The 230,686-nt window shown below is 32.3% G+C and carries 207 protein-coding genes and 3 pseudogenes (2 of these 210 cut by a window edge); 186 read left to right on the top strand and 24 right to left on the bottom strand.

Translation table 11 applies throughout. From position 1 onward, the window contains the following. The 17 genes from mraZ to NSS86_RS04565 all read left to right on the top strand — a co-directional run. A protein-coding gene (gene mraZ / locus NSS86_RS04485) for a division/cell wall cluster transcriptional repressor MraZ (RefSeq protein ID WP_000480800.1) crosses the window boundary here: on the top strand, positions 1 to 126 show its 3' end. 306 nt of this gene lie to the left of the window's left edge; the window shows 126 of its 432 coding nt (coding positions 307–432); the start codon falls outside the window, past its left edge; it ends in the stop codon at positions 124 to 126. Between the two features lie 15 nt (positions 127 to 141). Further along, positions 142 to 1,077, top strand: coding sequence for a 16S rRNA (cytosine(1402)-N(4))-methyltransferase RsmH (gene rsmH, locus NSS86_RS04490; RefSeq protein WP_000468384.1), 936 nt, complete (start codon positions 142 to 144; stop codon positions 1,075 to 1,077). 13 nt (positions 1,078 to 1,090) lie between these two features. Then, positions 1,091 to 1,492: a cell division protein FtsL gene (gene ftsL, locus NSS86_RS04495; protein WP_000257598.1), complete on the top strand. Its 402-nt coding sequence runs from the start codon at positions 1,091 to 1,093 to the stop codon at positions 1,490 to 1,492. Next, on the top strand, positions 1,473 to 3,707 hold the full coding sequence (locus NSS86_RS04500; RefSeq protein ID WP_001118653.1) for a penicillin-binding protein: 2,235 nt from the start codon (positions 1,473 to 1,475) through the stop codon (positions 3,705 to 3,707). The genes ftsL and NSS86_RS04500 overlap by 20 nt, the downstream gene beginning before the upstream one ends. Before the next feature lie 291 nt (positions 3,708 to 3,998). Next, complete coding sequence (mraY, locus tag NSS86_RS04505; protein ID WP_000578458.1) at positions 3,999 to 4,964, top strand: phospho-N-acetylmuramoyl-pentapeptide-transferase; 966 nt, start codon at positions 3,999 to 4,001, stop codon at positions 4,962 to 4,964. Position 4,965: 1 nt separating this feature from the next. Continuing rightward, positions 4,966 to 6,315, top strand: coding sequence for a UDP-N-acetylmuramoyl-L-alanine--D-glutamate ligase (murD, locus tag NSS86_RS04510; RefSeq protein WP_000935991.1), 1,350 nt, complete (start codon positions 4,966 to 4,968; stop codon positions 6,313 to 6,315). A 15-nt stretch (positions 6,316 to 6,330) separates the two neighbouring features. Beyond that, positions 6,331 to 7,650 carry a cell division protein FtsQ/DivIB gene (locus tag NSS86_RS04515; protein WP_000342182.1) on the top strand — a complete coding sequence of 440 codons (1,320 nt, stop codon included), beginning with the start codon at positions 6,331 to 6,333 and terminating at the stop codon, positions 7,648 to 7,650. Between the two features lie 105 nt (positions 7,651 to 7,755). Then, positions 7,756 to 9,168, top strand: a complete 1,413-nt coding sequence (gene ftsA / locus NSS86_RS04520; protein WP_000391031.1) for a cell division protein FtsA — start codon at positions 7,756 to 7,758, stop codon at positions 9,166 to 9,168. Positions 9,169 to 9,200: 32 nt separating this feature from the next. Next, entirely contained in the window at positions 9,201 to 10,373 is a 1,173-nt protein-coding gene (gene ftsZ / locus NSS86_RS04525) for a cell division protein FtsZ (RefSeq protein WP_000888997.1), read from the top strand. Positions 10,374 to 10,632: 259 nt separating this feature from the next. Then, positions 10,633 to 11,424, top strand: a complete 792-nt coding sequence (gene pgeF, locus NSS86_RS04530) for a peptidoglycan editing factor PgeF (RefSeq protein ID WP_000999343.1) — start codon at positions 10,633 to 10,635, stop codon at positions 11,422 to 11,424. 23 nt (positions 11,425 to 11,447) lie between these two features. After that, positions 11,448 to 12,116 carry a YggS family pyridoxal phosphate-dependent enzyme gene (locus NSS86_RS04535; protein ID WP_001548498.1) on the top strand — a complete coding sequence of 223 codons (669 nt, stop codon included), beginning with the start codon at positions 11,448 to 11,450 and terminating at the stop codon, positions 12,114 to 12,116. Next, a complete protein-coding gene (locus NSS86_RS04540; RefSeq protein ID WP_000018608.1) occupies positions 12,113 to 12,676 on the top strand; it encodes a cell division protein SepF in 564 nt (187 codons plus the stop codon). The genes NSS86_RS04535 and NSS86_RS04540 overlap by 4 nt, the downstream gene beginning before the upstream one ends. 11 nt (positions 12,677 to 12,687) lie before the next feature. Next, positions 12,688 to 12,978 carry a YggT family protein gene (locus tag NSS86_RS04545; protein ID WP_000354114.1) on the top strand — a complete coding sequence of 97 codons (291 nt, stop codon included), beginning with the start codon at positions 12,688 to 12,690 and terminating at the stop codon, positions 12,976 to 12,978. A gap of 109 nt (positions 12,979 to 13,087) precedes the next feature. Next, positions 13,088 to 13,867: an RNA-binding protein gene (locus NSS86_RS04550; RefSeq protein WP_000607104.1), complete on the top strand. Its 780-nt coding sequence runs from the start codon at positions 13,088 to 13,090 to the stop codon at positions 13,865 to 13,867. A gap of 23 nt (positions 13,868 to 13,890) precedes the next feature. Continuing rightward, a complete protein-coding gene (locus tag NSS86_RS04555; protein ID WP_031878723.1) occupies positions 13,891 to 14,508 on the top strand; it encodes a DivIVA domain-containing protein in 618 nt (205 codons plus the stop codon). Positions 14,509 to 14,728: 220 nt separating this feature from the next. Beyond that, positions 14,729 to 17,482, top strand: coding sequence for an isoleucine--tRNA ligase (gene ileS / locus NSS86_RS04560; protein ID WP_000384691.1), 2,754 nt, complete (start codon positions 14,729 to 14,731; stop codon positions 17,480 to 17,482). Between the two features lie 290 nt (positions 17,483 to 17,772). After that, positions 17,773 to 18,570, top strand: a complete 798-nt coding sequence (locus tag NSS86_RS04565) for a VOC family protein (RefSeq protein WP_000274855.1) — start codon at positions 17,773 to 17,775, stop codon at positions 18,568 to 18,570. 60 nt (positions 18,571 to 18,630) lie between these two features. On the opposite strand, the pseudogene NSS86_RS04570 reads toward NSS86_RS04565, so the two are convergent. Then, positions 18,631 to 18,846 (bottom strand): annotated as a pseudogene (locus tag NSS86_RS04570) (IS5/IS1182 family transposase); the annotation flags it as partial. 547 nt (positions 18,847 to 19,393) lie between these two features. Between NSS86_RS04570 and lspA the strand changes: the two are divergent. The 12 genes from lspA (at position 19,394) to NSS86_RS04630 (ending at position 32,216) form a co-directional block, all read left to right on the top strand. Then, entirely contained in the window at positions 19,394 to 19,885 is a 492-nt protein-coding gene (gene lspA, locus NSS86_RS04575) for a signal peptidase II (protein ID WP_000549207.1), read from the top strand. Beyond that, complete coding sequence (locus NSS86_RS04580; protein WP_000451294.1) at positions 19,885 to 20,802, top strand: RluA family pseudouridine synthase; 918 nt, start codon at positions 19,885 to 19,887, stop codon at positions 20,800 to 20,802. Before lspA ends, NSS86_RS04580 begins: the two co-directional genes overlap by 1 nt. 399 nt (positions 20,803 to 21,201) lie before the next feature. Further along, a complete protein-coding gene (pyrR, locus tag NSS86_RS04585; RefSeq protein ID WP_000003870.1) occupies positions 21,202 to 21,729 on the top strand; it encodes a bifunctional pyr operon transcriptional regulator/uracil phosphoribosyltransferase PyrR in 528 nt (175 codons plus the stop codon). Between the two features lie 217 nt (positions 21,730 to 21,946). Then, on the top strand, positions 21,947 to 23,254 hold the full coding sequence (locus NSS86_RS04590; protein WP_001178619.1) for a solute carrier family 23 protein: 1,308 nt from the start codon (positions 21,947 to 21,949) through the stop codon (positions 23,252 to 23,254). Positions 23,255 to 23,281: 27 nt separating this feature from the next. Further along, positions 23,282 to 24,163, top strand: coding sequence for an aspartate carbamoyltransferase catalytic subunit (locus tag NSS86_RS04595; protein ID WP_001016166.1), 882 nt, complete (start codon positions 23,282 to 23,284; stop codon positions 24,161 to 24,163). 17 nt (positions 24,164 to 24,180) lie between these two features. After that, positions 24,181 to 25,455: a dihydroorotase gene (locus NSS86_RS04600; protein WP_000767028.1), complete on the top strand. Its 1,275-nt coding sequence runs from the start codon at positions 24,181 to 24,183 to the stop codon at positions 25,453 to 25,455. A gap of 1 nt (position 25,456) precedes the next feature. Next, a complete protein-coding gene (locus tag NSS86_RS04605; RefSeq protein ID WP_001190913.1) occupies positions 25,457 to 26,557 on the top strand; it encodes a carbamoyl phosphate synthase small subunit in 1,101 nt (366 codons plus the stop codon). Next, positions 26,550 to 29,723 (top strand): carbamoyl-phosphate synthase large subunit, encoded by a 3,174-nt coding sequence (gene carB / locus NSS86_RS04610; protein WP_001126259.1) that lies wholly within the window; start codon positions 26,550 to 26,552, stop codon positions 29,721 to 29,723. The genes NSS86_RS04605 and carB overlap by 8 nt, the downstream gene beginning before the upstream one ends. A gap of 109 nt (positions 29,724 to 29,832) precedes the next feature. Next, on the top strand, positions 29,833 to 30,525 hold the full coding sequence (gene pyrF / locus NSS86_RS04615; RefSeq protein WP_000654067.1) for an orotidine-5'-phosphate decarboxylase: 693 nt from the start codon (positions 29,833 to 29,835) through the stop codon (positions 30,523 to 30,525). Then, positions 30,525 to 31,136 carry an orotate phosphoribosyltransferase gene (gene pyrE / locus NSS86_RS04620; protein ID WP_001040248.1) on the top strand — a complete coding sequence of 204 codons (612 nt, stop codon included), beginning with the start codon at positions 30,525 to 30,527 and terminating at the stop codon, positions 31,134 to 31,136. The genes pyrF and pyrE overlap by 1 nt, the downstream gene beginning before the upstream one ends. Before the next feature lie 29 nt (positions 31,137 to 31,165). Next, positions 31,166 to 31,378: a hypothetical protein gene (locus tag NSS86_RS04625; protein ID WP_000998557.1), complete on the top strand. Its 213-nt coding sequence runs from the start codon at positions 31,166 to 31,168 to the stop codon at positions 31,376 to 31,378. 436 nt (positions 31,379 to 31,814) lie between these two features. Next, entirely contained in the window at positions 31,815 to 32,216 is a 402-nt protein-coding gene (locus tag NSS86_RS04630) for a VOC family protein (protein ID WP_000354180.1), read from the top strand. 262 nt (positions 32,217 to 32,478) lie between these two features. On the opposite strand, the gene NSS86_RS04635 is transcribed toward NSS86_RS04630, so the two are convergent. Further along, positions 32,479 to 34,176 carry an NFACT family protein gene (locus tag NSS86_RS04635; protein WP_000312768.1) on the bottom strand — a complete coding sequence of 566 codons (1,698 nt, stop codon included), beginning with the start codon at positions 34,174 to 34,176 and terminating at the stop codon, positions 32,479 to 32,481. Positions 34,177 to 34,450: 274 nt separating this feature from the next. On the opposite strand from NSS86_RS04635, the gene gmk reads away from it, so the two are divergent. From gmk to NSS86_RS04660, 5 genes are all read left to right on the top strand, one after another. Continuing rightward, on the top strand, positions 34,451 to 35,074 hold the full coding sequence (gene gmk, locus NSS86_RS04640; protein WP_000368226.1) for a guanylate kinase: 624 nt from the start codon (positions 34,451 to 34,453) through the stop codon (positions 35,072 to 35,074). Next, positions 35,074 to 35,292, top strand: coding sequence for a DNA-directed RNA polymerase subunit omega (gene rpoZ, locus NSS86_RS04645; protein ID WP_000933956.1), 219 nt, complete (start codon positions 35,074 to 35,076; stop codon positions 35,290 to 35,292). Before gmk ends, rpoZ begins: the two co-directional genes overlap by 1 nt. 215 nt (positions 35,293 to 35,507) lie before the next feature. Then, positions 35,508 to 36,707, top strand: coding sequence for a bifunctional phosphopantothenoylcysteine decarboxylase/phosphopantothenate--cysteine ligase CoaBC (gene coaBC, locus NSS86_RS04650; protein ID WP_000722165.1), 1,200 nt, complete (start codon positions 35,508 to 35,510; stop codon positions 36,705 to 36,707). Beyond that, positions 36,707 to 39,115, top strand: a complete 2,409-nt coding sequence (priA, locus tag NSS86_RS04655) for a primosomal protein N' (protein ID WP_000560839.1) — start codon at positions 36,707 to 36,709, stop codon at positions 39,113 to 39,115. Before coaBC ends, priA begins: the two co-directional genes overlap by 1 nt. Positions 39,116 to 39,620: 505 nt before the next feature. Then, positions 39,621 to 40,574: a hypothetical protein gene (locus NSS86_RS04660; RefSeq protein WP_000751704.1), complete on the top strand. Its 954-nt coding sequence runs from the start codon at positions 39,621 to 39,623 to the stop codon at positions 40,572 to 40,574. Between the two features lie 162 nt (positions 40,575 to 40,736). Here the strand turns inward: NSS86_RS04660 and NSS86_RS04665 are convergent, their stop codons facing one another. Then, entirely contained in the window at positions 40,737 to 40,940 is a 204-nt protein-coding gene (locus NSS86_RS04665; protein WP_001198024.1) for a TM2 domain-containing protein, read from the bottom strand. Between the two features lie 298 nt (positions 40,941 to 41,238). On the opposite strand from NSS86_RS04665, the gene NSS86_RS04670 reads away from it, so the two are divergent. The 9 genes from NSS86_RS04670 (at position 41,239) to NSS86_RS04710 (ending at position 50,193) form a co-directional block, all read left to right on the top strand. Continuing rightward, positions 41,239 to 41,727, top strand: coding sequence for a peptide deformylase (locus NSS86_RS04670; RefSeq protein WP_000985293.1), 489 nt, complete (start codon positions 41,239 to 41,241; stop codon positions 41,725 to 41,727). Continuing rightward, a complete protein-coding gene (gene fmt / locus NSS86_RS04675) occupies positions 41,720 to 42,655 on the top strand; it encodes a methionyl-tRNA formyltransferase (protein ID WP_000161291.1) in 936 nt (311 codons plus the stop codon). Before NSS86_RS04670 ends, fmt begins: the two co-directional genes overlap by 8 nt. After that, positions 42,652 to 43,959 (top strand): 16S rRNA (cytosine(967)-C(5))-methyltransferase RsmB, encoded by a 1,308-nt coding sequence (rsmB, locus tag NSS86_RS04680; protein WP_000572235.1) that lies wholly within the window; start codon positions 42,652 to 42,654, stop codon positions 43,957 to 43,959. Before fmt ends, rsmB begins: the two co-directional genes overlap by 4 nt. Before the next feature lie 2 nt (positions 43,960 to 43,961). Further along, positions 43,962 to 45,056: a 23S rRNA (adenine(2503)-C(2))-methyltransferase RlmN gene (gene rlmN / locus NSS86_RS04685; protein WP_000626897.1), complete on the top strand. Its 1,095-nt coding sequence runs from the start codon at positions 43,962 to 43,964 to the stop codon at positions 45,054 to 45,056. Between the two features lie 6 nt (positions 45,057 to 45,062). Continuing rightward, positions 45,063 to 45,806 (top strand): protein-serine/threonine phosphatase Stp1, encoded by a 744-nt coding sequence (locus tag NSS86_RS04690; RefSeq protein ID WP_000888486.1) that lies wholly within the window; start codon positions 45,063 to 45,065, stop codon positions 45,804 to 45,806. Beyond that, entirely contained in the window at positions 45,803 to 47,797 is a 1,995-nt protein-coding gene (gene pknB / locus NSS86_RS04695; protein WP_000579563.1) for a serine/threonine protein kinase Stk1, read from the top strand. The genes NSS86_RS04690 and pknB overlap by 4 nt, the downstream gene beginning before the upstream one ends. A gap of 227 nt (positions 47,798 to 48,024) precedes the next feature. Further along, on the top strand, positions 48,025 to 48,900 hold the full coding sequence (gene rsgA / locus NSS86_RS04700; RefSeq protein WP_000847936.1) for a ribosome small subunit-dependent GTPase A: 876 nt from the start codon (positions 48,025 to 48,027) through the stop codon (positions 48,898 to 48,900). Beyond that, on the top strand, positions 48,901 to 49,545 hold the full coding sequence (gene rpe / locus NSS86_RS04705) for a ribulose-phosphate 3-epimerase (RefSeq protein ID WP_000164332.1): 645 nt from the start codon (positions 48,901 to 48,903) through the stop codon (positions 49,543 to 49,545). Between the two features lie 6 nt (positions 49,546 to 49,551). Next, on the top strand, positions 49,552 to 50,193 hold the full coding sequence (locus tag NSS86_RS04710) for a thiamine diphosphokinase (RefSeq protein WP_000547910.1): 642 nt from the start codon (positions 49,552 to 49,554) through the stop codon (positions 50,191 to 50,193). Positions 50,194 to 50,573: 380 nt separating this feature from the next. On the opposite strand, the gene rpmB is transcribed toward NSS86_RS04710, so the two are convergent. Next, positions 50,574 to 50,762, bottom strand: coding sequence for a 50S ribosomal protein L28 (gene rpmB, locus NSS86_RS04715; RefSeq protein ID WP_000517908.1), 189 nt, complete (start codon positions 50,760 to 50,762; stop codon positions 50,574 to 50,576). A 442-nt stretch (positions 50,763 to 51,204) separates the two neighbouring features. Between rpmB and NSS86_RS04720 the strand changes: the two genes are divergently transcribed. The 17 genes from NSS86_RS04720 (at position 51,205) to rplS (ending at position 69,683) form a co-directional block, all read left to right on the top strand. Further along, a complete protein-coding gene (locus NSS86_RS04720; RefSeq protein WP_000171418.1) occupies positions 51,205 to 51,579 on the top strand; it encodes an Asp23/Gls24 family envelope stress response protein in 375 nt (124 codons plus the stop codon). 14 nt (positions 51,580 to 51,593) lie between these two features. Beyond that, complete coding sequence (fakA, locus tag NSS86_RS04725) at positions 51,594 to 53,240, top strand: fatty acid kinase catalytic subunit FakA (RefSeq protein WP_000623903.1); 1,647 nt, start codon at positions 51,594 to 51,596, stop codon at positions 53,238 to 53,240. A gap of 189 nt (positions 53,241 to 53,429) precedes the next feature. After that, the gene (gene recG, locus NSS86_RS04730) at positions 53,430 to 55,490 is read left to right on the top strand and encodes an ATP-dependent DNA helicase RecG (RefSeq protein WP_001151509.1); all 2,061 of its coding nucleotides are present in this window, start codon (positions 53,430 to 53,432) and stop codon (positions 55,488 to 55,490) included. Positions 55,491 to 55,692: 202 nt separating this feature from the next. After that, a complete protein-coding gene (gene fapR / locus NSS86_RS04735; RefSeq protein ID WP_001548538.1) occupies positions 55,693 to 56,265 on the top strand; it encodes a transcription factor FapR in 573 nt (190 codons plus the stop codon). Between the two features lie 4 nt (positions 56,266 to 56,269). Beyond that, positions 56,270 to 57,256: a phosphate acyltransferase PlsX gene (plsX, locus tag NSS86_RS04740; protein WP_339302349.1), complete on the top strand. Its 987-nt coding sequence runs from the start codon at positions 56,270 to 56,272 to the stop codon at positions 57,254 to 57,256. Beyond that, positions 57,249 to 58,175, top strand: coding sequence for an ACP S-malonyltransferase (gene fabD / locus NSS86_RS04745; protein WP_000047343.1), 927 nt, complete (start codon positions 57,249 to 57,251; stop codon positions 58,173 to 58,175). The genes plsX and fabD overlap by 8 nt, the downstream gene beginning before the upstream one ends. After that, on the top strand, positions 58,168 to 58,902 hold the full coding sequence (gene fabG / locus NSS86_RS04750; RefSeq protein WP_000167269.1) for a 3-oxoacyl-[acyl-carrier-protein] reductase: 735 nt from the start codon (positions 58,168 to 58,170) through the stop codon (positions 58,900 to 58,902). Before fabD ends, fabG begins: the two co-directional genes overlap by 8 nt. Positions 58,903 to 59,336: 434 nt before the next feature. After that, complete coding sequence (locus NSS86_RS04755; RefSeq protein ID WP_000426914.1) at positions 59,337 to 59,570, top strand: acyl carrier protein; 234 nt, start codon at positions 59,337 to 59,339, stop codon at positions 59,568 to 59,570. Positions 59,571 to 59,685: 115 nt separating this feature from the next. Then, on the top strand, positions 59,686 to 60,417 hold the full coding sequence (rnc, locus tag NSS86_RS04760; protein ID WP_000043237.1) for a ribonuclease III: 732 nt from the start codon (positions 59,686 to 59,688) through the stop codon (positions 60,415 to 60,417). 146 nt (positions 60,418 to 60,563) lie between these two features. After that, positions 60,564 to 64,130, top strand: a complete 3,567-nt coding sequence (gene smc / locus NSS86_RS04765) for a chromosome segregation protein SMC (RefSeq protein ID WP_000262698.1) — start codon at positions 60,564 to 60,566, stop codon at positions 64,128 to 64,130. After that, complete coding sequence (gene ftsY / locus NSS86_RS04770) at positions 64,130 to 65,380, top strand: signal recognition particle-docking protein FtsY (protein ID WP_000007678.1); 1,251 nt, start codon at positions 64,130 to 64,132, stop codon at positions 65,378 to 65,380. Before smc ends, ftsY begins: the two co-directional genes overlap by 1 nt. Continuing rightward, positions 65,367 to 65,699, top strand: coding sequence for a putative DNA-binding protein (locus tag NSS86_RS04775; RefSeq protein ID WP_000531320.1), 333 nt, complete (start codon positions 65,367 to 65,369; stop codon positions 65,697 to 65,699). Before ftsY ends, NSS86_RS04775 begins: the two co-directional genes overlap by 14 nt. A 25-nt stretch (positions 65,700 to 65,724) precedes the next feature. Then, on the top strand, positions 65,725 to 67,092 hold the full coding sequence (gene ffh / locus NSS86_RS04780; RefSeq protein WP_000863468.1) for a signal recognition particle protein: 1,368 nt from the start codon (positions 65,725 to 65,727) through the stop codon (positions 67,090 to 67,092). A gap of 434 nt (positions 67,093 to 67,526) precedes the next feature. Then, positions 67,527 to 67,802 (top strand): 30S ribosomal protein S16, encoded by a 276-nt coding sequence (gene rpsP, locus NSS86_RS04785; RefSeq protein ID WP_000268756.1) that lies wholly within the window; start codon positions 67,527 to 67,529, stop codon positions 67,800 to 67,802. 187 nt (positions 67,803 to 67,989) lie between these two features. Further along, positions 67,990 to 68,493, top strand: a complete 504-nt coding sequence (gene rimM / locus NSS86_RS04790) for a ribosome maturation factor RimM (protein WP_001261987.1) — start codon at positions 67,990 to 67,992, stop codon at positions 68,491 to 68,493. After that, on the top strand, positions 68,493 to 69,230 hold the full coding sequence (gene trmD / locus NSS86_RS04795; RefSeq protein WP_000687330.1) for a tRNA (guanosine(37)-N1)-methyltransferase TrmD: 738 nt from the start codon (positions 68,493 to 68,495) through the stop codon (positions 69,228 to 69,230). The genes rimM and trmD overlap by 1 nt, the downstream gene beginning before the upstream one ends. A 102-nt stretch (positions 69,231 to 69,332) precedes the next feature. After that, complete coding sequence (gene rplS, locus NSS86_RS04800) at positions 69,333 to 69,683, top strand: 50S ribosomal protein L19 (protein WP_000181402.1); 351 nt, start codon at positions 69,333 to 69,335, stop codon at positions 69,681 to 69,683. Between the two features lie 244 nt (positions 69,684 to 69,927). Here the strand turns inward: rplS and yfhO are convergent, their stop codons facing one another. Then, the gene (yfhO, locus tag NSS86_RS04805) at positions 69,928 to 72,534 is read right to left on the bottom strand and encodes a lipoteichoic acid-specific glycosyltransferase YfhO (RefSeq protein WP_000915238.1); all 2,607 of its coding nucleotides are present in this window, start codon (positions 72,532 to 72,534) and stop codon (positions 69,928 to 69,930) included. A gap of 400 nt (positions 72,535 to 72,934) precedes the next feature. Between yfhO and ylqF the strand changes: the two genes are divergently transcribed. From ylqF to rny, 46 genes are all read left to right on the top strand, one after another. Then, positions 72,935 to 73,819 carry a ribosome biogenesis GTPase YlqF gene (ylqF, locus tag NSS86_RS04810; RefSeq protein ID WP_000236722.1) on the top strand — a complete coding sequence of 295 codons (885 nt, stop codon included), beginning with the start codon at positions 72,935 to 72,937 and terminating at the stop codon, positions 73,817 to 73,819. Beyond that, positions 73,803 to 74,570, top strand: coding sequence for a ribonuclease HII (locus NSS86_RS04815; RefSeq protein WP_000176393.1), 768 nt, complete (start codon positions 73,803 to 73,805; stop codon positions 74,568 to 74,570). The genes ylqF and NSS86_RS04815 overlap by 17 nt, the downstream gene beginning before the upstream one ends. A gap of 108 nt (positions 74,571 to 74,678) precedes the next feature. Continuing rightward, on the top strand, positions 74,679 to 75,845 hold the full coding sequence (sucC, locus tag NSS86_RS04820; RefSeq protein WP_001020801.1) for an ADP-forming succinate--CoA ligase subunit beta: 1,167 nt from the start codon (positions 74,679 to 74,681) through the stop codon (positions 75,843 to 75,845). Positions 75,846 to 75,866: 21 nt separating this feature from the next. After that, positions 75,867 to 76,775: a succinate--CoA ligase subunit alpha gene (gene sucD / locus NSS86_RS04825; RefSeq protein ID WP_000110253.1), complete on the top strand. Its 909-nt coding sequence runs from the start codon at positions 75,867 to 75,869 to the stop codon at positions 76,773 to 76,775. A gap of 226 nt (positions 76,776 to 77,001) precedes the next feature. Further along, positions 77,002 to 78,120 carry a LysM peptidoglycan-binding domain-containing protein gene (locus NSS86_RS04830; protein WP_001041666.1) on the top strand — a complete coding sequence of 373 codons (1,119 nt, stop codon included), beginning with the start codon at positions 77,002 to 77,004 and terminating at the stop codon, positions 78,118 to 78,120. Between the two features lie 27 nt (positions 78,121 to 78,147). After that, a complete protein-coding gene (gene fmhC / locus NSS86_RS04835; protein ID WP_000672869.1) occupies positions 78,148 to 79,392 on the top strand; it encodes a FemA/FemB family glycyltransferase FmhC in 1,245 nt (414 codons plus the stop codon). A 172-nt stretch (positions 79,393 to 79,564) separates the two neighbouring features. Next, positions 79,565 to 80,437 carry a DNA-processing protein DprA gene (gene dprA / locus NSS86_RS04840; RefSeq protein ID WP_000593194.1) on the top strand — a complete coding sequence of 291 codons (873 nt, stop codon included), beginning with the start codon at positions 79,565 to 79,567 and terminating at the stop codon, positions 80,435 to 80,437. Positions 80,438 to 80,610: 173 nt separating this feature from the next. Further along, positions 80,611 to 82,686, top strand: coding sequence for a type I DNA topoisomerase (topA, locus tag NSS86_RS04845; protein ID WP_001557331.1), 2,076 nt, complete (start codon positions 80,611 to 80,613; stop codon positions 82,684 to 82,686). A gap of 155 nt (positions 82,687 to 82,841) precedes the next feature. After that, entirely contained in the window at positions 82,842 to 84,149 is a 1,308-nt protein-coding gene (trmFO, locus tag NSS86_RS04850) for a methylenetetrahydrofolate--tRNA-(uracil(54)-C(5))-methyltransferase (FADH(2)-oxidizing) TrmFO (protein WP_000195254.1), read from the top strand. 417 nt (positions 84,150 to 84,566) lie between these two features. Next, positions 84,567 to 85,463 carry a tyrosine recombinase XerC gene (gene xerC / locus NSS86_RS04855; RefSeq protein ID WP_001015601.1) on the top strand — a complete coding sequence of 299 codons (897 nt, stop codon included), beginning with the start codon at positions 84,567 to 84,569 and terminating at the stop codon, positions 85,461 to 85,463. Next, complete coding sequence (gene hslV / locus NSS86_RS04860) at positions 85,460 to 86,005, top strand: ATP-dependent protease subunit HslV (RefSeq protein WP_000072681.1); 546 nt, start codon at positions 85,460 to 85,462, stop codon at positions 86,003 to 86,005. The genes xerC and hslV overlap by 4 nt, the downstream gene beginning before the upstream one ends. Positions 86,006 to 86,070: 65 nt before the next feature. Continuing rightward, entirely contained in the window at positions 86,071 to 87,474 is a 1,404-nt protein-coding gene (hslU, locus tag NSS86_RS04865; RefSeq protein ID WP_000379054.1) for an ATP-dependent protease ATPase subunit HslU, read from the top strand. A gap of 24 nt (positions 87,475 to 87,498) precedes the next feature. Continuing rightward, complete coding sequence (gene codY, locus NSS86_RS04870) at positions 87,499 to 88,272, top strand: GTP-sensing pleiotropic transcriptional regulator CodY (RefSeq protein WP_000055337.1); 774 nt, start codon at positions 87,499 to 87,501, stop codon at positions 88,270 to 88,272. Between the two features lie 73 nt (positions 88,273 to 88,345). Continuing rightward, positions 88,346 to 88,420, top strand: coding sequence for a hypothetical protein (locus NSS86_RS04875; protein WP_031761472.1), 75 nt, complete (start codon positions 88,346 to 88,348; stop codon positions 88,418 to 88,420). Positions 88,421 to 88,618: 198 nt separating this feature from the next. After that, positions 88,619 to 89,386 (top strand): 30S ribosomal protein S2, encoded by a 768-nt coding sequence (gene rpsB, locus NSS86_RS04880; protein ID WP_000268484.1) that lies wholly within the window; start codon positions 88,619 to 88,621, stop codon positions 89,384 to 89,386. Positions 89,387 to 89,419: 33 nt separating this feature from the next. Further along, positions 89,420 to 89,533 carry a hypothetical protein gene (locus NSS86_RS04885; RefSeq protein ID WP_001789890.1) on the top strand — a complete coding sequence of 38 codons (114 nt, stop codon included), beginning with the start codon at positions 89,420 to 89,422 and terminating at the stop codon, positions 89,531 to 89,533. A gap of 34 nt (positions 89,534 to 89,567) precedes the next feature. After that, positions 89,568 to 90,449, top strand: a complete 882-nt coding sequence (gene tsf, locus NSS86_RS04890) for a translation elongation factor Ts (protein ID WP_000201391.1) — start codon at positions 89,568 to 89,570, stop codon at positions 90,447 to 90,449. Between the two features lie 136 nt (positions 90,450 to 90,585). Beyond that, positions 90,586 to 91,308 (top strand): UMP kinase, encoded by a 723-nt coding sequence (pyrH, locus tag NSS86_RS04895; protein WP_000057330.1) that lies wholly within the window; start codon positions 90,586 to 90,588, stop codon positions 91,306 to 91,308. Positions 91,309 to 91,326: 18 nt separating this feature from the next. Beyond that, a complete protein-coding gene (frr, locus tag NSS86_RS04900) occupies positions 91,327 to 91,881 on the top strand; it encodes a ribosome recycling factor (RefSeq protein WP_001280006.1) in 555 nt (184 codons plus the stop codon). Positions 91,882 to 92,253: 372 nt separating this feature from the next. Next, positions 92,254 to 93,024: an isoprenyl transferase gene (locus NSS86_RS04905; RefSeq protein WP_000473699.1), complete on the top strand. Its 771-nt coding sequence runs from the start codon at positions 92,254 to 92,256 to the stop codon at positions 93,022 to 93,024. Positions 93,025 to 93,030: 6 nt separating this feature from the next. After that, positions 93,031 to 93,813, top strand: coding sequence for a phosphatidate cytidylyltransferase (locus NSS86_RS04910; protein WP_000868413.1), 783 nt, complete (start codon positions 93,031 to 93,033; stop codon positions 93,811 to 93,813). A 211-nt stretch (positions 93,814 to 94,024) separates the two neighbouring features. Then, the gene (gene rseP / locus NSS86_RS04915; RefSeq protein WP_000121119.1) at positions 94,025 to 95,311 is read left to right on the top strand and encodes an RIP metalloprotease RseP; all 1,287 of its coding nucleotides are present in this window, start codon (positions 94,025 to 94,027) and stop codon (positions 95,309 to 95,311) included. Positions 95,312 to 95,330: 19 nt separating this feature from the next. Beyond that, positions 95,331 to 97,034 carry a proline--tRNA ligase gene (locus tag NSS86_RS04920; RefSeq protein ID WP_339302350.1) on the top strand — a complete coding sequence of 568 codons (1,704 nt, stop codon included), beginning with the start codon at positions 95,331 to 95,333 and terminating at the stop codon, positions 97,032 to 97,034. Positions 97,035 to 97,297: 263 nt separating this feature from the next. Beyond that, positions 97,298 to 101,608 (top strand): DNA polymerase III subunit alpha, encoded by a 4,311-nt coding sequence (locus NSS86_RS04925; RefSeq protein ID WP_001801936.1) that lies wholly within the window; start codon positions 97,298 to 97,300, stop codon positions 101,606 to 101,608. Between the two features lie 289 nt (positions 101,609 to 101,897). Beyond that, positions 101,898 to 102,365, top strand: a complete 468-nt coding sequence (gene rimP, locus NSS86_RS04930; RefSeq protein ID WP_000036633.1) for a ribosome maturation factor RimP — start codon at positions 101,898 to 101,900, stop codon at positions 102,363 to 102,365. 20 nt (positions 102,366 to 102,385) lie between these two features. Beyond that, entirely contained in the window at positions 102,386 to 103,561 is a 1,176-nt protein-coding gene (gene nusA, locus NSS86_RS04935; protein ID WP_000097467.1) for a transcription termination factor NusA, read from the top strand. Positions 103,562 to 103,581: 20 nt separating this feature from the next. Then, a complete protein-coding gene (locus NSS86_RS04940) occupies positions 103,582 to 103,866 on the top strand; it encodes a YlxR family RNase P modulator (RefSeq protein WP_000727423.1) in 285 nt (94 codons plus the stop codon). Beyond that, on the top strand, positions 103,863 to 104,180 hold the full coding sequence (locus NSS86_RS04945) for a YlxQ family RNA-binding protein (RefSeq protein ID WP_000020853.1): 318 nt from the start codon (positions 103,863 to 103,865) through the stop codon (positions 104,178 to 104,180). The genes NSS86_RS04940 and NSS86_RS04945 overlap by 4 nt, the downstream gene beginning before the upstream one ends. Positions 104,181 to 104,184: 4 nt before the next feature. Next, entirely contained in the window at positions 104,185 to 106,302 is a 2,118-nt protein-coding gene (gene infB, locus NSS86_RS04950) for a translation initiation factor IF-2 (RefSeq protein ID WP_000043635.1), read from the top strand. 385 nt (positions 106,303 to 106,687) lie between these two features. Next, entirely contained in the window at positions 106,688 to 107,038 is a 351-nt protein-coding gene (gene rbfA, locus NSS86_RS04955) for a 30S ribosome-binding factor RbfA (RefSeq protein ID WP_000097322.1), read from the top strand. 168 nt (positions 107,039 to 107,206) lie between these two features. Continuing rightward, the gene (gene truB, locus NSS86_RS04960) at positions 107,207 to 108,124 is read left to right on the top strand and encodes a tRNA pseudouridine(55) synthase TruB (RefSeq protein WP_000282298.1); all 918 of its coding nucleotides are present in this window, start codon (positions 107,207 to 107,209) and stop codon (positions 108,122 to 108,124) included. 14 nt (positions 108,125 to 108,138) lie between these two features. Then, on the top strand, positions 108,139 to 109,110 hold the full coding sequence (ribF, locus tag NSS86_RS04965; RefSeq protein ID WP_000864185.1) for a riboflavin biosynthesis protein RibF: 972 nt from the start codon (positions 108,139 to 108,141) through the stop codon (positions 109,108 to 109,110). A gap of 114 nt (positions 109,111 to 109,224) precedes the next feature. Next, the gene (rpsO, locus tag NSS86_RS04970; protein ID WP_001018328.1) at positions 109,225 to 109,494 is read left to right on the top strand and encodes a 30S ribosomal protein S15; all 270 of its coding nucleotides are present in this window, start codon (positions 109,225 to 109,227) and stop codon (positions 109,492 to 109,494) included. A gap of 368 nt (positions 109,495 to 109,862) precedes the next feature. Next, the gene (pnp, locus tag NSS86_RS04975; RefSeq protein ID WP_000076690.1) at positions 109,863 to 111,959 is read left to right on the top strand and encodes a polyribonucleotide nucleotidyltransferase; all 2,097 of its coding nucleotides are present in this window, start codon (positions 109,863 to 109,865) and stop codon (positions 111,957 to 111,959) included. A 235-nt stretch (positions 111,960 to 112,194) separates the two neighbouring features. Next, positions 112,195 to 113,868 (top strand): ribonuclease J, encoded by a 1,674-nt coding sequence (locus tag NSS86_RS04980; RefSeq protein ID WP_000052590.1) that lies wholly within the window; start codon positions 112,195 to 112,197, stop codon positions 113,866 to 113,868. A 256-nt stretch (positions 113,869 to 114,124) separates the two neighbouring features. Next, positions 114,125 to 116,491: a DNA translocase FtsK gene (locus NSS86_RS04985; protein ID WP_000035746.1), complete on the top strand. Its 2,367-nt coding sequence runs from the start codon at positions 114,125 to 114,127 to the stop codon at positions 116,489 to 116,491. A gap of 4 nt (positions 116,492 to 116,495) precedes the next feature. Then, positions 116,496 to 117,209, top strand: coding sequence for a GntR family transcriptional regulator (locus NSS86_RS04990; protein WP_001293306.1), 714 nt, complete (start codon positions 116,496 to 116,498; stop codon positions 117,207 to 117,209). 30 nt (positions 117,210 to 117,239) lie between these two features. Beyond that, complete coding sequence (locus tag NSS86_RS04995; protein WP_000089941.1) at positions 117,240 to 118,505, top strand: pitrilysin family protein; 1,266 nt, start codon at positions 117,240 to 117,242, stop codon at positions 118,503 to 118,505. Beyond that, positions 118,505 to 119,791: a pitrilysin family protein gene (locus tag NSS86_RS05000; protein ID WP_000664775.1), complete on the top strand. Its 1,287-nt coding sequence runs from the start codon at positions 118,505 to 118,507 to the stop codon at positions 119,789 to 119,791. Before NSS86_RS04995 ends, NSS86_RS05000 begins: the two co-directional genes overlap by 1 nt. Next, positions 119,791 to 120,495, top strand: coding sequence for an SDR family NAD(P)-dependent oxidoreductase (locus NSS86_RS05005; RefSeq protein ID WP_000646228.1), 705 nt, complete (start codon positions 119,791 to 119,793; stop codon positions 120,493 to 120,495). The genes NSS86_RS05000 and NSS86_RS05005 overlap by 1 nt, the downstream gene beginning before the upstream one ends. A gap of 104 nt (positions 120,496 to 120,599) precedes the next feature. Continuing rightward, entirely contained in the window at positions 120,600 to 121,427 is an 828-nt protein-coding gene (locus tag NSS86_RS05010; RefSeq protein WP_000214890.1) for a YmfK family protein, read from the top strand. A gap of 18 nt (positions 121,428 to 121,445) precedes the next feature. Further along, a complete protein-coding gene (locus NSS86_RS05015) occupies positions 121,446 to 121,838 on the top strand; it encodes a RodZ family helix-turn-helix domain-containing protein (protein WP_000859443.1) in 393 nt (130 codons plus the stop codon). A 33-nt stretch (positions 121,839 to 121,871) separates the two neighbouring features. Further along, positions 121,872 to 122,450 (top strand): CDP-diacylglycerol--glycerol-3-phosphate 3-phosphatidyltransferase, encoded by a 579-nt coding sequence (gene pgsA / locus NSS86_RS05020; RefSeq protein WP_001025093.1) that lies wholly within the window; start codon positions 121,872 to 121,874, stop codon positions 122,448 to 122,450. A gap of 223 nt (positions 122,451 to 122,673) precedes the next feature. Then, on the top strand, positions 122,674 to 123,825 hold the full coding sequence (locus NSS86_RS05025; RefSeq protein ID WP_000020347.1) for a CinA family nicotinamide mononucleotide deamidase-related protein: 1,152 nt from the start codon (positions 122,674 to 122,676) through the stop codon (positions 123,823 to 123,825). A gap of 164 nt (positions 123,826 to 123,989) precedes the next feature. After that, a complete protein-coding gene (gene recA, locus NSS86_RS05030) occupies positions 123,990 to 125,033 on the top strand; it encodes a recombinase RecA (RefSeq protein ID WP_000368166.1) in 1,044 nt (347 codons plus the stop codon). Positions 125,034 to 125,386: 353 nt separating this feature from the next. Beyond that, complete coding sequence (rny, locus tag NSS86_RS05035; protein WP_001050913.1) at positions 125,387 to 126,946, top strand: ribonuclease Y; 1,560 nt, start codon at positions 125,387 to 125,389, stop codon at positions 126,944 to 126,946. Positions 126,947 to 127,242: 296 nt separating this feature from the next. Here the strand turns inward: rny and NSS86_RS05040 are convergent, their stop codons facing one another. Continuing rightward, a complete protein-coding gene (locus NSS86_RS05040; RefSeq protein WP_000026308.1) occupies positions 127,243 to 127,458 on the bottom strand; it encodes a hypothetical protein in 216 nt (71 codons plus the stop codon). Positions 127,459 to 127,631: 173 nt separating this feature from the next. Here NSS86_RS05040 and NSS86_RS05045 point away from each other — a divergent pair, with 173 nt between their 5' ends. The 16 genes from NSS86_RS05045 (at position 127,632) to hfq (ending at position 146,650) form a co-directional block, all read left to right on the top strand. Next, positions 127,632 to 128,429, top strand: coding sequence for a TIGR00282 family metallophosphoesterase (locus tag NSS86_RS05045; protein ID WP_001222105.1), 798 nt, complete (start codon positions 127,632 to 127,634; stop codon positions 128,427 to 128,429). A 139-nt stretch (positions 128,430 to 128,568) separates the two neighbouring features. Then, positions 128,569 to 130,329: a 2-oxoacid:acceptor oxidoreductase subunit alpha gene (locus NSS86_RS05050; RefSeq protein WP_000804320.1), complete on the top strand. Its 1,761-nt coding sequence runs from the start codon at positions 128,569 to 128,571 to the stop codon at positions 130,327 to 130,329. Continuing rightward, positions 130,330 to 131,196, top strand: a complete 867-nt coding sequence (locus NSS86_RS05055) for a 2-oxoacid:ferredoxin oxidoreductase subunit beta (RefSeq protein ID WP_000190138.1) — start codon at positions 130,330 to 130,332, stop codon at positions 131,194 to 131,196. 93 nt (positions 131,197 to 131,289) lie between these two features. After that, positions 131,290 to 131,583 (top strand): MTH1187 family thiamine-binding protein, encoded by a 294-nt coding sequence (locus NSS86_RS05060; RefSeq protein WP_000655666.1) that lies wholly within the window; start codon positions 131,290 to 131,292, stop codon positions 131,581 to 131,583. 133 nt (positions 131,584 to 131,716) lie between these two features. Beyond that, a complete protein-coding gene (gene miaB / locus NSS86_RS05065; RefSeq protein ID WP_339302352.1) occupies positions 131,717 to 133,261 on the top strand; it encodes a tRNA (N6-isopentenyl adenosine(37)-C2)-methylthiotransferase MiaB in 1,545 nt (514 codons plus the stop codon). Further along, positions 133,262 to 133,627, top strand: a complete 366-nt coding sequence (locus NSS86_RS05070) for a RicAFT regulatory complex protein RicA family protein (protein WP_000282386.1) — start codon at positions 133,262 to 133,264, stop codon at positions 133,625 to 133,627. Between the two features lie 26 nt (positions 133,628 to 133,653). Next, entirely contained in the window at positions 133,654 to 134,145 is a 492-nt protein-coding gene (gene thiW / locus NSS86_RS05075; RefSeq protein WP_000842277.1) for an energy coupling factor transporter S component ThiW, read from the top strand. Between the two features lie 302 nt (positions 134,146 to 134,447). Further along, a complete protein-coding gene (mutS, locus tag NSS86_RS05080) occupies positions 134,448 to 137,066 on the top strand; it encodes a DNA mismatch repair protein MutS (RefSeq protein ID WP_000073352.1) in 2,619 nt (872 codons plus the stop codon). Between the two features lie 12 nt (positions 137,067 to 137,078). Continuing rightward, complete coding sequence (gene mutL, locus NSS86_RS05085; RefSeq protein ID WP_000516269.1) at positions 137,079 to 139,088, top strand: DNA mismatch repair endonuclease MutL; 2,010 nt, start codon at positions 137,079 to 137,081, stop codon at positions 139,086 to 139,088. Positions 139,089 to 139,093: 5 nt separating this feature from the next. Next, complete coding sequence (locus NSS86_RS05090; protein WP_001077635.1) at positions 139,094 to 139,636, top strand: glycerol-3-phosphate responsive antiterminator; 543 nt, start codon at positions 139,094 to 139,096, stop codon at positions 139,634 to 139,636. 474 nt (positions 139,637 to 140,110) lie between these two features. Beyond that, on the top strand, positions 140,111 to 140,929 hold the full coding sequence (locus NSS86_RS05095; RefSeq protein WP_001103743.1) for an MIP/aquaporin family protein: 819 nt from the start codon (positions 140,111 to 140,113) through the stop codon (positions 140,927 to 140,929). A 128-nt stretch (positions 140,930 to 141,057) separates the two neighbouring features. Next, positions 141,058 to 142,554, top strand: coding sequence for a glycerol kinase GlpK (gene glpK, locus NSS86_RS05100; RefSeq protein ID WP_339302354.1), 1,497 nt, complete (start codon positions 141,058 to 141,060; stop codon positions 142,552 to 142,554). Positions 142,555 to 142,711: 157 nt separating this feature from the next. Beyond that, positions 142,712 to 144,385: a glycerol-3-phosphate dehydrogenase/oxidase gene (locus tag NSS86_RS05105; protein WP_001218596.1), complete on the top strand. Its 1,674-nt coding sequence runs from the start codon at positions 142,712 to 142,714 to the stop codon at positions 144,383 to 144,385. 149 nt (positions 144,386 to 144,534) lie between these two features. Further along, positions 144,535 to 145,449, top strand: a complete 915-nt coding sequence (locus NSS86_RS05110; RefSeq protein WP_000136952.1) for an alpha/beta hydrolase — start codon at positions 144,535 to 144,537, stop codon at positions 145,447 to 145,449. Positions 145,450 to 145,466: 17 nt separating this feature from the next. Next, the gene (gene miaA, locus NSS86_RS05115; protein ID WP_001548613.1) at positions 145,467 to 146,402 is read left to right on the top strand and encodes a tRNA (adenosine(37)-N6)-dimethylallyltransferase MiaA; all 936 of its coding nucleotides are present in this window, start codon (positions 145,467 to 145,469) and stop codon (positions 146,400 to 146,402) included. Positions 146,403 to 146,416: 14 nt separating this feature from the next. Beyond that, positions 146,417 to 146,650 carry an RNA chaperone Hfq gene (gene hfq / locus NSS86_RS05120; RefSeq protein WP_000561358.1) on the top strand — a complete coding sequence of 78 codons (234 nt, stop codon included), beginning with the start codon at positions 146,417 to 146,419 and terminating at the stop codon, positions 146,648 to 146,650. 221 nt (positions 146,651 to 146,871) lie between these two features. Here the strand turns inward: hfq and NSS86_RS05125 are convergent, their stop codons facing one another. Beyond that, a complete protein-coding gene (locus NSS86_RS05125; protein WP_000448082.1) occupies positions 146,872 to 147,348 on the bottom strand; it encodes a glutathione peroxidase in 477 nt (158 codons plus the stop codon). 111 nt (positions 147,349 to 147,459) lie between these two features. Here NSS86_RS05125 and hflX point away from each other — a divergent pair, with 111 nt between their 5' ends. The 13 genes and pseudogenes from hflX (at position 147,460) to NSS86_RS05190 (ending at position 157,357) form a co-directional block, all read left to right on the top strand. After that, the gene (hflX, locus tag NSS86_RS05130) at positions 147,460 to 148,698 is read left to right on the top strand and encodes a GTPase HflX (protein ID WP_000068617.1); all 1,239 of its coding nucleotides are present in this window, start codon (positions 147,460 to 147,462) and stop codon (positions 148,696 to 148,698) included. Between the two features lie 18 nt (positions 148,699 to 148,716). Further along, positions 148,717 to 149,955: an aminotransferase class I/II-fold pyridoxal phosphate-dependent enzyme gene (locus NSS86_RS05135; RefSeq protein WP_000652047.1), complete on the top strand. Its 1,239-nt coding sequence runs from the start codon at positions 148,717 to 148,719 to the stop codon at positions 149,953 to 149,955. A 242-nt stretch (positions 149,956 to 150,197) separates the two neighbouring features. After that, entirely contained in the window at positions 150,198 to 150,566 is a 369-nt protein-coding gene (locus NSS86_RS05140; protein ID WP_000624945.1) for a MerR family transcriptional regulator, read from the top strand. An 18-nt stretch (positions 150,567 to 150,584) separates the two neighbouring features. After that, on the top strand, positions 150,585 to 151,925 hold the full coding sequence (glnA, locus tag NSS86_RS05145) for a type I glutamate--ammonia ligase (protein ID WP_001126606.1): 1,341 nt from the start codon (positions 150,585 to 150,587) through the stop codon (positions 151,923 to 151,925). A 492-nt stretch (positions 151,926 to 152,417) separates the two neighbouring features. Further along, positions 152,418 to 152,615, top strand: a complete 198-nt coding sequence (locus NSS86_RS05150) for a hypothetical protein (protein ID WP_001793526.1) — start codon at positions 152,418 to 152,420, stop codon at positions 152,613 to 152,615. A 687-nt stretch (positions 152,616 to 153,302) separates the two neighbouring features. Beyond that, complete coding sequence (locus NSS86_RS05155) at positions 153,303 to 153,527, top strand: hypothetical protein (RefSeq protein WP_001795785.1); 225 nt, start codon at positions 153,303 to 153,305, stop codon at positions 153,525 to 153,527. Positions 153,528 to 153,820: 293 nt separating this feature from the next. Beyond that, positions 153,821 to 154,027 carry a hypothetical protein gene (locus tag NSS86_RS05160; RefSeq protein WP_001002340.1) on the top strand — a complete coding sequence of 69 codons (207 nt, stop codon included), beginning with the start codon at positions 153,821 to 153,823 and terminating at the stop codon, positions 154,025 to 154,027. A 699-nt stretch (positions 154,028 to 154,726) separates the two neighbouring features. Further along, the gene (locus NSS86_RS05165; protein WP_001788716.1) at positions 154,727 to 154,837 is read left to right on the top strand and encodes a hypothetical protein; all 111 of its coding nucleotides are present in this window, start codon (positions 154,727 to 154,729) and stop codon (positions 154,835 to 154,837) included. A 423-nt stretch (positions 154,838 to 155,260) separates the two neighbouring features. Next, the gene (locus NSS86_RS05170) at positions 155,261 to 155,446 is read left to right on the top strand and encodes a hypothetical protein (RefSeq protein ID WP_000006110.1); all 186 of its coding nucleotides are present in this window, start codon (positions 155,261 to 155,263) and stop codon (positions 155,444 to 155,446) included. A 510-nt stretch (positions 155,447 to 155,956) separates the two neighbouring features. Next, entirely contained in the window at positions 155,957 to 156,061 is a 105-nt protein-coding gene (locus NSS86_RS05175) for a hypothetical protein (RefSeq protein WP_000477492.1), read from the top strand. A gap of 127 nt (positions 156,062 to 156,188) precedes the next feature. Next, positions 156,189 to 156,440, top strand: a complete 252-nt coding sequence (locus NSS86_RS05180) for a hypothetical protein (RefSeq protein WP_000956747.1) — start codon at positions 156,189 to 156,191, stop codon at positions 156,438 to 156,440. Between the two features lie 75 nt (positions 156,441 to 156,515). Next, positions 156,516 to 157,156, top strand: a pseudogene (locus NSS86_RS05185) (polymorphic toxin type 50 domain-containing protein); the annotation flags it as partial. 6 nt (positions 157,157 to 157,162) lie between these two features. Then, entirely contained in the window at positions 157,163 to 157,357 is a 195-nt protein-coding gene (locus NSS86_RS05190) for a hypothetical protein (protein ID WP_001053372.1), read from the top strand. A 543-nt stretch (positions 157,358 to 157,900) separates the two neighbouring features. On the opposite strand, the gene NSS86_RS05195 is transcribed toward NSS86_RS05190, so the two are convergent. Further along, on the bottom strand, positions 157,901 to 158,926 hold the full coding sequence (locus NSS86_RS05195) for a low specificity L-threonine aldolase (RefSeq protein WP_000622700.1): 1,026 nt from the start codon (positions 158,924 to 158,926) through the stop codon (positions 157,901 to 157,903). A gap of 269 nt (positions 158,927 to 159,195) precedes the next feature. Here NSS86_RS05195 and NSS86_RS05200 point away from each other — a divergent pair, with 269 nt between their 5' ends. The 6 genes from NSS86_RS05200 to NSS86_RS05225 all read left to right on the top strand — a co-directional run bounded on the left by NSS86_RS05200 (position 159,196) and on the right by NSS86_RS05225 (position 164,408). Continuing rightward, positions 159,196 to 159,393: a hypothetical protein gene (locus NSS86_RS05200; protein ID WP_000435068.1), complete on the top strand. Its 198-nt coding sequence runs from the start codon at positions 159,196 to 159,198 to the stop codon at positions 159,391 to 159,393. Positions 159,394 to 159,449: 56 nt separating this feature from the next. Beyond that, entirely contained in the window at positions 159,450 to 160,931 is a 1,482-nt protein-coding gene (cls, locus tag NSS86_RS05205; RefSeq protein ID WP_001270816.1) for a cardiolipin synthase, read from the top strand. 174 nt (positions 160,932 to 161,105) lie between these two features. Further along, positions 161,106 to 162,014, top strand: a complete 909-nt coding sequence (locus NSS86_RS05210) for an ABC transporter ATP-binding protein (RefSeq protein ID WP_000593436.1) — start codon at positions 161,106 to 161,108, stop codon at positions 162,012 to 162,014. Continuing rightward, the gene (locus tag NSS86_RS05215; RefSeq protein WP_000603970.1) at positions 161,983 to 162,714 is read left to right on the top strand and encodes an ABC transporter permease; all 732 of its coding nucleotides are present in this window, start codon (positions 161,983 to 161,985) and stop codon (positions 162,712 to 162,714) included. The genes NSS86_RS05210 and NSS86_RS05215 overlap by 32 nt, the downstream gene beginning before the upstream one ends. Before the next feature lie 3 nt (positions 162,715 to 162,717). Then, positions 162,718 to 163,809 (top strand): sensor histidine kinase, encoded by a 1,092-nt coding sequence (locus NSS86_RS05220; RefSeq protein ID WP_000670307.1) that lies wholly within the window; start codon positions 162,718 to 162,720, stop codon positions 163,807 to 163,809. Further along, on the top strand, positions 163,806 to 164,408 hold the full coding sequence (locus NSS86_RS05225) for a response regulator (protein WP_000202390.1): 603 nt from the start codon (positions 163,806 to 163,808) through the stop codon (positions 164,406 to 164,408). The genes NSS86_RS05220 and NSS86_RS05225 overlap by 4 nt, the downstream gene beginning before the upstream one ends. Before the next feature lie 112 nt (positions 164,409 to 164,520). Here NSS86_RS05225 and NSS86_RS05230 read toward each other — a convergent pair whose 3' ends face one another. Further along, positions 164,521 to 164,709, bottom strand: a complete 189-nt coding sequence (locus tag NSS86_RS05230) for a hypothetical protein (RefSeq protein WP_001027143.1) — start codon at positions 164,707 to 164,709, stop codon at positions 164,521 to 164,523. A gap of 138 nt (positions 164,710 to 164,847) precedes the next feature. On the opposite strand from NSS86_RS05230, the gene NSS86_RS05235 reads away from it, so the two are divergent. Further along, entirely contained in the window at positions 164,848 to 165,381 is a 534-nt protein-coding gene (locus NSS86_RS05235; protein WP_000841351.1) for a thermonuclease family protein, read from the top strand. A gap of 144 nt (positions 165,382 to 165,525) precedes the next feature. Here NSS86_RS05235 and NSS86_RS05240 read toward each other — a convergent pair whose 3' ends face one another. Continuing rightward, positions 165,526 to 166,380, bottom strand: a complete 855-nt coding sequence (locus tag NSS86_RS05240; protein ID WP_000011826.1) for a hypothetical protein — start codon at positions 166,378 to 166,380, stop codon at positions 165,526 to 165,528. A 330-nt stretch (positions 166,381 to 166,710) separates the two neighbouring features. Between NSS86_RS05240 and NSS86_RS05245 the strand changes: the two genes are divergently transcribed. Next, positions 166,711 to 167,286, top strand: a complete 576-nt coding sequence (locus NSS86_RS05245; protein ID WP_001803470.1) for a hypothetical protein — start codon at positions 166,711 to 166,713, stop codon at positions 167,284 to 167,286. 53 nt (positions 167,287 to 167,339) lie between these two features. On the opposite strand, the gene NSS86_RS05250 is transcribed toward NSS86_RS05245, so the two are convergent. Next, positions 167,340 to 168,722, bottom strand: a complete 1,383-nt coding sequence (locus tag NSS86_RS05250; protein WP_000868645.1) for an aspartate kinase — start codon at positions 168,720 to 168,722, stop codon at positions 167,340 to 167,342. A 190-nt stretch (positions 168,723 to 168,912) separates the two neighbouring features. Here NSS86_RS05250 and NSS86_RS05255 point away from each other — a divergent pair, with 190 nt between their 5' ends. The 6 genes and pseudogenes from NSS86_RS05255 to NSS86_RS05280 form a co-directional block, all read left to right on the top strand. Next, positions 168,913 to 170,193 carry a homoserine dehydrogenase gene (locus NSS86_RS05255; RefSeq protein WP_000735864.1) on the top strand — a complete coding sequence of 427 codons (1,281 nt, stop codon included), beginning with the start codon at positions 168,913 to 168,915 and terminating at the stop codon, positions 170,191 to 170,193. Positions 170,194 to 170,198: 5 nt separating this feature from the next. Then, on the top strand, positions 170,199 to 171,260 hold the full coding sequence (gene thrC / locus NSS86_RS05260) for a threonine synthase (RefSeq protein WP_001255461.1): 1,062 nt from the start codon (positions 170,199 to 170,201) through the stop codon (positions 171,258 to 171,260). Position 171,261: 1 nt separating this feature from the next. Continuing rightward, positions 171,262 to 172,176: a homoserine kinase gene (gene thrB, locus NSS86_RS05265; RefSeq protein ID WP_000073180.1), complete on the top strand. Its 915-nt coding sequence runs from the start codon at positions 171,262 to 171,264 to the stop codon at positions 172,174 to 172,176. Between the two features lie 57 nt (positions 172,177 to 172,233). Next, complete coding sequence (locus NSS86_RS05270) at positions 172,234 to 173,037, top strand: Cof-type HAD-IIB family hydrolase (RefSeq protein ID WP_000186309.1); 804 nt, start codon at positions 172,234 to 172,236, stop codon at positions 173,035 to 173,037. A 360-nt stretch (positions 173,038 to 173,397) separates the two neighbouring features. Beyond that, the gene (locus NSS86_RS05275) at positions 173,398 to 174,717 is read left to right on the top strand and encodes an ISL3-like element IS1181 family transposase (protein ID WP_001557163.1); all 1,320 of its coding nucleotides are present in this window, start codon (positions 173,398 to 173,400) and stop codon (positions 174,715 to 174,717) included. Positions 174,718 to 174,719: 2 nt separating this feature from the next. Next, positions 174,720 to 174,791: pseudogene (locus NSS86_RS05280) on the top strand (hypothetical protein); the annotation flags it as partial. Between the two features lie 58 nt (positions 174,792 to 174,849). On the opposite strand, the gene NSS86_RS05285 reads toward NSS86_RS05280, so the two are convergent. The 3 genes from NSS86_RS05285 to NSS86_RS05295 form a co-directional block, all read right to left on the bottom strand. Continuing rightward, a complete protein-coding gene (locus NSS86_RS05285) occupies positions 174,850 to 175,164 on the bottom strand; it encodes a hypothetical protein (RefSeq protein ID WP_000580201.1) in 315 nt (104 codons plus the stop codon). Next, entirely contained in the window at positions 175,139 to 175,243 is a 105-nt protein-coding gene (locus tag NSS86_RS05290; RefSeq protein WP_001791963.1) for a hypothetical protein, read from the bottom strand. Before NSS86_RS05290 ends, NSS86_RS05285 begins: the two co-directional genes overlap by 26 nt. Positions 175,244 to 175,381: 138 nt before the next feature. Further along, the gene (locus tag NSS86_RS05295) at positions 175,382 to 176,836 is read right to left on the bottom strand and encodes an amino acid permease (protein ID WP_000389956.1); all 1,455 of its coding nucleotides are present in this window, start codon (positions 176,834 to 176,836) and stop codon (positions 175,382 to 175,384) included. A gap of 203 nt (positions 176,837 to 177,039) precedes the next feature. Here NSS86_RS05295 and NSS86_RS05300 point away from each other — a divergent pair, with 203 nt between their 5' ends. From NSS86_RS05300 to NSS86_RS05320, 5 genes are all read left to right on the top strand, one after another. Continuing rightward, positions 177,040 to 178,557: a catalase gene (locus NSS86_RS05300; RefSeq protein ID WP_000082539.1), complete on the top strand. Its 1,518-nt coding sequence runs from the start codon at positions 177,040 to 177,042 to the stop codon at positions 178,555 to 178,557. Positions 178,558 to 178,647: 90 nt separating this feature from the next. After that, the gene (gene rpmG, locus NSS86_RS05305) at positions 178,648 to 178,797 is read left to right on the top strand and encodes a 50S ribosomal protein L33 (protein WP_001265708.1); all 150 of its coding nucleotides are present in this window, start codon (positions 178,648 to 178,650) and stop codon (positions 178,795 to 178,797) included. A gap of 453 nt (positions 178,798 to 179,250) precedes the next feature. After that, complete coding sequence (gene rpsN / locus NSS86_RS05310; protein ID WP_001085655.1) at positions 179,251 to 179,520, top strand: 30S ribosomal protein S14; 270 nt, start codon at positions 179,251 to 179,253, stop codon at positions 179,518 to 179,520. Between the two features lie 156 nt (positions 179,521 to 179,676). Next, positions 179,677 to 180,654: a GMP reductase gene (guaC, locus tag NSS86_RS05315; RefSeq protein ID WP_000688122.1), complete on the top strand. Its 978-nt coding sequence runs from the start codon at positions 179,677 to 179,679 to the stop codon at positions 180,652 to 180,654. A 21-nt stretch (positions 180,655 to 180,675) separates the two neighbouring features. Then, on the top strand, positions 180,676 to 181,692 hold the full coding sequence (locus NSS86_RS05320; RefSeq protein ID WP_001797872.1) for a CAP domain-containing protein: 1,017 nt from the start codon (positions 180,676 to 180,678) through the stop codon (positions 181,690 to 181,692). A 379-nt stretch (positions 181,693 to 182,071) separates the two neighbouring features. On the opposite strand, the gene lexA is transcribed toward NSS86_RS05320, so the two are convergent. After that, positions 182,072 to 182,695 carry a transcriptional repressor LexA gene (lexA, locus tag NSS86_RS05325; RefSeq protein WP_001208755.1) on the bottom strand — a complete coding sequence of 208 codons (624 nt, stop codon included), beginning with the start codon at positions 182,693 to 182,695 and terminating at the stop codon, positions 182,072 to 182,074. Positions 182,696 to 182,837: 142 nt separating this feature from the next. Between lexA and sosA the strand changes: the two genes are divergently transcribed. The 8 genes from sosA to sbcC all read left to right on the top strand — a co-directional run bounded on the left by sosA (position 182,838) and on the right by sbcC (position 191,000). Further along, positions 182,838 to 183,071, top strand: coding sequence for a DNA damage-induced cell division inhibitor SosA (sosA, locus tag NSS86_RS05330; protein ID WP_000499650.1), 234 nt, complete (start codon positions 182,838 to 182,840; stop codon positions 183,069 to 183,071). A gap of 136 nt (positions 183,072 to 183,207) precedes the next feature. Beyond that, on the top strand, positions 183,208 to 183,447 hold the full coding sequence (locus tag NSS86_RS05335) for a DUF896 domain-containing protein (protein WP_000071351.1): 240 nt from the start codon (positions 183,208 to 183,210) through the stop codon (positions 183,445 to 183,447). A gap of 120 nt (positions 183,448 to 183,567) precedes the next feature. Beyond that, the gene (gene tkt, locus NSS86_RS05340) at positions 183,568 to 185,556 is read left to right on the top strand and encodes a transketolase (protein ID WP_000481443.1); all 1,989 of its coding nucleotides are present in this window, start codon (positions 183,568 to 183,570) and stop codon (positions 185,554 to 185,556) included. Positions 185,557 to 185,833: 277 nt separating this feature from the next. Further along, positions 185,834 to 186,076 carry a YneF family protein gene (locus NSS86_RS05345; protein ID WP_000246909.1) on the top strand — a complete coding sequence of 81 codons (243 nt, stop codon included), beginning with the start codon at positions 185,834 to 185,836 and terminating at the stop codon, positions 186,074 to 186,076. Beyond that, on the top strand, positions 186,063 to 186,161 hold the full coding sequence (locus NSS86_RS05350) for a hypothetical protein (protein WP_001789897.1): 99 nt from the start codon (positions 186,063 to 186,065) through the stop codon (positions 186,159 to 186,161). The genes NSS86_RS05345 and NSS86_RS05350 overlap by 14 nt, the downstream gene beginning before the upstream one ends. Before the next feature lie 93 nt (positions 186,162 to 186,254). Then, positions 186,255 to 186,722: a CcdC family protein gene (locus NSS86_RS05355; protein WP_000966142.1), complete on the top strand. Its 468-nt coding sequence runs from the start codon at positions 186,255 to 186,257 to the stop codon at positions 186,720 to 186,722. A gap of 123 nt (positions 186,723 to 186,845) precedes the next feature. Next, complete coding sequence (gene sbcD / locus NSS86_RS05360; protein ID WP_000691301.1) at positions 186,846 to 187,967, top strand: exonuclease subunit SbcD; 1,122 nt, start codon at positions 186,846 to 186,848, stop codon at positions 187,965 to 187,967. A 3-nt stretch (positions 187,968 to 187,970) separates the two neighbouring features. After that, on the top strand, positions 187,971 to 191,000 hold the full coding sequence (gene sbcC / locus NSS86_RS05365; protein ID WP_339302355.1) for an exonuclease subunit SbcC: 3,030 nt from the start codon (positions 187,971 to 187,973) through the stop codon (positions 190,998 to 191,000). Between the two features lie 70 nt (positions 191,001 to 191,070). Here sbcC and mscL read toward each other — a convergent pair whose 3' ends face one another. Further along, the gene (gene mscL, locus NSS86_RS05370; RefSeq protein ID WP_000910489.1) at positions 191,071 to 191,433 is read right to left on the bottom strand and encodes a large conductance mechanosensitive channel protein MscL; all 363 of its coding nucleotides are present in this window, start codon (positions 191,431 to 191,433) and stop codon (positions 191,071 to 191,073) included. Between the two features lie 203 nt (positions 191,434 to 191,636). Here mscL and NSS86_RS05375 point away from each other — a divergent pair, with 203 nt between their 5' ends. The 3 genes from NSS86_RS05375 to NSS86_RS05385 all read left to right on the top strand — a co-directional run bounded on the left by NSS86_RS05375 (position 191,637) and on the right by NSS86_RS05385 (position 197,582). Beyond that, positions 191,637 to 193,283 (top strand): BCCT family transporter, encoded by a 1,647-nt coding sequence (locus NSS86_RS05375; protein WP_001088978.1) that lies wholly within the window; start codon positions 191,637 to 191,639, stop codon positions 193,281 to 193,283. A 946-nt stretch (positions 193,284 to 194,229) separates the two neighbouring features. Then, positions 194,230 to 196,935, top strand: coding sequence for an aconitate hydratase AcnA (acnA, locus tag NSS86_RS05380; RefSeq protein ID WP_000729744.1), 2,706 nt, complete (start codon positions 194,230 to 194,232; stop codon positions 196,933 to 196,935). Positions 196,936 to 197,114: 179 nt separating this feature from the next. Further along, on the top strand, positions 197,115 to 197,582 hold the full coding sequence (locus tag NSS86_RS05385; protein WP_000640487.1) for a thioesterase family protein: 468 nt from the start codon (positions 197,115 to 197,117) through the stop codon (positions 197,580 to 197,582). A 206-nt stretch (positions 197,583 to 197,788) separates the two neighbouring features. Here NSS86_RS05385 and NSS86_RS05390 read toward each other — a convergent pair whose 3' ends face one another. Both NSS86_RS05390 and plsY read right to left on the bottom strand, forming a co-directional pair. Beyond that, positions 197,789 to 198,085, bottom strand: a complete 297-nt coding sequence (locus NSS86_RS05390; protein WP_339302356.1) for a HesB/YadR/YfhF family protein — start codon at positions 198,083 to 198,085, stop codon at positions 197,789 to 197,791. Between the two features lie 375 nt (positions 198,086 to 198,460). Further along, on the bottom strand, positions 198,461 to 199,069 hold the full coding sequence (gene plsY / locus NSS86_RS05395) for a glycerol-3-phosphate 1-O-acyltransferase PlsY (RefSeq protein WP_000972779.1): 609 nt from the start codon (positions 199,067 to 199,069) through the stop codon (positions 198,461 to 198,463). Between the two features lie 205 nt (positions 199,070 to 199,274). On the opposite strand from plsY, the gene parE reads away from it, so the two are divergent. The 7 genes from parE to mprF all read left to right on the top strand — a co-directional run bounded on the left by parE (position 199,275) and on the right by mprF (position 211,075). After that, positions 199,275 to 201,266 (top strand): DNA topoisomerase IV subunit B, encoded by a 1,992-nt coding sequence (parE, locus tag NSS86_RS05400; protein ID WP_001557340.1) that lies wholly within the window; start codon positions 199,275 to 199,277, stop codon positions 201,264 to 201,266. Continuing rightward, the gene (gene parC, locus NSS86_RS05405) at positions 201,266 to 203,668 is read left to right on the top strand and encodes a DNA topoisomerase IV subunit A (RefSeq protein ID WP_001289562.1); all 2,403 of its coding nucleotides are present in this window, start codon (positions 201,266 to 201,268) and stop codon (positions 203,666 to 203,668) included. Before parE ends, parC begins: the two co-directional genes overlap by 1 nt. 249 nt (positions 203,669 to 203,917) lie before the next feature. After that, the gene (locus NSS86_RS05410) at positions 203,918 to 205,378 is read left to right on the top strand and encodes an alanine/glycine:cation symporter family protein (protein ID WP_000651160.1); all 1,461 of its coding nucleotides are present in this window, start codon (positions 203,918 to 203,920) and stop codon (positions 205,376 to 205,378) included. Positions 205,379 to 205,877: 499 nt separating this feature from the next. Beyond that, positions 205,878 to 206,729 carry a transcription antiterminator gene (locus NSS86_RS05415; RefSeq protein ID WP_000505015.1) on the top strand — a complete coding sequence of 284 codons (852 nt, stop codon included), beginning with the start codon at positions 205,878 to 205,880 and terminating at the stop codon, positions 206,727 to 206,729. Next, positions 206,704 to 206,871: a hypothetical protein gene (locus tag NSS86_RS05420; protein ID WP_001788758.1), complete on the top strand. Its 168-nt coding sequence runs from the start codon at positions 206,704 to 206,706 to the stop codon at positions 206,869 to 206,871. Before NSS86_RS05415 ends, NSS86_RS05420 begins: the two co-directional genes overlap by 26 nt. Continuing rightward, on the top strand, positions 206,864 to 208,072 hold the full coding sequence (cozEb, locus tag NSS86_RS05425) for a cell elongation protein CozEb (RefSeq protein ID WP_001004752.1): 1,209 nt from the start codon (positions 206,864 to 206,866) through the stop codon (positions 208,070 to 208,072). Before NSS86_RS05420 ends, cozEb begins: the two co-directional genes overlap by 8 nt. Before the next feature lie 480 nt (positions 208,073 to 208,552). Beyond that, positions 208,553 to 211,075, top strand: a complete 2,523-nt coding sequence (gene mprF / locus NSS86_RS05430) for a bifunctional lysylphosphatidylglycerol flippase/synthetase MprF (protein WP_001071136.1) — start codon at positions 208,553 to 208,555, stop codon at positions 211,073 to 211,075. Between the two features lie 202 nt (positions 211,076 to 211,277). Here mprF and msrA read toward each other — a convergent pair whose 3' ends face one another. Continuing rightward, the gene (msrA, locus tag NSS86_RS05435; protein ID WP_001024830.1) at positions 211,278 to 211,787 is read right to left on the bottom strand and encodes a peptide-methionine (S)-S-oxide reductase MsrA; all 510 of its coding nucleotides are present in this window, start codon (positions 211,785 to 211,787) and stop codon (positions 211,278 to 211,280) included. A gap of 136 nt (positions 211,788 to 211,923) precedes the next feature. On the opposite strand from msrA, the gene NSS86_RS05440 reads away from it, so the two are divergent. Then, positions 211,924 to 212,907, top strand: coding sequence for an LCP family protein (locus tag NSS86_RS05440; RefSeq protein WP_000356975.1), 984 nt, complete (start codon positions 211,924 to 211,926; stop codon positions 212,905 to 212,907). A gap of 87 nt (positions 212,908 to 212,994) precedes the next feature. Here NSS86_RS05440 and NSS86_RS05445 read toward each other — a convergent pair whose 3' ends face one another. Further along, the gene (locus NSS86_RS05445; protein ID WP_001123276.1) at positions 212,995 to 213,180 is read right to left on the bottom strand and encodes a 2-hydroxymuconate tautomerase; all 186 of its coding nucleotides are present in this window, start codon (positions 213,178 to 213,180) and stop codon (positions 212,995 to 212,997) included. 147 nt (positions 213,181 to 213,327) lie between these two features. On the opposite strand from NSS86_RS05445, the gene NSS86_RS05450 reads away from it, so the two are divergent. Continuing rightward, positions 213,328 to 214,590: a Y-family DNA polymerase gene (locus NSS86_RS05450; protein WP_000283016.1), complete on the top strand. Its 1,263-nt coding sequence runs from the start codon at positions 213,328 to 213,330 to the stop codon at positions 214,588 to 214,590. A 136-nt stretch (positions 214,591 to 214,726) separates the two neighbouring features. On the opposite strand, the gene NSS86_RS05455 is transcribed toward NSS86_RS05450, so the two are convergent. After that, positions 214,727 to 215,818 (bottom strand): prephenate dehydrogenase, encoded by a 1,092-nt coding sequence (locus tag NSS86_RS05455; RefSeq protein WP_000214278.1) that lies wholly within the window; start codon positions 215,816 to 215,818, stop codon positions 214,727 to 214,729. A 164-nt stretch (positions 215,819 to 215,982) separates the two neighbouring features. Between NSS86_RS05455 and NSS86_RS05460 the strand changes: the two genes are divergently transcribed. The 12 genes from NSS86_RS05460 to NSS86_RS05515 all read left to right on the top strand — a co-directional run bounded on the left by NSS86_RS05460 (position 215,983) and on the right by NSS86_RS05515 (position 228,717). Further along, the gene (locus NSS86_RS05460) at positions 215,983 to 217,014 is read left to right on the top strand and encodes a M42 family metallopeptidase (RefSeq protein ID WP_000433355.1); all 1,032 of its coding nucleotides are present in this window, start codon (positions 215,983 to 215,985) and stop codon (positions 217,012 to 217,014) included. 491 nt (positions 217,015 to 217,505) lie between these two features. Beyond that, positions 217,506 to 218,912, top strand: coding sequence for an anthranilate synthase component I (locus tag NSS86_RS05465; protein WP_000350970.1), 1,407 nt, complete (start codon positions 217,506 to 217,508; stop codon positions 218,910 to 218,912). Further along, positions 218,909 to 219,475, top strand: coding sequence for an aminodeoxychorismate/anthranilate synthase component II (locus NSS86_RS05470; protein ID WP_000604816.1), 567 nt, complete (start codon positions 218,909 to 218,911; stop codon positions 219,473 to 219,475). The genes NSS86_RS05465 and NSS86_RS05470 overlap by 4 nt, the downstream gene beginning before the upstream one ends. Before the next feature lie 5 nt (positions 219,476 to 219,480). Next, on the top strand, positions 219,481 to 220,479 hold the full coding sequence (trpD, locus tag NSS86_RS05475; RefSeq protein WP_000173828.1) for an anthranilate phosphoribosyltransferase: 999 nt from the start codon (positions 219,481 to 219,483) through the stop codon (positions 220,477 to 220,479). 1 nt (position 220,480) lies between these two features. Beyond that, the gene (gene trpC / locus NSS86_RS05480) at positions 220,481 to 221,263 is read left to right on the top strand and encodes an indole-3-glycerol phosphate synthase TrpC (RefSeq protein WP_000153613.1); all 783 of its coding nucleotides are present in this window, start codon (positions 220,481 to 220,483) and stop codon (positions 221,261 to 221,263) included. Next, the gene (locus tag NSS86_RS05485) at positions 221,263 to 221,895 is read left to right on the top strand and encodes a phosphoribosylanthranilate isomerase (RefSeq protein WP_000768192.1); all 633 of its coding nucleotides are present in this window, start codon (positions 221,263 to 221,265) and stop codon (positions 221,893 to 221,895) included. Before trpC ends, NSS86_RS05485 begins: the two co-directional genes overlap by 1 nt. Further along, a complete protein-coding gene (gene trpB / locus NSS86_RS05490) occupies positions 221,888 to 223,102 on the top strand; it encodes a tryptophan synthase subunit beta (protein ID WP_001041351.1) in 1,215 nt (404 codons plus the stop codon). Before NSS86_RS05485 ends, trpB begins: the two co-directional genes overlap by 8 nt. Continuing rightward, complete coding sequence (trpA, locus tag NSS86_RS05495) at positions 223,095 to 223,823, top strand: tryptophan synthase subunit alpha (RefSeq protein WP_000163628.1); 729 nt, start codon at positions 223,095 to 223,097, stop codon at positions 223,821 to 223,823. Before trpB ends, trpA begins: the two co-directional genes overlap by 8 nt. Before the next feature lie 321 nt (positions 223,824 to 224,144). After that, entirely contained in the window at positions 224,145 to 225,407 is a 1,263-nt protein-coding gene (gene femA / locus NSS86_RS05500) for a glycine glycyltransferase FemA (protein ID WP_000673315.1), read from the top strand. 18 nt (positions 225,408 to 225,425) lie between these two features. After that, positions 225,426 to 226,685 carry a glycine glycyltransferase FemB gene (femB, locus tag NSS86_RS05505; protein WP_000673098.1) on the top strand — a complete coding sequence of 420 codons (1,260 nt, stop codon included), beginning with the start codon at positions 225,426 to 225,428 and terminating at the stop codon, positions 226,683 to 226,685. Between the two features lie 288 nt (positions 226,686 to 226,973). Further along, positions 226,974 to 227,720 carry a hypothetical protein gene (locus NSS86_RS05510; protein ID WP_001079525.1) on the top strand — a complete coding sequence of 249 codons (747 nt, stop codon included), beginning with the start codon at positions 226,974 to 226,976 and terminating at the stop codon, positions 227,718 to 227,720. A gap of 229 nt (positions 227,721 to 227,949) precedes the next feature. Beyond that, on the top strand, positions 227,950 to 228,717 hold the full coding sequence (locus NSS86_RS05515) for a Cof-type HAD-IIB family hydrolase (protein ID WP_001213021.1): 768 nt from the start codon (positions 227,950 to 227,952) through the stop codon (positions 228,715 to 228,717). A 47-nt stretch (positions 228,718 to 228,764) separates the two neighbouring features. Here NSS86_RS05515 and NSS86_RS05520 read toward each other — a convergent pair whose 3' ends face one another. From NSS86_RS05520 to NSS86_RS05530, 3 genes are all read right to left on the bottom strand, one after another. Then, complete coding sequence (locus NSS86_RS05520; RefSeq protein ID WP_000523668.1) at positions 228,765 to 229,238, bottom strand: SWIM zinc finger family protein; 474 nt, start codon at positions 229,236 to 229,238, stop codon at positions 228,765 to 228,767. Between the two features lie 123 nt (positions 229,239 to 229,361). After that, the gene (locus NSS86_RS05525; RefSeq protein ID WP_000571259.1) at positions 229,362 to 230,063 is read right to left on the bottom strand and encodes a dipeptide/oligopeptide/nickel ABC transporter ATP-binding protein; all 702 of its coding nucleotides are present in this window, start codon (positions 230,061 to 230,063) and stop codon (positions 229,362 to 229,364) included. Further along, positions 230,056 to 230,686: the 3' portion of an ABC transporter ATP-binding protein gene (locus NSS86_RS05530; protein ID WP_000052315.1), read on the bottom strand. It continues 143 nt past the right edge of the window; the window shows 631 of its 774 coding nt (coding positions 144–774); its start codon lies beyond the right edge, outside the window; the stop codon is at positions 230,056 to 230,058. Before NSS86_RS05530 ends, NSS86_RS05525 begins: the two co-directional genes overlap by 8 nt.

A 230,686-nucleotide genomic window follows, 5' to 3' on the forward strand; every position in this document is an offset into this window, starting at 1 on the left:
TGTACAGTAATCGGTGTTTCAAATCGTATTGAGATTTGGGATAGAGAAACTTGGAATGATTTCTATGAAGAATCTGAAGAAAGTTTCGAAGATATTGCTGAAGATTTAATAGATTTTGATTTTTAAAATGGAGGAATTGAAGTGTTTCATCATATCAGCGTTATGTTAAACGAAACCATTGATTATTTAAATGTAAAAGAAAATGGTGTGTACATTGACTGTACGCTAGGTGGAGCGGGACATGCCCTTTATTTACTAAATCAATTAAATGACGACGGAAGATTAATAGCAATCGATCAAGACCAAACTGCAATTGATAATGCTAAAGAGGTATTAAAGGATCATTTGCATAAGGTGACTTTTGTTCATAGCAACTTCCGTGAATTAACTCAAATATTAAAAGACTTAAACATTGAAAAAGTAGATGGAATTTATTACGACTTGGGTGTTTCAAGCCCACAACTCGACATTCCAGAACGAGGATTCAGTTATCACCATGACGCAACATTAGACATGCGTATGGACCAAACACAAGAACTAACAGCATATGAAATTGTTAACAATTGGTCATATGAAGCGTTAGTGAAGATTTTTTATCGTTATGGCGAGGAGAAATTTTCAAAACAGATAGCTCGAAGAATCGAAGCACATCGTGAACAACAACCAATAACAACAACATTAGAATTAGTTGACATTATAAAAGAAGGTATTCCTGCAAAAGCAAGAAGAAAAGGCGGACATCCTGCAAAACGAGTATTTCAAGCACTACGAATTGCAGTAAACGATGAATTGTCAGCTTTTGAAGATTCAATAGAACAAGCGATTGAATTAGTGAAAGTAGACGGCAGGATTTCGGTAATCACTTTCCATTCTTTAGAAGATCGTTTATGTAAACAGGTGTTCCAAGAATATGAAAAAGGTCCAGAGGTACCAAGAGGATTGCCAGTTATACCAGAAGCATATACACCTAAGTTAAAGCGTGTTAATCGTAAACCGATTACCGCTACAGAAGAAGATTTAGATGACAATAACAGAGCACGAAGCGCGAAATTACGTGTAGCTGAAATACTTAAATAAGGAGCAATTTATAATGGCTGTAGAAAAAGTGTACCAACCATATGACGAACAAGTTTATAATAGTATACCGAAGCAACAACCACAAACTAAGCCCGAAAAGAAGACTGTTTCGAGAAAAGTGGTTGTACAATTAACTAAATTTGAAAAAGTTTTATACATAACTTTGATTACTGTAATTGCTATGTTAAGTATTTATATGCTATCTTTAAAAATGGATGCGTATGATACGCGAGGAAAGATTGCAGATTTAGATTATAAAATAGATAAACAATCAAGTGAAAACAGTGCTTTACAATCTGAAATCAAAAAGAATTCTTCTTATGAACGCATATACGAAAAGGCTAAGAAACAGGGGATGAGCCTTGAGAACGATAATGTAAAGGTAGTGCGTAGTAATGGCGAAGCAAAAAATTAAAATTAAAAAAAATAAAATAGGGGCAGTCCTACTTGTTGGTTTATTCGGACTGCTCTTTTTTATATTGGTTTTAAGAATTTCATATATCATGATTACTGGACATTCTAATGGTCAAGATTTAGTCATGAAGGCAAATGAAAAGTATTTAGTTAAGAATGCACAACAACCAGAACGAGGAAAGATATATGATCGTAATGGTAAAGTGCTAGCAGAAGATGTAGAAAGATATAAACTTGTTGCAGTAATAGATAAAAAGGCGAGTGCCAATTCTAAAAAACCTAGGCATGTAGTTGATAAAAAAGAGACTGCAAAGAAATTATCTACAGTCATTGATATGAAGCCAGAGGAAATTGAAAAGAGACTTAGTCAAAAGAAAGCTTTCCAAATTGAATTTGGACGCAAAGGAACAAATTTAACGTATCAGGACAAATTGAAAATAGAGAAAATGAATTTGCCTGGTATTTCTTTATTGCCTGAAACAGAACGCTTTTATCCAAATGGCAATTTTGCATCACACTTAATTGGTAGAGCTCAGAAAAATCCGGATACTGGTGAACTTAAAGGTGCACTTGGAGTTGAAAAGATTTTTGATAGTTATTTAAGTGGATCTAAAGGATCATTGAGATATATTCATGATATTTGGGGATATATCGCACCAAATACTAAAAAAGAGAAGCAGCCTAAACGTGGTGATGATGTCCATTTAACAATCGATTCAAATATTCAAGTATTTGTTGAAGAAGCTTTAGATGGCATGGTTGAAAGATACCAGCCGAAAGATTTATTTGCGGTTGTCATGGATGCCAAAACTGGAGAAATTTTAGCATACAGTCAGCGACCAACATTTAATCCTGAAACTGGTAAAGACTTTGGTAAAAAGTGGGCAAATGACCTTTATCAAAACACATACGAGCCTGGATCAACATTTAAATCATATGGGTTAGCAGCTGCTATTCAAGAAGGTGCTTTTGATCCTGATAAGAAATATAAATCTGGACATAGAGATATTATGGGTTCACGTATTTCAGACTGGAATAGAGTCGGTTGGGGTGAAATCCCAATGTCACTCGGATTTACTTATTCATCTAATACATTGATGATGCATTTACAAGATTTAGTTGGTGCAGACAAAATGAAATCTTGGTATGAACGATTTGGATTTGGAAAATCAACTAAAGGTATGTTTGATGGAGAAGCACCTGGTCAAATTGGATGGAGTAATGAGTTGCAACAAAAAACGTCATCATTTGGTCAATCGACAACAGTAACACCTGTTCAAATGTTACAGGCGCAATCAGCGTTCTTTAATGATGGTAATATGTTAAAACCATGGTTTGTGAATAGCGTTGAAAATCCTGTTAGTAAAAGACAATTTTATAAAGGTCAAAAACAAATCGCAGGCAAACCAATAACAAAAGATACTGCTGAAAAAGTTGAAAAGCAATTGGATTTAGTTGTGAATAGTAAGAAGAGTCACGCTGCAAACTATCGTATTGATGGTTATGAGGTCGAAGGTAAGACTGGTACAGCACAAGTCGCTGCACCTAATGGTGGTGGATACGTTAAAGGTCCAAACCCATATTTTGTAAGTTTTATGGGTGACGCACCGAAGAAAAATCCTAAAGTTATTGTATACGCTGGTATGAGCTTGGCACAAAAAAATGACCAAGAAGCTTATGAATTAGGTGTTAGTAAAGCGTTTAAACCAATAATGGAAAATACTTTGAAATATTTAAATGTAGGTAAATCAAAAGATGACACATCTAATGCAGAGTATAGTAAAGTGCCAGATGTTGAAGGTCAAGACAAACAAAAAGCTATTGATAATGTGAGTGCAAAATCATTAGAACCAGTTACTATCGGTTCTGGCACACAAATAAAAGCACAATCTATAAAAGCAGGGAATAAAGTCTTACCTCATAGTAAAGTACTGTTATTAACAGACGGAGACTTAACTATGCCTGACATGTCAGGATGGACGAAAGAAGATGTCATTGCTTTTGAAAACCTAACAAATATTAAAGTAAATTTAAAAGGTAGCGGTTTTGTGTCCCACCAATCAATTAGTAAGGGACAAAAACTTACTGAAAAAGATAAAATAGACGTAGAATTTTCATCAGAGAATGTAGACAGCAATTCGACGAATAATTCTGATTCAAATTCAGTTGATAAGAAGAAATCTGACAGTAAAACTGACAAGGATAAGTCGGACTAACAAGAATGGCTACATTAAATAAGGGTGTATTGTCACTATTTGTTTTTACTAAAGTAATGCTGTGATAGAAAAAAACATCTTCATTTAATCTTTATAAATAAGTGTTGATAGAGAATTTTAAGGTAGACGAGGTCAGATTAACTTGTTTGTTATAGGCAAACTTTTTATACTGGCCTCTTATGCCGTAAAAAAGAAAAATTATAAATTTTGATTACAACTTTGTTTATTTAATTGAAAAATTGATAATATATTAGTGGTTAAAAAAGTCTGGATTAAGAAGAGGAGATAGTTATGATTTTTGTATATGCGTTATTAGCGCTAGTGATTACATTTGTTTTGGTACCTGTTTTAATACCTACATTAAAAAGGATGAAATTTGGTCAAAGTATTCGAGAAGAAGGTCCACAAAGCCATATGAAGAAGACTGGTACACCAACGATGGGTGGACTAACATTTCTATTAAGTATTGTGATAACGTCTTTGGTGGCTATTATATTTGTAGATCAAGCTAATCCAATCATACTGTTATTATTTGTGACGATTGGTTTTGGGTTAATTGGTTTTATAGATGATTATATTATTGTTGTTAAAAAGAATAACCAAGGTTTAACAAGTAAACAGAAGTTTTTGGCGCAAATTGGTATTGCGATTATTTTCTTTGTTTTAAGTAATGTGTTTCATTTGGTGAATTTTTCTACGAGCATACATATTCCATTTACGAATGTAGCAATCCCACTATCATTTGCATATGTTATTTTCATTGTTTTTTGGCAAGTAGGTTTTTCTAATGCGGTAAATTTAACAGATGGTTTAGATGGATTAGCAACTGGACTGTCAATTATCGGATTTACAATGTATGCCATCATGAGCTTTGTGTTAGGAGAAACGGCAATTGGTATTTTCTGTATCATTATGTTGTTTGCACTTTTAGGATTTTTACCATATAACATTAACCCTGCTAAAGTGTTTATGGGAGATACAGGTAGCTTAGCTTTAGGTGGTATATTTGCTACGATTTCAATCATGCTTAATCAGGAATTATCATTAATTTTTATAGGTTTAGTATTCGTAATTGAAACATTATCTGTTATGTTACAAGTCGCTAGCTTTAAATTGACTGGAAAGCGTATATTTAAAATGAGTCCGATTCATCATCATTTTGAATTGATAGGATGGAGCGAATGGAAAGTAGTTACAGTATTTTGGGCTGTTGGTCTGATTTCAGGTTTAATCGGTTTATGGATTGGAGTGCATTAAGATGCTTAATTATACAGGGTTAGAAAATAAAAATGTATTAGTCGTCGGTTTGGCAAAAAGTGGTTATGAAGCAGCTAAATTATTAAGTAAATTAGGTGCGAATGTGACTGTCAATGATGGGAAAGACTTATCGCAAGATGCTCATGCAAAAGATTTAGAATCTATGGGTATTTCTGTTGTAAGTGGAAGTCATCCATTAACATTGCTTGATAATAATCCAATAATTGTTAAAAATCCTGGAATACCTTATACAGTATCTATTATTGATGAAGCAGTGAAACGAGGTTTGAAAATTTTAACAGAAGTTGAGTTAAGTTATCTAATCTCTGAAGCACCAATCATAGCTGTAACGGGTACAAATGGTAAAACGACAGTTACTTCTCTAATTGGAGATATGTTTAAAAAAAGTCGCTTAACTGGAAGATTATCCGGCAATATTGGTTATGTTGCATCTAAAGTAGCACAAGAAGTAAAGCCTACAGATTATTTAGTTACAGAGTTGTCGTCATTCCAGTTACTTGGAATTGAAAAGTATAAACCACACATTGCTATAATTACTAACATTTATTCGGCGCATCTAGATTACCATGAAAATTTAGAAAACTATCAAAATGCTAAAAAGCAAATATATAAAAATCAAACGGAAGAAGATTATTTGATTTGTAATTATCATCAAAGACAAGTGATAGAGTCGGAAGAATTAAAAGCTAAGACATTGTATTTCTCAACTCAACAAGAAGTTGATGGTATTTATATTAAAGATGGTTTTATCGTTTATAAAGGTGTTCGTATTATTAACACTGAAGATCTAGTATTGCCTGGTGAACATAATTTAGAAAATATATTAGCAGCTGTGCTTGCTTGTATTTTAGCTGGTGTACCTATTAAAGCAATTATTGATAGTTTAACTACATTTTCAGGAATAGAGCATAGATTGCAATATGTTGGTACTAATAGAACTAATAAATATTATAATGATTCCAAAGCAACAAACACGCTAGCAACACAGTTTGCCTTAAATTCATTTAATCAACCAATCATTTGGTTATGTGGTGGTTTGGATCGAGGGAATGAATTTGACGAACTCATTCCTTATATGGAAAATGTTCGCGCGATGGTTGTATTCGGACAAACGAAAGCTAAGTTTGCTAAACTAGGTAATAGTCAAGGGAAATCGGTCATTGAAGCGAACAATGTCGAAGACGCTGTTGATAAAGTACAAGATATTATAGAACCAAATGATGTTGTATTATTGTCACCTGCTTGTGCGAGTTGGGATCAATATAGTACTTTTGAAGAGCGTGGAGAGAAATTTATTGAAAGATTCCGTGCCCATTTACCATCTTATTAAAGGGTGTGAGTATTGATGGATGATAAAACGAAGAACGATCAACAAGAATCAAATGAAGATAAAGATGAATTAGAATTATTTACGAGGAATACATCTAAGAAAAGACGGCAAAGAAAAAGGTCAAAGGCTACACATTTTTCTAATCAAAATAAAGATGATACATCTCAACAAGCTGATTTTGATGAAGAAATTTACTTGATAAATAAAGACTTCAAAAAAGAAGAAAGCAATGATGAAAATAATGGTTCTGCTTCTAGTCATGCGAATGATAATAATATCGATGATTCTACAGACTCTAATATTGAAAATGAGGATTATAGATATAATCAAGAAATTGACGACCAAAATGAATCGAATGGAATTGCAGTCGGCAACGAACAACCTCAATCAGCTCCTAAAGAACAAAATAGCGACTCGAATGATGAGGAAACAGTAACGAAAAAAGAACGAAAAAGTAAAGTAACACAATTAAAGCCATTAACACTTGAAGAAAAGCGGAAGTTAAGACGTAAGCGACAAAAACGAATCCAATACAGTGTTATTACAATATTAGTATTGTTGATTGCTGTTATATTAATTTACATGTTTTCACCACTTAGTAAAATTGCGCATGTAAATATAAATGGAAATAATCACGTTAGTACTTCAAAGATAAACAAAGTTTTAGGTGTTAAAAATGATTCGAGGATGTATACGTTTAGTAAAAAAAATGCTATTAATGATCTCGAAGAGGATCCATTAATCAAAAGTGTTGAGATACACAAGCAATTACCAAACACATTAAACGTAGATATCACAGAAAATGAAATTATTGCTTTAGTGAAATATAAAGGTAAATATTTACCTTTATTAGAAAATGGTAAATTGCTTAAAGGTTCAAATGATGTCAAAATTAATGATGCACCTGTCATGGATGGTTTCAAAGGTACAAAAGAAGATGATATGATTAAGGCGTTATCTGAAATGACACCTGAAGTTAGACGATATATTGCCGAAGTGACATACGCCCCAAGTAAAAACAAACAAAGCAGAATTGAATTGTTTACGACAGATGGACTTCAAGTAATCGGTGATATTTCGACGATATCTAAGAAAATGAAATATTATCCGCAGATGTCACAATCATTATCAAGGGATAGTTCGGGTAAACTAAAAACAAGAGGCTATATTGATTTATCAGTCGGTGCTTCATTTATCCCATACCGTGGAAACACGTCTAGTCAATCAGAAAGCGATAAAAATGTGACTAAATCATCTCAAGAGGAAAATCAAGCAAAAGAAGAATTACAAAGCGTTTTAAACAAAATTAACAAACAATCAAGTAAGAATAATTAAAAAATTTTGATATTGTCTATGTTTATAGTTCACAAGCCATTCAACGTATTGTAAACTAAGGATAGTGTATTTTTTTAATAGTAATTTGTCAGGAGGTGCCTATCTATGGAAGAACATTACTACGTAAGTATTGATATTGGATCATCAAGCGTAAAAACAATAGTAGGCGAGAAATTTCACAATGGTATAAATGTGATAGGTACAGGACAAACCTACACGAGCGGTATAAAAAATGGTTTAATTGATGATTTTGATATTGCGCGACAAGCAATCAAAGACACAATTAAAAAGGCATCAATCGCTTCGGGTGTTGATATTAAAGAAGTTTTCCTGAAATTACCTATCATTGGAACGGAAGTTTATGATGAATCAAATGAAATCGACTTTTATGAGGATACAGAAATCAACGGTTCACATATCGAAAAAGTATTAGAAGGTATTAGAGAAAAAAATGATGTGCAAGAAACAGAAGTAATTAATGTGTTCCCGATTCGTTTTATAGTCGATAAAGAAAATGAGGTTTCAGACCCTAAAGAATTAATTGCCAGACATTCATTAAAGGTTGAAGCAGGCGTAATTGCTATTCAAAAATCGATTTTAATTAATATGATTAAATGCGTAGAAGCATGTGGTGTTGATGTATTAGATGTTTACTCTGATGCATATAACTATGGTTCAATCCTAACAGCTACTGAAAAAGAGTTAGGTGCATGTGTCATTGATATTGGTGAAGACGTTACGCAAGTTGCTTTTTATGAACGCGGTGAATTAGTAGATGCTGATTCTATCGAAATGGCAGGGCGTGATATTACAGACGATATTGCACAAGGATTAAACACTTCTTATGAAACTGCTGAAAAAGTTAAACACCAATATGGTCATGCATTCTATGATTCTGCTTCAGATCAAGATATCTTCACTGTTGAACAGGTTGATAGTGATGAAACAGTACAGTATACTCAAAAAGATTTGAGTGACTTTATTGAAGCGCGTGTAGAAGAAATATTCTTCGAAGTATTTGATGTTTTACAAGATTTAGGATTAACAAAAGTAAATGGTGGGTTTATTGTAACTGGTGGATCTGCAAACTTACTTGGCGTAAAAGAATTATTATCAGATATGGTAAGTGAAAAAGTTAGAATTCACACGCCATCACAAATGGGAATTAGAAAACCTGAATTTTCTTCAGCAATTTCTACAATTTCTAGTAGTATCGCTTTTGATGAGTTATTAGATTATGTTACAATTAATTATCATGATAATGAAGAAACTGAAGAAGATGTTATTGATGTGAAAGACAAAGATAACGAATCTAAATTAGGCGGATTTGATTGGTTTAAACGTAAAACAAACAAAAAAGATACTCATGAAAATGAAGTAGAGTCAACAGATGAAGAAATTTATCAATCAGAAGATAATCATCAGGAACATAAACAGAATCATGAACATGTTCAAGACAAAGATAAAGATAAAGAAGAAAGTAAATTCAAAAAACTAATGAAATCTCTATTTGAATGATTATTGGCCAATAAAACTAGGAGGAAATTTAAATGTTAGAATTTGAACAAGGATTTAATCATTTAGCGACTTTAAAGGTCATTGGTGTAGGTGGTGGCGGTAACAACGCCGTAAACCGAATGATTGACCACGGAATGAATAATGTTGAATTTATCGCTATCAACACAGACGGTCAAGCTTTAAACTTATCTAAAGCTGAATCTAAAATCCAAATCGGTGAAAAATTAACACGTGGTTTAGGAGCAGGAGCTAACCCTGAAATCGGTAAAAAAGCTGCAGAGGAATCTCGTGAACAAATTGAAGATGCAATCCAAGGTGCAGACATGGTATTTGTTACTTCTGGTATGGGTGGCGGAACTGGTACTGGTGCAGCACCAGTCGTTGCTAAAATTGCAAAAGAAATGGGCGCATTAACTGTTGGTGTTGTAACTCGTCCATTTAGTTTTGAAGGACGTAAACGTCAAACTCAAGCTGCTGCTGGAGTAGAAGCTATGAAAGCTGCAGTAGATACATTAATCGTTATACCAAATGACCGTTTATTAGATATCGTTGACAAATCTACGCCAATGATGGAAGCATTTAAAGAAGCTGATAACGTGTTACGCCAAGGTGTACAAGGTATCTCAGACTTAATCGCTGTTTCTGGTGAAGTAAACTTAGACTTTGCAGACGTTAAGACAATTATGTCTAACCAAGGTTCTGCATTAATGGGTATTGGTGTTTCTTCTGGTGAAAATAGAGCGGTAGAAGCTGCTAAAAAAGCAATCTCTTCTCCATTACTTGAAACATCTATCGTTGGTGCACAAGGTGTGCTTATGAATATTACTGGTGGCGAGTCATTGTCATTATTTGAAGCACAAGAGGCTGCTGATATTGTCCAAGATGCTGCAGATGAAGACGTTAATATGATTTTCGGTACAGTTATTAATCCTGAATTACAAGATGAGATTGTTGTAACAGTTATTGCAACTGGTTTTGATGACAAACCAACATCACATGGTCGTAAATCTGGTAGCACTGGATTCGGAACAAGCGTAAATACTTCTAGCAATGCAACTTCTAAAGATGAATCATTCACTTCAAATTCATCAAATGCACAAGCAACTGATAGTGTAAGTGAAAGAACGCATACAACTAAAGAAGATGATATTCCAAGCTTCATTAGAAATAGAGAAGAAAGACGTTCAAGAAGAACAAGACGTTAATCGGTTAATATATATACACAAATAATTCAACACAAATCATCAGATAACATATCTGATGATTTTTTTACTAATTTTTAGAACATGTAGAAGGACATTTAAGTTTTTCGAAGTCATTAAAAGTGTTTAAGTATCGTGTCAAAATTAAGTCAAAAATTATTTGCGCAACATTTTAACTTTAAACATAAATGTTATATTATATAATTATTAACTTTGTACAGTTAGACGAAGATAATTTAAATGAAATGATGGTGACGATCGAGTGAATGATAATTTTAAAAAGCAACCGCATCATTTAATATATGAAGAATTATTACAACAAGGTATTACTCTAGGTATTACAACTAGAGGAGATGGTTTAAGCGACTATCCTAAAAATGCTTTTAATATGGCGAGATATATTGATGATCGCCCATATAATATTACTCAACATCAATTGCAATTAGCTGAAGAAATTGCGTTTGATAGAAAAAATTGGGTGTTTCCCATCCAAACACATGAAAATAAAGTCGCTTGTATTACAAAGGATGATATAGGCACAAATATAGACACTTTAACTGATGCGCTTCATGGTATTGATGCGATGTACACATATGATAGTAATGTCTTATTAACGATGTGTTATGCAGACTGTGTACCAGTATATTTTTATAGTACAAAACATCATTTTATTGCATTGGCGCATGCAGGTTGGCGTGGTACCTATACTGAAATTGTAAAAGAAGTGCTAAAACATGTGAACTTTGATTTGAAAGACTTACATGTCGTTATTGGACCATCTACATCATCAAGTTATGAAATTAATGATGATATTAAAAATAAATTTGAAACATTGCCAATTGATAGTGCCAACTATATTGAAACTAGAGGACGAGATCGTCATGGTATTGATTTGAAAAAAGCCAATGCTGAATTATTAAATTATTATGGTGTTCCTAAAGAAAATATTTATACGACAGCGTATGCTACATCTGAACATTTAGAATTATTTTTCTCTTATCGATTAGAAAAAGGTCAAACAGGACGCATGTTAGTATTCATTGGTCAACAGTAAACAAGGAGGAGATATGTTTGCGTGTGAAAGATAATTTACAACAAATCTCAACACAAATTAATGACAAAAGTGAAAAAAATAATTTTTCAACAAAACCAAACGTGATTGCAGTTACAAAATATGTTACAATAGAGCGAGCTAAAGAAGCGTATGAGGCTGGAATAAGACATTTTGGTGAGAATAGATTGGAAGGCTTTTTTCAAAAGAAAGAAGCATTACCATCAGATGCGGTGATTCATTTTATAGGATCATTACAATCTCGAAAAGTTAAGGACGTTATAAACGACGTAGATTATTTCCATGCTTTAGATCGATTGAGCTTAGCCAAAGAAATTAACAAACGTGCAGAACATAAAATTAAATGTTTCTTGCAAGTGAACGTTTCGGGAGAAGCTTCTAAACATGGTATTGCTTTAGAAGATGTTGATCAGTTTATAGATGATCTTAAAAAATATGACAAAATCGAAATTGTAGGTTTAATGACGATGGCACCATTGACAGATGATGAAGCATATATTAGATCGTTATTTAAACAGTTACGTTTGAAAAAAGAAGAAATACAACGACTCAATTTAGAATATGCGCCTTGTGATGAATTATCAATGGGAATGAGTAATGACTATCTTATTGCAGTTGAAGAAGGTGCGACGTTTGTTAGAATTGGGACTAAACTTGTAGGAGAAGAGGAGTGAGCCACTTGGCTTTAAAAGATTTATTTAGTGGATTTTTTGTAATAGATGATGAAGAGGAAGTAGAAGTACCTGACAAACAACAACAGGTCAATGAAGCGCCAGCAAAAGAGCAGTCACAACAAACAACAAAACAAAACGCAATCAAATCAGTCCCTCAAAAATCTGCATCAAGATATACAACAACGTCAGAAGAAAGGAATAACCGTATGTCTAATTATTCAAAAAATAATTCACGTAATGTTGTAACTATGAACAATGCTACACCAAACAATGCATCACAAGAAAGTTCAAAAATGTGTTTATTCGAACCACGTGTTTTTTCAGATACACAAGATATTGCTGATGAGCTTAAAAACCGCCGTGCGACACTTGTCAATTTACAACGTATTGATAAAGTATCAGCGAAAAGAATTATTGATTTTTTAAGCGGTACTGTTTATGCAATCGGTGGAGATATCCAACGTGTAGGTACTGATATTTTCTTATGTACGCCTGATAATGTGGAAGTAGCTGGAAGCATTACAGACCATATTGAAAATATGGAACATTCATTCGACTAAGGAGTTAACATATGGATATAAATGTGCTAGCTACAATATTTAAATTTATCCTTTTTGTTGTTGAAATTTATTATTTCGGCATGATTATATATTTCTTTACATCTTGGGTACCAAGTATTAGAGAAACTAAGGTAGGTTATTTTTTAGCGAAAATATATGAACCTTTCTTACAACCATTTAGAAAAGTAATTCCACCTATTGGAATTATCGACATATCATCAATCGCTGCAATTATCGTTTTAGTATTATTCCAAAAAGGGTTACTCCAAATCTTTAATTGGATTTTAATTCAATTACAATAAATTAAGCGACATAACGAGGCAAGGGTACATGATACTTTAGCCTCGTTTTTGATATGTATTTTTCTGAATATAAGGGCAATAGATGGTATTTTATAATTTTTTTAAGGTAGTGATTAACATAGATATTTATCAACACTTTAGACAGGAAGAATACGAATTAATTGATCAGCTAACGGATAAATGTGATCAAGCGGAACAACATTATGCACCAGTATTAACGCATTTTTTAGATCCAAGAGGGCAATATATATTGGAAGTGATTTGTGGCAGTTATGAAGATTTAAACGTCTCTTTTTATGGCGGGCCTAATGCTGAAAGAAAAAGAGCAATCATTTCGCCGAACTATTATGAACCTAAAGAAAGTGACTTTGAATTAACTTTAATGGAAATAGAGTATCCTGAAAAATTCGTCACTTTAAAACATCAACATATTTTAGGGACATTAATGTCTTTAGGTATCGAACGCGAACAAGTTGGAGATATAATTGTGAATGAACGAATTCAATTTGTTTTGACAAGTAGATTGGAATCATTTATTATGTTAGAATTACAACGTATTAAAGGCGCATCAGTTAAACTTTATACTATTCCAGTAACAGATATGATACAATCTAATGAGAATTGGAAAAATGAAAGTGCAACAGTTAGTTCTTTAAGGTTAGATGTTGTTATTAAAGAAATGATACGTAAATCACGTACGATTGCGAAACAACTAATTGAAAAAAAACGTGTTAAAGTGAATCACACTATTGTTGATTCAGCAGATTTTCAATTACAAGCAAATGATTTAATATCCATCCAAGGTTTTGGTAGAGCACACATTACTGACTTAGGTGGTAAAACTAAAAAAGATAAAACGCACATTACCTATAGAACATTATTCAAATAGTAATGATTTAAGGAGGATAACAAATGCCTTTTACACCAAATGAAATTAAGAATAAAGAGTTTTCACGTGTAAAGAATGGTTTAGAACCTACTGAAGTTGCTAATTTTTTGGAGCAACTAAGCACTGAAATTGAATGTCTTAAAGAAGATAAAAAACAACTTGAAAAAGTAATCGAAGAGAGAGATACTAATATTAAGTCTTATCAAGACGTGCATCAATCTGTAAGTGATGCTTTGATACAAGCTCAAAAAGCTGGTGAAGAAACTAAGCAAGCTGCAGAGAAACAAGCTGAAGCGATTATAGCTAAGGCAGAAGCGCAAGCTAATCAAATGGTTGGTGACGCGGTAGAAAAAGCACGCCGTTTAGCATTCCAGACTGAAGATATGAAACGTCAATCAAAAGTATTTAGATCGCGTTTCCGTATGTTAGTTGAAGCGCAATTAGACTTATTAAAAAACGAAGATTGGGATTACTTGTTGAATTATGATTTAGACGCTGAACAAGTGACGCTTGAAAATATTCATCATTTGCATGAAAATGATTTAAAGCCAGATGAAGTTGCAGCAAATGCACAAAATAATGCATCAAATACACCAGACAATAATCAACAATCCAATGATTCAGAAACAACTAAGAAGTAAGAATTAAATAAAGACAGACGCGTAATATACATTTAACTTTTCACAGCGAATTAGGTAATGGTGAGAGCCTAGTAAAAGCATGTATGTTATATCACTGGCTTTTTAATATTTAAATAATGTAATGAGAGAACTCTAAGTTGAGTTAATAAGGGTGGTACCGCGAGCAATCGTCCCTTTTAATTTAACTTAGAGTTTTTTAAATTTTTAAGGAGTGAAAAAAATGGATTACAAAGAAACGTTATTAATGCCTAAAACAGATTTCCCAATGCGAGGTGGTTTACCAAACAAGGAACCGCAAATTCAAGAAAAATGGGATGCAGAAGATCAATACCATAAAGCGTTAGAAAAAAATAAAGGTAACGAAACATTCATTTTACATGATGGCCCACCATACGCGAATGGTAACTTACATATGGGACATGCCTTGAACAAAATTTTAAAAGACTTTATTGTACGTTATAAAACTATGCAAGGGTTCTATGCACCATACGTACCAGGTTGGGATACACATGGTTTACCAATTGAACAAGCATTAACGAAAAAAGGTGTTGACCGAAAGAAAATGTCAACAGCTGAATTCCGTGAGAAATGTAAAGAATTTGCTTTAGAACAAATTGAATTACAGAAAAAAGATTTTAGACGTTTAGGTGTTCGTGGTGACTTTAATGATCCATATATTACATTAAAACCTGAATACGAAGCTGCACAAATTCGTATTTTTGGAGAAATGGCAGATAAAGGTTTAATTTATAAAGGTAAAAAGCCAGTTTATTGGTCTCCTTCAAGTGAGTCTTCATTAGCAGAAGCAGAAATTGAATATCACGATAAACGTTCAGCATCAATTTACGTTGCATTTGACGTTAAAGATGACAAAGGTGTCGTTGATGCAGATGCTAAATTTATTATCTGGACAACAACGCCATGGACAATTCCATCAAATGTTGCGATTACCGTTCATCCTGAATTAAAATATGGTCAATACAATGTAAATGGCGAAAAATATATTATTGCAGAAGCCTTGTCTGACGCTGTAGCAGAAGCACTGGATTGGGATAAAGCATCAATCAAATTAGAAAAAGAATACACAGGTAAAGAATTAGAGTATGTTGTAGCACAACATCCATTCTTAGACAGAGAATCGTTAGTGATTAATGGTGATCATGTTACTACAGATGCTGGTACAGGTTGTGTACATACAGCACCAGGTCACGGGGAAGATGACTATATTGTTGGTCAAAAATATGAATTGCCAGTAATTAGTCCAATCGATGATAAAGGTGTATTTACTGAAGAAGGCGGCCAATTTGAAGGGATGTTCTATGATAAAGCTAATAAAGCCGTTACTGATTTATTAACAGAAAAAGGTGCACTATTAAAATTAGACTTTATTACACATAGCTATCCACACGACTGGAGAACAAAAAAACCTGTAATCTTCCGTGCTACACCACAATGGTTTGCCTCAATCAGTAAAGTAAGACAAGATATTTTAGATGCAATCGAAAATACAAACTTCAAAGTAAATTGGGGTAAAACACGTATTTACAATATGGTTCGTGACCGTGGCGAATGGGTTATTTCTCGTCAACGTGTGTGGGGTGTACCGTTACCAGTATTTTATGCTGAAAATGGCGAAATTATCATGACGAAAGAAACAGTGAATCATGTTGCTGATTTATTTGCAGAACACGGTTCAAATATTTGGTTTGAAAGAGAAGCGAAAGACTTACTACCAGAAGGATTTACACATCCAGGCAGCCCTAACGGTACATTTACTAAAGAAACAGACATTATGGACGTTTGGTTTGATTCTGGTTCATCACACCGTGGCGTGTTGGAAACAAGACCGGAATTAAGTTTCCCAGCGGATATGTATTTAGAAGGTAGTGACCAATATCGTGGTTGGTTCAACTCTTCTATCACAACTTCAGTTGCTACAAGAGGAGTATCACCTTATAAATTCTTACTTTCTCATGGTTTTGTTATGGACGGTGAAGGTAAGAAAATGAGTAAATCTTTAGGTAATGTGATTGTACCTGACCAAGTGGTTAAACAAAAAGGTGCTGATATTGCGAGACTTTGGGTAAGTAGTACGGACTATTTAGCTGATGTTAGAATTTCTGATGAAATTTTAAAACAAACATCTGATGTTTATCGTAAAATCAGAAATACATTAAGATTTATGTTAGGTAACATTAACGATTTCAATCCTGACACAGATAGCATTCCTGAATCAGAGTTATTAGAAGTGGATCGTTACTTGCTAAATCGTTTACGTGAATTTACTGCAAGTACGATTAACAACTATGAAAACTTTGACTACTTAAATATTTATCAAGAAGTTCAAAACTTTATCAATGTTGAGTTAAGTAATTTCTATTTGGATTACGGTAAAGATATTTTATATATTGAACAACGTGATTCTCATATCCGTCGTAGTATGCAAACAGTGTTATATCAAATTTTAGTTGATATGACGAAGTTGTTAGCACCAATCTTAGTGCATACAGCTGAAGAAGTTTGGTCTCATACACCACATGTTAAAGAAGAAAGTGTTCACTTAGCAGACATGCCTAAAGTTGTAGAAGTAGATCAAGCTTTATTGGATAAATGGCGTACATTTATGAATTTACGTGATGATGTGAACCGTGCATTAGAAACTGCTCGTAATGAAAAAGTTATTGGTAAATCATTAGAAGCTAAAGTTACGATTGCTAGTAACGATAAATTTAATGCATCTGAATTCTTAACTTCATTTGATGCATTACATCAATTATTTATCGTGTCACAAGTTAAAGTTGTAGATAAGTTAGATGATCAGGCAACAGCTTATGAACATGGTGATATTGTCATCGAACATGCAGATGGTGAAAAATGTGAAAGATGTTGGAACTATTCAGAGGATCTTGGTGCTGTTGATGAATTGACGCATCTATGTCCACGATGCCAACAAGTTGTAAAATCACTGGTATAATTGAAATTGTATAAAGTACTTATACAGATGATATAAATTAAAGCTCTCTTCATAATCATGTTGTAGTTTTTGTTGACATGATGAAGAGAGTTTTTTTGTGAATAAAAAAATGACCAAGTTACTGGTTATATGTGTTAAAAAATGTGTAATTTACTAAAATAAAAATTATTCAGGAATGGTACAAATTCTCTGAAGCTTATAAATGCGTTATAGTTGCTATTCTCAATTATGTTCGCGATAATTTTAAGTAAAAGTAAGCACAGATATTGAATTTGATAGGAGTTAATTGAATGTATCATAACAGTAACGCAAACTTTGTAAATGGTATCACTTTAAATGTGAGAGATAAGAATGAATTAAAGCCATTTTATGAGGACGTATTAGGATTAAATATTATAAATGAGACATTAACATCGATACAATATGAAGTAGGTCAAAATAATCATGTCATTACACTTGTTGAATTACAAAATGGACGTGAACCTTTAATGTCCGAAGCGGGACTGTTTCATATCGCAATTAAACTACCTCAAATTAGTGATTTAGCTAATTTACTAATTCATTTAAGCGAATATGATATTCCAGTTAACGGAGGTATACAGCCTGCTTCGTTATCATTATTTTTTGAAGACCCAGAAGGAAACGGTTTTAAATTTTATGTTGATAAAGACGAAGCGCAATGGACGAGGCAAAATGATTTAGTAAAAATTGATATTAGACCATTAAATGTACCGAGATTAGTGAGTCATGCAACAAAATTGTTATGGTTAGGTATTCCAGATGACGCTATTATAGGTGCATTGCATATTAAGACAATTCATTTATCAGAGGTAAAAGAGTACTACCTCGATTATTTTGGATTAGAGCAATCGGCATATATGGATGATTATTCAATATTTTTAGCATCGAATGGCTATTATCAACATTTGGCCATGAATGATTGGGTATCAGCAACGAAACGTGTAGAAAATTTTGATACGTATGGATTAGCAATTGTTGACTTTCATTATCCTGAAACAACACATTTAAATTTACAAGGTCCGGATGGTATCTATTATCGCTTTAATCATATCGAAGTTGAAGATTAGTATATACTTTGAATGGACGAACCATATAATGAATCGTTTTTAATGATCTTTTTATACAAGTTATGAAGGAGGCTGGGACATTAAGTTCTTAGGCAATGTAAAAAGCTGATTTCTATTAATTATTTGATAGAAATCAGCTTTTTTGATATGTATTTTATAATGTACAGCTCGTTGAGCTGCTATTTTCCTTATATTAAGTGCCATTAATACAAAACCTAGCTCTCGTTTAACTTTATTTATTCCTCGAACTGACATTCGAGTGAAACTCAAAATAGCCTACTTTCTTAAATTAACAATATCTATTCTCATAGAATTTGTCCAATTAAGTGTAGACGATTCATGTCTTATTTTTTTAAAGTATTTAAAAGTAAAATTACATGTTAATACGTAGTATTAATGGCGAGACTCCTGAGGGAGCAGTGCCAGTCGAAGACCGAGGCTGAGACGGCACCCTAGGAAGGGACCCATCATCAAAAATTCTATTTATAGAATTTTACAGTAATGTGCCAGATGGGCATAGCGAAGCCATTCAATACGAAGTATTGTATAAATAGAGAACAGCAGTAAGATAATTTTTAATTAGAAAATATCTTACTACTGTCTTTTTAGGGATTTATGTTCCAGCCTGCTTTCCTAATTTTTAATGTCATCTTAAATATGATAAATGAATAATTAAGTTCATATTTAATGTCAAAACATAGTAGTTTATCAAGTATTGAGTGAGTAACATTAGATTTAATGTAATATGCTTACTTTTTTTATTAGCAGGTGTAAGCTATAATATAAAGAGTTGTCTTATGGACGATTGATTGGAGGAACGAAAATGCACAAAAAATATTTTATTGGCACTTCCATTTTAATAGCAGTATTTGTCGTTATATTTGACCAAGTTACTAAATATATTATAGCTACTACAATGAAAATTGGAGATTCATTTGAAGTGATACCGCACTTTTTAAACATAACATCACATCGAAATAATGGTGCTGCATGGGGAATATTGAGTGGAAAAATGACATTTTTCTTTATTATTACCATTATTATATTAATAGCCTTAGTATATTTCTTTATTAAAGATGCTCAATATAATTTGTTTATGCAAGTTGCTATTAGTTTACTTTTTGCAGGTGCACTTGGAAACTTTATTGATAGAATTTTAACAGGAGAAGTTGTTGACTTTATTGATACAAATATTTTTGGTTATGATTTTCCAATATTTAATATAGCAGATTCAAGTTTAACAATTGGTGTAATATTAATTATTATTGCCTTATTAAAGGATACTTCCAATAAAAAGGAGAAGGAGGTTAAGTAATGGAGACTTATGAATTTAACATTACAGATAAAGAACAAACAGGTATGCGTGTAGATAAGTTGCTGCCTGAATTAAATAATGATTGGTCTCGTAACCAGATACAAGATTGGATTAAAGCAGGTTTAGTCGTTGCAAACGATAAAGTTGTTAAATCTAATTATAAAGTGAAACTTAATGATCATATAGTTGTCACTGAAAAAGAAGTGGTTGAAGCTGATATTCTACCTGAAAATTTAAATTTAGATATTTATTATGAAGATGACGATGTTGCAGTTGTATATAAACCGAAAGGCATGGTAGTTCATCCATCACCAGGGCATTATACCAATACATTAGTTAATGGTTTAATGTATCAAATTAAAAATTTGTCAGGTATTAATGGAGAAATTCGTCCAGGTATTGTTCACCGTATAGATATGGATACTTCTGGTTTATTAATGGTTGCTAAAAATGATATTGCTCATCGTGGGCTTGTAGAACAATTAATGGATAAATCTGTTAAAAGAAAATATATCGCTTTAGTTCACGGGAATATTCCTCATGATTACGGTACAATCGATGCGCCAATTGGTAGAAACAAAAATGATCGTCAATCTATGGCTGTTGTTGATGATGGTAAGGAAGCAGTGACACATTTTAACGTACTAGAACATTTTAAAGATTATACGCTTGTTGAATGTCAACTTGAAACAGGACGTACGCATCAAATCCGTGTGCACATGAAATATATTGGCTTCCCATTAGTTGGTGATCCAAAGTATGGACCGAAAAAGACATTGGATATTGGTGGTCAAGCTCTACATGCTGGACTTATTGGATTCGAACATCCAGTAACAGGTGAATATATTGAAAGACATGCTGAATTACCACAAGACTTTGAAGATTTATTAGATACAATTCGAAAAAGAGATGCATAATTGTGTTGTGCTATAATTACGATAACATTATTATGTAAACTATAAGTATTTATCGTTTTCGTTTTTTTAAAATGAAAACACATTATAAAATAGATTAAGGTTAACATTTTTACTGAGATCGGTTAATTTTTCAATATAGATTGACAAAGCGCCTGATTAGTATTATCCTTATAACAGTTTAAGTACAACATAAAGAGTCTTTAATTGAGCGTCCAGAGAGACGTCAAAGACATGAAAATATAGATATATACTAAAATGATCATAACACTTTCACATATGCAAGAATAAGTAGTAATACTACGATTCTTCTATGTAAATAGGCTGATTGTATATACTAAACCTCATGTCGATATTAAAGACATGAGGTTTTTTGTTTCTAAATTTTGAAAGGGTGAGAATATGTCTGAACGTATTATAATGGATGATGCCGCAATACAACGTACAGTGACGAGAATCGCTCACGAAATTTTGGAGTATAACAAAGGTACTGATAATTTAATTCTTTTAGGTATCAAAACAAGAGGTGAATATTTAGCGAATCGTATACAAGATAAAATTCATCAAATTGAGCAACAACGTATACCTACTGGAACAATTGATATTACATACTTTAGAGATGATATAGAGCACATGTCATCACTTACGACAAAAGACGCAATAGACATCGACACAGATATTACAGATAAAGTAGTCATCATTATTGATGATGTGCTGTATACTGGTCGAACGGTTCGTGCTTCACTTGATGCTATTTTGCTAAATGCTAGACCTATTAAAATTGGTTTAGCTGCTTTGGTTGATCGAGGACATCGTGAGTTACCAATTCGAGCAGATTTTGTTGGTAAAAATATACCTACTTCTAAAGAGGAAACGGTAAGTGTCTATTTAGAAGAAATGGATCAAAGAAATGCAGTTATAATTAAATAATACCCCTTTTAATTCAGTACGAGAGACTGAAAAAGGTGGGGGAGTTGAATGATAAATAAGTTTTCATATGCTTGTTTATCTAATAATACCCTCATGTTCGACAACTATAAGTCAATTTCTATGGACGAAAATGACTTGTAGCAACTTGTCACACTTTTTGTCTCTTTACATATACTGATGTAAAGAGATTTTTTTATTATCGGAGGAAATGAATATTATGCAAAATGATGAAATGTTTGAACGAACAGTAAAACCAGTACTAGATGTAAATGAAAAACCACAACCAGCGCAATGGGCATTTTTAAGCTTACAACATTTATTTGCGATGTTTGGCGCAACAGTACTAGTACCATTCTTAACAGGACTACCAATATCCGCAGCGTTACTAGCTTCGGGAATCGGTACATTACTTTATATCTTAATAACGAAGGCGCAAATACCAGCATACTTGGGATCTAGCTTTGCATTTATCACACCAATTATCACGGGATTAAGTACGCATAGCTTAGGAGACATGCTTGTAGCATTATTCATGAGTGGTGTTATGTACGTCATCATCGGAATTCTAATCAAATTAAGTGGGACAGCATGGTTAATGAAATTATTACCACCAGTTGTTGTTGGACCAGTCATCATGGTAATTGGTTTAAGCTTAGCGCCTACTGCAGTCAATATGGCAATGTATGAAAATCCTGGAGATATGAAAGGTTACAATATCAGTTTCTTAATTGTTGCAATGATAACCTTGCTTGTAACAATAGTCGTTCAAGGATTTTTTAAAGGATTCCTATCTTTAATTCCAGTACTTGTAGGTATTATCGTAGGTTATGTGGTAGCGATTTTTATGGGGATTGTGAAATTTGATGCAATTATGTCAGCAAAATGGATAGATTTCCCTCATATTTATCTGCCATTTAAAGATTATGTACCTTCATTTCACTTAGGACTTGTACTTGTAATGATTCCGATTGTGTTTGTAACAGTAAGTGAACATATTGGGCACCAAATGGTATTGAATAAAATCGTAGGTAGAAACTTCTTTGAAAAGCCAGGACTTGATAAATCAATCATTGGTGATGGTGTTTCTACAATGTTTGCCAGTATTATTGGTGGACCACCAAGTACAACATACGGTGAAAATATCGGTGTATTAGCGATTACAAGAATATACAGTATTTACGTCATTGGTGGTGCAGCAGTTATAGCAATTGTTTTAGCATTCATTGGTAAGTTCACTGCATTAATTTCTTCTATACCTACACCAGTTATGGGAGGAGTATCTATATTACTTTTCGGTATTATTGCAGCAAGTGGCTTAAGAATGTTAGTTGAAAGCAAAGTAGATTTTGCGAACAATCGAAATTTAGTTATAGCTTCTGTAATTTTAGTTGTAGGTATCGGTAATTTAGTATTTAACTTAAAAGAAATTGGTATCAACCTTCAAATTGAGGGGATGGCATTAGCTGCACTTTCAGGAATTATTTTGAACTTAATCTTACCTAAAGAGAAAAAACAAAACAATTAAGATTTACAAATTAAGGAGGGCGCTTTTATGAATCATTTATTATCAATGGAACATTTATCTACAGATCAAATATACAAACTTATCCAAAAGGCAAGTCAATTTAAATCTGGTGAACGTCAACTACCAAACTTTGAAGGGAAATATGTCGCAAATTTATTCTTTGAAAATTCTACTCGAACAAAATGTAGTTTTGAAATGGCAGAACTTAAGCTAGGGTTAAAAACGATTAGCTTTGAAACATCAACATCATCTGTTTCAAAAGGTGAATCTTTATATGACACATGTAAAACTTTAGAAAGTATTGGCTGTGATTTATTAGTCATTAGACATCCGTTTAATAACTACTATGAAAAATTAGCGAATATTAACATCCCAATTGCGAATGCTGGTGATGGTAGTGGACAACATCCAACACAAAGTTTACTTGATTTAATGACGATATATGAAGAATATGGATATTTTGAAGGCTTGAATGTATTGATTTGTGGAGACATTAAAAATTCACGTGTCGCACGTAGTAATTACCATAGTTTAAAAGCATTAGGTGCAAACGTAATGTTTAATAGCCCAAATGCTTGGATTGATGATTCTTTAGAAGCACCTTATGTAAATATAGATGATGTTATAGAAACAGTAGATATAGTTATGTTATTAAGAATTCAACATGAAAGACATGGGCTTGCAGAAGAAACTAGATTTGCAGCAGATGATTATCATCAAAAGCATGGCTTAAATGAAGTGCGCTATAACAAATTACAAGAACATGCTATTGTTATGCATCCGGCACCTGTGAATAGAGGAGTAGAAATACAAAGCGATTTAGTAGAAGCTTCAAAATCAAGAATTTTTAAGCAAATGGAAAATGGCGTTTACTTAAGAATGGCAGTCATTGATGAATTATTAAAATAGGTAAGGGGACGAAAATGATGAAATTAATTAAAAACGGTAAAGTATTACAAAATGGAGAATTACAACAAGCAGATATTTTAATTGATGGTAAGGTAATTAAACAAATTGCACCTGCAATTGAACCAAGCAATGGTGTTGACATCATAGATGCGAAAGGTCACTTTGTGTCACCTGGATTTGTCGATGTTCATGTTCATTTACGTGAACCTGGTGGTGAATATAAAGAGACAATTGAAACTGGTACTAAAGCTGCTGCTAGAGGCGGATTTACAACTGTATGTCCAATGCCTAACACAAGACCGGTACCAGATTCTGTAGAACATTTTGAAGCTTTACAAAAATTAATCGATGACAATGCTCAAGTACGTGTATTACCTTATGCTTCAATTACAACACGTCAATTAGGTAAAGAATTGGTTGATTTCCCAGCACTAGTAAAAGAAGGTGCCTTTGCGTTTACAGATGACGGTGTAGGAGTACAAACTGCAAGCATGATGTATGAAGGCATGATTGAAGCTGCAAAAGTAAACAAAGCCATCGTAGCACACTGTGAAGATAATTCATTAATCTATGGTGGTGCAATGCATGAAGGGAAACGCAGTAAAGAGTTAGGTATACCAGGTATTCCAAACATTTGTGAATCTGTTCAAATCGCAAGAGATGTACTATTAGCTGAAGCAGCAGGTTGTCATTATCATGTATGTCATGTTTCTACTAAAGAAAGTGTTAGAGTCATTCGTGACGCTAAACGCGCAGGCATTCATGTTACAGCTGAAGTTACACCACACCATTTATTGTTAACAGAAGATGATATTCCTGGTAATAATGCCATTTATAAAATGAATCCACCATTGAGAAGTACTGAAGATAGAGAGGCTTTGTTAGAAGGGTTACTAGACGGTACAATTGACTGTATCGCAACAGACCATGCACCACATGCACGTGATGAAAAAGCACAACCAATGGAAAAAGCACCATTCGGAATTGTTGGTAGTGAAACAGCATTCCCATTATTATATACGCATTTTGTAAAAAATGGTGATTGGACATTACAACAATTAGTAGATTACTTAACAATTAAACCATGTGAGACATTTAATTTAGAATACGGCACATTAAAAGAAAATGGTTATGCAGATTTAACAATCATTGATTTAGATAGTGAACAAGAAATTAAAGGAGAAGATTTCTTATCAAAAGCAGATAATACACCATTTATCGGCTATAAAGTTTATGGAAATCCGATCTTAACAATGGTTGAAGGCGAAGTTAAATTTGAGGGGGATAAATAATATGCAAAGCAAACGTTATCTAGTGTTAGAAGACGGTTCTTTTTACGAAGGCTACCGTTTAGGATCTGATAACTTAACTGTAGGAGAAATTGTATTTAATACAGCTATGACAGGTTATCAAGAAACTATTTCAGATCCATCATATACAGGTCAGATCATTACTTTTACGTATCCATTAATCGGTAATTATGGTATCAATAGAGACGATTTTGAATCATTAGTACCTACATTAAACGGTATTGTAGTGAAAGAAGCGAGTGCGCATCCAAGTAATTTTAGACAACAAAAGACACTTCATGACGTTTTAGAATTGCATCAAATTCCAGGGATTGCAGGTGTTGATACAAGAAGTATTACGCGTAAAATTCGACAACACGGTGTGTTAAAAGCTGGTTTTACTGATCGAAAAGAAGATATTGATCAACTTGTCAAACATTTACAACAAGTAGAATTACCTAAAAACGAAGTAGAAATCGTTTCGACTAAAACACCGTATGTTTCGACAGGTAAGGATCTAAGTGTCGTACTTGTAGACTTTGGTAAGAAGCAAAATATTGTTCGAGAATTAAACGTCAGAGGTTGTAACGTCACAGTTGTACCATATACAACTACTGCCGAAGAAATTTTAGCAATGGCTCCAGATGGCGTTATGCTATCAAACGGACCAGGTAATCCTGAAGTTGTAGAATGTGCGATTCCAATGATTCAAGGAATTTTAGGGAAAATTCCGTTCTTTGGTATCTGTCTAGGACATCAACTTTTTGCATTATCTCAAGGAGCAAGCTCATTTAAAATGAAGTTTGGTCATCGTGGTGCGAACCATCCAGTTAAAAATTTAGAGACTGGAAAAGTTGATATTACGAGTCAAAACCATGGATATGCAATAGATATAGATTCGTTAAAAAGTACTGATTTAGAAGTTACTCATCTTGCATTAAATGATGGTACTGTAGAAGGTTTAAAACATAAAACATTACCAGCATTTTCTGTTCAATACCATCCTGAAGCAAATCCAGGACCGTCAGATTCAAACTATCTATTTGATGATTTTGTAGCAATGATGACTAATTTTAAGGAAAAGGAGCGTCATATCAATGCCTAAACGTAATGATATCAAAACAATTTTAGTAATAGGGTCTGGGCCAATTATCATAGGTCAAGCAGCTGAATTTGATTATGCTGGAACACAAGCATGTCTAGCTTTAAAAGAAGAGGGATATCGAGTTATTCTTGTAAATTCAAATCCAGCGACAATCATGACTGATAAGGAAATTGCGGATAAAGTATATATCGAACCGTTAACTCATGATTTTATAGCGCGAATTATACGTAAAGAGCAACCTGACGCTTTACTTCCAACTTTAGGTGGTCAAACAGGTTTAAACATGGCGATTCAACTACACGAAAGTGGTGTGCTTCAAGATAATAACGTCCAATTATTAGGAACTGAGCTAACATCAATTCAACAAGCAGAAGACCGTGAAATGTTTAGAACATTAATGAATGATTTAAACGTTCCTGTACCAGAGAGTGACATTGTAAATACAGTAGAGCAAGCCTTTAAATTCAAAGAGCAAGTGGGATACCCGCTAATTGTTAGACCGGCATTTACGATGGGTGGTACCGGAGGCGGTATTTGTCATAATGATGAAGAATTACATGAAATCGTCTCAAATGGTCTTCATTATAGTCCAGCAACGCAATGTTTATTAGAAAAATCTATCGCAGGTTTTAAAGAAATCGAATACGAAGTAATGCGTGATAAAAACGATAATGCCATCGTTGTATGTAACATGGAAAATATTGATCCAGTTGGTATTCATACTGGCGATTCAATTGTTGTGGCTCCTAGTCAAACATTATCAGATGTTGAGTATCAAATGTTACGTGATGTTTCATTAAAAGTTATTCGAGCTTTAGGTATCGAAGGTGGTTGTAATGTTCAATTAGCATTAGATCCCCATTCATTCGATTATTATATTATAGAAGTAAATCCGCGTGTATCACGTTCATCAGCGTTAGCTTCAAAAGCAACAGGATATCCTATTGCAAAATTAGCTGCTAAAATCGCGGTTGGTCTAACATTAGATGAAATGTTAAATCCAATTACAGGAACATCTTATGCAGCGTTTGAACCAACTTTAGACTATGTGATTTCAAAAATACCAAGATTTCCTTTTGATAAATTTGAAAAAGGAGAACGAGAGCTTGGCACACAAATGAAAGCAACAGGTGAAGTTATGGCCATTGGTCGAACTTACGAAGAATCATTGTTAAAAGCAATTCGATCACTTGAGTATGGTGTGCATCACTTAGGATTACCAAATGGTGAAAGCTTCGATCTTGATTATATTAAAGAACGTATTTCACACCAAGATGATGAACGATTATTTTTCATCGGCGAAGCAATTAGAAGAGGGACAACATTAGAAGAAATTCATAATATGACTCAGATTGATTACTTCTTCTTACACAAGTTCCAAAACATTATTGATATTGAGCATCAATTAAAAGAGCATCAAGGTGATTTAGAATATCTTAAATATGCAAAAGATTATGGATTTAGTGATAAAACAATAGCGCATCGCTTTAATATGACGGAAGAAGAAGTATATCAATTGCGTATGGAAAATGATATTAAACCTGTTTACAAGATGGTTGATACTTGCGCAGCTGAATTTGAATCTTCAACACCATATTATTATGGTACATACGAAACTGAAAATGAATCCATAGTTACTGACAAAGAAAAAATCTTAGTATTAGGCTCTGGACCAATTCGAATCGGCCAAGGTGTAGAATTTGACTATGCGACAGTTCACGCCGTTTGGGCAATTCAAAAAGCAGGGTACGAAGCGATAATTGTGAATAACAATCCAGAAACAGTTTCAACAGACTTCTCAATTTCTGACAAATTATACTTTGAACCTTTAACTGAAGAAGATGTGATGAATATCATTAATTTAGAAAAACCTAAAGGTGTCGTTGTACAATTTGGAGGACAAACAGCGATTAATTTAGCAGACAAATTGGCTAAACATGGTGTTAAAATACTTGGTACTTCACTAGAAAATCTAAATCGTGCTGAAGATAGAAAAGAATTTGAAGCACTATTAAGAAAAATTAACGTGCCACAGCCACAAGGGAAATCAGCTACATCACCTGAGGAAGCATTAGCGAATGCTGCAGAAATCGGATATCCGGTTGTAGTAAGACCTTCTTATGTATTAGGTGGTCGCGCAATGGAAATTGTAGACAATGACAAAGAGTTAGAAAACTATATGACCCAGGCTGTAAAAGCGAGTCCGGAACATCCGGTACTAGTCGATAGATATTTAACTGGTAAAGAAATTGAAGTTGATGCGATTTGTGATGGAGAAACGGTCATTATTCCAGGAATCATGGAACATATTGAACGTGCTGGTGTACATAGTGGTGACTCAATCGCTGTATATCCGCCACAAACTTTGACAGAAGACGAGTTAGCAACACTTGAGGACTATACTATAAAATTAGCTAAAGGTTTAAACATCATTGGCTTAATCAACATTCAATTCGTTATAGCTCACGATGGTGTATATGTTTTAGAAGTAAACCCACGTTCTAGTAGAACGGTACCATTCTTAAGTAAAATTACTGATATTCCAATGGCACAATTAGCTATGCGAGCAATCATTGGGGAAAAACTAACAGATATGGGTTATCAAGAAGGGGTTCAACCATATGCTGAGGGTGTATTTGTGAAAGCACCGGTATTTAGTTTTAATAAATTGAAAAATGTTGATATTACTTTAGGACCTGAAATGAAGTCTACAGGTGAAGTAATGGGGAAAGATACTACATTAGAAAAGGCGTTATTCAAAGGGTTAACAGGTAGTGGTGTTGAAGTTAAAGATCACGGTACAGTATTAATGACCGTCAGTGACAAAGATAAAGAGGAAGTTGTTAAATTGGCACAACGCTTAAATGAAGTTGGCTATAAAATTTTAGCAACGTCTGGAACAGCTAATAAATTAGCTGAGTATGACATACCTGCAGAAGTAGTAGGCAAAATCGGTGGCGAAAATGATTTATTAACACGTATTCAAAATGGTGATGTTCAAATCGTTATAAATACAATGACTAAAGGTAAAGAAGTAGAAAGGGATGGCTTCCAAATTAGACGTACTACAGTTGAAAATGGTATTCCATGTTTGACATCTTTAGATACAGCTAATGCCTTAACGAATGTAATTGAAAGTATGACATTTACAATGCGTCAAATGTAAATCAATCAAACTGTATCGGTGGGGCTGTAATTAACCATTTACTTAAAGAAGTTTATATTACAGCCTCATTATTTTAATGAATTTCTTAATATAAAGGGAGACATATATGATGAAAGATTTACCAATTATTGCATTAGATTTTGAATCAAAAGAAAAAGTAAATCAATTTTTAGATTTATTTGATGAATCATTATTCGTAAAAGTAGGTATGGAACTTTTTTATCAAGAAGGTCCTCAATTAATTAATGAGATAAAAGAAAGAGGCCATGATGTATTTTTAGATTTAAAACTGCATGATATTCCTAATACAGTTGGTAAGGCGATGGAAGGACTAGCTAAATTGAATGTTGATCTGGTAAATGTTCATGCTGCTGGTGGCGTAAAAATGATGTCTGAGGCCATTAAAGGATTAAGAAAACATAATCAACATACAAAAATTATTGCAGTAACACAGCTTACGTCAACAACAGAAGACATGTTACGACACGAACAAAATATACAAACATCGATTGAAGAGGCCGTTTTAAATTATGCCAAGTTAGCAAATGCAGCTGGTTTAGATGGCGTTGTTTGTTCACCTCTTGAAAGTCGTATGTTGACTGAAAAGTTAGGTACATCATTTTTAAAAGTAACACCAGGTATTAGACCTAAAGGTGCATCTCAAGATGACCAACACCGTATTACGACACCGGAAGAAGCAAGACAGCTTGGTTCGACGCATATTGTAGTCGGTAGACCGATTACACAAAGTGACAATCCAGTCGAAAGTTATCATAAAATTAAAGAAAGTTGGTTAGTATAATGGCTAAAGAAATTGCAAAATCATTATTAGATATTGAAGCTGTAACATTATCACCAAATGATTTATATACATGGAGTTCAGGTATTAAATCACCGATTTACTGTGATAACCGTGTTACGTTAGGTTATCCTTTAGTTCGAGGCGCAATCCGCGATGGTTTAATTAACTTAATTAAAGAACACTTTCCTGAAGTAGAAGTTATTTCTGGTACTGCAACAGCTGGTATTCCACATGCAGCTTTTATTGCTGAAAAATTAAAATTACCAATGAATTATGTTCGTTCATCAAATAAGAGTCATGGTAAGCAAAATCAAATCGAAGGTGCTAAAAGTGAAGGTAAAAAAGTAGTTGTGATAGAAGATTTAATTTCGACAGGGGGATCTTCAGTCACAGCAGTTGAAGCCTTAAAACAAGCAGGTGCAGAAGTATTAGGTGTTGTAGCTATCTTTACTTACGGTTTGAAAAAAGCAGATGATACATTTAGCAATATTCAACTACCTTTTTACACTTTAAGTGATTACAATGAATTAATTGAAGTAGCTGAAAATGAAGGTAAAATTTCTAGTGAAGATATTCAAACATTAGTTGAATGGAGAGACAACTTAGCATAATATAGACACTAGAAGGAGGAATTCAACAAATGAATGACAAAACATCTAATGATTTATATGGGAAGATAAAACATTGTAACGAATTTATCAATCATTCAAATGATTCCAATCTATCTAGTAGTCACGATGTCGACGAAAGTTCAACGAAGCAAAAACATATAAAAAATAAAACAACTATAGATCATAATGATGATTTATTTAAACATGTAAAGGATATATTACGTAAACAAGGACAAATTTAAAAACAAAAAAGCTATAGTGTTTAATATCAGGGGCTGCTTAACCGCATCCGAATATTACAAACACTATAGCTTTTATTATATAAAAAATTTATTAGCGGATAATTAACTTTATTAAAATCCAACCAATTAAGAATACGAGTAATAGGACTAATACTGGAATCACATAATGTAACATAACGTCCCTCCTTTAACTTAATTTTAATTGTAATCAAATTTGACAATAAGTCAAAACATTAATACCTATGATAAGTATCATTTATTAACATATGTATCATATTTTTAATCTTGCGTAATTTTTATCGTTAACTATGTGATTTAATCAACAGGCCAATAAGACGTTTGTCATTCGTGCACATAACGGTATGACGCGCTTTTGTCATTTTAATTATGTTAAGATAATAGTAGTTATAGAAGTTCGATCTATAGGAGGCATAGCATGGATATTCCAAAAATCACGACATTTTTAATGTTTAATAACAAAGCTGAAGAAGCTGTTAAACTATACACAAGCTTATTTGAAGATAGTGAGATTATAACAATGGCTAAGTATGGTGAAAATGGACCTGGTGATCACGGGACTGTACAACACTCAATATTTACATTAAATGGACAAGTATTCATGGCGATTGATGCTAATAGTGGCACAGAATTACCAATGAATCCTGCGATTTCATTATTTGTTACAGTAAAAGATACTATTGAAATGGAACGACTATTTAATGGATTAAAAGATGAAGGTGCCATTTTAATGCCAAAAACGAATATGCCACCATACAGAGAGTTTGCTTGGGTTCAAGATAAGTTTGGAGTAAGTTTTCAATTAGCATTACCTGAGTAAAAGGATTCGCACAGCGTTGAATGATAAAGAAACACTTTTTCTTATGCATGCGTTTTACCTATGTATTTCTATTTTAAGTACACATTAGCATTTTAGTTTCACTCATTTTTAAAATCACAAAGATAATTTGTAACTTAAATGATGATACGTTATTTAAAAACACGATACTTCGTTTCAATGAACGCATTAAATAATAAATAAACACCTCGCAAAAGAAAGTAGTCCTTTCTTATGGTGAGGTGTTTATTTGTCGACAACTTGATTATAATTGTTTCATTTTTTGAATAAGTTCATAATCAGGTGTAGCATACAAAGTTTTTTGATTGTCATATGTTACAAACCCAGGCTTTGCACCTGATGGTTTGTGCACATTTTTAATTAATGTGTAATCAACAGGTATTTGTCCAGAATTACCAGCTTTTGAAAAGTATCCTGCTAACATAGCCGCTTCCTTGATTGTCGTATCACTTGGTGCATCATTAAATATAACGACATGTGAACCAGGAATATCTTTTGTGTGTAACCATGTGTGAGTTTTTTTAGCTTTTTTATTTGTTAAATAATCATTTTGCTTGTTATTCTTGCCAACATATATATCGTCGCCATCAGTTGATACATAATGTTGTAATTGAATCTGCGCTTTCTTTTTCTTAGTTTGATTTTTACGCTGTTTCATAAAGCCTTGTTCTGCTAATTCATCTCTAATTTCATCAATGTCATGGACAGAAATATGATGTAATTGTTGTTCGATTGTTGAAAAATAATCTATATTATCTTTCGTCAATTGAATTTGATGTTGTAATTCACGTTCTCTCGTTTTCATACGATTATATTGTTTATAATAATATTGAGCATTTGCTGATGGGGATTTTGTAGGATTTAAAGGAATGACAACTTCTTCATTCGTATAATAATTCAATGCTGTCACTTCTTTATCGCCTTGCTTAATTCGATATATATTAGCAGTGATCAATTCACCATATAACTGTTCGGTATCTTTATTTTTAGACTGCTCATATTCTTCAATCAACTTCGCTAATTTATTTTGATATTTGTGCAACTGCTGTTGAACAAATCGAACTAAATCATTCGCACGTTGTTTAACGCGTTCACGTTCGCCACGCGCGTCATAAAAACGATCAAGTAAATCATTTAATGAATCGTACGTAACTGTATCATCATTAAATTGATTTAACTTTATAAAATAGAAATCCTCTTTACCTGTTTCATGATTTTTATGAAAAATAGGAGTAGGTGGTAACTTGGTTTCTGCCATTACTTCGTCGAATGCTTCTGGTAATGTTGATGAAGTCATAAATTGACGACGACTAACGATTTCATTCGTAATTAAAGGGCTAAATCCTTCAAACTGATTCAATAATTGTTTAGCAATATTACCTGCGTTAAAATCGATATATTTCAACACCTCTGCACCTGTAATATCATACGGATTTATTTTGTGCTGAGTAGGTGGTGCTTCATAATTAAATCCTGGCATTACTGTACGATAGTGATTCGTATTTGGTGTTAAGTGTTTAAATCCTTCAATTATTTTGCGATTTTCATCTACTAAAATTAAGTTACTATGTTTACCCATAATCTCAAGGATGACAGTGCGGTAAATAGTATCGCCAATTTCATCTTTACTCTTTATATCGATTTCAATGCGACGATCATTACCAATTTGCTTAATCGATTCGATAATACCACCTTCTAAGTGTTTTCTAAAAACACGCGCAAACATGGGTGGATTAAATGGATTATCATATTTTTTAGTAGTCAATTGTAATCTTGAAAAGTTTGGATGGATTGACAATAACAATTGATGGTTTTGTCTATTTTGACGTACAACCATTAGTATCGTGTCATTATCAGGTTGATTGATTTTGTGAACGCGTCCTGTTGTTAAAAATTGTAGAGACTCAACCATTTTCTTTGTAAATAATCCATCATAAGCCATAATTTATCTTCCACCTTCTTCATATCATTCGTTTCATTTTAACATGATTGTAACTTTTCGGTATAGTTATTGAACCATACATTATGCCACACATTTTACATTATCTAAAAGTTCGCAATTCAATTTATTTAATTAAAATTAATCGTGCAATATAACGATATTGTTAGACTTAATAGAAATTATGGCATGCAATTTCAAATATGCTATACAATATAAAGAACAATGTGATATCATATTTAAATAATAGAAGATTAGCTTAGAGAGGTCGTAAGGCATGGATAATGAAAAAGGATTGTTAATCGTTTTATCAGGACCATCTGGAGTAGGTAAAGGTACTGTTAGAAAACGAATATTTGAAGATCCAAGTACATCATATAAGTATTCTATTTCAATGACAACACGTCAAATGCGTGAAGGTGAAGTTGATGGCGTAGATTACTTTTTTAAAACTAGGGATGCGTTTGAAGCTTTAATTAAAGATGACCAATTTATAGAATATGCTGAATATGTAGGCAACTATTATGGTACACCAGTTCAATATGTTAAAGATACAATGGACGAAGGTCATGATGTATTTTTAGAAATTGAAGTAGAAGGTGCAAAGCAAGTTAGAAAGAAATTTCCAGATGCGTTATTTATTTTCTTAGCACCTCCAAGTTTAGATCACTTGAGAGAGCGATTAGTAGGTAGAGGAACAGAATCCAATGAGAAAATACAAAGTCGTATTAACGAAGCGCGTAAAGAAGTTGAAATGATGAATTTATACGATTACGTTGTAGTTAATGATGAAGTAGAACTTGCGAAGAATAGAATTCAATGTATTGTAGAAGCTGAGCACTTAAAAAGAGAGCGCGTAGAAGCTAAGTATAGAAAAATGATTTTGGAGGCTAAAAAATAATGTTAAATCCACCTTTAAACCAATTAACGTCACAAATTAAATCAAAGTATTTAATTGCAACAACTGCAGCGAAAAGAGCGCGTGAAATTGATGAACAACCTGAAACTGAATTATTAAGTGAATATCATTCATTTAAACCAGTTGGTAGAGCGTTAGAAGAAATTGCTGACGGTAAAATTCGCCCTGTTATTTCAAGTGATTATTATGGTAAAGAATAGTTTCGACCATTAAAAATATGTGAAGCTAGACGTACATCAAATACGTCAAGGCATATCCAAATCAAACGCACCTATGTAGGTGTGTTTTTTTAGTTTATCCAATGATTGATGTTATAATAATACTAAATTTGTATCTATAAAAAAGTAATGAGCATTTGTGCGCATATGATGATGTAAAGCGTAAATGTCATAGTGATATTTAAGGGAGATTGAATATGAAGAAAATATTATTAGCCGTTACAGGTGGCATTGCGGCATATAAAGCAATTGATTTGACAAGTAAGTTAACACAATCTGGGTATGAAGTTCGCGTTATGTTAACGAATCACGCACAAAAATTTGTGACACCATTAGCATTTCAAGCAATAAGTCGAAATGCTGTTTATACAGATACTTTTATAGAAGAAAATCCTTCAGAAATACAGCATATTGCATTAGGTGATTGGGCAGATGCAATCATTGTTGCACCTGCAACGGCAAATACAATTGCAAAATTGAGTGTAGGTATTGCTGATGATTTGGTGACATCAACGTTGCTAGCAACAGAGACACCGAAATTTATTGCGCCTGCTATGAATGTGCATATGTATGAAAATAAACGTACGCAGCAAAATATTAATATTTTAAAAGAAGATGGGTATCATTTTATCGAACCAGGAAGCGGATTTCTAGCATGTGGTTATGTTGCTAAAGGACGTATGGAAGAACCGCTTCAAATCGTTTCTGTTATTGATGCTCATTTTCAAAATAGTAATCGTTTAGCTAATAGTTCATTTCAAGATAAACGCGCATTGGTTACAGCAGGACCAACTATTGAAGTTATCGATCCAGTCAGATTTGTATCCAATCGTTCTTCTGGAAAAATGGGCTATGCAATAGCTGAAGCATTGCGAAATCGAGGAGCTATCGTGACGTTAGTTGCTGGTCCTACAACACTAGAGGATCCAAAAGATATTGAAGTTATTCATGTTCAAAGTGCTGAAGAAATGTTTGAACAAGTGACAAGCCGATTTGACGAACAAGATATTGTTGTAAAAGCAGCAGCCGTATCTGACTATACACCGGTTGATGTATTAGAACATAAGATGAAAAAGCAGGATGGTGATTTGTCAGTATCTTTTAAACGTACTAAAGACATTCTTAAATATTTAGGTGAACATAAAACATCACAGTATTTAATAGGCTTTGCAGCAGAGACTGAAGATATTGAAAATTATGCACAACAAAAATTACGCAAGAAAAATGCAGATGTGATTATTTCAAATAATGTTGGGGATATGTCTATCGGATTTAGTTCTGATGATAATGAATTGACAATGCATTTTAAAAATAATGAAAAGGTAAATATCAAGAAAGGAAAAAAAGTAGTATTAGCTGCACAAATTTTAGATGAACTAGAAACTAGGTGGCAATAATGATAGCGAAAGTCATAGTCGATGTCGCGTCGAAGAGCGTTGACTATAAATTTGATTATATAATTCCCGAACAACTCGAATCTGTCATCCAACCTGGTGTGCGTGTAATTGTACCTTTTGGACCAAGAACGATTCAAGGTTATGTAATGGAAGTAACAGCAGAACCTGATGCACAACTTGACGTTTCGAAGTTAAAAAAAATCATAGAAGTGAAAGATATACAACCAGAATTAACATCAGAATTAATAGCTTTAAGTGAGTGGATGGGTTCAACTCATGTCATTAAACGTATTTCTATGCTAGAAGTGATGCTTCCAAGTGCTATTAAAGCGAAGTATAAAAAAGCATTTAAGATGAAAGATGACATAGAGCTACCTTCAGCTTTATTACAAAAATTTGATAAGCATGGTTACTATTATTATAAAGATGCGCAAAAAAATAATGATATTCAATTGCTTATGAAGTTGTTAAAAGATGATATCGTTGAAGAAAAAACGATTCTCACACAAAATATAACTAAAAAAACCAAGCGTGCTGTTCGTGTCATTGAAGGGTATCATCCTGATGAAGTATTAGCTAAGTTGGAGAAAGTTATTAAACAATACGATTTGTATGCTTACTTGTCTGAAGAACAACATAAAACAATATTTTTAACTGATATTGAGGATATGGGCTTTTCAAAATCCAGTTTAGATGGACTTATCAAAAAAGGTTATGTTGAAAAATATGACGCGGTTGTTGAAAGAGACCCATTTAAAGATCGTGTTTTCGAACAAGAATCAAAACAGCAATTAACAGAAGACCAATATAAAGCATATGAAGCGATTAAAGCTAAAATTGTAAGCCAAGAGCAAGAAACATTTTTACTTCATGGTGTGACGGGATCAGGTAAAACAGAAGTATATTTACAAACGATAGAAGATGTTTTAAGCCAAGGAAAACAGGCGATGATGTTAGTTCCTGAAATCGCTCTAACACCGCAAATGGTTTTACGCTTCAAACGTCGATTTGGTGATGACGTTGCTGTATTACATTCTGGCTTATCTAATGGGGAACGTTATGATGAGTGGCAAAAAATTAGGGATGATCGTGCGAGAGTAAGTGTTGGTGCAAGGTCAAGTGTGTTCGCACCTTTCAAAAATTTAGGGTTAATCATCATTGATGAAGAACATGAATCTACATATAAACAAGAAGATTATCCGAGATATCACGCTAGAGAAATTGCCCAATGGCGAAGTGAATATCATCACTGTCCAGTCATTTTAGGAAGTGCAACACCATGTCTTGAAAGTTATGCACGAGCTGAAAAAGACGTTTATCATTTGCTATCATTACCAAACAGAGTGAACCAACAAGCTTTACCTGAAATTGATATAGTAGACATGCGTGAAGAATTGAGTGAAGGTAATCGGTCAATGTTTTCAAAAGATTTACGTGAAGCCATACAATTAAGATTAGATCGACAGGAACAAGTTGTTTTATTTTTAAATCGACGTGGTTATGCATCGTTTATGTTATGTCGGGATTGTGGATATGTACCGCAATGTCCAAACTGTGATATTTCATTAACGTATCATAAAACGACAGACTTATTAAAATGTCACTATTGTGGTTACCAAGAGACGCCACCGAATCAATGTCCAAATTGTGAGAGTGAACACATTCGACAAGTAGGTACTGGTACTCAGAAAGTTGAAGAACTATTGCAACAAGAATTTGAAGATGCGCGCATAATTAGGATGGATGTAGATACAACCTCAAAGAAAGGTGCACATGAAAAGTTATTGACTGAATTCGAAAAAGGTAACGGTGACATTTTACTAGGTACTCAGATGATTGCGAAAGGATTAGATTATCCAAATATTACTTTAGTTGGTGTGCTGAATGCAGATACAATGTTAAATTTACCTGATTTTCGGGCGAGCGAACGTACTTATCAACTATTAACGCAAGTGGCTGGTAGAGCTGGTCGTCATGAAAAGGCAGGTCAAGTCATCATTCAAACGTATAATCCAGATCATTATTCAATATTGGATGTTCAAAAAAATGATTATTTAACATTTTATCGTCAGGAAATGGAATATCGTAAATTAGGAAAGTATCCACCGTATTATTATTTGATTAATTTCACAATCTCACATAAAGAAATGAAGAAGGTTATGGAAGCATCGCAGCATGTTCATAAAATTTTATTACAGCATTTAACAGAAAAAGCGCTTGTACTAGGTCCATCTCCGGCAGCACTTGCGAGAATCAACAATGAATTTAGATTCCAAATTTTAGTGAAATATAAAAGTGAACCTGGATTATTACAAGCCATTCAGTTTTTAGATGACTATTACCATGAAAAATTTATAAAAGAAAAATTAGCATTGAAGATTGATATTGATCCACAGATGATGATGTAACATTACTAATTATTAGAAACAAGTTCAGTATGTACGAGTATTTGAACCAGTGTTTGAATATTTACTTTAAGTACAGAAAAAGGGCAGAATATACAACTGTTAACTATTTAAATTAGCAGTTTATATTCTGTCTTTTTATATGGCTTTATAACTTACGTGATTTTGGTTTGATAAGGAATTTATTAGTATTTTCATTTACGAATTCTGATTTTAATGCAAGCGCCATACTTACTGATGAATAAAAGTACTAATGATTAAACAAACTATTTTTAAATGGCAAATTGAAATAGTGCAAATTTTACACTTATAAATTAATGGCTATAAACTATTTTATATCTATCTATGTTTTAACTACTTAAATTATTAGACAAAACAATTTTCTTAAATTATCAATTAAAGTATTTAAAAATATTGATGGTTAATGTAAAATATCAATATAAATAAGTTTTTTAAATTTATGTATGTTTATTTGATTCAAACAAAATAACTTAAGAGGAGAAAGTTTATGAAAAAGACACTGGGATGTTTACTTTTAATTATGCTTTTAGTCGTAGCAGGTTGTTCTTTTGGTGGGAATCATAAATTATCATCAAAGAAATCAGAAGAATCAAAACAAGAAACTGTAAAAAAAGAATCGGAAGAAGAGAAAGATCCAGATTTAGAGAAATATGAAGAAATAGAGAAGAAAATGAAAGGAATTAAAGATGCGCCATCTCTTGATAAGTTGGATCCATTAATGACAGAAAAGTCGTTTACGAATAGTAAAGGGATTCAAGGATGGAAAGATTACAAAGAATTAATGGGTAAAGTGGAACTTGCAGATTATAGATTTACTAAAGATTCAAAAGGATCTTCAATAAAAGATGTTGATGCATTCTTTAAAGGTAAGAAAGGTATAAAAAGGAAAGTGATTGAAACACACGATGATGTAAAACAAGTTGATTATTGGTATGTAGATCCAGATGGAAAGAAAATTGGCAATTCAAACACACCTGTTTTTTACGCAGAAATTATGACAAAATATAAAGATGGAAAGTTAGTTTATGCATCAGTCGAACCAGGATCTTACGTAATACATAAAGATGATGCAATTAAATATGACGATTATTCTAAGTTAAAAAAATTAAGTCAGCTAACTAAACTTGATCATCCAAAACCAGTTCCATATAGCGTAGCTCAAATCAAATCTTTCGGAGTACCTTTAACAAGCGTTTCATTTATGACACATGGATCAAAGGATACTAAAGATGAAGTGTTGCCGGCATTGGCCTATTTCACTTTTTCACCAAAAAATTATGAAGACAAGTCTAATCCAGATCCAAAAGTTTTAAATTTAGTACATATGGATTTCTTAAATGCATCTAGTGATTTTGGTAACGCACATTTTGTTGTTTTAAGTAAATATATTAAAGAGTATGAATCAAACTATGAAACAGCGTCAGATGATTCTTTAAAATAGTATTTACTGTGTGAAAAATAAATAGTGTACTACATTAAATAATCGCAATAATAATCCCGATAAACAATCAGCATTACTGCTTATCATATAGAGTTCGTAATAACTATAACTCTATGATTCGCAAATAATAAATGATTGTCATCGGGATTTATTTTTATCAATTTATAAAGTGACATTACCTTGTTCATCAGCAGGTTTGAAAACAGTAATCACTGCACTAATAATTGCTAAAATGTGTGGGATACCTGTCCAACAGAATATTAAGTGTAGAATACCTTGCATATTCTTGCCGGCATAAAATTTATGAATACCAAAACTACCTAAGAACAATGCTAATAAAATATAAATAACTTTGTTTACTTGCATTTCTTTCCCTCCAGTTGAATTGCTTATAATGTCATTAGCTTCTCTTTTTATTATACCCACTTTTAGTTCAAACATTCTAGTTTAAGCATTCCCAATCATCTAAATTTCAGTTATTCATTCCTTACAATAAATTTAGGATTACACTTCAGTTGCATTGTATTATTTTACGTGTGAAATATACGTAATGAATCACATGACAATCTTCAAATTGAAAAATATACATTCTATGATGTAAGGTCGCATTTTTAATATATTTACGTTATAATAGTTTGATGAATTTTATTGAGGAGTAAGAGTTATGGCGATTAAAAAGTTAGTACCAGCATCGCATCCTATTTTAACGAAAAAAGCGCAAGCAGTTAAAACATTTGATGATTCGTTAAAAAGATTATTACAAGATTTAGAAGATACAATGTATGCACAAGAAGCTGCTGGCTTATGTGCACCTCAAATTAATCAGTCATTGCAAGTGGCAATTATTGATATGGAAATGGAAGGATTATTACAACTTGTTAATCCGAAAATTATTAGTCAATCAAATGAAACAATAACAGACTTAGAAGGTTCAATTACATTGCCAGATGTTTACGGCGAAGTGACAAGAAGTAAAATGATAGTTGTCGAAAGTTATGACGTCAATGGGAACAAAGTTGAACTAACTGCACATGAAGATGTAGCAAGAATGATTTTGCATATTATAGATCAAATGAACGGTATCCCTTTTACAGAACGTGCGGACCGTATTTTAACAGATAAAGAAGTGGAGGCATATTTTATAAATGACTAAAATAATATTTATGGGTACACCAGACTTTTCAACAACTGTTTTAGAAATGCTTATTGCAGAACATGATGTCATTGCAGTCGTAACGCAACCAGATCGACCTGTTGGACGTAAACGTGTTATGACACCACCACCAGTTAAAAAAGTTGCAATGAAATATGATTTACCTGTATATCAGCCTGAAAAATTAAGTGGATCAGAAGAATTAGAACAATTGCTTCAATTAGATGTAGATTTAATTGTAACTGCTGCTTTTGGACAATTATTACCTGAATCATTGTTGGCATTACCAAAACTTGGCGCAATTAATGTACATGCATCATTGTTACCAAAGTATAGAGGTGGTGCACCAATTCATCAGGCAATTATCGATGGTGAACAAGAAACCGGCATAACAATTATGTATATGGTTAAAAAATTAGATGCGGGTAATATTATTTCGCAACAAGCAATTAAAATAGAAGAAAATGATAATGTCGGTACGATGCATGATAAATTAAGTGTATTAGGGGCAGATTTATTAAAAGAAACTTTACCATCTATTATAGAGGGCACAAATGAAAGTGTACCTCAAGATGATACGCAAGCAACATTTGCTTCCAATATTCGACGCGAAGATGAGCGAATTAGCTGGAATAAACCAGGAAGACAAGTGTTTAATCAAATTCGTGGATTATCACCATGGCCAGTTGCTTATACAACTATGGATGACACTAACTTGAAAATATACGATGCTGAACTCGTTGAGACTAATAAGATAAACGAGCCTGGAACCATTATAGAAACGACTAAAAAAGCCATTATTGTTGCTACAAATGATAATGAAGCTGTTGCAATTAAAGATATGCAATTAGCTGGGAAAAAGAGAATGTTAGCTGCCAATTATTTAAGTGGTGCGCAAAACACACTAGTAGGGAAGAAACTTATATGATCGAAAACGTGAGAAGTCTTGCTTTTGACACGATTCAAGATATATTAAATGAAGGTGCGTATAGTAACTTGCGTATCAATGAAGTGTTGTCAGAAAATGAATTAAATGCAATGGATAAGGCTTTATTTACAGAAATTGTCTACGGAACCGTTAAAAGAAAATATACGTTAGATTTTTATTTAAAGCCTTTTGTGAAAACAAAGATTAAGGCATGGGTTAGGCAATTATTATGGATGAGTATTTATCAATATGTATATTTAGATAAAGTTCCAAATCATGCCATTATTAATGAAGCAGTTGAAATAGCAAAAGAACGCGGTGGCTATCATAATGGTAATGTCGTAAATGGTATTTTACGTACAATGATGCGTAGTGACTTACCTGATTTTAATGAAATTGCAGATCCTAAAAAAAGAATGGCAATCGAGTATAGTATGCCGAAGTGGATTATAGATCATTGGGCAACACATTATGGTCTCGAAGAAACTGAAACAATTTTACAGTCATTTTTAGAAACGACATCAACAACTGTGCGTGCCAACCTGACGCGAGCATCATTAGATGATATTATTGAAAAGTTGCAAGACGAAGGTTATGACGTTGAAAAAGATCATGACTTACCTTATTGTCTCCATATAGGAGGACAACCAATTATTCATTCTCGTTCATTTAAAGATGGATTCGTTTCAATTCAAGATAAAAGCTCAATGTTTGTTGCACACATTATGAATGTAGACCGACATGATCACGTATTAGATGCATGTAGTGCACCTGGCGGTAAAGCTTGTCACATTGCTGAAGTTTTAATGCCAGAAGGGCAAGTTGACGCTTCAGATATACATGATCACAAAATAGACTTAATTAATTTTAATATAAAAAAATTACGATTAACAAATATTAAGGCTTTTCAACATGATGCGACAAAACCTTATGATAAAACATACGATAAGATACTTGTTGATGCACCATGTAGCGGATTAGGTGTAATGAGACATAAGCCGGAGATTAAGTATACTCAAAGCAAACAACATATTGAGTCACTAGTTGAATTACAGCTTGAAATATTGGAAAATGTAAAAAACAATGTAAAAATAGGTGGCGAAATCATCTATTCAACATGTACAATTGAGCAACTAGAAAATGAAAACGTGATTTATACGTTTCTGAAAAATAATAAAAACTTCGAATTTGAACCGTTTCAACATCCGATAACTGGAGAGTTGGTCAAAACGTTACAAATCATGCCGCAAGACTTTAATTCAGATGGATTCTTTATCACTAAGATAAAAAGAAAGGACAATTAGGAATGATAACTGCTGAAAAGAAAAAGAAGAATAAATTTCTTCCAAATTTTGACAAGCAATCAATATATTCATTGCGATTTGACGAAATGCAAAACTGGCTCGTTGAACAAGGTCAACAAAAATTTCGAGCGAAACAGATTTTTGAATGGTTATATCAAAAAAGAGTAGATTCGATTGATGAAATGACGAACTTATCGAAAGACTTACGACAGCTTTTAAAAGATAACTTTACTGTTACAACTTTAACAACTGTAGTAAAACAAGAAAGTAAAGACGGTACAATTAAATTCTTATTTGAATTACAAGATGGCTATACAATTGAAACTGTTTTAATGAGACATGATTATGGAAATTCAGTATGTGTAACGACACAAGTAGGTTGTCGTATCGGATGTACGTTTTGTGCTTCTACACTTGGCGGCTTAAAAAGAAACCTTGAAGCTGGCGAAATTGTTTCACAAGTTTTAACAGTTCAAAAAGCCCTTGATGCTACAGAAGAGCGCGTATCTCAAATTGTCATAATGGGTATCGGTGAACCATTTGAAAATTATGATGAAATGATGGACTTTTTAAGAATCGTCAATGATGATAACAGTTTAAATATTGGTGCACGTCACATTACAGTATCAACATCAGGTATCATTCCTAGAATATATGACTTTGCGGATGAAGATATCCAAATTAATTTTGCTGTAAGCTTACACGCCGCAAAAGATGAAGTGCGATCACGCTTGATGCCAATTAACCGTGCATATAATGTTGAGAAGTTAATCGAAGCAATTCAATATTATCAAGAAAAAACAAATCGTCGTGTTACTTTTGAATATGGTCTGTTTGGTGGTGTGAATGACCAACTAGAACATGCAAGAGAATTAGCACATTTAATAAAAGGCTTAAACTGCCATGTTAACTTAATTCCTGTCAACCATGTTCCAGAAAGAAATTATGTGAAAACGGCTAAAAATGATATCTTTAAATTTGAAAAAGAATTAAAGAGACTAGGAATTAATGCCACAATACGTCGTGAACAAGGTTCGGATATTGACGCAGCTTGTGGTCAATTAAGAGCAAAGGAACGACAAGTAGAAACGAGGTAAAGACAAATGCTAGAGGCACAATTTTTTACTGATACTGGACAACATAGAGATAAGAATGAAGATGCGGGTGGTATTTTTTATAATCAAACTAATCAACAACTTTTAGTTCTGTGTGATGGTATGGGCGGCCATAAAGCAGGAGAAGTTGCAAGTAAATTTGTTACAGATGAGTTGAAATCCCGTTTTGAAGCGGAAAATCTTATAGAAGAACATCAAGCTGAAAATTGGTTGCGTAATAATATAAAAGATATAAATTTTCAGTTATATCACTATGCACAAGAAAATGCAGAATATAAAGGTATGGGTACAACATGTGTTTGTGCACTTGTTTTTGAAAAATCAGTTGTGATAGCAAATGTCGGTGATTCTAGAGCCTATGTTATTAATAGTAGACAAATTGAACAAATTACTAGTGATCACTCATTTGTTAATCATCTTGTTTTAACGGGTCAAATTACGCCGGAAGAAGCATTTACACATCCACAACGTAATATTATTACGAAGGTGATGGGCACAGATAAACGTGTGAGTCCAGATTTGTTTATTAAGCGATTAAATTTTTATGATTATTTATTATTAAATTCAGATGGATTAACTGATTATGTTAAAGACAATGAAATTAAGCGTTTGTTAGTAAAAGAAGGTACAATAGAAGATCATGGTGATCAATTAATGCAATTGGCATTAGATAACCATTCGAAAGATAACGTTACTTTCATACTCGCGGCTATTGAAGGTGATAAAGTATGATAGGTAAAATAATAAATGAACGATATAAAATTGTAGATAAGCTTGGCGGCGGTGGCATGAGTACCGTTTATCTTGCAGAAGATACGATACTTAACATTAAAGTTGCAATTAAGGCGATTTTTATACCACCTAGAGAAAAAGAAGAAACATTAAAACGTTTTGAACGAGAAGTACATAACTCATCACAGCTATCACATCAAAATATAGTAAGTATGATCGATGTTGATGAAGAAGATGACTGTTACTACTTAGTAATGGAATATATTGAAGGTCCGACTTTGTCTGAGTATATTGAAAGTCATGGGCCATTAAGTGTTGACACGGCGATTAATTTTACGAATCAAATATTGGATGGCATTAAACATGCGCATGATATGCGTATTGTACATAGAGATATTAAGCCACAAAATATATTAATTGACAGCAATAAAACGTTGAAAATATTTGATTTTGGAATTGCTAAAGCTTTAAGTGAGACGTCTTTAACTCAGACTAATCATGTGTTAGGTACTGTGCAGTACTTTTCGCCAGAACAAGCAAAAGGTGAGGCAACGGATGAATGTACAGATATTTATTCTATAGGTATTGTGTTATATGAAATGCTTGTTGGTGAACCACCCTTTAATGGAGAAACTGCAGTTAGCATTGCGATTAAACATATTCAGGATTCTGTGCCAAATGTGACAACAGATGTACGTAAGGATATTCCGCAATCTTTAAGTAATGTCATTTTACGCGCTACAGAAAAAGACAAAGCGAATCGTTACAAAACAATTCAAGAAATGAAAGATGATTTGAGTAGTGTTTTACATGAAAATCGAGCGAATGAAGATGTCTATGAACTCGATAAAATGAAAACGATAGCGGTACCTTTGAAAAAAGAAGATCTAGCAAAGCATATTAGTGAACATAAGTCGAATCAACCTAAACGTGAAACGACGCAAGTACCTATTGTAAATGGGCCTGCTCATCATCAGCAATTCCAAAAGCCAGAAGGTACGGTGTACGAACCAAAACCTAAAAAGAAATCAACACGAAAGATTGTGCTCTTATCACTAATCTTTTCGTTGTTAATGATTGCACTTGTTTCTTTTGTGGCAATGGCAATGTTTGGTAATAAATACGAAGAGACACCTGATGTAATCGGGAAATCTGTAAAAGAAGCAGAGCAAATATTCAATAAAAACAACCTGAAATTGGGTAAAATTTCTAGAAGTTATAGTGATAAATATCCTGAAAATGAAATTATTAAGACAACTCCTAATACTGGTGAACGTGTTGAACGTGGTGACAGTGTTGATGTTGTTATATCAAAGGGCCCTGAAAAGGTTAAAATGCCAAATGTCATTGGTTTACCTAAGGAGGAAGCATTGCAGAAATTAAAATCGTTAGGTCTTAAAGATGTTACGATTGAAAAAGTATATAATAATCAAGCGCCAAAAGGATACATTGCAAATCAAAGTGTAACCGCAAATACTGAAATCGCTATTCATGATTCTAATATTAAACTATATGAATCTTTAGGCATTAAGCAAGTTTATGTAGAAGACTTTGAGCATAAATCCTTTAGCAAAGCTAAAAAAGCCTTAGAAGAAAAAGGGTTTAAAGTTGAAAGTAAGGAAGAGTATAGTGACGATATTGATGAGGGTGATGTGATTTCTCAATCTCCTAAAGGAAAATCAGTAGATGAGGGGTCAACGATTTCATTTGTTGTTTCTAAAGGTAAAAAAAGTGACTCATCAGATGTCAAAACGACAACTGAATCGGTAGATGTACCATACACTGGTAAAAATGATAAGTCACAAAAAGTTAAAGTTTATATTAAAGATAAAGATAATGACGGTTCAACTGAAAAAGGTAGTTTCGACATTACTAGTGATCAACGTATAGACATTCCTTTAAGAATTGAAAAAGGAAAAACAGCAAGTTATATTGTTAAAGTTGACGGTAAAACTGTAGCTGAAAAAGAAGTCAGCTATGATGATATTTAAATATAATTGAAGTAAATGTACCGAGGTTTCTATTTGGAAGTCTCGGTATTTTTATGTTGAGATTGCGGTAGTTTTAAAATGCTTAATGTCATCATTTACAGTTGAGCATTGTCTATCAATTCTGTATCACTCTCACAATATTTATATCATTTGAAATGATCATTTATATATTAATTTTCCAGTCTTTGATATAATAAATGCAGTAAAATTAATCGAGAGGTGCCATTTTGAAGACAGGTCGAATAGTGAAATCAATTAGTGGGGTATATCAAGTAGACGTTAATGGCGAACGTTTCAATACAAAACCACGAGGATTATTTAGAAAGAAAAAATTTTCACCGGTAGTTGGTGATATAGTGGAATTTGAAGTACAAAACATTAACGAAGGCTATATTCATCAAGTGTTTGAGCGGAAAAATGAGTTGAAAAGACCACCTGTAAGTAATATAGATACACTAGTAATTGTAATGAGTGCTGTCGAGCCAAATTTTTCAACGCAATTATTAGATCGATTTTTAGTTATTGCACATTCGTATCAGTTAAATGCGAGAGTTTTGGTGACTAAAAAAGATAAAACACCAATTGAAAAGCAGTTCGAAATTAATGAGTTGTTGAAAATATATGAAAATATTGGCTATGAGACTGAATTTATTGGAAATGATGATGATCGAAAAAAAATTGTAGAAGCTTGGCCAGCTGGACTTATAGTACTTAGTGGTCAATCAGGTGTCGGTAAGTCCACTTTCTTAAATCATTATCGTCCAGAACTTAATCTTGAGACAAATGATATATCAAAATCATTAAATCGAGGAAAGCATACTACAAGACATGTCGAACTATTCGAACGTCAAAACGGTTATATTGCAGACACACCTGGATTCAGTGCTTTAGATTTTGATCATATAGATAAAGATGAAATAAAAGATTATTTTCTTGAATTAAATCGATATGGTGAAACATGTAAGTTTAGGAATTGTAATCATATCAAAGAACCTAATTGTAATGTTAAGCATCAATTAGAGATAGGGAATATTGCGCAATTTAGATACGACCATTATTTACAACTATTTAATGAAATTTCAAATAGAAAGGTTAGATATTAAATGACAAAACTATATCCATCATTATTATCTGTTGATTTTTTGGATTTACAACATGAATTAAAACGACTTGAAGAAGCAGGTGTCGACGGAGTTCATTTTGATGTTATGGATGGTCAATTTGTGCCTAATATATCTATTGGTTTACCAATATTAGATGCAGTAAGAAAAGGCACAACATTACCTATAGACGTACATTTGATGATTGAAAATCCAGAAAAGTATATTGCATCATTTGCAGAACATGGTGCCGATATGATTTCAATTCATGTCGAATCAACGCCTCATATTCATCGTGCTATTCAAATGATTAAACATTTAGATAAAAAAGCTGGTGTAGTAATTAATCCTGGTACACCAATATCACAAATTGAACCTATTTTAGACATTGTTGATTATGTATTAGTGATGACAGTTAACCCAGGGTTTGGTGGTCAATCATTTATTGATCAATGCGTAGAAAAAATAGCGGGTCTTAATGCTATTAAAATGGAACGTCAATTAAACTTTGATATTGAAGTTGATGGAGGCGTAAATACCGATACAGCGAAAGTTTGTGTTGAAAATGGTGCTACAATGCTAGTAACAGGTTCATTTTTCTTTAAACAAGAAGATTATAAAAAAGTCACACAAGCATTGAAAGGTTGAGTGTATATGCATATAAATTTATTATGTTCTAATCGACACTTGCCGCAAGATATTTGGGCCAAAAGTAATGAAGGTAAATGGGGCGGCGTTGATAGAGGTGCTTTGATTTTATTGAAGCATCAAATTATCCCTTTTTTCTCAGTGGGAGACTTTGATTCAGTCAGTAAAGAAGAACGCCAACTTCTAACAGAACAGTTACAAATCAAACCAGTTCAAGCTGAAAAAGCTGATACGGATTTAGCTTTAGCGGTTGATAAAGCTGTTGCACTTGGATTTGATAGTATTACAATTTATGGTGCAACAGGCGGACGATTAGATCACTTTTTTGGGGCAATTCAGTTATTATTGAAAAAAGCATATTATAAACATGATGTTCATATAGAAGTTATCGATCAACAAAATAAAATTGAATTATTGCCTAAAGGTCAACATACAGTTGAAAAAGATAAGAGTTATCCGTACATTTCATTTATACCGATGACTGATGATGTAGAACTTTCTCTAGCAGGTTTTAAATATAATTTAGCTAGACAAATGCTTAATATAGGTTCTACTTTAACTATTTCAAATGAAATTGAGTCTTTGCAAGCGAAAGTAACTGTACATGATGGGTTGATTTTGCAAATTAGAAGTACAGATTTAAATTAAGTATATTCAAATTTGTGAGGATTTTTAATAAAGTGCATGTGTTATTTAATAAAGTGACGTTTATAGATAGAATTTATAACATAATAATAGATGAATCACGCTGTAATTAATGAAGATTATGGCGTGATTTATTATTGGAAGGAAAATTGTAGGTCCTAGTACATTGATTTATGTGCCAAAATCGATATTGAACCCATAAGTCCAATTTGACAGAGAACCATTATTAAACGTATTAACCAAATTATATTGATAGTTCGAATTTCACTATGAACCATTATGTATTGTTTGGTAACAAAAAAAGAACTAAGAGGTTGAGCTCTTAGTTCTTAAGTAAATGTGTCCTCCACATAAGGTCACATTTTTTATGTGCAATATATTTATTAAACTCTAGTTACTTTACCAGATTTTAAAGCACGTGCAGAAACCCAAACTTTTTTAGGTTTACCGTCAACTAGGATTCTAACTTTTTGAAGGTTAGCGTTCCATCTACGTTTAGTAGAGTTTAAAGCGTGTGAACGTCTGTTACCAGTCGAAGCTTTACGACCTGTTACGAAACATTGTTTACCCATATGAGTACCTCCTTTAATAAATATAAATACACATAACTACTTATATACTTAATTAAGATAGCATAGTTTCATTTGAAAAACAATGAATAATTTTCACATAAAAGTCAAAAATACTGAGTTTTGTGATATAATTGTAGACTGTGAAGTTATGTAGTATGATATTTTAGAGAAATAAGTGAATGAAACATTTAAAATTTTTATTTAATGATACTACATCTATTAAAAGAAAACGCCTATAGATAATCGTCATGAGTGTAAATTCAGTTTACTCAAAATATAATAGGTGATTTAAGCGTAAGTCATTCTGATAAGTTGTACCATTGATATTTTATAAAAATAATCAATGAAACTTAAAGCGTTTATGACTACACTAAGTGGTAAAATTTTAAAAGTGATTAGGGAAAACGAATAATAAACTTTGAAATTTAGGAGGGACAAAGATATGACATTAGAGATTTCAAATGATTACGGTAAAATTGATATTTCAAACGAAGTGATTGCTTCGGTTGTAGGTGGAAAGGCCGTTGAATGTTATGGTATTGTAGGTATGGCATCTAGACAACAAGTTAGAGATGGTATTGCGGAAATACTAGGACATGAAAATTATGCTAAAGGCATCAAAGTAACTGAAAATAATGGCGTAGTGGATATAGATATGTACATTATTGTAAGTTATGGTGTGAAAATATCTGAAGTTGCCAATAATGTACAATCAACAGTGAAATATACTTTGGAAAAATCACTTAATGTATCAGTAAATTCAATCAATATATATGTACAAGGTGTACGTGTGAATAATACAGGCAAGAAAGCTTAGGAGGACAACTTGAAATGATTAGCAAAATTAATGGTAAATTATTTGCCGATATGATTATACAAGGGGCACAAAATTTATCTAACAATGCAGATTTGGTAGATTCTTTGAATGTGTATCCAGTGCCAGATGGTGATACAGGAACAAATATGAATCTTACTATGACTTCAGGTCGCGAAGAAGTAGAGAATAATTTGTCGAAAAATATCGGCGAATTAGGTAAAACATTCTCGAAAGGTTTACTAATGGGTGCAAGAGGTAACTCTGGTGTCATCTTGTCACAATTATTCAGAGGATTTTGTAAAAATATTGAAAGTGAATCTGAAATTAATTCAAAATTGTTAGCTGAAAGTTTTCAAGCTGGTGTTGAAACGGCATATAAAGCTGTTATGAAACCAGTTGAAGGTACAATACTTACAGTTGCAAAAGATGCTGCGCAAGCTGCAATAGAAAAAGCAAATAATACTGAAGATTGTATAGAATTAATGGAGTACATTATTGTAAAAGCCAATGAATCACTTGAAAACACACCAAACTTATTAGCTGTACTTAAAGAAGTTGGTGTTGTTGATAGTGGCGGTAAAGGTTTGTTATGCGTTTACGAAGGATTCTTAAAAGCGCTTAAAGGTGAAAAAGTTGAAGCCAAAGTTGCAAAGATAGATAAAGATGAATTTGTACATGATGAACATGATTTCCATGGTGTAATTAATACTGAAGATATTATTTATGGCTATTGTACTGAAATGATGGTTCGTTTTGGAAAGAATAAAAAAGCCTTTGATGAACAAGAATTCAGGCAAGATATGAGTCAATTTGGTGATTCTTTATTAGTCATTAATGATGAAGAAATTGTGAAAGTTCACGTGCATACCGAATACCCAGGTAAAGTGTTTAATTATGGTCAACAATATGGTGAATTAATTAAACTTAAGGTTGAAAATATGAGAGAACAGCACCGTGAAGTGATTCGAAAAGAACAGCACACAGCTAAACCGAAAATGGAAACGGTTGAAACAGCAATTATTACTATTTCTATGGGTGAAGGTATTTCAGAGATATTCAAATCAATGGGTGCCACACATATCATTAGTGGTGGACAAACGATGAATCCTTCTACAGAAGATATCGTTAAAGTCATTGAACAATCAAAATGTAAACGTGCAATTATTTTACCGAATAATAAAAATATTTTAATGGCAAGTGAACAAGCAGCGAGTATTGTTGATGCAGAAGCAGTTGTTATTCCAACGAAATCTATTCCTCAAGGTATAAGCGCACTATTCCAATATGATGTGGACGCAACACTTGAAGAAAATAAAGCGCAAATGGCTGATTCAGTAAATAACGTTAAATCTGGTTCATTAACGTACGCTGTTCGTGATACGAAAATTGATGGCGTTGAGATTAAAAAAGACGCGTTTATGGGCTTGATTGAAGATAAGATTGTAAGCAGCCAAAGTGATCAATTAACAACGGTTACTGAGTTGTTAAATGAGATGTTAGCAGAAGATAGTGAAATATTGACTGTGATTATTGGTCAAGATGCAGAGCAAGCAGTTACAGATAACATGATAAACTGGATCGAAGAGCAATATCCAGATGTAGAAGTGGAAGTTCATGAAGGTGGACAACCAATTTATCAATATTTCTTTTCAGTAGAATAAAAATTTAAAATAAAAAACTACCAATGATAAATCATCAGTTGGTAGTTTTTTATTTTGCTATTTTAGTGTTATTGCGGGTTAAAAGTATCATTCTCGAGTTGCTAACAATGTCATGTTCAACTTAGTCATGATAAAATAAATAACATACTAAATGATACGTAAAATCAAATAAAACATAGGTGATTTATTTTGGCTAAAGTAAACTTAATAGAAAGTCCATATTCTCTTTTACAATTAAAAGGTATAGGTCCTAAGAAAATAGAAGTATTGCAACAACTAAATATTCATACAGTGGAAGATCTTGTTCTTTATTTGCCAACTAGATATGAAGATAATACAGTGATTGATTTGAATCAAGCAGAAGATCAATCTAACGTTACGATAGAAGGACAAGTATATACAGCTCCAGTAGTTGCATTTTTTGGAAGAAATAAATCAAAATTAACCGTTCATTTAATGGTAAATAATATTGCTGTCAAATGTATTTTTTTCAATCAACCGTATTTAAAAAAGAAAATCGAATTAAATCAAACTATAACTGTTAAAGGTAAGTGGAATAGAGTTAAACAGGAAATTACTGGTAATAGGGTTTTCTTTAATTCACAAGGGACACAAACTCAAGAAAACGCAGATGTTCAATTAGAACCAGTCTATCGTATTAAGGAAGGTATTAAACAAAAGCAAATACGAGACCAAATTAGACAAGCGTTAAATGATGTGACAATTCATGAATGGTTAACTGATGAACTAAGAGAAAAATATAAATTAGAGACCTTGGACTTTACTTTGAACACATTACATCATCCTAAAAGTAAAGAGGATTTATTACGTGCTCGTAGAACCTATGCATTTACTGAACTGTTTTTATTCGAATTACGTATGCAATGGCTAAATAGATTAGAAAAGTCATCTGACGAAGCAATTGAAATTGATTATGACTTAGACCAAGTTAAATCATTTATTGATCGTTTACCTTTTGAACTAACTGAAGCACAGAAATCCAGTGTTAATGAAATTTTTAGAGATTTAAAAGCACCAATACGTATGCATCGATTACTTCAAGGTGATGTAGGTTCAGGAAAAACAGTAGTTGCTGCAATTTGTATGTATGCGTTAAAAACGGCTGGTTATCAATCAGCATTGATGGTACCAACTGAAATTTTAGCAGAGCAACATGCTGAAAGTTTAATGGCTTTATTTGGAGATTCTATGAACGTTGCATTGTTAACTGGGTCAGTAAAAGGTAAGAAACGAAAGATACTTTTAGAACAACTTGAAAATGGTACGATTGATTGTTTAATTGGAACCCATGCTTTGATTCAAGATGATGTGATTTTCCATAATGTTGGTTTAGTAATTACAGATGAACAACATCGATTTGGTGTGAATCAACGCCAGCTTTTAAGAGAAAAAGGTGCAATGACGAATGTGTTATTTATGACAGCAACGCCGATACCAAGAACACTAGCAATATCAGTTTTTGGTGAGATGGATGTGTCTTCAATTAAACAATTACCAAAAGGTCGTAAACCTATCATTACTACTTGGGCAAAGCATGAGCAATACGATAAAGTTTTGATGCAAATGACCTCAGAGTTGAAAAAAGGTCGTCAAGCATATGTCATTTGCCCGCTAATAGAAAGTTCTGAGCATCTCGAAGATGTTCAAAATGTTGTCGCATTGTACGAGTCTTTACAACAGTATTATGGTGTTTCCCGTGTAGGGTTATTGCATGGTAAGTTATCTGCCGATGAAAAAGATGAGGTCATGCAAAAGTTTAGTAATCATGAGATAGATGTTTTAGTTTCTACTACTGTTGTTGAAGTAGGTGTTAATGTACCGAATGCAACTTTTATGATGATTTATGATGCGGATCGCTTTGGATTATCAACTTTACATCAGTTACGCGGTCGTGTAGGTAGAAGTGACCAGCAAAGTTACTGTGTTTTAATTGCATCCCCTAAAACAGAAACAGGAATTGAAAGAATGACAATTATGACACAAACAACGGATGGATTTGAATTGAGTGAACGAGACTTAGAAATGCGTGGTCCTGGAGATTTCTTTGGTGTTAAACAAAGTGGGTTGCCAGATTTCTTAGTTGCCAATTTAGTTGAAGATTATCGTATGTTAGAAGTTGCTCGTGATGAAGCAGCTGAACTTATTCAATCTGGCGTATTCTTTGAAAATACGTATCAACATTTACGTCATTTTGTTGAAGAAAATTTATTACATCGCAGTTTTGACTAATTACCATGCTGATTTGTCAATTTGAGTGCAACACTTCGTTAATTGAGTGATATGACACTTGAACTATTTAAATGTAAAGTGGTATTTTAACAATTTATAAATTTCCGACTAAATAATAGCTAAATAATACAGTTATTTGTTGAGTCGGTTAAATAGAAAGTGTTATGATATGTGAGGAATGTTTAAGACTAGGTACTAAAAAATGAGGGGTGAGACGTTGAAACTAAAGAAAGATAAACGTAGAGAAGCAATCAGACAACAAATTGATAGCAATCCCTTCATCACAGACCATGAACTAAGCGACTTATTTCAAGTGAGTATACAAACAATTCGTTTAGATCGCACTTATTTAAACATACCAGAATTAAGGAAGCGTATTAAATTAGTTGCTGAAAAGAATTATGACCAAATAAGTTCTATTGAAGAACAAGAATTTATTGGTGATTTGATTCAAGTCAATCCAAATGTTAAAGCGCAATCAATTTTAGATATTACATCGGATTCTGTTTTTCATAAAACTGGAATTGCGCGTGGTCATGTGCTGTTTGCTCAGGCAAATTCGTTATGTGTTGCGCTAATTAAGCAACCAACAGTTTTAACTCATGAGAGTAGCATTCAATTTATTGAAAAAGTAAAATTAAATGATACGGTAAGAGCAGAAGCACGAGTTGTAAATCAAACTGCAAAACATTATTACGTCGAAGTAAAGTCATATGTTAAACATACATTAGTTTTCAAAGGAAATTTTAAAATGTTTTATGATAAGCGAGGATAAAATTATGGTTAAATTAGCAATTGATATGATGGGTGGCGACAATGCGCCTGATATCGTATTAGAAGCCGTACAAAAGGCTGTTGAAGACTTTAAAAATCTAGAAATTATGCTTTTCGGTGACGAAAAAAAGTATAATCTGAACCATGAACGAATCGAATTTAGACATTGTTCTGAAAAGATTGAAATGGAAGATGAGCCTGTTAGAGCGATTAAACGTAAAAAAGATAGCTCAATGGTAAAAATGGCTGAAGCTGTGAAATCTGGTGAAGCAGATGGATGTGTGTCAGCAGGTAATACTGGTGCTTTAATGTCAGTTGGTTTATTCATTGTTGGACGTATTAAAGGTGTAGCTAGACCGGCTTTAGTAGTAACATTGCCAACGATTGATGGAAAAGGTTTTGTCTTTTTAGACGTTGGTGCAAATGCTGATGCTAAACCTGAACACTTATTACAGTATGCGCAACTAGGGGATATTTATGCTCAAAAAATTAGAGGTATTGATAATCCGAAAATCTCATTATTAAATATAGGTACCGAGCCAGCTAAAGGTAATAGTTTAACGAAAAAATCATTTGAGTTATTAAATCAAGATCATTCATTGAATTTTGTTGGGAATATTGAAGCGAAGACATTAATGGATGGCGATACAGATGTTGTAGTTACCGATGGCTATACTGGGAACATGGTCCTTAAAAATTTAGAAGGTACTGCAAAATCAATCGGTAAAATGTTAAAAGATACGATTATGAGTAGTACTAAAAATAAATTAGCAGGTGCAATATTGAAGAAAGATTTAGCAGAATTCGCTAAAAAGATGGATTACTCAGAATACGGTGGTTCAGTATTATTAGGATTGGAAGGTACTGTAGTTAAAGCACACGGTAGTTCAAATGCTAAAGCTTTTTATTCTGCAATTAGACAAGCGAAAATCGCAGGAGAACAAAATATTGTACAAACAATGAAAGAGACTGTAGGTGAATTAAATGAGTAAAACAGCAATTATTTTTCCGGGACAAGGTGCCCAAAAAGTTGGTATGGCACAAGATTTGTTTAATAACAATGATCAAGCAACTGAAATTTTAACTTCAGCAGCAAAGACGTTAGACTTTGATATTTTAGAGACAATGTTTACTGATGAAGAAGGTAAATTGGGTGAAACTGAAAACACGCAACCAGCTTTATTGACGCATAGTTCGGCATTATTAGCAGCGCTAAAAAATTTGAATCCTGATTTTACTATGGGGCATAGTTTAGGTGAATATTCAAGTTTAGTTGCAGCTGACGTATTATCATTTGAAGATGCAGTTAAAATTGTTAGAAAACGTGGTCAATTAATGGCGCAAGCATTTCCTACTGGTGTAGGAAGCATGGCTGCAGTATTGGGATTAGATTTTGATAAAGTCGATGAAATTTGTAAGTCATTATCATCTGATGACAAAATAATTGAACCAGCAAACATTAATTGCCCAGGTCAAATTGTTGTTTCAGGTCACAAAGCTTTAATTGATGAGCTAGTAGAAAAAGGTAAATCATTAGGTGCAAAACGTGTCATGCCTTTAGCAGTATCTGGACCATTCCATTCATCGCTAATGAAAGTGATTGAAGAAGATTTTTCAAGTTACATTAATCAATTTGAATGGCGTGATGCTAAGTTTCCTGTAGTTCAAAATGTAAATGCGCAAGGTGAAACTGACAAAGAAGTAATTAAATCTAATATGGTCAAGCAATTATATTCACCAGTACAATTCATTAACTCAACAGAATGGCTAATAGACCAAGGTGTTGATCATTTTATTGAAATTGGTCCTGGAAAAGTTTTATCTGGCTTAATTAAAAAAATAAATAGAGATGTTAAGTTAACATCAATTCAAACTTTAGAAGATGTGAAAGGATGGAATGAAAATGACTAAGAGTGCTTTAGTAACAGGTGCATCAAGAGGAATTGGACGTAGTATTGCGTTACAATTAGCAGAAGAAGGATATAATGTAGCAGTAAACTATGCAGGCAGCAAAGAGAAAGCTGAAGCAGTAGTCGAAGAAATCAAAGCTAAAGGTGTTGACAGTTTTGCGATTCAAGCAAATGTTGCCGATGCTGATGAAGTTAAAGCAATGATTAAAGAAGTAGTTAGCCAATTTGGTTCTTTAGATGTTTTAGTAAATAATGCAGGTATTACTCGCGATAATTTATTAATGCGTATGAAAGAACAAGAGTGGGATGATGTTATTGACACAAACTTAAAAGGTGTATTTAACTGTATCCAAAAAGCAACACCACAAATGTTAAGACAACGTAGTGGTGCTATCATCAATTTATCAAGTGTTGTTGGAGCAGTAGGTAATCCGGGACAAGCAAACTATGTTGCAACAAAAGCAGGTGTTATTGGTTTAACTAAATCTGCGGCGCGTGAATTAGCATCTCGTGGTATCACTGTAAATGCAGTTGCACCTGGTTTTATTGTTTCTGATATGACAGATGCTTTAAGTGATGAGCTTAAAGAACAAATGTTGACTCAAATTCCGTTAGCACGTTTTGGTCAAGACACAGATATTGCTAATACAGTAGCGTTCTTAGCATCAGACAAAGCAAAATATATTACAGGTCAAACAATCCATGTAAATGGTGGAATGTACATGTAATATATTTGAGCTAAAGCTCATTGACGCAGTGGTTGACTGGTCATCCAATGGAGAATTGTCTGACCTAGTCAACTTTGCGGGGGAAATTCTAAGCAACCTAGATAAGGTTCCAGAATTTCTCCCTAAGAAACACTAATCAATAAATTGATAAGAAGATTAGAGGAACGCTTGAGCTAAAGCTCAAGATAAAGACGCAGAAATCAATAAATTGATAACTGGGATAGAGGTACGCCTGAGCTAAAGCTCAAGATAAAGACGCAGTAATCAATAAATTGATAACTGGGATAGAGGTACACCTGAGCTAAAGCTCATGCATAAGAAACACTAATCAATAAATTGATAAGTGTTTCTAAAATTTCTACTTGTTTTTTAGAATTTAAAATGGGAAAATATAATAGTCTATGTATAGGCATTTTTAAAGGAGGTGAATCGACGTGGAAAATTTCGATAAAGTAAAAGATATCATCGTTGACCGTTTAGGTGTAGACGCTGATAAAGTAACTGAAGATGCATCTTTCAAAGATGATTTAGGCGCTGACTCACTTGATATCGCTGAATTAGTAATGGAATTAGAAGACGAGTTTGGTACTGAAATTCCTGATGAAGAAGCTGAAAAAATCAACACTGTTGGTGATGCTGTTAAATTTATTAACAGTCTTGAAAAATAATAAATCTTACATCTGGGTCGTCAGTATTGTCGACTCAGTTTTTTTCTTTAATTATCAATAGTTTTAACGTAAAATTAAAGATGATTCAAGAGCAACACATAAAGGAGATAAAATAATGTCTAAACAAAAGAAAAGTGAGATAGTTAATCGTTTTAGAAAGCGCTTTGATACTAAAATGACAGAGTTAGGCTTTACTTATCAAAATATTGATTTATACCAACAAGCATTTTCGCATTCGAGTTTTATTAATGATTTTAATATGAATCGTTTAGACCATAATGAGCGTTTAGAGTTTTTGGGTGATGCGGTATTAGAATTGACGGTTTCACGATATTTATTTGATAAACATCCCAACTTGCCAGAAGGGAATTTAACAAAAATGCGTGCCACTATTGTATGTGAGCCCTCACTTGTAATATTTGCGAATAAAATTGGATTGAACGAAATGATTTTACTTGGTAAAGGTGAAGAGAAAACAGGGGGACGTACAAGACCATCATTAATATCAGATGCATTCGAAGCATTTATTGGGGCATTGTATTTGGATCAAGGACTAGATATAGTTTGGAAATTTGCTGAGAAAGTTATTTTCCCACATGTAGAACAAAATGAGTTATTAGGCGTGGTAGATTTTAAAACACAATTCCAAGAATATGTGCACCAGCAAAATAAAGGTGATGTAACCTATAATTTAATAAAAGAAGAGGGACCGGCACATCATCGTCTATTCACTTCAGAAGTTATTCTGCAAGGGGAAGCAATAGCTGAAGGTAAAGGGAAAACGAAAAAAGAATCAGAACAACGTGCTGCTGAAAGTGCCTATAAGCAATTAAAACAAATTAAATAGAAATTTATATGATACGACATATAGGTGTTCGATTTAGGATTTAAGGAAGAATTTTTAATATTTTATGGAACAACTTCGAAATTTAATATACAAATATTAAAATATCGTATACATGTGTTCTTTAAAATTGTGATAAGGAGTTTAGGATGGTTTATTTAAAATCAATAGATGCCATTGGATTTAAGTCTTTTGCAGATCAAACCAATGTTCAATTCGATAAAGGTGTAACTGCAATTGTTGGTCCAAATGGAAGCGGTAAAAGTAATATTACAGATGCTATTAAATGGGTGTTGGGTGAACAATCGGCTAAATCATTACGTGGCTCAAAAATGGAAGATATTATCTTCTCAGGTGCAGAACATCGCAAAGCTCAAAATTATGCTGAAGTACAGTTAAGATTAGATAATCATTCTAAAAAGCTCAGTGTTGATGAAAACGAAGTTATTGTAACAAGAAGATTGTATCGAAGTGGTGAAAGTGAGTACTACATAAATAATGACCGTGCAAGATTAAAAGATATTGCCGATTTATTTTTAGATTCTGGATTGGGAAAAGAAGCGTATAGCATTATCTCGCAAGGTAGAGTTGATGAAATACTAAATGCTAAACCAATTGATAGACGTCAAATTATTGAAGAATCGGCTGGTGTACTTAAATATAAAAAACGTAAGGCTGAATCATTAAATAAACTTGACCAAACAGAAGATAATTTAACGAGAGTAGAAGACATTTTATATGATTTGGAAGGTCGCGTAGAACCTCTAAAAGAGGAGGCAGCTATAGCTAAAGAATATAAGACACTTTCACATCAAATGAAACATAGTGACATTGTAGTTACAGTGCACGATATTGATCAATATACAAATGACAATAGACAATTAGATCAACGTTTAAATGATTTACAAGGTCAACAAGCAAATAAAGAAGCTGACAAGCAACGTTTAAGCCAACAAATTCAACAATATAAAGGTAAACGACATCAACTTGATAACGATGTTGAATCGCTTAATTATCAATTAGTAAAAGCTACGGAAGCCTTTGAAAAATATACGGGACAATTAAATGTTTTAGAAGAACGTAAGAAAAATCAATCTGAAACAAATGCACGATATGAAGAAGAACAAGAAAATTTAATGGAGCTTTTAGAAAATATATCAAATGAGATTTCTGAAGCTCAAGATACTTATAAGTCTCTGAAAAGTAAACAAAAAGAACTCAATGCTGTCATTCGTGAACTTGAAGAACAACTATATGTTTCAGACGAAGCACATGATGAAAAATTGGAAGAAATTAAAAACGAATACTATACATTAATGTCAGAGCAATCAGATGTTAACAATGATATTCGTTTTTTAAAGCATACTATAGAAGAGAATGAGGCTAAAAAATCAAGACTAGATTCTCGATTAGTTGAAGTTTTTGAGCAATTGAAAGATATTCAGGGTCAAATAAAAACGACAAAAAAAGAATATCAACAGACCAACAAAGAACTTTCTGCTGTAGATAAAGAAATTAAAAATATAGAAAAAGATCTCACTGATACAAAAAAAGCACAAAATGAATACGAAGAGAAATTGTATCAAGCATATCGATATACCGAAAAAATGAAAACACGTATTGATAGTTTGGCAACGCAAGAGGAAGAATACACTTATTTTTTCAATGGCGTCAAACATATTTTGAAAGCTAAAAATAAAGAATTAAAGGGTATTCATGGTGCAGTTGCGGAAATTATTGATGTGCCATCTAAATTAACTCAGGCAATTGAAACAGCATTAGGTGCTTCATTACAACATGTCATTGTAGATTCAGAAAAAGATGGACGCCAGGCTATTCAATTTTTAAAAGAACGTAATTTAGGTCGTGCGACGTTTTTACCATTAAATGTTATACAGAGTAGAGTGGTAGCGACTGATATTAAATCTATTGCTAAAGAGGCAAACGGATTTATTAGTATTGCTTCGGAAGCAGTGAAAGTAGCACCAGAATATCAAAATATTATCGGGAATTTATTAGGTAATACGATTATCGTTGATCATTTAAAGCATGCAAATGAATTGGCACGTGCGATTAAATATCGAACTCGTATTGTTACTTTGGAAGGTGATATTGTAAACCCTGGTGGTTCTATGACTGGTGGTGGCGCTCGTAAGTCCAAAAGTATTCTGTCTCAAAAAGACGAGTTGACAACAATGAGACACCAATTAGAAGATTACTTGCGTCAAACAGAATCATTTGAACAACAATTTAAAGAGTTGAAGATAAAAAGTGATCAATTAAGTGAACTGTATTTTGAAAAAAGTCAAAAGCATAATACACTTAAAGAGCAAGTGCATCATTTTGAAATGGAGCTCGATAGATTAACTACACAAGAAACACAAATAAAAAATGATCATGAAGAATTCGAATTTGAAAAAAATGATGGTTATACGAGTGACAAAAGTCGACAAACTTTGAGTGAAAAAGAAACTCATTTAGAAAGTATTAAAGCATCTTTAAAACGACTAGAAGATGAAATTGAACGCTACACAAAACTTTCTAAAGAAGGTAAGGAAAGCGTAACTAAAACACAACAAACGTTACATCAGAAACAATCTGATCTTGCTGTGGTTAAAGAGCGTATTAAAACACAACAACAGACAATAGATCGATTAAATAATCAAAGTCAACAAACTAAACATCAATTAAAAGATGTTAAAGAAAAAATTGCATTCTTTAATTCGGATGAAGTGATGGGCGAACAAGCTTTTCAAAATATTAAAGATCAAATTAATGGTCAACAAGAAACGAGAACACGCTTATCTGATGAATTAGATAAATTGAAACAACAACGTATTGAGTTGAATGAACAAATCGATGCGCAGGAAGCTACACTACAAGTTTGTCACCAAGATATTTTAGCTATCGAAAATCACTACCAAGATATTAAAGCTGAACAATCAAAGTTAGATGTATTAATTCATCATGCGATAGATCATTTAAATGATGAATATCAATTGACTGTTGAACGTGCGAAATCTGAATATACGAGTGATGAATCGATTGACGCATTACGTAAAAAAGTTAAGTTAATGAAGATGTCGATTGATGAACTAGGTCCTGTAAACTTAAATGCAATTGAACAATTTGAAGAGTTAAATGAACGTTATACATTTTTAAGTGAACAACGTACAGATCTTCGTAAAGCTAAAGAAACATTAGAGCAAATTATAAGTGAAATGGATCAAGAGGTTACTGAAAGATTTAAAGAAACTTTCCATGCTATTCAAGGACATTTTACAGCTGTGTTCAAACAATTGTTTGGTGGAGGCGATGCAGAATTGCAATTAACTGAAGCCGATTATTTAACAGCTGGTATTGATATTGTGGTACAACCACCGGGTAAAAAGTTGCAACATTTATCGTTACTGAGTGGTGGTGAGCGTGCATTAACTGCTATTGCTTTACTATTTGCAATTTTAAAAGTAAGATCTGCACCTTTTGTTATATTAGATGAGGTTGAAGCTGCACTAGATGAAGCAAATGTTATTAGATACGCAAAATATTTAAATGAGTTATCAGACGAAACACAATTCATTGTTATTACACACCGTAAAGGAACAATGGAATTTGCAGATAGGTTATACGGTGTAACAATGCAAGAATCAGGTGTTACTAAACTTGTGAGTGTGAATTTAAATACAATAGATGATGTGTTGAAGGAGGAGCAATAATGAGCTTTTTTAAACGCTTAAAAGATAAGTTTGCAACAAATAAAGAAAATGAAGAAGTTAAATCCTTAAGAGAAGAACAAGGTCAAGACAAATTAGAAGATACACATTCTGAAGGTTCAACGCAGGACGTAAATGATTTAGCAGAAAATGCTGAAGTGAAAAAGAAGCCACGCAAGTTGAGTGAAGCGGATTTTGATGACGATGGCTTAATATCAATTGAAGATTTTGAAGAAATTGAAGCTCAAAAAATGGGTGCTAAATTTAAAGCAGGACTCGAAAAATCTCGTCAAAATTTCCAAGAACAATTAAATAATTTGATAGCGAGATATCGTAAAGTAGATGAAGACTTTTTTGAAGCTTTAGAAGAAATGTTAATCACTGCAGACGTCGGTTTTAATACAGTGATGACGTTAACTGAAGAATTACGTATGGAAGCACAACGACGTAATATTCAAGATACTGAAGATTTGCGTGAAGTCATTGTTGAAAAAATCGTAGAGATTTACCATCAAGAAGATGATAATTCAGAAGCTATGAACATAGAAGATGGTCGTTTAAATGTCATTTTAATGGTCGGTGTGAATGGTGTTGGTAAAACAACAACAATTGGAAAATTAGCTTACCGATATAAAATGGAAGGTAAAAAAGTAATGTTAGCTGCGGGCGATACTTTTAGAGCGGGTGCTATTGATCAATTGAAAGTTTGGGGCGAACGTGTTGGTGTAGATGTAATTAGCCAAAGTGAAGGTTCTGATCCAGCTGCTGTTATGTATGATGCGATTAATGCCGCTAAAAACAAAGGTGTTGATATTTTAATCTGTGATACCGCTGGACGTTTACAAAATAAAACAAATCTAATGCAAGAATTAGAAAAAGTTAAGCGTGTAATTAATCGAGCAGTGCCAGATGCGCCTCATGAAGCATTACTATGTTTAGATGCTACAACTGGTCAGAATGCGTTGTCACAAGCTAGAAACTTTAAAGAAGTAACAAATGTTACAGGTATTGTATTAACGAAATTAGATGGTACAGCCAAAGGTGGTATCGTATTAGCCATTCGTAATGAATTGCACATTCCAGTTAAATATGTAGGTTTAGGTGAGCAATTAGATGACTTACAACCATTTAACCCTGAAAGTTATGTCTACGGCTTATTCGCTGATATGATTGAACAAAATGACGAAATAACAACAGTTGAAAATGATCAAATTGTAACAGAAGAAAAGGACGATAATCATGGGGCAAAATGATTTAGTTAAAACGTTACGAATGAATTATTTGTTTGATTTTTATCAATCCTTATTGACGAATAAACAACGTAATTATTTGGAATTATTTTATCTCGAAGATTATTCTTTAAGTGAAATCGCAGATACTTTTAATGTGAGTAGACAAGCAGTTTATGATAATATAAGAAGAACTGGCGATTTAGTTGAAGATTATGAAAAGAAATTGGAATTATACCAGAAATTTGAGCAACGCCGAGAAATATATGATGAAATGAAACAACATTTAAGTAATCCAGAACAAATACAACGTTATATTCAACAATTAGAAGACTTAGAATAGATATAAATTGAGGGAGGACATCGATATGGCATTTGAAGGCTTATCAGAACGCCTGCAAGCGACGATGCAAAAAATGCGTGGTAAGGGTAAACTTACTGAAGCTGATATAAAGATAATGATGCGTGAAGTAAGATTAGCGTTATTTGAGGCTGACGTAAACTTTAAAGTGGTAAAAGAATTTATTAAAACAGTATCAGAACGCGCATTAGGTTCCGATGTAATGCAATCATTAACACCAGGGCAACAAGTTATTAAAATAGTTCAAGATGAATTAACGAAGTTGATGGGTGGAGAAAATACATCGATTAATATGTCAAATAAACCACCTACTGTTGTTATGATGGTTGGTTTACAAGGTGCTGGTAAAACAACAACTGCAGGTAAATTAGCATTATTGATGCGTAAAAAATACAACAAAAAACCTATGTTAGTTGCAGCAGATATTTATCGTCCAGCAGCGATAAATCAATTACAAACAGTAGGGAAACAAATTGATATTCCTGTATACAGTGAAGGAGATCAAGTAAAGCCACAACAAATTGTAACTAATGCATTAAAACATGCTAAAGAAGAACATTTAGACTTTGTAATCATTGATACAGCAGGTCGATTACACATCGATGAAGCATTGATGAACGAATTAAAAGAAGTAAAAGAAATTGCTAAACCAAACGAAATTATGTTAGTTGTCGATTCAATGACGGGTCAAGATGCTGTCAATGTTGCAGAATCTTTTGACGATCAACTTGATGTCACAGGTGTTACCTTAACTAAATTAGATGGTGATACACGTGGTGGTGCAGCTTTATCTATTCGTTCGGTGACACAAAAACCAATTAAATTTGTTGGTATGAGTGAAAAGTTAGATGGTTTAGAGCTATTCCATCCTGAACGTATGGCATCACGTATTTTAGGTATGGGTGATGTGTTAAGTTTAATTGAAAAAGCGCAACAAGATGTGGATCAAGAAAAAGCAAAAGATTTAGAGAAAAAGATGCGTGAGTCATCGTTTACTTTAGATGATTTTTTAGAACAACTTGATCAGGTGAAAAATCTAGGACCACTGGATGATATTATGAAAATGATTCCAGGTATGAATAAAATGAAAGGGCTAGATAAGCTTAATATGAGTGAAAAGCAAATTGATCATATTAAAGCGATTATCCAGTCAATGACGCCGGCTGAAAGAAACAATCCAGACACATTGAATGTATCACGTAAAAAGCGTATTGCTAAAGGGTCTGGTCGTTCATTACAAGAAGTCAATCGTTTGATGAAACAATTTAACGATATGAAGAAAATGATGAAACAATTCACTGGTGGCGGTAAAGGTAAAAAAGGTAAACGCAATCAAATGCAAAATATGTTAAAAGGTATGAATTTACCGTTTTAATGTTTAATATAACACGCTGATTTTTGTTGCAATGAGATGTGCATCCCGAAAGTTATACTAAAGAATATAACTTTATGGGGTGCATATTTTTAGATACACAATAATAATTAAAAACTGAAATTGCGGATTTGCTAGAACATGAGGTTATTGTTGCTAATATTAATAAGTTATATTGGTGGAACATGTGCGTTAGAAGTGGTACCATTCATGTCCTTACGAGATAAATTAACTTAACACGTAGGTGGTGAAGGCTACTATGAATTTTTATAACCTATTAACAGTCTAATTTAGTAATCACATAGTTATTATTGTAAGAAAAAGGTTCAATAATTTTCCTGGTAAAGAAAAAACTCTTTACAAACATTCATACACCTGTTAATATTATTTCTTGTAGAAAATAAAAATTAAAACATGACTTAAAGGAGATTTTATAAATGGCAGTTAAAATTCGTTTAACACGTTTAGGTTCAAAAAGAAATCCATTCTATCGTATCGTAGTAGCAGATGCTCGTTCTCCACGTGACGGACGTATCATCGAACAAATCGGTACTTATAACCCAACGAGCGCTAATGCTCCAGAAATTAAAGTTGACGAATCGTTAGCTTTAAAATGGTTAAATGATGGTGCGAAACCAACTGATACAGTTCACAATATCTTATCAAAAGAAGGTATTATGAAAAAATTTGACGAACAAAAGAAAGCTAAGTAATTTAGCGTAAAATTGTTCTAACAATAAGAATAACTCGTTTACACTGACAGTTATTACTCAATGATACGTTGGGAATATCACATGTTAGTAATATAGAACGTATTGGGTACCATAATGGTGCCCTTTTTCTTTGAATTATTTTCAATTAAAATAGAAGTGTTCAAAGCATAGAGTTGGAGGTAATAGAATGAGAGTTGAAGTTGGTCAAATTGTTAACACACATGGTATTAAAGGTGAAATTAAAGTAAAATCCAATTCAGACTTTACAGACGTTCGTTTTCAACCCGGTCAAGTGCTGACAGTTGTGCATAACAATAACGACCTTGAATATACTGTTAAGTCACATAGAGTGCATAAAGGGCTTCATATGCTTACATTTGAAGGTATTAATAATATTAATGATATTGAGCATTTAAAAGGGAGTTCTATTTATCAAGAGCGTGATCATGAAGATATCGTACTTGAGGAAAATGAATTTTATTATTCAGATATTATAGGATGTACAGTTTTTGATGATCAAGAAACACCAATAGGTCGTGTAATTAATATATTTGAAACAGGTGCGAATGATGTGTGGGTGATTAAAGGATCTAAAGAATATTTGATTCCTTATATTGCTGATGTTGTAAAAGAAGTGGATGTTGAAAATAAAAAAATTATCATCACGCCAATGGAAGGATTGTTGGATTAATGAAAATTGATTATTTAACTTTATTTCCTGAAATGTTTGATGGTGTTTTAAATCATTCAATTATGAAACGTGCCCAAGAAAACAATAAATTACAAATCAATACGGTTAATTTTAGAGATTATGCAATTAACAAGCACAACCAAGTAGATGATTATCCGTATGGTGGCGGACAAGGTATGGTGTTAAAGCCTGAACCTGTTTTTAATGCGATGGAAGACTTAGATGTCACAGAACAAACACGCGTTATTTTAATGTGTCCACAAGGCGAGCCATTTTCACATCAGAAAGCTGTTGAATTAAGCAAGGCTGACCACATCGTTTTCATATGCGGACATTATGAAGGTTACGATGAACGTATCCGAACACATCTTGTCACAGATGAAATATCAATGGGTGACTATGTGTTAACTGGCGGTGAGTTACCGGCAATGACAATGACTGATGCTATTGTTAGACTGATTCCAGGTGTTTTAGGTAATGAACAGTCACATCAAGACGATTCATTTTCAGATGGGTTATTAGAGTTTCCGCAATATACACGTCCACGTGAATTTAAGGGTCTAACAGTTCCAGATGTTTTATTGTCTGGAAATCATGCCAATATTGATGCATGGAGACATGAGCAAAAGTTGATCCGCACATATAATAAAAGACCTGACTTAATTGAAAAATATCCATTAACTAATGAAGATAAGCAAATATTAGAAAGATATAAAATAGGATTGAAAAAAGGTTAGTATTGTGCTAACATATTCTGAGTGTGGAAACACAAAAATCACTATGATCCGCTGCTATATATTTGTCGAGGCAAGAACATAGGTTGAAGAGGAGAATTTATAATGACAAATCACAAATTAATCGAAGCAGTAACTAAATCACAATTGCGTACAGACTTACCAAGTTTCCGTCCTGGTGATACTTTACGTGTACACGTACGTATCATTGAGGGTACTCGTGAGCGTATCCAAGTATTCGAAGGCATTGTAATTAAACGTCGTGGCGGTGGCGTTTCTGAAACGTTTACAGTTCGTAAAATTTCATCAGGTGTTGGCGTGGAACGTACATTCCCATTACACACACCAAAAATTGAAAAAATCGAAGTTAAACGTCGTGGTAAAGTACGTCGTGCTAAATTATATTACTTACGTAGTTTACGTGGTAAAGCTGCTAGAATCCAAGAAATTCGTTAATCAGCATTTAAACAAAGCTATGTATGAGTCAAATTCGACTCAAACAATAAAGCCATCTAGGTCACTTTTATGGAGTGATATAGATGGCTTTTTTTGCTGTTTAGTTAATGTAAAGTTGATAATGTAATTGTTTTTTTCTTATTTATTCATAACGTGTTTGCTCAAAAATGCTTATATAAACAAAAATCTACTAAGTGCCATTGAAAAGGACTTAGTAGATTTATTAAATATATGCGTAGCAACATTATTTTTGTCTTGCCCATCTCGTGAAAATAATACTACATATAATGCCAAATATAGTAATTGTTATAAGTAAATAATAGTATGGTGGGGTATAGCTCAATTGAATCTTTGTTATATTTTTAGGTGCTTTAATGCCGGTCATAACACCATTTACTTGTGCAACTTTAAGACTTTGATCACCTGATGTCGCTTTCATACCTTGATTATATGCTGTTGGCAAAACAATATACCCAGATGAATTTTTATTTTTAGTAATAGTATAACCTTGCTTTGTCTTACTAACTTTGACAGCCTCTAATGAATTTGAAGCGTCTTTAAGCGTGGTATAATCTTCGCCGTATATCCCTTTTAAATTTACTCGATACTTACCTTTAGGCAATGATAATCTAATTCTATCTGAAGCTTTAATGCGTATCGTTACGGGTGTTACAAAGCGTCGATATTTATAAGTGAGTTTATTTCTTTCTTGTGTATATTCATTCACTTTAACATCATGAGCTTTATCCGGCGAAAGTAATTCTAAATCCATTTCAAAATACAAATCTTTAAATTGATTAGAAACTGATTTTGGCAACTGTACAGTTAGACCACCATTATTTTGTTTAACTTGTAATAAATGTTTTGTAGGAGATTGCCAGGCTGAACTATTTAATTTAATTGTTGAATCTGATAGTAAATTTTTATTGGCTTTAAAATGTGTATTAACATCTTTAGTATTGTTAGAAACAATCCCTTGCAACATTGCTTGTTCTTTATCTAATGGAGATTTTAATTCTTTATTGGAAAAGACCTTATTTGTAATATGTGCACTTGGATAATGGATGGTATTTTTAGAATGAATCCAACGAACTTTATTGTCTTTGTGTTCAGAGTTAATTTTAAATCTATATGGTAAGTTGTCATCATGATTCACTCTAATTCGATCATTAACATTCCAAAGTGATAGTAAATTTTGACGATTGCCAAGTAATCTATAAGTGCTGTTTTTATCAATTGGCATATTAATTTGGAGTGTCTTGTCATAATATTTTAAAATGTCTCCATTAAAAATACTAGAATATAATGAAATGCCATTATAATGATATATAAATGGTGAATTTAATGCATAGTCTGACATATAATCAATGCGATTAAATGGGCCTGTTGCATTTTGATTTATCTTTTTTATAAGCTGGTTTACATAGTTACTATGGTAATCATGTTGTTTCAACGTTGATAATGATTGTTGATAAGGTTTGATTGCCATATTTTTGTTGTTATCTAAAATGACGATTTGTTGAATCATAACGATTAATACTAATATTGCAACGGTTAATTTTTTATAACGCCATAAACTAAATTTTAAAATAACGGCAAGCACCATTAGCAGGATAATACCTACTATAAGTGCAAGTGGGTGTGTCGGTGATAGTAATACATAAAGTAATGCGATGATACTTACTGGTATTGTTCTGATTAAATAATATTTCATATTTAATGTTGATAAATGTTGAATAAACAATCCGCAAAGAGCGCTTGATGATAGTGCTAAGATATACACCCAACGCCTTTCTGGAAATGAAAAACCATTAAAAGCACTGTCGAAATACTGTGATAATGAACCAATAAATAATATCCATGTTACTATTGCGAAAAGTCTATAAAAGTAAAAACGATACAGTTTGAATGACAATAATGCAACGATAGTAAGAATTGAAATCGTAATATAAAATCCATCGCTAAAGAAAAAATAATGATAATCAAGTGGTGTCAAAAACGGTATATCAACATTGGGATTTTGCTTTCTGTCATTTTCCAAAAACGCAGAAATGCCAGTGAATAAACCAAATACACTTGATAACACACTCAAAACTGTAGCAGATATGACGCAAATAAATTTTTGTGTTCTAGAGACAATGTCATATTTGTAAGTGAAAATGAGTCGATATAAATAGTAGCAACCTATAATAATAGCTTGATAATAACTGAAATAAAAATTGCTAAATAGTGTTAAGGCTATCGCAACAATGAAAATACCGATTTTGCGTTGTTGAAAATATCTTTCCAAACCAAGAATCGATAATGGCAATAAATATAATAAATTTCCATAAAATGACCAAGTAAAATTAAAGTATATAACGACAGTTGACATGCCGTATAAAATCGTAGCGATCATATTTGTTGAGCGTTTAAAGTGTAATATTTTAAATAAGTAGAAGGTCACGACAAATGTTATGATAGCTCGTATCATAGCCATAATAAGTTGGTTTGTCGGCCAAAAATGTATTGTTGTCGGATTAAATATACCAACCGTTTCTCCTATTTTAATGAATAGAAAATTTAGCCACATTAAAGGTGACAGCGAATAATAATATGATAGTCCTTTCATATAATCGCCACCTAATCCAAACGATGCATCATATAAACTAGAAAAACTACTTAGATGTTCATACAAATACATTTGAAATGGCATCATTTGACGGAATCCATCTCCAGCCCCACTAAAAACAGTACCATTCACAATATAATCATAGATATGAGTAGAAAATAAAATAAGCGTTAATATTACACTAATGAAAGTTATAACAAAGAATTGTTTGACGTTTGAATTTAGCCACTTTTTTAACACAACATTATCCTCAACTTTCAAATTTAAAATTAAGTTTAACTGAAACTAAAGTTAATGAGGTTCTTGATAGGTAAAGACGAAGATGACTGTGGAACAGATACCTTATCATAGTTACTTAAACTTTGGATCATTTTCAGTTTATCATTAAACAAATATATTGAATAATAAAAATGTCATACTGATAAAGATGAATGTCACTTAATAAGTAACTTAGATTTAACAAATGATGATTTTTAATTGTAGAAAACTTGAAATAATCACTTTTACCTAAATCTAAAGCATTGTTAAGAAGTGTGACAATGTTAAAATAAATATAGTTGAATTAATGAATTTGTTCTATAATTAACAGGTTATAGATTTTAATAATGAGAAAAGAATTGACGAAAGTAAGGTGAATTGAATGGTTATTCAATGGTATCCAGGACATATGGCGAAAGCCAAAAGAGAAGTAAGTGAACAATTAAAAAAAGTAGATGTAGTGTTTGAACTAGTAGATGCAAGAATTCCATATAGTTCAAGAAACCCTATGATAGATGAAGTTATTAACCAAAAACCACGTGTTGTTATATTAAATAAAAAAGATATGTCTAATTTAAATGAGATGTCAAAATGGGAACAATTTTTTATTGATAAAGGATACTATCCTGTATCAGTGGATGCTAAGCACGGTAAAAATTTAAAGAAAGTGGAAGCTGCAGCAATTAAGGCGACTGCTGAAAAATTTGAACGCGAAAAAGCGAAAGGACTTAAACCTAGAGCGATAAGAGCAATGATCGTTGGAATTCCAAATGTTGGTAAATCCACATTAATAAATAAACTGGCAAAGCGTAGTATTGCGCAGACTGGTAATAAACCAGGTGTGACCAAACAACAACAATGGATTAAAGTTGGTAATGCATTACAACTATTAGACACACCAGGGATACTTTGGCCTAAATTTGAAGATGAAGAAGTCGGTAAGAAGTTGAGTTTAACTGGTGCGATAAAAGATAGTATTGTGCACTTAGATGAAGTTGCCATCTATGGATTAAACTTTTTAATTCAAAATGATTTAGCGCGATTAAAGTCACATTATAATATTGAAGTTCCTGAAGATGCAGAAATCATAGCGTGGTTTGATGCGATAGGGAAAAAACGTGGCTTAATTCGACGTGGTAATGAAATTGATTACGAAGCAGTCATTGAACTGATTATTTATGATATTCGAAATGCTAAAATAGGAAATTATTGTTTTGATATTTTTAAAGATATGACTGAGGAATTAGCAAATGACGCTAACAATTAAAGAAGTTACGCAGTTGATTAATGCGGTTAATACAATAGAAGAATTAGAAAATCATGAATGCTTTTTAGATGAGCGAAAAGGTGTTCAAAATGCCATAGCTAGGCGCAGAAAAGCGTTAGAAAAAGAACAAGCTTTAAAAGAAAAGTATGTTGAAATGACTTACTTTGAAAATGAAATATTAAAAGAGCATCCTAATGCTATTATTTGTGGGATTGATGAAGTTGGAAGAGGACCTTTAGCAGGTCCAGTCGTTGCATGCGCAACAATTTTAAATTCAAATCACAATTATTTGGGCCTTGATGACTCGAAAAAAGTACCTATTACGAAACGTCTAGAATTAAATGAAGCACTAAAAAATGAAGTTACTGCTTTTGCATATGGTATCGCGACAGCTGAAGAAATAGATGAATTTAATATTTATAAAGCTACTCAAATCGCCATGCAGCGAGCTATTGATGGATTATCAGTACAACCAACGCATTTATTGATAGACGCGATGACGCTTGATAATGCACTGCCTCAAGTATCTTTAATCAAGGGTGATGCAAGAAGTGTGTCCATTGCAGCTGCAAGTATCATGGCGAAGGTTTTTCGTGATGATTATATGACACAGTTATCTAAAGATTATCCTGAATACGGTTTTGAAAAAAACGCGGGTTATGGTACCAAACAACATTTACTAGCAATCGATGATATTGGCATTATGAAAGAGCATAGAAAAAGCTTTGAACCTATAAAATCGTTACTGTAAATCGTAAAATTCAATTAAATGATAAAAAAGTAGCATTTAAGTTTACAATAGCGCTTACATTTTTTATAATTGTAAGGGAACTTAACCTAAGTAACAGGAGGATGGAAGATGAATATCCACGAGTATCAAGGTAAAGAAATATTTCGTTCAATGGGCGTTGCAGTTCCAGAAGGACGAGTAGCATTTACTGCTGAAGAAGCGGTGGAGAAAGCAAAAGAATTAAATTCTGATGTATATGTTGTAAAAGCACAAATTCATGCTGGAGGTAGAGGTAAAGCAGGCGGAGTAAAAATTGCTAAATCTTTATCTGAGGTAGAAACATATGCAAAAGAATTATTAGGGAAAACTTTGGTGACACATCAAACTGGTCCAGAAGGTAAAGAAATTAAACGTTTATATATCGAAGAAGGTTGTGCTATTCAAAAAGAATATTACGTTGGATTCGTTATTGATCGTGCGACTGACCAAGTAACATTGATGGCGTCTGAAGAAGGGGGCACTGAGATTGAAGAAGTTGCTGCGAAGACTCCTGAAAAGATCTTCAAAGAAACTATCGATCCAGTAATCGGACTTTCACCATTCCAAGCAAGACGAATTGCGTTTAATATTAATATTCCTAAAGAATCTGTTAACAAAGCTGCTAAATTCTTATTAGCACTTTATAATGTATTCATTGAAAAAGATTGTTCAATCGTAGAAATCAACCCATTAGTTACAACAGCTGATGGTGATGTATTGGCATTAGATGCTAAAATTAATTTTGATGATAATGCATTATTCAGACATAAAGATGTTGTAGAATTACGTGATTTAGAAGAAGAAGATCCGAAAGAGATTGAAGCGTCTAAACATGATTTATCATACATTGCATTAGATGGTGACATCGGATGTATGGTTAATGGTGCAGGTTTAGCCATGGCAACAATGGATACGATTAATCATTTCGGTGGAAACCCAGCCAATTTCTTAGATGCAGGCGGAAGCGCTACTAGAGAAAAAGTAACTGAAGCATTTAAAATCATTTTAGGTGATGAAAATGTTAAAGGTATTTTTGTAAACATTTTCGGTGGCATTATGAAATGTGATGTTATCGCAGAAGGTATCGTTGAAGCTGTAAAAGAAGTAGATTTAACTTTACCACTAGTTGTACGCTTAGAAGGTACAAATGTTGAGTTAGGTAAAAAAATCTTAAAAGACTCAGGATTAGCAATTGAACCAGCAGCAACAATGGCTGAAGGTGCACAAAAAATTGTTAAACTAGTCAAAGAAGCATAAGGAAAGGATGGGAGCACTAAGATGAGTGTATTTATAGATAAGAATACTAAAGTAATGGTACAAGGTATTACAGGGTCTACTGCCCTTTTCCATACAAAACAAATGCTTGATTATGGTACGAAAATAGTAGCAGGTGTGACGCCTGGTAAAGGTGGTCAAGTTGTTGAAGGCGTTCCTGTTTTCAACACTGTTGAAGAAGCTAAAAATGAAACTGGGGCAACGGTTTCAGTCATTTACGTTCCAGCACCATTTGCTGCAGACTCAATTTTAGAAGCAGCTGATGCAGACTTAGATATGGTTATTTGTATCACTGAACATATTCCTGTATTAGACATGGTTAAAGTTAAACGCTACTTACAAGGTAGAAAAACACGTTTAGTTGGTCCGAACTGTCCAGGTGTGATTACAGCAGATGAATGTAAAATTGGTATTATGCCTGGCTATATTCACAAAAAAGGTCATGTTGGTGTAGTATCACGTTCAGGTACACTAACATATGAAGCAGTGCACCAATTGACTGAAGAAGGTATTGGTCAAACTACAGCTGTTGGTATTGGTGGAGACCCAGTCAACGGAACAAACTTTATTGATGTTTTAAAAGCATTCAATGAAGATGACGAAACGAAAGCAGTTGTTATGATTGGTGAAATCGGTGGTACAGCTGAAGAAGAAGCAGCTGAATGGATTAAAGCGAATATGACAAAACCAGTTGTAGGCTTTATCGGTGGACAAACAGCACCTCCTGGAAAACGTATGGGACATGCTGGTGCAATCATTTCAGGTGGTAAAGGTACTGCTGAAGAGAAAATAAAAACATTAAATAGTTGTGGTGTGAAAACAGCGGCAACACCTTCAGAAATTGGTTCAACATTAATTGAAGCTGCTAAAGAAGCAGGTATTTATGAATCATTATTAACAGTTAATAAATAAAGTTAAAAGATGATATAAATGGCTATAGCCCATTCCATACTTTATAAAAGTATCGGAAATGGGCTATTTGTCGTGCAATGAATTTTAGTACACTTTTCATATTTTGGAAAGACAAGTTAATTATTTTACCTCCTACAATAGCTTTATAAAACAAAGAAAATTTTAATTAAAATATATAGTGCACTATGTTATAATGTTTATATATTATTGTAAGGAGTGTTCCATCATGAATAAACAACAAAGTAAAGTACGCTATTCAATTAGAAAAGTTAGTATTGGAATTTTGTCAATTTCAATAGGTATGTTTTTGGCATTGGGTATGTCGAACAAAGCATATGCAGATGAAATTGATAAATCTAAAGATTTTACAAGAGGGTATGAGCAAAATGTATTCGCGAAATCAGAGTTAAATGCTAATAAAAATACGACAAAAGACAAAATAAAAAATGAAGGTGCTGTTAAAACATCGGACACAAGTTTAAAGTTAGACAACAAATCAGCAATTTCAAACGGAAATGAAATTAATCAAGATATAAAGATTTCAAATACTCCGAAAAACTCAAGCCAAGGTAACAATCTAGTTATTAATAACAATGAACCTACTAAAGAAATTAAAATTGCAAACTTGGAAGCTCAAAATTCTAATCAGAAGAAAACGAATAAAGTTACTAATAATTACTTTGGTTACTACAGTTTTAGAGAAGCTCCAAAAACACAAATCTATACTGTAAAAAAAGGAGACACACTTAGTGCTATAGCATTAAAATACAAAACTACAGTTTCAAATATTCAAAATACAAATAATATAGCAAATCCTAATTTAATATTTATTGGTCAAAAATTAAAAGTGCCAATGACACCATTAGTAGAACCAAAACCAAAAACAGTGTCTTCAAATAATAAAAGTAATAGTAATAGCAGTACATTAAATTATTTGAAAACATTAGAGAATAGAGGATGGGATTTCGACGGTAGTTATGGATGGCAATGTTTCGATTTAGTTAATGTATATTGGAATCATCTTTATGGTCATGGATTAAAAGGATATGGAGCTAAAGATATACCATATGCAAATAATTTTAATAGTGAAGCTAAAATTTATCACAACACACCAACTTTCAAAGCTGAACCTGGGGACTTAGTGGTTTTTAGTGGAAGATTTGGTGGAGGATATGGTCATACAGCTATTGTCTTAAATGGTGATTATGATGGAAAATTAATGAAGTTCCAAAGTTTAGATCAAAACTGGAATAATGGTGGATGGCGTAAAGCAGAGGTTGCACATAAAGTTGTTCATAATTATGAAAATGATATGATTTTTATTAGACCATTTAAAAAAGCATAATTTAAATCGAAGGCAGGACATTGAAATATGAAATTTTCAACTTTAAGTGAAGAAGAATTTACCAACTACACCAAAAAGCACTTCAAACATTATACACAGTCTATAGAATTATATAATTATAGAAATAAAATAAATCATGAAGCACATATTGTGGGAGTGAAGAATGATAAAAATGAAGTTATAGCTGCATGTTTATTAACAGAGGCACGAATTTTTAAATTCTACAAATATTTCTACTCTCATAGAGGTCCTTTACTTGATTATTTCGATGCTAAATTAGTTTGTTACTTTTTTAAAGAATTATCTAAATTCATTTATAAAAATAGAGGAGTATTTATTCTTGTTGATCCATATTTAATAGAGAATTTAAGAGATGCAAATGGTAGGATAATAAAGAATTATAATAATTCAGTGATAGTAAAGATGCTAGGGAAAATTGGGTATCTCCATCAAGGTTATACAACAGGATATTCAAATAAAAGTCAAATTAGGTGGATTTCTGTATTGGATTTAAAAGATAAAGATGAGAATCAACTTTTAAAAGAAATGGAATACCAAACTAGAAGAAATATAAAAAAGACTATTGAGATTGGTGTTAAGGTTGAAGATTTATCTATTGAAGAAACAAATCGATTTTATAAATTGTTTCAAATGGCTGAAGAAAAACATGGTTTTCATTTCATGAATGAAGATTATTTTAAACGAATGCAAGAAATATATAAAGATAAGGCAATGTTAAAGATAGCTTGTATAAATCTTAATGAATATCAAGATAAATTAAAAATACAATTATTGAAAATCGAAAATGAAATGATGACTGTGAACAGAGCATTAAATGAAAATCCAAATTCTAAAAAGAATAAATCAAAATTAAATCAGTTAAATATGCAATTATCTAGTATTAATAATAGAATTAGTAAAACCGAAGAACTAATATTAGAAGATGGACCTGTTTTGGATTTAGCTGCTGCTTTATTTATATGTACTGATGATGAAGTTTATTATCTATCAAGTGGATCAAATCCGAAATATAATCAGTATATGGGTGCATATCATCTACAATGGCATATGATAAAATATGCAAAATCACATAATATTAATAGGTATAATTTTTATGGAATAACAGGCGTCTTTAGTAATGAGGCGGATGATTTTGGTGTTCAACAATTTAAAAAGGGTTTTAATGCACATGTTGAAGAATTAATTGGTGATTTCATCAAACCAGTAAGACCAATTCTATATAAATTTGCAAAACTTATTTATAAGGTTTAATTATAAAGTATGTTGGAAATTGAAATTTTAAATTCTTTCCAACATACTTTTCACTTTTTAAGTCAGTATTTTTACTCCTTAAAATAACATTACATCGACAATGTTTTTGTATTAGAAATGTAAAACAAAAATAGAATATGATTTTGTATGATTACAAAAAGGAGTTGATTTATTGATTAAACTATTTTTGCTTAAGTTATACTGGGCACACTTTTCGACTAAACAAATTCATCAATTTTTAATGGCATATCCTAATGTAATTAAAGAGGAGGGAAGAAAAAAAGATAGTTATTTATGTGAATGGGTGAATAGGGAAGAAAATGTTCTTTTATTACGTAAATACTATGCTTTTATAAAACTTGATCATAACGATATTATTAAAGAACTGCAGAAATTAAAAGTAAGTTACATTACATATATGGATTCTGAATACCCAGTGCTATTAAAAGAAATATATCAATTTCCATTACTTCTTTTCTATAAAGGGAACATCAAATTAATAAATAATATGCATCATTTGGCAGTAGTAGGTGCAAGAGATTCTACAAGTTATACCCAACAGTCTTTAGAATTTTTATTATCAAATGATAAAAGCAAATATTTAACAATTGTTTCCGGCCTTGCTCAAGGAGCTGATGCAATGGCACATCAAATAGCTTTAAAATACAATCTCCCTACAATTGCAGTTTTAGCCTTTGGCCATCAAACACATTATCCCAAAAGTACATTAGCATTAAGAAATAAAATAGAAGAAAAAGGTTTAGTTATATCCGAATATCCACCACATACACCAATTGCTAAATATAGATTTCCTGAGCGCAATAGAATTATCAGCGGTTTGTCAAAAGGGGTTTTAATTACTGAGGCTAAGGAACAAAGTGGCAGTCACATCACGATAGATTTTGCATTAGAGCAAAATAGAAATGTTTATGTTTTACCTGGATCTATGTTTAATCCTATGACAAAAGGTAATTTATTACGTATCCAAGAAGGTGCTAAGGTAGTATTAAACGCTAATGATATATTTGAAGACTACTATATTTAAAACTAAAAATAACGAGTTGCTTCATATTTCTTTTGTTACCCTTTGTAATTTATTTTTTAATAAAATCTATAAAAAATAGACAGGGAAAATGATTTGTTTAGATATAAAACGTTGACAAAAGCAAAATTAAGCGTTTATCATTTATCTTTAGTAATTAGATTAGCGAGGGGGAAATGACATTGGCAGATAATTTAGTCATTGTTGAATCGCCTGCAAAAGCAAAAACCATTGAAAAGTATTTAGGTAAGAAATATAAAGTTATAGCTTCAATGGGACACGTCAGAGACTTACCAAGAAGTCAAATGGGTGTCGACACTGAAGATAATTACGAACCAAAATATATAACAATACGCGGAAAAGGTCCTGTTGTAAAAGAATTGAAAAAACATGCAAAAAAAGCGAAAAACGTCTTTCTCGCAAGTGACCCCGACCGTGAAGGTGAAGCAATTGCTTGGCATTTATCAAAAATTTTAGAGCTTGAAGATTCTAAAGAAAATCGCGTTGTTTTCAACGAAATAACTAAAGACGCTGTTAAAGAAAGTTTTAAAAATCCTAGAGAAATTGAAATGAACTTAGTCGATGCACAACAAGCGCGTCGAATATTAGATAGATTGGTTGGCTATAACATCTCGCCAGTTCTATGGAAAAAAGTGAAAAAAGGTTTGTCAGCGGGTCGAGTTCAATCTGTTGCACTTCGTTTAGTCATTGACCGTGAAAATGAAATTCGAAACTTTAAACCAGAAGAATATTGGACTATTGAAGGAGAATTTAGATACAAAAAATCAAAATTCAATGCTAAATTCCTTCATTATAAAAATAAACCTTTTAAATTAAAAACGAAAAAAGATGTTGAGAAAATTACAGCTGCACTAGATGGAGATCAATTCGAAATTACAAACGTGACTAAAAAAGAAAAAACGCGTAATCCAGCAAACCCATTTACAACTTCTACATTACAACAAGAGGCGGCACGTAAATTAAACTTTAAAGCAAGAAAAACAATGATGGTCGCACAACAATTATATGAAGGTATAGATTTGAAAAAACAAGGTACGATTGGTTTAATAACATATATGAGAACCGATTCTACACGTATTTCAGATACTGCCAAAGCTGAAGCAAAACAGTATATAACTGATAAATACGGTGAATCTTACACTTCTAAACGTAAAGCATCAGGGAAACAAGGTGACCAAGATGCCCATGAGGCTATTAGACCTTCAAGTACTATGCGTACGCCAGATGATATGAAGTCATTTTTGACGAAAGACCAATACCGATTATACAAATTAATTTGGGAACGATTTGTTGCTAGTCAAATGGCTCCAGCAATACTTGATACAGTCTCATTAGACATAACACAAGGTGACATTAAATTTAGAGCGAATGGTCAAACAATCAAGTTTAAAGGATTTATGACACTTTATGTAGAAACTAAAGATGATAGTGATAGCGAAAAGGAAAATAAACTGCCTAAATTAGAGCAAGGTGATAAAGTCACAGCAACTCAAATTGAACCAGCTCAACACTATACACAACCACCTCCAAGATATACTGAGGCGAGATTAGTAAAAACACTAGAAGAATTGAAAATTGGGCGACCATCAACTTATGCACCGACAATAGATACGATTCAAAAGCGTAACTATGTCAAATTAGAAAGTAAGCGTTTTGTTCCTACTGAGTTGGGAGAAATAGTTCATGAACAAGTGAAAGAATACTTCCCAGAGATTATTGATGTGGAATTCACAGTGAATATGGAAACGTTACTTGATAAGATTGCAGAAGGCGACATTACATGGAGAAAAGTAATAGACGGTTTCTTTAGTAGCTTTAAACAAGATGTTGAACGTGCTGAAGAAGAGATGGAAAAGATTGAAATCAAAGATGAGCCAGCCGGTGAAGACTGTGAAGTTTGTGGTTCTCCTATGGTTATAAAAATGGGACGCTATGGTAAGTTCATGGCTTGCTCAAACTTCCCGGATTGTCGTAATACAAAAGCGATAGTTAAGTCTATTGGTGTTAAATGTCCAAAATGTAATGATGGTGACGTCGTAGAAAGAAAATCTAAAAAGAATCGTGTCTTTTATGGATGTTCGAAATATCCTGAATGCGACTTTATCTCTTGGGATAAGCCGATTGGAAGAGATTGTCCAAAATGTAACCAATATCTTGTTGAAAATAAAAAAGGCAAGACAACACAAGTAATATGTTCAAATTGCGATTATAAAGAGGCAGCGCAGAAATAATATTTTTATTCCCTAGAGACATTTTAAGATTGTTAAATAGAATCATTAGTGAATCTTATTTTAAAGATAGTAATGGATTAATCTAAATAAGTGCGGATAATATAAACATAACAACATAATTAAAAGACATAAATGACAATAAAAGGAGTATAGAAATGACTCAAACTGTAAATGTAATAGGTGCTGGTCTTGCCGGTTCAGAAGCGGCATATCAATTAGCTGAAAGAGGAATTAAAGTTAATCTAATAGAGATGAGACCTGTTAAACAAACACCAGCGCACCATACTGATAAATTTGCGGAACTTGTATGTTCCAATTCATTACGCGGAAATGCTTTAACTAATGGTGTGGGTGTTTTAAAAGAAGAAATGAGAAGATTGAATTCTATAATTATTGAAGCGGCTGATAAGGCACGAGTTCCAGCTGGTGGTGCATTAGCAGTTGATAGACACGATTTTTCAGGTTATATTACTGAAACACTTAAAAATCATGAAAATATCACAGTTATTAATGAAGAAATTAATGCCATTCCAGATGGATACACAATTATCGCAACAGGACCACTTACTACAGAAACCCTTGCGCAAGAAATAGTGGACATTACTGGTAAAGATCAACTTTATTTCTATGATGCAGCTGCTCCAATTATTGAAAAAGAATCTATTGATATGGATAAAGTTTACTTAAAGTCCCGTTATGATAAAGGTGAAGCTGCATATTTAAACTGTCCTATGACTGAGGATGAATTTAATCGCTTTTATGATGCAGTATTAGAAGCTGAAGTTGCACCTGTAAATTCATTTGAAAAAGAAAAATATTTCGAGGGTTGTATGCCTTTTGAAGTAATGGCAGAACGCGGGCGCAAGACATTACTATTTGGACCAATGAAACCAGTAGGATTAGAAGATCCAAAGACTGGGAAACGTCCTTATGCAGTGGTTCAATTAAGACAAGATGACGCTGCTGGCACACTCTACAATATTGTCGGCTTCCAAACACATTTAAAATGGGGAGCTCAAAAAGAAGTCATTAAATTAATTCCAGGTTTAGAGAATGTTGATATTGTTAGATATGGTGTGATGCATAGAAATACCTTCATTAACTCACCGGACGTATTAAACGAAAAATATGAATTGATTTCACAACCAAACATACAGTTTGCGGGACAAATGACTGGTGTTGAAGGTTATGTAGAAAGCGCAGCTAGCGGCTTAGTTGCAGGTATCAATCTTGCGCATAAAATATTAGGCAAAGGTGAGGTAGTATTTCCGAGAGAAACTATGATTGGAAGTATGGCTTACTATATTTCTCATGCTAAAAACAATAAGAATTTCCAACCTATGAATGCTAACTTCGGGTTATTACCATCTTTAGAAACTAGAATTAAAGATAAAAAAGAACGCTATGAAGCACAAGCTAATAGAGCTTTGGATTACTTAGAAAATTTCAAAAAAACTTTATAAAATAGTTAGAAAGACTAGATATGCTATTCATTCTTAAGTCATCAACGAGTAAGTAATGACTTTCTAAATGGAAAATACTTATCCTAGTCTTTTTAATTTTGGAATTGTTACGTATTTCTGACAATTTAGAATTCGTATTCAAAAAAATATCTAAATAAATAACACGCAATAAGTTGATTGATGTAACATGTAAGAGAATGTTTTAAATAAACTTTATTTAAAAGACAATGAAATAATAAATGGCAAGGCTATTAATAAAGACTTTTAGTAATTAATTTAAAAAAGAGGTATTCTAATTAACAGGTTTTCCGATTAGTTACAATTATTTAATTCTCAAAAGATTTAGAATTGATTATCAAATTACTGTAAGCCCTTTGCTGTATATGCTACAATTCTTATTGATGGAGGGTAAATGTATTGAATCATATTCAAGAAGCGTTTTTAAATACATTGAAAGTTGAACGGAATTTTTCGGAACATACATTGAAATCATATCAAGATGACTTAATTCAGTTTAATCAATTTTTAGAACAAGAACATTTACAGTTGAAAACTTTTGAATACAGAGATGCTAGAAATTATTTGAGCTATTTATATTCAAATCATTTGAAAAGAACATCTGTTTCTCGTAAAATCTCAACGTTAAGAACTTTCTATGAATATTGGATGACGCTTGATGAGAACATTATTAATCCATTTGTTCAATTAGTACATCCGAAAAAAGAAAAATATCTTCCGCAATTCTTTTACGAAGAAGAAATGGAAGCGTTATTCAAAACTGTAGAAGAGGACACTTCAAAAAATTTACGGGATCGAGTTATTCTTGAATTGTTGTATGCTACAGGCATCCGTGTTTCGGAATTAGTAAATATTAAAAAACAAGATATAGATTTTTACGCGAATGGTGTTACCGTATTAGGAAAAGGGAGCAAAGAGCGTTTTGTACCGTTTGGTGCTTATTGTAGACAAAGCATCGAAAATTATTTAGAACATTTCAAACCAATTCAGTCATGCAATCATGATTTTCTTATTTTAAATATGAAGGGTGAAGCAATCACTGAACGCGGTGTACGATATGTTTTAAATGATATTGTTAAACGAACAGCAGGCGTAAGTGAGATTCATCCCCACAAGCTCAGACATACATTTGCAACGCATTTATTGAATCAAGGTGCAGACCTAAGAACAGTACAATCGTTATTAGGTCATGTTAATTTGTCAACAACTGGTAAATATACACACGTATCTAACCAACAATTAAGAAAAGTGTATCTAAATGCACATCCTCGAGCGAAAAAGGAGAATGAAACATGAGTAATACAACATTACATGCAACAACAATTTATGCTGTAAGACATAATGGGAAAGCAGCTATGGCTGGAGATGGACAAGTAACGCTTGGTCAACAAGTCATCATGAAACAAACGGCAAGAAAAGTGCGACGTTTATATGAAGGTAAAGTGTTAGCTGGTTTCGCAGGTAGTGTAGCAGATGCGTTTACGTTATTTGAAAAATTTGAAACAAAATTACAACAGTTTAGTGGTAACTTAGAAAGAGCTGCTGTTGAATTGGCACAAGAATGGCGAGGCGATAAACAATTACGTCAATTAGAAGCTATGCTAATTGTAATGGATAAAGATGCTATTTTAGTTGTCAGTGGAACTGGCGAAGTTATTGCCCCAGATGATGACCTTATCGCTATTGGATCAGGGGGCAACTACGCATTAAGCGCAGGACGTGCATTGAAACGCCATGCATCGCATTTGTCTGCTGAAGAAATGGCATATGAGAGCTTGAAAGTAGCGGCTGATATTTGTGTCTTTACCAACGATAATATTGTTGTTGAAACACTATAATAATCAGAGCACGATAAATAATTACGACCAATTAATTTTAGTTAAAAGACGGAGGAATGAAATTAATGGATACAGCTGGAATAAGATTAACTCCAAAAGAAATCGTATCTAAATTAAATGAATATATCGTTGGACAAAATGATGCTAAACGTAAAGTGGCAATTGCCCTACGTAATCGATACAGAAGAAGTTTATTAGATGAGGAATCAAAGCAAGAAATTTCACCTAAAAATATTTTGATGATTGGACCAACCGGCGTTGGTAAAACTGAAATTGCAAGAAGAATGGCCAAAGTTGTCGGCGCGCCATTTATAAAAGTAGAAGCTACTAAATTTACTGAGGTAGGTTATGTAGGACGAGATGTTGAAAGTATGGTTAGAGATCTTGTTGATGTTTCAGTAAGATTAGTCAAGGCGCAGAAAAAATCATTGGTACAAGATGAAGCAACAGCTAAGGCCAATGAAAAACTTGTTAAGTTATTAGTTCCAAGTATGAAAAAGAAAGCGTCTCAAACGAATAATCCTTTAGAGTCACTTTTCGGAGGTGCAATTCCAAATTTCGGACAAAATAACGAAGATGAAGAAGAACCACCTACTGAGGAAATTAAAACAAAACGTTCTGAAATTAAGAGACAGCTAGAAGAAGGCAAACTTGAAAAAGAAAAGGTAAGAATTAAAGTCGAACAAGATCCTGGTGCTTTAGGTATGCTAGGTACAAATCAAAATCAGCAAATGCAAGAGATGATGAATCAATTAATGCCTAAAAAGAAAGTTGAGCGAGAAGTTGCTGTTGAGACGGCAAGGAAAATCTTAGCTGATAGTTATGCGGATGAACTAATTGATCAAGAAAGCGCTAACCAAGAAGCGCTTGAATTAGCAGAACAAATGGGTATCATCTTTATAGATGAAATCGACAAAGTTGCGACGAATAATCATAATAGTGGTCAAGATGTCTCAAGACAAGGTGTTCAAAGAGATATTTTACCTATACTTGAAGGTAGCGTTATTCAAACCAAATATGGTACTGTGAATACTGAACATATGCTGTTTATAGGTGCTGGAGCTTTCCATGTATCTAAGCCGAGTGACTTGATACCAGAATTGCAAGGTCGTTTTCCGATTAGAGTTGAACTTGATAGTTTATCGGTAGAAGATTTTGTAAGAATTTTGACAGAACCAAAATTGTCATTAATTAAACAATATGAAGCATTGCTTCAAACAGAAGAAGTTACTGTAAACTTTACCGATGAAGCAATTACTCGCTTAGCTGAGATTGCTTATCAAGTAAATCAAGATACAGACAACATTGGTGCACGTCGACTTCATACAATTTTAGAAAAGATGCTAGAAGATTTATCATTCGAAGCACCAAGTATGCCGAATGCAGTTGTAGATATTACCCCACAATATGTTGATGATAAATTAAAATCAATTTCAACAAATAAAGATTTAAGTGCATTTATTCTATAAAAATATACAAAAGGAGAAAAATTCATGAGCTTATTATCTAAAACGAGAGAGTTAAACACGTTACTTCAAAAACACAAAGGTATTGCGGTTGATTTTAAAGATGTAGCACAAACGATTAGTAGCGTAACTGTAACAAATGTATTTATTGTATCGCGTCGAGGTAAAATTTTAGGGTCGAGTCTAAATGAATTATTAAAAAGTCAAAGAATTATTCAAATGTTGGAAGAAAGACATATTCCAAGTGAATATACAGAACGATTAATGGAAGTTAAACAAACAGAATCAAATATTGATATCGACAATGTATTAACAGTATTCCCACCTGAAAACAGAGAATTATTCATAGATAGTCGTACAACTATCTTCCCAATTTTAGGTGGAGGAGAAAGATTAGGTACATTAGTACTTGGTCGAGTACATGATGATTTTAATGAAAATGATTTGGTACTAGGTGAATATGCTGCTACAGTTATTGGTATGGAAATCTTACGTGAGAAGCATAGTGAAGTAGAAAAAGAAGCGCGCGATAAAGCTGCTATTACAATGGCAATTAATTCATTATCTTATTCTGAAAAAGAAGCGATTGAACATATCTTTGAAGAACTTGGCGGTACGGAAGGCCTATTAATCGCATCAAAAGTTGCAGATAGAGTTGGTATTACTAGATCTGTAATTGTAAATGCACTACGTAAATTAGAAAGTGCTGGTGTAATTGAATCACGTTCTTTAGGAATGAAAGGTACTTTCATTAAAGTTAAAAAAGAAAAATTCTTAGATGAATTAGAAAAAAGTAAATAAGTCGATGAGTCTGGGACATAATTCAATGTCCTAGTCGTGACGATGTTATCTTGGCAGTAGTCAACTCAACGAAATGACTTTGATGATTATGTTGAAGTCATTTCTTTATTTTTGTCTAATTTTCAATCAAATTGATATTTCACATTAACTTGATAGAATTACCTTTAAATTTATGGAAAAATGCTTGAAAAACATTTGCTTTAGACACGGCATTATGTTATATTTATTTTCGGCTATAAAGCCAATACACACATATCAAACGTGATTGTGTAAAGGGTGCAATATTTATATATTGTCTTTACAATAGTTTGCTATGGAGGTAATTAACCAATAGGAGGAATTTATAATGGCAGTAATTTCAATGAAACAATTACTAGAAGCGGGTGTTCACTTCGGTCACCAAACACGTCGTTGGAACCCAAAAATGAAAAAATATATCTTCACTGAGAGAAATGGTATTTATATCATCGACTTACAAAAAACAGTGAAAAAAGTAGACGAGGCATACAACTTCTTGAAACAAGTTTCAGAAGATGGTGGACAAGTCTTATTCGTAGGAACTAAAAAACAAGCACAAGAATCAGTTAAATCTGAAGCAGAACGTGCTGGTCAATTCTACATTAACCAAAGATGGTTAGGTGGATTATTAACTAACTATAAAACAATCTCAAAACGAATCAAACGTATTTCTGAAATTGAAAAAATGGAAGAAGATGGTTTATTCGAAGTATTACCTAAAAAAGAAGTAGTAGAACTTAAAAAAGAATACGACCGTTTAATCAAATTCTTAGGCGGAATTCGTGATATGAAATCAATGCCTCAAGCATTATTCGTAGTTGACCCACGTAAAGAGCGTAATGCAATTGCTGAAGCTCGTAAATTAAATATTCCTATCGTAGGTATCGTTGACACTAACTGTGATCCTGACGAAATTGACTACGTTATCCCAGCAAACGACGATGCTATCCGTGCGGTTAAATTATTAACTGCTAAAATGGCAGATGCAATCTTAGAAGGTCAACAAGGCGTTTCTAATGAAGAAGTAGCTGCAGAACAAAACATCGATTTAGATGAAAAAGAAAAATCAGAAGAAACAGAAGCAACTGAAGAATAATCAACTGTTGAATCTGACTTAGATATAGTTTAAATGGGTGATAAGATATTAATGCTTATCACCTTTTTTAAAAAGAAAATCGAGGCAAATTACAAATATTCAATTAGAGTATTGGCAATCTTGCCTATAATAATGCTAAAATCATAATATATAAAATGATAACTTATTGGAGGAATAATGAATGGCAACTATTTCAGCAAAACTTGTTAAAGAATTACGTAAAAAAACTGGCGCGGGTATGATGGATTGTAAAAAAGCGCTAACTGAAACTGATGGTGACATCGATAAAGCGATTGATTACCTACGTGAAAAAGGTATTGCTAAAGCAGCTAAAAAAGCAGACCGTATTGCGGCTGAAGGTTTAGTACATGTAGAAACTAAAGGTAACGACGCAGTTATCGTTGAAATCAACTCTGAAACAGACTTTGTTGCTCGTAACGAAGGATTCCAAGAGTTAGTTAAAGAAATCGCTAATCAAATATTAGATACAAAAGCTGAAACTGTTGAAGCTTTAATGGAAACAACTTTACCAAATGGTAAATCAGTTGATGAAAGAATTAAAGAAGCAATTTCAACAATCGGTGAAAAATTAAGTGTTCGTCGTTTTGCTATCAGAACTAAAACTGATAACGATGCTTTCGGCGCTTACTTACACATGGGTGGACGCATTGGTGTATTAACAGTTGTTGAAGGTTCAACTGACGAAGAAGCAGCAAGAGACGTTGCTATGCATATCGCTGCAATCAACCCTAAATATGTTTCTTCTGAACAAGTTAGCGAAGAAGAAATCAACCACGAAAGAGAAGTTTTAAAACAACAAGCATTAAATGAAGGTAAACCAGAAAACATCGTTGAAAAAATGGTGGAAGGACGTTTACGTAAATACTTACAAGAAATTTGTGCTGTAGATCAAGACTTCGTTAAAAACCCTGATGTAACAGTTGAAGCTTTCTTAAAAACAAAAGGTGGAAAACTTGTTGACTTCGTACGCTATGAAGTAGGCGAAGGTATGGAAAAACGCGAAGAAAACTTTGCGGATGAAGTTAAAGGACAAATGAAATAATCTGTCATAAAGTAAAACAAGGAAGAAGACACCTTTAATGTTGCTTTATTAAAATGTAAATCATTCTAATAAAACGACAACTGTGTCTTCTTTACTTGTATATGTTACATATATTCACGATAGAGAGGATAAGAAAATGGCTCAAATTTCTAAATATAAACGTGTAGTTTTGAAACTAAGTGGTGAAGCGTTAGCTGGAGAAAAAGGATTTGGCATAAATCCAGTAATTATTAAAAGTGTTGCTGAGCAAGTGGCTGAAGTTGCTAAAATGGACTGTGAAATCGCAGTAATCGTTGGTGGCGGAAACATTTGGAGAGGTAAAACAGGTAGTGACTTAGGTATGGACCGTGGAACTGCTGATTACATGGGTATGCTTGCAACTGTAATGAATGCCTTAGCATTACAAGATAGTTTAGAACAATTGGATTGTGATACACGAGTATTAACATCTATTGAAATGAAGCAAGTGGCTGAACCTTATATTCGTCGTCGTGCAATTAGACACTTAGAAAAGAAACGCGTAGTTATTTTTGCTGCAGGTATTGGAAACCCATACTTCTCTACAGATACTACAGCGGCATTACGTGCTGCAGAAGTTGAAGCAGATGTTATTTTAATGGGCAAAAATAATGTAGATGGTGTATATTCTGCAGATCCTAAAGTAAACAAAGATGCGGTAAAATATGAACATTTAACGCATATTCAAATGCTTCAAGAAGGTTTACAAGTAATGGATTCAACAGCATCCTCATTCTGTATGGATAATAACATTCCGTTAACTGTTTTCTCTATTATGGAAGAAGGGAATATTAAACGTGCTGTTATGGGTGAAAAGATAGGTACGTTAATTACAAAATAAATTTAGAGGTGTAAAATAATGAGTGACATTATTAATGAAACTAAATCAAGAATGCAAAAATCAATCGAAAGCTTATCACGTGAATTAGCTAATATCAGTGCAGGAAGAGCTAATTCAAATTTATTAAACGGCGTAACAGTTGATTACTATGGTGCACCAACACCTGTACAACAATTAGCAAGCATCAATGTTCCAGAAGCACGTTTACTTGTTATTTCTCCATACGACAAAACTTCTGTAGCTGACATCGAAAAAGCGATAATAGCGGCTAACTTAGGTGTCAACCCAACAAGTGATGGTGAAGTGATACGTATTGCAGTACCTGCCTTAACAGAAGAGCGTAGAAAAGAGCGCGTTAAAGATGTTAAGAAAATTGGTGAAGAAGCTAAAGTATCTGTTCGAAATATTCGTCGTGATATGAATGATCAGTTGAAAAAAGATGAAAAAAATGGCGACATTACTGAAGATGAGTTGAGAAGTGGTACTGAAGATGTTCAGAAAGCAACAGACAATTCAATAAAAGAAATTGATCAAATGATTGCTGATAAAGAAAAAGATATTATGTCAGTATAAAACTAATATACAATGACATATTAAAATGCCAGTATTAAACGATAATGTAACATTTAAAATGGGCATGTTTAATTAAATCAAAGATGCATGTGATAATTTAAATTCACAATGAGCATAAAAATGGTGTTTAAACAAGTTAATTAAACATATACTTTATAAATAATAGGCATTAGGTATATTGCTATAATAAAGTTATGTAATTTTTAACCTCAGTATGTATGTCACATTTCTGGTGTAAACTGTACCGAGTCAGACTTTGGTACAGTTTTTTTATTTGCTTATTCAATGCATTAAATGAGTATGATAAAATGATAATGATTGTTTAGTAACTTATATTATATGACAGAGATGATCAGGCTCGGAGGAAAGACCATGTTTAAAAAGCTAATAAATAAAAAGAACACTATAAATAATTATAATGAAGAATTAGACTCGTCTAATATACCTGAACATATCGCTATTATTATGGATGGTAATGGGCGATGGGCTAAGAAGCGAAAAATGCCTAGAATTAAAGGCCATTACGAAGGTATGCAAACAATAAAAAAAATTACTAGGATAGCTAGTGATATTGGTGTTAAGTACTTAACTTTATATGCCTTTTCCACTGAAAATTGGTCAAGACCTGAAAGTGAAGTAAATTATATTATGAATTTGCCTGTCAATTTCTTAAAGACATTCTTACCGGAACTAATTGAAAAAAATGTCAAAGTTGAAACAATTGGATTTACTGATAAGTTGCCAAAATCAACGATAGAAGCAATTAATAATGCTAAAGAAAAGACAGCTAATAATACCGGCTTAAAATTAATATTTGCAATTAATTATGGTGGCAGAGCAGAACTTGTTCATAGTATTAAAAATATGTTTGACGAGCTTCATCAACAAGGTTTAAATAGTGATATCATAGATGAAACATATATAAACAATCATTTAATGACAAAAGACTATCCTGATCCAGAGTTGTTAATTCGTACTTCAGGAGAACAAAGAATAAGTAATTTCTTGATTTGGCAAGTTTCGTATAGTGAATTTATCTTTAATCAAAAATTATGGCCTGACTTTGACGAAGATGAATTAATTAAATGTATAAAAATTTATCAGTCACGTCAAAGACGCTTTGGCGGATTGAGTGAGGAGTAGTATAGTATGAAAGTTAGAACGCTGACAGCTATTATTGCCTTAATCGTATTCTTGCCTATCTTGTTAAAAGGCGGCCTTGTGTTAATGATATTTGCTAATATATTAGCATTGATTGCATTAAAAGAATTGTTGAATATGAATATGATTAAATTTGTTTCAGTTCCTGGTTTAATTAGTGCAGTTGGTCTTATCATCATTATGTTGCCACAACATGCAGGGCCATGGGTACAAGTAATTCAATTAAAAAGTTTAATTGCAATGAGCTTTATTGTATTAAGTTATACTGTCTTATCTAAAAACAGATTTAGTTTTATGGATGCTGCATTTTGCTTAATGTCTGTGGCTTATGTAGGCATTGGTTTTATGTTCTTTTATGAAACGAGATCAGAAGGATTACATTACATATTATATGCCTTTTTAATTGTTTGGCTTACAGATACAGGGGCTTACTTATTTGGTAAAATGATGGGCAAACATAAGCTTTGGCCAGTAATAAGTCCGAATAAGACAATCGAAGGATTCATAGGTGGCTTGTTCTGTAGTTTGATAGTGCCTCTTGCAATGTTATATTTTGTAGATTTCAATATGAATGTATGGATATTACTTGGAGTGACATTGATTTTAAGTTTATTTGGTCAATTAGGTGATTTAGTGGAATCAGGATTTAAGCGTCATTTCGGCGTTAAAGACTCAGGTCGAATACTACCTGGACACGGTGGTATTTTAGACCGATTTGACAGCTTTATGTTTGTGTTACCATTATTAAATATTTTATTAATACAATCTTAATGCTGAGAACAAATCAATAAACGTAAAGAGGAGTTGCTGAGATAATTTAATGAATCTCAGAACTCCTTTTGAAAATTATACGCAATATTAACTTTGAAAATTAGACGTTATATTTTGTGATTTGTCAGTATCATATTATAATGACTTATGTTACGTATACAGCAATCAATTTTAAAATAAAAGAAATTTATAAACAATCGAGGTGTAGCGAGTGAGCTATTTAGTTACAATAATTGCATTTATTATTGTTTTTGGTGTACTAGTAACTGTTCATGAATATGGACATATGTTTTTTGCGAAAAGAGCAGGCATTATGTGTCCAGAATTTGCGATCGGTATGGGGCCAAAAATTTTTAGTTTTAGAAAAAATGAAACACTTTACACTATTAGGTTATTGCCTGTTGGTGGATATGTTCGTATGGCAGGAGATGGCTTAGAAGAGCCACCAGTCGAGCCCGGTATGAACGTTAAAATTAAACTGAATGAAGAAAATGAAATAACACATATCATATTAGATGATCATCATAAGTTTCAACAAATTGAAGCGATCGAAGTTAAAAAATGTGATTTTAAGGATGACTTATTCATAGAAGGTATCACTGCTTATGATAATGAAAGACATCATTTTAAAATTGCTAGAAAGTCTTTCTTTGTTGAAAATGGTAGCTTAGTTCAAATTGCTCCGAGAGACAGACAATTTGCACATAAAAAGCCATGGCCGAAATTTTTAACATTATTTGCGGGACCGTTATTTAACTTTATATTAGCTTTAGTCCTATTTATTGGTCTTGCATATTATCAAGGTACACCTACGTCTACTGTAGAACAAGTCGCAGATAAGTATCCAGCTCAACAAGCAGGATTACAAAAAGGTGATAAAATTGTTCAAATTGGCAAATATAAAATATCTGAATTTGATGATGTTGATAAGGCGTTAGATAAAGTTAAAGATAATAAGACGACTGTTAAATTTGAACGTGATGGTAAAACGAAGTCAGTTGAATTAACACCTAAAAAGACTGAAAGAAAACTGACTAAAGTAAGTTCAGAGACGAAGTATGTTCTCGGATTCCAACCAGCGAGTGAACATACACTTTTCAAACCAATTGTATATGGATTTGAAAGCTTTTTGAAAGGTAGTACACTAATTTTTACAGCTGTAGTCGGTATGTTGGCTAGTATATTTACGGGCGGATTCTCATTTGATATGTTAAATGGTCCGGTTGGTATTTATCATAACGTCGACTCAGTTGTTAAAGCGGGTATCATTAGCTTAATTGGTTACACTGCGTTATTAAGTGTAAACTTAGGTATTATGAATTTAATTCCTATTCCTGCACTAGACGGTGGTCGTATTTTATTTGTTATATATGAAGCGATTTTCAGAAAACCAGTTAATAAAAAAGCGGAAACAACGATTATTGCTATTGGTGCCATTTTCATGGTCGTTATTATGATATTAGTAACGTGGAATGATATTCGACGATATTTCTTATAATTTAGGAGGATAAATAATTATGAAGCAATCCAAAGTTTTTATACCAACGATGCGTGATGTGCCATCAGAAGCAGAAGCACAAAGTCATCGTTTATTATTGAAATCGGGTTTGATAAAACAAAGTACAAGTGGGATTTATAGTTATTTACCGCTAGCAACACGTGTGTTAAATAATATTACTGCAATTGTGCGACAAGAAATGGAACGTATCGATTCTGTTGAAATTTTAATGCCAGCGTTACAACAAGCTGAATTATGGGAAGAATCAGGACGTTGGGGTGCATATGGCTCAGAATTAATGCGTTTACAAGATAGACATGGAAGACAATTTGCATTAGGTCCAACACATGAAGAATTAGTTACATCAATAGTAAGAAATGAATTGAAATCATACAAACAATTACCGATGACATTATTCCAAATTCAATCTAAATTCCGTGATGAAAAGAGACCACGTTTTGGTTTACTTCGTGGGCGTGAATTTATTATGAAAGATGCGTATTCATTCCATGCTGACGAGGCATCATTAGATCAAACGTATCAAGATATGTATCAAGCGTATAGCCGTATTTTTGAGAGAGTTGGCATTAATGCTAGACCAGTTGTAGCAGATTCAGGTGCTATAGGCGGTAGCCATACACATGAATTTATGGCATTAAGTGCTATCGGTGAGGATACAATCGTTTACAGTAAAGAAAGTGACTATGCTGCTAATATCGAAAAAGCAGAAGTCGTTTACGAACCAAATCATAAGCATTCTACTGTGCAACCTTTAGAAAAAATTGAAACACCAAATGTTAAGACTGCACAAGAATTGGCAGACTTCTTAGGTAGACCAGTAGATGAAATCGTTAAAACGATGATTTTCAAAGTTGATGGCGAATATATTATGGTTTTAGTGCGTGGCCATCATGAAATTAATGACATTAAATTAAAATCTTATTTCGGCACAGATAATATTGAATTAGCAACACAAGACGAAATTGTTAATTTAGTTGGTGCAAATCCGGGTTCACTAGGTCCTGTTATTGATAAAGAAATCAAAATTTATGCAGATAATTTTGTGCAAGATTTAAATAATTTAGTTGTCGGTGCTAACGAAGATGGCTATCACTTAATTAATGTAAATGTAGGTAGAGACTTCAACGTTGATGAATATGGCGATTTCCGTTTTATTTTAGAAGGCGAAAAGTTAAGTGATGGTTCAGGCGTTGCACATTTTGCTGAAGGTATTGAAGTTGGTCAAGTATTCAAATTGGGTACTAAGTATTCAGAATCAATGAATGCTACATTCTTAGATAACCAAGGAAAAGCTCAACCTTTAATTATGGGCTGTTACGGTATTGGAATTTCTAGAACGCTAAGTGCGATTGTTGAACAAAATCACGATGATAATGGAATTGTTTGGCCTAAATCAGTTACTCCATTTGATTTACATTTAATTTCTATTAATCCTAAGAAAGATGATCAACGAGAGCTAGCAGATGCACTATATGCTGAATTTAATACTAAATTTGATGTGTTGTACGATGATCGTCAGGAACGTGCAGGTGTCAAATTTAATGATGCCGATTTAATTGGTTTACCACTGCGAATTGTTGTTGGTAAACGTGCATCGGAAGGTATTGTAGAAGTTAAAGAACGTTTAACAGGTGATAGCGAAGAAGTTCACATTGATGACTTAATGACTGTCATTACAAATAAATATGATAACTTAAAATAATTAAGATCGAATGAATTATAAGAGTAGGAAAAAGCTGAAAGAAATCTGATGCTTATGTCCTGCTCTTATTATTTTTGATATAATGATTATTCGATGAAAAATGACTGAAGACATAGTATAATTAAAGATAAATTTGTTTTAACAATATTATGATTAGCCAAATATAAAGCATTTAATTTTCTATCATTACTATGCTCACATAATCTAAATATTGTTCGAACACGTAAAAGTAATTTCTATTTAAGGTGGTAATTGTCTTGGCAATGACAGAGCAACAAAAATTTAAAGTGCTTGCTGATCAAATTAAAATTTCAAATCAATTAGATGCTGAAATTTTAAATTCAGGTGAACTGACACGTATAGATGTTTCTAACAAAAACAGAACATGGGAATTTCATATTACATTACCACAATTCTTAGCTCATGAAGATTATTTATTATTTATAAATGCAATAGAGCAAGAGTTTAAAGATATCGCCAACGTTACATGTCGTTTTACGGTAACAAATGGCACGAATCAAGATGAACATGCAATTAAATACTTTGGGCACTGTATTGACCAAACAGCTTTATCTCCAAAAGTTAAAGGTCAATTGAAACAGAAAAAGCTTATTATGTCTGGAAAAGTATTAAAAGTAATGGTATCAAATGACATTGAACGTAATCATTTTGATAAGGCATGTAATGGAAGTCTTATCAAAGCGTTTAGAAATTGTGGTTTTGATATCGATAAAATCATATTCGAAACAAATGATAATGATCAAGAACAAAACTTAGCTTCTTTAGAAGCACATATTCAAGAAGAAGACGAACAAAGTGCACGATTGGCAACAGAGAAACTTGAAAAAATGAAAGCTGAAAAAGCGAAACAACAAGATAACAACGAAAGTGCTGTCGATAAGTGTCAAATTGGTAAGCCGATTCAAATTGAAAATATTAAACCAATTGAATCTATTATTGAGGAAGAGTTTAAAGTTGCAATAGAGGGTGTCATTTTTGATATAAACTTAAAAGAACTTAAAAGTGGTCGTCATATCGTAGAAATTAAAGTGACTGACTATACGGACTCATTAGTTTTAAAAATGTTTACTCGTAAAAACAAAGATGATTTAGAACATTTTAAAGCGCTAAGTGTAGGTAAATGGGTTAGGGCTCAAGGTCGTATTGAAGAAGATACATTTATTAGAGATTTAGTTATGATGATGTCTGATATTGAAGAGATTAAAAAAGCGACAAAAAAAGATAAGGCTGAAGAAAAGCGTGTAGAATTCCACTTGCATACTGCAATGAGCCAAATGGATGGTATACCCAATATTGGTGCGTATGTTAAACAGGCAGCAGACTGGGGACATCCAGCCATTGCGGTTACAGACCATAATGTTGTGCAAGCATTTCCAGATGCTCACGCAGCAGCGGAAAAACATGGCATTAAAATGATATACGGTATGGAAGGTATGTTAGTTGATGATGGTGTTCCGATTGCATACAAACCACAAGATGTCGTATTAAAAGATGCTACTTATGTTGTGTTCGACGTTGAGACAACTGGTTTATCAAATCAGTATGATAAAATCATCGAGCTTGCAGCTGTGAAAGTTCATAACGGTGAAATCATCGATAAGTTTGAAAGGTTTAGTAATCCGCATGAACGATTATCGGAAACGATTATCAATTTGACGCATATTACTGATGATATGTTAGTAGATGCCCCTGAGATTGAAGAAGTACTTACAGAGTTTAAAGAATGGGTTGGCGATGCGATATTCGTAGCGCATAATGCTTCGTTTGATATGGGCTTTATCGATACGGGATATGAACGTCTTGGGTTTGGACCATCAACGAATGGTGTTATCGATACTTTAGAATTATCTCGTACGATTAATACTGAATATGGTAAACATGGTTTGAATTTCTTAGCTAAAAAATATGGCGTAGAATTAACGCAACATCACCGTGCCATTTATGATACAGAAGCAACAGCTTACATTTTCATAAAAATGGTTCAACAAATGAAAGAATTAGGTGTATTAAATCATAACGAAATCAACAAAAAACTCAGTAATGAAGATGCATATAAACGTGCAAGACCTAGCCATGTCACATTAATTGTACAAAACCAACAAGGTCTTAAAAATCTATTTAAAATTGTAAGTGCATCATTGGTGAAGTATTTCTACCGTACACCTCGAATTCCACGTTCATTGTTAGATGAATATCGTGAGGGATTATTGGTAGGTACAGCGTGTGATGAAGGTGAATTATTTACGGCAGTTATGCAGAAGGACCAGAGCCAAGTTGAAAAAATTGCCAAATATTATGATTTTATTGAAATTCAACCACCGGCACTTTATCAAGATTTAATTGATAGAGAGCTTATTAGAGATACTGAAACATTACATGAAATTTATCAACGTTTAATACATGCAGGTGACACAGCGGGTATACCTGTTATTGCGACAGGAAATGCACACTATTTGTTTGAACATGATGGTATCGCACGTAAAATTTTAATAGCATCACAACCCGGCAATCCACTTAATCGCTCAACTTTACCGGAAGCACATTTTAGAACTACAGATGAAATGTTAAACGAGTTTCATTTTTTAGGTGAAGAAAAAGCGCATGAAATTGTTGTGAAAAATACAAACGAATTAGCAGATCGAATTGAACGTGTTGTTCCTATTAAAGATGAATTATACACACCGCGTATGGAAGGTGCTAACGAAGAAATTAGAGAACTAAGTTATACAAATGCGCGTAAACTGTATGGTGAAGACCTGCCTCAAATCGTAATTGATCGATTAGAAAAAGAATTAAAAAGTATTATCGGTAATGGATTTGCGGTAATTTACTTAATTTCGCAACGTTTAGTTAAAAAATCATTAGATGATGGATACTTAGTTGGTTCCCGTGGTTCAGTAGGTTCTAGTTTTGTAGCGACAATGACTGAGATTACTGAAGTAAACCCGTTACCGCCACACTATATTTGTCCGAACTGTAAAACGAGTGAATTTTTCAATGATGGTTCAGTAGGATCAGGATTCGATTTACCTGATAAGACGTGTGAAACTTGTGGAGCGCCACTTATTAAAGAAGGACAAGATATTCCGTTTGAAACATTTTTAGGATTTAAGGGAGATAAAGTTCCTGATATCGACTTAAACTTTAGTGGTGAATATCAACCGAATGCCCATAACTACACAAAAGTATTATTTGGTGAGGATAAAGTATTCCGTGCAGGTACAATTGGTACCGTTGCTGAAAAGACTGCTTTTGGTTATGTTAAAGGTTATTTGAATGATCAAGGCATCCACAAAAGAGGCGCTGAAATAGATCGACTCGTTAAAGGATGTACAGGTGTTAAACGTACAACTGGACAGCATCCAGGAGGTATTATTGTAGTACCTGATTACATGGATATTTATGATTTTACGCCTATACAATATCCTGCCGATGATCAAAATTCAGCATGGATGACGACACATTTTGATTTCCATTCTATTCATGATAATGTATTAAAACTTGATATACTTGGACACGATGATCCAACAATGATTCGTATGCTTCAAGATTTATCGGGCATTGATCCAAAAACGATACCTGTAGATGACAAAGAAGTCATGCAAATATTTAGTACACCTGAAAGTTTAGGTGTTACTGAAGATGAAATTTTATGTAAAACAGGTACGTTTGGGGTTCCAGAATTCGGTACAGGGTTCGTGCGTCAAATGTTAGAAGATACAAAGCCAACAACATTTTCTGAATTAGTTCAAATCTCAGGATTATCTCATGGTACAGATGTGTGGTTAGGCAATGCTCAAGAATTAATTAAAACCGGTATATGTGATTTATCAAGTGTAATTGGTTGTCGTGATGATATCATGGTTTATTTAATGTATGCTGGTTTAGAACCATCAATGGCTTTTAAAATAATGGAGTCAGTACGTAAAGGTAAAGGTTTAACTGAAGAAATGATTGAAACGATGAAAGAAAATGAAGTGCCGGATTGGTATTTAGATTCATGTCTTAAAATTAAGTACATGTTCCCTAAAGCCCATGCAGCAGCATACGTTTTAATGGCAGTACGTATCGCATATTTCAAAGTACATCATCCACTTTATTACTATGCATCTTACTTTACAATTCGTGCGTCAGATTTTGATTTAATCACGATGATTAAAGATAAAACAAGCATTCGAAATACTGTAAAAGACATGTATTCTCGCTATATGGATCTAGGTAAAAAAGAAAAAGACGTATTAACAGTCTTGGAAATTATGAATGAAATGGCGCATCGAGGTTATCGAATGCAACCGATTAGTTTAGAAAAGAGTCAGGCGTTCGAATTTATCATTGAAGGCGATACACTTATTCCGCCGTTCATATCAGTGCCTGGGCTTGGCGAAAACGTTGCGAAACGAATTGTTGAAGCTCGTGACGATGGCCCATTTTTATCAAAAGAAGATTTAAACAAAAAAGCTGGATTATCTCAGAAAATTATTGAGTATTTAGATGAGTTAGGCTCATTACCGAATTTACCAGATAAAGCTCAACTTTCGATATTTGATATGTAAAATGAAATAATCAAGGTATTTATTTAATGCGTATGGCGTAGTTAAAGAAATACAAAATTGGTGCTGGACATAAAATTATGCCTGTATTTCTTTTCAACGTCTTACGAGTCTATTCGAATGTAATGGTGAAATAAATGAACAAACTTTTACAAGAATCTCTGATTAATAGTGAAGTCATTTGTTTCAAGCATAAACTTATGCTATAATTAAGTTGCTTAAAAATTAGTGAACTCAGGCAGAAGAGTGGGAGATTCCCGCTCTTTTCTATTTGCCAAAAAGGGAGGCCTGTATGAGTAAAATTACAGAACAAGTAGAAGTGATTGTTCAACCAATTATGGAAGACTTGAATTTTGAACTTGTAGACGTTGAATATGTCAAAGAGGGTAGAGATCATTTTCTTAGAATCTCTATTGATAAAGAAGGTGGCGTAGATTTAAATGATTGTACGCTAGCTTCTGAAAAAATAAGTGAAGCTATGGATGCAAATGATCCTATTCCTGAAATGTATTATTTAGACGTAGCGTCACCTGGTGCAGAACGTCCAATTAAAAAAGAACAAGATTTCCAAAATGCAATAACTAAACCTGTATTTGTTTCTTTATATGTACCAATTGAAGGTGAAAAGGAATGGTTAGGCATTTTACAAGAAGTCAATAATGAAACAATTGTAGTACAAGTTAAAATCAAAGCAAGAACGAAAGATATAGAGATACCGAGAGACAAAATAGCAAAAGCACGTCACGCAGTTATGATTTAACGTGATGAGGAGGAAAAAACGTGTCAAGTAATGAATTATTATTAGCTACTGAGTATTTAGAAAAAGAAAAGAAGATTCCTAGAGCAGTATTAATTGATGCTATTGAAGCAGCTTTAATTACTGCATACAAAAAGAATTATGATAGTGCAAGAAATGTCCGTGTGGAATTAAATATGGATCAAGGTACTTTCAAAGTTATCGCTCGTAAAGATGTTGTTGAAGAAGTATTTGACGACAGAGATGAAGTGGATTTAAGTACAGCGCTTGTTAAAAACCCTGCATATGAAATTGGTGATATATACGAAGAAGATGTAACACCTAAAGATTTTGGTCGTGTAGGTGCTCAAGCAGCGAAACAAGCAGTAATGCAACGTCTTCGTGATGCTGAACGTGAAATTTTATTTGAAGAATTTATAGACAAAGAAGAAGACATACTTACTGGAATTATTGACCGTGTTGACCATCGTTATGTATATGTGAATTTAGGTCGTATCGAAGCTGTTTTATCTGAAGCAGAAAGAAGTCCTAACGAAAAATATATTCCTAACGAACGTATCAAAGTATATGTTAACAAAGTGGAACAAACGACAAAAGGTCCTCAAATCTATGTTTCTCGTAGCCATCCAGGTTTATTAAAACGTTTATTTGAACAAGAAGTTCCAGAAATTTACGATGGTACTGTAATTGTTAAATCAGTAGCACGTGAAGCTGGCGATCGCTCTAAAATTAGTGTCTTCTCTGAAAACAATGATATAGATGCTGTTGGTGCATGTGTTGGTGCTAAAGGCGCACGTGTTGAAGCTGTTGTTGAAGAGCTAGGTGGCGAAAAAATCGACATCGTTCAATGGAATGAAGATCCAAAAGTATTTGTAAAAAATGCTTTAAGCCCTTCTCAAGTTTTAGAAGTTATTGTTGATGAAACAAATCAATCTACAGTAGTTGTTGTTCCTGATTATCAATTGTCATTAGCGATTGGTAAAAGAGGACAAAACGCACGTCTAGCTGCTAAATTAACCGTCTGGAAAATTGATATTAAATCAGAAACAGATGCGCGTGAAGCGGGTATCTATCCAGTAGTTGAAGCTGAAAAAGTAACTGAAGAAGATATTGCTTTAGAAGATGCTGACACAACAGAATCAACCGAAGAGGTAAATGATGTTTCAGTTGAAACAAATGTAGAGAAAGAATCTGAATAATAGGTTGGAGTGAAGTATCTATGAAAAAGAAAAAAATTCCGATGCGAAAATGTATTCTTTCAAATGAAATGCATCCCAAAAAAGATATGATTCGTGTTGTTGTTAATAAAGAAGGCGAAATCTTTGCGGATGTTACTGGAAAGAAACAAGGCCGTGGCGCATATGTTTCTAAAGATGTTGCTATGGTTGAAAAAGCACAACAAAAAGAAATTTTAGAAAAATATTTTAAAGCATCTAAAGAGCAATTGGATCCTGTTTACAAAGAAATTATTAGATTAATTTATAGAGAAGAGATTCCAAAATGAGTATAGATCAAATATTAAACTTTTTAGGATTAGCAATGAGAGCTGGTAAAGTAAAAACAGGTGAATCAGTCATTGTTAATGAGATTAAAAAAGGAAATTTGAAGCTCGTTATTGTTGCAAATGATGCGTCTGATAATACAGCTAAATTAATTACAGATAAATGTAAGAGTTACAAAGTTCCATTCAGAAAGTTTGGAAATCGAAATGAATTGGGAATAGCACTTGGAAAAGGTGAGCGTGTTAATGTAGGGATTACTGACCCAGGCTTTGCTAAAAAGTTGCTATCAATGATAGATGAATATCATAAGGAGTGATTATATGAGTAAACAAAGAATTTACGAATATGCGAAAGAATTAAATCTAAAGAGTAAAGAGATTATAGATGAGTTAAAAAGCATGAATATAGAGGTTTCAAATCATATGCAAGCTTTGGAAGATGACCAAATTAAAGCATTAGATAAAAAGTTCAAAAAAGAACAAAAGAACGACAATAAACAAAGCACTCAAAATAATCACCAAAAATCAAACAATCAAAACCAAAATAAAGGGCAACAAAAAGATAACAAAAAGAATCAACAACAAAATAATAAAGGCAACAAAGGCAATAAAAAGAATAATAGAAATAATAAGAAAAATAACAAGAATAATAAACCACAAAATCAACCAGCTGCTCCAAAAGAAATACCATCAAAAGTGACATATCAAGAAGGTATTACAGTAGGCGAATTTGCGGATAAATTAAATGTTGAATCATCAGAAATTATCAAAAAATTATTCTTACTTGGTATTGTTGCTAATATCAATCAATCATTAAATCAAGAAACAATCGAATTAATTGCCGATGATTATGGCGTTGAGGTTGAAGAAGAAGTTGTGATTAATGAAGAAGATTTATCAATCTACTTCGAAGACGAAAAAGATGATCCAGAAGCAATTGAGAGACCAGCAGTTGTAACAATTATGGGACATGTTGACCATGGTAAAACGACTTTATTAGATTCAATTCGTCATACAAAAGTTACAGCAGGTGAAGCAGGCGGAATCACTCAACATATTGGTGCATATCAAATTGAAAACGATGGCAAAAAAATCACTTTCTTAGATACACCGGGACATGCTGCATTTACAACGATGCGTGCGCGTGGTGCACAAGTAACAGATATTACAATTTTAGTAGTAGCAGCTGACGATGGTGTTATGCCACAAACAATTGAAGCAATTAACCATGCTAAAGAAGCAGAAGTACCAATTATTGTTGCAGTAAATAAAATTGATAAACCAACTTCAAATCCTGATCGAGTTATGCAAGAATTAACTGAATATGGTTTAATTCCTGAAGATTGGGGCGGCGAAACAATTTTCGTTCCACTTTCTGCATTAAGTGGTGATGGTATCGACGATTTATTAGAAATGATAGGATTAGTTGCAGAAGTTCAAGAACTTAAAGCAAATCCTAAAAACCGTGCTGTTGGTACAGTTATCGAAGCTGAATTAGATAAATCACGTGGTCCTTCTGCATCATTATTAGTACAAAACGGTACATTAAATGTTGGTGATGCGATTGTAGTTGGTAATACTTACGGCCGTATCCGTGCAATGGTTAATGACTTAGGTCAAAGAATCAAAACGGCTGGTCCATCAACGCCTGTTGAAATTACAGGTATTAATGATGTGCCACAAGCTGGGGATCGCTTTGTTGTATTTAGTGATGAAAAACAAGCTCGTCGTATTGGTGAATCAAGACACGAAGCTAGCATTGTACAACAACGTCAAGAAAGTAAAAATGTTTCATTAGATAACCTGTTTGAACAAATGAAACAAGGTGAAATGAAAGATTTAAACGTTATTATTAAAGGTGATGTTCAAGGTTCTGTTGAAGCTTTAGCTGCATCATTAATGAAAATTGATGTTGAAGGCGTAAATGTTCGTATCATTCATACAGCGGTTGGTGCAATTAATGAGTCAGACGTGACACTTGCTAATGCCTCAAATGGTATTATCATTGGTTTCAATGTTCGTCCAGACAGTGGTGCAAAACGTGCTGCAGAAGCTGAAAATGTTGATATGCGTTTACACAGAGTTATTTATAATGTTATCGAAGAAATTGAATCAGCGATGAAAGGTTTACTTGATCCAGAATTTGAAGAACAAGTTATCGGACAAGCTGAAGTTCGTCAAACATTCAAAGTTTCTAAAGTTGGTACTATTGCTGGATGTTATGTTACTGAAGGTAAAATTACGCGAAATGCTGGTGTACGTATTATTCGTGATGGTATTGTTCAATATGAAGGCGAATTAGATACACTTAAACGTTTCAAAGATGATGCTAAGGAAGTTGCAAAAGGTTATGAATGTGGTATTACAATTGAAAACTACAATGACCTTAAAGAAGGCGATGTTATCGAAGCATTTGAAATGGTTGAAATTAAGCGTTAATTAAATAAATTACAAGCTAAAAGTATAGTTAAGATTGATATGCTCCCTATAAATATTGCACTTTTTAAGTGTCTACTTTATAGGGAGCATATTTGATACTAGCTTTTGGTTTTTTATTAGAATAGATTACCTATTAAAAGTTACGTTATATGGACATGATTTTGTATAAAATTTTGTGGTGGCCTAGAATGATTTTTAATGACAAAATATAATGTCGACTATTATTGGAAAATTTTCTGTTGAAATGCCTATCTTACGGCAAACTTTATTTGATTTTATAGGCTTAATTTATTAAAATAACGTGTGAGCTAAAATAATTGTTTAAGCATTGTTACACTAAAAAATGCAAATAACAATTGAACTTAAAGATAAAGAGGTGACAAGAATGAGCAGTATGAGAGCAGAGCGTGTTGGTGAACAAATGAAGAAGGAATTAATGGATATCATCAACAATAAAGTCAAAGATCCTCGAGTTGGTTTTATTACAATTACAGATGTTGTTTTAACAAATGATTTATCGCAGGCTAAAGTATTTTTAACTGTATTAGGTAACGATAAAGAAGTAGAAAATACATTTAAAGCACTTGATAAAGCAAAAGGCTTCATTAAGTCTGAATTAGGTTCTAGAATGCGATTACGTATTATGCCGGAATTAATGTATGAATATGATCAATCAATCGAATATGGTAATAAAATTGAACGAATGATTCAAGATTTACACAAACAAGATAGATAATTTAGTGTTAGGTATCTGGAAAATGTTTGATAATTTCTTAATATCGGTATATTAACATTAAACAGTTAATACATAGATGTGTAGAAATAGTTAACATTTTCCAGTTTTTTTATGAATAAATTCAGTTGATACGCTATTAAAATATATTTTAAAAAAGAAGGTGACTATATGTATAATGGGATATTACCAGTATATAAAGAGCGCGGTTTAACAAGTCATGACGTTGTATTCAAATTGCGTAAAATATTAAAAACTAAAAAAATAGGTCACACGGGTACGCTTGATCCCGAAGTTGCAGGCGTGTTACCGGTATGTATAGGTAATGCAACGAGAGTTAGTGATTATGTTATGGATATGGGCAAAGCTTATGAAGCAACTGTATCGATAGGAAGAAGTACAACGACTGAAGATCAAACGGGTGATACATTGGAAACAAAAGGTGTACACTCAGCAGATTTTAATAAGGACGATATTGACCGATTGTTAGAAAATTTTAAAGGTGTTATTGAACAAATTCCGCCAATGTATTCATCAGTCAAGGTGAATGGCAAAAAATTATACGAATATGCGCGTAATAATGAAACAGTTGAAAGACCAAAGCGTAAAGTTAATATTAAAGACATTGGGCGTATATCTGAATTAGATTTTAAAGAAAATGAGTGTCATTTTAAAATACGCGTCATCTGTGGTAAAGGTACATATATTAGAACGCTAGCAACTGATATTGGTGTGAAATTAGGCTTTCCGGCACATATGTCGAAATTAACACGAATCGAGTCTGGTGGATTTGTGTTGAAAGATAGCCTTACATTAGAACAAATAAAAGAACTTCATGAGCAGGATTCATTGCAAAATAAATTGTTTCCTTTAGAATATGGATTAAAGGGTTTGCCAAGCATTAAAATTAAAGATTCGCACATAAAAAAACGTATTTTAAATGGGCAGAAATTTAATAAAAATGAATTTGATAACAAAATTAAAGACCAAATTGTATTTATTGATGATGATTCAGAAAAAGTATTAGCAATTTATATGGTACACCCTACAAAAGAATCAGAAATTAAACCTAAAAAAGTCTTTAATTAAAGGAGATAGAATTTATGAAAGTCATAGAAGTGACACATCCTATACAATCTAAACAGTATATTACAGAGGATGTTGCAATGGCATTCGGATTTTTCGATGGCATGCATAAAGGTCATGACAAAGTCTTTGATATATTAAATGAAATAGCTGAGGCACGCAGTTTAAAAAAAGCGGTGATGACATTTGATCCGCATCCGTCTGTCGTGTTGAATCCTAAAAGAAAACGAACAACGTATTTAACACCACTTTCAGATAAAATCGAAAAAATTAGCCAACATGATATTGATTATTGTATAGTGGTTAATTTTTCATCTAGGTTTGCTAATGTGAGCGTTGAAGATTTTGTTGAAAATTATATAATTAAAAATAATGTAAAAGAAGTCATTGCTGGTTTTGATTTTACTTTTGGTAAATTTGGAAAAGGTAATATGACTGTTCTTCAAGAATATGATGCGTTTAATACGACAATTGTGAGTAAACAAGAAATTGAAAATGAAAAAATTTCTACAACTTCTATTCGTCAAGATTTAATCAATGGTGAGTTGCAAAAAGCGAATGATGCTTTAGGCTATATTTATTCTATTAAAGGCACTGTAGTGCAAGGTGAAAAAAGGGGAAGAACTATTGGCTTCCCAACAGCTAACATTCAACCTAGTGATGATTATTTGTTACCTCGTAAAGGTGTTTATGCTGTTAGTATTGAAATCGGCACTGAAAATAAATTATATCGAGGGGTAGCTAACATAGGTGTAAAGCCAACATTTCATGATCCTAACAAAGCAGAAGTTGTCATCGAAGTGAATATCTTTGACTTTGAGGATAATATTTATGGTGAACGAGTGACTGTGAATTGGCATCATTTCTTACGTCCTGAGATTAAATTTGATGGTATCGACCCATTAGTTAAACAAATGAACGATGATAAATCGCGTGCTAAATATTTATTAGCAGTTGATTTTGGTGATGAAGTAGCTTATAATATCTAGAGTTGCGTATAGTTATATAAACAATCTATACCACACCTTTTTCTTAGTAGGTCGAATCTCCAACGCCTAACTCGGATTAAGGAGTATTCAAACATTTTAAGGAGGAAATTGATTATGGCAATTTCACAAGAACGTAAAAACGAAATCATTAAAGAATACCGTGTACACGAAACTGATACTGGTTCACCAGAAGTACAAATCGCTGTACTTACTGCAGAAATCAACGCAGTAAACGAACACTTACGTACACACAAAAAAGACCACCATTCACGTCGTGGATTATTAAAAATGGTAGGTCGTCGTAGACATTTATTAAACTACTTACGTAGTAAAGATATTCAACGTTACCGTGAATTAATTAAATCACTTGGTATCCGTCGTTAATCTTAATATAACGTCTTTGAGGTTGGGGCATATTTATGTTCCAACCTTAATTTATATTAAAAAAGCTTTTTACAAATATTAACATTTATTATATGTTAAGCTAATATTGAGTGAATAATAAGGTTACAATGAGATAAAGATGATATAAGTACACCTAGAGTAATAATCAAGATATTAAAAATAAAGTATGTTTTTTAAAAAATATAACTTATATTTATACTGATAAGGGTGGGACGATAAGTCTATTTTGTAAATAATAGATGGATATCCCGCTCTCTTTTTTTCCAATTCAATATTTTATAACTAATATTAAAATACGATAATAAATGATATGATATAACTATTAGATTCAAGAGAGGAGATTTATAATGTCTCAAGAAAAGAAAGTTTTTAAAACTGAATGGGCAGGAAGATCTTTAACGATTGAAACAGGGCAATTAGCTAAACAAGCAAATGGCGCTGTATTGGTTCGTTATGGAGATACAGTCGTGTTATCGACGGCAACTGCATCAAAAGAACCTCGTGATGGAGATTTCTTCCCATTAACAGTGAACTACGAAGAAAAAATGTACGCTGCGGGTAAAATTCCTGGTGGATTTAAAAAGAGAGAAGGACGTCCTGGTGACGATGCAACATTAACTGCGCGATTAATTGATAGACCAATTAGACCTTTATTCCCTAAAGGGTATAAGCATGATGTTCAAATTATGAACATGGTATTAAGTGCAGATCCTGATTGTTCACCACAAATGGCTGCAATGATTGGTTCATCTATGGCGCTTAGTGTGTCGGATATTCCATTCCAAGGGCCAATCGCCGGTGTAAATGTGGGTTATATTGATGGTAAATATATCATTAACCCAACAGTAGAAGAAAAAGAAGTTTCTCGTTTAGACCTTGAAGTAGCTGGTCATAAAGATGCAGTAAACATGGTAGAGGCAGGCGCTAGTGAGATTACTGAACAAGAAATGTTAGAGGCGATTTTCTTTGGTCATGAAGAGATTCAACGTTTAGTTGATTTCCAACAACAAATCGTCGACCACATTCAACCTGTTAAACAAGAATTTATTCCAGCAGAGCGTGATGAAGCGCTAGTTGAACGTGTGAAATCTTTAACCGAAGAAAAGGGACTTAAAGAAACAGTTTTAACATTTGATAAACAACAACGAGATGAAAATCTTGATAACTTAAAAGAAGAAATCGTCAATGAATTTATCGATGAAGAAGATCCAGAGAATGAATTACTTATTAAAGAAGTTTATGCAATTTTAAATGAATTAGTGAAAGAAGAAGTTCGACGTTTAATTGCAGATGAAAAAATTAGACCAGACGGCCGTAAACCTGATGAAATCCGTCCATTAGATTCTGAAGTTGGTATTTTACCTAGAACGCATGGTTCAGGTCTATTTACACGTGGTCAGACTCAAGCACTTTCAGTTTTAACATTAGGTGCTTTAGGCGATTATCAATTAATTGATGGTTTAGGACCTGAAGAAGAAAAAAGATTCATGCATCATTATAACTTCCCGAACTTTTCAGTAGGTGAAACTGGTCCAGTACGTGCGCCAGGTCGTCGTGAAATTGGACATGGTGCGTTAGGTGAAAGAGCATTAAAATATATTATTCCTGATACTGCTGATTTCCCATATACAATTCGTATTGTAAGTGAGGTACTTGAATCAAACGGTTCATCATCTCAAGCGTCAATTTGTGGATCAACCTTAGCATTAATGGATGCGGGCGTACCGATTAAAGCACCAGTTGCTGGTATTGCTATGGGCCTTGTTACACGTGAAGATAGCTATACGATTTTAACTGATATCCAAGGTATGGAAGATGCATTAGGTGATATGGACTTTAAAGTCGCTGGTACTAAAGAAGGTATTACAGCAATCCAAATGGATATTAAAATTGACGGTTTAACGCGTGAAATTATCGAAGAGGCTCTAGAACAAGCGAGACGTGGTCGTTTAGAAATAATGAATCATATGTTACAAACAATTGATCAACCACGTACTGAATTAAGTGCTTACGCGCCAAAAGTTGTAACTATGACAATTAAACCAGATAAGATTAGAGATGTTATCGGACCTGGTGGTAAAAAAATTAACGAAATTATTGATGAAACAGGCGTTAAATTAGATATTGAACAAGATGGTACTATCTTTATTGGGGCCGTTGATCAAGCTATGATAAATCGTGCTCGTGAAATCATTGAGGAAATTACACGTGAAGCGGAAGTAGGTCAAACTTATCAAGCCACTGTTAAACGTATTGAAAAATACGGTGCGTTTGTAGGCCTATTCCCGGGTAAAGATGCGTTGCTTCACATTTCACAAATTTCAAAAAATAGAATTGAAAAAGTGGAAGATGTTTTAAAAATCGGTGACACAATTGAAGTTAAGATTACTGAAATTGATAAACAAGGTCGAGTAAATGCATCACACAGAGCATTAGAAGAATAATATTTAAAGTCATATGACGACAATGTATCGTCATGTGATTTTTTTATGCCATTTTTTACGAAGTGATCCATTTTGAATTTGTTGTATTGAACATTTTAAAACGCTTTATTATTTTGAGTGCAACTGTTAATTATCCTGTATGTATAGTGATTAATAGTGTACATCAAGTGTTTTTTAACTTATAATGAATAGTGAGTTTATATATGGACGGGTAACAAATTTAGGAGGTAAGATTTTGAGTTTAATAAAGAAAAAGAATAAAGATATTCGCATTATACCATTAGGCGGTGTTGGCGAAATTGCTAAAAATATGTATATCGTTGAAGTAGACGATGAAATGTTTATGTTAGATGCTGGACTTATGTTTCCAGAAGACGAAATGCTAGGTATTGATATTGTTATACCAGACATTTCATACGTACTTGAAAATAAAGATAAATTGAAGGGTATATTCCTTACACACGGACATGAGCACGCGATTGGTGCAGTGAGTTATGTTTTAGAACAATTAGATGCACCAGTATATGGATCTAAATTGACAATAGCGTTAATTAAAGAAAATATGAAAGCCCGTAATATTGATAAAAAAGTTCGCTACTACACAGTTAACAATGATTCAATTATGAGATTCAAAAACGTGAATATTAGTTTCTTTAATACGACACACAGTATTCCTGATAGTTTAGGTGTTTGTATTCACACTTCATATGGTGCCATTGTGTATACAGGTGAATTTAAGTTTGACCAAAGTTTACATGGACATTATGCACCAGATATTAAACGTATGGCAGAGATTGGTGAAGAAGGCGTATTTGTCTTAATCAGTGATTCTACTGAGGCAGAGAAACCTGGATATAATACTCCGGAAAATGTAATTGAACATCATATGTATGATGCTTTTGCAAAAGTGCGAGGTCGCTTGATTGTTTCATGTTATGCTTCGAACTTTATACGTATTCAGCAAGTTTTAAATATTGCTAGCAAGCTAAATCGTAAAGTGTCATTTTTAGGAAGATCACTTGAAAGTTCATTTAATATTGCTCGTAAAATGGGGTATTTCGACATTCCTAAAGATTTGCTAATTCCTATAACAGAAGTTGATAATTATCCTAAAAATGAAGTGATAATTATAGCTACTGGTATGCAAGGAGAACCTGTAGAAGCCTTAAGTCAAATGGCGCAACATAAGCATAAAATTATGAATATCGAAGAAGGCGATTCTGTATTTTTAGCAATTACGGCTTCTGCTAATATGGAAGTTATCATTGCGAATACATTAAATGAGCTTGTACGTGCTGGCGCACATATTATTCCAAATAACAAGAAGATTCATGCTTCAAGTCATGGTTGCATGGAAGAATTAAAAATGATGATTAATATTATGAAACCTGAATACTTTATTCCTGTACAAGGTGAATTTAAAATGCAGATAGCACATGCGAAGCTAGCAGCTGAAGCAGGTGTTGCACCGGAAAAGATTTTCCTTGTGGAAAAAGGAGATGTCATTAATTACAACGGTAAAGATATGATATTAAATGAAAAGGTAAATTCGGGAAATATTTTAATAGATGGTATTGGTATTGGGGATGTAGGAAATATCGTGTTGAGAGACCGTCATCTTTTAGCAGAAGATGGTATCTTTATTGCTGTAGTAACGTTAGATCCTAAAAATAGACGTATAGCTGCGGGTCCTGAAATTCAATCTCGTGGGTTTGTATATGTACGTGAAAGTGAAGACTTATTACGTGAAGCAGAAGAGAAAGTACGTGAAATAGTAGAAGCTGGTTTACAAGAAAAACGCATAGAATGGTCTGAAATTAAGCAAAATATGCGTGATCAAATTAGTAAACTATTATTCGAAAGTACAAAACGTCGTCCTATGATTATTCCAGTAATTTCTGAAATTTAATCAAAAAGTCATTAACATAAAAGAGGTCAGAACAAGTCACCGAAATATAATGGTTGTCATGGACAATTTACTTATATTTTATGATGGTCAATTGAAAGGGGTAACGATTAATCTGTTATCTTAAGTAAATTGATACATAGATGATATTGTTCTAACCTCTTTCATCGTCTGTTTGGACTACATATTCTAAACATCAAATAGGAAATTATATATAATAACGTCGTTTTAACTAAGGCAACATAAGGAGGTGCGTCAATTGGCACAAGCAAAAAAGAAATCGACAGCTAAGAAAAAAACAGCATCAAAAAAAAGAACAAATTCAAGGAAAAAGAAGAATGATAATCCGATACGTTATGTCATAGCTATTTTAGTAGTTGTATTAATGGTGTTGGGTGTTTTCCAATTAGGAATAATCGGTCGTCTAATTGACAGCTTCTTTAATTATTTATTTGGGTACAGTAGATATTTAACATATATTTTAGTACTCTTAGCAACTGGTTTTATTACATACTCTAAACGTATTCCTAAAACTAGACGAACGGCTGGTTCGATTGTATTGCAAATTGCATTGCTATTTGTATCACAGTTAGTTTTTCATTTTAATAGTGGTATCAAAGCTGAAAGAGAACCTGTACTTTCTTATGTATATCAGTCATACCAACACAGTCATTTTCCAAATTTTGGTGGCGGTGTATTAGGTTTTTATTTATTAGAGTTAAGCGTACCTTTAATTTCATTATTTGGTGTATGTATTATTACTATTTTATTATTATGCTCAAGTGTTATTTTATTAACAAACCATCAACATCGTGATGTTGCAAAAGTTGCACTGGAAAATATAAAAGCTTGGTTTGGTTCATTTAATGAAAAAATGTCGGAAAGAAACCAAGAAAAACAATTGAAGCGTGAAGAAAAAGCGAGACTTAAAGAAGAACAAAAGGCACGTCAAAATGAACAGCCACAAATAAAAGATGTGAGTGATTTTACGGAAGTGCCTCAAGAAAGAGATATTCCAATTTATGGGCATACTGAAAATGAAAGTAAAAGCCAGTGTCAACCAAGTCGAAAAAAACGAGTGTTTGATGCAGAGAATAGTTCGAATAACATCGTAAATCATCAAGCAGATCAGCAAGAGCAATTAACAGAACAAACTCATAACAGTGTTGAAAGTGAAAACACTATTGAAGAAGCTGGTGAAGTTACGAATGTATCGTATGTTGTTCCACCGTTAACTTTACTTAATCAACCTGCAAAACAAAAAGCAACATCTAAAGCTGAAGTACAACGTAAAGGACAAGTACTAGAGAATACATTAAAAGATTTTGGGGTAAATGCAAAAGTGACACAAATTAAAATTGGTCCTGCAGTAACTCAATATGAAATTCAACCAGCTCAAGGGGTTAAAGTGAGTAAAATTGTAAACTTGCATAATGATATTGCATTAGCTTTAGCAGCAAAAGATGTTAGAATCGAAGCACCAATACCTGGTCGCTCTGCAGTAGGTATTGAAGTGCCAAATGAGAAAATTTCATTAGTTTCACTAAAAGAAGTTTTAGATGAAAAATTCCCGTCTAATAATAAACTAGAAGTTGGATTAGGAAGAGATATATCAGGTGATCCAATTACTGTTCCACTAAATGAAATGCCACACTTATTGGTGGCAGGATCGACGGGTAGTGGTAAATCTGTTTGTATAAATGGTATTATTACAAGTATTTTATTAAATGCTAAGCCGCATGAAGTTAAACTTATGTTAATCGATCCGAAAATGGTTGAACTAAATGTTTATAACGGAATTCCACATTTATTAATTCCGGTTGTTACAAATCCTCATAAAGCTGCTCAAGCTTTAGAAAAAATTGTAGCTGAGATGGAAAGACGTTATGATTTATTCCAACATTCATCAACTAGAAATATTAAAGGTTATAACGAATTAATCCGTAAGCAAAATCAAGAATTAGATGAGAAGCAACCAGAATTACCTTATATCGTTGTTATTGTAGATGAGCTTGCAGATTTAATGATGGTAGCTGGTAAAGAAGTTGAAAATGCGATTCAACGTATCACACAAATGGCACGTGCAGCAGGTATACATTTGATTGTAGCAACACAAAGACCTTCTGTGGATGTAATTACAGGTATCATTAAAAATAACATTCCATCTAGAATTGCTTTTGCTGTGAGTTCTCAAACAGATTCAAGAACTATTATTGGTACTGGCGGCGCAGAAAAGTTACTTGGTAAAGGTGACATGTTATACGTTGGAAATGGTGATTCATCACAAACACGTATTCAAGGGGCGTTTTTAAGTGACCAAGAGGTGCAAGATGTTGTAAATTATGTAGTAGAACAACAACAGGCAAATTATGTAAAAGAAATGGAACCAGATGCACCAGTGGATAAATCGGAAATGAAAAGTGAAGATGCTTTATATGATGAAGCGTATTTGTTTGTTGTTGAACAACAAAAGGCAAGTACATCATTGTTACAACGCCAATTTAGAATTGGTTATAATAGAGCATCTAGGTTGATGGATGATTTAGAACGCAATCAGGTAATCGGTCCACAAAAAGGAAGCAAGCCTAGACAAGTTTTAATAGATCTTAATAATGACGAGGTGTAAAAAAATGTCAGAAATGAATGCGGTATATAACGTTAAACAATACATTTTAAATTTGATTAAGCAAAATAAATTGGAATATGGTGACCAACTTCCAAGTAATTTATCAATTGCCAGAGAATTAAATGTAAAAACCGACGATGTTTATGAAGCAATTCAGGCATTGATTACTGAACAAGTCATTAAAGATAATTTTGAAGAGGGCACAAGTGTTAAATCACTGCCCCCTTTCTTTTATCCATTGAATGAACTTATAAGTATTGGGCAAATGATTAAAAATGCAGGATTTGAATGCGGAACTGAATACTTAAATTTTGATGAGCAACCAGCAACTATGTTAGATGCAAATTTGTTGAGCGTTGAAGAAGGATATCCAGTAACCATTATAGAACGATTACGAACTGCCGATGGAGAACCGGTCGTCTATTGTTTAGATAAAATTGCTAAAAAAGAATTAACATGTACAGAGTATCAAATGAGCAATGGATCGATACTAAGTGCGATAAAAGAACAAAGTAATCATAATATTTGTTACGCTGATACAGAAATTGAAGCGGTAAATTATGAACCTCGAATATCCGAAGTACTGAATGCTTCGCCACACGAAGGTTTGATTTTATTAAAAATTACGCACTACAATGAATTAGATGAACCTATTTTGTATTCATTAAATTATATGAAAAATAGCTTAGTTCAATTTAAAATCACTAGAAAAATATAGATGTAAGAAGATATAGAGGAGGCTATATATTTGAGTAGACAATCTCAACCAAATATACATATCAAAGTTTCACCAACAACTAAATTTAAAACAACTACTATAGTTTTTAAATTTATGGCACCTTTAGAATATGACACAATTACAGCTAGATCATTATTAAGCAAATTATTAGTTCGAGCAACTAAGAAATGGCCAACCGATAAGTCGTTTAATAATCACTTAGCCGATTTATATGGTGCGTATGTGAATAGTACAATTTCAAAATTCAAAGATCAGCATGTCATTACATTTTCATTAGAAATTGTTAATGAACGTTATTTAAGAAACGGTGAATCATTATTTAATCAAGGATTAGATTTATTACAAGAAATCATTTGGAATCCATTAATTGAAAATAAAGCATTCAATGATAATTTTGTTAACCAAGAGAAAACATTATTAGCCAAAAAAATAGAAGCAATGGTAGATAATAAAGCACAATATTCGTTTTTAAAATTACTCGACCATATGTTTGAAAATGAAGCATATAAATACTTATCTACAGGACAACTAGAACAAATCCCACATATTACTGCTGAAACACTATATCATACATATCAATCAATGATTAATAATGATCAATGTTCTGTTTATGTTGTCGGCAATGTAGAACCTGAAAGTGTTGAGAAACAAATACGTGAAAAATTTGCACTTAAACCATTCGATAAACATCAATTCCAACATTCTACTCATCATTTACACGATGAAGAAGTTGATTATATTGTTGAATATGATGACGTGGATCAAGCTAAATTAAATATGGGATACCGTTTTCCAACACAATATGGACAAAGTGGATATGCTGCGTTTGTTGTATTTAACATGATGTTTGGAGGAGATCCTTCATCTGTTTTATTTAATGAAGTGCGAGAAAAGCAAAGTTTAGCGTACTCTATACATTCACAAATTGATGGCAAAAATGGCTATTTATTTGTTTTGAGTGGGGTTTCAAGTGATAAGTACGAAACTGCAAAAGACACTATTATAAGTGAATTTGAAAAAATAAAAGCAGGAGATTTCACTGAAGAAAAATTAGAGTTAGCTAAAAAAGTAATCATTTCTCATCGATATGAATCTGAAGATCGTCCGAAAAGTATTATAGAGATTATGCATAACCAAATATTATTAGAGCAACCACAAAGCAAAGAAACATTTATAAATGATATACAGAAGGTAAGTCGCGAAGATATTGTTTCTGTTGCTGAAAAAGCATTTTTAGATACAATCTATGTGTTGACAAAAGGAGGGGATAAATAATGAAAGAGCGTTATTATGAATTAATAGACGAAAGAGTATTCGAACAAGAATTAGAAAATGGTTTACGATTATTTATTATCCCCAAACCAGGTTTTCAAAAGACATTTGTCACTTACACTACACAATTTGGTTCATTAGATAATCAATTCAAACCCCTTGGACAAGACCAATTTGTTACTGTACCTGATGGAGTTGCTCACTTTTTAGAACATAAATTATTTGAAAAAGAAGAAGAAGACTTATTTACTGCGTTTGCTGAAGATAATGCACAAGCAAATGCGTTTACAAGCTTTGATCGTACAAGCTACTTGTTCAGTGCAACTGATAATATTGAAAACAACATTAAACGTTTACTTACAATGGTTGAAACGCCTTATTTTACAAAAGAAACTGTTGATAAAGAAAAAGGTATTATTGCAGAAGAAATAAAAATGTATCAAGAACAACCTGGATATAAATTAATGTTTAATACATTGCGTGCAATGTATCAACGACATCCAATACGTGTTGATATTGCCGGTAGTGTAGAAAGTATATACGATATTACAAAAGATGATTTGTATCTATGTTATGAAACGTTTTATCATCCATCAAATATGGTTTTATTTGTTGTTGGTGATGTGAATCCAGAAGAAATATGTCGAATAGTAAAACAACACGAGGATGCTCGTAATAAAGTTAACCAACCCAAAATCGAACGAGGACTTGTTGATGAACCGGAGGATGTTAAAGAAGCATTTGTTACTGAATCTATGAAAATTCAATCACCAAGACTAATGCTTGGTTTTAAAAATAAACCATTACAAGAAGCGCCTCAAAAATATGTACAACGTGATTTAGAAATGTCATTATTCTTTGAGTTAATTTTTGGGGAAGAAACAGATTTTTATCAGAATTTATTAAACGAAGGACTTATCGATGATACATTTGGTTATCAATTTGTACTAGAGCCGACGTATAGTTTTTCAATCGTGACAAGCGCTACTGAAGAACCAGATAAATTAAAAAAATTATTATTAGATGAGTTGCGTGATAAAAAAGGCAATTTCCAAGATGCAGAAGCATTTGAACTTTTGAAAAAGCAATTTATAGGTGAATTCATATCAAGTTTAAACTCACCTGAATATATTGCTAATCAATATACTAAATTGTATTTTGAAGGTGTTAGCGTGTTTGACATGTTAGACATTGTTGAAAATATCACGTTAGATAGTATTAACGAAACGTCATCGTTATATTTAAATTTAGATCAGCAAGTCGATAGTCGTTTGGAGATTAAAAAGTAATGAAAGCATTAGTATTAGGTGGTTCTGGTTCAATTGGTTCTGAGATAGTCAAACAATTATTAACTGATGGATTTGAAGTTTATGTGCAATATTATCGTACTGATATAAATGAATTAACTAGCAAATTTAATGATGATAAAGTTCGTTTTATACAAGCGGATTTATCTCAAACAATTGATATTGACAAAACATTTGGTGACATTAAATCATTAGACTGTTTAATATATGCAAGTGGTCAGTCTTTATATGGTGTTTTACAAGATATGAAAGACCATGATATTGATGCATGTTATCAGTTAAATGTCTTGCAATTAATTCGATTATGTAGATATTTCGTTGATGTTTTACGTCAAAGTGCCAATGGAAGAATTATTGTAATTTCATCAATTTGGGGTGAGACAGGAGCTAGTATGGAAACTATTTATTCGGCGATGAAAAGTGCACAATTAGGTTTCGTTAAGGCGCTTAGTCAAGAGCTTGCACTAACATCAGTGACAGTAAATGCTATCGCACCTGGATTTGTAGCCGGTAATATGGCAAGTGAGTGGCAAGAAGATGAACTTCAAGCAATGATAACTGAATTACCACAACAGCGATTGGTTTTACCGAGTGAGGTTGCTCATACATGCGCCTATTTATATCACTCAAATGCTAGAAGCGTTACTGGAACTATACAGAAAGTTAATGGTGCTTGGTATATTTAAAATATAGAACTATTTTTATGAGCAAATGTTTTTATGATTGATGTTATAATATGAATATTACAATGAATCATAATTTGTTAATTAAACAAGGGGTGAGGTTCACCATGACAGTTGCAGAGAAAAAAGAATGGTACCTAGAATACGAAATTGAAATTAATAGACCGGGTCTTTTAGGTGATGTATCTAGTTTATTAGGTATGTTAGGTATAAGTATTGTTACAATTAATGGTGTTGATCAAGGTAAACGAGGCCTTTTAATTAAAACAGACAATCTTGAAAAAGTTGAACGTTTTGAGCAAATAGCTCGTGGTATAAATGAAATTGAAATAACAAAGCTTAAAAAACCAGAATTAAGAGACCGTCTTGCAGTTAGACATGGTAGATATATTGAGCAAGATGCAAAAGATAAGAAAACCTTTCGATTTGAGCGTGAAGATTTAGGCTTGTTAGTAGACTTTTTAGCTGAATTGTTCAAAGAAGAAGGTCATAAGTTGATTGGCATTAGAGGTATGCCACGGGTTGGTAAAACTGAATCAATTGTTGCGGGAAGTGTTTGTGCACATAAGAGATGGTTATTTATTAGTTCTACTTTAATAAAACAAACTGTACGTAGCTCTCTAATTAAAGGGGAATATGATGCCAATCATGTATACATTATTGATGGTGCAGTTACTGCCAGAGAATCTAATCCAAAACATCAAGAGCTTGTTAACGAAGTTATGACGTTACCATCAATCAAAGTCGTTGAACATCCAGATTTATTTGTTGAAACAAGTACTTGTACAATGGAAGATTTTGACTATATTATCGAATTGAGAGAAAATGAAAATCAAGAAATACATTACGAAGAAATGAAGAAACAGACAGTCCAAAGTAAGAATAATTTAGATTTTGGAGATCCGTTTGGTGGTGGTTTTGGTTTCTTCGAGTAAGTGTAAGGAGGCTATGAATTGAAAACGGTCGGTGAAGCGCTAAAAGGTAGACGTGAAAGGTTAGGAATGACTTTAACAGAATTAGAGCAACGTACTGGAATTAAACGTGAAATGCTAGTGCATATTGAAAATAATGAATTCGATCAACTACCGAATAAAAATTACAGCGAAGGATTTATTAGAAAATATGCAAGCGTAGTAAATATTGAACCTAACCAATTAATTCAAGCTCATCAAGATGAAATTCCATCGAACCAAGCCGAATGGGACGAAGTAATTACAGTTTTCAATAATAATAAAGACTTAGATTATAAGAGTAAATCAAAAGAGCCAATACAATTATTAGTAATCATGGGTATTACAGTTTTAATAACTTTATTGTTATGGATCATGTTAGTTTTAATATTTTAACAGAAATAAATTAGTGAGAAATGAGGATGTATAATGAATATTCCGAACCAGATTACGGTTTTTAGAGTAGTGTTAATACCAGTTTTTATATTGTTTGCGTTAGTTGATTTTGGATTTGGCAATGTGTCATTTCTAGGAGGATATGAAATAAGAATTGAGTTATTAATCAGTGGTTTTATTTTTATATTGGCTTCCCTTAGCGATTTTGTTGATGGTTATTTAGCTAGAAAATGGAATTTAGTTACAAATATGGGGAAATTTTTGGATCCATTAGCGGATAAATTATTAGTTGCAAGTGCTTTAATTGTACTTGTGCAACTAGGACTAACAAATTCTGTAGTAGCAATCATTATTATTGCCAGAGAATTTGCCGTAACTGGTTTACGTTTACTACAAATTGAACAAGGATTTGTAAGTGCAGCTGGTCAATTAGGTAAAATTAAAACAGCAGTTACTATGGTAGCAATTACTTGGTTGTTATTAGGTGATCCATTGGCAACATTGATTGGTTTGTCATTAGGACAAATTTTATTATACATTGGCGTTATTTTTACTATCTTATCTGGTATTGAATACTTTTATAAAGGTAGAGATGTTTTTAAACAAAAATAAATATTTGTTTATACTAGATTTCATTTTCATATGGAATCTAGTTTTTTTAATCCCAATTTTAGAAATTAGCCACGCAATTGTTTATAATGATATATTGTAAAACAATATTTGTTCATTTTTTAGGCAAATGTGTTGTAGCATCTGATACATTGAATCTAAAATTGATGTGAATTTTTAAATGGAATACATGAAAAAAGAATTAAACGATACAAGGGGGATATAAATGTCAATTGCCATTATTGCTGTAGGCTCAGAACTATTGCTAGGTCAAATCGCTAATACCAACGGACAATTTCTATCTAAAGTATTTAATGAAATTGGACAAAATGTATTAGAACATAAAGTTATTGGAGATAATAAAAAACGTTTAGAATCAAGTGTACGTCATGCGTTAGAAAAATATGATACTGTTATTTTAACAGGTGGCTTAGGTCCTACGAAAGATGACTTAACGAAGCATACAGTGGCCCAGATTGTTGGTAAAGATTTAGTTATTGATGAGCCTTCTTTAAAATATATTGAAAGCTATTTTGAGGAACAAGGACAAGAAATGACACCTAATAATAAACAACAGGCTTTAGTAATTGAAGGTTCAACTGTATTAGCAAATCATCATGGCATGGCTCCAGGAATGATGGTGAATTTTGAAAACAAACAAATTATTTTATTACCAGGTCCACCGAAAGAAATGCAACCAATGGTGAAAAATGAATTGTTGTCACATTTTATAAACCATAATCGAATTATACATTCTGAACTATTAAGATTTGCGGGAATAGGTGAATCTAAAGTAGAAACAATATTAATAGATCTTATCGATAAACAGACTAATCCTACGATTGCGCCTTTGGCGGGAAGTCATGAAGTATATATTAGATTGACTGCAAATGCCGACTCAAAAGAACAAGCACAATCATTGATTCAACCTGTTAAACAAGAAATTCTTGATCGTATTGGAGAATATTATTATGGTTCAGATGACACATTAATTGAGCAAGCTGTAATAAAGAAAATTCATGAACCTTTTGTAATATATGATGGTATTACTAATGGTGCTTTATATCATCGATTGAAAGAAGTGGATTTAAACGATGTTCTAAAGGGTATGATTAATCACAATGAAAACTTTGTTGATATTAATAAACCTATTGAGCAGCAATTAAAAGATGCAGTGCAATTTGTTAATAAATTGTTTAATGTGTCATCAGCAATTATTCTATTAGAGTATGATGGTGTAGTCCATATAGGCTATGATAATAACTTTGAATTTAAAACTGAGCAATTTAAAATGTCTAAATCTAGAAATTTATTAAAGAACAGAAGTCAAAATTATGTGCTCATAAGATTATTAAATTGGCTTAGAACAACAAATTAATTGTATTATCGATAAAAATATAAGCACGTTTGTTCGTTTTTGCGTTTTGATTTCAAGATTTTATACGAACAAATATTCGCAAAACACTTGTATTTTATTTTGAATCCTTGTATAGTATTGATAAGATAATTAAAAGATAGCAATTTCAATTAGGAGGTCTCGCTTTGGATAACGATCGTCAAAAAGCTTTAGATACAGTAATTAAAAATATGGAGAAATCTTTCGGTAAAGGTGCCGTAATGAAGTTGGGTGACAATATAGGTCGCCGAGTTTCAACTACATCAACTGGTTCAGTTACATTAGATAATGCGCTAGGTGTAGGTGGCTATCCTAAAGGACGAATTATTGAAATTTATGGTCCTGAAAGTTCTGGTAAGACAACAGTAGCGCTTCACGCTATTGCTGAAGTACAAAGTAATGGCGGGGTGGCAGCATTTATCGATGCTGAACATGCTTTAGATCCAGAATATGCTCAAGCATTAGGCGTAGATATCGATAATTTATATTTATCGCAACCGGATCATGGTGAACAAGGTCTTGAAATCGCCGAAGCATTTGTTAGAAGTGGTGCAGTTGATATTGTAGTTGTAGACTCAGTTGCTGCTTTAACACCTAAAGCTGAAATTGAAGGAGAAATGGGAGACACTCACGTTGGTTTACAAGCTCGTTTAATGTCACAAGCGTTACGTAAACTTTCAGGTGCTATTTCTAAATCAAATACAACTGCTATTTTCATCAACCAAATTCGTGAAAAAGTTGGTGTTATGTTCGGTAATCCAGAGACTACACCAGGTGGACGTGCATTAAAATTCTATAGTTCAGTAAGACTAGAAGTACGTCGTGCAGAACAGCTTAAACAAGGACAAGAAATTGTAGGTAATAGAACTAAAATTAAAGTCGTTAAAAATAAAGTGGCACCACCATTTAGAGTAGCTGAAGTTGATATTATGTATGGACAAGGTATTTCTAAAGAGGGTGAACTTATTGATTTAGGTGTTGAAAACGACATCGTTGATAAATCAGGAGCATGGTATTCTTACAATGGCGAACGAATGGGTCAAGGTAAGGAAAATGTTAAAATGTACTTGAAAGAAAATCCACAAATTAAAGAAGAAATTGATCGTAAATTGAGAGAAAAATTAGGTATATCTGATGGTGATGTTGAAGAAACAGAAGATGCACCAAAGTCATTATTTGACGAAGAATAGTACACAAATTTATATCTATAGTTAAACTTAGCAAATATCCTTATAGGATTGATTGAAAGTGATATTCATCTCATAAAGCTAGAATAATATCTAACTTTATGGGATACACTACAAATCGAGACTATAAGGTTTTTTATTTTATTTATTATTACATTATCAATAGTTTTATAATCGAGCTTCAAAACTTTAGAAAATAGTAGAAATAGCATTCAATATAGTGCAAAAGTGCAAATTGATAACTTGACACTTATCTCCTATAAACCGTACAATTAATTTGTATGATTTATATATAATTTCATAAAGTCATATTGAATTTCATATAAAGAGCAAACCCTAGAAAAGGAGGTGTTTGTGTGAATTTATTAAGCCTCCTACTCATTTTGCTGGGGATCATTCTAGGAGTTGTTGGAGGGTATGTTGTTGCCCGAAATTTGTTGCTTCAAAAGCAATCACAAGCTAGACAAACTGCCGAAGATATTGTAAATCAAGCACATAAAGAAGCTGACAATATCAAAAAAGAGAAATTACTTGAGGCAAAAGAAGAAAACCAAATCCTAAGAGAACAAACTGAAGCAGAACTACGAGAAAGACGTAGCGAACTTCAAAGACAAGAAACCCGACTTCTTCAAAAAGAAGAAAACTTAGAGCGCAAATCTGATCTATTAGATAAAAAAGATGAGATTTTAGAGCAAAAAGAATCAAAAATTGAAGAAAAACAACAACAAGTAGATGCAAAAGAGAGTAGTGTTCAAACGTTAATAATGAAGCATGAACAAGAATTAGAACGCATCTCCGGTCTCACTCAAGAAGAAGCTATTAATGAGCAACTTCAAAGAGTAGAGGAAGAACTGTCACAAGATATTGCAGTACTTGTTAAAGAAAAAGAAAAAGAAGCTAAAGAAAAAGTTGATAAAACAGCAAAAGAATTATTAGCTACAGCAGTACAAAGATTAGCAGCAGATCACACAAGTGAATCAACGGTATCAGTAGTTAACTTACCTAATGATGAGATGAAAGGTCGAATCATTGGACGAGAAGGACGAAACATCCGCACACTTGAAACTTTAACTGGCATTGATTTAATTATTGATGACACACCAGAAGCGGTTATATTATCTGGTTTTGATCCAATAAGAAGAGAAATTGCTAGAACAGCACTTGTTAACTTAGTATCTGATGGACGTATTCATCCAGGTAGAATTGAAGATATGGTCGAAAAAGCTAGAAAAGAAGTAGACGATATTATTAGAGAAGCAGGTGAACAAGCTACATTTGAAGTGAACGCACATAATATGCATCCTGACTTAGTAAAAATTGTAGGGCGTTTAAACTATCGTACGAGTTACGGTCAAAATGTACTTAAACATTCAATTGAAGTTGCGCATCTTGCTAGTATGTTAGCTGCTGAGCTAGGCGAAGATGAGACATTAGCGAAACGAGCTGGACTTTTACATGATGTTGGTAAAGCAATTGATCATGAAGTAGAAGGTAGTCATGTTGAAATCGGTGTAGAATTAGCGAAAAAATATGGTGAAAATGAAACAGTTATTAATGCAATCCATTCTCACCATGGTGATGTTGAACCTACATCTATTATATCTATCCTTGTTGCTGCTGCAGATGCATTGTCTGCGGCTCGTCCAGGTGCAAGAAAAGAAACATTAGAGAATTATATTCGTCGATTAGAACGTTTAGAAACGTTATCAGAAAGTTATGATGGTGTAGAAAAAGCATTTGCGATTCAGGCAGGTAGAGAAATCCGAGTGATTGTATCTCCTGAAGAAATTGATGATTTAAAATCTTATCGATTGGCTAGAGATATTAAAAATCAGATTGAAGATGAATTACAATATCCTGGTCATATCAAGGTGACAGTTGTTCGAGAGACTAGAGCAGTAGAATATGCGAAATAATTTTTGTCTCCCTCACAAATTAGTGAGGGAGCTTTTTTAAGTTGTAGTCTCAATCTAATTAGACAGCACTTTATCGGTAATAACTATAGTAAACAGTGGTTATTTGAAAGTAAGACGGACCTTATATTAAATAAGAAGTTATTGCTTTTAATAAAAATGTTTTAGGCTTAGTATTTACTATATTTATATTATGTAAACCTATAAAGATGAGTGCTTTTCTAACCAATAAAAAAGAAGAGAAGATGTAACACATCTTCTCTTCTGCAATATTAATTAGGATTTATTTCTAAGTTGAGTTATTTTAATTGTAAATCTGTTTTCTTTAATTCTTTTATAACTTCTGCAGTATCATAACAATTTGTTGCAATTGTTGAATATCTCTCTGCTAAACGATATGCATTAATGTAAAGCTTTAAACTTTCTTTAGCTATATCCTCTGCATCTTCGAATTTTGATGGGTTAGACATAACCACTAATTCTGCAAATTTTTCTGGATCAATATTAATAGACATGTATTTATTTACAACTCCTATTTATTTTGATGTCTTAATACTAACATATTGAAGTTTTCAGACAAAGTAATGTCTCTCTATAATTGAAGAAAAATAATTCAAAGAATTTAATATTTACTTTAAATATTAGAACGTATGAATTAAACTAGTATTTATGAGAGGATGAACAAAACATGAGAATAATGTTTATAGGGGATATCGTAGGTAAAATTGGACGAGACGCAATTGAAACGTACATACCTCAACTGAAGCAAAAGTATAAACCAACAGTTACAATTGTAAATGCTGAAAATGCAGCACATGGTAAAGGTTTGACTGAAAAAATATATAAACAATTACTAAGAAATGGTGTAGATTTCATGACTATGGGTAATCACACATATGGTCAACGTGAAATTTATGATTTTATAGATGAAGCAAAACGACTAGTAAGACCAGCGAATTTTCCGGATGAAGCGCCGGGAATTGGTATGAGATTTATACAAATTAATGATATTAAACTTGCAGTTATTAATCTGCAAGGAAGAGCGTTTATGCCAGATATTGATGATCCTTTTAAAAAGGCAGATCAATTAGTCAAGGAAGCACAAGAACAAACTCCGTTTATATTTGTTGATTTTCATGCAGAAACAACTTCTGAAAAGTATGCAATGGGATGGCATTTAGATGGTAGAGCTAGCGCTGTTGTTGGAACGCATACACACATTCAAACAGCAGATGAACGTATTTTACCAAAGGGGACAGGGTATATAACGGATGTTGGTATGACAGGTTTTTATGACGGCATTTTAGGAATAAATAAAACAGAGGTAATTGAGCGTTTTATCACTAGTTTGCCACAAAGACATGTTGTTCCAAATGAAGGTAGAAGTGTATTATCTGGTGTTGTTATTGATTTAGACAAAGAAGGTAAAACAAAGCACATCGAACGTATATTGATAAATGATGACCATCCATTTTCAACATTTTAAAATTACGTAAGTAAACATTCGAATTGGACCCTATCGTCCATTAGTATGAATTTAATATAGTACCACTGTTTACATAGTAAATCGGTGGTTCTTTTTGTTATCATTTAATATGAAATATATCCATAGGAGGCATATAACTATGAAACCACAATTATCGTGGAAAGTTGGCGGTCAACAAGGCGAAGGTATTGAATCAACTGGGGAAATCTTCGCTACGGCTATGAATAGAAAAGGATATTATTTATATGGATATAGACATTTTTCAAGTCGTATCAAAGGTGGACATACGAATAATAAAATTAGAGTTTCTACGACGCCTGTTCATGCAATTAGTGATGATTTAGATATTTTGATTGCATTTGACCAAGAAACAATTGATGTTAACCATCATGAAATGAGAGAAGACAGTATTATTTTAGCTGATGCCAAGGCTAAACCTGTGAAACCAGAAGGATGTCATGCACAGCTTATTGAATTACCTTTTACAGCAACCGCTAAAGAATTAGGTACAGCATTAATGAAAAACATGGTTGCAATAGGTGCTACTAGCGCATTGATGAATTTGAATACAAATACATTTGAAGAACTTATTACTAATATGTTTTCTAAAAAAGGTGACAAGGTAGTTGAAGTCAATATCCAAGCATTAAACGAAGGTTATCAATTAATGCAATCCCGCTTACCTGAAATCGACGGGGACTTTGAATTAGAGTCAACAGATGCACTACCACATCTATATATGATTGGTAACGATGCCATTGGATTAGGTGCAATTGCTGCAGGTTCACAATTTATGGCGGCATATCCTATTACACCTGCGTCTGAAGTTATGGAATATATGATTGCCAATATATCTAAAGTAAACGGAGCGGTTATTCAAACAGAAGATGAAATTGCTGCTGTAACTATGGCTATTGGTGCAAATTATGGTGGAGTCAGAGCGTTTACGGCTAGTGCTGGTCCAGGTTTATCTTTAATGATGGAAGCAATTGGATTATCTGGTATGACTGAAACGCCATTAGTCATTATTAATACTCAACGAGGTGGACCTTCTACTGGATTACCTACGAAACAAGAACAGTCAGATTTAATGCAAATGATTTATGGTACACATGGTGATATTCCAAAAATAGTTGTAGCACCAACTGATGCAGAAGATGCATTTTATTTAACTATGGAAGCCTTTAATTTAGCAGAACAATATCAATGCCCTGTTATAGTTTTAAGTGATTTGCAATTATCTTTAGGTAAACAAACTGTTGAAAAATTAGATTATAATCGCATTGAAATTAAACGTGGTGAAATCATTCAATCTGATATTGAACGTGAAGAAGATGATAAAGGTTATTTCAAGCGTTATGCGTTAACATCCAATGGTGTTTCTCCTAGACCTATCCCCGGTGTTAAAGGAGGTATTCATCATATAACTGGTGTGGAACACAATGAAGAAGGTAAACCTAGTGAATCTGCGTCAAATAGACAACAACAAATGGAAAAACGAATGCGTAAAATTGAGCAGTTACTAATTGAATCGCCAGTAGAAGCTAACTTACAACATGAGGATGCAGATATTCTTTATATCGGTTTTATTTCTACAAAAGGTGCAATTCAAGAAGGTAGTAACCGTTTGAATCAACAAGGCATAAAAGTTAACACTATACAAATTAGACAATTGCATCCATTCCCAACAAGCGTTATTCAAGATGCAGTTAATAAAGCGAAGAAAGTCGTTGTAGTGGAGCACAATTATCAAGGACAATTGGCTAGTATTATAAAAATGAATGTCAATATTCATGATAAGATTGAAAATTATACAAAGTATGATGGGACACCTTTCCTACCACATGAAATCGAAGAAAAAGGCAAAATAATTGCTACTGAAATAAAGGAGATGGTATAGATGGCGACATTTAAAGATTTTAGAAATAATGTTAAGCCTAACTGGTGCCCCGGATGTGGCGATTTCTCAGTACAAGCTGCAATTCAAAAAGCAGCCGCAAATATAGGGTTAGAACCTGAAGAAGTAGCTATCATCACCGGTATAGGATGTTCTGGCCGTCTTTCAGGATATATTAATTCTTATGGCGTTCATTCTATTCACGGACGTGCATTACCTTTAGCTCAAGGTGTAAAAATGGCGAATAAAGATTTAACTGTTATTGCATCGGGAGGAGATGGTGATGGTTATGCTATAGGTATGGGGCATACAATCCATGCTTTAAGAAGAAATATGAACATGACGTATATAGTCATGGATAATCAAATTTATGGTTTGACAAAGGGACAAACATCGCCGTCATCAGCAGTAGGATTTGTTACTAAAACAACGCCAAAAGGTAATATAGAAAAAAATGTTGCGCCTTTAGAATTAGCATTATCATCTGGTGCCACATTTGTAGCCCAAGGTTTTTCAAGCGATATTAAAGGATTAACAAAACTAATTGAAGATGCAATTAATCATGATGGATTTTCATTCGTTAATGTCTTTTCACCATGTGTGACTTATAATAAAATTAACACATACGATTGGTTTAAAGAACATTTAACAAGTGTTGATGACATTGAAAATTATGATTCTACAGATAAACAATTAGCGACTAAAACTGTTATTGAACATGAATCTTTAGTAACTGGTATTGTTTATCAAGATAAAGAAACACCATCATATGAATCTCAAATTAAAGAGTTAGATGATACACCACTTGCTAAAAGAGATATCAAAATTACTGAAGACACCTTCAATGCATTAACTGAACAATTTATTTAATAATTAAAACTGAGTCGTATAAATGTATTTATAACAGATCCATTTATGCTACTCAGTTTTTTACTATTACAAAAAATAAAGGAGTTTTTAAAAATGAAAGACACATTAATGAGTATACAAATAATTCCTAAAACACCAAACAATGACAATGTTATACCTTACGTAGACGAGGCGATTAAAATAATTGACGAATCTGGTTTGCATTTTAGAGTAGGTCCGTTAGAAACGACAGTACAAGGAAATATGAATGAATGTTTAATTTTAATACAATCATTAAATGAACGAATGGTGGAACTTGAATGTCCAAGTATTATTAGCCAAGTTAAGTTTTATCATGTGCCAGATGGCATCACTATTGAAACTTTAACTGAAAAATATGATGAATAACATTAAAAGTGAAGTAAACTGGATTTGAATTGGCTTGTTAGAGATGACGTATAACTTTAACTGTTTTTGCACTTTATAGTTAAATTTAATATAATTATTAAATGATACGGGCAAATAGAAAGGATTTTGTAAAGTGAACGAAGAACAAAGAAAAGCAAGTTCTGTAGATGTTTTAGCTGAGAGAGATAAGAAAGCAGAAAAAGATTATAGTAAATATTTTGAACATGTTTATCAGCCGCCTAATTTAAAAGAAGCGAAAAAAAGAGGTAAACAAGAAGTTCGTTATAATAGAGATTTCCAAATTGATGAAAAATATCGCGGTATGGGGAACGAGCGTACATTTTTAATTAAAACATATGGATGTCAAATGAATGCACATGACACTGAGGTCATTGCTGGTATACTTGAAGCATTAGGCTATCAAGCAACGACTGATATTAACACTGCAGATGTTATTTTAATTAATACATGTGCGATTAGAGAAAATGCCGAGAACAAAGTGTTTAGTGAAATAGGTAATTTGAAGCATTTGAAAAAAGAACGACCTGATATTTTAATCGGTGTTTGTGGTTGTATGTCACAAGAAGAGTCAGTAGTGAATAAAATTTTAAAATCGTATCAAAATGTAGATATGATATTTGGTACACATAATATTCATCATTTACCAGAAATTTTAGAAGAAGCATACTTATCTAAAGCAATGGTTGTTGAAGTATGGTCTAAAGAAGGAGACGTTATTGAAAATCTTCCAAAAGTCCGTGAAGGCAACATTAAAGCATGGGTCAATATTATGTATGGTTGTGATAAGTTTTGTACATATTGTATTGTTCCATTTACAAGAGGTAAAGAACGAAGCCGTAGACCTGAAGACATTATAGATGAAGTACGTGAACTTGCTCGTGAAGGTTACAAAGAAATAACGCTTTTAGGTCAAAATGTAAATTCTTATGGTAAAGATTTACAGGATATAGAATATGACTTAGGAGATCTTTTACAAGCAATTTCTAAAATAGCGATTCCAAGAGTTCGTTTCACAACAAGTCATCCTTGGGACTTTACAGATCACATGATTGATGTTATTTCAGAGGGTGGTAATATCGTTCCTCATATCCACTTGCCAGTTCAATCTGGAAATAATGCAGTATTAAAAATAATGGGTAGAAAATATACACGAGAAAGTTATTTGGATTTAGTAAAACGAATCAAAGATAGAATTCCTAATGTAGCATTAACTACAGATATTATTGTAGGGTATCCAAATGAATCAGAGGAACAATTTGAAGAAACTTTAACTCTGTATGATGAAGTTGGTTTTGAACATGCATATACGTACTTGTATTCACAACGTGATGGTACGCCTGCTGCTAAAATGAAAGATAATGTACCTTTAAATGTCAAAAAGGAACGATTGCAACGTTTGAATAAAAAAGTTGGTCATTATTCACAAATAGCTATGAGTAAGTACGAAGGACAAACTGTAACAGTACTTTGTGAAGGTAGTAGTAAAAAAGATGATCAGGTTCTTGCTGGCTACACTGATAAAAATAAGCTAGTTAATTTCAAAGCACCTAAAGAAATGATTGGTAAACTAGTGGAAGTACGAATATATGAAGCTAAACAGTATTCATTAAATGGCAGTTTTGTAAAGGAAGTAGAGCCGGAAATGGTGATTCAATAAATGTATAATAAAGATGACGTGTTGAAACAAGCGGATAATATTGCAAATAAAATTAAAAATTTGGATACTATCAAAACATATCAACAAATTGAAGCACAGATTCATCAGAACCAAACGATAAAGACTAAAATGGATATGTTAAAAAAGCATCAAAAACAAGCAGTAAACTTTCAAAATTACGGGAAACAAAATGCGCTAGAACAGTCGGAACATACCATTCAAAGTATAGAAGCAGAAATAAATACATTGCCCATAGTTGAACAGTTTCAAACTTCACAATATGAAGCGAATCAATTATTGAAAATGTTTGTATCAACAATGGAAACACGTTTAAATGACCATAATAAAGCCAAGCATAGTGATTAATTACAAACAAAAAGGAGAACAATCATATGAAATCAAGAAAACTGGCTATAACTGCACTTTTAATTGCAATAAATGTTGTATTAAGCAGTATTATCATCATTCCTCTAGGACCAGTTAAGGCAGCACCAGTACAGCATTTTGTAAATGTATTAAGTGCGGTCATAGTAGGTCCTTGGTATGGATTAGCTCAAGCGCTTATATCATCAATTTTAAGAGTTCTTTTTGGTACTGGTACAGCTTTTGCATTTCCAGGTAGTATGATTGGAGTTTTATTGGCTAGTATGTTTTACATATATCGTAAACATATATTCATGGCCGCGGTCGGTGAAGTACTTGGAACTGGTGTCATCGGAAGTTTAATTTGTATACCATTAGCATATTTCCTTGGGCTTCAAGACTTCTTCATTAAACCGCTAATGATTACGTTCATAGTCTCAAGTGCTATCGGATCTATTATAAGTTATTTCTTATTAATTACTCTAAAAAAACGTGGTATTCTTCAAAGGTTTATAAAATAATTTTATGATATATGATTTCAAACAGAGTCATTGTTCATTTTAATATTGAACGCCCTTACTTAATTAAATGTCTTGAATGTTAGAATTTTAATTTAATTCTAAACATGCTATTGACACATTTTATTAGGTTTGAGGCGTTTTCTTATACATTTAAGATGCTTCGTGATTATATGGTATGAATAGGTTTGTAAAAGTAAGTATGTTAAAATGTATAAGTTAAATAATTAATAATTAGAAAGCTTACAAACGAATATATTGTAAAGACAAATTTTAAAAAGAGACAAGGGTTGTGAAGAAATAATATGTCTAATGTTACACCAATGATGCAGCAATATTTAAAAATAAAATCAGAATACCAAGATTGCTTATTATTTTTTAGACTAGGTGATTTCTATGAAATGTTTTATGAAGATGCCAAGGAGGCATCACGTGTACTTGAAATTACTTTAACTAAAAGAGATGCTAAAAAAGAAAATCCAATTCCGATGTGTGGTGTTCCGTATCATTCTGCAGATAGTTATATAGATACACTTGTTAATAATGGATATAAAGTAGCTATTTGTGAACAGATGGAAGATCCGAAACAAACGAAAGGTATGGTTAGACGTGAGGTAGTAAGAATTGTGACTCCAGGAACTGTGATGGAGCAAGGTGGTGTAGATGATAAACAAAATAACTATATTTTAAGTTTTGTTATGAATCAACCTGAAATTGCGCTTAGTTACTGTGATGTTTCTACTGGCGAATTAAAGGTTACACATTTTAATGATGAAGCGACTTTATTAAATGAAATTACGACGATAAACCCTAACGAAGTTGTTATCAATGACAATATTTCCGATAATTTAAAAAGACAAATTAATATGGTGACAGAAACAATAACAGTCAGGGAAACGTTATCATCAGAAATCTATAGTGTGAATCAAACTGAACATAAATTAATGTATCAAGCGACACAATTATTGCTAGATTATATTCATCATACACAAAAACGTGATTTATCGCATATCGAGGATGTTGTTCAATATGCAGCTATAGATTATATGAAAATGGATTTTTATGCTAAGAGAAACCTTGAGTTAACGGAAAGCATTCGATTAAAATCAAAAAAAGGAACGCTACTTTGGCTAATGGACGAAACGAAAACACCAATGGGAGCACGCCGCTTAAAACAATGGATAGATAGACCACTAATAAGTAAAGAACAAATTGAAGCACGATTAGATATCGTTGATGAATTTAGTGCTCATTTCATAGAAAGAGACACCTTAAGAACATATCTTAATCAAGTGTATGATATTGAACGTCTTGTTGGGCGTGTTAGTTACGGAAATGTTAATGCGAGAGATTTAATTCAACTTAAACATTCCATTTCTGAAATACCGAATATTAAAGCATTACTAAATTCTATGAATCAGAATACGCTTGTACAAGTTAATCAACTAGAACCCCTTGATGATTTACTTGATATATTAGAACAGAGTTTAGTAGAAGAACCACCAATTTCAGTTAAAGATGGCGGACTATTCAAAGTTGGTTTTAATACGCAATTAGATGAATATCTTGAAGCTTCAAAAAACGGAAAAACATGGTTAGCAGAATTACAAGCCAAAGAAAGACAACGTACAGGAATAAAATCATTGAAAATAAGCTTTAATAAAGTGTTTGGTTATTTTATAGAAATAACACGTGCCAACTTGCAAAATTTTGAACCAAGTGAATTTGGTTATATGAGGAAGCAAACGTTATCGAATGCTGAACGTTTTATAACTGATGAACTTAAAGAAAAAGAAGATATCATTTTAGGTGCGGAAGACAAAGCCATCGAATTAGAATATCAATTATTTGTTCAGCTACGTGAAGAAGTTAAAAAATATACTGAACGTTTACAACAACAAGCTAAAATTATTTCAGAGCTAGATTGTTTACAGAGCTTTGCAGAAATTGCTCAAAAATATAATTACACTAGGCCTTCATTTAGTGAAAATAAAACATTAGAATTAGTGGAATCTAGGCACCCAGTAGTGGAAAGAGTAATGGATTATAATGACTATGTGCCTAATAATTGTCGATTAGATAATGAAACATTTATATATTTAATTACAGGTCCGAATATGTCTGGTAAATCGACATATATGAGACAAGTTGCCATAATTAGTATAATGGCCCAAATGGGAGCTTATGTCCCTTGTAAAGAGGCAGTGTTACCTATATTTGATCAAATATTCACTAGAATAGGTGCGGCAGATGATTTGGTTTCAGGTAAGAGTACGTTTATGGTAGAAATGCTAGAAGCACAAAAGGCATTAACTTATGCAACAGAGGATAGTTTGATTATTTTCGATGAAATTGGACGTGGTACTTCAACGTATGACGGTTTAGCTTTAGCGCAGGCAATGATAGAGTATGTAGCTGAAACATCGCATGCTAAAACGTTATTTTCAACACATTATCATGAATTGACAACATTAGATCAAGCATTACCAAGTCTAAAAAATGTTCACGTCGCTGCTAATGAATATAAAGGTGAACTTATATTCTTGCATAAAGTCAAAGATGGTGCAGTTGACGATAGTTATGGTATTCAAGTTGCGAAATTAGCTGATTTACCTGAAAAAGTTATTAGCAGAGCACAAGTGATCCTAAGCGAGTTTGAAGCGTCTGCTGGTAAAAAATCATCGATATCAAATTTAAAAATGGTCGAAAATGAACCTGAAATTAATCAAGAAAATTTAAACTTAAGTGTTGAAGAAACAACTGATACTTTATCTCAAAAAGACTTTGAACAAGCATCATTTGATTTGTTTGAAAATGATCAAGAAAGCGAGATTGAACTACAAATTAAAAATTTGAATTTATCTAATATGACACCAATTGAGGCATTGGTGAAGTTAAGTGAATTACAAAATCAATTAAAATAGAGGTGTTGCAAAATGGGGAAAATTAAAGAACTCCAAACCTCATTAGCAAATAAAATCGCAGCAGGTGAAGTAGTTGAAAGACCGAGTTCTGTTGTGAAAGAACTGTTGGAAAATGCTATAGATGCAGGCGCTACAGAAATAAGCATTGAAGTAGAGGAATCTGGCGTCCAATCTATTCGCGTAGTCGATAATGGAAGCGGAATTGAAGCGGAAGACTTAGGATTAGTATTTCATAGACATGCGACTAGTAAATTAGATCAAGATGAAGATTTATTTCATATTAGGACATTAGGATTCCGTGGTGAAGCACTAGCCAGTATTTCATCAGTTGCTAAAGTAACATTGAAGACTTGCACGGATAATGCTAATGGAAATGAAATATATGTAGAAAATGGTGAAATATTAAATCATAAGCCTGCAAAAGCGAAAAAAGGAACAGATATACTTGTAGAATCATTATTTTATAATACACCAGCACGTTTAAAATATATTAAAAGTTTATACACTGAACTAGGTAAAATAACAGATATTGTCAATAGAATGGCTATGAGCCATCCGGACATTCGAATAGCACTCATTTCAGATGGCAAAACAATGTTAAGTACAAATGGTTCAGGACGAACTAATGAAGTGATGGCAGAGATTTATGGGATGAAAGTTGCACGAGATTTAGTACATATATCTGGAGATACAAGTGATTATCACATTGAAGGTTTTGTTGCAAAGCCTGAACATTCTAGAAGTAATAAGCACTATATTTCTATTTTTATTAATGGACGATACATTAAAAACTTTATGCTAAATAAAGCGATTTTAGAAGGCTATCATACACTCTTAACAATAGGTAGGTTCCCGATTTGTTATATTAATATTGAAATGGATCCAATCTTAGTAGACGTAAATGTTCATCCAACAAAACTAGAAGTGCGTTTATCAAAAGAAGAGCAACTATATCAATTGATAGTGAGCAAAATACAAGAAGCATTTAAAGACCGTATATTAATTCCTAAAAATAACTTGGATTATGTGCCAAAAAAAAATAAAGTATTATATTCATTCGAACAACAAAAAATCGAATTTGAACAAAGACAAAACACAGAGAATAACCAAGAGAAGACGTTTTCATCTGAAGAAAGTAACAGTAAGTCATTTATGGCAGAAAATCAAAACGATGAGATAGTTATAAAAGAAGATTCATATAATCCATTCGTAACGAAAACATCTGAAAGTTTAATAACTGATGATGAATCTTCTGGTTATAATAATACACGTGAAAAAGATGAAGACTACTTCAAAAAACAACAAGAAATTTTACAAGAAATGGATCAAACATTTGATTCAAATGAGGATGCATCTGTGCAAAATTATGAGAATAAAGCGTCTGATGATTATTATGATGTAAACGATATTAAAGGAACAAAAAGTAAAGACCCTAAACGAAGAATTCCATATATGGAAATTGTTGGCCAAGTACATGGGACGTATATTATTGCTCAAAATGAATTTGGCATGTACATGATTGACCAGCATGCAGCTCAAGAAAGAATAAAATATGAATATTTTCGAGATAAAATAGGTGAAGTTACCAATGAAGTACAAGATTTATTAATCCCGTTAACATTTCATTTTTCAAAGGATGAACAATTAGTTATTGATCAATATAAAAATGAGCTTCAACAAGTAGGTATCATGTTAGAACATTTTGGTGGTCATGATTATATTGTAAGTAGCTATCCAGTTTGGTTCCCTAAAGATGAAGTAGAAGAAATCATTAAAGATATGATTGAGCTAATTTTGGAAGAGAAAAAAGTAGATATTAAAAAATTACGTGAAGATGTAGCAATCATGATGTCATGTAAAAAATCTATTAAAGCGAATCATTATTTACAAAAACATGAAATGTCTGATTTAATTGATCAATTAAGAGAAGCGGAAGATCCATTTACATGTCCACATGGTCGTCCAATAATCATTAATTTTTCAAAATACGAATTAGAAAAATTATTTAAGCGTGTGATGTAGAGAGGATGAATCAAGTGAATAACAACATATTGCCTGCTATAAGAAACATTAAAGATTTAGAGAAACTGATTAAAACAGATTATAAAATGTGTGTGCTTCTAGATATGCATATAGGACATATAAAAAGTATTATGGAATTGCTGAAGCAAAATCATATAGAGTGTTTTATTCATATAGATTTGATAAAAGGTTTAAGCCACGATGAATTTGCAAGTGAATTTATTATTCAGCAATACAAGCCAAAAGGTATCGTATCGACTAAATCTAAAGTAATAAAAAAAGCTAAATCATTAAATACTTTAACGATTTTTAGAGTATTTATTATTGATAGTCAAGCATTGAAACGCAGTATAGATTTGATAAAAAAAGTGGAACCTGATTTTGTTGAAGTACTTCCAGGTGTTGCGAGTAAAGCGATTCATCATATTCAGAAAGAAACAAACACACAAGTCATTGCAGGTGGCCTAATTAATACAATAGATGAAGTCAATGAAGCTGTTAAAAATGGAGCGAAATATGTAACAACTAGTTATGATAAACTTTGGTAAATCATAAGTCTGCAAAAATTTCATTTTTCACGAGATTTAGTCATATAACATAATAAAAAAGCCGTTTTCATATGGGATATGTAATAAGGTATTTAAGGTATCATACAAAGAATAATTAAATAACATAATTAGCACCTCTAAAACGATTAAAATCATTAAAGTTTTAGAGGTGTTTATTAGTAAAAAATGCAACTAGTCATAAAAAATATGGCTGAAGAATGTCAATTAAACAAAATGGCGTCATAAATAAATTAGTGCGGATTGATATTTCTAGTTTTCAAATTAAACTACTTTTATAAAGACTTGAAAAATTAAATTTGACAAAATTTTTACAAAAACCATTGACAACGCTTTCATATCGATAGTATCATAACAAATATAATAAAAGTTAATACATAGAATAGAGACGGGAGATTTCTACGAGCCAAACTGCTAGTGTAGGAATCTCTTTGTCTTTTTGGGAGGACATTTAATATGAATGTATATTTAGCAGAATTCCTAGGAACTGCAATCTTAATCCTTTTTGGTGGTGGCGTTTGTGCCAATGTCAATTTAAAGAGAAGTGCTGCGAATGGTGCTGATTGGATTGTCATCACAGCTGGATGGGGATTAGCGGTTACAATGGGTGTGTTTGCTGTCGGTCAATTCTCAGGTGCACATTTAAACCCAGCGGTGTCTTTAGCTCTTGCATTAGACGGAAGTTTTGATTGGTCATTAGTTCCTGGTTATATTGTTGCTCAAATGTTAGGTGCAATTGTCGGAGCAACAATTGTATGGTTAATGTACTTGCCACATTGGAAAGCGACAGAAGAAGCTGGCGCGAAATTAGGTGTTTTCTCTACAGCACCGGCTATTAAGAATTACTTTGCCAACTTTTTAAGTGAGATTATCGGAACAATGGCATTAACTTTAGGTATTTTATTTATCGGTGTAAACAAAATTGCCGATGGTTTAAATCCTTTAATTGTCGGAGCATTAATTGTTGCAATCGGATTAAGTTTAGGCGGTGCTACTGGTTATGCAATCAACCCAGCACGTGATTTAGGTCCGAGAATTGCACATGCGATTTTACCAATAGCTGGTAAAGGTGGTTCAAATTGGTCATATGCAATCGTTCCTATCTTAGGACCAATTGCCGGTGGTTTATTAGGTGCAGTGGTATACGCTGTATTTTATAAACATACATTTAATATTGGTTGTGCAATTGCAATTGTTGTAGTTATTATTACTTTGATTTTAGGTTACATTTTAAATAAATCATCAAAAAAAGGTGATATCGAATCAATTTACTAAAATAAAAAGAAACGTAAATAGCATAATTTAACATGTTTGATTCATGGATTATGCTATTTTTTCGCCAAAATTTAACAGATTTTGTACAATGGGTTAGCGATTATTTTTTAATAAAGGAGATACTACTAATGGAAAAATATATTTTATCTATAGACCAAGGAACAACAAGCTCAAGAGCGATTTTATTCAATCAAAAAGGGGAAATTGCAGGGGTAGCACAACGTGAGTTTAAGCAATATTTTCCACAATCAGGTTGGGTTGAACATGATGCAAATGAAATTTGGACATCTGTGTTAGCTGTAATGACGGAAGTAATTAATGAAAATGATGTTAGAGCTGATCAAATTGCAGGAATCGGTATTACAAACCAACGTGAAACAACGGTTGTTTGGGACAAACATACTGGCCGCCCAATTTATCACGCAATTGTTTGGCAATCACGTCAAACACAATCAATTTGTTCAGAATTAAAACAACAAGGATATGAACAAACATTTAGAGATAAGACAGGATTACTTTTAGATCCGTATTTTGCAGGTACAAAAGTTAAATGGATTCTAGACAATGTTGAAGGTGCACGAGAAAAAGCAGAAAATGGCGATCTATTATTTGGAACGATTGATACTTGGTTAGTATGGAAATTATCAGGAAAAGCTGCGCATATTACTGATTATTCAAATGCGAGTCGTACATTAATGTTTAATATCCATGATTTAGAATGGGACGATGAGTTATTAGAACTACTTACAGTACCTAAAAATATGTTGCCAGAAGTTAAACCTTCAAGTGAAATATATGGTAAGACAATTGATTACCACTTCTATGGTCAAGAAGTACCAATCGCTGGTGTAGCTGGTGATCAACAAGCAGCATTATTTGGACAAGCTTGCTTCGAATGTGGTGACGTGAAAAACACATATGGAACTGGTGGCTTCATGTTAATGAATACAGGTGACAAAGCGGTTAAATCTGAAAGTGGTTTATTAACAACAATTGCTTATGGTATTGATGGAAAAGTAAATTATGCGCTTGAAGGTTCCATCTTTGTTTCGGGTTCAGCAATCCAATGGTTACGTGATGGATTAAGAATGATTAATTCAGCACCACAATCAGAAAGTTATGCGACACGAGTTTACTCTACTGAGGGTGTTTATGTTGTTCCAGCTTTTGTAGGTTTAGGAACACCATATTGGGATTCTGAAGCACGTGGTGCGATTTTCGGTTTAACACGTGGAACTGAAAAAGAGCACTTTATCCGTGCAACTTTAGAATCATTATGTTACCAAACTCGTGACGTTATGGAAGCAATGTCAAAAGACTCTGGTATTGATGTCCAAAGTTTACGTGTCGATGGTGGTGCAGTTAAAAATAACTTTATTATGCAGTTCCAAGCAGACATTGTTAATACTTCTGTTGAAAGACCTGAAATTCAAGAAACTACAGCTTTAGGTGCTGCATTTTTAGCAGGTTTAGCAGTTGGATTCTGGGAGAGTAAAGATGATATCGCTAAAAACTGGAAATTAGAAGAAAAATTCGATCCGAAAATGGATGAAGGCGAAAGAGAAAAATTATATAGAGGTTGGAAAAAAGCTGTTGAAGCAACACAAGTTTTTAAAACAGAATAAACTTGTAGATTAGACTTTTGTATAAACATTGTGATACAATCAATTTAAGTTAATATTTGAATCGAGAAACGAGAGATTTGTTCGAACATGTACAATTGAAGGATTGTTTATGTGGGACAAGTCTCTCGTTTTTACATTTTTTAGGAGGCGTTTTGGAATGGCATTGTCTACTTTTAAGAGAGAACATATTAAAAAGAATTTAAGAAATGATGAATATGATTTAGTAATTATTGGTGGCGGTATTACAGGTGCAGGTATTGCACTAGACGCGAGTGAAAGAGGAATGAAAGTTGCATTAGTTGAAATGCAAGACTTTGCACAAGGAACAAGCTCAAGATCTACAAAATTAGTCCATGGTGGTTTACGTTACTTAAAACAATTCCAAATTGGAGTAGTTGCCGAAACTGGTAAAGAACGTGCGATTGTTTATGAAAATGGGCCTCATGTTACGACTCCAGAGTGGATGCTTTTACCAATGCATAAAGGTGGAACATTTGGTAAATTCTCAACATCAATTGGTTTAGGAATGTATGATCGTTTAGCAGGTGTTAAGAAGTCTGAACGTAAAAAAATGTTATCTAAAAAAGAAACTTTAGCTAAAGAACCATTAGTTAAAAAAGAAGGTCTAAAAGGCGGCGGTTACTATGTTGAATATCGTACTGACGATGCGCGTTTAACTATTGAAGTTATGAAGCGTGCTGCTGAAAAAGGCGCAGAAATTATCAACTATACTAAATCTGAACACTTCACTTATGATAAAAATCAACAAGTAAATGGTGTTAAAGTTATAGATAAATTAACTAATGAAAATTATACAATTAAGGCTAAAAAAGTGGTTAATGCAGCAGGCCCATGGGTTGATGATGTTAGAAGTGGTGATTATGCACGCAATAATAAAAAATTACGTTTAACTAAAGGTGTACATGTTGTTATTGATCAATCAAAATTCCCATTAGGTCAAGCAGTATACTTTGATACTGAAAAAGATGGAAGAATGATTTTTGCAATTCCACGTGAAGGAAAAGCGTATGTAGGTACTACAGATACATTCTATGACAATATCAAATCTTCACCATTAACTACACAAGAAGACAGAGACTATTTAATCGATGCGATTAATTACATGTTCCCTAGTGTTAATGTTACAGATGAAGATATTGAATCAACATGGGCAGGAATTAGACCATTAATTTACGAAGAAGGCAAAGACCCTTCTGAAATCTCTCGTAAGGATGAAATTTGGGAAGGTAAATCAGGTTTATTAACTATTGCAGGTGGTAAATTAACAGGCTATCGTCACATGGCTCAAGACATTGTTGATTTAGTATCTAAACGCTTGAAAAAAGACTACGGTTTAACATTTAGTCCATGTAATACAAAAGGTCTGGCAATTTCAGGTGGCGATGTAGGTGGTAGCAAGAACTTTGATGCGTTTGTAGAGCAAAAAGTAGATGTAGCTAAAGGATTCGGCATTGATGAAGATGTTGCAAGACGTTTAGCATCTAAATATGGTTCAAATGTTGATGAATTGTTCAACATTGCGCAAACATCTCAATACCATGATAGCAAGTTACCATTAGAAATTTATGTAGAACTTGTTTATAGTATTCAACAAGAAATGGTATACAAACCTAACGATTTCTTAGTTCGTCGTTCTGGTAAAATGTATTTCAATATTAAAGATGTATTAGATTATAAAGATGCTGTCATCGATATTATGGCAGATATGCTTGATTACTCTCCAGCTCAAATTGAAGCATATACTGAAGAAGTTGAGCAAGCAATTAAAGAAGCGCAACATGGAAATAATCAACCAGCAGTTAAAGAATAATTAATTTGTACAATCATAAACTGGTGTCCTGTTTTAAGGGCATCAGTTTTTTTATACGAGATACATTAGTCAATTGAAACTATGCATCACTAAATGTATGATAATAATAAAAGCGAATATAAAAACGTTGTTATTAAAGGTGTGAGATGATGACTGAAAAACAATTTAAATTAACTGTACAAGATAATACGAATATTGAAGTTAAAGTGAATTTTACAGATGTAGATTCAAAAGGAATTATTCATATATTTCATGGTATGGCTGAACATATGGAACGTTACGATAAATTAGCACATGCACTTTCAAAGCATGGCTTCGATGTGATACGTCATAATCATCGAGGACATGGTATTAATATTGATGAATCAACAAGAGGGCATTACGATGATATGAAACGAGTTATCGGTGATGCCTTTGAAGTAGCGCAAACAGTGAGAGGCAATGTTGATAAACCATACATTATAATCGGACATTCAATGGGATCCGTTATAGCTAGATTGTTTGTAGAAACATATCCGCAATATGTTGATGGTCTAATTTTAAGTGGTACTGGTATGTATTCATTATGGAAAGGTTTACCAACCGTTAAAGTGTTACAACTGATTACAAAAATTTATGGTGCTGAGAAACGAGTTGAATGGGTTAACCAGTTAGTATCAAATAGTTTTAATAAAAAAATACGTCCATTACGTACACAAAGTGATTGGATTTCTAGTAATCCAATTGAAGTAGATAACTTTATTAAAGATCCATATAGTGGATTTAATGTGTCAAATCAATTATTATATCAAACAGCCTATTATATGCTACATACATCACAATTAAAAAATATGAAAATGTTAAATCATGCCATGCCTATATTATTAGTTTCAGGATATGACGATTCTTTAGGTGATTATGGTAAAGGGATTTTAAAATTGGCGAATATATATAGAAAAGCTGGCATTAAAAATGTTAAAGTGAATCTTTATCATCATAAACGTCATGAAGTGTTATTTGAAAAAGATCATGACAAAATTTGGGAAGACTTGTTTAAATGGTTGAATCAATTTTATAAAAAATAAAGAAAGTGGAATTAAATATGAATAAAAATAAGCCTTTTATTGTAGTAATTGTGGGGCCAACTGCTTCAGGTAAAACAGAGCTTAGCATAGAACTCGCGAAGCGTATCAATGGTGAAATCATAAGCGGTGATTCTATGCAAGTTTACAAACATATGAATATTGGAACTGCAAAAGTAACACCTGAAGAAATGGATGGTATTCCACATCATTTAATTGATATCTTGAATCCTGATGATACATTTTCAGCATATGAATTCAAGCGATTAGCAGAAGATTTAATTACTGATATAACGAATAGAGGTAAAGTTCCAATCATAGCAGGTGGAACAGGCTTATATATTCAATCATTAATATATAATTATGAATTAGAAGATGAAACAGTTACACCTGCACAATTATCCATAGTTAAACAAAAGTTATCTGCATTAGAACATTTAGATAATCAGCAACTACACGATTATTTAGCTCAATTTGATGCGGTTTCTGCAGAAAATATTCACCCTAACAACCGCCAAAGAGTGTTGCGCGCTATTGAATATTATTTAAAAACAAAAAAACTTTTGAGTAATCGCAAGAAAGTGCAACAATTTACTGAAAATTATGATACATTATTATTAGGGATTGAAATGTCGCGTAAAACATTATATTCAAGAATAAATAAACGTGTTGATATTATGTTGGATCACGGATTATTTAGAGAAGTGCAACAACTTGTTGAACAAGGCTATGAATCTTGCCAAAGTATGCAAGCTATTGGATATAAAGAATTAATACCTGTGATTAACGGACAAATGATTTATGAAGATGCTGTCAATGATTTAAAGCAACATTCACGCCAATATGCAAAACGACAAATGACATGGTTCAAGAATAAAATGAGTGTTCATTGGTTAGATAAAGAAAATATGTCACTTCAAATGATGTTAGATGAGATTACAACCCAGATTAAGTAAAAGGAGTCCGACAGATGATTGCAAACGAAAACATCCAAGACAAAGCACTAGAGAATTTTAAAGCAAACCAAACTGAAGTAACTGTATTCTTTCTAAACGGTTTCCAAATGAAAGGTGTTATTGAAGAATACGACAAGTATGTCGTAAGCTTAAATTCTCAAGGCAAACAACACTTGATTTACAAACATGCGATCAGCACTTATACAGTAGAAACTGAAGGTCAAGCATCTACTGAAAGTGAAGAATAAGTTGTAATCATATGGGCACGATTTAATGACTCGTGTACATAACGTTTGAAGTATGATAAATAGATATAGAAATAAAGTCATATGTGACATCAATTAAATGATGTTCAAATGACAAGATACAATAGAGGAATGTTTGTAATAAAAACGCTTCATATAAAGGTCGAGTCAATATATGATACGACTTTATATGAAGCGTTTTATTTGCTATGAGCTAGTATATTTTATAATAATTTTTCTATTTCTCTTTCGATTTGAACAGGTTTTTTTTGAGGTGCAAATCGTTTAACAACGTTACCTTCGCGATCCACTAAAAACTTAGTGAAATTCCATTTGATTTTCTCATTAAAGAATCCGTGTTGTGCCGCAGTCAAATATCTAAATAAAGGTAATTGATGTTCCCCTTTTACGTCTATTTTTTGATGCATAGGGAAGGTAACACCATAGCTTAATTTACAGTTTTGAGCTGCTTCTTCGCCTGATCCAGGTTCTTGACCACCAAATTGATTACAAGGGAAACCTAGAATTACAAACCCTTGATCTTTGTATTTCTCGTATAATGATTGCAAACCTTCAAATTGTGAAGTAAAGCCACATTCGCTAGCTGTATTAACAATTAGCATAACGTCACCCTTATATGCATCTAATTTGTAAGTAACACCTTTATTTGTTTCTACTACAAAATCATAAATTGTCTCCATTGAATCATCCTTTCGATTTACTTAAAATGTACCATAAAATCGTGTAATAGTCTTTACTAAAACTCTATGATAGAATACTTTGAGTAGGATTTTATTAAGGAGATGTATAACATGGCTCAGCAACAAATTCATGATACTAAAAATAAACTAGAAAAAGCTGTCTTAGTCGGTGTACATGCTCAAGATGATAAGCAATTTAATTTTGAGTCTACAATGGAGGAATTATCATCTTTATCAGAGACTTGCCAACTTGAAGTGTTGGGTCAAATTACTCAAAACAGAGATCGTGTAGATCGCAAATATTATGTTGGTAAAGGTAAAATTGAAGAAATTCAAGCATTTATTGAGTTCAAAGATATTGATGTAGTCATCACAAATGATGAATTAACGACTGCACAATCCAAATCACTAAATGAAGCTTTAGGTGTAAAAATTATTGATAGAACTCAGTTGATTCTTGAAATATTTGCATTAAGAGCAAGAAGTAAAGAAGGTAAATTGCAAGTAGAGCTAGCACAACTTGATTATTTATTACCTAGATTGCAAGGCCATGGTAAAAGTCTTTCTCGTTTAGGTGGCGGTATTGGAACTAGAGGCCCTGGTGAAACGAAGTTAGAGATGGATCGCAGACATATTCGAACTCGTATGAATGAAATTAAACATCAATTGCGGACGGTAGAAGAACATCGCGAAAGATATCGAAATAAAAGAAATCAAAATCAGGTGTTTCAAGTAGCTTTAGTTGGTTATACAAATGCTGGTAAATCATCATGGTTTAATGTTTTAGCAAATGAAGAGACGTATGAAAAGGATCAATTATTTGCAACGTTAGATCCTAAAACACGACAAATTCAAATAAATGATGGATTTAATTTAATTATTTCAGATACTGTTGGTTTTATACAGAAACTACCTACGACGTTAATTGCAGCTTTTAAATCAACTTTAGAAGAGGCTAAAGGTGCAGATTTATTAGTACATGTCGTAGATAGTAGCCATCCTGAATACCGTACGCAGTATGACACAGTTAATGATTTAATCAAACAATTAGATATGAGTCATATTTCTCAAATAGTTATTTTTAATAAAAAGGACTTATGTGATCATGCATCAAATCGTCCAGCAAGTGATTTGCCTAATGTTTTTGTTTCTTCTAAAAATGATGGTGATAAATTACTTGTTAAGACGTTATTTATTGATGAAATCAAAAGGCAATTAACTTATTATGATGAGACAATTGCGACGAATAATGCAGATCGATTATATTTTCTAAAACAACATACATTAGTGACTGAACTTAAATATGATGAAATTGAAAATGTTTATCGTATAAAAGGATTTAAAAAATAATAAAAGGACGAAATTCAAATGAAAGATATAAGTAAGATAGTAGCTGACGTCGAATCAACGTTAGCACCATATTTTAAAGAAATTGAAGAAACAGCATATATTAATCAAGAAAAAGTATTAAATGCATTTCATCATGTCAAAGCAACCGAAAGTGATCTACAAGGATCAACAGGATACGGGTATGATGACTTTGGACGTGATCATTTAGAAGAAATATATGCGCAGGCATTTAAAGCAGAAGATGCAATTGTTCGTCCGCAAATTATTTCAGGTACGCATGCGATTACTATTGCATTACAAAGTTTATTAAAACATGGTGATGAATTAATTTATATAACGGGTAGTCCATATGACACTTTACTTGAAGTCATTGGCGTAAACGGAAATGGTATTGAAAGTTTAATGGAGCACGGCGTATCGTATAAAGATATTGCACTTAAAGAAGGTAAGATCGATATTGAAAGTGTGTTAGATGGGGTTTCTGAGCGCACCAAAGTAATAGCGATTCAACGTTCGAAAGGCTATGATCAAAGACCTTCAATTCCGCTAGATGAAATTGAAAAGGTAATTACTAGGTTGAAAAACGTGCATCCTAATATTTTAATATTTGTGGATAACTGTTATGGGGAATTTGTTGAAAGACGTGAACCTATAGAATGTGGTGCCGATTTAATAGCAGGATCATTAATTAAAAACCCTGGCGGTGGTTTAGCTAAGATTGGTGGATACATTGCTGGTAGAAAAGATTTAATTGAACGATGTGGTTATAGATTGACAGCACCTGGTATTGGTAAAGAAGCGGGTGCATCATTAAATGCATTGCTTGAAATGTATCAAGGTTTCTTTTTAGCACCACACGTTGTCAGTCAGAGTCTTAAAGGTGCATTGTTTACTAGTTTATTTTTAGAAAAAATGAATATGAACACAACGCCGAAGTACTACGAAAAACGAACTGATTTAATTCAAACAGTTAAATTTGAAACGAAAGAACAAATGATTTCATTTTGTCAAAGTATTCAACACGCATCCCCAATTAATGCACATTTTAGTCCAGAACCTAGTTATATGCCTGGTTACGAAGATGATGTTATTATGGCAGCTGGTACGTTTATTCAAGGTTCATCGATTGAATTATCTGCAGATGGACCTATTCGTCCTCCTTATGAAGCATATGTTCAAGGAGGATTAACATATGAACACGTTAAAATTGCTGTGACAAGAGCTGTTAATCAGTTGAAAGAACAAGGACTTATATAATAGATTAAATTTCACCCTAAATGATAATGTGTCTTGGGTGAAATTTTTTGCGGAGATTTATCAGATTATTTTTAAAAATTGAAAAAATATTTTAGCTGTAGATTGTTTTATGTCGTTTTAGAAGTCGAAATCGCAGTTATATCAATGTTTTAAGCTTTATGTTAGAAAACCTGACATATTTTTGAAATCCTAAAAAAATTATGATAAGTTATTAACAAGTTCAAAAGTAGAGGAGAGGAACAATGATATCGAATGATGCAATCAGACGAAATATGGCTGTCTTCTCTATGAGTGTAGTAAGTAAGTTAACGGATTTAACGCCAAGGCAAATACGTTACTATGAAACACATGAACTCATCAAACCTGAAAGAACAGAAGGTCAAAAACGTCTGTTCTCACTCAATGATTTGGAAAGATTACTAGAAATTAAATCATTATTAGAAAAAGGATTTAATATCAAAGGGATTAAACAAATCATTTATGACTCACAAGAGCATTTAACAACAGATGAACAAGAGATAAGAAAAAAGATGATTGTAGATGCCACGCAAAAGCCTATTGGAGAAACTTTGCCAATAAATCGTGGTGATTTATCCCGATTTATTAAATAAAATTTGGAGGATTTTAAAATGCCAAAACGTACTTTCACTAAAGAAGACATTCGTAAATTTGCAGAAGAGGAAAATGTAAGATATTTAAGATTACAATTCACTGATATTTTAGGAACAATTAAAAATGTTGAAGTGCCTGTAAGCCAATTAGAAAAAGTACTTGATAACGAAATGATGTTTGACGGTTCTTCTATCGAAGGTTTCGTACGTATCGAAGAATCAGATATGTACTTACATCCAGATTTAGATACTTGGGTAATCTTCCCATGGACTGCTGGACAAGGTAAAGTTGCACGTTTAATTTGTGATGTATATAAAACAGATGGAACACCATTTGAAGGGGATCCTCGTGCAAACTTAAAACGTGTATTAAAAGAAATGGAAGATTTAGGCTTCACAGACTTTAACCTAGGGCCTGAACCAGAATTCTTCTTGTTTAAGTTGGATGAAAAAGGGGAACCAACTTTAGAACTTAATGATGATGGTGGATATTTCGATTTAGCACCTACAGATTTAGGTGAAAACTGTCGTCGTGATATTGTTTTAGAATTAGAGGATATGGGCTTCGATATTGAAGCTAGTCACCATGAAGTTGCCCCTGGTCAACATGAAATTGACTTTAAATATGCAGATGCTGTTACAGCATGTGATAATATCCAAACATTTAAATTGGTTGTTAAAACAATCGCACGTAAACATAATTTACACGCAACATTTATGCCTAAACCATTATTCGGTGTGAATGGTAGCGGTATGCACTTTAACGTTTCATTATTCAAAGGTAAAGAAAATGCATTCTTTGATCCAAATACTGAAATGGGCTTAACGGAAACTGCATATCAATTTACAGCAGGTGTGCTTAAAAATGCACGCGGATTTACTGCTGTATGTAACCCGTTAGTAAACTCATATAAACGTTTAGTACCTGGTTATGAAGCACCATGTTATATTGCATGGAGTGGTAAAAACCGTTCACCATTAATCCGTGTACCATCTTCAAGAGGATTATCTACTCGTATCGAAGTACGTTCAGTAGATCCAGCTGCAAACCCATACATGGCGTTAGCTGCAATCTTAGAAGCTGGACTAGATGGTATTAAAAATAAATTAAAAGTTCCAGAACCAGTTAACCAAAATATTTACGAAATGAACCGTGAAGAACGTGAAGCAGTAGGCATTCAAGACTTACCTTCAACACTTTATACTGCATTAAAAGCAATGCGTGAAAATGAAGTTATTAAAAAAGCTTTAGGAAATCATATCTATAATCAATTTATTAATTCAAAATCAATTGAATGGGATTACTACAGAACTCAAGTATCTGAATGGGAAAGAGATCAGTACATGAAGCAATATTAATACGCTAAACAATGATGGGAAATCAGTAATATCAAGGGCTAGAGCGTTTTGCTTTAGCTCTTTTTTGATTTGGAAAGATGGGATTTCACTTGACCACTTTTGTTAAAAAATGGATTTGGTCAAGTTTTGGTCAAGTAAATGTTTTATGTATTTATTTTTTTAAAGCTGGGGAAGACCATTTTATATTTTAGTTCACATGAATTTTAATATATTTGGAGGTGATGAGATGAGGCGATAAAAGAACGTCGCGAAAACGTTGAGTATTACTTGAAAATAGCCATATTCATATTACTTCTCATCGAATTCATTTGCAGAACGTTCTAAGGTAAGACCCCGAAAAGAGGGACCTTACTACGCATTATTAAGGGGGTAATACTATATGAAAAGAGAAACAAAACAAAAAATATCTTTTTGTTTATCGATCGGTATTTTCATTTTAGTTATACTACTATTGATATTCTAAAAAATTAAAAATTTCGCCTCATCTAATTTATGAATTGCTATGATGAAATATTCAATACAATCAAAAAATTGATAGAAAACAAAGAGATATCAAGTTATCAAATTAATAAAGATACTGGGATAAGTTACGGTAATATTAATGCTATGCGCCGTGGGGAAAGAAGAATAGAAAATTTAAGCTTAAAGAATGCAAAGATCTTATATGAATATGCGAAAAAGGTATTGTAATATAAGCATTGAGTTCAATAGGCATACAATAACTGCCCAAACTAGTGACTGAGTGGGTGTTTTTATAGTATTAAAAGTTTTCTAAAAGTGAAAGAAATCATGTTTAGTGATTTACTTATGTTTTTTAAAATAGTATAATAATTTTATATAATATATAGAACTTCAGTATACCTTTTGAGTATATATGGAGTTCTTTCTTTTTTACAAGATGTATATGTATAAATGGAAATGTTTATTACATTACATAAAAACCTTTAGGTGCTCTTAGATGGATGTTAATCATAAAAAAAGAGATTTTGAAAAATATAGGCTATTATAATTTAGAATTACAAATTATAAATCTTGCCAGTGGATATGGGAGTTCAACATGTCACTTACCCCAATTTGTGGAATGTTAAATAACTATAAAGAGGAAAGGAGAAAAAATGATAAGAATGGTTAAAGAAAAAGAACGAATAGCAAAATTAAATTTCGAATAGCTGTGACGAGCTTAATAATTCAAGTACTTAATTTTATCAAATCGTTCTTTTAAAAAGGTAAAGGGCAAAAGACCTTTACCACATTAAATAGGGAGGTGGTATTTATGACAAGAGAATTAAGGAAAAAATTAACTCTCTATCTTAACATTGCAACTTTAATATTATTTATTATTAATTTAACTAGAAAAAAATAAATTATTCTTTCATTTTGACAAAAATTATGAACCAGTTTAAAGAAATTTATAATACAATAGAAAAATTACTAAATGATAAATCAATATCTAATTATAGAATTAATCAAGACACTGGTGTTTCTTATGGTGGTATAAGTGAATTAAGAAGCGGGAAAAGAAAAGTGAATAATTTAACTTTAGAAACAGCGGAAAAACTCTATAATTACCAAAAACAATTAGAAATAATGATTGAATATTAAAATAAGGCCATATCTTTTGAAATATCATGGAGTGAGCCTTTTAAATCATCTAATTTTAAAGTATATTAAATATGGATAGCTTAATGTGAATATAAATAAAAAATTATCAAATAATATAATATAGAATATATGAAGACAAGAAATTTTATAAATATATAATAAAAAACCAATACTATTAGGTATTAGTTTATGAATTAACAAGTTTGGCAACTACAAAGAAACAATGTATTGCTAAACGTAGTTACTGCATTAGGATTATTATAATTATAAATAGAAAGAGAGCGTGATTAAAAATGAATGAGATTGAAACTATTATAAGTGAAATAGAAAAGTTATTAACTAACAATACACCATATAGTATTTCAAAAAATTCAGGTGTACCACGTCAAACAGTTACAGATTTAAAGGTAGGTAAAACTAAAATAAAAGAAGCTAAATTTAAAACGATAATCAAGTTATATGAATATCAAAGAACATTAGAAAATAAAACAGAATGTTAACAAAAATATTTTGTTAGGTTAGGTGGACAAGAAATTAAATTTCTAATGATTTCATGGTTGTCTGTCCACGTTTTGTCCACCTCAATAAGATAATCTCTTAGTTTTAGAAATTGTACATGGTTAAATAATCAAAAATGCATATTATGAAATTATCATTGCCATTAAATCTTGAATAATCTTTAAGTGATGATATTAAAGGCTGAACACAGTAAATAAGTTAATTTTAATGCAGTATTCTATATTATACATATTTTGTAATAATGTTTGTGCGAATTATTTTTTATTGACAATTTTTTATATTAAATTGTGTAATTGGCATATATGATGATTTGTGATAATTATATTGTAATATAGCATTTGGTTTATGATTCCAAAATTAATAGATTTGAAAAGTATACTTTATTTCATGAAAGTTTTTGGTACATTTATTTGAAAATGTTTTTATTACAAAGTTACATGGCTAAATGTTTCTTAACAAAATTAATTTTTCGAGTGTAAAGAATCGTGTGGTAAACATAATTTATATAGATTATAAGGAGGTGAAAATGGTCGAGGAAGTTAAAACGATAAAATAGTTTGAATCTTTTGATTTCAATTCTGGTAGGACTATTGAATTTGCAATCTAATAAGAATGTGAGGTTTGATTTAATATGAAGTCATATTCTTTGAATAAAATATTACTTTCTCACCATTAGTAAAATGAAGATGACTATTAAAGTGCGAAAAACAAATAAAAAAGAGAAAATAGAATTTTTAATAGGGACGTTTATAATTATTTTAGTAATATTAGGGTTCAAAATTATGAAATAAATGTATAGTATTTGAGAAGGCTATATGACTCCGGAAAAATTAAAGTCTAAAGATATCTCAATATCTAAAATCTAAAAGACTACTGGAGTTAGTAGTTTGAATATTGAAAGACTCTAATCTAATAAAAATACATAAAAGGTTTAACTTTAGAAGTGGTTGTAAACTTCAATGAATATTAAACATTGAAGTTTAGTAAAAGGCGTAAGGTATAAAAGCAATCGTTTGTCTTTGACAAAGTAATTGATGATGAAAAGTCGTTAATATGTTGAAAGAAAAATTGATAATATGAAATTTAACTATTATGAAGTGATGATAGCCATTAATGAATAGAAAAATAATAAAATCATTTATAAATAAAAACTACGTTGAGTTCACAGATTTCGAAAAAAGCAGTAAAAATTGTACAGATATGGAGATGAAAAAATGTCAGAATACAAGAAAAAGATAATTGAATTAATTGAAAGTAATTTAACAGGATATGAAATTTCTAAAAAAACTGGAGTTTCTCAATATGTACTTTCACAATTAAGACAGGGCAAACGCGAAGTAGATAATCTAACCCTGAATACAACAGAAAAATTATATGAATATGCCAATAAAGTTTTGTAATATAACTACTGTATAAATTAATCAAGCTATGTTTATTTGATTTAACTATTAATAAAAATCATATGGTAAATGGATATTATAATGATTAAAATACAAAAATAGTACATTCCAATTTGTGAAAAAGGAGTATGTCGTTTCATTTAGAATTTATTACACTAAATTAGCATCGAATAAGGGAAAATGAGTGTTAAGTTTTAAATGATAAAATAGATTGGAATGGATCGTCTTGAAATGCTCCCTTCAAAGTTTTCATTTTTTCAATGTCTACTTCGAAGGGGCATTTCCATTATATTGTTATAGCTTTTTATATTTGTATAATGAACATATAAGTTTAAGAAGATGAGAGTGAAGGAAATAAAAAAGCTCAAATGTACCAAATTGTTAATCTTAATAAATCTCTACTTTATAAAGATTGAATGGACATTCGAGCGTTAATCAGTCAGGAGGGAATTTCACTCCTACAATTTAATAATAATACTTGCTTCAACACTGTACAAGGAGTGATTTGTTATGTTCAAAGTGAATTATTCGATTTTAAGTTATTATCCAGAATATAATATCGCAGTAAGTTGGCAACGTTTAAGAGAAGGAAAAACAATAAAAAACAAGATTTAATACTGCTGCGTCATGAGGCGCTTGAACATTATTTGATGAATAAGTATAATTTCAACTATGATTATGCATATAAAATTGTATCAAAAAATACGATTATTCAATTTTTATAAAAAAGAAGGTGGATTAAATGCTTACATTAATAAAATTGAAAGAAGATGAACAGGTTATAATATATGAATATATACCTGAAGATGATATAAGTAACGGTAAAGGTTCAGTAACTTTTAATAAAAAAGATGCAGAGGTTATAGATTTCTCATTATCTGAAATAGAAAATGAAGAATATTTTATGTTATATCGTAATAAGTCTTTTTCTGTAGTAAGAGACTTTATCGAGAAGCAAGAATTTCCCGAAAATTATAAAATAGCATGGTATTAAAGCATCCTTTCTACACAGATAAAGAGAAAGCGATGCTATTTTTATATGCTTTTTTCATTATTCGTTGAAAAAGAAGAGTCACAAAAGTTAACATATTTAAAAGAACTTGGTGAAGATGACGAATATAAATATGTTGCCAAAATAGATAGTAAAACATCTAAATTATGTCATTCACTCAACGGAAAAATATTTATAGTTAAAGATATGATACCAGGTGTGAATGCGCCACCTATGCATCCTTGGTGTAGAAGTACCACAGTGCCACATGTTGGCAATTGGTGAGACAAGTTCATTAAAGAGCGTGAAGGTAAGTATCAAGTAGAAGTAAAAGAAGCAAAATTACAAGAAAAAGCTAAAAAAGAAATGCTTGATATGATAAGTAATGGTAAAATAAAGATGCAATTGAATAATGAAAAACAACAGCGTCATATTTTAAACACAAATGAATATAATAACAAGAAAAATAATTCATCTTTCTTACCCAGTTATATTACAATAGATTCTAATGAAATTGAAAAGGTGACTAAAAAAGAATTTATTGATTTTCCAGTTTTGTTTGATGATGAAGGGAATTTCAGAAAAAAACAAGTTATAGATTACAAAAAGATAATAGGTAAATCTTATGTGAATGGTAAATATATGTTGAAACGAAATTAGGTAAAGTTCATTATTCTAAAACTGGTTTTCATGTAGTTCCGTATATTGAAAAGGAGTGATTAAATATGAATTTACAGTCATACATAGGCAAATTAGTCAAATTAACGCTTACTAATAATAAAATATTAATTGGAAAAGTGATAGACTTTGATGATAAAGTTGATAATTTTGATGGTTATAATTCGATAGAAATTGATACAGGTAGAATTACATATGATATATCAGAAAATAAAATTAAAACTATTGTTTTACAAAAATAGCATCCTTTCTACACAGATAAAGAGAAAGCGGTGCTATTTTTTGCACTTTTATAACAACTAAGGATACAAGACATATACCTTCAACAATATCCTCATTTAAACCTATCGATTTCCTAAGCTCAATTTTAAACACAAAGTTTATTTGAAATGATGCACACCTATAAAAATCTTAATCATCGAAAAGTCACAAACATCTCCATATTAAAAACTTAAATAGTGCATTTCATTTAAACTAAACATAGATATTCTTACAAATATATACTTAGTAATTCGATTGTTAATACATCACTTTCATAAAATAACTATAACCATCATAATACTTCTCAAATCTCGTCAAATTAAAGTAAATACAGCACAAATTAACATTTTTAAATATATAAAATAAAACAAGATACTCAATAATCTGTAGTATCTTGTTTTGGAATAATGTAATTTTATATCATCAACGGCTTCAAATGAGTAGTTTCATATAAATCAATAAACACAACTACTCAACTGATCTTAATTAATAAATGATTTGTCAGATGACACATAACAGCATTATTAGATTAATTCTAATAGTTTGTTTAAATTTTCTTCGGTTGTCGCCCAGCTGGTTGCGAATCTAACAACACGATGTTGATCATCGTATTTTTCCCAAACAGCAAATTTAACTTTTTGTTCTAACTCTGCTATTTTCTCGTTACTTAAAATAAAAAATTGTTGATTGGTTGGAGAATCAAAGTAAAGACGATAGCCTTTATTTTTAAACCCGTCTTTCATCTTATTTGCCATTTCGATAGCATGTCTGCTTATATTAAAATATAAATTGTCCGTAAATAATTCTAAAAATTGTATGCCTGTTAACCGTCCTTTTGCTAAAAGGGCACCGTGATGTTTGATTCGAGTGGTAAATTGTTTCGGTTCATTATTTTTCGTAAAAACAATGGCTTCCCCGCATAATGCACCTATCTTCGTACCACCTATATAAAATACATCACAATATTTAGCGATGTCTTTAATAGTCATATCTGATTGATCACTCATCAATCCATACCCTAATCGTGCACCATCCATAAATAATGGAAGCTGATATTGCTTACATACTTTGCATAACTCTTCCAATTCTGATTTAGAGTATAAAGTGCCATATTCTGTAGGATGAGAAATATATACCATTCCTGGGAATACCATATGGTCCTTTTTAAAATCACTTTTAAATGTCTCCATGTAAGTTTCAACATCTGAAGCACTAACTTTTCCTTCCTTAGAGGGTATAGTAATTACTTTATGTCCACTATATTCAATTGCACCACCCTCATGCACAGCAACATGACCAGTGTCTGCTGAAATGACCCCTTCGTAACTTTCTAACATTGAATTAATAACAACCTGATTGGTTTGTGTTCCACCTACTAAAAAACGAATTGTAGCATTTGGACAATCAATTGTATCTTTAATCTTTTCAATTGCCTGAGCTGTGAATTGATCAAAGCCATATCCCGAAGCTTGTACAAGATTTGTATCTACTAATCGTTTTAATACTTTTTCATGAGCACCTTCTAAATAATCATTTTCAAATGAGATCACTACATTTCCCCCTAAAACTAATATCAGCATTTTAATATGATAAACTAATTTCAAAACTAGTTCGATATTTAAAATGTATTGTGAATTGTTAAAGTTTGTATCGCATTATCGCGAAGTTGAATAAATATATTATACATCAAACAATACATTAAGAAAATTAATTAATTTTTAATCATAGCGACTTTTCATGCTGGAACACATATATTAATGATTGAATTTTACTGTTAAAAGTTCTATGATTTAGGAAATAGAGAAAAGAGGGGATTTAAATGGAACAAATTAAACTTAAAACTTTTACAGCTGAGACTTTAGAGTTATTAGAAAAAAACATTAATGCTTTTTTAAGTTCTGAAGAAGCTACAAATTTAAAATTAGTAAATATTACTATTAAAGAAATAGAAGAAAGAACATTCCCAAATAATGAAGAAGAATTCAATGCAATTTTAACTTTATCTGTGAATAAATAATATGATGTGAAAGGTGCAAAATGTTTTTTGTGCCTTTCTTTATAGGAGAAAAGACTATGCGATATACATTTTCAAATGATTTAGGAACACTTTTTACCATTATTTTAGCCATTGGATTCATCATTAATTTAGTATTGGCTTTTATTATTATCTTTTTAGAAAGAAATAGACGTACAGCGAGTTCAACTTGGGCATGGCTATTTGTACTTTTTGTCTTACCATTGATTGGTTTTATTCTTTACTTGTTTTTTGGTAGAACCGTTTCGGCACGTAAATTGAATAAAAACAATGGTAACGTGTTAACGGATTTCGATGGACTTTTAAAACAACAAATAGAAAGCTTTGATAAAGGTAATTATGGTACTGATAACAAACAAGTTCAAAAACATCATGATTTAGTACGTATGCTTTTGATGGATCAAGATGGTTTTTTAACTGAAAATAATAAAGTTGATCATTTCATTGATGGAAATGATTTATATGATCAAGTTTTAAAAGATATTAAAAATGCAAAAGAATATATCCATTTAGAGTACTATACTTTCGCTTTAGATGGTTTAGGTAAAAGAATTTTACATGCTTTAGAAGAAAAATTGAAACAAGGTCTAGAAGTAAAAATATTATATGATGATGTTGGATCTAAAAATGTTAAGATGGCAAATTTTGATCACTTTAAATCATTAGGTGGCGAAGTTGAAGCATTTTTTGCTTCTAAATTACCCTTATTAAATTTCCGTATGAATAACAGAAATCATAGAAAAATCATCGTAATCGATGGTCAACTAGGTTATGTCGGAGGATTTAACATTGGTGATGAATATCTAGGATTAGGTAAACTAGGGTATTGGAGAGATACGCATTTACGTATACAAGGGGATGCGGTTGATGCACTGCAGTTGCGATTTATTTTAGACTGGAATTCGCAAGCGCACCGTCCACAGTTTGAATATGATGTTAAGTATTTCCCTAAAAAGAACGGACCATTGGGCAATTCACCAATTCAAATAGCTGCAAGTGGCCCAGCTAGTGACTGGCATCAAATTGAATATGGTTATACAAAAATGATTATGAGCGCTAAGAAGTCGGTATATTTGCAATCGCCTTATTTCATTCCGGATAACTCATATATAAATGCCATTAAAATTGCAGCTAAATCAGGTGTAGATGTTCATCTAATGATTCCATGTAAGCCAGATCATCCTTTAGTTTATTGGGCGACATTTTCAAATGCCTCTGACTTATTATCAAGTGGTGTTAAAATTTATACGTATGAAAATGGATTTATACATTCTAAAATGTGCTTAATTGATGATGAAATCGTATCAGTGGGCACAGCAAATATGGACTTTAGAAGTTTTGAATTAAATTTTGAAGTAAATGCCTTTGTATATGATGAAAATCTTGCTAAGGATTTAAGGGTGGCTTATGAACATGATATTACAAAATCAAAACAACTAACCAAAGAATCATATGCCAATAGACCGCTGTCTGTTAAATTCAAAGAATCGTTAGCAAAATTAGTTTCGCCAATTTTATAATTTATTTGTAAGGAGTCTCGATTATAGAGGCTCTTTTTATTTTGCCCAAAATTAAAATAACGATAAATATATTATGTAAACCTAATAATGACATTTGTCATTTCAAATCTATGACAAAGTGTTCTATTTTAAATCTAATAAATTTACTAATATTAAATTAAGAAAAAAATAGAGGTGATTAAATTGATTCAAATATCTAATATCAACAAGTCATTTAATAAAAGATGTGTTCTAAAAAATATTTCGTTCGATATTGAACAAGGTAAATGTATCGCTTTAATTGGAAAAAATGGTGCTGGAAAGTCAACGTTAATTGATATATTAATTGGTAATGTTAATGCTAATTCTGGTGAGATATTTGATAAAGACAAGTTATTACAAAGTGAAAATCGCAGTATAATGTTCCAAAAAACGATGTTTCCAGATCAATTAAAAGTTATTGAGATTATCAACTTATATCAATCATTTTACGAAAATCCATTACCATTGGAAGAAATAATAGAACTGACGAAATTTGATTCTAGTCAACTGAACCAATTTGTAAATAAACTTTCTGGTGGTCAACAACGATTACTCGATTTTGTATTATCTTTAATCGGACAACCACAATTGATCTTATTAGATGAACCAACATCGACTATGGATATAGAAATTAGAGAATATTTTTGGTCAATTATTGAAAATTTAAAAGAAGATAATCGAACGATACTCTATACATCGCACTATATTGAAGAAGTCGAACGTATGTCAGACAAAATTATTCTCATTGAAAATGGAGAAATAATACTTAATGATTCAACGTCACATATTAGAACCAATCAGCAATCTCAGATTACGTTATCCGATGAATATATAAGAAAGTTAAAACTAGATAAAGATGATTTAGTTATTCAAAAAAATCATAATGGCACTATCAAAATTATTACTTCAAATGTAAATGATACGATTTTATATCTTCAACAACTTCATATTAATTTGGATGATATTGAAATACAAAAAGTCTCAATTGTTGATTCATACTTCAACAATAAAAAGCAAAGGGGATCTAATTATGATACTAAGTTACTTGAAAATCGAATTTAAAGTTATAATGCGTAAAAAAACAACATTAATATTATCTATTTTATTTCCTGTGATATTCTATATATTATTTACTTCGATATTGGAATTGCCGGAAGATGTTAAACCTAAATTTTATAAAGAGTATATGTATAGTATGACGGTTTATAGTTTGTTAAGTTTTAGTTTACTAACTTTTCCATTAGATATTATTAATGAAAAACAAAATGAATGGCGCCAAAGATTAATGGTAACACCATTTACTTTTACTAGTTATTATATTTCAAAAGTAGTGAAAACTATGCTGCAATTTGCAATAGCGATATTAGTTATTTTTATGGTTGGACATTTTTATAAAGGTGTTGCAATGAGTGCAGTTCAATGGTTAGAGTCAGGAATATTTTTATGGTTAGGTGCGTCTCTATTAATAACTTTTGGCATATTATTTTCTTTGTTAAATGATATTCAAAAAACAAGTGCTTTAGCTAATATCGTAACAATTGGTTTAGCAGTATTAGGTGGATTGTGGTTTCCGATAAACACATTTCCAAATTGGCTTCAACATGTTGCTCATGTTTTACCGAGCTATCATTTGCGTAAACTAGGTGTAGATATTGCTTCAAATCATCATATCAATTTAATATCATTTGCTATAATACTCTTGTATGTTTTAGGGAGTATAATAGCAGTATATTGTATTAGTCATTTTAAAAGGGCGGAATAAAATATGAAATTTTTAAAAGATACTTCAATTGCTGAAATATCGTCTATACTTTATCTGATTTTTCCTATTGCCGGTATATTTTTTAATGAAGTATATGGTCCCAAATGGTTGTATATTATATCAGTCATTGTCTTTTCGTTGTCGTATCTTATATTAGTTATAGTAAATAATAGACTTAATACATTAATGTTTTACATTTTGTTGATTATTCATTATTTTATTATTTGTTATTTTGTTTTCAGTGTACATCCAATGCTAAGTTTGTTTTTCTTTTATAGTGCTTTTGCCGTTCCATTTACTTTTAAAAATAATGTTAAAAAAACGGCAACTAATCTTTTCATACTAACAATGATTATATGTACAATAATAACGTACTTATTGTATAACAACTATTTTGTTGCAATGATGGTTTATTATGTCGTTATATCGTTAATAATGCTAGATAATTTTAAAAAAATGAAAAACCGTGAATATCAAAAAGAAATAGCAGAAAAAAATAGACATATTAATACATTAATTGCTGAACAAGAGCGACATAGAATTGGTCAAGACTTACATGATACGTTAGGGCATGTGTTTGCAAGTTTATCATTAAAATCAGAATTAGCTTATAAACTAATAGATACTGATGTAGAAAAAGTAAAAGCTGAATTATTAGCAATTAATAAATTATCTCGTGAATCATTGAACAAAGTTCGAGAAATTATTGATGATGTAAAATTACCATCATTTATTGAAGAGATTGATAGTATACGTAAAGTTTTAAAAGATGCTGATATTGATTTTACATTTGAAAATAAAGAATTAGCGCAAGTATTAAGTCCTACTAAACAATCTATGTTAGTTATGATTACGCGTGAAGCGATAAATAATGTTATTAAACATGCAAATGCTTCAAAAGTTCATGGTAAATTAAAAACTGTAAACAATCATAAATTACTGCTTATGATTGAAGATGATGGCAAAGGTATCGATAGTGATTGTGAGGTGAAAAGTATTTCACAGCGTGTACAACATTTAAATGGAACTTTAGCAGTCGACTCAACAAATGGAACTAAAATAATCATTGAAATCTCAACAGGAGGAATAGCATGACATCTTTAATTATTGCAGAAGATCAAAATATGTTACGACAGGCAATGGTTCAATTAATTAAACTACATGGTGATTTTGAAATTTTAGCAGATACTGATAATGGTCTCGATGCAATGAAACTTATTGAAGAATATAATCCTAACGTTGTTATTTTAGATATAGAAATGCCAGGCATGACTGGACTTGAAGTTTTAGCGGAAATTAGAAAAAAGCATTTGAATATTAAAGTGATTATTGTAACAACTTTTAAAAGACCGGGATACTTTGAAAAAGCAGTTGTGAATGATGTGGATGCATATGTTTTAAAAGAACGTTCTATAGAAGAATTGGTGGAAACCATTAATAAAGTAAATAACGGAGAGAAAGAATATAGCGCCACATTGATGACTTCATTTTTTGTAGATAAAAACCCATTAACGCCCAAAGAACAAATTGTATTAAGGGAAATTGGCAATGGTTTAAGTAGTAAAGAAATAAGTGAAAAATTATTTTTGACAGATGGAACAGTTAGAAATTATACATCTGTTATAATTGATAAATTATTTGCAGATAATCGTTTTGATGCTTGGAAAAAGGCAAATGAAAAAGGCTGGATCTAAATACAAACAAAAAAGTATTGAGTGTTTTGATTTAAGAGACTTGGAAAGTGAGTCAATAATCAAAATCTTACTCAATACTTTTATTTTGGTACTCGCAATTTAGATTTGTTAACTAATTTTTTCGCTTATTATAAAACGAAACAATCAAGTAAACGATAAAGCCTACAAAGATACCCAATAAAATAGATAGTACTGCCGTCACTATTAATGGTAATTTGAAAAATATTTGTAGGAAAATACCAATGATAATTGCGATAATTACTGCAATTAATGTGACTGTATTTTCATTTGAAATGTTCATTTATTTTCACTCCTTAACAATAACATTATATCATGCTATAGCTTTCCAAAATATTGAAATATGTAGATATGGCTATTGACGATATTTCTTAACTTTTATATGATTAATCGGAATGAAAAAAGAGAAGTAGGTGGCAATATGAAGTCAAATAAATCGCTTGCTATGATTGTGGTAGCCATCATTATTGTAGGTGTATTAGCATTTCAATTTATGAATCATACGGGTCCTTTCAAAAAGGGGACGAATCATGAAACTGTACAAGATTTAAATGGTAAAGATAAAGTACATGTTCAAAGAGTTGTGGATGGTGATACATTTATTGCAAATCAAAATGGTAAAGAAATTAAAGTTAGGCTTATAGGGGTTGATACGCCAGAAACGGTGAAACCGAATACGCCTGTACAACCATTTGGCAAAGAAGCATCAAATTATAGTAAGAAGACATTAACAAATCAAGATGTTTATTTAGAATATGATAAAGAAAAACAAGATCGCTATGGTAGAACATTGGCGTATGTATGGATAAGTAAAGATCGTATGTACAATAAGGAATTAGTGGAAAAGGGACTTGCTAGAGAGAAGTATTTTTCACCAAATGGCAAATATAGAAATGTATTTATAGAAGCACAAAATAAAGCTAAACAACAGAAATTAAATATTTGGAGTAAATAATTAAATAGGTGATTATATATATTAAAGTAAAATATACTTGAAGCATCGATTTATTATTACCATAACTTTATATATAAAGAAATAATTTAAAGGCATAATAACCATAGTGCGTATCGAGCGTAATGGATTATTATGCCTTTGATTTTACTTGAATATAGCTGTGATTTGATCAACCTGTTCTTTATTTAAAGGGTGTTTAGATAGCTCTATGGCTTCGCTAATAATACGTCGTAATGAAGATTTTGTTGAAACGGTATCAACATATTTATCTCTTTCTTCAGAACCTTGAATGATATTAACTGTACCATCACTAAAGTAAATAACACCGGTACTTTGGACTTTAAAGTTAAAGTTTTGTTCAATATGATCCTTTAATGCTTTAGCATTATTTGCTGCTAATTGATATGGATCATAATCATAAAAATCATAAATAACACGATTTGGTTGAACTGTTTCTGTAAAAGTATAGATAGACTTTCTTGATGAATTAAACTGATCATGATATTGCTGGCTAATGTAATGACCGACAACTTTTTCAATATTACTATTGCTCATTTCTGTATCATGCTCATCAGGTACATCAAAGTGATAAAATGTTTTTTCACCCCAACTTTTTACATCAACGTTTATTAAACCGATATCTGAAACAATGATAAAATCAAATGAACGTGCATACTCGAAAAACGGATGTTTAGTAGCTAAATTGCTTGTAACGATAATATCGTAATATTTTAATTTACCATTTTCGAGATAGCTATCTAAAATCTTGCGTAATTCTCTTTTAGCATTTTTGTATGCATGGTGTCCAACATCATTATTAGAACTCAGCATTTGACTTCTTAATTCAGCATTTTCTGCACTTAATGCTTTATTCTTTTTAATAAGTTGCTTTCTTGCATAAACTTCGGTATCTATTTTACTATTACTATACCTTTGATTTAAAACTAATATACCAATTAATGCTACAATGATAATGATAAGTACAACATAAAAAGACATTTTTTCACCAATCCTTTTTGACTTCTTTAACTTTGTATACAATAATAATTAATAAAGATTAATTGTTATTCAATTTCCCACATTTTTATTAGTTGATTTTAGTTCATCATTGTTATAATCAAATTATAAACTGACAGATATTGATGTTCAATGAATATGACGTGAAAGATTCGTGAATTCAAGTTTATGTCGAATTTATGTTATAACGGTCATTTAAATGACAGAATTAGGTCACTCATAGTATTTTGAAGATTGAATTCATTAATTTTAAAATGTATAATGATATTTGTGAAAGCGCTTGCTTAGGAGGTGTATTTGAGAGTGAATGAAATGAATGCTAAAGAACAATTAGTGGACAATTTAATGAAAACATCATCGCAATTATTTAAATTTCACGGTGAAGTTGCCATGCAGCTTTTCTTAAATGATGAATTAAAATTACCTTCTATTGTTGAAATATGCGTGGAACGTAAGCGTTTAAGTGATATTGTGAAAGTTATTCCGCAATCATATGCGTTACTATACATAGATAAGCAAGATCAAGCAATAGCTAAAGAAGATTTATCACTTTCAAAAATTGCAAAAGTTTATGTGCAATATGATGATACAACAATAATGAGTATTTTCGTTTATGATGTAGTAAACGATGAATGGATTTTTAGATTGGATCCGAATATACGTATACCTAAGAGTAACATATACTTCCATAGTTTAAATTGGGATGTGGATTATATTAAACCGGAGATCGTTCTAATGTATGATCTAATGCAACACCATCAGTATCATCATTATTCCAATTATAAACGAGTCATAGATGCATTAAGCTACTATCAATTTTTTATTTTAAAATTTGTAGTAGGTGAGCAACGTATTAAGGATGCAATCCAGAGAACAATAAATAATTAAGAAAAAGCAATTCATAACGCAGTTGAATACATGTGTTACGAATTGCTTTTATATTAGTTTTTATCACACAAGTTTTTTAATGCAACCCCGTGATAGCAAAACTCATATGTAGATAATACAGCTTTTTCAGCATCATCTACATGAATTCCAAACATCATCGAGATTTCCGAAGCACCTTGGTTAATCATTTTTAAGTTAATTTTTGATTCAGCTAAGGCATGTGTAATTTTATTTGCAGTACCGATGACTTTATTCATACCTTCGCCGACAATCATTAATATTGCTAAATCATGCTCAATACTTAGCTCATCAACATCACATTTTTGACGAATTTCATTTAATACTTTTGTTTCTTTATTTTGAATTTGTTTTGAACGCATAACGATACTGATAGTATCAATACCTGAAGGCATATGATCAAATGAAATATTATTATCCTCTAAGACACCTAATATCTTTCTAGTAAAGCCGACTTGTCTATTCATTAAATACTTTTTGATATTAATGACAGTAAAATCTTTATCACAACTTATACCGCTAATCACATTTTTCGCATTTATTTCTCTATCATGCACTATAAATGTACCCTTATCTTGAGGGCGGTTCGTATTTTTAATCACCACAGGGATGCGATCTTTATAAAGTGGTTGTAAGGCTTCATCATGGAAAACACTAAAACCAGCATAAGATAATTCACGCATTTCTCGATAAGTGATTTCTTCGATTAATTCAGGATCTTTGATGATATTTGGATTAGCTTTATAAATACCAGACACATCGGTGAAATTTTCATAAATTGTGGCTCTAACACCACTTGATATGATGGCGCCAGTTATATCTGATCCGCCACGTGGAAATGTAACTATATATCCTTCATGAGATACGCCAAAAAATCCTGGGATAATTAGTTTTTCATCATAATCTCTTAATTTTTTAATTTCAGAGTAAGCACTATCTAATATTTGTGCTTCTTGTGGGACGTCAGTAACAAAAATACCCGCTTCCTTCGGTGATATATATTTTGTTGGTATACCTTGACTATTATTATATAAAGCTATCAATTGCGCATTAAAATCTTCACCACAAGAAAGTAATGCATCTAATAGTCTCTTTGGTTCATTTTTTAATTGATTAATATAATGTTCCAAAGTCACATCTATCGTCCGTAAAATACTTTCATCCATTTGCAATTCTTTTACAATATCATCATAACGCTGAATAATTTCTCTTTTTTTATCATGATAATCAAGATGATTAATGACCTTTTCATATAATCTGATTAACAAATCAGTTGTTTTAATATCATTATCATGTCTTTTACCTGGAGCAGAAACGATAACAATCTTTCGCTCTGGATCAGAATTAACAATATTTAAAACCTTTTTAATTTGAGTAGCATTGGAGACGGAGCTACCACCGAATTTGGAAACTTTCATAGTGCATGCCAACCTTTCTAAAAAATCAGAAAATTGTATTCAGTTTTGTAAGTAAGAATGATATTATGTATTTATATTTTGAATATTACGAACTTTACAAAAATAAAGAATAATTCTATACTATACTATCATCTAGTGTTTTTCAATAATACATTTGTTTTTCTCAAAAGCACAAACGGAGGTACATAAAATGAAAAAATTAAATATAGCATTATTAGGATTAGGTACTGTCGGATCTGGTGTTGTTAAAATCATCGAAGAGAACCGACAGCAAATTCAAGATACATTAAATAAAGATATTGTCATAAAGCATATTCTTGTTCGAGATAAATCTAAAAAGAGACCGCTAAATATTAGCCAATATCATTTAACTGAAGATGTTAATGAAATTTTAAATGATGATTCATTAGATATTATCGTTGAAGTCATGGGAGGAATTGAACCAACTGTAGATTGGTTAAGAACAGCACTTAAAAATAAAAAACATGTTATTACCGCAAATAAAGATTTATTAGCAGTACATCTTAAACTTTTAGAAGATTTAGCAGAAGAAAATGGTGTAGCTTTAAAGTTTGAAGCGAGTGTAGCAGGTGGTATTCCGATCGTAAATGCCATAAATAATGGTTTGAATGCGAATAATATTTCAAAATTTATGGGAATTTTAAATGGTACCTCTAATTTTATTTTATCTAAAATGACTAAAGAGCAAACGACATTTGAGGAAGCACTTGATGAAGCGAAAAGACTTGGTTTTGCTGAAGCGGATCCAACTGATGATGTAGAAGGGGTAGATGCAGCGCGTAAAGTTGTCATTACATCATATTTATCATTTAACCAAGTCATTAAATTAAACGACGTTAAACGAAGAGGAATTAGTGGCGTAACTTTAACTGATATTAATGTAGCCGATCAACTGGGGTATAAAATTAAATTGATTGGTAAGGGAATATATGAAAATGGCAAAGTTAATGCATCGGTAGAACCAACGTTAATTGATAAAAAGCATCAATTAGCAGCTGTAGAGGATGAATATAACGCGATTTATGTTATTGGTGATGCCGTTGGTGACACGATGTTTTATGGAAAAGGAGCAGGCAGTTTAGCAACAGGTAGTGCCGTTGTCAGTGATTTATTGAATGTAGCATTATTCTTTGAATCAGATTTACACACATTGCCACCACATTTTGAATTAAAGACAGATAAAACAAGGGAAATGATGGATTCAGATGCAGAAATTAATATTAAAGAAAAATCCAATTTCTTTGTAGTAGTGAATCATGTCAAAGGTTCAATTGAAAATTTTGAAAATGAGTTAAAGGCAATATTACCATTTCACCGATCATTAAGAGTTGCAAATTACGATAATCAATCATATGCCGCTGTTATAGTTGGATTGGAATCATCACCGGAAGAATTAATCACTAAGCATGGATACGAAGTTGACAAAGTATACCCAGTAGAAGGAGTTTAATTATAATGAGAAGATGGCAAGGATTAGTAGAAGAGTTTAAAGCACATTTACCAGTAAATGAAAATACACCAAAATTAACATTGAACGAGGGAAATACACCACTCATTCATTGTGAAAATATGTCTAAAATACTAGGTATAGATTTATATGTGAAGTATGAAGGTGCCAATCCGACAGGTTCATTTAAAGATCGCGGTATGGTAATGGCTGTGACAAAAGCAAAAGAGCAAGGTAAGAAAATTGTAATATGCGCTTCGACTGGAAATACATCAGCGTCTGCAGCAGCATATGCAGCGAGAGCAGGTTTAAAAGCTATCGTCGTAATACCAGAAGGTAAAATTGCATTAGGTAAATTGTCGCAAGCAGTAATGTATGGTGCAGAAATCGTTTCTATTGAAGGAAACTTTGATGAAGCTTTAGAAATTGTAAAAGAAATTGCAAAAAGTGGCGAAATAGAGCTTGTAAACTCTGTCAATCCATTTAGAATCGAAGGGCAAAAGACAGGCTCATTTGAAATTGTACAACAATTAGACGGTGAAGCACCTGATATTTTAGCGATTCCTGTAGGTAATGCAGGTAATATTACTGCATATTGGAAAGGCTTTAAAGAATATCATGAAGCTAAAGGATCACAATTGCCGAAAATGTTTGGCTTCCAAGCTGAAGGCGCATCACCAATTGTTCAAAATAAAGTCATTAAAAATCCTGAAACGATTGCAACTGCTATTCGAATTGGTAATCCTGCTAGTTGGGATAAGGCGACTAATGCTCTTAAAGAATCAAATGGATTAATAGATAGTGTTACTGATGATGAAATTCTAGAAGCATATCAGTTAATGACAACTAAAGAAGGTGTCTTTAGTGAACCAGCAAGTAATGCTTCTATTGCAGGTTTAATTAAATTGCATAGACAAGGTAAATTACCTCAAGGTAAAAAAGTAGTTGCTATTTTAACTGGTAATGGATTAAAAGATCCTGATACTGCTATTTCACTACTAGATAATCCGATAAAGCCATTGCAAAATGATAAAGATAGCATTATCGATTATATTAAAGGAGCTTTATAACATGTCGAATGTTTTGGAGTTAACAATTCCTGCATCAACAGCCAACCTTGGAGTTGGCTTTGATTCTATAGGTATGGCTTTAGATAAATTTTTGCATCTGTCTGTAAAGGAAACATCAGGGACAAAATGGGAATATATTTTCCATGATGATGCATCTAAGCAATTGCCTACTGACGAAACAAACTTTATTTATCATGTAGCACAACAAGTTGCTTCTAAATATAGTGTTGACTTGCCTATTTTATGTATCGAAATGAGAAGTGATATTCCATTGGCAAGAGGGTTAGGTTCGTCAGCTTCTGCTTTAGTAGGAGCTATATATATCGCAAATTATTTTGGTGATATCCAACTGTCTAAACATGAGGTATTACAATTAGCGACTGAAATCGAAGGACATCCTGATAATGTTGCGCCGACCATTTATGGTGGTTTAATCGCTGGATTTTATAATGATGTCTCGAAAGAAACGTCAGTTGCACATATCGACATACCAGACGTGGATGTGATTGTAACGATACCAACTTATGAACTAAAAACAGAAGCATCAAGACGTGCTTTACCACAAAAATTAACACATAGTGAAGCGGTAAAAAGTAGTGCAATTAGTAATACAATGATTTGTGCATTAGCACAGCACAATTATGAATTAGCAGGTAAACTCATGCAACAAGATGGCTTTCATGAACCGTATCGTCAGCATTTAATTGCTGAATTTGATGAAGTGAAAACAATTGCTAGTCAACATAATGCCTATGCAACTGTAATTAGTGGTGCTGGACCAACTATTTTAATATTTAGTCGTAAAGAAAATAGTGGGGAATTGGTTCGCTCTTTAAATAGTCAGGTAGTATCATGCCATTCTGAATTGGTCGATATTAATATCAGTGGTGTTAAAGAACGAATTGTATACCAATAGACGCTTTATATTGTAAAATAGTATTAAATGCAGAATAGAGAGGAGATTTAATGCGATATGACAAATTATAAAGTTGTCGTTTTAGATATGGATGACACATTGCTAAATTCAGATAATGTGATATCAGAAGAAACTGCAAATTATTTAACAGCAATTCAAGATGAAGGTTATTATGTTGTTTTAGCATCTGGTAGACCTACTGAAGGTATGATTCCAACTGCTAGAGATTTAAAATTACCTGAACATCATAGCTATATTATTAGTTATAACGGTAGTAAAACGATTAACATGACTAATGAAGAAGTAGAAGTAAGTAAATCGATTGGTAAGCAAGATTTCGATGAAATTGTAGATTATTGTCGAGACAGAGGCTTTTTCGTTCTTACATATCATGATGGTCAAATTATTTACGACAGCGAACATGAGTATATGAATATTGAAGCAGAATTAACAGGTTTACCGATGAAACGTGTTGATGATATCAAAGCGTATATTCAAGGCGATGTACCCAAGGTCATGGGTGTAGATTATGTAGCGAATATTACAGAAGCTAGAATTGATTTGAATGGTGTGTTCAATGATAATGTAGATGCTACGACAAGTAAGCCATTCTTCTTAGAATTTATGGCCAAAGATGTTTCAAAAGGTAATGCAATTAAAGCGTTATGTCACAAATTGGGATATTCGGTGGATCAAGTCATTGCTTTTGGTGATAGTATGAATGATAAATCAATGTTTGAAGTCGCAGGTCTAGCTATTGCTATGGGGAATGCATCAGATGAACTTAAGCAATATGCAGATGAAGTTACGTTGGACCATAATGAAAATGGTATTCCACATGCGCTCAAAAAATTGTTATAAATTTTAAAATAAGCCTTAACACATGATATTTGAATAAGATATCTTGTGGTTAAGGCTTTTTATTTATGTGAAAATGACTTCAGTTATACTATGGAGGATTTGAAATACATATTTTAGATTAGTAATGATATCAAACGAATAGAGTAAATGTATATTTTTTGAATAAATCAAGTATTAACTAGTCACGGAAGGTAGGTAAATAAATTTGATCATTCTGAATAATAACGAATGCATTAAAAAAGGTTCTTCATCTTTTATGGTGGGAAGGTAAAACTTCCTGCTTTTTTTAATACACAAAAAGCGCAATTGCCTCTATAATTTAAAGTGACCAAACCCAAACTAAAGGAGACAAGTGCGCCTATGTGTAATGATACCTTAGAATTACTAAGAATAAAAGATGAAAATATAAAATATATAAACCAAGAAATTGACGTCATTATCAAAGGAAAAAAAGCAACAGTGGTTAATGCTGTACTAACGTATAAGCCTTCGGCCTGTTATTGTTGTGGAGTTAAAAATGAAGGACAAATTCATAAACATGGTAAGCGTGTTTCTCGTATTACTTTACTTAAAACTCAAGGGTATAACACATACCTCAACTTAGCTAAACAACGTTTTAAATGCTTAGAATGCAATGGCACTTTTACTGCTAAAACGTCAATTGTTGATGAGTCGTGTTTTATCTCAAGATGTGTTACTCAAAAAGTTATAGAAGAAGCTACTAAAGTTAAAACAGAGATTGATACTGCAGAAGATAACTGTATCTCTCCATCTACTGTAAGTCGTATTAGAACTAAAGCGGCTAATTCATTACGAATTAAACCGTTTAATTGTTTGCCAGAACACATCGCTATGGATGAATTTAAAAGCGTTAAAAATGTAACTGGATCAATGAGTTTCATTTTTATAGATAATGATACTCATGATGTTATAGATATTTTAGAAAATAGAACTACAAGATTCTTGCGTGCCTATTTCGAGCGATTCGATTTAAAAAATCGACAACAAGTTAAGACGGTTACTATTGACATGTATGAACCCTATGTCCGATTATTTCGCGACCTATTTCCTAATGCAGCTATTATTTTTGACAGATTCCATATCGTTCAACATTTAAATAGGGAACTTAATAAGTATCGTGTACAAGTTATGAATGAATACCGTAATAAAAAAGGACCTAATTATACAATTTTTAAGAATAACTGGAAAGTTCTATTGATGGATACTAGTAAAACCATATTTAGTAAATACAGATGGAATAAATCTTTTAAGGCTTATAAACGCTCATCTGACATTGTAGAATTCATGCTTTCAAAAGACGATATACTACGACGCTCCTACGAACTTGTCCAAGGATTAAGAAAAGATCTAAGGTTATGTAATTGGCCTAAATTTATTAATCGTTTAAATTCAGTTAGTAAAAAGTCTGTGAGTAAAGGTGTATGGAAAGTGGTTAAATATTATAGAAAACATCAAAGGATGTTAAGAAATACAATTTATTACCCAGCATTTAATAATGGTGCTATAGAAGGAATTAATAATAAGATAAAATTAATCAAGCGAATTTCTTTTGGTTACAGAAATTTCAACAACTTTAAAGCACGTATAATGATGATTTTCAGCTTATACAAAGGAGAAAAAAAGAAGACAACCAAGCCCAATAATGGACTGGCCGCCTAATAATAAAAACTCTAAAAGTTGTAATTTAAAATAGTTCTTTAAATTATATACCCACCACATTTGGTGGAGAACCTTAAAAAATGCAGTGACAATCTAACATTAATTGTTAAAATCACTGCAAGCATCTTGATTTTATTTAGCTGTTTGTGTCCAGTCATGCTTACCTCTGAAACGTTTTACATGAGCATATATTTGGTCAGCAGTATAATCTAAATTTGTATAAACTGTAATACTGAACGCTGATTGGTTTTCAGCAAATGATTCTTCGGAAAATAATTCCTTTAAGTGCGTAAATAAATCATTCATTTGTTTATGGTTTAAACCGGGATATTCCCTTAAAGTTCTCTTTAATAATTGTCCGTTCTTTTCTTCTAATGCTTGAACTACAATAACAAATCTTTCATCTTGCTTTAGTACATCATCAAATAAATTTGTTTGTCCAATCATTGAATTTCACCCCTGAAAAGTTATTGTTATCTATATTATACACGATATGCAAAATTTCTAAAATAAAGAATGGTAACATGGTAATAATAAAATATAAACAGAATACTAGTTAATACACTTTATACTAGAAAAAGATATTAAAGTATATCTGCTTTACACCATTAAAAAGCGGCAAATGCTATAGATAATCTAAAGCATCTGCCGTGTAAGAATTTATTTATTTTTGATTGTCATAATCGTGTGGTTTTAAATTAATTGTTTCTAGCTTTACAAATTTTGTTTTGTGAATGATTTTATGAATAAAGTAAATCAACGCTAGAATGATTAAAGGTAAAAAGTTTTTAAAAGCATTTAACCATTGATCTTTTAAAATATATTCAACTGAGCCACCAAATAGCAAGAATAATAGTGTAGTGATGACAATGATTGGTCCTAATGGATAAAAAGGTGCTTTATATGGTAGGACCTTATTAGGGTCTTGACCTTGTTTTTTAATAGCTTGTCGCAATCGTATTTGTGACCAAATGCTTGATCCCCAAACAACTATAATCATTGAACCAATAATTTCAAGTAAATTAAAAACGGCATTTGAATTAAAGTTTGCATAAATAATAACAATAACAACGACTGCATAAGTAGTTAATAATGCTCTTAAAGGTAACTTAGTTGTCTTGTTTAATTTACTTAAAAATTGGGGTGCTTTTTTGTCTGAACTTAAGGAATACAACATTCTGCCTGTTGTATAAACACCTGAATTTGCAGCGGATAATAATGAAGTTAAAATAACCGCGTTGATTACTGATGCTGCAAAGGCTATGCCTACTCTATCGAATACAATTGTAAATGGGCTTTGACTTATTGAACTACTTGCTCTTAATAATGATGGATCTGTGTACGGAATAATTGCACCAATTACTGCAATTGATAAGACATAGAATAAAAGAATACGCCAAAATACTTGTTTAATTGCCTTAGGCATAGACTTTTTAGGGTCATCTGATTCACCAGCAGTTACTGCTACTACTTCTGTACCACCAACCGAAAATCCGGCGACTAATAATACGCCTAAGAAACCAGAGATACCACCAACAAACGGTGCTTGGCCTTTTGTATAGTTTTCAAATCCATATGTATGACCACCTAAGATACCGAAAATCATTAAAAAGCCAAAAATAACGAATACGATAATTGTTAACACTTTAATCAATGATAACCAAAACTCAGTTTCTCCAAATGATTTTACAGAAAAAATGTTTAATAATAGTAAAATTGTAATAAAGATTAAGCTCCAAGTAATGGGGTGGAAAAATTTAAATGTGTCCCAGAAATAAAGCACATTTGACGCTACTATGACATCAACACTTGTAACTAATGACCACAATGCCCAATACAACCATCCCATGGTAAAGCCAAGAGATGAGTCAATAAAGCGTGTTGAATAAGAGCTGAATGAACCTGATACTGGATAAAATGTTGCCAACTCTCCAATTGATGACATTAAGAAATATAGCATGACACCAATAACAAGATAAGCGAGTATAGCGCCTCCAGGACCAGCTTGAGAAATGATATTACCAGTAGCTACAAATAGACCAGTCCCAATTGCACCACCTATAGCAATCATGGAAATGTGTCTTGAGTTAAGACTACGGTTCATTTTATTATCTTCCATATTTAGTCTCCCATCTATTTAAATATACCCATTATTGTAAGCTTTTTAAGTGTACTATTCAATAACTATTTAGTACTGTAAAGCGAAAAAATTAAAATTTTCTGATTTTTTAATCATCTTGAGCATGTTTAATTGTAATTTTGATGGGGTTAAATTATAATATGTATTAAATTATAATTATTATAAATTGTGGAGGGATGACTATGTCACAACAAGACAAAAAGTTAACTGGTGTTTTTGGGCATCCAGTATCAGACCGAGAAAATAGTATGACAGCAGGGCCTAGGGGACCTCTTTTAATGCAAGATATTTACTTTTTAGAGCAAATGTCTCAATTTGATAGAGAAGTAATACCAGAACGTCGAATGCATGCCAAAGGTTCTGGTGCATTTGGGACATTTACTGTAACTAAAGATATAACAAAATATACGAATGCTAAAATATTCTCTGAAATAGGTAAGCAAACCGAAATGTTTGCCCGTTTCTCTACTGTAGCAGGAGAACGTGGTGCTGCTGATGCGGAGCGTGACATTCGAGGATTTGCGTTAAAGTTCTACACTGAAGAAGGGAACTGGGATTTAGTAGGGAATAACACACCAGTATTCTTCTTTAGAGATCCAAAGTTATTTGTTAGTTTAAATCGTGCGGTGAAACGAGATCCTAGAACAAATATGAGAGATGCACAAAATAACTGGGATTTCTGGACGGGTCTTCCAGAAGCATTGCACCAAGTAACGATCTTAATGTCAGATAGAGGGATTCCTAAAGATTTACGTCATATGCATGGGTTCGGTTCTCACACATACTCTATGTATAATGATTCTGGTGAACGTGTTTGGGTTAAATTCCATTTTAGAACGCAACAAGGTATTGAAAACTTAACTGATGAAGAAGCTGCTGAAATTATAGCTACAGATCGTGATTCATCTCAACGCGATTTATTCGAAGCCATTGAAAAAGGTGATTATCCAAAATGGACAATGTATATTCAAGTAATGACTGAGGAACAAGCTAAAAACCATAAAGATAATCCATTTGATTTAACAAAAGTATGGTATCACGATGAGTATCCTCTAATTGAAGTTGGAGAGTTTGAATTAAATAGAAATCCAGATAATTACTTTATGGATGTTGAACAAGCTGCGTTTGCACCAACTAATATTATTCCAGGATTAGATTTTTCTCCAGACAAAATGTTGCAAGGGCGTTTATTCTCATATGGCGATGCGCAAAGATATCGATTAGGAGTTAATCATTGGCAGATTCCTGTAAACCAACCTAAAGGTGTTGGTATTGAAAATATTTGTCCTTTTAGTAGAGATGGTCAAATGCGCGTAGTTGACAATAACCAAGGTGGAGGAACACATTATTATCCAAATAACCATGGTAAATTTGATTCTCAACCTGAATATAAAAAGCCACCATTCCCAACTGATGGATACGGCTATGAATATAATCAACGTCAAGATGATGATAATTATTTTGAACAACCAGGTAAATTGTTTAGATTACAATCAGAGGACGCTAAAGAAAGAATTTTTACAAATACAGCAAATGCAATGGAAGGCGTAACGGATGATGTTAAACGACGTCATATTCGTCATTGTTACAAAGCTGACCCAGAATATGGTAAAGGTGTTGCAAAAGCATTAGGTATTGATATAAATTCTATTGATCTTGAAACTGAAAATGATGAAACATACGAAAACTTTGAAAAATAAATTTGATATGTAGTTTCTATATTGCGTAGTTGAGCAGTTTATGATATCATAATAAATCGTAAAGATTCCTAACAAGAGAGGGTGTTTAACGTGCGCGTAAACGTAACATTAGCATGCACAGAATGTGGCGATCGTAACTATATCACTACTAAAAATAAACGTAATAATCCTGAGCGTATTGAAATGAAAAAATATTGCCCAAGATTAAACAAATATACGTTACATCGTGAAACTAAGTAATTCTTATCATTCAAATACGACGATTTGAAAATAAAGCGGGCTTACCTATTATATTGGGGAGCTCGCTTTTTTATGAAATTTTTGTGAAGAGTGATTAATGGATTGAGTTTCATCGGTAGAACAATATATGATTGTATTAGTTGTTACTTTATTAAAATTTGAGAATATTTATAGAAGGAAATAGATTACTGATTTTATAAAGTCACTTTGTTAGCGAATGCTTGAAAGAGTATTTAATATAGTAGAATTTAAAATTTCAAAGCGGAATTTAATAAGTACGAAGTAATTCTGGGTATGTTTTATAAATGTTCGATAATACACTTTAATCTTAAATATGATGGTTTAGAAAATGATTTAACAAAGAAATGAAACTTTACTGTTGAATTATGTGAGGATTGTGTTATTATATAAATCGTAATAATTACGATTTGATAAAAAGTGAGGTAACTATATATGGCTAAGAAATCTAAAATAGCAAAAGAGAGAAAAAGAGAAGAGTTAGTAAATAAATATTACGAATTACGTAAAGAGTTAAAAGCAAAAGGTGATTACGAAGCGTTAAGAAAATTACCAAGAGATTCATCACCTACACGTTTAACTAGAAGATGTAAAGTAACTGGAAGACCTAGAGGTGTATTACGTAAATTTGAAATGTCTCGTATTGCGTTTAGAGAACATGCGCACAAAGGACAAATTCCAGGTGTTAAAAAATCAAGTTGGTAAAATCAAATTTCGCACTTTAGCCCATTTACAATATCAATAAAACAATGTACAGTATATACGAATGCTATAAACTGAATGTTTTCTCATATTAATAAGGAAACATTCGGTTTTTAATTTGCATTTAAAAATAATTAGTTTTTAAAGGGGCTATTTAAAGTGAAAATATTTGATTACGAAGATATTCAATTAATACCTAATAAATGCATAGTTGAAAGTAGGTCTGAATGTGATACAACTATCCAATTTGGTCCGAAAAAATTCAAGCTACCTGTAGTTCCTGCAAATATGCAAACAGTTATGAATGAGAAATTAGCGAAATGGTTTGCTGAAAATGATTACTTTTATATCATGCATCGTTTTGATGAAGAAGCAAGAATACCTTTTATAAAACATATGCAAAATTCAGGCTTATTTGCATCTATTTCAGTTGGTGTAAAGAAAGCGGAATTTGATTTTATTGAAAAGTTAGCTCAAGAAAAATTAATCCCCGAATATATTACAATAGATATTGCGCATGGTCACTCAGATTCAGTGATAAACATGATTAAACATATAAAAAACCATATACCTGATAGTTTTGTTATTGCTGGTAATGTTGGTACGCCAGAAGGTGTTAGAGAATTAGAAAATGCTGGTGCTGATGCTACCAAAGTCGGTATAGGTCCTGGTAGAGTTTGTATTACAAAGATTAAAACAGGTTTTGGTACTGGTGGTTGGCAGTTAGCGGCATTAAACATATGTAGTAAAGCAGCTCGTAAACCTTTGATTGCCGATGGTGGTATAAGAACGCATGGCGACATCGCTAAATCAATTAGATTTGGTGCATCAATGGTCATGATTGGTTCATTATTTGCGGCACACGAAGAATCACCTGGTGAAACTGTAGAACTTGATGGTAAACAGTATAAAGAATATTTTGGTAGTGCATCTGAATTTCAAAAAGGCGAACATAAAAATGTAGAAGGTAAAAAAATGTTTGTAGAACATAAGGGTTCATTAATGGATACCTTAAAAGAAATGCAACAAGATTTACAAAGCTCAATTTCATATGCCGGTGGAAAAGACTTGAAATCATTACGTACTGTAGATTATGTTATTGTTAGAAACTCCATTTTCAACGGTGATAGAGATTAATATTTATAGTAGGTGATGTAAATTAAAAAATTCATAGTAACTGTTGTTGCGTTTTTATCAATTATTATCATTGCGCCAATAACAGAATTTAAACCATTCATTCATTTACAAAATGAAGTAAGACAATATATTGACATTCACATCAATAAAGAAACAATTTCTGCGGAAAATAAATTGGATACACCGAAGAAACAACAATTTGCCTTTAATAATATACAAATGAACATGTCGAAATCAGATGTTGAGAAAACATTAAATAAACCAAAAAGAGTGACATTTAATGAATATGGTACGAAGTGGTATACGTATTATGATGACGATTACAATAATTTTATAATGATAAGTTACATGAAAGATAAAGTTAATGCGTTATATACAAATCAAAATATAATCACTTCAAAATCAAAAATTAAATACAATACACCTAAATCGGTTGTAAGGCAAAGATTAGGCGAACCAGAAACAGAGATTGTTAAAGGTAGAGTGCGTTACGAACAAAATAATAAAGAATATGATGTTTTCCATAAAAATCACATTTATACTACGGTATTTTATGATAAGCATCGACGTAATAATGTAACAGCTGTTTTACAAGTAAGTGATGCTATGGAAAATAGATTAAAAGAACAATATGGAGCACCTTCGAAATCGCTTGCAGATAGTTTTGAACTACAAAATTTTGATTTAGTTAATGCTGAAAGAAAACAACATCAATTATCTACATTGAAGTATTCTAAACAGAATTCTGAAACTGCTCGTAAGCATAGTAAAGATATGGCCAAAAATCATTATTTTGATCATACAAATTTAAAAGGTCAATCACCATTTGATCGATTGAAAAAAGATGGTATTACATTTAACTCAGCCGGAGAGAATTTAGCATATGGTCAAGTTAGTAGTATCTATGCACATCAAGGATTAATGAATTCTATTGGTCACAGAAAAAATATTTTAAATGATACGTTTAAAATATTAGGTGTTGGTGTTGATTTTAATGATGAAAAACAACCTTTTTGGACAGAAAATTATACTGGTTAATGTTTTTGGTATGAGTTTAAAGGGTAATGTTTGTCTGTAAGGAAGTAGATAAACATGATGACAACAGATAAACCAAAAGATGCGGATATACTTGAACGCGTCAAAGATATACTTAATAAAAAAGAAAGAAAAAAATAATAATGGCTCGCTCCTGTAAATTATTACGGGGGCGAGTTTTAATTTGTGTAACATTTTGCAGGAATCTGTAATTCAAAATTTATATTAAAGAATGAGATTATCTAACAATTCGCAATTTCTGTTTGAACTGAATTTAGATTAGAATAAATAAAACCTCTTGAAAACGAAACTTTTTCAAGAGGTCCAAAATTTATAAAAATGAGGGTTTAACAATTACGATAATATATAACGGTTTAAAATATTACATTTCGCGGTACAAACCAATTACTTTCCCAATTACAGCAACATTGTCGAGGTAAATTGGCTCCATTGTACTATTTTCAGGTTGTAATCGATAACGATTTTTTTCTTTATAGAAGCGTTTGACAGTTGCTTCATCTTCCTCAGTCATAGCAACAATAATGTCTCCATTTTCTGCTATGGTTTGACTGCGAACAATTACTTTGTCTCCGTCTAATATACCAGCCTCAATCATACTGTCGCCTACGACGTTTAATATGAATATGTCGCTATTATGTGTCGATGTTAAGTGTTCAGGTAATGGAAAATACTCTTCAATATTTTCTACAGCGGTAATAGGAACACCTGCTGTGACTTTACCAATAACTGGCACATGAATCGTTTCTTCCATATTAATATTATCATTTGTTTGATCACTTACAATTTCTATAGCACGTGGTTTCGTTGGATCTCTTCTTATATATCCTTTTTCTTCAAGACGTGAAAGATGACCATGAACAGTTGAACTGGATGCTAAGCCAACTGCTTCACCAATTTCGCGAACACTAGGCGGATAACCTTTCATTTGAACAACTTGTTTAATATAGTTATATATTTCGCTTTGTCGTTTTGTTAATTCTCTCATATATAGGCACTCCCTAAATTAATTTAAATACAGTATATCATTAATTCACAACCAAAACAAACATTTGTTCGTTAAAATATTGACACAGAACATAAGTTCTGATAAATTACTTATACAAACAAATGTTCTAGGAGTGGAAATGATGTTTTACAATAAATATAAAAACGTATCAACATATATCATCATATTTTTAGTTTCAAGTGCAGCCTTTGCAATATTCTTGTTAAGTGCGAACGTTAGTGCTCACTCGGAACAAGTGTACGAAATGACTGACCATCAAATTAAGAACAATACGATAAATAAAGCATACGAACATAAAGACCCTACAAACAATGGCGAACAAAGAGATGGGAAAGTGTTCGCTTTAATAAATTGATACATTGTCACAACGTTATTTTGCCTATTTTTGCGAAATAGCGTTTTTTTATTACTTTTTTGCTGGTCTTAAATTTGTTATATTTTGTTAAAGTATTATAATGATTGAATAAACAAATTGAAGGTAGGTTTTTTAATTGAGTAATTCTGATTTGAATATCGAAAGAATTAACGAGTTAGCTAAAAAGAAAAAAGAAGTAGGATTAACTCAAGAAGAAGCAAAGGAGCAAACAGCCTTAAGAAAAGCTTATCTTGAGAGTTTTAGAAAAGGGTTTAAACAACAAATTGAAAATACTAAAGTAATTGATCCAGAAGGTAATGATGTAACACCTGAAAAAATTAAAGAGATACAACAAAAAAGAGATAATAAAAATTAAATCACAAATCTGTAAAGAATTTTCTGACATTATAACTTGAAATAAGTATTTTACTTATCTTTTTATTTTAAAATAAGTTATAATGTATTTGATAAAATTGAAGAAGGGAAGATACACAAGATGTTTAATGAAAAAGATCAATTAGCTGTTGATACGCTACGTGCACTAAGTATCGACACAATCGAAAAAGCGAATTCTGGTCATCCAGGATTACCTATGGGAGCTGCCCCAATGGCTTACACTTTGTGGACACGTCATCTGAATTTTAATCCACAATCTAAAGATTACTTCAATAGAGACCGTTTCGTATTATCGGCAGGGCATGGTTCAGCATTATTGTATAGCTTGTTACATGTTTCTGGTAGTTTAGAATTAGAAGAATTAAAGCAATTTAGACAATGGGGTTCTAAAACACCAGGCCATCCTGAATACAGACATACTGATGGTGTAGAAGTTACTACTGGACCACTTGGACAAGGTTTTGCTATGTCAGTAGGATTAGCTTTAGCAGAAGATCACCTAGCAGGGAAATTTAATAAAGAAGGATATAATGTTGTAGATCATTACACATATGTATTAGCTTCTGACGGTGATTTAATGGAAGGTATATCGCATGAAGCAGCTTCATTTGCTGGACATAATAAATTAAGTAAATTAGTTGTTTTATACGATTCAAATGATATTTCATTAGATGGCGAATTAAACAAAGCTTTTTCTGAAAACACAAAAGCTCGTTTTGAAGCATATGGTTGGAATTACTTACTAGTTAAAGATGGTAATGATTTAGAAGAAATTGATAAAGCGATTACTACAGCTAAATCTCAAGAAGGACCAACGATTATTGAAGTTAAAACAACAATCGGATTTGGTTCACCGAATAAAGCAGGAACTAATGGTGTTCATGGGGCACCTTTAGGTGAAGTTGAAAGAAAATTAACATTCGAAAATTACGGTTTAGATCCTGAAAAACGTTTTAATGTTTCAGAAGAGGTATACGAAATTTTCCAAAATACTATGTTAAAACGTGCTAATGAAGATGAATCTCAATGGAATTCATTATTAGAAAAATATGCAGAAACATATCCTGAATTAGCAGAAGAATTTAAATTAGCGATTAGTGGTAAATTGCCTAAAAATTATAAGGATGAATTACCACGTTTTGAACTGGGTCATAATGGTGCATCTCGTGCTGATTCTGGTACTGTTATTCAAGCAATCAGTAAAACTGTCCCTTCATTCTTTGGTGGATCAGCAGACCTTGCTGGTTCAAACAAATCCAATGTAAATGATGCAACAGATTATAGTTCTGAAACACCTGAAGGTAAAAATGTGTGGTTTGGTGTACGTGAATTTGCTATGGGTGCTGCTGTAAATGGTATGGCTGCACATGGAGGTTTACATCCATATGGTGCAACATTCTTCGTATTTAGTGATTATTTAAAACCAGCGTTACGTTTATCATCAATTATGGGATTAAATGCAACGTTCATCTTCACACATGATTCAATTGCAGTAGGTGAAGATGGTCCTACTCATGAACCAATTGAACAATTAGCTGGATTAAGAGCTATTCCAAATATGAATGTTATCCGTCCTGCTGATGGTAATGAAACAAGAGTAGCATGGGAAGTTGCCTTAGAATCTGAATCTACACCTACTTCATTAGTATTGACACGTCAAAACTTACCGGTTTTAGATGTACCAGAAGATGTAGTTGAAGAAGGCGTTCGAAAAGGTGCCTATACAGTTTATGGCTCTGAAGAGACACCAGAATTCCTATTATTAGCTTCAGGTTCAGAAGTTAGTCTTGCAGTTGAAGCTGCTAAAGATCTTGAAAAACAAGGTAAATCAGTGCGTGTTGTTTCAATGCCTAACTGGAATGCATTTGAACAACAATCTGAAGAATATAAAGAATCAGTTATTCCATCAAGCGTAACAAAACGTGTTGCGATTGAAATGGCTTCACCGCTTGGATGGCATAAATATGTAGGTACTGCAGGTAAAGTTATTGCTATTGACGGCTTTGGCGCAAGTGCACCTGGCGATTTAGTAGTTGAAAAATATGGATTTACTAAAGAAAATATCTTAAACCAAGTTATGAGCTTATAAGAATAATTTATAAAGCGAGTATGTTTAGAAGTCTAGGATGCATAATCTTAGGCTTCTTTTAAAGTGTTGAAATTTAGAGTATAGCACTTAAACTACATCATAAGTGATAAGTTATGAAAGTATACTATTTCAGATTAATCTTTAAAAGCTCTGTTATAACAGCATGATTTTTGATATTATTTTTAGTATCGATATTAAAATACTTGAATAAACTAGTTCTTGAAATAATGTGATGAATTTAGTAAAATTCAGTAGGATAAAGAAAGCGGGTGAAACAATGGCAACTTGGTTAGCAATTATTTTTATAGTAGCTGCATTAATTTTAGGTTTAATTGGAGGTTTCCTTTTAGCTAGAAAATATATGATGGACTACTTGAAGAAAAACCCACCAATCAACGAAGAAATGCTTCGTATGATGATGATGCAAATGGGTCAAAAACCTTCTCAGAAGAAAATTAATCAAATGATGACGATGATGAATAAAAATATGGATCAAAATATGAAGAGTGCGAAAAAGTAAATTCGCAATTGATAGAGGCTATTTTCCAGATATGGAAATGGCCTCTTTTTATAATCAAATTAATAAAAACAAATATGTTTATTAAAATTAAAGTTAACAAAATGACGAATAGACTGAGAAATGCTATAATTCATTTTGTATGATTTACAGAGAGTTTATTTAACGAGAAGGTGTCTGCGTGCTCTATTTAATATTTTCAATCATTGTAGCTTTATTTATGGGAACTATAGTTATAGTTATTCGTATGAAAGCTCAAAATTATCCGGTAAATGAGAAAAAAATAGTTTTGCCACCGTTTTTTATGGCGACCGGTGCATTGATGTACGTCGTTCCATATTTTAGGCTAACAGGATCGGAAATGCTAGAAGCCTTTATAATTGGTTTGCTTTTTTCTACAGTTCTAATTTGGACTTCTCGATTTGAAGTCAAAGGTACAGAAATTTATATGAAACGATCTAAAGCATTTCCAGTTATTTTGATTTCATTACTTATCATTCGTACTGTGATGAAAATATTCATTAGTAATGAAATAGATCCTGGAGAATTAGGCGGCATGTTCTTTTTATTAGCATTCTGTATGATTGTTCCTTGGAGAGCAGCAATGCTATATAAATACAAAAAACTAAAGAAAACATTAATCAATTAATTACTTTTAAAACCACTTGTGATCGACTTCTAAATCAGTCAATGAGTGGTTTTAATTTTACTTGAAAAGGTGAAATGATTATATTAAAATAAAAGCGAACAAATGTTCTATATGGAGGCAGTAATGAAAATTATACATACAGCAGACTGGCACTTAGGGAAAATATTAAATGGCAAACAGCTTTTAGAAGATCAAGCGTATATTTTAGATATGTTCGTAGAAAAAATGAAAGAAGAAGAACCTGATATCATTGTGATAGCTGGAGATTTATATGACACAACATATCCAAGTAAAGATGCAATCATGTTATTAGAACAAGCGATTGGAAAGTTAAATTTAGAACTGCGTATACCAATAATTATGATTAGTGGAAATCACGATGGTAAAGAGAGGTTAAACTATGGGGCGAGTTGGTTTGAACATAATCAGTTATTTATAAGAACAGATTTTACATCGATTAATTCACCAATAGAGATAAATGGGGTTAATTTTTATACACTCCCTTATGCTACTGTGAGCGAAATGAAACACTACTTTGAAGATGACACCATTGAAACACATCAACAGGGAATTACGCGCTGTATTGAAACAATAGCACCGGAAATTGATGAAGATGCCGTCAATATTTTAATTAGTCATCTGACTGTTCAAGGTGGAAAGACATCTGATTCTGAAAGACCATTAACTATTGGAACGGTTGAATCAGTTCAGAAAGGTGTTTTTGATATATTTGATTATGTCATGCTAGGTCACTTGCATCATCCATTTAGTATAGAAGACGACAAAATTAAATATAGTGGCTCCTTATTGCAGTATTCATTTTCGGAAGCGGGTCAAGCTAAAGGGTATAGACGTTTAACAATTAATGATGGCATTATTAACGATGTATTTATTCCTCTTAAGCCACTTAGACAATTGGAAATTATCTCAGGCGAATATAATGATGTTATTAATGAAAAAGTTCATGTGAAAAATAAAGATAATTATTTACATTTTAAACTTAAAAATATGTCTCATATTACTGATCCAATGATGAGTTTAAAACAAATTTATCCTAATACTTTAGCGCTGACGAATGAAACTTTTAATTATAATGAAGAAAATAATGCTATAGAAATAAGTGAAAAAGATGACATGTCAATTATCGAAATGTTTTATAAACATATAACTGATAAAGAATTATCGGATATCCAATCTAAAAAGATAAAAAATATTTTAGAAAACGAATTGAGAAAGGAGGATTAATGAATGAAACCATTACATTTAAAGTTGAATAATTTCGGCCCCTTTTTAAAAGAAGAAATTGATTTTTCTAAAATTGATAATAATGAATTGTTTTTAATAAGTGGTAAGACTGGATCGGGTAAAACAATGATTTTTGATGCAATGACTTATGCCTTGTTTGGTAAAGCATCAACTGAACAAAGAGAAGAAAATGATTTGAGAAGTCATTTCGCTGATGGTAAACAGCCGATGTCAGTAACATTTGAATTTCAATTAAATCATCGAATTTATAAAGTGCATAGACAAGGCCCTTATATCAAAGAAGGTAATACAACAAAAACGAACGCTAAATTTGATGTATTTGAGATGGTGGATGGCAAGTATGAAATTAGAGAAAGTAAAGTAATTTCAGGTACCCAATTCATTATTGAATTATTAGGAGTAAATGCAGATCAATTCCGACAATTGTTTATTTTGCCTCAAGGTGAATTCAAACGCTTTTTAATATCAAACAGTCGTGAAAAGCAAGGGATATTAAGAACACTGTTTGACAGTGAAAAATTTGAAGCTATACGAGAAATATTAAAAGAAGAACTAAAAAAAGAAAAAGCTCAAATCGAGAATAGATATCAACAAATTGACCTTTTATGGCAAGAAATTGAATCATTTGATGATGACAAAATAAAAGGCTTATTAGAGCTTGCCACTCAGCAGATAGACAAATTGATTGAAAATATACCACTTTTACAAGCTAGGTCGAAAGAAATACTAGCATTTGTAAATGAAAGTAAAGAAACTGCTATTAAAGAATATGAAATAATAGAAAAGAAAACACTAGAAAATAATATATTAAAAGATAATATTAACCAACTCAACAAAAATAAAATTGATTTCGTTCAATTGAAAGAGCAACAACCTGAAATAGACGAAATTGAAGCTAAGTTAAAGTTGTTACAAGATATTACCAACCTATTGAATTATATTGAAAATAGAGAAAAAATTGAAACTAAAATTGCTAATAGCAAAAAAGATATTTCTAAAACCAATAATAAAATATTGAATCTTGATTGTGATAAGCGAAACATAGACAAAGAGAAAAAAATGTTAGAAGAAAACGGAGATTTAATTGAAAGTAAAACCTCTTTTATTGATAAAACTAGAGTATTATTTAACGATATTAATAAGTATCAACAAAGTTATCTCAATATTGAATGCTTGATAACTGAGGGTGAACAATTAGGTGATGAATTAAATAATCTAATTAAAGGTTTAGAAAAGGTCGAAGATTCAATAGGTAATAACGAAAGTGATTACGAGAAAATTATCGAACTAAATAATGCGATAACTAACATAAATAATGAAATTAATATAATTAAAGAAAATGAAAAAGCTAAAGCTGAATTAGATAAACTATTAGGTAGTAAGCAAGAGTTAGAGAATCAAATTAATGAAGAAACAACTATAATGAAGAATCTCGAAATAAAATTAGATCACTACGATAAATCAAAATTGGACTTAAATGATAAAGAAAGCTTTATAAGTGAAATTAAATCTGCTGTAAAGATTGGAGATCAATGTCCGATATGTGGTAATGAAATTCAGGATTTAGGGCATCATATTGATTTTGACAGTATTGCTAAACGTCAAAATGAAATTAAAGAAATTGAAGCAAATATCCACGCAATAAAATCGAATATTGCTGTGCATAATTCTGAAATTAAATTTGTTAATGAAAAAATATCGAATATTAATATTAAAACGCAAAGTGATTTTTCACTCGAAGTATTGAATAAGCGTCTGCTAGAAAATGAAAATGCATTGAATAATCAAAGAGATCTTAATAAATTTATAGAACAAATGAAAGAAGAAAAAGATAATCTAACGTTGCAAATTCATAATAAACAATTGCGTCTAAATAAAAATGAATCTGAGTTGAAATTATGTCGAGATCTCATCACTGAATTTGAAACACTCTCGAAATATAATAATATCACTAATTTTGAGGTGGATTATAAGAAGTATGTTCAAGATGTGAATCAGCATCAAGAACTCTCAAAGGAGATTGAAGATAAGTTAATGCAATTGTCTCAAAGAAAGTTAATTGAGCAAAATAATCTAAATCACTATGAAAATCAACTAGAAACTTACAATAATGACTTAGAATTGAATGAACAATCTATTGAAATGGAAATGTCGAGGCTGAATTTAACTGACGACAATGATATAAATGAAATAATAGCCTGGAGGGGCGAGCAAGAGGAATTAGAGCAGAAAAGGGATACTTATAAAAAACGTTATCATGAATTTGAAATGGAAATAGCTAGGTTAGAATCATTAACCAAGGATAAAGAGTTATTGGACTCTGATAAATTAAAAGATGAATATGAGCAAAAAAAAGAAAAGATGAATACACTGATAGATGAATACTCTGCTGTTCATTATCAATGTCAAAATAATATTAATAAAACACAATCTATAGTTTCGCATATTAATTACTTAAATCAAGAATTAAAGGATCAACAAGAAATTTTTCAATTGGCTGAAATTGTCAGTGGTAAGAATAACAAAAATCTTACATTGGAAAACTTTGTCTTAATTTACTATTTAGATCAAATTATTGCCCAAGCAAATCTGAGATTAGTAACAATGTCAGATAATCGATACCAACTAATTAGGCGAGAAGCGGTTTCTCATGGTCTTAGTGGCCTAGAAATTGATGTATTTGATTTGCATTCAAATAAGTCTAGACATATTAGCTCGTTATCAGGTGGAGAAACTTTCCAATCGTCGCTTGCATTAGCTTTAGGGTTAAGCGAAATTGTACAGCAGCAATCAGGAGGTATTTCACTAGAATCAATATTTATTGATGAAGGATTCGGTACATTAGATCAAGAAACGCTTGAAACAGCGTTAGACACTTTATTAAATCTTAAATCAACTGGTAGAATGGTTGGGATTATTTCACATGTGAGCGAATTGAAAAATAGAATACCTTTAGTTTTAGAAGTGAAATCAGATCAATATCAGAGTTCAACAAGATTCAAAAGAAATTAAAACATAAAAAATAGAGATGGTACTTTGGAATGTATAGAACAACCTTAGCCCATCTCTTTTTATTTAAAAATTATTTTTTCTCACGCAATAAATCTCTGATTTCAGTTAATAACACAACATTTTCTTCCACAACTGCTTCTTCTTCGGCTTCTTCTTTCTTCATTAATGTATTTGCAATCTTAACAAAGATGAATAAAGCAAACGCGATGATAATAAAGTCGATAACAGATTGGATAAATAAACCGTATTTAATACCCCAGAATGACCATTCTTTAGCAAAATCAACTGATCCGAAAATTTTACCAATTAATGGCATGATGATATTTTCTACTAATGAAGATATAATCTTGTTGAAAGCTGCACCCATCACAACAGCAATTGCTAAATCTAAGACGTTACCTTTTAAGGCGAACTCTTTGAATTCTTTTAACATTACACTCAACCTCTCTTTTTTAAATGTAACCTCAATTATACAACAAATAAAAAAATTAGAAAATAGATTATTCAAGAAAATTTGATTATCGCAAAGACCTTTGTTATCCTATAAAGGTGCGTGAGTTATTGAATAAAATGTTTAGATAATCTTTTTATTCTACTACATAAAATTAAATATAGAATTGAAGGGAGTAATTAATTATGAATTCTTCTTCACCAGAGAATCCAAATGGAAAGAAGTATTCACCAGTCTTCATCTATAGTGCAATTGTTGTTGCTATAGTCGTATTACTTGGTGCATTTTTACCTGAACAATTCAACTATGTTACCAATAATATTAAAATGTGGATTACAGAAAAGTTAGGTTGGTATTATCTTATTCTTACTACGATTATCGTGTTCTTCTGTATATTCCTTATTTTTAGTCCTATTGGAAAACTTAAACTAGGTAAACCAAATGACAAACCTGAGTTTAATACAATTTCATGGTTTGCTATGTTGTTTAGTGCTGGTATGGGGATAGGTTTGGTGTTTTATGGTGCAGCTGAACCGATGGCGCACTTTGCTACGCCACCTACAGCAGATCCCAAAACTACTGAAGCTTATACTGAAGCTCTACGTTCAACATTTTTCCATTGGGGATTCCATGCTTGGGCTGTTTATGGTGTTGTTGCGTTAGCGTTGGCATATTCGCAATTCCGTAAAGGTGAACCAGGTTTATTATCTAGAACTTTACGTCCTCTTTTAGGTGATAAAGTAGAAGGTCCTATTGGGATTTTTATTGACGTTTTATCTGTATTTGCGACAATCGTTGGGGTAGCCGTTTCGTTAGGTATGGGTGCTCTACAAATTAATGGTGGTTTACATTACTTGTTCAATGTTCCAAACAATACGTTTGTACAAGCGATTATCATCATTGTTGTTACTATCTTATTTATAGCAAGTGCATGGTCTGGATTAAGTAAAGGTATTCAATACTTAAGTAACTTGAACATTGGTTTAGGTACTATTTTAATGGTAGCTGCTTTAATTGTTGGACCAACTGTTCTTATTTTAAATATGTTAACTAGCTCTACGGGTAGTTTACTAAACACATTCTTGTTTAATAGTTTTGATACAGCTGCTTTAAATCCTCAAAAACGTGAATGGATGTCTTCATGGACACTTTATTACTGGGGTTGGTGGTTAAGTTGGAGCCCATTCGTTGGAGTGTTTATTGCACGAGTTTCAAAAGGACGTTCAATTAGAGAGTTCATTTCTGGTGTCTTGCTAGTTCCAGCAATTGTTAGTTTTGTTTGGTTTAGTGTCTTTGGTGTATTAGGCATCGAGACAGGTAAGAAACACAAAGAAATTTTTGATATGACTCCTGAAACACAGCTATTTGGAGTGTTTAATCATGTGCCATTTGGCATAGTTTTATCGTTGATTGCATTATTATTAATTGCATCATTCTTTATTACATCTGCTGACTCAGCAACATTTGTATTAGGAATGCAAACAACATTTGGTTCATTAAATCCATCTAGTATGGTAAAAGTTGTTTGGGGAATTTCACAGGCCTTAATAGCATTTGTACTTTTATTAGCTGGTGGCGGTAATGGCGCTGAAGCTTTAAATGCGATTCAAAGTGCTGCAATTATAAGTGCATTCCCATTCTCCTTTGTCGTCATACTCATGATGGTAAGTTTCTACAAGGATGCGAACCAGGAACGTAAATTCCTAGGTTTAACATTGACTCCGAATAAACATCGCTTACAAGAATATATCAAGAGTCAACAAGAAGATTATGAATCTGACATTCTTGAAAAGCGTCAGTCACGTAGAAATATAGAGAAAAAAGATAACTAATAAAATTTAGTTAAGTATTTAAATAACAAGTAGTATGTCATTCTAGTAGCTAGAACAGATATACTACTTGTTTGTTTTTGTGGAAAATTGAGTATATTCAAAAGGATAAGAACGAGAATTTCGTTATTAAACTACGAATTCTCGATTTTTTTATATTTTAAGATAGGTTTATTTCTGACAACTTAATAGAAAGAGGTTTGACAAAGCTAAAGTGAAGTACGACGGTATAAAAAAATTAACTATACTTTTATAGAAAATTAACTCAGACTGGGACATAGATCAATATTCTATGCTCTACGAAGTTATATTGGCAGTAGTTGACTGAACGAAAATGCGCTTGTAACAAGCTTTTTTCAATTCTAGTCAGGGGCCCCAACACAGAGAATTTCGAAAAGAAATTCTACAGGCAATGCGAGTTGGGGTGAGGGCCCCAACACAGAAGCTGACGAAAAGTCAGCTTACAATAATGTGCAAGTTGGGGATGGGCCCCAACAAAGAGAAATTGGATTCCCAATTTCTACAGACAATGCAAGTTGGCGGGGCCCCAACATAGAAGCTGGCGGAAAGTCAGTTTACAATAATGTGCAAGTTGGGGTGGGACGACGAAATAAATTTTGCGAAAATATCATTTCTGTCCCACTCCCATCAAAAGAATGACATTGAAAAGAAATATTAAAGTTTGGCGCCACAATTTTCTTTCTGCTCAATGAAATAATACGTTTGAAAATTGAATTGAATCATTCACGAAATTGATAATTATTCTCAATTAATAAAAAATACTTATTACACCTTACCTGTATGATAAGTTTTGCTTATATACTCTGATTAAAAAGTCAAAACCTAAATTAAGCGTTTTCTAAGCATGATGAGTTGTTTATCAATAAATATAATAATACAATTTAATCAAGGCATATAAATATAAAAATGTATCAAGGGGGATCATTAAATGGCTGCAAATTTTAAAGAGCAATCAAAAAAACATTTTGACTTGAATGGCCAAAGTTATACTTACTATGATTTAAAAGCTGTAGAAGAGCAAGGTATTACTAAAGTTTCCAATTTACCTTATTCAATTCGTGTTTTGTTAGAATCTTTACTTCGTCAAGAAGATGATTTTGTAATTACAGACGATCATATTAAAGCTTTAAGTCAGTTTGGAAAAGATGGAAATGAAGGCGAGGTACCATTTAAACCTTCTCGTGTTATTTTACAAGATTTCACAGGTGTACCAGCCGTAGTTGATTTAGCTTCTTTACGTAAAGCAATGGATGACGTTGGGGGAGATATTACTAAAATTAATCCAGAAGTACCGGTGGATTTAGTTATTGACCACTCAGTTCAAGTGGATAGCTATGCAAATCCAGAAGCTCTTGAACGTAATATGAAATTAGAATTTGAACGTAACTATGAACGTTATCAGTTTTTAAATTGGGCAACGAAAGCATTTGATAATTACAATGCAGTTCCTCCTGCAACTGGAATAGTTCACCAAGTTAACTTAGAATATTTAGCAAGTGTTGTACATGTTCGTGATGTAGATGGTGAAAAAACTGCATTTCCAGATACATTAGTTGGTACTGATTCACATACAACAATGATAAATGGTATTGGCGTACTAGGATGGGGTGTTGGTGGTATTGAAGCTGAAGCTGGAATGCTTGGACAACCTTCTTATTTCCCAATTCCAGAGGTTATTGGTGTACGACTAGTAAATTCATTACCACAAGGCGCAACAGCAACTGATTTAGCGTTAAGAGTAACTCAAGAGCTACGTAAAAAAGGTGTTGTTGGTAAATTTGTGGAGTTCTTTGGTCCAGGTGTACAACATTTACCACTAGCAGACCGTGCTACAATTGCAAACATGGCACCAGAGTATGGAGCAACTTGCGGATTCTTCCCAGTTGATGATGAATCTCTTAAATATATGAAGTTAACTGGTAGATCAGACGAACATATCGCGCTAGTAAAAGAATATTTGAAACAAAACCATATGTTCTTTGATGTTGAGAAAGAAGATCCTAATTATACAGATGTTATCGAATTGGATTTATCAACAGTTGAAGCATCGCTTTCAGGACCAAAACGTCCTCAAGATTTAATTTTCTTAAGTGATATGAAATCATCATTTGAAAATTCTGTAACAGCTCCAGCAGGCAACCAAGGACACGGTTTAGATAAAAGTGAATTTGATAAGAAAGCTGAAATTAACTTTAAAGATGGATCAAAAGCTACAATGAAAACAGGTGATATTGCAATAGCAGCAATTACATCATGTACAAATACATCTAACCCTTATGTAATGTTAGGTGCAGGTTTAGTTGCTAAAAAAGCAGTTGAAAAAGGCTTGAAAGTTCCTGAATACGTTAAAACTTCTCTAGCACCAGGATCAAAAGTTGTTACCGGATATTTAAGAGATGCTGGCTTACAACCTTATTTAGATGATTTAGGCTTCAACTTGGTTGGTTATGGATGTACAACTTGTATCGGTAATTCAGGTCCTTTATTACCAGAAATTGAAAAAGCGATTGCTGATGAGGACCTATTAGTGACATCTGTATTATCTGGTAACCGTAACTTTGAAGGTCGTATCCATCCTCTTGTTAAAGCCAATTACCTAGCTTCACCACAGTTAGTTGTTGCTTATGCATTAGCTGGAACGGTTGATATTGATTTACAGAATGAACCTATTGGTAAAGGTAATGACGGTGAAGATGTATATTTGAAAGATATTTGGCCATCAATTAAAGAAGTTTCAGATACCGTTGATAGTGTTGTAACACCTGAATTATTTATTGAAGAATATAATAACGTATACAATAACAACGAATTATGGAATGAGATTGATGTAACTGATCAACCTCTATATGACTTTGATCCTAATTCAACATACATTCAAAATCCATCATTCTTCCAAGGATTATCTAAAGAACCGGGTACGATTGTTCCATTAAATGGTTTACGTGTTATGGGTAAATTCGGTGATTCTGTGACAACTGACCACATCTCTCCAGCAGGTGCAATTGGTAAAGATACGCCAGCTGGTAAATATTTACAAGATCATCAAGTGCCTATTCGTGAATTTAATTCATATGGTTCAAGACGTGGTAATCACGAAGTAATGGTTCGAGGTACGTTTGCTAATATACGTATTAAAAACCAATTAGCGCCAGGTACTGAAGGTGGTTTTACAACTTATTGGCCAACAAATGAAGTAATGCCTATCTTTGATGCTGCAATGAAATATAAAGAAGATGGTACAGGTTTAGTTGTATTAGCTGGTAACGATTATGGTATGGGTTCATCTCGTGACTGGGCAGCAAAAGGTACAAACTTATTAGGTGTTAAAACAGTTATTGCACAAAGTTATGAACGTATCCATCGTTCAAATTTAGTTATGATGGGTGTATTACCATTAGAGTTTAAAAAAGGTGAATCAGCTGATTCTCTTGGTCTAGATGGTACAGAAGAAATTTCTGTTAATATTGATGAAAATGTTCAACCACATGACTACGTCAAAGTTACTGCTAAGAAGCAAGATGGTGATTTGGTAGAATTTGACGCTATGGTTCGTTTTGACTCACTTGTTGAAATGGATTACTATCGTCACGGTGGAATTTTACAAATGGTTTTAAGAAATAAATTAGCGCAATAAAAAATAGATATCACAGTAAAATTTCAATCGGTATTTGAGGCACTTTGATAGTGCTCAAAAATACTTCTATAAACTTTATGATATAATAGGTCGGTTCAAAACCTTTGTGTTCTTGGCCGGCCTCTTCTTGTATTTTATGTTAGAATGAGATATAAAGTTAAACTGAAAGAAGGCTTAAAATGATATATAGTATTACAGAAATAGAAGCGCGTTATGCTGAAACTGATAAGATGGGTGTAATTTATCACGGGAATTATGCAACTTGGTTTGAAGTTGCGCGGTTGGATTATATATCGAAGTTAGGTTTTAGTTATGCTGATATGGAAAAACAAGGAATCATTTCACCTGTGACTGACCTCAATGTCAATTATAAAAAGTCTATTTTTTATCCAGAAAAAGTTAAAGTTAAAACTTGGGTTGAAAAATATTCGAGATTACGTTCAGTGTATAAATATGAGATTTTTAATGAAAAAGGTGAACTTGCAACTACAGGTTCCACAGAATTGATTTGCATTAAAGAAGATACTTTTAAGCCTATACGGTTGGATCGTTATTTCCCAGATTGGCATGAAGCTTATAGTAAAGTGCAAACGCTCAATAATGAAGGGAAAACAGTAGAGATAATGGATGGTATTGATTCTTTATAAGTTACTGTAAATGTTTGGAGAGGCAATATTAACAATTAATCTATAAGAAATAGCCAATACGTTAACATTAATGTAATTAGCGTGAAGATAAGCTAATATATAGCAAAAACGAACTTGTTCATACAACATCAGATGTGCTAAACCAAAGTACAACTTCCGAGGTTCAGGACACATCAGAATGTGTAAACAAGTTCGTTTTATTTTAGTTATTTTGTGGAATAAGAAATTTCATCTTCGTGATCAACTACATTTACAATAATGTGGTCATCTTCAAAGTACCACAAATCTTTTTCCGCTACGACAACATTTAAATCGTCATATTGTTGTTCATAGCCAATATCAACATCTTTCTTTGGTTCAACTGTAAAAGCAGGACTAAATCCTTGCTTGAGTTGGAATTCGCCACCATATCTTACAAAAAACACGAGCACTTTATTATTTTCAGGCAACTCAAGTTCATTTTTAAACCAAGTTACTGCTGCATCAGTAAGTTCTATTTGCATAACAATGACCTCCTATATTTATTACAGAATGGGAGTGGGCCAACTTGTATTATTTGTGGAATTTCTTATCGAAATTCTCTGTGTTGGAGCCCACCCCAACCTGCTCATTATTGTAAGCTGAATTTCCATAAGCTTCTATGTTGGGACCCCCGACCAGAATTGAAAAAACCTAGTTATAAGCGCATTTCGTTCGGTTAACTACAGCTAATATAACATTGTGGAGCCTATGACATTGATTTATGTCTCGGTCTCAAATGTTCTTGTAAAAAAACTAAGTATAGTTGAATTTTAAGTTAAAAAAATTGTTTTTGCAAAAATAAAATAATCCATCAACTGCAAAAAAATATGCAATGATGGACTAATGTCAAAAAATTGTTACATCCATTTTATTTTAGGTTCTTCGCCTCTAAAAATCCTTGCGATATTAGAGCGATGTCTAATTATCAATATGATTGAAACTAAGAAACTAACGACTAATAAAATATAGTCTTGAATGATAAGCGAGCCAATCACACAGCAAATTGCTGCAACGATACTTGCTAAAGAAACATATTTAAAAATCTTCAATACAATAAAGAAGATAATTGCAAGTATTAGTAAAAGTATCGGATTGACTCCCAAGACGACACCTGCACTAGTTGCAACAGCTTTGCCACCTTGGAATTTTAAATAAACAGGATAAACGTGTCCAAGTATAGCGAATAAGCCAACAATTAAACCATTTGTAAAAAAAGTACTAATAGGGCCATCTGCGTGAACTGGTAACCATAAAGGGAAGAAAACAGTTATGAACCCTTTGAAAATATCTAGAAATGTTACCAAGAATCCTGCAGGACGACCTAATACTCTAAAGCTATTAGTAGCGCCAGTATTACCACTACCAAATTGTCTAATATCTTTTTTGAAAAATAATTTTCCAATTACGAATCCACTTGGGAAAGCGCCGATAAGATAACTTAGTAGTAACATGACGATTATCATCATAAATATTACACATCCTTTAATATCTTAGGACTATTTTATCATATTCATTTAAATTACGGCTAAAAATTTTAAAAACGGGGATTAATATATGGAATTAAGCTATGAAAGTTAATTGATACTTGCATTTTACGCTGATTTATATAAGAATAACTATTGTATAGTTTTAAAAACGAACGTACGTTTGCAGGAGGCGAAATCATTGGCAATGAATAAACAAAATAATTATTCAGATGATTCAATACAGGTTTTAGAGGGGTTAGAAGCAGTTCGTAAAAGACCTGGTATGTATATTGGATCAACTGATAAACGGGGATTACATCATCTAGTATATGAAATTGTCGATAACTCCGTCGATGAAGTATTGAATGGTTACGGTAACGAAATAGATGTAACAATTAATAAAGATGGTAGTATTTCTATAGAAGATAATGGACGTGGTATGCCAACAGGTATACATAAATCAGGTAAACCGACAGTCGAAGTTATCTTTACTGTTTTACATGCAGGAGGTAAATTTGGACAAGGCGGCTATAAAACTTCAGGTGGTCTTCACGGTGTTGGTGCTTCAGTTGTAAATGCATTGAGTGAATGGCTTGAAGTTGAAATCCATCGAGATGGTAGTATATATCATCAAAGTTTTAAAAACGGTGGTTCGCCATCTTCTGGTTTAGTGAAAAAAGGTAAAACTAAGAAAACAGGTACCAAAGTAACATTTAAACCTGATGACACAATTTTTAAAGCATCTACATCATTTAATTTTGATGTTTTAAGCGAACGACTACAAGAGTCTGCGTTCTTATTGAAAAATTTAAAAATAACGCTTAATGATTTACGCAGTGGTAAAGAGCGTCAAGAGCATTACCATTATGAAGAAGGAATCAAAGAGTTTGTTAGTTATGTCAATGAAGGAAAAGAAGTTTTGCATGACGTGGCTACATTTTCAGGTGAAGCAAATGGTATAGAGGTAGACGTAGCTTTCCAATATAATGATCAATATTCAGAAAGTATTTTAAGTTTTGTAAATAATGTACGTACTAAAGATGGTGGTACACATGAAGTTGGTTTTAAAACAGCAATGACACGTGTATTTAATGATTATGCACGTCGTATTAATGAACTTAAAACAAAAGATAAAAACTTAGATGGTAATGATATTCGTGAAGGTTTAACAGCTGTTGTGTCTGTTCGTATTCCAGAAGAATTATTACAATTTGAAGGACAAACGAAATCTAAATTGGGTACTTCTGAAGCTAGAAGTGCTGTTGATTCAGTTGTTGCAGACAAATTGCCATTCTATTTAGAAGAAAAAGGACAATTGTCTAAATCACTTGTGAAAAAAGCGATTAAAGCACAACAAGCAAGGGAAGCTGCACGTAAAGCTCGTGAAGATGCTCGTTCAGGTAAGAAAAACAAGCGTAAAGACACTTTGCTATCTGGTAAATTAACACCTGCACAAAGTAAAAACACTGAAAAAAATGAATTGTATTTAGTCGAAGGTGATTCTGCGGGAGGTTCAGCAAAACTTGGACGAGACCGCAAATTCCAAGCGATATTACCATTACGTGGTAAGGTAATTAATACAGAGAAAGCACGTCTAGAAGATATTTTTAAAAATGAAGAAATTAATACAATTATCCACACAATCGGGGCAGGCGTTGGTACTGACTTTAAAATTGAAGATAGTAATTATAATCGTGTAATTATTATGACTGATGCTGATACTGATGGTGCGCATATTCAAGTGCTATTGTTAACATTCTTCTTCAAATATATGAAACCGCTTGTTCAAGCAGGTCGTGTATTTATTGCTTTACCTCCACTTTATAAATTGGAAAAAGGTAAAGGCAAAACAAAGCGAGTTGAATACGCTTGGACAGACGAAGAGCTTAATAAATTGCAAAAAGAACTTGGTAAAGGCTTCACGTTACAACGTTACAAAGGTTTGGGTGAGATGAACCCTGAACAATTATGGGAAACGACGATGAACCCAGAAACACGAACTTTAATTCGTGTACAAGTTGAAGATGAAGTGCGTTCATCTAAACGTGTAACAACATTAATGGGTGACAAAGTACAACCTAGACGTGAATGGATTGAAAAGCATGTTGAGTTTGGTATGCAAGAGGACCAAAGTATTTTAGATAATTCTGAAGTACAAGTGCTTGAAAATGATCAATTTGATGAGGAGGAAATCTAGTGAGTGAAATAATTCAAGATTTATCACTTGAAGATGTTTTAGGTGATCGCTTTGGAAGATATAGTAAATATATTATTCAAGAGCGTGCATTGCCAGATGTTCGTGATGGTTTAAAACCAGTACAACGTCGTATTTTATATGCAATGTATTCAAGTGGTAATACACACGATAAAAATTTCCGTAAAAGTGCGAAAACAGTCGGTGATGTTATTGGTCAATATCATCCACATGGAGACTCCTCAGTGTACGAAGCAATGGTCCGTTTAAGTCAAGACTGGAAGTTACGACATGTCTTAATAGAAATGCATGGTAATAATGGTAGTATCGATAATGATCCGCCAGCGGCAATGCGTTACACTGAAGCTAAGTTAAGCTTACTAGCTGAAGAGTTATTACGTGATATTAATAAAGAGACAGTTTCTTTCATTCCAAACTATGATGATACGACACTCGAACCAATGGTATTGCCATCAAGATTTCCTAACTTACTAGTGAATGGTTCTACAGGTATATCTGCAGGTTACGCGACAGATATACCACCACATAATTTAGCTGAAGTGATTCAAGCAACACTTAAATATATTGATAATCCGGATATTACAGTCAATCAATTAATGAAATATATTAAAGGTCCTGATTTTCCAACTGGTGGTATTATTCAAGGTATTGATGGTATTAAAAAAGCTTATGAATCAGGTAAAGGTAGAATTATAGTTCGTTCTAAAGTTGAAGAAGAAACTTTACGCAATGGACGTAAACAGTTAATTATTACTGAAATTCCATATGAAGTGAACAAAAGTAGCTTAGTAAAACGTATCGATGAATTACGTGCTGACAAAAAAGTCGATGGTATCGTTGAAGTACGTGATGAAACTGATAGAACTGGTTTACGAATAGCAATTGAATTGAAAAAAGATGTGAACAGTGAATCAATCAAAAATTATCTTTATAAAAACTCTGATTTACAGATTTCATATAATTTCAACATGGTCGCTATTAGTGATGGTCGTCCAAAATTGATGGGTATTCGTCAAATTATAGATAGTTATTTGAATCATCAAATTGAGGTTGTTGCAAATAGAACGAAGTTTGAATTAGATAATGCTGAAAAACGTATGCATATCGTTGAAGGTTTGATTAAAGCGTTGTCAATTTTAGATAAAGTAATTGAATTGATTCGTAGCTCTAAAAACAAGCGTGACGCTAAAGAAAACCTTATCGAAGTATTCGAGTTCACAGAAGAACAGGCTGAAGCAATTGTAATGTTACAGTTATATCGTTTAACAAACACTGACATAGTTGCGCTTGAAGGTGAACATAAAGAACTTGAAGCATTAATCAAACAATTACGTCATATTCTTGATAACCATGATGCATTATTGAATGTCATAAAAGAAGAATTGAATGAAATTAAAAAGAAATTCAAATCTGAACGACTGTCTTTAATTGAAGCAGAAATTGAAGAAATTAAAATTGACAAAGAAGTTATGGTGCCTAGTGAAGAAGTTATTTTAAGTATGACACGTCATGGATATATTAAACGTACTTCTATTCGTAGCTTTAATGCTAGCGGTGTTGAGGATATTGGTTTAAAAGATGGTGACAGTTTACTTAAACATCAAGAAGTAAATACGCAAGATACCGTACTAGTATTTACAAATAAAGGTCGTTATCTATTTATACCGGTTCATAAATTAGCAGATATTCGTTGGAAAGAATTGGGGCAACATGTATCACAAATAGTTCCTATCGAAGAAGATGAAGTGGTTATTAATGTCTTTAATGAAAAGGACTTTAATACAGATGCATTTTATGTTTTTGCGACTCAAAATGGCATGATTAAGAAAAGTACAGTGCCTCTATTTAAAACAACGCGTTTTAATAAACCTTTAATTGCTACTAAAGTTAAAGAAAATGATGATTTGATTAGTGTTATGCGCTTTGAAAAAGATCAATTAATTACCGTCATTACTAATAAAGGTATGTCATTAACGTATAATACAAGTGAACTATCAGATACCGGATTAAGGGCAGCTGGTGTTAAATCAATAAATCTTAAAGCTGAAGATTTCGTTGTTATGACAGAAGGTGTTTCTGAAAATGATACTATATTGATGGCCACACAACGCGGCTCGTTAAAACGTATTAGTTTTAAAATCTTACAAGTTGCTAAAAGAGCACAACGTGGAATAACTTTATTAAAAGAATTAAAGAAAAATCCACATCGTATTGTAGCTGCACATGTAGTGACAGGTGAACATAGTCAATATACATTATATTCAAAATCAAATGAAGAACATGGTTTAATTAATGATATTCATAAATCTGAACAATATACAAATGGCTCATTCATTGTAGATACAGATGATTTTGGTGAAGTAATAGACATGTATATTAGCTAAAAACTATATGCAATCACGAAATTAAATGATAAAATACAGTAATGTTAAATTTTGACTAAATTCAAGGGATTTATATTAAATGCTGACCAAGTACTTATCGTTAAATTAGCGATAGACTTTGACCAAACTAATATAAATCTCTTGTATTGTATAAGAAATGATGATGTATCTCTATATTTACTGAAGTTTCAATTCGGTCTAATTTTATAGAAGGTGCATGATTCATGTAGAGGATGCGAGGGGTTTATTTTGAAAGATTTCGATAGTTTAATTCCTGGATGGTTTAAAGAATTTGTCCATGTTGGTACCGATTTAATATGGTCTCAATATTTAATTGGTCTATTATTGACAGCTGGATTCTTCTTTACAATTAGTTCTAAATTCGTTCAATTACGAATGTTACCTGAAATGTTTAGAGCTTTAGTAGAACGTCCAGAAACTTTAGAAGATGGTAAGAAGGGTATTTCGCCATTCCAAGCATTTGCGATTAGTGCTGGTTCGAGAGTTGGTACTGGTAATATTGCTGGTGTTGCGACTGCGATTGTTTTAGGCGGTCCAGGTGCAGTGTTTTGGATGTGGGTTATTGCATTTATAGGTGCAGCGAGTGCATTTATAGAAGCGACTTTGGCTCAGGTTTATAAAGTACATGATAAAGATGGTGGATTCCGTGGTGGTCCAGCTTACTATATTACTAAAGGTTTAAATCAAAAATGGCTAGGTATCGTATTTGCGATTTTAATTACAATTACATTTGCATTTGTATTTAACACAGTGCAATCTAATACAATTGCGGAGTCGTTAAATACGCAATATAATATTAGTCCAGTAATCACAGGTATTATTTTAGCAATCGTAACAGCTATTATTATATTTGGTGGTGTACGTAGTATTGCTACGTTATCTTCGTTAATTGTACCGATTATGGCTATCATTTACATTGGTATGGTTTTAGTAATATTGCTATTTAATTTAGATCAAATTGTTCCTATGATAGGTACGATTATTAAAAGTGCATTTGGTATCGAACAAGTAACTGGTGGCGCTGTAGGTGCTGCGGTTCTTCAAGGTATCAAACGTGGTTTATTCTCTAACGAAGCTGGTATGGGTTCTGCGCCGAATGCAGCGGCAACTGCTGCCGTACCACACCCTGTTAAGCAAGGTTTAATCCAATCATTAGGTGTGTTCTTTGATACAATGTTGGTTTGTACAGCAACTGCAATCATGATTTTACTATATTCAGGATTGAAATTTGGTGATAACGCACCTCAAGGTGTTGCAGTTACTCAATCAGCACTTAATGAGCATTTAGGTTCTGCTGGAGGTATTTTCTTAACAATAGCAGTTACACTGTTTGCATTTTCATCTGTTGTAGGTAATTACTATTACGGTCAATCTAATATTGAATTTTTATCAACAAATCGTGTGATATTATTTATCTTTAGATGTCTTGTTGTAGTACTTGTCTTTGTCGGTGCAGTTGTAAAAACAGAAACAGTATGGAATACGGCAGACTTATTTATGGGCTTAATGGCAATTGTAAACATTATTTCCATTATAGGACTGTCCAATGTAGCTTTTGCATTGATGAAAGATTATCAAAAGCAGAAAAAAGAAGGCAAGAACCCTGTCTTTAAACCTGAAAACTTAGAAATTAACTTATTTGGAATTAGTGCTTGGGGCGCTAACAAATATAAGAACTCTGATAAATAAATATTTTTAATGTAACGATTCATTATATAAAAATCAAATAAACCCTGAGGTTTTCAAATTAAAGCGAAAATCTCAGGGTTTTAAATTTGTACTCAATAATCATCTGTATCATTACACTAGTTAATCTAAAATTTGATTATATATTAATATAGTAAGGTTGAGATTTATTTCCTCCATTGGTGTGCAAAGACTATACCATTTATAAGACATATTGTTGGATAGATGAATATAAATTTATTTTAGTTTTGCACAATTTAATAGTGCGTTTTAGTTTGTATTGAGTATTAATTCAGATAATATATAAATAAATAGAATTATTTGTAAATATGGGAGTCAGATTTTTTTATTATAGTTATTCCACTTTGAGAGACATCGAAATTAAATTAAGATATATCATATAGGATAGGCGTGTAATAGAACACAAGTATTTAAATTATTATACTTTCAAGTTAGACATTTCCGATATATAATCTTAATAATAGAAAAATAGGTGATGATAATGGGAGAATATATTGTTACTAAAACATTGAACAACAATGTCGTAGTATGTACTAATAATGATCAAGAAGTTATTTTAATCGGTAAAGGTATTGGTTTTAACAAAAAAGAGGGAATGGCGTTAAACGACCAAACTATTACAATAGAGAAAATTTATAAATTAGAAAGTGAGCAACAAAAAGCACATTATAAAAGTTTAGTTGAAATCGCTGATGATAATGTATTACAAGTAATTATTGATTCGTTGAATTTTATTTCTAATACTGCGATGAATGTTGATTCAAAACAACTTGTAGTTTCATTAACGGATCATATTATATTTGCTTATAAACGCTTAAAACAAAATCAAGTTATTAGCAATCCATTTGTTATGGAAACTATGCAGTTATATAGTGATGCATATCATATTGCTAAACAGGTGATTGATCAGTTAAATGCAGCATTAGATGTACATTTTCCTGAAGATGAGATAGGATTTATTGCATTACATATTGCATCTAATACAGAAGATTTATCTATGCATGAGATGACCTTGATCAATAATGTTATTAAAAAAGGTATAGATATCATTGAATCAGACCTTGTGACAACTGTTGATAAGGAATCATTACAATACCAACGTTTTATAAGGCACGTACAATTTTTAATTCGCCGATTAAGAAGAAAAGAATATATACATGCACAAGATGATTTTGTGTCTATGATTAAAAATCACTATCCGATTTGCTATAACACAGCATATAAAATTTTAACTATGATACAAAAACAATTTGATGTTAATATCAGTGAGTCTGAAATTATATATTTAACATTACACATTCATCATTTTGAAGAAAGGATTAATCAATCCTAAATTAAGTGTATTACACGGGCGTTTCGTTACTGTAAAGGGTATTTGTATGGTATCATTGATGTTAGTAATTTTACATAAGTGGACTGTTTTTATACAACATCTTATGAATATTTTAAGTGGTGGTGAATCTATAATTGAATGAAAATGAAAAGAATATAAGAAAGAATTTTTTAAAATTTACCGAATCACGGTATATGAAGTTTGTTGGTGGGAATGATTTAGTCTTCTCATTAATAGCGCTAGTATTGTTGGGTATTGTTATTTTTATTTTCGAAAAAGTATCATATGTTTTTGATCCTTTTATCATCGTTTTTAAGACGATAGCAGCACCTATCATCGTCTCTTTAATTCTATTCTATCTATTTAACCCAATCGTAAATATGATGGAACGTTATAGAATACCAAGAGTTGCAGGTATTTCTATTATTTATCTAGCTGTAGTAGGTGTTATTACGTTAATTGTTAATTTATTGATACCTATTATTGGTTCGCAAGTAGATAGTTTAGTTAAAAATTCACCGCAATATCTAGAAAAATTAATTAATTCTATTGATAAAATAGCAAATAATACGTTTTTCTCTTCGTATTATAGTCAAATTAATGATTGGTTAAATTCTTTACCTAAGAAAATACCATCTATGTTAAGTGAATTTACAGATGGCTTTGGGTCTAAAATTGCAACGTTTGCAGAAACGATTGCTAATATTGGCGTTGTGATTGTCACAACACCATTTGTACTATTCTTTATGCTTAAAGATGGACATCACTTCAAAGAATTTTCAACGAATATTATGCCACCGAAATTCCGAAAAGATTTTCATGATCTACTTGAAAAAATGAGTGTTCAAGTTGGTTCATACATTCAAGGACAAATTATCGTTTCATTCTGTATCGGTATACTGTTGTTTATCGGTTATTCGGTTATCGGGTTGAAATATAGCTTAGTATTAGCTAGTATTGCGGCAGTTACAAGTGTTGTACCATATTTAGGGCCTACTATAGCGATTTCTCCAGCTATTGTAATAGCTGCTATAACATCGCCGTGGATGCTCTTAAAATTAGCAGTAGTATGGACTTTAGTACAATTTGTTGAAGGGCACTTCATTTCACCAAATATCATGGGTAAAACACTTAAGATTCATCCACTTACAATCATTTTCATTTTACTGTGTGCAGGCAAATTGCTTGGTATTGTAGGCGTTATTTTAGGTATTCCGGGATATGCTATTTTAAAAGTATTAGTTACTCATTTATTCCAATTATTTAAACGTCGATACAATCGTTTCTATGGTAATGATGTAGGTGAATATGATATTAAAGAAAGTAATAAAATAGTTGAATAAGTAATAAAAAATACCAATGACTATATGTTTGTTGGTATTTTTTATGGTGCTTATAATGTTGGGCAGTTACATTTATGATTATCAGCACATGTTTAGCTTATAAATTTTTACGAAAGTTTAGCCGTTTATAAAGCACATGCATAATGAAACGAGTATTTGCCACTTGATTAGTACTTCATTATTATGTCGAAAATAAAAATAAGTGGTATTTTTAATATATTAAGAAGCACTCATAATCGGCTGTTAATTAATAATATTTTTCATAAGTATTGATTCATCATTTTCTTTATGTTAAATATGAATCAGTATAGATAACCATATTGTTCTGTTTGAGATAGAAATATTTTCTATTTACTTCTTAATACAGATATCAATATGACAAAAGTGTTATATAAATCAAAGGTAAATGATATGCTATTTTTATGGTTTATATGATATATTTTGATTTATAACAGAAATAATTAGAATTGATGTGAAAAAATGAATCAGGAAGTTAAAAACAAAATATTTTCAATCTTAAAAATTACGTTTGCTACAGCTTTATTTATTTTTGTAGCAATCACATTGTATCGGGAGTTATCTGGTATTAACTTTAAAGATACGTTGGTTGAATTTAGTAAGATTAACCGTATGTCCTTAGTGTTACTATTTATTGGTGGTGGGGCATCGCTTGTTATTCTATCAATGTATGATGTGATTTTATCTAGAGCTTTAAAAATGGATATATCCTTAGGCAAAGTTTTAAGAGTAAGTTATATCATCAATGCATTGAATGCGATTGTAGGTTTCGGTGGCTTTATTGGTGCAGGCGTTAGAGCAATGGTTTATAAAAACTATACGCATGATAAAAAGAAATTAGTTCACTTTATATCCTTAATACTTATTTCAATGTTGACAGGTTTAAGCTTATTATCATTGCTAATTGTATTCCATGTTTTCGATGCATCTTTAATCTTAGATAAGATTACATGGGTAAGATGGGTATTATATGTAGTGTCATTTTTCTTACCATTATTCATTATTTATTCAATGGTTAGACCACCCGATAAAAACAATCGTTTTGTAGGATTGTACTGCACTTTAGTGTCGTGTGTTGAATGGTTAGCAGCTGCAGTTGTATTATATTTCTGTGGTGTAATTGTTGACGCTCATGTATCATTCATGTCCTTTATTGCAATATTTATCATTGCTGCATTATCAGGTTTAGTCAGCTTTATTCCTGGTGGTTTCGGCGCTTTCGATTTAGTTGTATTACTAGGATTTAAAACTTTAGGTGTCCCTGAGGAAAAAGTATTATTAATGCTACTTCTATATCGTTTTGCGTACTATTTTGTACCGGTAATTATTGCATTAATTTTATCATCATTTGAATTTGGTACATCAGCTAAGAAGTACATTGAGGGATCTAAATACTTTATTCCTGCTAAAGATGTTACGTCATTTTTAATGTCTTATCAAAAGGATATTATTGCTAAAATTCCATCATTATCATTAGCAATTTTAGTATTCTTTACAAGTATGATCTTTTTTGTAAATAACTTAACGATTGTTTACGATGCTTTATATGATGGAAATCACTTAACGTATTATATTCTATTGGCAATTCATACTAGTGCTTGTTTATTACTTTTACTGAATGTAGTTGGTATTTATAAGCAAAGTAGACGTGCCATTATCTTTGCTATGATTTCAATTTTATTAATCACAGTGGCGACATTCTTCACTTACGCTTCATATATTTTAATAACATGGTTAGCTATTATTTTTGTTCTGCTTATTGTAGCTTTCCGTAGAGCACGTAGGTTGAAACGCCCAGTAAGAATGAGAAATATAGTTGCAATGCTTTTATTCAGTTTATTTATTTTATATGTTAACCATATATTTATTGCTGGAACGTTATATGCATTAGATATTTATACGATTGAAATGCATACATCTGTATTGCGCTATTACTTCTGGCTTACGATTTTAATCATCGCTATCATCATAGGTATGATTGCATGGTTGTTTGATTATCAATTTAGCAAAGTACGTATTTCTTCTAAAATTGAAGATTGCGAGGAGATTATTAATCAGTACGGCGGTAATTATTTGAGTCACTTGATATATAGTGGTGACAAGCAGTTTTTCACTAATGAAAATAAAACAGCATTTTTAATGTATCGTTATAAAGCAAGTTCATTAGTGGTTCTTGGAGATCCGTTAGGTGATGAAAATGCCTTTGATGAATTGTTAGAAGCATTCTATAATTACGCTGAGTATTTAGGCTATGATGTTATATTCTATCAAGTTACAGATCAACACATGCCTTTATATCATAATTTCGGTAACCAATTTTTCAAATTAGGTGAAGAAGCAATTATTGATTTAACGCAATTTTCAACTTCAGGTAAAAAACGCCGTGGATTTAGAGCGACTTTAAACAAATTCGATGAACTTAATATTTCATTCGAAATTATTGAACCACCGTTTTCAACTGAATTTATAAATGAGCTTCAACATGTAAGTGATTTATGGCTAGATAATCGTCAGGAAATGCATTTCTCTGTGGGTCAATTTAATGAAGAATACTTATCTAAAGCGCCAATTGGTGTAATGCGAAATGAAGAAAATGAAGTAATTGCATTCTGTAGTTTAATGCCAACATACTTTAATGATGCCATTTCAGTCGATTTAATTAGATGGTTGCCAGAGTTAGATTTACCATTAATGGATGGATTATACTTGCACATGTTACTTTGGAGTAAAGAACAAGGTTATACAAAATTTAATATGGGTATGGCAACGTTATCGAACGTTGGTCAATTGCATTATTCATATTTAAGAGAACGACTTGCAGGCCGTGTCTTTGAACATTTCAACGGTCTATATCGTTTCCAAGGATTACGTCGTTATAAATCTAAATATAATCCGAATTGGGAACCACGCTTTTTAGTTTATCGTAAAGATAATTCGCTTTGGGAATCACTTTCTAAAGTAATGCGTGTAATACGTCACAAATAATTAAAATCCAAGTGCTAAGAGGTATACAGTTATGCCTGAAGCGCTTGGATTTTTTGGTTTCTATAAAGAATGATTTATAAAAAACGGTACAGATAAGAATATTTAAGTTTCCTATCTGTACCGTATTTTAATATTGAAATGAGCTTAAGTTAAGTCGCCTAACTTTTATTATCAGCCCAATCAGTTTCATCAAGTATAAATGTTATTGCTTATTTTTGTATTCTTGGCGTATTTTTTGTTCTTCTGCATAGCGCTCTGGATTTTTCTTATAAAAATCTTGGTGATAGTCTTCGGCTTTGTAAAATTGTGACGCTGGTAATATTTTTGTTGCAATTGCCTTATCAGCATTAATCGTATTTTTAAGCTGCTCGATATATGTCTCAGCGAGTTCTTTTTGATGATCATTAGTGTAGAAAATAGCTGTTTGATATTGAGGACCACGGTCTTGATATTGACCACCTGTATCTAATGGGTCAATGACTGAGAAAAATATTTCTAATAACTTATTGTATGAGAATAATGCAACATCATATTGAATTTCAACAGTTTCTAAATGACCACTCGTACCTGATTTTACTTGTTCGTAAGTAGGATTTTCAATATGTCCGCCCATATATCCAGAAGTTACTTTTTCTATGCCGTCAAAGGTGTCAAATGGTTTCGTCATACACCAAAAGCAACCTCCGGCAAAATAAGCTGTATTAATATTCATTTTTGACATCCTTTCATTAGACCTTAGTACGATTTATTAAGAAATCACTTGCTTTTTGAATTGTTTTTATATAACGTTAATATGTGATTATTATAGTACACAAAAATCTATTTTTGAAGATATAAGGTAGGTAAATATGGATAAAGAAACTAATGACAACGAATATAGACGTCAAAGTGAACATCGCACTTCGGCGCCTAAGCGAAAAAAGAAGAAGAAAATTAGGAAATTACCTATCATTCTTCTGATTGTTGTAATTTTACTTATCGCATTAGTTGTATATATTGTACATAGTTACAATAGCGGTGTAGAATATGCCAAGAAACATGCGAAAGATGTTAAAGTACATCAATTTAATGGACCAGTAAAAAATGATGGTAAAATTTCTATTCTTGTACTCGGTGCAGATAAAGCACAAGGTGGACAATCAAGAACAGATTCTATCATGGTTGTTCAATATGACTTTATCAATAAAAAAATGAAAATGATGTCTGTCATGCGTGATATTTATGCAGATATTCCAGGATATGGAAAACACAAAATTAATTCAGCATACGCTTTAGGTGGTCCAGAGCTACTTAGAAAAACACTTGATAAAAATTTAGGAATTAATCCTGAATATTATGCAGTAGTTGATTTTACTGGATTTGAGAAAATGATTGATGAATTAATGCCAGAAGGTGTACCAATTAATGTCGAAAAGGATATGTCGAAAAATATTGGTGTATCTTTGAAAAAGGGTAACCATAGGTTGAATGGTAAAGAATTACTTGGTTATGCAAGATTCCGTCACGACCCTGAAGGTGACTTCGGACGCGTGCGACGTCAGCAACAAGTGATGCAAACATTGAAAAAAGAAATGGTTAATTTTAGAACAGTTGTTAAATTACCAAAAGTTGCAGGTATTTTAAGAGGCTATGTGAATACAAACATTCCTGATTCAGGGATTTTCCAAACAGGTTTGAGTTTTGGCATCCGAGGTGAAAAAGATGTTAAGTCATTGACTGTGCCAATCAAGAACTCATACGAAGATGTCAATACAAATACTGATGGTAGTGCATTACAGATTAATAAAAACACAAATAAACAAGCTATTAAAGACTTTTTAGATGAAGATTAAAAATAAACAAGGCGATTTCTATCATACTCAGATAGAAGTCGCCTTGTTCGTTTTCAAAGAATTAATTGGCATGCATCTTATGAAGAATTATTGATCTGACTTTCTTACGCCAGCCACACCATAATGGTTTGGTTTCATTTCTTCTATAACAACGTGAATTGCTTGTCTATTTGCCCCCGTTGTTTTTTCTACGGCGTCAGTTACTTCGCTAACTAAATTTTTTAATTGTTCATCCGAACGACCTTCTAATAATTTTACATTGACGATTGGCATCATCCAAACCTCCTAATCATTATTAATTTGAGTATATCATGTAATACTTAAAAATTCATTTGCAAAATAACAGAACATTTGTTCTAAAATAGTTGAAATAGAACACGTGTTCGTATATAATAAGGTTCAAGTAAGGGAGGAATAACAGTGTATAATTATCATTTATTAGAAGATAGGGATGTTCTATGTATTGACCAAAAAAGTTTTTTTGCGAGTGTTTCTTGTATTGAAAAGGGGCTAGATCCATTAGAAACAAAGTTAGCTGTTGTTGCAGATACTAAGCGTCAGGGTTCTGTAATATTGGCTGCGACACCTAAATTAAAAGAATTAGGCATCAAGACAGGGTCGCGATTGTTTGAAATACCACATAGAAATGATATTTACATTATCAATCCAAGTATGCGTAAATATCTTAATGTTTCAGTTGCTATTTCTAAGATTGCATTGCGTTATATTCCACCTGAAGATTTACACCAATATAGTATTGACGAATTTTTTATGGATGTTACTGATAGCTATCATAGATTTAGTTCTACAGTACATGCATTTTGCGAAAGACTTAAACGTGAAATTTATGAAGAAACAGGCATTTATTGTACTGTGGGCATTGGTTCTAATATGTTATTAAGTAAAATTGCTATGGATGTTGAAGCGAAGCATAGTCAAAATGGTATAGCTGAATGGCGATATCAAGATGTACCAACGAAATTATGGCCAATTCAGCCCTTGCGAGATTTTTGGGGTATTAATCGTCGAACAGAAGCCAAATTGAATAAAAGAGGAATTTTTACTATAGGAGATTTAGCGAAATATCCATATAAATTTTTAAAAAAAGAGTTCGGTATTTTAGGTGTTGATATGCATCTACATGCGAATGGGATAGATCAGAGTAAAGTACGTGAAAAGCACAAGATCAGCAATCCATCGATATGCAAAAGTCAAATATTAATGAGAGATTATCATTTTGATGAAGCAAAAGTAGTAATGCAAGAGTTAATTGAAGATGTTGCTAGCAGAGTTCGAGCAAGAAAAAAAGTGGCAAGAACGATACATTTTGCCTTTGGCTATAGTGATGAAGGCGGTGTACATAAGCAATATACTTTGAAAGATCCAACAAACTTAGAAAAAGATATTTATAAAGTAGTAATGCATTTTGCAGATAAATTATGTAATAAACAAGCACTATATCGTACGCTAAGTATATCTTTGAGTCAATTTATTAATGAGGATGAGCGACAGTTAAGTCTGTTTGAAGATGAATACCAACGCAAACGTGACGAATGCCTAGCTAAAACGATAGACCAATTACATTTGAAATACGGCAAAGGTATTGTGTCCAAAGCAGTATCGTTTACAGAAGCAGGTACAAAACATGGTAGATTAGGTTTAATGGCTGGACATAAAATGTAATGACTATACGGTTTAAGGAATATATAACTGTGATTCGTATAAAATAAGTCTCTAAAGATAAATATTTCATATATCACAATAGATTTCACAATAATATCTAAGAATACATGGGAATTTATCAAAAGAGACTTAATAATTATTGGATATAACAATCAAAATCACTCAATGCTTGCATACCGCGTTCTCGGTCAGTAGGATTTTTGAAACTAATTTTTAAAGCACCGTATATATCTTCGCGTACTTCTAAGATTCTTAAGTTGCTTATAGATATGTTATGTAAACTCATGATATAAGTCACTTTACTTATCATACCTGATTCATCCGGAATATCTACATATAGATCATACGCAGTATTTAGTCCACCTAGTTGTTTAGCGGGTAGTGCGTCGCGATACGATTTAGCTTGGGCAAAAAATGATAACAATTTTTCAGAATCATTGCTTTCAATTAGTCTTTCTAAATCTTGAAACTGACTTTTTAGCTGTCGAATCATTTCTAAAATATACGTTTTATTACTCAAGGTGATATCTTTCCACATTTGTGCATTACTACTAGCTATACGAGTGATATCACGAAAACCACCAGCTGCAAGTTTATTAACTAAATGATGTTCTTGACCGTTCTTTTGACTAACATGAACTAAACTAGATGCAACGATATGAGGTAAATGACTTACGACGCTTGTTACGTAGTCGTGTTCTTCAGCAGTAGTTACAATAAATTTAGCAAGAGTAGGTGATAACAGTTCTTTTAACGTGTTTGCTGCTTGCTCATTTCTTGGCTCATTATAGACTAAAATATAATAAGCGTTTTCAAATAAGTGCTTTTTAGCATTTAGTACACCAGATTTATGACTACCAGCCATTGGATGACCACTGACTAAATGAATATTATGCTTTAATAAATTGGATTCGTGTTGCTGTATCATTGCTTTAGTACTACCAGTATCAGAAACAATAACACCAGGTTTAGTTGGCATATCTATAAGCTCGCTAAGATATTTATTTGTGATAGCAACAGGTGTTGCATAAATAATTACATCGGCTTTTTTAATAGCTTCACTATAATTTAAACATTTTTCATTAATAATGCCGATTGATTTAGCTTTATCTAACTGAGAAGTATCTGCATCGTATGCAATAATATTAGTATTAGGGTTATGGTATTTTATATTGCTAGCAAGACTTCCACCAATTAATCCAAGTCCAACAAATAAAACTGTTGTCATATAAATCACCTTATTTCGAAATTTTCAGAATAATAACATTGTAAATGAGCTGTTGACACAGTGCAATAGTAAATAAAAATCGATAATAGCATTAATAGATAAACGGAGATAAATCATCTACAATAAAGAGTATAGTAACACAATGGCAACGGAGGGGTAAATCAATGGAACCAATATTAGAAATGATTAAAACATTAACAGGTATTAATAGTCCTTCAGGAGACACAGAAGAAGCAATTCAATTTGTCGAAAAATATGCAAAAGACTTGGGTTATCAAACAACACTAACAAATAAAGGTGCGTTATTAATAACAGTGCCAGGCAAAAATGATGAAGTACAACGCTGTATTACTGCTCATGTTGATACTTTAGGTGCAATGGTTAAAGAAATTAAAGAAGATGGTCGCTTAGCAATAGAATTAATTGGAGGATTCACGTATAACGCGATTGAGGGTGAATATTGCCAAATTAAAACTGATGCTGGTCAAATATATACAGGAACAATTTGTCTGCATGAAACAAGTGTTCATGTATATAGAAATAATCATGAAATACCTAGAGATCAAAAGCATATGGAAATAAGAATTGATGAAGTAACTACATCAGAAGAAGATACAAAGAGTTTAGGTATTTCAGTAGGTGATTTTGTTAGCTTTGATCCACGTACAGTTATCACGTCATCAGGTTTTATTAAATCTCGTCATTTAGATGATAAAGCTAGCGTAGCGATGATACTACAATTACTAAAGAAATTAAAAGAAGAGCAAATAATATTACCACATACAACGCAATTTTATATTTCTAATAACGAAGAAATAGGTTACGGTGCAAATGCATCAATTGATTCGAAAATCAAAGAATATATTGCATTAGATATGGGCGCGTTGGGAGACGGTCAAGCATCGGATGAATATACAGTTTCTATTTGTGCCAAAGATGCTTCAGGTCCATATTATAAGCAATTGAAATCGCACCTAGTTAATCTTTGCAAAATAAATAACATTCCATATAAAGTAGACATATATCCATATTATGGTTCAGATGCTTCAGCAGCTTTACATGCTGGTGCGGATATCAGACATGGTTTATTTGGCGCTGGCATTGAATCATCTCATGCAATGGAACGAACACATATTGATTCTATTAAAGCGACAGAGAAATTACTATATGCATATTGCTTATCACCAATTGAGTAAACAATTAGTGTTGACAAATGTGAACGACCTATGTAATATAATGAACTATAAAAATAATTAGAATTTTCTAAAGAAATAGTAGCAGATATGAAACGTAGCAAATAGAAAGCTAATGGGTGATGGGAATTAGCACGCCATATCTTGTGAATTGGACTTTGGAAAACAATTGAATGAGTTTTGAAAGTGAACATGAATTATGTTAACTAAGGTGGCACCACGGTAACGCGTCCTTACAGGTATATGCGTTATGTGGTGTCTTTTTATTTAGACAAAATGTAGTAGTTAATTAAAGGTAGCAACAGAAAGTTAGTGGATGATGTGAACTAACACCGAGATTAATGAAATTGGGTTTTGTCTGCAACAGAAAAATTATATATAGTAAAGAGTGAACTATGAATATTTTGAATATTCGGTTAATTTAGGTGGTACCACGCGTCAGCGTCCTTTATATTGATAAGGATGCTGGCGCTTTTTTGAAAGGAGCGTATAGAATGGATATATTTTATAAAAAAATAAAAGCAAATGTAACGCCCGAAGTTTTAGCACAACTTCATTCCAAGAAGATCATTTTGGAAAGTACAAATCAACAACAAACTAAAGGTCGCTATTCAGTTGTTATTTTTGATATTTATGGCACTTTAACTTTAGATAATGATGTATTATCAGTAAGCACTTTAAAAGAATCGTATCAAATCATTGAAAGACCGTACCATTATTTAACGACTAAAATAAATGAAGACTACCATAATATTCAAGATGAGCAACTTAAGTCATTACCGTTTATATCTGGATATGTTGGGACGTGTAGCTTTGATTTAGTAAGACATGAATTTCCTAAATTGCAATCAATACAATTAGAAGATCACAAGCAGCACGATGTAAGGTTATATATGGTTGAACAAGTTTATGTATTTGACCATTACAAAGATGAGTTATATATCATCGCGACGAATCAATTTTCAAATTCAACAAAATCAGATCTTGAGAATCGAGTTAATAAGTCTATCGAAGACTTAACTAAAATCCAACCATTCATGCCTACACAAGATTTTGATTTTAAAACTAAAGAAATTCAATCAAATATTTCTGAAGAAAGATTTATCGAAATGATTCAGTATTTCAAAGAGAAAATAACAGAAGGGGATATGTTCCAAGTTGTGCCATCAAGAATTTACAAATATGCGCATCATGCTAGTCAGCATTTAAATCAACTTTCGTTTCAACTGTATCAAAATTTAAAACGACAAAACCCAAGTCCATATATGTATTATCTTAATATCGATCAACCATATATTGTCGGTAGTTCTCCCGAAAGTTTCGTAAGTGTCAAAGATCAAATTGTAACAACTAATCCTATTGCAGGTACGATTCAACGTGGTGAGACGACACAAATAGATAATGAGAATATGAAACAACTACTTAATGATCCAAAAGAATGCAGCGAACATCGTATGCTAGTTGATTTAGGACGTAATGATATTCATAGAGTAAGTAAAATCGGTACCTCAAAAATTACTAAATTAATGGTTATTGAAAAATATGAACATGTTATGCATATCGTAAGTGAAATCACAGGTAAAATAAATCAAAATTTATCACCAATGACAGTTATTGCGAATTTATTACCAACAGGTACCGTTTCAGGTGCACCAAAATTACGTGCAATTGAAAGAATATATGAACAATATCCACATAAACGAGGCGTTTATAGTGGTGGTGTTGGATACATAAATTGTAATCATAACTTAGATTTTGCTTTAGCAATTCGAACGATGATGATAGATGAGCAGTATATCAACGTAGAAGCTGGTTGTGGCGTTGTATATGATTCTATTCCTGAAAAAGAACTGAATGAAACGAAATTGAAAGCTAAAAGCTTATTGGAGGTGAGGCCATGATCTTAGTTGTAGATAATTATGATTCCTTTACATATAACCTAGTGGATATTGTTGCTCAACATACTGACGTCATTGTTCAATATCCTGATGATGATAATGTGCTGAATCAATCGGTGGACGCTGTTATTATATCTCCTGGTCCAGGGCATCCATTAGACGATCAACAGTTAATGAAAATCATATCAACCTATCAACACAAACCCATTTTAGGTATTTGCCTAGGTGCTCAGGCACTGACTTGTTATTACGGTGGAGAAGTCATTAAAGGCGACAAGGTTATGCACGGAAAAGTTGATACACTAAAGGTTATATCGCATCATCAACATCTGTTATATCAAGATATACCAGAACAGTTTTCAATTATGAGATATCATTCATTAATAAGTAACCCTGACAATTTTCCAGAAGAATTGAAAATTACTGGACGTACCGAAGATTGTATACAGTCATTTGAGCATAAAGAAAGACCGCATTACGGTATTCAGTACCATCCTGAATCATTTGCTACAGACTATGGTGTCAAAATAATTACAAATTTCATTAATCTAGTGAAGGAAGGATGAAAACCATGACATTACTAACAAGAATAAAAACTGAAACTATATTACTTGAAAGCGACATTAAAGAGCTAATCGATATACTTATTTCTCCTAGTATTGGAACTGATATTAAATATGAATTACTTAGTTCCTATTCGGAGCGAGAAATCCAACAACAAGAATTAACATATATTGTACGTAGCTTAATTAATACAATGTATCCACATCAACCATGTTATGAAGGGGCTATGTGTGTGTGCGGCACAGGTGGTGACAAGTCAAATAGTTTCAACATTTCAACGACTGTTGCTTTTGTTGTAGCAAGTGCTGGCGTAAAAGTTATAAAACATGGTAATAAAAGTATTACCTCAAATTCAGGTAGTACGGATTTGTTAAATCAAATGAACATACAAACAACAACTGTTGATGATACACCTAACCAATTAAATGAAAAAGACCTTGTATTCATTGGTGCAACTGAATCATATCCAATCATGAAGTATATGCAACCAGTTAGAAAAATGATTGGAAAGCCTACAATATTAAACCTTGTGGGTCCATTAATTAATCCATATCACTTAACGTATCAAATGGTAGGCGCCTTTGATCCTACAAAGTTAAAGTTAGTTGCTAAAACGATTAAAGATTTAGGTAGAAAACGTGCAATCGTTTTACATGGTGCAAATGGTATGGATGAAGCAACACTATCTGGTGATAATTTGATATATGAATTGACTGAAGATGGAGAAATCAAAAATTACACATTAAATGCGACTGATTATGGTTTGAAACATGCGCCGAATAGTGATTTTAAAGGCGGTTCACCTGAAGAAAATTTAGCAATCTCCCTTAATATCTTGAATGGTAAAGATCAGTCAAGTCGACGTGATGTTGTCTTACTAAATGCGGGTTTAAGCCTTTATGTTGCAGAGAAAGTGGATACCATCGCAGAAGGCATAGAACTTGCAACTACATTGATTGATAATGGTGAAGCATTGAAAAAATACCATCAAATGAGAGGTGAATAATATGACGATTTTAGCAGAAATTGTTAAATATAAACAGTCACTTTTACAAAATGGCTATTATCAAGACAAACTTAATACCTTGAAAAGTGTGAAGATTCAGAATAAAAAATCTTTTATAAACGCAATTGAGAAAGAACCAAAGCTAGCAATTATTGCAGAAATTAAATCGAAGAGTCCTACAGTTAATGACTTACCTGAACGAGATTTATCGCAACAAATCTCAGATTATGAAAAGTACGGTGCAAATGCCGTGTCCATTTTAACTGATGAAAAGTACTTTGGTGGTAGTTTTGAAAGATTACAAGCATTGACAACAAAAACAACATTACCCGTATTATGCAAAGACTTTATTATAGACCCGCTTCAAATTGATGTTGCTAAACAAGCTGGTGCATCTATGATTTTATTGATCGTTAACATCTTATCGGATAAACAATTGAAAGATTTATATAACTACGCTATATCGCAAAATCTAGAAGTGTTAATTGAAGTACATGATCGCCATGAATTAGAACGTGCCTATAAGGTTAATGCTAAATTGATTGGTGTAAATAACAGGGACTTAAAACGATTTGTCACAAATGTGGAACATACAAATACTATTTTAGAAAATAAAAAACCCAATCATCATTATATTTCTGAAAGTGGTATTCACGATGCATCTGATGTAAGAAAAATCTTGCATAGTGGTATCGATGGCTTACTAATAGGTGAGGCGCTTATGCGTTGTGACAATCTATCTGAATTTTTACCACAACTGAAAATGCAAAAGGTGAAGTCATGATGAAATTGAAATTTTGTGGCTTTACATCAATAAAGGATGTTACAGCGGCCAGTCAATTACCTATTGATGCGATAGGTTTCATCCATTATGAAAAAAGTAAAAGGCATCAAACAATTACCCAAATAAAAAAGTTAGCGTCTGCTGTTCCAAATCATATCGATAAAGTATGTGTCATGGTAAATCCTGATTTAACAACAATTGAACACGTATTAAGCAATACGTCAATTAACACAATACAGTTACACGGCACAGAATCTATTGATTTTATACAGGAAATTAAAAAGAAATATTCAAGCATTAAAATCACTAAAGCTTTAGCTGCAGATGAAAACATAATCCAAAACATAAATAAATATAAAGGGTTCGTAGATTTATTTATTATCGACACACCCTCAGTGTCGTATGGTGGTACCGGTCAAACATATGACTGGACTATTTTGAAGCACATAAAAGACATACCTTATTTGATAGCAGGAGGCATTAACTCTGAAAATATTCAAACAGTTAATCAACTTAAATTATCACATCAAGGTTATGATCTTGCATCAGGTATAGAAGTAAATGGGCGAAAAGATATAGAAAAAATGACAGCAATTGTAAATATTGTGAAAGGAGATAGAGACAATGAATAAACAAATACAAACAGAAGCAGATGAATTAGGTTTCTTTGGTGAATATGGAGGGCAATATGTTCCAGAAACATTAATGCCAGCAATTATTGAGTTGAAAAAAGCTTATAAAGAGGCAAAAGCAGACCCAGAGTTTCAAAGAGAACTGGAATACTATTTATCAGAGTATGTAGGACGCGCGACACCACTTACATATGCTGCATCATATACTGAAAGCCTAGGTGGCGCTAAAATATATTTGAAACGAGAGGATCTAAATCATACAGGCGCCCATAAAATTAATAATGCGTTAGGTCAAGCGTTGCTTGCTAAAAGAATGGGCAAGAAGAAGCTTGTTGCTGAAACTGGTGCGGGTCAACATGGTGTAGCTAGTGCTACGGTTGCTGCATTATTTGATATGGAACTTGTTGTCTTTATGGGAAGTGAAGATATTAAAAGACAACAACTTAATGTATTTAGAATGGAATTACTTGGTGCAAAGGTTGTGGCAGTTGAAGAAGGTCAAGGGACTTTATCGGATGCAGTTAATAAAGCATTGCAATATTGGGTAAGTCATGTAGATGATACACATTATTTATTAGGTTCTGCATTAGGTCCAGACCCATTCCCAACGATTGTTAGAGATTTTCAGAGTGTCATTGGTAAAGAAATAAAATCACAGATATTGAAGAAAGAAGGTCGACTTCCGGATGCAATTGTAGCATGTATCGGTGGTGGCTCAAATGCAATCGGTACATTTTATCCATTTATTAAAGATGATGTTGCATTATACGGTGTTGAAGCCGCAGGTCAAGGCGAGGATACTGATAAACATGCACTTGCAATTGGCAAAGGATCACCTGGCGTATTACATGGTACTAAAATGTATTTAATTCAAGATGAAGGTGGGCAAGTGCAACTAGCACATTCTATTTCAGCAGGACTTGATTATCCTGGTATTGGGCCTGAACATTCTTATTACCACGACATTGGTAGAGTAACTTTTGAAAATGCAAGTGATACACAAGCAATGAATGCTTTAATCAACTTTACAAAACATGAAGGTATTATACCTGCAATTGAAAGTGCACATGCACTGAGTTATGTTGAAAGACTAGCGCCTACGATGTCGAAAGAAGATATTATTGTAGTAACTATTTCTGGACGTGGCGATAAAGATATGGAAACAATTAGACAATATATGGCAGAGCGAGGTCTTGCAAATGACTAAATTATTTATACCTTATATTATGGGCAATAAAGATTTGATTGAAAATGCAACATTGTTGAGTGAAAATGGTGCAGATATAATTGAAATTGGTGTACCTTTCTCTGATCCGGTTGCTGATGGTCCAGTTATCATGGAAGCAGGTCAACAAGCGATTAAACAAGGCATCACGATAGATTATATTTTCAATCAATTAGAAAAACATGGTGATCAAATTAAGTGTAACTATGTATTAATGACGTATTATAATATTATTTGTCATTATGGAGAACAAGCGTTTTTTGAAAAATGTCGAGATACTGGTGTCTACGGCTTAATTATTCCTGATTTACCATATGAATTATCGCAGCGTTTAAAACAACAATTTAGTCACTATGGCGTCAAAATCATATCGTTAGTTGCGATGACTACTGATGACAAACGTATAAAAGATATCGTATCTCATGCGGAAGGCTTTATTTATACTGTGACGATGAATGCGACAACAGGACAAAACGGTGCGTTTCATCCAGAATTAAAACGAAAAATTGAGTCAATTAAAGCGATAGCCAATGTGCCAGTTGTCGCAGGATTTGGTATAAGAACACCACAACATGTTGCAGATATAAAAGAGGTTGCAGATGGCATCGTCATTGGTAGCGAAATCGTTAAGCGATTTAAATCTAACACGCGTGAGGAAATCATTAGATATTTACAATCTATCCAACAAACATTGAATAATTAAGTTTACTTGATTTAAAAAAATTAGGCGAATACTGTTTGAAAAAGTGAAAAACGGTGAATTATAAAATTGAATAGAAATGATACAAAAGTAATATGAGCAAACCCAAACGTTCATATTACTTTTTTTGAAATTGTATGCAAAAATCTAAATATTACTATAAAAGTATACGCAATTAAAGCGTTTATGTTTTAGTTTTAACATTAACTATTGTATACTTATTTAGATTAGATTTATTATTTTTGACATTTGCAGAGGGGAAATAGAAAAACTGCAAATACGGAAATGAAATTAATTAACGAGAGACAAATAGGAGTAATGATAATGAAGTTTACAAATTTAACAGCTAAAGAGTTTGGTGCCTTTACAGATAGCATGCCATACAGTCATTTCACGCAAACTGTTGGCCACTATGAGTTAAAGCTTGCTGAAGGTTATGAAACACATTTAGTGGGAATAAAAAACAATAATAACGAGGTCATTGCAGCTTGCTTACTTACTGCTGTACCTGTTATGAAAGTGTTCAAGTATTTTTATTCAAATCGCGGTCCAGTGATCGATTATGAAAATCAAGAACTCGTACACTTTTTCTTTAATGAATTATCAAAATATGTTAAAAAACATCGTTGTCTATACCTACATATCGATCCATATTTACCATATCAATACTTGAATCATGATGGCGAGATTACAGGTAATGCTGGTAATGATTGGTTCTTTGATAAAATGAGTAACTTAGGATTTGAACATACTGGATTCCATAAAGGATTTGATCCTGTGCTACAAATTCGTTATCACTCAGTGTTAGATTTAAAAGATAAAACAGCAGATGACATCATTAAAAATATGGATGGACTTAGAAAAAGAAACACGAAAAAAGTTAAAAAGAATGGTGTTAAAGTAAGATATTTATCTGAAGAAGAACTGCCAATTTTTAGATCATTTATGGAAGATACGTCAGAATCAAAAGCTTTTGCTGATCGTGATGACAAATTTTACTACAATCGCTTAAAATATTACAAAGACCGTGTGTTAGTACCTTTAGCGTATATCAACTTTGATGAATATATTAAAGAACTAAACGAAGAGCGTGATATTTTAAATAAAGATTTAAATAAAGCGTTAAAGGATATTGAAAAACGTCCTGAAAATAAAAAAGCACACAACAAGCGAGATAACTTACAACAACAACTTGATGCTAATGAGCAAAAGATTGAAGAAGGTAAACGTCTACAAGAAGAACATGGTAATGAATTACCTATCTCTGCTGGTTTCTTCTTTATCAACCCATTTGAAGTTGTTTATTATGCTGGTGGTACATCAAATGCATTCCGTCATTTTGCCGGAAGTTATGCAGTGCAATGGGAAATGATTAATTATGCATTAAATCATGGCATTGACCGTTATAATTTCTATGGTGTTAGTGGTAAATTTACAGAAGATGCTGAAGATGCTGGTGTAGTTAAATTCAAAAAAGGTTACAATGCTGAAATTATTGAATATGTTGGTGACTTTATTAAACCAATTAATAAACCTGTTTACGCAGCATATACCGCACTTAAAAAAGTTAAAGACAGAATTTTTTAGGAAGGGAATTATCAAAACATGAAATTTACAGAGTTAACTGTTACCGAATTTGACAACTTTGTACAAAATCCATCATTGGAAAGTCATTATTTCCAAGTAAAAGAAAATATAGTTACCCGTGAGAATGATGGCTTTGAAGTAGTTTTATTAGGTATTAAAGACGACAATAACAAAGTAATTGCAGCAAGCCTTTTCTCTAAAATTCCTACTATGGGAAGTTATGTTTACTATTCGAATCGTGGTCCAGTAATGGATTTTTCAGATTTAGGATTAGTTGATTATTATTTAAAAGAGTTAGATAAATATTTACAGCAACATCAATGTTTATATGTTAAATTAGATCCGTATTGGTTATATCATCTATATGATAAAGATATCGTGCCATTTGAAGGTCGCGAGAAAAATGATGCCTTAGTAAACTTGTTTAAATCACATGGTTACGAGCATCATGGCTTTACAACTGAGTATGATACATCGAGCCAAGTACGATGGATGGGCGTATTAAACCTTGAAGGTAAAACACCCGAAACATTGAAAAAGACATTTGATAGTCAACGTAAACGTAATATTAATAAAGCGATAAACTATGGTGTTAAAGTCAGATTCCTTGAACGTGATGAGTTCAATCTTTTCTTAGATTTATATCGTGAAACTGAAGAGCGTGCTGGATTTGTGTCAAAAACAGATGATTATTTTTATAACTTTATTGACACATATGGAGATAAAGTATTAGTACCATTAGCATATATTGACCTTGATGAATATGTGTTAAAGTTGCAACAGGAATTGAATGACAAAGAAAATCGTCGTGATCAAATGATGGCGAAAGAAAACAAATCAGATAAACAAATGAAGAAAATTGCAGAATTAGATAAGCAAATTGATCATGATCAGCATGAATTATTGAATGCAAGTGAATTGAGCAAAACGGACGGCCCAATTCTAAACCTTGCTTCTGGCGTTTATTTTGCAAATGCATATGAAGTGAATTATTTCTCTGGTGGTTCATCAGAAAAATATAATCAATTTATGGGACCATACATGATGCATTGGTTTATGATTAACTATTGCTTCGATAATGGCTATGATCGTTATAATTTCTATGGTTTATCAGGTGATTTTACGGAAAACAGTGAAGATTATGGCGTATACCGCTTTAAACGTGGATTTAATGTACAAATCGAAGAATTAATAGGGGATTTCTATAAACCAATTCATAAAGTGAAATATTGGTTGTTCACAACATTGGATAAATTACGTAAAAAATTAAAGAAATAGATGTAAATGATGTTAGGGCTTATAGTTATTGATACTATAGGCTCTTTTTTATGCTTTTTTTAGCGAAATTTTAATTATTTCACACTAAGAAAAACTAGTATGTATTTGTCAATCTAATGTTTTTCATTATAATGATGTTTTATTGATTTAGTTTTATGATTAAAAGATTATGCAAAACATAAAATATATAGCGTCATATTTGAGTTTTAATGATAATATTTTTATAATATATAATATAAAATAATGGTTATCTGAGTATGAAATGCAAGTAAGTGAGGTAGTTAAAAAATGAATCGAATTGAAAAACATGCCAAAAACACTTTTATTATTCTGATGCTCATTATGTTATTTTGGATTTTTATGAGTTTTATTTTCCAGAAATTATTATTTCCACCTTCGAAAAATAATTTAACTACATATGAAGCATTAAAATATTATACACATTTAAAGGGATATTACGGTTTGGATCATATATCAAAAGGAATAGCATACATTGCCTGTGTGTTAATTCCATTCAATTTCTTTTTTAGATTCAATGACATCAAAAAAGATAATAACTATAATAATATTATAAGTACGTTATTCCTATTATTATACTTTTTAGTTAATGGAATTTCGTTGATTATTCAAGGATTCACTGCAGAATTTACAATTAGTTTAATTAGTGAGTCAAATATTCATAATAATCATGAATTTGCTGTGAACTTATTTAGATATGTCATACAAGAAGGTGGTATTTCTTTTAGTACATATCTAGTGTGTAACTTTTCTATAATAATGTGGTTATTCTTTTCGTGTTCTTTATTAAAAGAACGAAAACCAGTTGTCAGATGTTTACCATTAATTATATCTTGTTTAAAATTAATATTAATCCTACTATTTTTACTTTCAATACTTTTGGTCATATATCAAACTCAATCTGCACAAATCTTATTTATTTTTATAGATTTTCTAAATTTTGTCGCGTTAATTTTAGTTTATTTATGTACTAATCCTAATAATAGAGGTATTGATAAAATAGCATGTGTTAAATAAAAAGTTAATAGTAACTACAAACATACTTTACTAATAATCAAAACGACTTATACAAAATCGAAGTTATATAAGTCCCCTTATGGAATTTCACATTCTAGTTTACATAATATATATTATAGGAAGTAATGTGTGTGACGCAAAAGGTACCCTACATCATAATCATTATCTAATATCGTCACATAACTTACTTATGCTATAATCATGGTATTATATTGTTTGGAGTGATTTGATGAGATTTGTCTTTGATATTGATGGTACGCTTTGTTTTGACGGCCGATTAATTGACCAGACTATTATTGATACATTGTTACAATTACAACATGATGGTCATGAACTTATATTTGCATCAGCACGTCCGATTCGTGATTTGTTGCCAGTTTTACCATCAGTATTTCATCAGCACACATTAATTGGCGCAAATGGTGCTATGATTTCACAGCAATCAAAGATTTCTGTTATCAAACCAATTCATACAGATACATATCACCATATCTTAAAAATAATTCAAAAGTATGAGTTAGATTATATTATTGATGATGATTGGAATTATGCTGCACAACTTGACGCTGAGAACGCGATTTTTGAGCGTTTAGATCCACATAAGCTGGCCAGTTGTATTGATGTTGCAAATATCGACACACCAATCAAGATCATTTTATTAAATATAGACCCGGCACAAATTACAACTATATTAGACGAGCTAAATAAATACCATCAAGAATTGGAAATGATTCACCATTCAAATGAGTATAACATTGATATAACAGCGCAAAATATTAATAAATATACTGCATTACAATATATATTTGATGCAGATGTTAAATATATAGCATTTGGTAATGACCACAATGATATTTTCATGTTACAACATGCTAGTAGTGGCTATATTATAGGACCATCAGAAGCATACACACACGCAATATTGAAACTTGATAAAATCAAACACATCAATAATAATACACAAGCTATTTGCAAAGTCTTAAAATCATATAAATAAAAGCACCCCTATCAAATGATAATCATTATCAATCGATAGGGGCTATTTTAATAAAATTCGTCCTCGAACATTTCTTCCTCTTCATCTAATCCAAATAATTCTGCCATTTCTCCATGTTCAATTAACATGTTTAAATATGCATCGCGGAGTTCTTCTTCACTCATATCATTAATCATTTCTTTAAGACTATCAATCCACATATTTCTGCGTAATTGATAGTCTTCTTCAACTTCGTTTAACATCATTATATGTTTATTTGCTGCTTCTGGACTAGCTGTAAAGAGTAATGCAATCATATGTTTACATATCACTCGTCTTCCATCAGCATGAGGACAATTACATTTGGATTTTCTAGGATGTTCCATATCAATATAACAACGATATACTTTGTTGCCACTGCCCTTTACTTCAGCCTCATGCTGCGTTTCTGAAAATGATTTTAAGTTAATGACGCATTCACTTTGATAATAATTAAAGCCTCTTTCTATAGAACGAATACTTGCAATATCAAGTAATCCCATTAATGATACTCCTTTTTATTATTATTTTTAAATAAAGAAAATAAAATCGATAAGTGTCTAGATTAATATACTTGATTCATCTATATTTTATAACAAGTCTAGAATTATCGCATTCTTAAATAGCTAATATGAAAATGTTTGCACTAATTCTTTTGTATAAGGGTGTCTATCAACATTAAATAATTCCTCTATTGCAAAATCATCGACTATCATGCCATCCTTAAGAACGATAATTCTATTAACTAAGCGTTGTAACACGGATAAATCATGAGAAATAACGATAAAATGATTTAAGTTCGTAATCGTTTGCGCTTTTAATATATTGATTACATTTTGTTCAGCTATAACATCTAAATTTGAAGTTATCTCATCACATATTAAAACGCGAGGCTGTGCTAATAACGAACGCATGACATTAAATCTTTGTAATTGTCCGCCACTCACTTCGCTTGGTAATTTAGTCAATAATTGCGCGTTTAACTCAAAAGTAGATAAATGTTGTAATAATAATTGATCCTGAGCAGTATTATCAGTTAGGCCTCTGTAATAATATAACGCTTCTTTTAATGAGGTCTCAATCGTCCAATCAGGGTTAAAGCTAGTTAAAGGGTGTTGGAAAATCGTTAACACAGCATTATCACTTAAGTAAATTTCTCCTTTAACAGGTTTAAACAAGCCAAGAACCAATGAAGCGAGCGTACTTTTACCACAGCCACTTTCGCCTAAAATACCAACATTTTCTCCATCAGGTATAGTAATATTGATATCTTGTAGCACCATCTGCTTTTTATTATAACCAAAAGTCACATGTTTTAACTCAATCATAGTAATCCCTCTTTAATTGTGTTCTATATTTAATTAGACGTTCAGTATACGGATGCAAATGCTCATACTTGAAATGATTAATATTACCTCGTTCAATGATTTGACCTTCTTTTAAAACATAAATGTACTGACAATATTTCAATACATGACTTAAGTTATGTGTGATAATAAATAATGTTTGACCATGTTCTAATACAATATGCTGTAATAAATCCATCACTTGATTACCGTTCAAAGCATCCAATGATGCAACTGGTTCGTCTGCAATGATTAATTTAGGCTCCAACATGAGAACGCTTGCTATGTAAACGCGTTCAAGTTGGCCCCCAGAAAGTTGGAAACTATATTTATTTAATATATCTTTGCTTTGTAAATTAACCCACGACAAAGCCTTGTCAATTTTTGACAAAGCCTCTTCTTTACTACTTTTATAATGCTTACGATAAATCGCAGTTAACTGTTTACCTAATTTAGTATGGTCGTTAAAACTTTCTGCATAATTTTGAGAAATATAACCAATTGTATGACCATAATATTGACTCAATCTACTAATATTTTCTCCATCAAATTGGTACGAATCATACGTGCAGCTTAAATCAAATGGTAAATATTCAAGTAAGGCT

It is taken from the genome of Staphylococcus sp. FSL W8-0056, assembly GCF_037963075.1.
Lineage (GTDB): Bacteria > Bacillota > Bacilli > Staphylococcales > Staphylococcaceae > Staphylococcus > Staphylococcus aureus.

What these genes read in the sequence shown, in the direction of transcription:
- ftsL (WP_000257598.1), top strand. Translation starts at nt 1,091, where the DNA reads ATGGCTGTAGAAAAAGTGTACCAACCATATGACGAACAAGTTTATAAT.
- NSS86_RS04500 (WP_001118653.1), top strand. Translation starts at nt 1,473, where the DNA reads ATGGCGAAGCAAAAAATTAAAATTAAAAAAAATAAAATAGGGGCAGTC.
- mraY (WP_000578458.1), top strand. Translation starts at nt 3,999, where the DNA reads ATGATTTTTGTATATGCGTTATTAGCGCTAGTGATTACATTTGTTTTG.
- murD (WP_000935991.1), top strand. Translation starts at nt 4,966, where the DNA reads ATGCTTAATTATACAGGGTTAGAAAATAAAAATGTATTAGTCGTCGGT.
- NSS86_RS04515 (WP_000342182.1), top strand. Translation starts at nt 6,331, where the DNA reads ATGGATGATAAAACGAAGAACGATCAACAAGAATCAAATGAAGATAAA.
- ftsA (WP_000391031.1), top strand. Translation starts at nt 7,756, where the DNA reads ATGGAAGAACATTACTACGTAAGTATTGATATTGGATCATCAAGCGTA.
- ftsZ (WP_000888997.1), top strand. Translation starts at nt 9,201, where the DNA reads ATGTTAGAATTTGAACAAGGATTTAATCATTTAGCGACTTTAAAGGTC.
- NSS86_RS04545 (WP_000354114.1), top strand. Translation starts at nt 12,688, where the DNA reads ATGGATATAAATGTGCTAGCTACAATATTTAAATTTATCCTTTTTGTT.
- NSS86_RS04555 (WP_031878723.1), top strand. Translation starts at nt 13,891, where the DNA reads ATGCCTTTTACACCAAATGAAATTAAGAATAAAGAGTTTTCACGTGTA.
- ileS (WP_000384691.1), top strand. Translation starts at nt 14,729, where the DNA reads ATGGATTACAAAGAAACGTTATTAATGCCTAAAACAGATTTCCCAATG.
- NSS86_RS04565 (WP_000274855.1), top strand. Translation starts at nt 17,773, where the DNA reads ATGTATCATAACAGTAACGCAAACTTTGTAAATGGTATCACTTTAAAT.
- lspA (WP_000549207.1), top strand. Translation starts at nt 19,394, where the DNA reads ATGCACAAAAAATATTTTATTGGCACTTCCATTTTAATAGCAGTATTT.
- NSS86_RS04580 (WP_000451294.1), top strand. Translation starts at nt 19,885, where the DNA reads ATGGAGACTTATGAATTTAACATTACAGATAAAGAACAAACAGGTATG.
- pyrR (WP_000003870.1), top strand. Translation starts at nt 21,202, where the DNA reads ATGTCTGAACGTATTATAATGGATGATGCCGCAATACAACGTACAGTG.
- NSS86_RS04590 (WP_001178619.1), top strand. Translation starts at nt 21,947, where the DNA reads ATGCAAAATGATGAAATGTTTGAACGAACAGTAAAACCAGTACTAGAT.
- NSS86_RS04595 (WP_001016166.1), top strand. Translation starts at nt 23,282, where the DNA reads ATGAATCATTTATTATCAATGGAACATTTATCTACAGATCAAATATAC.
- NSS86_RS04600 (WP_000767028.1), top strand. Translation starts at nt 24,181, where the DNA reads ATGAAATTAATTAAAAACGGTAAAGTATTACAAAATGGAGAATTACAA.
- NSS86_RS04605 (WP_001190913.1), top strand. Translation starts at nt 25,457, where the DNA reads ATGCAAAGCAAACGTTATCTAGTGTTAGAAGACGGTTCTTTTTACGAA.
- carB (WP_001126259.1), top strand. Translation starts at nt 26,550, where the DNA reads ATGCCTAAACGTAATGATATCAAAACAATTTTAGTAATAGGGTCTGGG.
- pyrF (WP_000654067.1), top strand. Translation starts at nt 29,833, where the DNA reads ATGAAAGATTTACCAATTATTGCATTAGATTTTGAATCAAAAGAAAAA.
- pyrE (WP_001040248.1), top strand. Translation starts at nt 30,525, where the DNA reads ATGGCTAAAGAAATTGCAAAATCATTATTAGATATTGAAGCTGTAACA.
- NSS86_RS04625 (WP_000998557.1), top strand. Translation starts at nt 31,166, where the DNA reads ATGAATGACAAAACATCTAATGATTTATATGGGAAGATAAAACATTGT.
- NSS86_RS04630 (WP_000354180.1), top strand. Translation starts at nt 31,815, where the DNA reads ATGGATATTCCAAAAATCACGACATTTTTAATGTTTAATAACAAAGCT.
- NSS86_RS04635 (WP_000312768.1), bottom strand. Translation starts at nt 34,176, where the DNA reads ATGGCTTATGATGGATTATTTACAAAGAAAATGGTTGAGTCTCTACAA.
- gmk (WP_000368226.1), top strand. Translation starts at nt 34,451, where the DNA reads ATGGATAATGAAAAAGGATTGTTAATCGTTTTATCAGGACCATCTGGA.
- rpoZ (WP_000933956.1), top strand. Translation starts at nt 35,074, where the DNA reads ATGTTAAATCCACCTTTAAACCAATTAACGTCACAAATTAAATCAAAG.
- coaBC (WP_000722165.1), top strand. Translation starts at nt 35,508, where the DNA reads ATGAAGAAAATATTATTAGCCGTTACAGGTGGCATTGCGGCATATAAA.
- priA (WP_000560839.1), top strand. Translation starts at nt 36,707, where the DNA reads ATGATAGCGAAAGTCATAGTCGATGTCGCGTCGAAGAGCGTTGACTAT.
- NSS86_RS04660 (WP_000751704.1), top strand. Translation starts at nt 39,621, where the DNA reads ATGAAAAAGACACTGGGATGTTTACTTTTAATTATGCTTTTAGTCGTA.
- NSS86_RS04665 (WP_001198024.1), bottom strand. Translation starts at nt 40,940, where the DNA reads ATGCAAGTAAACAAAGTTATTTATATTTTATTAGCATTGTTCTTAGGT.
- NSS86_RS04670 (WP_000985293.1), top strand. Translation starts at nt 41,239, where the DNA reads ATGGCGATTAAAAAGTTAGTACCAGCATCGCATCCTATTTTAACGAAA.
- fmt (WP_000161291.1), top strand. Translation starts at nt 41,720, where the DNA reads ATGACTAAAATAATATTTATGGGTACACCAGACTTTTCAACAACTGTT.
- rsmB (WP_000572235.1), top strand. Translation starts at nt 42,652, where the DNA reads ATGATCGAAAACGTGAGAAGTCTTGCTTTTGACACGATTCAAGATATA.
- rlmN (WP_000626897.1), top strand. Translation starts at nt 43,962, where the DNA reads ATGATAACTGCTGAAAAGAAAAAGAAGAATAAATTTCTTCCAAATTTT.
- NSS86_RS04690 (WP_000888486.1), top strand. Translation starts at nt 45,063, where the DNA reads ATGCTAGAGGCACAATTTTTTACTGATACTGGACAACATAGAGATAAG.
- pknB (WP_000579563.1), top strand. Translation starts at nt 45,803, where the DNA reads ATGATAGGTAAAATAATAAATGAACGATATAAAATTGTAGATAAGCTT.
- rpe (WP_000164332.1), top strand. Translation starts at nt 48,901, where the DNA reads ATGACAAAACTATATCCATCATTATTATCTGTTGATTTTTTGGATTTA.
- NSS86_RS04710 (WP_000547910.1), top strand. Translation starts at nt 49,552, where the DNA reads ATGCATATAAATTTATTATGTTCTAATCGACACTTGCCGCAAGATATT.
- rpmB (WP_000517908.1), bottom strand. Translation starts at nt 50,762, where the DNA reads ATGGGTAAACAATGTTTCGTAACAGGTCGTAAAGCTTCGACTGGTAAC.
- NSS86_RS04720 (WP_000171418.1), top strand. Translation starts at nt 51,205, where the DNA reads ATGACATTAGAGATTTCAAATGATTACGGTAAAATTGATATTTCAAAC.
- fakA (WP_000623903.1), top strand. Translation starts at nt 51,594, where the DNA reads ATGATTAGCAAAATTAATGGTAAATTATTTGCCGATATGATTATACAA.
- fapR (WP_001548538.1), top strand. Translation starts at nt 55,693, where the DNA reads ATGAGGGGTGAGACGTTGAAACTAAAGAAAGATAAACGTAGAGAAGCA.
- plsX (WP_339302349.1), top strand. Translation starts at nt 56,270, where the DNA reads ATGGTTAAATTAGCAATTGATATGATGGGTGGCGACAATGCGCCTGAT.
- fabD (WP_000047343.1), top strand. Translation starts at nt 57,249, where the DNA reads ATGAGTAAAACAGCAATTATTTTTCCGGGACAAGGTGCCCAAAAAGTT.
- fabG (WP_000167269.1), top strand. Translation starts at nt 58,168, where the DNA reads ATGACTAAGAGTGCTTTAGTAACAGGTGCATCAAGAGGAATTGGACGT.
- rnc (WP_000043237.1), top strand. Translation starts at nt 59,686, where the DNA reads ATGTCTAAACAAAAGAAAAGTGAGATAGTTAATCGTTTTAGAAAGCGC.
- smc (WP_000262698.1), top strand. Translation starts at nt 60,564, where the DNA reads ATGGTTTATTTAAAATCAATAGATGCCATTGGATTTAAGTCTTTTGCA.
- ftsY (WP_000007678.1), top strand. Translation starts at nt 64,130, where the DNA reads ATGAGCTTTTTTAAACGCTTAAAAGATAAGTTTGCAACAAATAAAGAA.
- NSS86_RS04775 (WP_000531320.1), top strand. Translation starts at nt 65,367, where the DNA reads ATGGGGCAAAATGATTTAGTTAAAACGTTACGAATGAATTATTTGTTT.
- ffh (WP_000863468.1), top strand. Translation starts at nt 65,725, where the DNA reads ATGGCATTTGAAGGCTTATCAGAACGCCTGCAAGCGACGATGCAAAAA.
- rpsP (WP_000268756.1), top strand. Translation starts at nt 67,527, where the DNA reads ATGGCAGTTAAAATTCGTTTAACACGTTTAGGTTCAAAAAGAAATCCA.
- rimM (WP_001261987.1), top strand. Translation starts at nt 67,990, where the DNA reads ATGAGAGTTGAAGTTGGTCAAATTGTTAACACACATGGTATTAAAGGT.
- trmD (WP_000687330.1), top strand. Translation starts at nt 68,493, where the DNA reads ATGAAAATTGATTATTTAACTTTATTTCCTGAAATGTTTGATGGTGTT.
- rplS (WP_000181402.1), top strand. Translation starts at nt 69,333, where the DNA reads ATGACAAATCACAAATTAATCGAAGCAGTAACTAAATCACAATTGCGT.
- ylqF (WP_000236722.1), top strand. Translation starts at nt 72,935, where the DNA reads ATGGTTATTCAATGGTATCCAGGACATATGGCGAAAGCCAAAAGAGAA.
- NSS86_RS04815 (WP_000176393.1), top strand. Translation starts at nt 73,803, where the DNA reads ATGACGCTAACAATTAAAGAAGTTACGCAGTTGATTAATGCGGTTAAT.
- sucC (WP_001020801.1), top strand. Translation starts at nt 74,679, where the DNA reads ATGAATATCCACGAGTATCAAGGTAAAGAAATATTTCGTTCAATGGGC.
- sucD (WP_000110253.1), top strand. Translation starts at nt 75,867, where the DNA reads ATGAGTGTATTTATAGATAAGAATACTAAAGTAATGGTACAAGGTATT.
- NSS86_RS04830 (WP_001041666.1), top strand. Translation starts at nt 77,002, where the DNA reads ATGAATAAACAACAAAGTAAAGTACGCTATTCAATTAGAAAAGTTAGT.
- fmhC (WP_000672869.1), top strand. Translation starts at nt 78,148, where the DNA reads ATGAAATTTTCAACTTTAAGTGAAGAAGAATTTACCAACTACACCAAA.
- topA (WP_001557331.1), top strand. Translation starts at nt 80,611, where the DNA reads ATGACATTGGCAGATAATTTAGTCATTGTTGAATCGCCTGCAAAAGCA.
- trmFO (WP_000195254.1), top strand. Translation starts at nt 82,842, where the DNA reads ATGACTCAAACTGTAAATGTAATAGGTGCTGGTCTTGCCGGTTCAGAA.
- hslV (WP_000072681.1), top strand. Translation starts at nt 85,460, where the DNA reads ATGAGTAATACAACATTACATGCAACAACAATTTATGCTGTAAGACAT.
- hslU (WP_000379054.1), top strand. Translation starts at nt 86,071, where the DNA reads ATGGATACAGCTGGAATAAGATTAACTCCAAAAGAAATCGTATCTAAA.
- codY (WP_000055337.1), top strand. Translation starts at nt 87,499, where the DNA reads ATGAGCTTATTATCTAAAACGAGAGAGTTAAACACGTTACTTCAAAAA.
- rpsB (WP_000268484.1), top strand. Translation starts at nt 88,619, where the DNA reads ATGGCAGTAATTTCAATGAAACAATTACTAGAAGCGGGTGTTCACTTC.
- NSS86_RS04885 (WP_001789890.1), top strand. Translation starts at nt 89,420, where the DNA reads ATGGGTGATAAGATATTAATGCTTATCACCTTTTTTAAAAAGAAAATC.
- tsf (WP_000201391.1), top strand. Translation starts at nt 89,568, where the DNA reads ATGGCAACTATTTCAGCAAAACTTGTTAAAGAATTACGTAAAAAAACT.
- pyrH (WP_000057330.1), top strand. Translation starts at nt 90,586, where the DNA reads ATGGCTCAAATTTCTAAATATAAACGTGTAGTTTTGAAACTAAGTGGT.
- frr (WP_001280006.1), top strand. Translation starts at nt 91,327, where the DNA reads ATGAGTGACATTATTAATGAAACTAAATCAAGAATGCAAAAATCAATC.
- NSS86_RS04905 (WP_000473699.1), top strand. Translation starts at nt 92,254, where the DNA reads ATGTTTAAAAAGCTAATAAATAAAAAGAACACTATAAATAATTATAAT.
- NSS86_RS04910 (WP_000868413.1), top strand. Translation starts at nt 93,031, where the DNA reads ATGAAAGTTAGAACGCTGACAGCTATTATTGCCTTAATCGTATTCTTG.
- NSS86_RS04920 (WP_339302350.1), top strand. Translation starts at nt 95,331, where the DNA reads ATGAAGCAATCCAAAGTTTTTATACCAACGATGCGTGATGTGCCATCA.
- NSS86_RS04925 (WP_001801936.1), top strand. Translation starts at nt 97,298, where the DNA reads ATGACAGAGCAACAAAAATTTAAAGTGCTTGCTGATCAAATTAAAATT.
- rimP (WP_000036633.1), top strand. Translation starts at nt 101,898, where the DNA reads ATGAGTAAAATTACAGAACAAGTAGAAGTGATTGTTCAACCAATTATG.
- NSS86_RS04940 (WP_000727423.1), top strand. Translation starts at nt 103,582, where the DNA reads ATGAAAAAGAAAAAAATTCCGATGCGAAAATGTATTCTTTCAAATGAA.
- NSS86_RS04945 (WP_000020853.1), top strand. Translation starts at nt 103,863, where the DNA reads ATGAGTATAGATCAAATATTAAACTTTTTAGGATTAGCAATGAGAGCT.
- infB (WP_000043635.1), top strand. Translation starts at nt 104,185, where the DNA reads ATGAGTAAACAAAGAATTTACGAATATGCGAAAGAATTAAATCTAAAG.
- rbfA (WP_000097322.1), top strand. Translation starts at nt 106,688, where the DNA reads ATGAGCAGTATGAGAGCAGAGCGTGTTGGTGAACAAATGAAGAAGGAA.
- truB (WP_000282298.1), top strand. Translation starts at nt 107,207, where the DNA reads ATGTATAATGGGATATTACCAGTATATAAAGAGCGCGGTTTAACAAGT.
- ribF (WP_000864185.1), top strand. Translation starts at nt 108,139, where the DNA reads ATGAAAGTCATAGAAGTGACACATCCTATACAATCTAAACAGTATATT.
- rpsO (WP_001018328.1), top strand. Translation starts at nt 109,225, where the DNA reads ATGGCAATTTCACAAGAACGTAAAAACGAAATCATTAAAGAATACCGT.
- pnp (WP_000076690.1), top strand. Translation starts at nt 109,863, where the DNA reads ATGTCTCAAGAAAAGAAAGTTTTTAAAACTGAATGGGCAGGAAGATCT.
- NSS86_RS04990 (WP_001293306.1), top strand. Translation starts at nt 116,496, where the DNA reads ATGTCAGAAATGAATGCGGTATATAACGTTAAACAATACATTTTAAAT.
- NSS86_RS05000 (WP_000664775.1), top strand. Translation starts at nt 118,505, where the DNA reads ATGAAAGAGCGTTATTATGAATTAATAGACGAAAGAGTATTCGAACAA.
- NSS86_RS05005 (WP_000646228.1), top strand. Translation starts at nt 119,791, where the DNA reads ATGAAAGCATTAGTATTAGGTGGTTCTGGTTCAATTGGTTCTGAGATA.
- NSS86_RS05010 (WP_000214890.1), top strand. Translation starts at nt 120,600, where the DNA reads ATGACAGTTGCAGAGAAAAAAGAATGGTACCTAGAATACGAAATTGAA.
- pgsA (WP_001025093.1), top strand. Translation starts at nt 121,872, where the DNA reads ATGAATATTCCGAACCAGATTACGGTTTTTAGAGTAGTGTTAATACCA.
- NSS86_RS05025 (WP_000020347.1), top strand. Translation starts at nt 122,674, where the DNA reads ATGTCAATTGCCATTATTGCTGTAGGCTCAGAACTATTGCTAGGTCAA.
- NSS86_RS05040 (WP_000026308.1), bottom strand. Translation starts at nt 127,458, where the DNA reads ATGTCTATTAATATTGATCCAGAAAAATTTGCAGAATTAGTGGTTATG.
- NSS86_RS05045 (WP_001222105.1), top strand. Translation starts at nt 127,632, where the DNA reads ATGAGAATAATGTTTATAGGGGATATCGTAGGTAAAATTGGACGAGAC.
- NSS86_RS05050 (WP_000804320.1), top strand. Translation starts at nt 128,569, where the DNA reads ATGAAACCACAATTATCGTGGAAAGTTGGCGGTCAACAAGGCGAAGGT.
- NSS86_RS05055 (WP_000190138.1), top strand. Translation starts at nt 130,330, where the DNA reads ATGGCGACATTTAAAGATTTTAGAAATAATGTTAAGCCTAACTGGTGC.
- NSS86_RS05060 (WP_000655666.1), top strand. Translation starts at nt 131,290, where the DNA reads ATGAAAGACACATTAATGAGTATACAAATAATTCCTAAAACACCAAAC.
- NSS86_RS05070 (WP_000282386.1), top strand. Translation starts at nt 133,262, where the DNA reads ATGTATAATAAAGATGACGTGTTGAAACAAGCGGATAATATTGCAAAT.
- thiW (WP_000842277.1), top strand. Translation starts at nt 133,654, where the DNA reads ATGAAATCAAGAAAACTGGCTATAACTGCACTTTTAATTGCAATAAAT.
- mutS (WP_000073352.1), top strand. Translation starts at nt 134,448, where the DNA reads ATGTCTAATGTTACACCAATGATGCAGCAATATTTAAAAATAAAATCA.
- mutL (WP_000516269.1), top strand. Translation starts at nt 137,079, where the DNA reads ATGGGGAAAATTAAAGAACTCCAAACCTCATTAGCAAATAAAATCGCA.
- NSS86_RS05090 (WP_001077635.1), top strand. Translation starts at nt 139,094, where the DNA reads ATGAATCAAGTGAATAACAACATATTGCCTGCTATAAGAAACATTAAA.
- NSS86_RS05095 (WP_001103743.1), top strand. Translation starts at nt 140,111, where the DNA reads ATGAATGTATATTTAGCAGAATTCCTAGGAACTGCAATCTTAATCCTT.
- glpK (WP_339302354.1), top strand. Translation starts at nt 141,058, where the DNA reads ATGGAAAAATATATTTTATCTATAGACCAAGGAACAACAAGCTCAAGA.
- NSS86_RS05105 (WP_001218596.1), top strand. Translation starts at nt 142,712, where the DNA reads ATGGCATTGTCTACTTTTAAGAGAGAACATATTAAAAAGAATTTAAGA.
- NSS86_RS05110 (WP_000136952.1), top strand. Translation starts at nt 144,535, where the DNA reads ATGACTGAAAAACAATTTAAATTAACTGTACAAGATAATACGAATATT.
- miaA (WP_001548613.1), top strand. Translation starts at nt 145,467, where the DNA reads ATGAATAAAAATAAGCCTTTTATTGTAGTAATTGTGGGGCCAACTGCT.
- hfq (WP_000561358.1), top strand. Translation starts at nt 146,417, where the DNA reads ATGATTGCAAACGAAAACATCCAAGACAAAGCACTAGAGAATTTTAAA.
- NSS86_RS05125 (WP_000448082.1), bottom strand. Translation starts at nt 147,348, where the DNA reads ATGGAGACAATTTATGATTTTGTAGTAGAAACAAATAAAGGTGTTACT.
- hflX (WP_000068617.1), top strand. Translation starts at nt 147,460, where the DNA reads ATGGCTCAGCAACAAATTCATGATACTAAAAATAAACTAGAAAAAGCT.
- NSS86_RS05135 (WP_000652047.1), top strand. Translation starts at nt 148,717, where the DNA reads ATGAAAGATATAAGTAAGATAGTAGCTGACGTCGAATCAACGTTAGCA.
- NSS86_RS05140 (WP_000624945.1), top strand. Translation starts at nt 150,198, where the DNA reads ATGATATCGAATGATGCAATCAGACGAAATATGGCTGTCTTCTCTATG.
- glnA (WP_001126606.1), top strand. Translation starts at nt 150,585, where the DNA reads ATGCCAAAACGTACTTTCACTAAAGAAGACATTCGTAAATTTGCAGAA.
- NSS86_RS05150 (WP_001793526.1), top strand. Translation starts at nt 152,418, where the DNA reads ATGAATTGCTATGATGAAATATTCAATACAATCAAAAAATTGATAGAA.
- NSS86_RS05160 (WP_001002340.1), top strand. Translation starts at nt 153,821, where the DNA reads ATGAATGAGATTGAAACTATTATAAGTGAAATAGAAAAGTTATTAACT.
- NSS86_RS05165 (WP_001788716.1), top strand. Translation starts at nt 154,727, where the DNA reads ATGAAGATGACTATTAAAGTGCGAAAAACAAATAAAAAAGAGAAAATA.
- NSS86_RS05170 (WP_000006110.1), top strand. Translation starts at nt 155,261, where the DNA reads ATGTCAGAATACAAGAAAAAGATAATTGAATTAATTGAAAGTAATTTA.
- NSS86_RS05175 (WP_000477492.1), top strand. Translation starts at nt 155,957, where the DNA reads ATGTTCAAAGTGAATTATTCGATTTTAAGTTATTATCCAGAATATAAT.
- NSS86_RS05180 (WP_000956747.1), top strand. Translation starts at nt 156,189, where the DNA reads ATGCTTACATTAATAAAATTGAAAGAAGATGAACAGGTTATAATATAT.
- NSS86_RS05190 (WP_001053372.1), top strand. Translation starts at nt 157,163, where the DNA reads ATGAATTTACAGTCATACATAGGCAAATTAGTCAAATTAACGCTTACT.
- NSS86_RS05200 (WP_000435068.1), top strand. Translation starts at nt 159,196, where the DNA reads ATGGAACAAATTAAACTTAAAACTTTTACAGCTGAGACTTTAGAGTTA.
- cls (WP_001270816.1), top strand. Translation starts at nt 159,450, where the DNA reads ATGCGATATACATTTTCAAATGATTTAGGAACACTTTTTACCATTATT.
- NSS86_RS05215 (WP_000603970.1), top strand. Translation starts at nt 161,983, where the DNA reads ATGATACTAAGTTACTTGAAAATCGAATTTAAAGTTATAATGCGTAAA.
- NSS86_RS05220 (WP_000670307.1), top strand. Translation starts at nt 162,718, where the DNA reads ATGAAATTTTTAAAAGATACTTCAATTGCTGAAATATCGTCTATACTT.
- NSS86_RS05225 (WP_000202390.1), top strand. Translation starts at nt 163,806, where the DNA reads ATGACATCTTTAATTATTGCAGAAGATCAAAATATGTTACGACAGGCA.
- NSS86_RS05230 (WP_001027143.1), bottom strand. Translation starts at nt 164,709, where the DNA reads ATGAACATTTCAAATGAAAATACAGTCACATTAATTGCAGTAATTATC.
- NSS86_RS05235 (WP_000841351.1), top strand. Translation starts at nt 164,848, where the DNA reads ATGAAGTCAAATAAATCGCTTGCTATGATTGTGGTAGCCATCATTATT.
- NSS86_RS05240 (WP_000011826.1), bottom strand. Translation starts at nt 166,380, where the DNA reads ATGTCTTTTTATGTTGTACTTATCATTATCATTGTAGCATTAATTGGT.
- NSS86_RS05245 (WP_001803470.1), top strand. Translation starts at nt 166,711, where the DNA reads ATGAATGCTAAAGAACAATTAGTGGACAATTTAATGAAAACATCATCG.
- NSS86_RS05250 (WP_000868645.1), bottom strand. Translation starts at nt 168,722, where the DNA reads ATGAAAGTTTCCAAATTCGGTGGTAGCTCCGTCTCCAATGCTACTCAA.
- NSS86_RS05255 (WP_000735864.1), top strand. Translation starts at nt 168,913, where the DNA reads ATGAAAAAATTAAATATAGCATTATTAGGATTAGGTACTGTCGGATCT.
- thrC (WP_001255461.1), top strand. Translation starts at nt 170,199, where the DNA reads ATGAGAAGATGGCAAGGATTAGTAGAAGAGTTTAAAGCACATTTACCA.
- thrB (WP_000073180.1), top strand. Translation starts at nt 171,262, where the DNA reads ATGTCGAATGTTTTGGAGTTAACAATTCCTGCATCAACAGCCAACCTT.
- NSS86_RS05270 (WP_000186309.1), top strand. Translation starts at nt 172,234, where the DNA reads ATGACAAATTATAAAGTTGTCGTTTTAGATATGGATGACACATTGCTA.
- NSS86_RS05275 (WP_001557163.1), top strand. Translation starts at nt 173,398, where the DNA reads ATGTGTAATGATACCTTAGAATTACTAAGAATAAAAGATGAAAATATA.
- NSS86_RS05285 (WP_000580201.1), bottom strand. Translation starts at nt 175,164, where the DNA reads ATGATTGGACAAACAAATTTATTTGATGATGTACTAAAGCAAGATGAA.
- NSS86_RS05290 (WP_001791963.1), bottom strand. Translation starts at nt 175,243, where the DNA reads ATGTTACCATTCTTTATTTTAGAAATTTTGCATATCGTGTATAATATA.
- NSS86_RS05295 (WP_000389956.1), bottom strand. Translation starts at nt 176,836, where the DNA reads ATGGAAGATAATAAAATGAACCGTAGTCTTAACTCAAGACACATTTCC.
- NSS86_RS05300 (WP_000082539.1), top strand. Translation starts at nt 177,040, where the DNA reads ATGTCACAACAAGACAAAAAGTTAACTGGTGTTTTTGGGCATCCAGTA.
- rpsN (WP_001085655.1), top strand. Translation starts at nt 179,251, where the DNA reads ATGGCTAAGAAATCTAAAATAGCAAAAGAGAGAAAAAGAGAAGAGTTA.
- lexA (WP_001208755.1), bottom strand. Translation starts at nt 182,695, where the DNA reads ATGAGAGAATTAACAAAACGACAAAGCGAAATATATAACTATATTAAA.
- sosA (WP_000499650.1), top strand. Translation starts at nt 182,838, where the DNA reads ATGTTTTACAATAAATATAAAAACGTATCAACATATATCATCATATTT.
- tkt (WP_000481443.1), top strand. Translation starts at nt 183,568, where the DNA reads ATGTTTAATGAAAAAGATCAATTAGCTGTTGATACGCTACGTGCACTA.
- NSS86_RS05345 (WP_000246909.1), top strand. Translation starts at nt 185,834, where the DNA reads ATGGCAACTTGGTTAGCAATTATTTTTATAGTAGCTGCATTAATTTTA.
- sbcD (WP_000691301.1), top strand. Translation starts at nt 186,846, where the DNA reads ATGAAAATTATACATACAGCAGACTGGCACTTAGGGAAAATATTAAAT.
- sbcC (WP_339302355.1), top strand. Translation starts at nt 187,971, where the DNA reads ATGAAACCATTACATTTAAAGTTGAATAATTTCGGCCCCTTTTTAAAA.
- mscL (WP_000910489.1), bottom strand. Translation starts at nt 191,433, where the DNA reads ATGTTAAAAGAATTCAAAGAGTTCGCCTTAAAAGGTAACGTCTTAGAT.
- NSS86_RS05375 (WP_001088978.1), top strand. Translation starts at nt 191,637, where the DNA reads ATGAATTCTTCTTCACCAGAGAATCCAAATGGAAAGAAGTATTCACCA.
- acnA (WP_000729744.1), top strand. Translation starts at nt 194,230, where the DNA reads ATGGCTGCAAATTTTAAAGAGCAATCAAAAAAACATTTTGACTTGAAT.
- NSS86_RS05385 (WP_000640487.1), top strand. Translation starts at nt 197,115, where the DNA reads ATGATATATAGTATTACAGAAATAGAAGCGCGTTATGCTGAAACTGAT.
- NSS86_RS05390 (WP_339302356.1), bottom strand. Translation starts at nt 198,085, where the DNA reads ATGCAAATAGAACTTACTGATGCAGCAGTAACTTGGTTTAAAAATGAA.
- plsY (WP_000972779.1), bottom strand. Translation starts at nt 199,069, where the DNA reads ATGATGATAATCGTCATGTTACTACTAAGTTATCTTATCGGCGCTTTC.
- parE (WP_001557340.1), top strand. Translation starts at nt 199,275, where the DNA reads ATGAATAAACAAAATAATTATTCAGATGATTCAATACAGGTTTTAGAG.
- NSS86_RS05415 (WP_000505015.1), top strand. Translation starts at nt 205,878, where the DNA reads ATGGGAGAATATATTGTTACTAAAACATTGAACAACAATGTCGTAGTA.
- mprF (WP_001071136.1), top strand. Translation starts at nt 208,553, where the DNA reads ATGAATCAGGAAGTTAAAAACAAAATATTTTCAATCTTAAAAATTACG.
- msrA (WP_001024830.1), bottom strand. Translation starts at nt 211,787, where the DNA reads ATGAATATTAATACAGCTTATTTTGCCGGAGGTTGCTTTTGGTGTATG.
- NSS86_RS05440 (WP_000356975.1), top strand. Translation starts at nt 211,924, where the DNA reads ATGGATAAAGAAACTAATGACAACGAATATAGACGTCAAAGTGAACAT.
- NSS86_RS05445 (WP_001123276.1), bottom strand. Translation starts at nt 213,180, where the DNA reads ATGCCAATCGTCAATGTAAAATTATTAGAAGGTCGTTCGGATGAACAA.
- NSS86_RS05455 (WP_000214278.1), bottom strand. Translation starts at nt 215,818, where the DNA reads ATGACAACAGTTTTATTTGTTGGACTTGGATTAATTGGTGGAAGTCTT.
- NSS86_RS05460 (WP_000433355.1), top strand. Translation starts at nt 215,983, where the DNA reads ATGGAACCAATATTAGAAATGATTAAAACATTAACAGGTATTAATAGT.
- NSS86_RS05465 (WP_000350970.1), top strand. Translation starts at nt 217,506, where the DNA reads ATGGATATATTTTATAAAAAAATAAAAGCAAATGTAACGCCCGAAGTT.
- NSS86_RS05470 (WP_000604816.1), top strand. Translation starts at nt 218,909, where the DNA reads ATGATCTTAGTTGTAGATAATTATGATTCCTTTACATATAACCTAGTG.
- trpD (WP_000173828.1), top strand. Translation starts at nt 219,481, where the DNA reads ATGACATTACTAACAAGAATAAAAACTGAAACTATATTACTTGAAAGC.
- trpC (WP_000153613.1), top strand. Translation starts at nt 220,481, where the DNA reads ATGACGATTTTAGCAGAAATTGTTAAATATAAACAGTCACTTTTACAA.
- NSS86_RS05485 (WP_000768192.1), top strand. Translation starts at nt 221,263, where the DNA reads ATGAAATTGAAATTTTGTGGCTTTACATCAATAAAGGATGTTACAGCG.
- trpB (WP_001041351.1), top strand. Translation starts at nt 221,888, where the DNA reads ATGAATAAACAAATACAAACAGAAGCAGATGAATTAGGTTTCTTTGGT.
- trpA (WP_000163628.1), top strand. Translation starts at nt 223,095, where the DNA reads ATGACTAAATTATTTATACCTTATATTATGGGCAATAAAGATTTGATT.
- femA (WP_000673315.1), top strand. Translation starts at nt 224,145, where the DNA reads ATGAAGTTTACAAATTTAACAGCTAAAGAGTTTGGTGCCTTTACAGAT.
- femB (WP_000673098.1), top strand. Translation starts at nt 225,426, where the DNA reads ATGAAATTTACAGAGTTAACTGTTACCGAATTTGACAACTTTGTACAA.
- NSS86_RS05510 (WP_001079525.1), top strand. Translation starts at nt 226,974, where the DNA reads ATGAATCGAATTGAAAAACATGCCAAAAACACTTTTATTATTCTGATG.
- NSS86_RS05515 (WP_001213021.1), top strand. Translation starts at nt 227,950, where the DNA reads ATGAGATTTGTCTTTGATATTGATGGTACGCTTTGTTTTGACGGCCGA.
- NSS86_RS05520 (WP_000523668.1), bottom strand. Translation starts at nt 229,238, where the DNA reads ATGGGATTACTTGATATTGCAAGTATTCGTTCTATAGAAAGAGGCTTT.
- NSS86_RS05525 (WP_000571259.1), bottom strand. Translation starts at nt 230,063, where the DNA reads ATGATTGAGTTAAAACATGTGACTTTTGGTTATAATAAAAAGCAGATG.